At 57.5% G+C, this 230,686-nt stretch carries 221 protein-coding genes, 2 tRNA genes and 1 pseudogene; 150 read left to right on the top strand and 74 right to left on the bottom strand.

Annotated elements, in window-relative coordinates; genetic code table 11:
* Positions 1-888 precede the first annotated feature (888 nt).
* On the bottom strand, positions 889-1,281 hold the full coding sequence (locus RIKMI_RS0104080; protein WP_027290551.1) for a hypothetical protein: 393 nt from the start codon (positions 1,279-1,281) through the stop codon (positions 889-891).
* A gap of 1,011 nt (positions 1,282-2,292) precedes the next feature.
* Here RIKMI_RS0104080 and rpsL point away from each other — a divergent pair.
* From rpsL to nadE, 42 genes are all read left to right on the top strand, one after another.
* Positions 2,293-2,679: a 30S ribosomal protein S12 gene (gene rpsL / locus RIKMI_RS0104070; protein ID WP_027290549.1), complete on the top strand. Its 387-nt coding sequence runs from the start codon at positions 2,293-2,295 to the stop codon at positions 2,677-2,679.
* 112 nt (positions 2,680-2,791) lie between these two features.
* Positions 2,792-3,268 carry a 30S ribosomal protein S7 gene (gene rpsG, locus RIKMI_RS0104065; protein ID WP_027290548.1) on the top strand — a complete coding sequence of 159 codons (477 nt, stop codon included), beginning with the start codon at positions 2,792-2,794 and terminating at the stop codon, positions 3,266-3,268.
* A 28-nt stretch (positions 3,269-3,296) separates the two neighbouring features.
* Positions 3,297-5,414 carry an elongation factor G gene (gene fusA / locus RIKMI_RS0104060; RefSeq protein WP_027290547.1) on the top strand — a complete coding sequence of 706 codons (2,118 nt, stop codon included), beginning with the start codon at positions 3,297-3,299 and terminating at the stop codon, positions 5,412-5,414.
* Positions 5,414-5,719 (top strand): 30S ribosomal protein S10, encoded by a 306-nt coding sequence (gene rpsJ, locus RIKMI_RS0104055; protein WP_027290546.1) that lies wholly within the window; start codon positions 5,414-5,416, stop codon positions 5,717-5,719. Before fusA ends, rpsJ begins: the two co-directional genes overlap by 1 nt.
* Positions 5,720-6,154: 435 nt before the next feature.
* Entirely contained in the window at positions 6,155-7,051 is an 897-nt protein-coding gene (locus tag RIKMI_RS14265; protein WP_169715493.1) for a phosphodiester glycosidase family protein, read from the top strand.
* 206 nt (positions 7,052-7,257) lie between these two features.
* Complete coding sequence (locus tag RIKMI_RS0104045) at positions 7,258-7,524, top strand: hypothetical protein (protein WP_027290544.1); 267 nt, start codon at positions 7,258-7,260, stop codon at positions 7,522-7,524.
* 5 nt (positions 7,525-7,529) lie between these two features.
* Positions 7,530-8,585, top strand: coding sequence for a BF3164 family lipoprotein (locus RIKMI_RS0104040; protein ID WP_027290543.1), 1,056 nt, complete (start codon positions 7,530-7,532; stop codon positions 8,583-8,585).
* A gap of 267 nt (positions 8,586-8,852) precedes the next feature.
* Positions 8,853-9,470, top strand: a complete 618-nt coding sequence (gene rplC, locus RIKMI_RS0104035) for a 50S ribosomal protein L3 (protein ID WP_027290542.1) — start codon at positions 8,853-8,855, stop codon at positions 9,468-9,470.
* Between the two features lie 14 nt (positions 9,471-9,484).
* Positions 9,485-10,126 (top strand): 50S ribosomal protein L4, encoded by a 642-nt coding sequence (gene rplD, locus RIKMI_RS0104030; protein WP_027290541.1) that lies wholly within the window; start codon positions 9,485-9,487, stop codon positions 10,124-10,126.
* Between the two features lie 19 nt (positions 10,127-10,145).
* Positions 10,146-10,436 (top strand): 50S ribosomal protein L23, encoded by a 291-nt coding sequence (gene rplW, locus RIKMI_RS0104025; RefSeq protein WP_027290540.1) that lies wholly within the window; start codon positions 10,146-10,148, stop codon positions 10,434-10,436.
* A gap of 5 nt (positions 10,437-10,441) precedes the next feature.
* Complete coding sequence (gene rplB / locus RIKMI_RS0104020) at positions 10,442-11,266, top strand: 50S ribosomal protein L2 (RefSeq protein ID WP_027290539.1); 825 nt, start codon at positions 10,442-10,444, stop codon at positions 11,264-11,266.
* Positions 11,267-11,282: 16 nt separating this feature from the next.
* Complete coding sequence (gene rpsS / locus RIKMI_RS0104015) at positions 11,283-11,552, top strand: 30S ribosomal protein S19 (protein ID WP_027290538.1); 270 nt, start codon at positions 11,283-11,285, stop codon at positions 11,550-11,552.
* A 28-nt stretch (positions 11,553-11,580) separates the two neighbouring features.
* Entirely contained in the window at positions 11,581-12,048 is a 468-nt protein-coding gene (rplV, locus tag RIKMI_RS12975; RefSeq protein WP_037291470.1) for a 50S ribosomal protein L22, read from the top strand.
* A gap of 1 nt (position 12,049) precedes the next feature.
* Positions 12,050-12,844: a 30S ribosomal protein S3 gene (gene rpsC / locus RIKMI_RS0104005; protein ID WP_027290537.1), complete on the top strand. Its 795-nt coding sequence runs from the start codon at positions 12,050-12,052 to the stop codon at positions 12,842-12,844.
* 32 nt (positions 12,845-12,876) lie between these two features.
* Entirely contained in the window at positions 12,877-13,305 is a 429-nt protein-coding gene (rplP, locus tag RIKMI_RS0104000; RefSeq protein WP_027290536.1) for a 50S ribosomal protein L16, read from the top strand.
* A 9-nt stretch (positions 13,306-13,314) separates the two neighbouring features.
* Positions 13,315-13,518 carry a 50S ribosomal protein L29 gene (rpmC, locus tag RIKMI_RS0103995; protein WP_027290535.1) on the top strand — a complete coding sequence of 68 codons (204 nt, stop codon included), beginning with the start codon at positions 13,315-13,317 and terminating at the stop codon, positions 13,516-13,518.
* A gap of 5 nt (positions 13,519-13,523) precedes the next feature.
* Positions 13,524-13,781, top strand: a complete 258-nt coding sequence (rpsQ, locus tag RIKMI_RS0103990; RefSeq protein WP_027290534.1) for a 30S ribosomal protein S17 — start codon at positions 13,524-13,526, stop codon at positions 13,779-13,781.
* A gap of 2 nt (positions 13,782-13,783) precedes the next feature.
* Entirely contained in the window at positions 13,784-14,149 is a 366-nt protein-coding gene (gene rplN, locus RIKMI_RS0103985; RefSeq protein ID WP_027290533.1) for a 50S ribosomal protein L14, read from the top strand.
* A gap of 28 nt (positions 14,150-14,177) precedes the next feature.
* Positions 14,178-14,501, top strand: coding sequence for a 50S ribosomal protein L24 (gene rplX, locus RIKMI_RS0103980; protein WP_027290532.1), 324 nt, complete (start codon positions 14,178-14,180; stop codon positions 14,499-14,501).
* Positions 14,501-15,058, top strand: a complete 558-nt coding sequence (gene rplE / locus RIKMI_RS0103975; RefSeq protein WP_027290531.1) for a 50S ribosomal protein L5 — start codon at positions 14,501-14,503, stop codon at positions 15,056-15,058. The genes rplX and rplE overlap by 1 nt, the downstream gene beginning before the upstream one ends.
* 3 nt (positions 15,059-15,061) lie before the next feature.
* Positions 15,062-15,331 carry a 30S ribosomal protein S14 gene (gene rpsN, locus RIKMI_RS0103970; protein WP_027290530.1) on the top strand — a complete coding sequence of 90 codons (270 nt, stop codon included), beginning with the start codon at positions 15,062-15,064 and terminating at the stop codon, positions 15,329-15,331.
* 274 nt (positions 15,332-15,605) lie between these two features.
* On the top strand, positions 15,606-16,004 hold the full coding sequence (rpsH, locus tag RIKMI_RS0103960; RefSeq protein WP_027290528.1) for a 30S ribosomal protein S8: 399 nt from the start codon (positions 15,606-15,608) through the stop codon (positions 16,002-16,004).
* A 21-nt stretch (positions 16,005-16,025) separates the two neighbouring features.
* Positions 16,026-16,583: a 50S ribosomal protein L6 gene (rplF, locus tag RIKMI_RS0103955; RefSeq protein WP_027290527.1), complete on the top strand. Its 558-nt coding sequence runs from the start codon at positions 16,026-16,028 to the stop codon at positions 16,581-16,583.
* Positions 16,584-16,597: 14 nt separating this feature from the next.
* Entirely contained in the window at positions 16,598-16,960 is a 363-nt protein-coding gene (gene rplR / locus RIKMI_RS0103950) for a 50S ribosomal protein L18 (protein ID WP_027290526.1), read from the top strand.
* Positions 16,961-16,980: 20 nt separating this feature from the next.
* Complete coding sequence (gene rpsE / locus RIKMI_RS0103945; RefSeq protein ID WP_027290525.1) at positions 16,981-17,499, top strand: 30S ribosomal protein S5; 519 nt, start codon at positions 16,981-16,983, stop codon at positions 17,497-17,499.
* A 34-nt stretch (positions 17,500-17,533) separates the two neighbouring features.
* Positions 17,534-17,716 carry a 50S ribosomal protein L30 gene (gene rpmD, locus RIKMI_RS0103940; protein ID WP_027290524.1) on the top strand — a complete coding sequence of 61 codons (183 nt, stop codon included), beginning with the start codon at positions 17,534-17,536 and terminating at the stop codon, positions 17,714-17,716.
* 26 nt (positions 17,717-17,742) lie between these two features.
* Positions 17,743-18,186 (top strand): 50S ribosomal protein L15, encoded by a 444-nt coding sequence (gene rplO, locus RIKMI_RS0103935; protein ID WP_027290523.1) that lies wholly within the window; start codon positions 17,743-17,745, stop codon positions 18,184-18,186.
* A 25-nt stretch (positions 18,187-18,211) separates the two neighbouring features.
* Positions 18,212-19,537, top strand: a complete 1,326-nt coding sequence (gene secY, locus RIKMI_RS0103930; protein ID WP_027290522.1) for a preprotein translocase subunit SecY — start codon at positions 18,212-18,214, stop codon at positions 19,535-19,537.
* Between the two features lie 150 nt (positions 19,538-19,687).
* A complete protein-coding gene (gene map / locus RIKMI_RS0103925) occupies positions 19,688-20,464 on the top strand; it encodes a type I methionyl aminopeptidase (RefSeq protein WP_027290521.1) in 777 nt (258 codons plus the stop codon).
* Positions 20,465-20,509: 45 nt separating this feature from the next.
* Complete coding sequence (gene infA, locus RIKMI_RS0103920; protein WP_022063789.1) at positions 20,510-20,728, top strand: translation initiation factor IF-1; 219 nt, start codon at positions 20,510-20,512, stop codon at positions 20,726-20,728.
* A gap of 56 nt (positions 20,729-20,784) precedes the next feature.
* The gene (ykgO, locus tag RIKMI_RS0103915; RefSeq protein WP_027290520.1) at positions 20,785-20,901 is read left to right on the top strand and encodes a type B 50S ribosomal protein L36; all 117 of its coding nucleotides are present in this window, start codon (positions 20,785-20,787) and stop codon (positions 20,899-20,901) included.
* A 66-nt stretch (positions 20,902-20,967) separates the two neighbouring features.
* A complete protein-coding gene (gene rpsM / locus RIKMI_RS0103910; protein WP_027290519.1) occupies positions 20,968-21,348 on the top strand; it encodes a 30S ribosomal protein S13 in 381 nt (126 codons plus the stop codon).
* 37 nt (positions 21,349-21,385) lie between these two features.
* Positions 21,386-21,775: a 30S ribosomal protein S11 gene (gene rpsK, locus RIKMI_RS0103905; RefSeq protein WP_027290518.1), complete on the top strand. Its 390-nt coding sequence runs from the start codon at positions 21,386-21,388 to the stop codon at positions 21,773-21,775.
* A 197-nt stretch (positions 21,776-21,972) separates the two neighbouring features.
* A complete protein-coding gene (gene rpsD, locus RIKMI_RS0103895; RefSeq protein WP_027290517.1) occupies positions 21,973-22,581 on the top strand; it encodes a 30S ribosomal protein S4 in 609 nt (202 codons plus the stop codon).
* A 26-nt stretch (positions 22,582-22,607) separates the two neighbouring features.
* Complete coding sequence (locus RIKMI_RS0103890) at positions 22,608-23,600, top strand: DNA-directed RNA polymerase subunit alpha (protein WP_027290516.1); 993 nt, start codon at positions 22,608-22,610, stop codon at positions 23,598-23,600.
* Positions 23,601-23,608: 8 nt separating this feature from the next.
* Entirely contained in the window at positions 23,609-24,148 is a 540-nt protein-coding gene (gene rplQ / locus RIKMI_RS0103885) for a 50S ribosomal protein L17 (RefSeq protein ID WP_027290515.1), read from the top strand.
* Between the two features lie 168 nt (positions 24,149-24,316).
* The gene (gene eno / locus RIKMI_RS0103880) at positions 24,317-25,624 is read left to right on the top strand and encodes a phosphopyruvate hydratase (protein ID WP_027290514.1); all 1,308 of its coding nucleotides are present in this window, start codon (positions 24,317-24,319) and stop codon (positions 25,622-25,624) included.
* A 431-nt stretch (positions 25,625-26,055) separates the two neighbouring features.
* Entirely contained in the window at positions 26,056-26,886 is an 831-nt protein-coding gene (locus RIKMI_RS0103875) for an inositol monophosphatase family protein (RefSeq protein ID WP_027290513.1), read from the top strand.
* Entirely contained in the window at positions 26,886-27,815 is a 930-nt protein-coding gene (locus tag RIKMI_RS12970; RefSeq protein ID WP_147288431.1) for a lysophospholipid acyltransferase family protein, read from the top strand. The genes RIKMI_RS0103875 and RIKMI_RS12970 overlap by 1 nt, the downstream gene beginning before the upstream one ends.
* On the top strand, positions 27,799-28,875 hold the full coding sequence (locus RIKMI_RS0103865; RefSeq protein ID WP_245584932.1) for a glycosyltransferase family 2 protein: 1,077 nt from the start codon (positions 27,799-27,801) through the stop codon (positions 28,873-28,875). Before RIKMI_RS12970 ends, RIKMI_RS0103865 begins: the two co-directional genes overlap by 17 nt.
* 1 nt (position 28,876) lies before the next feature.
* The gene (locus RIKMI_RS0103860) at positions 28,877-29,695 is read left to right on the top strand and encodes a glutaminyl-peptide cyclotransferase (protein ID WP_027290511.1); all 819 of its coding nucleotides are present in this window, start codon (positions 28,877-28,879) and stop codon (positions 29,693-29,695) included.
* Positions 29,692-31,101 carry an NAD(+) synthase gene (gene nadE, locus RIKMI_RS12965; protein ID WP_051214327.1) on the top strand — a complete coding sequence of 470 codons (1,410 nt, stop codon included), beginning with the start codon at positions 29,692-29,694 and terminating at the stop codon, positions 31,099-31,101. Before RIKMI_RS0103860 ends, nadE begins: the two co-directional genes overlap by 4 nt.
* A 143-nt stretch (positions 31,102-31,244) precedes the next feature.
* Here nadE and galK read toward each other — a convergent pair whose 3' ends face one another.
* From galK to RIKMI_RS0103835, 4 genes are all read right to left on the bottom strand, one after another.
* Positions 31,245-32,399: a galactokinase gene (gene galK, locus RIKMI_RS0103850; RefSeq protein WP_027290510.1), complete on the bottom strand. Its 1,155-nt coding sequence runs from the start codon at positions 32,397-32,399 to the stop codon at positions 31,245-31,247.
* A 13-nt stretch (positions 32,400-32,412) separates the two neighbouring features.
* Entirely contained in the window at positions 32,413-33,708 is a 1,296-nt protein-coding gene (locus tag RIKMI_RS0103845; protein WP_027290509.1) for an MFS transporter, read from the bottom strand.
* Between the two features lie 53 nt (positions 33,709-33,761).
* On the bottom strand, positions 33,762-34,874 hold the full coding sequence (locus RIKMI_RS0103840; RefSeq protein ID WP_027290508.1) for an aldose epimerase family protein: 1,113 nt from the start codon (positions 34,872-34,874) through the stop codon (positions 33,762-33,764).
* Between the two features lie 168 nt (positions 34,875-35,042).
* Positions 35,043-35,960: a sugar phosphate nucleotidyltransferase gene (locus tag RIKMI_RS0103835; RefSeq protein WP_027290507.1), complete on the bottom strand. Its 918-nt coding sequence runs from the start codon at positions 35,958-35,960 to the stop codon at positions 35,043-35,045.
* Between the two features lie 687 nt (positions 35,961-36,647).
* Between RIKMI_RS0103835 and RIKMI_RS14575 the strand changes: the two genes are divergently transcribed.
* From RIKMI_RS14575 to RIKMI_RS12945, 26 genes are all read left to right on the top strand, one after another.
* Entirely contained in the window at positions 36,648-37,025 is a 378-nt protein-coding gene (locus RIKMI_RS14575) for a DUF1573 domain-containing protein (protein ID WP_169715492.1), read from the top strand.
* Between the two features lie 20 nt (positions 37,026-37,045).
* Positions 37,046-37,747 carry a bacteriocin fulvocin C-related protein gene (locus tag RIKMI_RS0103825; protein ID WP_037291464.1) on the top strand — a complete coding sequence of 234 codons (702 nt, stop codon included), beginning with the start codon at positions 37,046-37,048 and terminating at the stop codon, positions 37,745-37,747.
* A gap of 78 nt (positions 37,748-37,825) precedes the next feature.
* Complete coding sequence (locus RIKMI_RS12955) at positions 37,826-38,719, top strand: TlpA family protein disulfide reductase (RefSeq protein WP_037291461.1); 894 nt, start codon at positions 37,826-37,828, stop codon at positions 38,717-38,719.
* Between the two features lie 15 nt (positions 38,720-38,734).
* Positions 38,735-40,420, top strand: coding sequence for an O-antigen ligase family protein (locus tag RIKMI_RS0103815; RefSeq protein WP_027290504.1), 1,686 nt, complete (start codon positions 38,735-38,737; stop codon positions 40,418-40,420).
* A gap of 178 nt (positions 40,421-40,598) precedes the next feature.
* On the top strand, positions 40,599-40,862 hold the full coding sequence (locus RIKMI_RS0103810) for a hypothetical protein (protein ID WP_147288432.1): 264 nt from the start codon (positions 40,599-40,601) through the stop codon (positions 40,860-40,862).
* Positions 40,859-41,284, top strand: coding sequence for a hypothetical protein (locus RIKMI_RS0103805; RefSeq protein ID WP_027290502.1), 426 nt, complete (start codon positions 40,859-40,861; stop codon positions 41,282-41,284). Before RIKMI_RS0103810 ends, RIKMI_RS0103805 begins: the two co-directional genes overlap by 4 nt.
* A gap of 156 nt (positions 41,285-41,440) precedes the next feature.
* Positions 41,441-41,635 (top strand): type II toxin-antitoxin system HicA family toxin, encoded by a 195-nt coding sequence (locus RIKMI_RS0103800; RefSeq protein WP_027290501.1) that lies wholly within the window; start codon positions 41,441-41,443, stop codon positions 41,633-41,635.
* A gap of 21 nt (positions 41,636-41,656) precedes the next feature.
* Entirely contained in the window at positions 41,657-42,061 is a 405-nt protein-coding gene (locus RIKMI_RS0103795) for a type II toxin-antitoxin system HicB family antitoxin (protein ID WP_027290500.1), read from the top strand.
* Between the two features lie 122 nt (positions 42,062-42,183).
* Positions 42,184-42,729 carry a DUF4468 domain-containing protein gene (locus RIKMI_RS0103790; protein WP_027290499.1) on the top strand — a complete coding sequence of 182 codons (546 nt, stop codon included), beginning with the start codon at positions 42,184-42,186 and terminating at the stop codon, positions 42,727-42,729.
* 44 nt (positions 42,730-42,773) lie between these two features.
* Complete coding sequence (locus RIKMI_RS14845) at positions 42,774-43,553, top strand: hypothetical protein (RefSeq protein ID WP_147288433.1); 780 nt, start codon at positions 42,774-42,776, stop codon at positions 43,551-43,553.
* 12 nt (positions 43,554-43,565) lie between these two features.
* Positions 43,566-44,402, top strand: coding sequence for an MltR family transcriptional regulator (locus tag RIKMI_RS0103780; RefSeq protein WP_027290497.1), 837 nt, complete (start codon positions 43,566-43,568; stop codon positions 44,400-44,402).
* 260 nt (positions 44,403-44,662) lie between these two features.
* Positions 44,663-44,893, top strand: coding sequence for a hypothetical protein (locus RIKMI_RS12950; RefSeq protein WP_037291458.1), 231 nt, complete (start codon positions 44,663-44,665; stop codon positions 44,891-44,893).
* Positions 44,894-44,895: 2 nt separating this feature from the next.
* Positions 44,896-45,189, top strand: a complete 294-nt coding sequence (locus RIKMI_RS0103770) for a hypothetical protein (protein ID WP_027290495.1) — start codon at positions 44,896-44,898, stop codon at positions 45,187-45,189.
* Positions 45,190-45,509: 320 nt separating this feature from the next.
* Complete coding sequence (locus RIKMI_RS0103760) at positions 45,510-45,893, top strand: hypothetical protein (RefSeq protein ID WP_027290494.1); 384 nt, start codon at positions 45,510-45,512, stop codon at positions 45,891-45,893.
* Positions 45,894-45,898: 5 nt separating this feature from the next.
* On the top strand, positions 45,899-50,164 hold the full coding sequence (locus RIKMI_RS0103755; protein ID WP_084135164.1) for a phage tail tape measure protein: 4,266 nt from the start codon (positions 45,899-45,901) through the stop codon (positions 50,162-50,164).
* A gap of 21 nt (positions 50,165-50,185) precedes the next feature.
* Complete coding sequence (locus RIKMI_RS0103750; protein WP_027290492.1) at positions 50,186-51,910, top strand: hypothetical protein; 1,725 nt, start codon at positions 50,186-50,188, stop codon at positions 51,908-51,910.
* Between the two features lie 157 nt (positions 51,911-52,067).
* On the top strand, positions 52,068-52,415 hold the full coding sequence (locus tag RIKMI_RS0103745) for a hypothetical protein (protein ID WP_027290491.1): 348 nt from the start codon (positions 52,068-52,070) through the stop codon (positions 52,413-52,415).
* A 4-nt stretch (positions 52,416-52,419) separates the two neighbouring features.
* Entirely contained in the window at positions 52,420-53,421 is a 1,002-nt protein-coding gene (locus tag RIKMI_RS0103740; protein WP_027290490.1) for a type II toxin-antitoxin system antitoxin SocA domain-containing protein, read from the top strand.
* Between the two features lie 114 nt (positions 53,422-53,535).
* The gene (locus RIKMI_RS0103735; RefSeq protein ID WP_027290489.1) at positions 53,536-53,781 is read left to right on the top strand and encodes a hypothetical protein; all 246 of its coding nucleotides are present in this window, start codon (positions 53,536-53,538) and stop codon (positions 53,779-53,781) included.
* Between the two features lie 5 nt (positions 53,782-53,786).
* Entirely contained in the window at positions 53,787-54,122 is a 336-nt protein-coding gene (locus RIKMI_RS0103730) for a hypothetical protein (RefSeq protein ID WP_027290488.1), read from the top strand.
* A complete protein-coding gene (locus tag RIKMI_RS0103725) occupies positions 54,092-55,126 on the top strand; it encodes a hypothetical protein (protein ID WP_147288434.1) in 1,035 nt (344 codons plus the stop codon). The genes RIKMI_RS0103730 and RIKMI_RS0103725 overlap by 31 nt, the downstream gene beginning before the upstream one ends.
* Positions 55,123-56,487: a hypothetical protein gene (locus RIKMI_RS0103720; RefSeq protein WP_027290486.1), complete on the top strand. Its 1,365-nt coding sequence runs from the start codon at positions 55,123-55,125 to the stop codon at positions 56,485-56,487. Before RIKMI_RS0103725 ends, RIKMI_RS0103720 begins: the two co-directional genes overlap by 4 nt.
* Before the next feature lie 26 nt (positions 56,488-56,513).
* A complete protein-coding gene (locus tag RIKMI_RS0103715; RefSeq protein WP_027290485.1) occupies positions 56,514-56,822 on the top strand; it encodes a hypothetical protein in 309 nt (102 codons plus the stop codon).
* Positions 56,806-57,195 carry a hypothetical protein gene (locus tag RIKMI_RS0103710; RefSeq protein ID WP_027290484.1) on the top strand — a complete coding sequence of 130 codons (390 nt, stop codon included), beginning with the start codon at positions 56,806-56,808 and terminating at the stop codon, positions 57,193-57,195. Before RIKMI_RS0103715 ends, RIKMI_RS0103710 begins: the two co-directional genes overlap by 17 nt.
* Complete coding sequence (locus RIKMI_RS0103705; RefSeq protein ID WP_147288435.1) at positions 57,165-57,470, top strand: hypothetical protein; 306 nt, start codon at positions 57,165-57,167, stop codon at positions 57,468-57,470. Before RIKMI_RS0103710 ends, RIKMI_RS0103705 begins: the two co-directional genes overlap by 31 nt.
* Positions 57,471-57,637: 167 nt before the next feature.
* Positions 57,638-58,099, top strand: coding sequence for a D-Ala-D-Ala carboxypeptidase family metallohydrolase (locus tag RIKMI_RS12945; RefSeq protein WP_084135163.1), 462 nt, complete (start codon positions 57,638-57,640; stop codon positions 58,097-58,099).
* A 43-nt stretch (positions 58,100-58,142) separates the two neighbouring features.
* Here the strand turns inward: RIKMI_RS12945 and RIKMI_RS0103695 are convergent.
* Both RIKMI_RS0103695 and RIKMI_RS0103690 read right to left on the bottom strand, forming a co-directional pair.
* Positions 58,143-58,224 (bottom strand) — tRNA-Leu (locus tag RIKMI_RS0103695).
* Positions 58,225-58,647: 423 nt separating this feature from the next.
* Entirely contained in the window at positions 58,648-59,340 is a 693-nt protein-coding gene (locus RIKMI_RS0103690; RefSeq protein WP_027290482.1) for a YjjG family noncanonical pyrimidine nucleotidase, read from the bottom strand.
* Positions 59,341-59,533: 193 nt separating this feature from the next.
* Here RIKMI_RS0103690 and dnaK point away from each other — a divergent pair, with 193 nt between their 5' ends.
* From dnaK to RIKMI_RS0103675, 3 genes are all read left to right on the top strand, one after another.
* Entirely contained in the window at positions 59,534-61,453 is a 1,920-nt protein-coding gene (gene dnaK / locus RIKMI_RS0103685; protein WP_027290481.1) for a molecular chaperone DnaK, read from the top strand.
* 225 nt (positions 61,454-61,678) lie between these two features.
* On the top strand, positions 61,679-62,299 hold the full coding sequence (locus RIKMI_RS0103680) for a hypothetical protein (protein ID WP_027290480.1): 621 nt from the start codon (positions 61,679-61,681) through the stop codon (positions 62,297-62,299).
* Positions 62,300-62,460: 161 nt separating this feature from the next.
* A complete protein-coding gene (locus tag RIKMI_RS0103675; RefSeq protein WP_037292150.1) occupies positions 62,461-63,246 on the top strand; it encodes a glycoside hydrolase family 16 protein in 786 nt (261 codons plus the stop codon).
* Between the two features lie 158 nt (positions 63,247-63,404).
* Here the strand turns inward: RIKMI_RS0103675 and RIKMI_RS0103670 are convergent, their stop codons facing one another.
* Positions 63,405-65,423 carry a PL29 family lyase N-terminal domain-containing protein gene (locus tag RIKMI_RS0103670; RefSeq protein ID WP_027290478.1) on the bottom strand — a complete coding sequence of 673 codons (2,019 nt, stop codon included), beginning with the start codon at positions 65,421-65,423 and terminating at the stop codon, positions 63,405-63,407.
* A 295-nt stretch (positions 65,424-65,718) separates the two neighbouring features.
* A complete protein-coding gene (gene ychF / locus RIKMI_RS0103665; RefSeq protein WP_027290477.1) occupies positions 65,719-66,822 on the bottom strand; it encodes a redox-regulated ATPase YchF in 1,104 nt (367 codons plus the stop codon).
* Positions 66,823-67,756: 934 nt separating this feature from the next.
* On the opposite strand from ychF, the gene RIKMI_RS0103660 reads away from it, so the two are divergent.
* The 5 genes from RIKMI_RS0103660 (at position 67,757) to RIKMI_RS0103640 (ending at position 71,885) form a co-directional block, all read left to right on the top strand.
* Positions 67,757-68,722, top strand: a complete 966-nt coding sequence (locus RIKMI_RS0103660) for an alpha/beta hydrolase (RefSeq protein ID WP_037291454.1) — start codon at positions 67,757-67,759, stop codon at positions 68,720-68,722.
* Between the two features lie 57 nt (positions 68,723-68,779).
* Positions 68,780-69,547 carry an acyltransferase gene (locus RIKMI_RS14840; protein WP_027290475.1) on the top strand — a complete coding sequence of 256 codons (768 nt, stop codon included), beginning with the start codon at positions 68,780-68,782 and terminating at the stop codon, positions 69,545-69,547.
* The gene (locus RIKMI_RS0103650) at positions 69,528-70,142 is read left to right on the top strand and encodes a flavodoxin family protein (RefSeq protein ID WP_027290474.1); all 615 of its coding nucleotides are present in this window, start codon (positions 69,528-69,530) and stop codon (positions 70,140-70,142) included. Before RIKMI_RS14840 ends, RIKMI_RS0103650 begins: the two co-directional genes overlap by 20 nt.
* 273 nt (positions 70,143-70,415) lie before the next feature.
* On the top strand, positions 70,416-71,288 hold the full coding sequence (locus RIKMI_RS0103645; protein WP_027290473.1) for an aldo/keto reductase: 873 nt from the start codon (positions 70,416-70,418) through the stop codon (positions 71,286-71,288).
* A 27-nt stretch (positions 71,289-71,315) separates the two neighbouring features.
* Complete coding sequence (locus RIKMI_RS0103640; RefSeq protein WP_027290472.1) at positions 71,316-71,885, top strand: acyltransferase; 570 nt, start codon at positions 71,316-71,318, stop codon at positions 71,883-71,885.
* 36 nt (positions 71,886-71,921) lie between these two features.
* Here RIKMI_RS0103640 and RIKMI_RS0103635 read toward each other — a convergent pair whose 3' ends face one another.
* The 4 genes from RIKMI_RS0103635 to RIKMI_RS0103620 all read right to left on the bottom strand — a co-directional run bounded on the left by RIKMI_RS0103635 (position 71,922) and on the right by RIKMI_RS0103620 (position 75,676).
* Positions 71,922-72,611, bottom strand: a complete 690-nt coding sequence (locus tag RIKMI_RS0103635) for a hypothetical protein (RefSeq protein WP_027290471.1) — start codon at positions 72,609-72,611, stop codon at positions 71,922-71,924.
* 28 nt (positions 72,612-72,639) lie between these two features.
* Positions 72,640-73,416 carry a bactofilin family protein gene (locus RIKMI_RS14260; protein WP_084135162.1) on the bottom strand — a complete coding sequence of 259 codons (777 nt, stop codon included), beginning with the start codon at positions 73,414-73,416 and terminating at the stop codon, positions 72,640-72,642.
* 46 nt (positions 73,417-73,462) lie between these two features.
* Positions 73,463-74,080: a helix-turn-helix domain-containing protein gene (locus tag RIKMI_RS0103625; RefSeq protein ID WP_027290470.1), complete on the bottom strand. Its 618-nt coding sequence runs from the start codon at positions 74,078-74,080 to the stop codon at positions 73,463-73,465.
* A gap of 642 nt (positions 74,081-74,722) precedes the next feature.
* Positions 74,723-75,676, bottom strand: a complete 954-nt coding sequence (locus RIKMI_RS0103620; protein WP_027290469.1) for an NAD(P)-dependent oxidoreductase — start codon at positions 75,674-75,676, stop codon at positions 74,723-74,725.
* Between the two features lie 1,234 nt (positions 75,677-76,910).
* Here RIKMI_RS0103620 and mutS point away from each other — a divergent pair.
* The 4 genes from mutS (at position 76,911) to RIKMI_RS0103590 (ending at position 84,473) form a co-directional block, all read left to right on the top strand.
* Positions 76,911-79,604, top strand: a complete 2,694-nt coding sequence (gene mutS / locus RIKMI_RS0103610; protein ID WP_037291451.1) for a DNA mismatch repair protein MutS — start codon at positions 76,911-76,913, stop codon at positions 79,602-79,604.
* 293 nt (positions 79,605-79,897) lie between these two features.
* Complete coding sequence (aroB, locus tag RIKMI_RS0103605; RefSeq protein WP_027290466.1) at positions 79,898-80,959, top strand: 3-dehydroquinate synthase; 1,062 nt, start codon at positions 79,898-79,900, stop codon at positions 80,957-80,959.
* Between the two features lie 909 nt (positions 80,960-81,868).
* Positions 81,869-82,900 carry a YeiH family protein gene (locus tag RIKMI_RS0103600; RefSeq protein ID WP_027290465.1) on the top strand — a complete coding sequence of 344 codons (1,032 nt, stop codon included), beginning with the start codon at positions 81,869-81,871 and terminating at the stop codon, positions 82,898-82,900.
* Between the two features lie 571 nt (positions 82,901-83,471).
* A complete protein-coding gene (locus RIKMI_RS0103590) occupies positions 83,472-84,473 on the top strand; it encodes a malate dehydrogenase (RefSeq protein ID WP_027290464.1) in 1,002 nt (333 codons plus the stop codon).
* A 51-nt stretch (positions 84,474-84,524) separates the two neighbouring features.
* Here the strand turns inward: RIKMI_RS0103590 and RIKMI_RS14255 are convergent, their stop codons facing one another.
* Positions 84,525-84,884 carry a thioredoxin family protein gene (locus RIKMI_RS14255; RefSeq protein WP_169715491.1) on the bottom strand — a complete coding sequence of 120 codons (360 nt, stop codon included), beginning with the start codon at positions 84,882-84,884 and terminating at the stop codon, positions 84,525-84,527.
* A 291-nt stretch (positions 84,885-85,175) separates the two neighbouring features.
* Entirely contained in the window at positions 85,176-85,550 is a 375-nt protein-coding gene (locus RIKMI_RS0103580; RefSeq protein WP_027290463.1) for a RidA family protein, read from the bottom strand.
* Between the two features lie 75 nt (positions 85,551-85,625).
* On the opposite strand from RIKMI_RS0103580, the gene RIKMI_RS0103575 reads away from it, so the two are divergent.
* The 7 genes from RIKMI_RS0103575 (at position 85,626) to RIKMI_RS0103540 (ending at position 98,820) form a co-directional block, all read left to right on the top strand.
* The gene (locus RIKMI_RS0103575; protein WP_027290462.1) at positions 85,626-86,075 is read left to right on the top strand and encodes an META domain-containing protein; all 450 of its coding nucleotides are present in this window, start codon (positions 85,626-85,628) and stop codon (positions 86,073-86,075) included.
* Between the two features lie 187 nt (positions 86,076-86,262).
* Entirely contained in the window at positions 86,263-86,706 is a 444-nt protein-coding gene (locus RIKMI_RS0103570; protein ID WP_027290461.1) for an META domain-containing protein, read from the top strand.
* 540 nt (positions 86,707-87,246) lie between these two features.
* Complete coding sequence (locus RIKMI_RS0103560) at positions 87,247-88,077, top strand: DUF3108 domain-containing protein (protein ID WP_027290459.1); 831 nt, start codon at positions 87,247-87,249, stop codon at positions 88,075-88,077.
* 422 nt (positions 88,078-88,499) lie between these two features.
* The gene (locus RIKMI_RS0103555) at positions 88,500-91,364 is read left to right on the top strand and encodes a cation-translocating P-type ATPase (RefSeq protein WP_037291442.1); all 2,865 of its coding nucleotides are present in this window, start codon (positions 88,500-88,502) and stop codon (positions 91,362-91,364) included.
* 686 nt (positions 91,365-92,050) lie between these two features.
* Entirely contained in the window at positions 92,051-94,222 is a 2,172-nt protein-coding gene (gene recG, locus RIKMI_RS0103550; RefSeq protein WP_084135160.1) for an ATP-dependent DNA helicase RecG, read from the top strand.
* Between the two features lie 587 nt (positions 94,223-94,809).
* The gene (locus tag RIKMI_RS0103545; protein ID WP_037291439.1) at positions 94,810-96,399 is read left to right on the top strand and encodes a hypothetical protein; all 1,590 of its coding nucleotides are present in this window, start codon (positions 94,810-94,812) and stop codon (positions 96,397-96,399) included.
* Positions 96,400-97,416: 1,017 nt separating this feature from the next.
* Positions 97,417-98,820 (top strand): DUF5723 family protein, encoded by a 1,404-nt coding sequence (locus RIKMI_RS0103540; RefSeq protein WP_027290455.1) that lies wholly within the window; start codon positions 97,417-97,419, stop codon positions 98,818-98,820.
* A 134-nt stretch (positions 98,821-98,954) separates the two neighbouring features.
* Here RIKMI_RS0103540 and RIKMI_RS0103535 read toward each other — a convergent pair whose 3' ends face one another.
* The 3 genes from RIKMI_RS0103535 to RIKMI_RS0103525 form a co-directional block, all read right to left on the bottom strand.
* Entirely contained in the window at positions 98,955-99,359 is a 405-nt protein-coding gene (locus RIKMI_RS0103535; RefSeq protein ID WP_084135159.1) for a DUF1573 domain-containing protein, read from the bottom strand.
* Positions 99,360-99,433: 74 nt separating this feature from the next.
* On the bottom strand, positions 99,434-100,423 hold the full coding sequence (locus RIKMI_RS0103530) for a hypothetical protein (RefSeq protein WP_027290453.1): 990 nt from the start codon (positions 100,421-100,423) through the stop codon (positions 99,434-99,436).
* A 193-nt stretch (positions 100,424-100,616) separates the two neighbouring features.
* Positions 100,617-100,925 (bottom strand): hypothetical protein, encoded by a 309-nt coding sequence (locus RIKMI_RS0103525; protein WP_027290452.1) that lies wholly within the window; start codon positions 100,923-100,925, stop codon positions 100,617-100,619.
* Positions 100,926-101,550: 625 nt separating this feature from the next.
* Here RIKMI_RS0103525 and RIKMI_RS0103520 point away from each other — a divergent pair.
* Together RIKMI_RS0103520 and RIKMI_RS0103515 are read left to right on the top strand one after the other, a co-directional pair.
* Complete coding sequence (locus RIKMI_RS0103520; RefSeq protein WP_027290451.1) at positions 101,551-101,772, top strand: hypothetical protein; 222 nt, start codon at positions 101,551-101,553, stop codon at positions 101,770-101,772.
* 170 nt (positions 101,773-101,942) lie between these two features.
* Positions 101,943-102,758 carry an alpha/beta fold hydrolase gene (locus RIKMI_RS0103515; RefSeq protein ID WP_276573073.1) on the top strand — a complete coding sequence of 272 codons (816 nt, stop codon included), beginning with the start codon at positions 101,943-101,945 and terminating at the stop codon, positions 102,756-102,758.
* 332 nt (positions 102,759-103,090) lie between these two features.
* On the opposite strand, the gene RIKMI_RS14250 is transcribed toward RIKMI_RS0103515, so the two are convergent.
* Positions 103,091-104,626, bottom strand: a complete 1,536-nt coding sequence (locus RIKMI_RS14250; RefSeq protein WP_051214315.1) for a LamG-like jellyroll fold domain-containing protein — start codon at positions 104,624-104,626, stop codon at positions 103,091-103,093.
* A gap of 552 nt (positions 104,627-105,178) precedes the next feature.
* Positions 105,179-106,327, bottom strand: coding sequence for a hypothetical protein (locus tag RIKMI_RS0103505; protein ID WP_027290449.1), 1,149 nt, complete (start codon positions 106,325-106,327; stop codon positions 105,179-105,181).
* On the opposite strand from RIKMI_RS0103505, the gene RIKMI_RS12925 reads away from it, so the two are divergent.
* Positions 106,326-106,601 (top strand): hypothetical protein, encoded by a 276-nt coding sequence (locus RIKMI_RS12925; protein WP_037291435.1) that lies wholly within the window; start codon positions 106,326-106,328, stop codon positions 106,599-106,601. The two genes, RIKMI_RS0103505 and RIKMI_RS12925, sit on opposite strands and share 2 nt — an antisense overlap.
* An 863-nt stretch (positions 106,602-107,464) precedes the next feature.
* Here RIKMI_RS12925 and dapF read toward each other — a convergent pair.
* Positions 107,465-108,262, bottom strand: a complete 798-nt coding sequence (dapF, locus tag RIKMI_RS0103500) for a diaminopimelate epimerase (protein ID WP_027290448.1) — start codon at positions 108,260-108,262, stop codon at positions 107,465-107,467.
* Positions 108,263-108,695: 433 nt separating this feature from the next.
* Here dapF and RIKMI_RS0103495 point away from each other — a divergent pair, with 433 nt between their 5' ends.
* The 6 genes from RIKMI_RS0103495 (at position 108,696) to tpiA (ending at position 114,868) form a co-directional block, all read left to right on the top strand.
* Positions 108,696-109,469 carry a nitroreductase family protein gene (locus RIKMI_RS0103495; protein ID WP_027290447.1) on the top strand — a complete coding sequence of 258 codons (774 nt, stop codon included), beginning with the start codon at positions 108,696-108,698 and terminating at the stop codon, positions 109,467-109,469.
* Between the two features lie 66 nt (positions 109,470-109,535).
* Positions 109,536-111,179, top strand: coding sequence for a sialidase family protein (locus RIKMI_RS0103490; protein ID WP_051214313.1), 1,644 nt, complete (start codon positions 109,536-109,538; stop codon positions 111,177-111,179).
* A 151-nt stretch (positions 111,180-111,330) separates the two neighbouring features.
* A complete protein-coding gene (locus tag RIKMI_RS0103485; RefSeq protein ID WP_027290445.1) occupies positions 111,331-112,842 on the top strand; it encodes a GH3 auxin-responsive promoter family protein in 1,512 nt (503 codons plus the stop codon).
* 351 nt (positions 112,843-113,193) lie between these two features.
* Entirely contained in the window at positions 113,194-113,619 is a 426-nt protein-coding gene (locus RIKMI_RS0103480; protein WP_370447799.1) for a SufE family protein, read from the top strand.
* Positions 113,620-113,745: 126 nt separating this feature from the next.
* Complete coding sequence (locus RIKMI_RS0103475) at positions 113,746-114,066, top strand: iron-sulfur cluster assembly protein (protein WP_027290443.1); 321 nt, start codon at positions 113,746-113,748, stop codon at positions 114,064-114,066.
* 46 nt (positions 114,067-114,112) lie between these two features.
* Positions 114,113-114,868, top strand: coding sequence for a triose-phosphate isomerase (gene tpiA / locus RIKMI_RS0103470; protein WP_027290442.1), 756 nt, complete (start codon positions 114,113-114,115; stop codon positions 114,866-114,868).
* A 1,467-nt stretch (positions 114,869-116,335) separates the two neighbouring features.
* On the opposite strand, the gene RIKMI_RS14835 is transcribed toward tpiA, so the two are convergent.
* Together RIKMI_RS14835 and RIKMI_RS12920 are read right to left on the bottom strand one after the other, a co-directional pair.
* Positions 116,336-116,779: a hypothetical protein gene (locus RIKMI_RS14835; RefSeq protein ID WP_147288439.1), complete on the bottom strand. Its 444-nt coding sequence runs from the start codon at positions 116,777-116,779 to the stop codon at positions 116,336-116,338.
* Positions 116,780-116,971: 192 nt separating this feature from the next.
* Positions 116,972-117,250, bottom strand: a complete 279-nt coding sequence (locus tag RIKMI_RS12920) for a hypothetical protein (protein WP_051214311.1) — start codon at positions 117,248-117,250, stop codon at positions 116,972-116,974.
* Positions 117,251-117,477: 227 nt separating this feature from the next.
* Here RIKMI_RS12920 and RIKMI_RS0103455 point away from each other — a divergent pair, with 227 nt between their 5' ends.
* A complete protein-coding gene (locus RIKMI_RS0103455) occupies positions 117,478-119,448 on the top strand; it encodes an AAA family ATPase (RefSeq protein WP_027290440.1) in 1,971 nt (656 codons plus the stop codon).
* 517 nt (positions 119,449-119,965) lie between these two features.
* Here RIKMI_RS0103455 and RIKMI_RS0103450 read toward each other — a convergent pair.
* The 15 genes and pseudogenes from RIKMI_RS0103450 to hisG all read right to left on the bottom strand — a co-directional run bounded on the left by RIKMI_RS0103450 (position 119,966) and on the right by hisG (position 137,096).
* Positions 119,966-120,736: a hypothetical protein gene (locus tag RIKMI_RS0103450; RefSeq protein WP_147288440.1), complete on the bottom strand. Its 771-nt coding sequence runs from the start codon at positions 120,734-120,736 to the stop codon at positions 119,966-119,968.
* A 230-nt stretch (positions 120,737-120,966) separates the two neighbouring features.
* Positions 120,967-121,800 (bottom strand): DEAD/DEAH box helicase family protein, encoded by an 834-nt coding sequence (locus tag RIKMI_RS12915; protein ID WP_147288441.1) that lies wholly within the window; start codon positions 121,798-121,800, stop codon positions 120,967-120,969.
* Between the two features lie 359 nt (positions 121,801-122,159).
* Entirely contained in the window at positions 122,160-122,369 is a 210-nt protein-coding gene (locus RIKMI_RS15170; RefSeq protein ID WP_245584931.1) for a tyrosine-type recombinase/integrase, read from the bottom strand.
* Between the two features lie 421 nt (positions 122,370-122,790).
* Positions 122,791-123,381 (bottom strand): annotated as a pseudogene (locus RIKMI_RS15165) (phage integrase SAM-like domain-containing protein); the annotation flags it as partial.
* 199 nt (positions 123,382-123,580) lie between these two features.
* Positions 123,581-123,653 (bottom strand) — tRNA-Met (locus RIKMI_RS0103430).
* A 128-nt stretch (positions 123,654-123,781) separates the two neighbouring features.
* Positions 123,782-124,894, bottom strand: a complete 1,113-nt coding sequence (locus RIKMI_RS0103425; RefSeq protein ID WP_027290436.1) for an ROK family protein — start codon at positions 124,892-124,894, stop codon at positions 123,782-123,784.
* A 1,002-nt stretch (positions 124,895-125,896) separates the two neighbouring features.
* A complete protein-coding gene (locus RIKMI_RS0103415) occupies positions 125,897-126,493 on the bottom strand; it encodes a lipocalin-like domain-containing protein (protein ID WP_027290434.1) in 597 nt (198 codons plus the stop codon).
* Between the two features lie 573 nt (positions 126,494-127,066).
* Positions 127,067-129,148 (bottom strand): alpha amylase C-terminal domain-containing protein, encoded by a 2,082-nt coding sequence (locus tag RIKMI_RS0103410; RefSeq protein ID WP_037291432.1) that lies wholly within the window; start codon positions 129,146-129,148, stop codon positions 127,067-127,069.
* Between the two features lie 144 nt (positions 129,149-129,292).
* Positions 129,293-129,904 carry a bifunctional phosphoribosyl-AMP cyclohydrolase/phosphoribosyl-ATP diphosphatase HisIE gene (gene hisIE / locus RIKMI_RS0103405; RefSeq protein ID WP_037291431.1) on the bottom strand — a complete coding sequence of 204 codons (612 nt, stop codon included), beginning with the start codon at positions 129,902-129,904 and terminating at the stop codon, positions 129,293-129,295.
* A 121-nt stretch (positions 129,905-130,025) separates the two neighbouring features.
* On the bottom strand, positions 130,026-130,784 hold the full coding sequence (hisF, locus tag RIKMI_RS0103400) for an imidazole glycerol phosphate synthase subunit HisF (protein WP_027290431.1): 759 nt from the start codon (positions 130,782-130,784) through the stop codon (positions 130,026-130,028).
* Complete coding sequence (gene hisA, locus RIKMI_RS0103395) at positions 130,766-131,497, bottom strand: 1-(5-phosphoribosyl)-5-[(5-phosphoribosylamino)methylideneamino]imidazole-4-carboxamide isomerase (protein WP_027290430.1); 732 nt, start codon at positions 131,495-131,497, stop codon at positions 130,766-130,768. Before hisA ends, hisF begins: the two co-directional genes overlap by 19 nt.
* Positions 131,494-132,078 carry an imidazole glycerol phosphate synthase subunit HisH gene (gene hisH / locus RIKMI_RS0103390; protein WP_027290429.1) on the bottom strand — a complete coding sequence of 195 codons (585 nt, stop codon included), beginning with the start codon at positions 132,076-132,078 and terminating at the stop codon, positions 131,494-131,496. Before hisH ends, hisA begins: the two co-directional genes overlap by 4 nt.
* 803 nt (positions 132,079-132,881) lie before the next feature.
* Complete coding sequence (hisC, locus tag RIKMI_RS15270) at positions 132,882-134,531, bottom strand: histidinol-phosphate transaminase (protein ID WP_115356404.1); 1,650 nt, start codon at positions 134,529-134,531, stop codon at positions 132,882-132,884.
* A 169-nt stretch (positions 134,532-134,700) separates the two neighbouring features.
* A complete protein-coding gene (hisD, locus tag RIKMI_RS0103375) occupies positions 134,701-135,987 on the bottom strand; it encodes a histidinol dehydrogenase (RefSeq protein ID WP_027290427.1) in 1,287 nt (428 codons plus the stop codon).
* A gap of 257 nt (positions 135,988-136,244) precedes the next feature.
* Positions 136,245-137,096, bottom strand: a complete 852-nt coding sequence (gene hisG, locus RIKMI_RS0103370; protein WP_027290426.1) for an ATP phosphoribosyltransferase — start codon at positions 137,094-137,096, stop codon at positions 136,245-136,247.
* 1,229 nt (positions 137,097-138,325) lie between these two features.
* Between hisG and RIKMI_RS0103360 the strand changes: the two genes are divergently transcribed.
* The 4 genes from RIKMI_RS0103360 to RIKMI_RS0103345 all read left to right on the top strand — a co-directional run bounded on the left by RIKMI_RS0103360 (position 138,326) and on the right by RIKMI_RS0103345 (position 144,500).
* Positions 138,326-139,282 carry a GSCFA domain-containing protein gene (locus tag RIKMI_RS0103360; protein WP_027290424.1) on the top strand — a complete coding sequence of 319 codons (957 nt, stop codon included), beginning with the start codon at positions 138,326-138,328 and terminating at the stop codon, positions 139,280-139,282.
* 150 nt (positions 139,283-139,432) lie between these two features.
* Positions 139,433-141,046, top strand: a complete 1,614-nt coding sequence (locus RIKMI_RS0103355) for an alkaline phosphatase family protein (RefSeq protein WP_027290423.1) — start codon at positions 139,433-139,435, stop codon at positions 141,044-141,046.
* 893 nt (positions 141,047-141,939) lie between these two features.
* Positions 141,940-143,457, top strand: a complete 1,518-nt coding sequence (locus tag RIKMI_RS0103350; RefSeq protein WP_027290422.1) for a Do family serine endopeptidase — start codon at positions 141,940-141,942, stop codon at positions 143,455-143,457.
* Between the two features lie 182 nt (positions 143,458-143,639).
* On the top strand, positions 143,640-144,500 hold the full coding sequence (locus tag RIKMI_RS0103345; protein WP_027290421.1) for a sigma-70 family RNA polymerase sigma factor: 861 nt from the start codon (positions 143,640-143,642) through the stop codon (positions 144,498-144,500).
* Between the two features lie 273 nt (positions 144,501-144,773).
* Here the strand turns inward: RIKMI_RS0103345 and RIKMI_RS0103335 are convergent, their stop codons facing one another.
* The 4 genes from RIKMI_RS0103335 to RIKMI_RS0103320 form a co-directional block, all read right to left on the bottom strand.
* On the bottom strand, positions 144,774-145,565 hold the full coding sequence (locus RIKMI_RS0103335) for a DUF5689 domain-containing protein (RefSeq protein ID WP_027290420.1): 792 nt from the start codon (positions 145,563-145,565) through the stop codon (positions 144,774-144,776).
* A gap of 514 nt (positions 145,566-146,079) precedes the next feature.
* Positions 146,080-147,240, bottom strand: a complete 1,161-nt coding sequence (locus RIKMI_RS0103330) for a glycoside hydrolase family 3 protein (RefSeq protein WP_027290419.1) — start codon at positions 147,238-147,240, stop codon at positions 146,080-146,082.
* A 4-nt stretch (positions 147,241-147,244) separates the two neighbouring features.
* Positions 147,245-147,712: an alanyl-tRNA editing protein gene (locus tag RIKMI_RS0103325; RefSeq protein ID WP_027290418.1), complete on the bottom strand. Its 468-nt coding sequence runs from the start codon at positions 147,710-147,712 to the stop codon at positions 147,245-147,247.
* A 236-nt stretch (positions 147,713-147,948) separates the two neighbouring features.
* Positions 147,949-150,087, bottom strand: a complete 2,139-nt coding sequence (locus RIKMI_RS0103320) for a prolyl oligopeptidase family serine peptidase (protein WP_037291427.1) — start codon at positions 150,085-150,087, stop codon at positions 147,949-147,951.
* Between the two features lie 293 nt (positions 150,088-150,380).
* On the opposite strand from RIKMI_RS0103320, the gene RIKMI_RS0103315 reads away from it, so the two are divergent.
* From RIKMI_RS0103315 to RIKMI_RS0103300, 4 genes are all read left to right on the top strand, one after another.
* Entirely contained in the window at positions 150,381-151,454 is a 1,074-nt protein-coding gene (locus RIKMI_RS0103315; RefSeq protein ID WP_027290416.1) for a nucleoid-associated protein, read from the top strand.
* A 3-nt stretch (positions 151,455-151,457) separates the two neighbouring features.
* Positions 151,458-151,916, top strand: a complete 459-nt coding sequence (locus RIKMI_RS0103310; protein ID WP_037291424.1) for a GNAT family N-acetyltransferase — start codon at positions 151,458-151,460, stop codon at positions 151,914-151,916.
* Between the two features lie 110 nt (positions 151,917-152,026).
* Positions 152,027-153,283 carry a M16 family metallopeptidase gene (locus RIKMI_RS0103305; RefSeq protein ID WP_027290414.1) on the top strand — a complete coding sequence of 419 codons (1,257 nt, stop codon included), beginning with the start codon at positions 152,027-152,029 and terminating at the stop codon, positions 153,281-153,283.
* Between the two features lie 822 nt (positions 153,284-154,105).
* Positions 154,106-155,374, top strand: a complete 1,269-nt coding sequence (locus RIKMI_RS0103300; RefSeq protein WP_037291422.1) for a M16 family metallopeptidase — start codon at positions 154,106-154,108, stop codon at positions 155,372-155,374.
* A 156-nt stretch (positions 155,375-155,530) separates the two neighbouring features.
* On the opposite strand, the gene RIKMI_RS0103295 is transcribed toward RIKMI_RS0103300, so the two are convergent.
* The 3 genes from RIKMI_RS0103295 to RIKMI_RS15100 all read right to left on the bottom strand — a co-directional run bounded on the left by RIKMI_RS0103295 (position 155,531) and on the right by RIKMI_RS15100 (position 158,433).
* Positions 155,531-156,358 carry a hypothetical protein gene (locus tag RIKMI_RS0103295; protein WP_027290412.1) on the bottom strand — a complete coding sequence of 276 codons (828 nt, stop codon included), beginning with the start codon at positions 156,356-156,358 and terminating at the stop codon, positions 155,531-155,533.
* A gap of 365 nt (positions 156,359-156,723) precedes the next feature.
* On the bottom strand, positions 156,724-158,118 hold the full coding sequence (locus tag RIKMI_RS0103290; RefSeq protein ID WP_027290411.1) for a type III PLP-dependent enzyme domain-containing protein: 1,395 nt from the start codon (positions 158,116-158,118) through the stop codon (positions 156,724-156,726).
* A 114-nt stretch (positions 158,119-158,232) separates the two neighbouring features.
* Complete coding sequence (locus tag RIKMI_RS15100; protein WP_156877454.1) at positions 158,233-158,433, bottom strand: hypothetical protein; 201 nt, start codon at positions 158,431-158,433, stop codon at positions 158,233-158,235.
* Positions 158,434-159,055: 622 nt separating this feature from the next.
* Between RIKMI_RS15100 and RIKMI_RS0103285 the strand changes: the two genes are divergently transcribed.
* Both RIKMI_RS0103285 and RIKMI_RS0103280 read left to right on the top strand, forming a co-directional pair.
* Positions 159,056-159,916: a vWA domain-containing protein gene (locus tag RIKMI_RS0103285; protein WP_027290410.1), complete on the top strand. Its 861-nt coding sequence runs from the start codon at positions 159,056-159,058 to the stop codon at positions 159,914-159,916.
* Positions 159,917-160,238: 322 nt separating this feature from the next.
* On the top strand, positions 160,239-161,105 hold the full coding sequence (locus RIKMI_RS0103280) for a WG repeat-containing protein (protein ID WP_037291420.1): 867 nt from the start codon (positions 160,239-160,241) through the stop codon (positions 161,103-161,105).
* Here RIKMI_RS0103280 and RIKMI_RS0103275 read toward each other — a convergent pair.
* The gene (locus tag RIKMI_RS0103275; RefSeq protein ID WP_027290408.1) at positions 161,083-161,355 is read right to left on the bottom strand and encodes a hypothetical protein; all 273 of its coding nucleotides are present in this window, start codon (positions 161,353-161,355) and stop codon (positions 161,083-161,085) included. The two genes, RIKMI_RS0103280 and RIKMI_RS0103275, sit on opposite strands and share 23 nt — an antisense overlap.
* A gap of 652 nt (positions 161,356-162,007) precedes the next feature.
* Between RIKMI_RS0103275 and RIKMI_RS0103270 the strand changes: the two genes are divergently transcribed.
* Positions 162,008-162,697 (top strand): DUF421 domain-containing protein, encoded by a 690-nt coding sequence (locus tag RIKMI_RS0103270; protein WP_037291416.1) that lies wholly within the window; start codon positions 162,008-162,010, stop codon positions 162,695-162,697.
* A 234-nt stretch (positions 162,698-162,931) separates the two neighbouring features.
* Here the strand turns inward: RIKMI_RS0103270 and RIKMI_RS0103260 are convergent, their stop codons facing one another.
* The 5 genes from RIKMI_RS0103260 to RIKMI_RS0103240 form a co-directional block, all read right to left on the bottom strand.
* Complete coding sequence (locus RIKMI_RS0103260) at positions 162,932-163,519, bottom strand: porin family protein (RefSeq protein WP_027290406.1); 588 nt, start codon at positions 163,517-163,519, stop codon at positions 162,932-162,934.
* Between the two features lie 39 nt (positions 163,520-163,558).
* Positions 163,559-164,188, bottom strand: a complete 630-nt coding sequence (locus tag RIKMI_RS14245; RefSeq protein ID WP_051214309.1) for a 4'-phosphopantetheinyl transferase family protein — start codon at positions 164,186-164,188, stop codon at positions 163,559-163,561.
* Positions 164,166-165,494 carry a gliding motility-associated protein GldE gene (gldE, locus tag RIKMI_RS12895; protein WP_037291414.1) on the bottom strand — a complete coding sequence of 443 codons (1,329 nt, stop codon included), beginning with the start codon at positions 165,492-165,494 and terminating at the stop codon, positions 164,166-164,168. Before gldE ends, RIKMI_RS14245 begins: the two co-directional genes overlap by 23 nt.
* A gap of 710 nt (positions 165,495-166,204) precedes the next feature.
* Complete coding sequence (gene tamL / locus RIKMI_RS0103245; RefSeq protein ID WP_051214307.1) at positions 166,205-168,583, bottom strand: translocation and assembly module lipoprotein TamL; 2,379 nt, start codon at positions 168,581-168,583, stop codon at positions 166,205-166,207.
* Between the two features lie 14 nt (positions 168,584-168,597).
* Positions 168,598-169,404, bottom strand: a complete 807-nt coding sequence (locus RIKMI_RS0103240) for a DUF4382 domain-containing protein (RefSeq protein WP_027290404.1) — start codon at positions 169,402-169,404, stop codon at positions 168,598-168,600.
* A 329-nt stretch (positions 169,405-169,733) separates the two neighbouring features.
* Between RIKMI_RS0103240 and RIKMI_RS0103235 the strand changes: the two genes are divergently transcribed.
* The 5 genes from RIKMI_RS0103235 (at position 169,734) to RIKMI_RS0103215 (ending at position 175,727) form a co-directional block, all read left to right on the top strand.
* Positions 169,734-170,582: a murein hydrolase activator EnvC family protein gene (locus tag RIKMI_RS0103235; protein ID WP_027290403.1), complete on the top strand. Its 849-nt coding sequence runs from the start codon at positions 169,734-169,736 to the stop codon at positions 170,580-170,582.
* 16 nt (positions 170,583-170,598) lie between these two features.
* Positions 170,599-171,789 (top strand): 1-deoxy-D-xylulose-5-phosphate reductoisomerase, encoded by a 1,191-nt coding sequence (gene dxr / locus RIKMI_RS0103230; RefSeq protein WP_027290402.1) that lies wholly within the window; start codon positions 170,599-170,601, stop codon positions 171,787-171,789.
* Positions 171,790-171,816: 27 nt separating this feature from the next.
* The gene (gene rseP / locus RIKMI_RS0103225) at positions 171,817-173,142 is read left to right on the top strand and encodes an RIP metalloprotease RseP (RefSeq protein ID WP_027290401.1); all 1,326 of its coding nucleotides are present in this window, start codon (positions 171,817-171,819) and stop codon (positions 173,140-173,142) included.
* A 577-nt stretch (positions 173,143-173,719) separates the two neighbouring features.
* Positions 173,720-174,337, top strand: coding sequence for a deoxynucleoside kinase (locus tag RIKMI_RS0103220; RefSeq protein WP_027290400.1), 618 nt, complete (start codon positions 173,720-173,722; stop codon positions 174,335-174,337).
* A complete protein-coding gene (locus tag RIKMI_RS0103215) occupies positions 174,321-175,727 on the top strand; it encodes a methyltransferase RsmF C-terminal domain-like protein (RefSeq protein WP_051214305.1) in 1,407 nt (468 codons plus the stop codon). The genes RIKMI_RS0103220 and RIKMI_RS0103215 overlap by 17 nt, the downstream gene beginning before the upstream one ends.
* A 21-nt stretch (positions 175,728-175,748) precedes the next feature.
* On the opposite strand, the gene holA is transcribed toward RIKMI_RS0103215, so the two are convergent.
* The 11 genes from holA to RIKMI_RS14565 form a co-directional block, all read right to left on the bottom strand.
* Positions 175,749-176,828, bottom strand: coding sequence for a DNA polymerase III subunit delta (gene holA / locus RIKMI_RS0103210; RefSeq protein WP_027290398.1), 1,080 nt, complete (start codon positions 176,826-176,828; stop codon positions 175,749-175,751).
* A 1,330-nt stretch (positions 176,829-178,158) separates the two neighbouring features.
* On the bottom strand, positions 178,159-178,536 hold the full coding sequence (gene secG, locus RIKMI_RS0103200; protein WP_027290396.1) for a preprotein translocase subunit SecG: 378 nt from the start codon (positions 178,534-178,536) through the stop codon (positions 178,159-178,161).
* 40 nt (positions 178,537-178,576) lie between these two features.
* Positions 178,577-179,176, bottom strand: coding sequence for a hypothetical protein (locus tag RIKMI_RS14240; RefSeq protein ID WP_051214303.1), 600 nt, complete (start codon positions 179,174-179,176; stop codon positions 178,577-178,579).
* A 2-nt stretch (positions 179,177-179,178) separates the two neighbouring features.
* Positions 179,179-179,691: an LptE family protein gene (locus RIKMI_RS0103190; protein ID WP_027290395.1), complete on the bottom strand. Its 513-nt coding sequence runs from the start codon at positions 179,689-179,691 to the stop codon at positions 179,179-179,181.
* A 203-nt stretch (positions 179,692-179,894) separates the two neighbouring features.
* A complete protein-coding gene (locus RIKMI_RS12885; RefSeq protein WP_051214302.1) occupies positions 179,895-182,588 on the bottom strand; it encodes a beta-mannosidase in 2,694 nt (897 codons plus the stop codon).
* A gap of 240 nt (positions 182,589-182,828) precedes the next feature.
* Positions 182,829-184,523: an alpha-amylase family glycosyl hydrolase gene (locus RIKMI_RS0103180; protein WP_027290394.1), complete on the bottom strand. Its 1,695-nt coding sequence runs from the start codon at positions 184,521-184,523 to the stop codon at positions 182,829-182,831.
* Between the two features lie 267 nt (positions 184,524-184,790).
* Positions 184,791-186,269, bottom strand: a complete 1,479-nt coding sequence (rodA, locus tag RIKMI_RS0103170; RefSeq protein ID WP_084135156.1) for a rod shape-determining protein RodA — start codon at positions 186,267-186,269, stop codon at positions 184,791-184,793.
* Complete coding sequence (mrdA, locus tag RIKMI_RS0103165; protein WP_027290391.1) at positions 186,250-188,076, bottom strand: penicillin-binding protein 2; 1,827 nt, start codon at positions 188,074-188,076, stop codon at positions 186,250-186,252. Before mrdA ends, rodA begins: the two co-directional genes overlap by 20 nt.
* A 1,122-nt stretch (positions 188,077-189,198) precedes the next feature.
* Positions 189,199-190,155, bottom strand: coding sequence for a transketolase family protein (locus RIKMI_RS0103155; RefSeq protein ID WP_027290390.1), 957 nt, complete (start codon positions 190,153-190,155; stop codon positions 189,199-189,201).
* A 1,253-nt stretch (positions 190,156-191,408) separates the two neighbouring features.
* Positions 191,409-192,290, bottom strand: a complete 882-nt coding sequence (locus tag RIKMI_RS0103150) for a transketolase (RefSeq protein ID WP_027290389.1) — start codon at positions 192,288-192,290, stop codon at positions 191,409-191,411.
* Between the two features lie 985 nt (positions 192,291-193,275).
* A complete protein-coding gene (locus RIKMI_RS14565; RefSeq protein ID WP_084135155.1) occupies positions 193,276-194,289 on the bottom strand; it encodes a S24 family peptidase in 1,014 nt (337 codons plus the stop codon).
* An 85-nt stretch (positions 194,290-194,374) separates the two neighbouring features.
* Here RIKMI_RS14565 and RIKMI_RS0103140 point away from each other — a divergent pair, with 85 nt between their 5' ends.
* Both RIKMI_RS0103140 and RIKMI_RS0103135 read left to right on the top strand, forming a co-directional pair.
* On the top strand, positions 194,375-194,584 hold the full coding sequence (locus tag RIKMI_RS0103140; protein WP_027290388.1) for a hypothetical protein: 210 nt from the start codon (positions 194,375-194,377) through the stop codon (positions 194,582-194,584).
* Between the two features lie 11 nt (positions 194,585-194,595).
* Complete coding sequence (locus tag RIKMI_RS0103135) at positions 194,596-194,970, top strand: hypothetical protein (RefSeq protein WP_027290387.1); 375 nt, start codon at positions 194,596-194,598, stop codon at positions 194,968-194,970.
* Positions 194,971-195,056: 86 nt separating this feature from the next.
* Here RIKMI_RS0103135 and RIKMI_RS0103130 read toward each other — a convergent pair whose 3' ends face one another.
* On the bottom strand, positions 195,057-195,269 hold the full coding sequence (locus RIKMI_RS0103130; protein WP_027290386.1) for a hypothetical protein: 213 nt from the start codon (positions 195,267-195,269) through the stop codon (positions 195,057-195,059).
* Positions 195,270-195,394: 125 nt separating this feature from the next.
* Here RIKMI_RS0103130 and RIKMI_RS14825 point away from each other — a divergent pair, with 125 nt between their 5' ends.
* A complete protein-coding gene (locus RIKMI_RS14825; protein WP_027290385.1) occupies positions 195,395-195,676 on the top strand; it encodes a hypothetical protein in 282 nt (93 codons plus the stop codon).
* On the opposite strand, the gene RIKMI_RS0103120 is transcribed toward RIKMI_RS14825, so the two are convergent.
* A complete protein-coding gene (locus RIKMI_RS0103120) occupies positions 195,650-195,919 on the bottom strand; it encodes a hypothetical protein (RefSeq protein WP_147288442.1) in 270 nt (89 codons plus the stop codon). The two genes, RIKMI_RS14825 and RIKMI_RS0103120, sit on opposite strands and share 27 nt — an antisense overlap.
* A gap of 106 nt (positions 195,920-196,025) precedes the next feature.
* On the opposite strand from RIKMI_RS0103120, the gene RIKMI_RS0103115 reads away from it, so the two are divergent.
* From RIKMI_RS0103115 to RIKMI_RS0103055, 13 genes are all read left to right on the top strand, one after another.
* Complete coding sequence (locus tag RIKMI_RS0103115) at positions 196,026-198,317, top strand: transposase family protein (protein WP_147288443.1); 2,292 nt, start codon at positions 196,026-196,028, stop codon at positions 198,315-198,317.
* A 3-nt stretch (positions 198,318-198,320) separates the two neighbouring features.
* Entirely contained in the window at positions 198,321-199,247 is a 927-nt protein-coding gene (locus RIKMI_RS0103110) for an AAA family ATPase (RefSeq protein ID WP_027290382.1), read from the top strand.
* A gap of 4 nt (positions 199,248-199,251) precedes the next feature.
* Positions 199,252-199,458 (top strand): hypothetical protein, encoded by a 207-nt coding sequence (locus tag RIKMI_RS0103105; protein WP_027290381.1) that lies wholly within the window; start codon positions 199,252-199,254, stop codon positions 199,456-199,458.
* A 14-nt stretch (positions 199,459-199,472) separates the two neighbouring features.
* On the top strand, positions 199,473-200,132 hold the full coding sequence (locus RIKMI_RS0103100; RefSeq protein ID WP_027290380.1) for a DUF3164 family protein: 660 nt from the start codon (positions 199,473-199,475) through the stop codon (positions 200,130-200,132).
* 19 nt (positions 200,133-200,151) lie between these two features.
* Positions 200,152-200,331, top strand: coding sequence for a hypothetical protein (locus RIKMI_RS0103095; protein WP_027290379.1), 180 nt, complete (start codon positions 200,152-200,154; stop codon positions 200,329-200,331).
* A gap of 18 nt (positions 200,332-200,349) precedes the next feature.
* Positions 200,350-200,511, top strand: a complete 162-nt coding sequence (locus tag RIKMI_RS15010; protein WP_169715490.1) for a hypothetical protein — start codon at positions 200,350-200,352, stop codon at positions 200,509-200,511.
* Between the two features lie 121 nt (positions 200,512-200,632).
* Positions 200,633-201,295, top strand: coding sequence for a DNA-methyltransferase (locus RIKMI_RS14820; RefSeq protein WP_027290378.1), 663 nt, complete (start codon positions 200,633-200,635; stop codon positions 201,293-201,295).
* Positions 201,296-201,305: 10 nt separating this feature from the next.
* Entirely contained in the window at positions 201,306-201,674 is a 369-nt protein-coding gene (locus RIKMI_RS14815) for a hypothetical protein (RefSeq protein ID WP_051214300.1), read from the top strand.
* Positions 201,658-201,879, top strand: a complete 222-nt coding sequence (locus RIKMI_RS0103075) for a hypothetical protein (RefSeq protein ID WP_027290377.1) — start codon at positions 201,658-201,660, stop codon at positions 201,877-201,879. Before RIKMI_RS14815 ends, RIKMI_RS0103075 begins: the two co-directional genes overlap by 17 nt.
* Before the next feature lie 3 nt (positions 201,880-201,882).
* Positions 201,883-202,140, top strand: coding sequence for a DUF4884 domain-containing protein (locus RIKMI_RS0103070; RefSeq protein ID WP_027290376.1), 258 nt, complete (start codon positions 201,883-201,885; stop codon positions 202,138-202,140).
* 2 nt (positions 202,141-202,142) lie between these two features.
* A complete protein-coding gene (locus RIKMI_RS0103065) occupies positions 202,143-202,673 on the top strand; it encodes a hypothetical protein (protein WP_027290375.1) in 531 nt (176 codons plus the stop codon).
* Between the two features lie 4 nt (positions 202,674-202,677).
* The gene (locus RIKMI_RS0103060; protein ID WP_027290374.1) at positions 202,678-202,920 is read left to right on the top strand and encodes a hypothetical protein; all 243 of its coding nucleotides are present in this window, start codon (positions 202,678-202,680) and stop codon (positions 202,918-202,920) included.
* A 62-nt stretch (positions 202,921-202,982) separates the two neighbouring features.
* Entirely contained in the window at positions 202,983-203,216 is a 234-nt protein-coding gene (locus RIKMI_RS0103055; protein WP_027290373.1) for a hypothetical protein, read from the top strand.
* Between the two features lie 128 nt (positions 203,217-203,344).
* On the opposite strand, the gene RIKMI_RS0103050 is transcribed toward RIKMI_RS0103055, so the two are convergent.
* Positions 203,345-203,785 carry a hypothetical protein gene (locus RIKMI_RS0103050; RefSeq protein ID WP_037291409.1) on the bottom strand — a complete coding sequence of 147 codons (441 nt, stop codon included), beginning with the start codon at positions 203,783-203,785 and terminating at the stop codon, positions 203,345-203,347.
* 21 nt (positions 203,786-203,806) lie between these two features.
* Positions 203,807-204,361, bottom strand: coding sequence for a phage virion morphogenesis protein (locus RIKMI_RS0103045; protein ID WP_037291408.1), 555 nt, complete (start codon positions 204,359-204,361; stop codon positions 203,807-203,809).
* Positions 204,362-204,410: 49 nt separating this feature from the next.
* Here RIKMI_RS0103045 and RIKMI_RS0103040 point away from each other — a divergent pair, with 49 nt between their 5' ends.
* Positions 204,411-204,647 (top strand): hypothetical protein, encoded by a 237-nt coding sequence (locus RIKMI_RS0103040; RefSeq protein WP_027290370.1) that lies wholly within the window; start codon positions 204,411-204,413, stop codon positions 204,645-204,647.
* Here the strand turns inward: RIKMI_RS0103040 and RIKMI_RS14235 are convergent.
* From RIKMI_RS14235 to RIKMI_RS0103010, 6 genes are all read right to left on the bottom strand, one after another.
* Positions 204,642-206,120, bottom strand: a complete 1,479-nt coding sequence (locus tag RIKMI_RS14235; RefSeq protein ID WP_084135154.1) for a phage head morphogenesis protein — start codon at positions 206,118-206,120, stop codon at positions 204,642-204,644. The genes RIKMI_RS0103040 and RIKMI_RS14235 overlap by 6 nt on opposite strands.
* A 131-nt stretch (positions 206,121-206,251) precedes the next feature.
* Positions 206,252-207,442 (bottom strand): phage portal protein family protein, encoded by a 1,191-nt coding sequence (locus RIKMI_RS12865; RefSeq protein ID WP_172465350.1) that lies wholly within the window; start codon positions 207,440-207,442, stop codon positions 206,252-206,254.
* Between the two features lie 49 nt (positions 207,443-207,491).
* A complete protein-coding gene (locus tag RIKMI_RS12860; RefSeq protein WP_051214295.1) occupies positions 207,492-207,974 on the bottom strand; it encodes a phage protein Gp36 family protein in 483 nt (160 codons plus the stop codon).
* A 3-nt stretch (positions 207,975-207,977) separates the two neighbouring features.
* Positions 207,978-208,427: an N-acetylmuramoyl-L-alanine amidase gene (locus RIKMI_RS0103020; RefSeq protein WP_027290369.1), complete on the bottom strand. Its 450-nt coding sequence runs from the start codon at positions 208,425-208,427 to the stop codon at positions 207,978-207,980.
* 6 nt (positions 208,428-208,433) lie between these two features.
* Entirely contained in the window at positions 208,434-209,996 is a 1,563-nt protein-coding gene (locus RIKMI_RS0103015) for a hypothetical protein (RefSeq protein ID WP_027290368.1), read from the bottom strand.
* Positions 209,997-210,020: 24 nt separating this feature from the next.
* On the bottom strand, positions 210,021-210,452 hold the full coding sequence (locus RIKMI_RS0103010) for a hypothetical protein (RefSeq protein WP_027290367.1): 432 nt from the start codon (positions 210,450-210,452) through the stop codon (positions 210,021-210,023).
* Positions 210,453-210,575: 123 nt separating this feature from the next.
* Here RIKMI_RS0103010 and RIKMI_RS0103005 point away from each other — a divergent pair, with 123 nt between their 5' ends.
* The 20 genes from RIKMI_RS0103005 to RIKMI_RS0102900 all read left to right on the top strand — a co-directional run bounded on the left by RIKMI_RS0103005 (position 210,576) and on the right by RIKMI_RS0102900 (position 226,874).
* Complete coding sequence (locus tag RIKMI_RS0103005) at positions 210,576-211,577, top strand: phage protease (protein ID WP_027290366.1); 1,002 nt, start codon at positions 210,576-210,578, stop codon at positions 211,575-211,577.
* A 21-nt stretch (positions 211,578-211,598) separates the two neighbouring features.
* A complete protein-coding gene (locus RIKMI_RS0103000; RefSeq protein WP_027290365.1) occupies positions 211,599-212,462 on the top strand; it encodes a hypothetical protein in 864 nt (287 codons plus the stop codon).
* Between the two features lie 6 nt (positions 212,463-212,468).
* Positions 212,469-212,891: a hypothetical protein gene (locus RIKMI_RS14230; protein ID WP_051214293.1), complete on the top strand. Its 423-nt coding sequence runs from the start codon at positions 212,469-212,471 to the stop codon at positions 212,889-212,891.
* Positions 212,866-213,249, top strand: coding sequence for a hypothetical protein (locus tag RIKMI_RS0102985; RefSeq protein ID WP_147288444.1), 384 nt, complete (start codon positions 212,866-212,868; stop codon positions 213,247-213,249). Before RIKMI_RS14230 ends, RIKMI_RS0102985 begins: the two co-directional genes overlap by 26 nt.
* Positions 213,250-213,253: 4 nt before the next feature.
* Entirely contained in the window at positions 213,254-214,072 is an 819-nt protein-coding gene (locus RIKMI_RS0102980; protein ID WP_027290363.1) for a hypothetical protein, read from the top strand.
* A gap of 4 nt (positions 214,073-214,076) precedes the next feature.
* Positions 214,077-215,258: a DUF2586 family protein gene (locus RIKMI_RS12850; RefSeq protein ID WP_174904594.1), complete on the top strand. Its 1,182-nt coding sequence runs from the start codon at positions 214,077-214,079 to the stop codon at positions 215,256-215,258.
* Positions 215,259-215,261: 3 nt separating this feature from the next.
* The gene (locus RIKMI_RS0102970) at positions 215,262-215,690 is read left to right on the top strand and encodes a hypothetical protein (protein WP_027290362.1); all 429 of its coding nucleotides are present in this window, start codon (positions 215,262-215,264) and stop codon (positions 215,688-215,690) included.
* A gap of 32 nt (positions 215,691-215,722) precedes the next feature.
* Positions 215,723-216,043, top strand: a complete 321-nt coding sequence (locus tag RIKMI_RS0102965; RefSeq protein ID WP_037291403.1) for a hypothetical protein — start codon at positions 215,723-215,725, stop codon at positions 216,041-216,043.
* 198 nt (positions 216,044-216,241) lie between these two features.
* The gene (locus tag RIKMI_RS14225) at positions 216,242-219,043 is read left to right on the top strand and encodes a phage tail tape measure protein (RefSeq protein WP_051214291.1); all 2,802 of its coding nucleotides are present in this window, start codon (positions 216,242-216,244) and stop codon (positions 219,041-219,043) included.
* Positions 219,030-219,665 carry a DUF6046 domain-containing protein gene (locus RIKMI_RS0102950; RefSeq protein WP_051214289.1) on the top strand — a complete coding sequence of 212 codons (636 nt, stop codon included), beginning with the start codon at positions 219,030-219,032 and terminating at the stop codon, positions 219,663-219,665. The genes RIKMI_RS14225 and RIKMI_RS0102950 overlap by 14 nt, the downstream gene beginning before the upstream one ends.
* Positions 219,666-219,668: 3 nt before the next feature.
* Positions 219,669-220,625 (top strand): hypothetical protein, encoded by a 957-nt coding sequence (locus tag RIKMI_RS0102945; RefSeq protein WP_027290358.1) that lies wholly within the window; start codon positions 219,669-219,671, stop codon positions 220,623-220,625.
* A complete protein-coding gene (locus tag RIKMI_RS0102940) occupies positions 220,622-221,176 on the top strand; it encodes a hypothetical protein (protein WP_027290357.1) in 555 nt (184 codons plus the stop codon). Before RIKMI_RS0102945 ends, RIKMI_RS0102940 begins: the two co-directional genes overlap by 4 nt.
* Positions 221,177-221,179: 3 nt before the next feature.
* On the top strand, positions 221,180-221,398 hold the full coding sequence (locus RIKMI_RS0102935; RefSeq protein ID WP_027290356.1) for a hypothetical protein: 219 nt from the start codon (positions 221,180-221,182) through the stop codon (positions 221,396-221,398).
* A gap of 6 nt (positions 221,399-221,404) precedes the next feature.
* On the top strand, positions 221,405-221,704 hold the full coding sequence (locus RIKMI_RS12840; RefSeq protein WP_037291401.1) for a hypothetical protein: 300 nt from the start codon (positions 221,405-221,407) through the stop codon (positions 221,702-221,704).
* Complete coding sequence (locus RIKMI_RS0102925; RefSeq protein WP_027290355.1) at positions 221,691-221,978, top strand: hypothetical protein; 288 nt, start codon at positions 221,691-221,693, stop codon at positions 221,976-221,978. The genes RIKMI_RS12840 and RIKMI_RS0102925 overlap by 14 nt, the downstream gene beginning before the upstream one ends.
* Before the next feature lie 2 nt (positions 221,979-221,980).
* Positions 221,981-222,790, top strand: coding sequence for a hypothetical protein (locus RIKMI_RS0102920; RefSeq protein ID WP_027290354.1), 810 nt, complete (start codon positions 221,981-221,983; stop codon positions 222,788-222,790).
* Between the two features lie 4 nt (positions 222,791-222,794).
* The gene (locus tag RIKMI_RS0102915; protein WP_027290353.1) at positions 222,795-223,277 is read left to right on the top strand and encodes a hypothetical protein; all 483 of its coding nucleotides are present in this window, start codon (positions 222,795-222,797) and stop codon (positions 223,275-223,277) included.
* 2 nt (positions 223,278-223,279) lie between these two features.
* Entirely contained in the window at positions 223,280-225,223 is a 1,944-nt protein-coding gene (locus RIKMI_RS15095) for a hypothetical protein (RefSeq protein ID WP_051214287.1), read from the top strand.
* Positions 225,224-225,250: 27 nt separating this feature from the next.
* Positions 225,251-225,889: a hypothetical protein gene (locus RIKMI_RS0102905; protein WP_027290352.1), complete on the top strand. Its 639-nt coding sequence runs from the start codon at positions 225,251-225,253 to the stop codon at positions 225,887-225,889.
* A gap of 220 nt (positions 225,890-226,109) precedes the next feature.
* The gene (locus tag RIKMI_RS0102900) at positions 226,110-226,874 is read left to right on the top strand and encodes a Mom family adenine methylcarbamoylation protein (protein WP_051214285.1); all 765 of its coding nucleotides are present in this window, start codon (positions 226,110-226,112) and stop codon (positions 226,872-226,874) included.
* Positions 226,875-228,033: 1,159 nt separating this feature from the next.
* On the opposite strand, the gene RIKMI_RS0102895 is transcribed toward RIKMI_RS0102900, so the two are convergent.
* Together RIKMI_RS0102895 and RIKMI_RS0102890 are read right to left on the bottom strand one after the other, a co-directional pair.
* Positions 228,034-228,735 (bottom strand): rhomboid family intramembrane serine protease, encoded by a 702-nt coding sequence (locus tag RIKMI_RS0102895; RefSeq protein WP_051214283.1) that lies wholly within the window; start codon positions 228,733-228,735, stop codon positions 228,034-228,036.
* 403 nt (positions 228,736-229,138) lie between these two features.
* The gene (locus RIKMI_RS0102890; protein ID WP_037291399.1) at positions 229,139-230,227 is read right to left on the bottom strand and encodes an AI-2E family transporter; all 1,089 of its coding nucleotides are present in this window, start codon (positions 230,225-230,227) and stop codon (positions 229,139-229,141) included.
* Between the last annotated feature and the right edge of the window lie 459 nt (positions 230,228-230,686).

Here is a 230,686-nt window from a genome sequence, read left to right as displayed (position 1 = left end):
GGCAGACGATTAACCGTACGATTTTTATTGGTGTGGTTCGAAAGAATCGTCGGCTTTCGTGTCCAGGCAAGTTTCCACGGGGCTATGCAAACACTTGCAAAAAAACCGACAAGGGCTGCTTCTGAGTGGGCGCGGGCCGATATCTACTGAAAACATAAAGGTGATTATATACGATTTATACAAACCTCGATAACCCCGTTTCGGTTCTGCATCGGACAGCATGAGACGGTGCAAACCCGGACAAAAGACCCGGCCGGCGAGAGCCGAAAAGAATGATACAGTATAAAAATACCATTATATAAAGAGGGTAGTCAATACCTACCTTTGTAATTAAAAGGGGCGGAACGGTCATTCCGGAGTGCCGTCGGACCGGACGAGTCTGCCGGCAGAGCGAACGATAAATCCAGCAGTCCACTGACCGGGCGTTTTTCAGTCTCCGGTTAGTTATCGCAAAGCCCCGTAAGGTTTTGTCTCCTTGCGGCGGCGGACAGAGCGGCTGCCCGCTTTTGTCCGGTCTGCGCGGTGCCCGCCCCGGGCTACCGCGACTTTGGCCGGACGGGCTATGAGGGCGTGGCGCGGAACGTCGGCAACAACGGGTACAGTTGGTCGTCGTCGGTCAGCGGTTCCAACGGGTTCTATCTGAATTTCAACACGACGAACCTCAATCCCAGCAACGCGAACAACCGCGGCCACGGCTTTCAGGTGCGGTGCCTCCAGCATTTATCGACCGCTTCGCCCCGGGGTAGTTTCCCTGTACGTTGCGGGATACGGACCGTATCGGTCCGTATCCCGCAACGGCAGGGAATTCCGACGCCATACCCGGATGAACGGACGGTTCCGTTCGCCCGGGTGGCATATCGGGAAGGGATCGTTCGGGAGGAAGGATTATTATTTCGTGCCGAACTCTTTCTGGGCGATCGTCTGTTGCCGCTCCACGGAGGTCAGAACGTAGCGGAAGTAGTAGTGGCTGTAAGTGTTGAGCCGATCGGCGTCTATTTTAGCCATTTCCGTGTCGAATCGGGCGACGGCCTGTGCGTCGGCATCTTCCCGGTTTGTCGATGTCACGGATAAGTTCGAGGGAATTTTCAGGCTTTCCAGGTAAGTCAGAGGCCCGAACAGGTCGATGCCCGAACCGACCGAGGAGTATTGATAGTCTTCGATTCCGATCGTGTACAGGTAATTTTGTTCTTTGTTCTTGTCGTCGCAGCCGGTAAACGACAGGGAAACGATACCGGCGCACGCCAGCATAAACCATTTGCGGAAAGAAATCGTCATTTTCATGTTTTAGTAATGTGTTGATGAAGTGGAAAATCGGGCCGTTTGCCGACAGAGGTTCTCTCCCGGCATTTTAGATGTGCAAATATAGGCCGGCTTCCGGACAAAGGGAAATTCGGACGACGAACGGACGCAATCGGATTGCGGAACTGCCGGAAAAACCGGCGGACGGACCGTTTCGGCAGGCGGAGCCGGAAGTCGGGAAGAACCGGAATGTGCCTTCCCGGAATACCTCCGGCCCGGCTTTCTGCGGGGCGCGGTAAAATAGGTTTAATTGTCATGTCTGTCGCCGACGGGCGTTTATTTTTTCTTCACCCGCTCATGCCGCGGAGGCACTTACTTTTTTGCGCGACCAAAAAAGTAAGCAAAGAAGTCGCCGGGAATGCGATTCCCCGTTCCCGACTCCTGTCGGAACGGAAAACCGCACATTCCCGGGTTGCAGTCTCTGTCCTAACTTCTCACAGAGCTAAGAAGCCGGGAGTGCTTATTTAATCCTATGGTTTTATGTAAATTGCCCTTAGTCAGGCCGGAGCCACCCCCGGCGTAGGCCTGCAAGCAGTCCACGCTGGCTCCGGCTGATGGAATTAACCGTAGGGTTAAGACTAAATTTCCGCATCAGCGGACGGGCCGCAGTCTCCGGGTAGCGGAGGCCCGTAACTCGCATCCGCTCGTCGCTCCTCCGCAGGCCGCGGCCTTATGCAAAATCGTACGATTATTCTTTATTCGGGGTCGGACGCCCGATGGATCACGAATAGTTACGCTCCGGCTCGAGCGTCCGGCGGCACCGCGAAAGCCCGCGATTCCTTCGGGTTGCGGAATAAAATCGTGCCTGTCATGCCCTTGTGCGATCGGACAGAGCGGCCGCGGACCCGGAACCGGAGATAAAAGCGGCGCAAAAATGCATATGACTGCCTAAAAAATAATCCCGTCCGTATGAAACTATTGAAAATCAAAAAATAGTGCGTATCTTTGCACACCGATTTTGTGTAACCAAAAAAACAAAAGAGAAAAAACAAAATGCCAACTATCCAACAATTAGTACGTAAAGGAAGGACAGACGTGGCGTACAAGAGCAAGGCCCCGGCCCTGGAAGCTTGTCCGCAGCGTCGCGGTGTCTGTGTGCGCGTGTACACCACCACCCCCAAGAAACCGAACTCGGCTATGCGTAAAGTAGCCCGCGTGCGCCTGACCAACGGCAAGGAGGTCAATGCCTACATCCCGGGCGAAGGGCATAACCTTCAGGAACACTCCATCGTATTGGTGCGCGGCGGTCGTGTGAAAGACCTGCCGGGGGTGCGTTACCACCTCGTCCGCGGTACGCTCGACGCCGCCGGCGTGGACGGACGCAACCAGCGTCGTTCCAAATACGGTACCAAACGTCCGAAAGCAGGCGCCAAGAAATAGCCTTCTGTCGGGTGCGTAACGGAAACGTAAACGAAAATTAAACAAACACCAACCATCGGCCGTTCCCGGCCCGTTATCTTTGCGGCGGCGGACGGCGAAACAAAAAAGAGAAATGAGAAAAGCGAAGCCTAAAAAGCGAATTCTACTTCCTGACCCCAAGTTCGGTGACGTGCTGGTGACCCGGTTCGTCAACAACCTGATGTTAGACGGTAAGAAGAGTATTGCGTACGGTATTTTCTATGACGCCATGGATATCGTAGGCGAGAAGATGAAGGACACGGAAAAGGCTCCTTTGGAAATTTGGAAAAAAGCGCTCGAAAACATCACCCCGCAGGTCGAGGTCAAATCCCGCCGCGTCGGAGGTGCTACCTTCCAGGTACCTATGGAAGTGCGTCCGGAGCGTAAAGTTTCTTTGAGCATTCGGTATCTCCTCCAATTCTCGAGAAAACGCGCCGGCCGTTCAATGGCAGAAAAACTCGCCGCCGAAATCATCGCGGCTTACAATGAAGAAGGCGGAGCATTCAAACGCAAGGAAGAAATGCACCGTATGGCCGAAGCCAACAAAGCGTTCGCCCACTTCAGATTCTAACCGGACATATTAGCAGGAACCACATTTTATGGCAAGAGACCTTAAATACACCAGAAACATCGGTATCATGGCCCACATCGACGCGGGCAAGACTACCACTTCGGAACGTATCCTGTTCTACACCGGTAAGACACACAAAATCGGGGAAGTTCACGAAGGCGGTGCCACCATGGACTGGATGGTGCAGGAGCAGGAACGGGGGATCACCATCACCTCGGCCGCTACGACCGCTTTCTGGAACTACAAAGACAATACCTACCAGATCAATATCATTGACACTCCGGGCCACGTGGACTTCACCGTCGAGGTGGAACGCTCGCTGCGCGTGCTGGACGGAGCCGTCGCCACCTTCTGCGCCGTCGGCGGCGTGGAACCGCAGTCCGAAACCGTATGGCGCCAGGCCGACAAGTACAACGTGCCGCGCATCGGTTACGTCAATAAGATGGACCGTACCGGAGCCGACTTCGCCGGCGTCTGCGCACAGGTGCACGAACGCCTCGGCGCCAACGCGCTGCCGATCGTGCTGCCGATCGGCGCCGAAGATAAGTTTACGGGGGTTATCGACCTGGTGTACAATCGCGCGTACGTCTATTTCGACGATAAGACCGTGCGCGACAACTACCATATCGAAGAGATTCCGGAAAACCTCAAAGCCGAAGCCGCGGAAGCCCGCGCCAAGCTGATCGAGGAAGTCGCCGCATCGGACGACGCCCTGATGGAAAAATTCTTCGAAGATCCGGATGCCATCACCCCGGAAGAGATCATCGTAGCGCTGCGCAAGGCGACCATCAATATGTCGGTGGTGCCGATGCTCTGCGGCTCTTCGTTCAAGAACAAGGGCGTGCAGTTACTGCTCGACTCGATCATCGCCTACCTGCCCTCGCCGCTCGACGTGGAAGCCATCGTGGGTACCGATCCGCGTACCGGCGAAGAGACCAAACGCCATCCGAGCGAGAGCGATCCGTTCTGCGCGCTGGCTTTCAAGATCGCTACCGACCCGTTCGTGGGCCGTCTGGGCTTTATCCGCGTATATTCGGGTAAACTGGACGCCGGTTCGTACACCTTCAATAGCCGTTCGGGCAAGAAGGAGCGTATCAGCCGTATTTACCAGATGCACGCCAATAAACAGAATCCGATCGAATTCGTCGGCGCCGGCGACATCGCCGCTGCCGTAGGGTTCAAGGACGTGCGCACGGGCGACACCCTCTGCGACGAAAACCACCAGATCGTGCTCGAATCCATGACCTTCCCGGAACCGGTGATCGGTCTGGCCATCGAGCCGAAAACCCAGAAAGACCTCGATAAACTCGGCGTGGGGCTGGGTAAACTGGCCGAAGAAGACCCGACCTTCACCGTGAAGACCGACGAAGATTCGGGCCAGACGGTGATTTCGGGGATGGGCGAACTTCACCTGGAAATCATCGTGGACCGTCTCAAACGCGAGTTCGGCGTCGAAATCAACCAGGGCGCCCCGCAGGTGAACTACAAAGAGGCCCTGACCGGCACCTACGAACACCGCGAAGTGTTCAAGAAGCAGACCGGCGGCCGCGGTAAGTTCGCCGACATCATCTTCGAGATCGGGCCGGCTTCGTCCAAAGAGGTTACCGGACTCGAATTCGTCGATGTGGTCAAAGGGGGTAACGTGCCGAAAGAGTTTATCCCGGCCGTGCAGAAAGGGTTTGCCACCGCCATGTCCAACGGCGCCCTGGCCGGCTATCCGATCGACGCGATGAAAGTGACCCTGAAAGACGGTTCGTTCCACCCGGTGGACTCCGACGCCCTGTCGTTCGAAATCTGCGCCCGGAACGGGTTCCGCCATGCGGCCGTCAAGGCCAATCCGGTCATCATGGAACCGATCATGTCGGTCGAAGTGGTGACCCCGGAAGAGAACATGGGGGACATCATCGGCGACCTGAACAAACGCCGCGGCCAGATTTCGGGTATGGAGACCAAAGGCAACGCCCGCGTGGTGAAAGCCAAAGTGCCGCTGGCCGAAATGTTCGGTTACGTGACGGTGCTGCGTACCATTTCGTCGGGTCGCGCGACCTCGTCGATGGAATTCTCGCACTTCGAAGCCGTGCCGGGCAACGTCTCCAAGGAGATCATCGAAAAAGCAAGTGGTAAATTCAAAAACGAAGACGAATAATGAGCCAGAAAATCAGAATAAAACTCAAATCGTACGATCACAATCTGGTGGATAAGTCCGCCGAAAAGATCGTCAAGACCGTCAAATCGACGGGCGCGGTAGTCAGCGGCCCGATTCCGCTGCCCACCAACAAAAAGATCTTTACCATCAACCGTTCGACGTTCGTCAATAAGAAATCGCGCGAACAGTTCCAGCTTTCCACTTTCAAGCGGATCCTGGACATCTACAGCTCGACTTCGAAGACGATCGACGCGCTGATGAAGCTCGAACTGCCGAGCGGCGTGGAAGTAGAGATCAAAGTCTGAGGCTGATTTCGCGGAGCGTGGGCGAGGATGATTTTCCGAACCCGTTTCGTCCGTTTCCCGATTCGGAGAGGTGGCCGCCCGAAAGAGCGGCTCCCTCTCCGAATCGTTTTCTGAGGGGAGGGGGGAGGTTTCCGTTTCCGGGCTGCGTTCGCACGGCGCGGTATGAACTGCCTGCCGGATTGTCCGTTCGGTTTGTCTTTGATGCTCCGGGCCCGAATGCCGGTGAGGCCGACTCTGTAAATCGGCTTCAATATATGCCTTTACACGACAGGAGATAACGGCTCCGGGAAATCCGGTTTCGGCTTTTCGCCCTGCGGAAAGGATGGTGCGAACCCGGGCGAAAGTCCCGGAAGGTCCGGTGCCGAGCCGATACGGAGATTATCGGGAAGTGGTTGTAAAGTCGTATATAGCCACCCTAAAATATTTATGAATGCCATGAAACGTATTTTTGTAATTGCCGTTTTGCTGCTGGGCTGGTACGCGTGCCGGGCGCAGGATGCCGCCGACTCGGTGCGCTTCCGCAACCCCTCGAATTGGAAGACCGTCCGAAGCGGGGACGGCATATCGGTCCGGAAGTTCCGGACGAAATGCCGCAAGGCGGAGACTTACCTGTTTTCCGTCCCCCAGGCCGTCTATGTCATGGAGGTCGATCCCTCCGTTTGCCGGATCGTGCCGGTACAGGACGAAAAACAACGCACCGTCGGCAGCCTGGTTCGCTCTCGGGATGCCCTGGCCGGGGTGAACGGCGGTTTTTTCGTCGTGCATCCCGAACCGAAAGGGACGGCCGTGGCCAACGACTTCCTGAAAATCGGCGGGCGGGTCGTCAGCCCCGTGCCGACTCCCGGCTGGGGGGATGCCGCCGTAGGTTTCGACAGGAACGGTATCCCGCATTTCACGTCATGGAACAAGGCCATGGATACCGATACCCTCGCGGGGTGGAGCGCGGAATTTCCGGATGTCATGGTTGCCGGGCCGATGATTATTCGGGACGGACGGTCGCTCCACGAGTGGGCCGATACGGACAAATGTTCGCTCGCCGAGCAGCAGAAACGGAACCTGTACGCGCCCCGCACGGCGATCGGCATACGGGGCGACAGCACGGTCGTGCTGGTCGTTATCGACGGACGGAGACCGCGGGCATTCGGAGCGTCGTTTTCCGAAATGGCCGCGGTCGGTCGATGGTTGGGGCTGACGCAAATGCTCAATCTGGACGGCGGCGGTTCTTCGACGATGATTTCCGGACGCAGACTGGTCAATTTCCCGTCCGACGGCTTCGGCATTCTGCCCATCGAACGGCGGGTGGCCAATGCGTGGCTGGTATTGCCCCGATAGTGTTTACGGCGGAGCTTTCGGCAAACCTTTCTGTTGGGATGACGTTCGTTTCGCAATATCGGAGCGGGCAATTGCGGGGCGTTGGAATATTTTATGGGTAATTATCATGGAAAACAGATAGATTTCGTTATATTCGAAACATGCAAGGAGTCGGCGGACGCATGATTAGCGGAAGTCTAATGTTGTAATTTGCAGCAACGAAACTATTGAATAAAAAGACGGTGTTGCTGTTGGGCGCCGGCCTGCTGATCGGTACGGGCGCCTGTCTGAATTACCGCATGACGCAGCAGGCACCGCGAGAGCCAATCTCCGACCTGACGCTGGCCAACATCGAAGCGATGGCGCTGGTTGATAAGGACCATGATGTGTCGGGCGGGGTGACGTGTGAAGGGCAAGGACATATTTGGTGCCCGTTAACGAACACGTCCGGCTATTATAGCGTGACCGTTATAGAATTTCCATCCAAGAACTGAGACACATGATGGAATGCAAACATTTTCGTAAAGCGATATGCCTGGTTTGTGCAGGCATATCGCCATTTTTGGGGATGTCTTGTCGCAGCGGGGCGAAGCTGTCCGAAACGGAAATCGTCAAAATCGCAGTCGTTCCGCTACCCGGCGATACGGCATTTTTGGGGTATGCTGCTCAGATATCCGTTGTCGATACGATGATGTATTTGCAGGATAACAGAGGAGGGGAGACATTTCTGCGAGCATACGCCTATCCGTCGCTGAAGCCGTTATGCAAGTTCGTGACTCGGGGGAAAGGGCCTGAAGAAATGCTGGCCGTCAGCGGTTATACGGCTGATAAGGATAGTGTCCGGGTATTCGCTGCGCAGGAACACGAAATGGCCGTGTATTCCGTTTCCGATCTTTGTCGCGGGATTAACAAACCGGTGAGGGTGATCGAATATCCGCAATCTTGTATGCCTGCTTTGGCTTTTTGTGGTGTAAAGGGAGGTTTTGCGCTGCAAAATTCCTCGTCGGCTTATCGATTGACATTGATAGACAGTTCCGGGCATATACAAGCTGAGAAATACGACATTCCCGTGTCGGAAACGGAACGGAAAAAAGTGCAGCCTGAGTTGATCCCTTATCTCTGGCAATCGGTTCTGGCGAGCGACGGGGCCGTTGTCGCCGTCGGTACGAAGTTGGGGGACGTTTTGGAGATTTATGACTTGGAAGATTCTTTACGCAATCGGGTCGTTCGGGGCGAGGGCGGAGAACCGGCTGTGTCGCATAAGGGGAGGGGAATGCAGATGGGGACGATCAGCGGCTTTTATGCGCTCGATATTGCCGATGGCAAGGTTTATGCGTTGTTCGACGGTTCGAGACTGGCCGATTACAATGGGCAGGATGCTGTTCCGCGTAAAATATTTTTGAGAGTTTACGATCTCTCTACCGGTGAGTTGGAACGGATTTACGAATTGGATCGGCATATATCGAGTTTCGATATACTGACGGACGGAAAAACGGTGATCGCTACCGATCCGAACGCCGAACACCAGCTCTGCACGTTCACCCTGCCGGAATAGCGGTACGGAAACGGGCACGCCCGAAACTGCGGAACCCCGCTCTCAGGACGAAGAGGCGGGGTTTGCCTTTTTCGGTTCCCTATCGGTTGAAAATGAAGCATAAACCCCGAAAAAATTGCGCGAAAAATTTGATAATCAACCGAAAAGCCCTATCTTTGCAGTCGCCTTTGCTCTTGTTATGCAGGTAACTGACTGACAGTTAGCGTACTTGTCGATGGCCGGAGTTGAAAAGGCTTAAACCGAAAAAACAAACCATTACCAAACAAAATGTCAGGACTAATTGGAAAGAAAATCGGAATGACATCCGTTTTCAGTGCCGAGGGGAAAAATATCCCATGCACTGTTATCGAAGCTGGTCCGTGTGTGGTTACGCAGGTGAAGACCGTCGAAAAGGACGGTTATGCCGCCGTGCAGCTTGCCTATGACGACAAAAAGGAAAAGCACACCAGCAAGCCCATGATGGGACACTTCGCCAAGGCGAACACCACCCCGAAACGCAAGATCGCCGAATTCAAGTCGTTCGAAACGATGCCGAATCTGGGCGACGTCGTGGGCGTGGACGTGATCGAAGAAGGAGAGTGGGTGGACGTTACCGGCATCTCGAAAGGGAAAGGCTTCCAGGGCGTCGTGAAACGCCACGGTTTCGGCGGCGTCGGCGGCCAGACCCACGGTCAGCACAATCGCCAGCGCCACGTCGGTTCGCTCGGCGCATCGTCGTACCCCTCGCGCGTGTTCAAAGGCAAACGCATGCCGGGCCGTACCGGGGGCGAGCAGGTGAAAGTGCTCAACCTGAAAGTGCTCAAGGTGATTCCGGAAAACAACCTGATCCTCGTGAAAGGTTCCATCCCGGGCGCCAAAGGATCTTACCTGTTAATCGAAGGCTAAGGGGGAATTAAGCTATGGAATTGAACATACTCGATATCGCCGGTAAAGAGACCGGGAAGAAAATCACCCTGAACGACGCGGTTTTCGCCCTCGAACAGCCGAACGACCATGCCATCTACCTGGACGTGAAGCAGTATCTGGCCAACCAGCGTCAGGGTACGCACAAGTCGAAACAGCGCAACGAAGTGGCCGGTTCGACCCGTAAACTGAAGAAACAGAAAGGTACCGGCGGGGCGCGCTCCGGCTCGATCCTCTCTCCGCTGTTCGTGGGCGGCGGCCGCGTGTTCGGTCCGGTGCCGCGCGACTACAGCTTCAAACTGAACAAGAAACTCAAACAGCTGGCACGCCGCAGCGCGCTGACCTACAAGGCTCAGAATTCGGCCATCACCGTCGTGGACACGCTCGAAATGCAGCCCAAGACCAAGGAATTCATCGCCGCTGCCAAAAATCTGGGCATCGCCGACAAGAAAACCCTCGTGGTGCTGTGCGGCGACATGAACAACGCCGGGGTGATCCTCGCCTCGCGCAACCTGCCCAACGTGAAAGTGATCCAGGCCCAGAACCTGAACACCTACGACGTGATGAACGCGGCTCACCTGCTCATCGGCGGCGAAGGCGCGGTAGCGGCCATGCAGCAAGTTTGTGGAATCCAGTAACGATTACGACTAAAGAATCATGGAAATTTTAATTAAGCCGATATTGACCGAGAAAATGACGGCTCAGGGCGAAAAACTGAACCGTTACGGTTTCATTGTTGATCCGCGCGCCAATAAATTGCAGATCAAAGCCGCGGTGGAAGCTATGTACGGCGTGGTCGTGGCCGAGGTGAACACCTGCAACTACGACGGCAAGTACAAGAGCCGCTACACCAAAGCCGGGATGCTCGAAGGGCGTCAGAACCGCTACAAAAAAGCAATCGTTACCCTCGGGGGCGAAGACAAGATCGATTTTTACAGTAATATCTAAAGACGATGGCAGTTAGAAAATTTAAACCGATGACCCCGGGTCAGAGACACAAAATTATCGGCACGTTCGACGATATTACGACTTCGACCCCGGAAAAATCACTGGTAACGCCGCTCAAATCCTCGGGCGGGCGTAACAACTCCGGTAAAATGACCATGCGCTATATCGGTGGTGGACATAAACGTCAGTACCGCATCATCGATTTCCTGCGCAACAAGGATGGCATGACCGCTACGGTCAAGACCATCGAATACGACCCGAACCGCAGCGCACGTATCGCGCTGGTGGTTTATGCCGACGGCGAAAAACGCTACATCGTGGCCCCCGTAGGGCTGAAGGTGGGGCAGACGATCGCCAGCGGCGCGGGCGTAGCACCCGAAGTGGGCAACACACTATTCCTTTCGGAAATTCCTCTTGGTACCGTTGTGCACTGCATCGAACTCACTCCCGGCCGCGGCGCCGCCATGGCACGCTCGGCAGGGACTTACGCTCAGCTGCTTGCCCGCGAAGGCAAGTACGCCATTATTAAACTTCCTTCAGGCGAAACCCGGATGGTGCTGACCACCTGCCGCGCTACCGTCGGGACCGTATCGAACCCCGACCACAGCCTCGAGCAGAGCGGTAAAGCCGGCCGCAAACGCTGGCTCGGCCGTCGTCCGCGCAACCGCGGTGTCGTGATGAACCCGGTGGACCACCCCATGGGCGGTGGCGAAGGCCGTGCTTCTGGGGGCCATCCCCGCTCGCGTACGGGCGTGCTGGCCAAGGGCTACAAAACCCGCAACCCGAAGAAAACGACTTCCAAGTTCATCGTTTCACGTAGGAATAAATAATCTAAAATCAGCGTAAATGAGCCGTTCACTTAAAAAAGGACCGTATATCGAGCCGAAACTCGAAGGTAAGATTCTCGCCATGAACGAAAGCGGCAAGAAATCGGTTATCAAGACCTGGTCGCGTGCCAGCATGATCTCGCCGGACTTCGTGGGCCACACCCTGGCGGTACACAACGGGAACAAATTCATTCCGGTTTATGTGACCGAAAACATGGTGGGACACAAACTGGGCGAGTTCGCACCGACCCGCAGCTTCCGCGGTCACGGGGGCAACAAGAAAAAATAGTGTTAAAAAAAGTAATTCATTATAACTAATGGGTGCAAGAAAAAGATTAAGAGCCGAAAAGCTCAAGGCAGAAAAGCGCGTGACCGCCATCGCGTCGCTGCGCGAATGCCCGACGTCTCCCAGAAAAATGAGACTTGTCGCAGATATGATCCGTGGCGTCGAGATCAACAAGGCCCTCGGTATGCTGCGTTACAGCAAGAAAGAGGCATCGGTACGCCTCGAAAAACTTCTCCGTTCGGCCATCGCCAACTGGGAAGCCAAAAACCAGGGCGTTTCTCTGGAAGAAACCCCGCTTTGCGTGAAAACCATCTTCGTGGACGGCGGCCGTCAGCTGAAACGTATCCAGCCGGCTCCGCAGGGTCGCGCTCACCGCATCCGCAAACGTTCGAACCATGTGACCATCATCGTGGACCGCATGGAGACCGAAGCGGTTGCCGCTAAGAAAACGGCTGCCAAGAAAGCCGTCGATGTGAAACCTGAAAACGCTGCGAACTAAGATGGGACAGAAAGTAAATCCGATTGCCAATCGACTGGGCATTATCCGCGGCTGGGACTCGTCATGGTATGGCGGCAAGGATTTCCCGGCCAAACTCGTCGAAGACTCCAAAATCCGTAAATACCTCGGCGCCCGTCTGGCCAAAGCCAGCATCTCGAAGATCGTGATCGAACGTACGCTGAAACTGGTGACCGTTACCATCAGCACCTCGCGTCCGGGCATCATCATCGGCAAGGGCGGCGCCGAAGTGGACAAGCTGAAAGAAGAGCTGCGCAAACTGACCGGCAAAGAGGTACAAATCAATATCTTCGAAGTGAAACGTCCGGAACTCGACGCCGTGATCGTTTCCAACAACATCGCCCGTCAGGTGGAAGGCCGCATCTCCTACCGCCGCGCGATCAAGACCACCATCGCATCGACCATGCGCATGGGGGCCGAAGGGATCAAGATACAAATCTCGGGCCGCGTGGGCGGCGCCGAAATGGCTCGTTCCGAATCGTATAAGGAAGGGCGCATTCCGTTGCATACCTTCCGTGCCGACATCGACTACAACCTGGCCGAAGCGCTGACCAAGGTCGGCCTGCTGGGCGTGAAAGTATGGATCTGCAACGGCGAAGTCTATACCAAACGCGATCTTTCGCCGATCGTGGGCATGAGCGCGTCGGCAGCCGGCACGCCGGGCCGTGGCGGTGAACGCCGCGGGGGCGACGATCGCCGGGGCGGCCGTGGCCGCGGCGACCGTCGCGGAGGTCGTGGCGAACGCCGGGGCGGCGACCGCAGCAGCAATAATCAGTAATCTGTCGTCAGACTTTTAATAAGGAACTAACCATGTTACAACCAAAAAAGACGAAATTTCGCAGAATGCAGAAAGGCCGCATGAAAGGTCTGGCACAGAGAGGAGCTGAATTGTCTTTCGGTTCGTTCGGCATCAAGGCGCTGGAATCGGCGTGGATCACCGGGCGGCAGATCGAAGCGGCCCGCCAGGCCATCGTGCGTCAGATGAAACGTGAAGGCCAGGTGTGGATCCGCATCTTCCCGGACAAACCCATCACCAAGAAGCCCGCCGAAGTGCGTATGGGTAAAGGTAAAGGTTCGCCCGAAGGGTTCGTGGCTCCGGTAACCCCGGGCCGTATCCTGTTCGAAGCCGAAGGGGTGCCCCTGGATGTGGCTCAGGAAGCGCTGCGCCTCGGAGCCCAGAAGCTGCCGATCACCACGAAGTTCATCGTCCGCCGCGATTATACCGAAACCTCAATCTAACACGAAGACATGAAAACATCTGAAATACGTGAACTGACTGCAGGCGAAATCATCGAACGTGTGGAGACTGAGAAAGCCAACCTGTTGAAGGCCAAGCTGAACCATGCGGTTTCTCCGGCAGAAAATTCGACCGTCATCAAGAATATGCGCCGTGACATCGCTCGTATGCTGACCATCCTGCGCGAAAAACAAACCACCACTATTAACAAGTAGAGGCCATGGAAGAAAGAAATCTTAGAAAAGAGAGAACCGGGGTGGTCGTCAGCAACAAGATGGACAAATCGATCGTCGTTGCTGTGAAACGTAAAGTGAAACACCCGATCTACGGCAAGTTCGTTAATAAAACCACCAAGTTCGTGGCTCACGACGAAGAGAACACCTGCGGCGAGGGCGATACCGTCCGCATCATGGAGACCCGCCCTTTGAGCAAGAGCAAACGGTGGAGATTAGTAGAAATCATTGAAAGAGCTAAGTAACCATGATACAACAAGAAAGCCGGCTCTCCGTAGCCGATAACAGCGGAGCCAAGGAAGTTCTCTGTATCCGTGTACTTGGCGGTACCGGCCGCCGCTACGCGTCGATCGGCGACAAGATCGTCGTGAGCGTGAAGAGCGCCACCCCGTCGGGCGACATCAAGAAAGGCGCCGTGTCGAAAGCGATCGTGGTACGGACCAAAAAAGAGATCCGCCGTCCGGACGGGTCGTATATCCGTTTCGACGACAACGCCGTGGTGCTGCTCAACAACGCCGGCGAAATGCGCGGTACGCGTATCTTCGGTCCGGTGGCCCGCGAACTCCGCGACGCCAACATGAAGATCATCTCGCTGGCGCCGGAAGTGCTGTAATACACACACCTTTAACAAACACACAGAAATGTCGACCAAATTACATATCAAAAAAGGGGACACGGTGTACGTCAATGCAGGCGACAACAAGGGCCAGCAGGGCAAAGTGCTCGAGGTGCTTGTCGAAAAGCAGCGCGCCATCGTCGAAGGGGTCAATATGGTGAGCAAACACACCAAACCCAACGCCGCCAATCCCCAGGGCGGTATCGTGAAGCAGGAAGCGCCGATCCACATCAGCAACCTGCAGCCGCTCGATCCCAAAACCGGGAAACCGACCCGCGTGGGACGCAAGAAGAACGATAAAGGCAAACTGGTCCGCGTGGCCGTCAAATCAGGGGAGGAGATCAAATAATGGCATACGTACCTTCACTCAAGACCAAATACAAAGAGGAGATCGCTCCCGCTTTGATGAAAGAGTTCGGTTACAAGAGCATCATGCAGGTACCGAAGCTCGAAAAGATCGTCATCAACCAGGGTATCGGTGCGGCAGTTGCCGACAAGAAACTGGTGGAAGTGGCCCAGAACGAACTCTCGACCATCGCCGGCCAGCGCGCCGTGCAGACCCGTTCCAAGAAGGACATCTCGAACTTCAAGCTGCGTAAGCAGATGCCGATCGGGGTGCGCGTCACCCTGCGCCGCGAACGCATGTACGAATTCCTGGAACGTCTGATCGCCGTATCGCTGCCGCGTATCCGCGACTTCAAGGGGATCAACGACAAGTTCGACGGACAGGGCAACTATACCCTGGGTATCCAGGAACATATCATCTTCCCGGAAATCGACATCGACAAGATCACGAAGATCTTCGGCGTGGAAATCACGTTCGTCACCACCGCCGGGAACGACACGGAGGCTTACGCGCTGCTCAAACAGTTCGGCCTTCCTTTTAAAAACGCTAAAAAGAACTAAGCCATGGCAAAAGAATCGATGAAAGCCCGCGAAGTGAAACGGGCCAAGCTGGTGGCGAGATATGCAGCGAAACGCAAGGCTCTGAAAGAAGCCGGCGACTATGCGGGGCTGGCCAAACTGCCGAAAAACTCGAACCCGATCCGCCTGCATAACCGTTGCCAGATCACCGGCCGTCCGAAAGGCTATATGCGCCAGTTCGGCATCAGCCGTATCCAGTTCCGCGAAATGGCATCCGCAGGCCTGCTGCCGGGTGTGAAGAAGGCGAGCTGGTAACCGGCCGTTCCGGTTTGAATACCGCTGCGGCCGCTTTATGGAGCCGCAAACGATAAAAGGAGTTCCGCCGTCGCGGAACTCCTTTTTGTCGTCCGAGCCTCCCCGTACCATCCGGCGGAATCGGGGAAAGCGATAAAAACCCGGCTAATAATTTGATTATTAATGAATAGTTTGTAACTTTGCCACTCTTTGTGGACGCTCGTGTAATCCCTTTGCGTGGGAGGATCGTGCGTAACGCATTGAAAAACAACAAACAATACAATCATTTTTAACCATGACAGATCCGATAGCAGATCTTCTGACCCGTATCAGAAACGCGGTGAAAGCCAACCATAAAGTGGTTGAAGCTCCCGGCTCGAAAATCAAGCAAGAGATCGTACGCATCCTGCACGAACAGGGCTACATCCTCGCTTACAAATTCGGAACCAACGAAAAAGGCTTCTCGACGATCAAGATCGCCCTGAAGTACCATCCGGAGACCAAAACTCCGGCGATCAAGGCCCTGACGCGCGTGAGCCGTCCCGGTCTGCGCCGTTATGCCAGCGTGGCCGAAATGCCGCGCGTGATGAACGGCCTGGGCATCGCCATCGTTTCGACCTCCAAAGGTATCATGACCGACAAGCAGGCCCGCAACGAGAATGTGGGCGGCGAAGTGCTGTGTTACGTATATTAATCCAACAAACCAGACGATACAATGTCAAGAATCGGAAAATTACCTGTAAACCTGCCTAAAGGCGTTACCGTTACCGTTGGCGCCGATAATGTGGTAAGCGTGAAAGGCCCTCTCGGACAGCTTTCGCAGAAAGTGGATCCGGACATCACCGTGAAGGTCGAGGGAGAAGAGATCCATGTAACACGGCCCACCGACCAGCCGCGGCACCGTTCCATGCACGGCCTGTACCGCGCCCTGATCGCCAACATGGTCCACGGCGTATCGACCGGCTATGAGACCAAACAGGAACTCATCGGCGTCGGTTTCAAAGCCGAAGTGAAAGGCCAGATCCTCGAACTGAGTCTGGGGTATTCGCACGACATCCATATCCTGTTGCCGGCCGAAGTGAAAGCCGAGGCTTTCGCCGAAAAGAAAGGCAACCCGATCCTGACCCTCAAGAGCGCCGACAAGCAGCTCCTCGGACAGGTGGCGGCCAAGATCCGCTCGCTGCGCAAGCCGGAACCGTACAAGGGCAAAGGTATCAAGTTCGTAGGCGAACAACTGCGCCGCAAGGCAGGGAAGTCAGCTAACTCCAAATAACAGTTAAGAAGACAATGGCACTGAATAAAATAGCAAGACGCGCACGCATCAAAATGCGCATTCGCAAGATCGTTAACGGTACGGCCGAAGCGCCGCGCCTGACGGTTTTCCGCAGCAACAAGCAGATTTACGCCCAGCTGATCGACGATAAGGCCGGCCGTACCCTCGCCGCAGCCTCTTCGCTGGACAAGGAAGTGGCCGAAGCCGCCAAAGGCAAGACCAAGACCGAAGTGGCCGCCCTCGTAGGGAAAGCCGTAGCCGCCAAAGCCATCGCCGCAGGGATTTCCAGCGTGGCTTTCGACCGCAACGGCTACCTGTACCACGGCCGTGTGAAACAACTGGCCGATGCCGCACGCGAAGGCGGGCTTAAATTCTAAACCAAGACCAACGAAAAACCATGTCAACGAACAATATAAAGAAAGTACGCACCAGCGACATCGAGCTTAAGGACCGTCTGGTAAGCATACAGCGTGTAACGAAAGTTACCAAAGGGGGGCGGACCTTCACCTTTTCCGCCATCGTCGTGGTTGGGAACGAGAACGGCATCGTAGGCTACGGCCTCGGCAAGGCTTCCGAAGTGACCACGGCTATCGCCAAGGGCGTCGAAGACGCCAAGAAGAACCTGATCAAAGTGCCGGTGCTCAAAGGGACCATCCCGCACGAACAGGTGGCCAAGTTCAGCGGTTCACGCGTGCTGCTGCGTCCGGCTTCGCCCGGTACCGGCGTGATCGCCGGGGGCGCCATGCGTGCCGTGCTGGAAAGCGTGGGCGTGAAAAACGTGCTGGCCAAGAGCAAAGGTTCGTCGAACCCGCACAACCTGGTGAAAGCCACGGTAGCCGCGCTCGCCGAACTGCGCGACCCGGTGACTATCGCCGAGACCCGCGGTATTTCACTGACCAAAGTATTCAACGGGTAATCCCGTACCTTAAACCACACAGAACTACAGCGAAATGGCAATAGTTAAGATCACCCAGACCAAAAGCCGCATCGGTGCTTCCAAGCAGCAGCGCGCCAATCTGGACGCTCTCGGACTGCGCAAGATCCGCCAGAGCGTGGAACACAACAAATGCCCGGAAATCATGGGCATGGTCGAGAAAGTGAAACATCTCGTCAGCGTCGAAGAAGTTAAATAACCGGCTTTTCAAAAACAGACACAACAATGAACCTCAGTAATATCAAACCCGCCAAAGGCTCTACGCACAGCGAAAAACGCATCGGCCGCGGACAGGGGTCGGGTTACGGCGGAACCTCGACGCGCGGCCACAAAGGGGCCCAGTCGCGTTCGGGCTACAAACACAAACGCGGTTTCCAGGGCGGTCAGATGCCGTTGCAGCGCCGTCTGCCGAAATTCGGCTTCACGAATATCGACAAAGTGGTGTTCAAGACCGTCAACCTCGTCTCCATCGAAGCATTGGCCGCCAAAGGCATCACGACCATCGGCCAGGCCGAACTGGTGGCTGCCGGGCTGATATCCCGCAACGACGCGGTGAAAGTGCTCGGAACCGGGGCGCTGACCCGGAAAGTGGACGTTACGGCGCACGCCTTCTCGAAATCGGCCCAGGCCGCTATCGAGGCGCAGGGCGGAACCGCGACCAAACTCTAATCATCCACTTTTTTAGCTCCGGCTCATGAAAAAATTAATAGACACCATTCGGAACATCTTCAAGATCGAAGAGCTGCGCAACCGCATCCTCTACACCTTGGGGCTGCTTCTGATCTACCGGCTGGGGAGCTTCGTGGTGCTTCCGGGGCTTAACCCCGAAGCGCTCAGCGGCTCCGGCCTTCAGAAACAGACCGCGGACGGGATCCTGGGGCTGCTCGACATCTTCTCCGGGGGGGCGTTCTCCAATGCCTCCATTTTCGCGCTGGGGATCATGCCCTACATCTCGGCGTCGATCGTGATCCAGTTGCTGGGGATCGCCATTCCCTACTTCCAGAAACTCCAGAAAGAAGGGGAGAGCGGCCGTCGCAAGATCAACCAGTGGACGCGCTACCTGACCATCGGCATCCTGCTGCTCCAGGCTCCGGCCTACCTGGCCAACCTGCATTACCAGCTGCCGCAGTCGGCTTTCGTGCTCGGGAACTCGTTCCTGTTCACGTTCAGCGCGACGATGGTGCTGATTGCAGGAACCATGTTCGTGATGTGGCTCGGCGAGAAGATCACCGACAAGGGGATCGGCAACGGGGTCTCCCTGATCATTATGATCGGGATCATCGCGCGGTTGCCGCATGCGTTCCTGGCCGAACTCAACGCCCGGTTCACGACCGCCGGCGGCGGATTCGTGATGCTGATCGTCGAACTGGTGCTCCTGTTCCTGGTATTCGCCGGGACGATCGCGCTGGTGCAGGCCGTACGGAAAATACCGGTACAGTATGCCAAGCGTATCGTGGGTAACAAGCAGTACGGCGGTGTGCGCCAGTACATTCCGCTGAAAATCAACGCAGCCGGCGTGATGCCGATCATCTTCGCTCAGGCGATCATGATGTTGCCGCTGATCTTCACCAAGTTCGAAGCCACCCAGGGACTCGGCGCCGTGTTCGGCAACATCTACGGTTTCTGGTACAACCTCGTGTTTGGTATACTGGTGATGGCGTTCACCTATTTTTATACGGCGATCACCATCAACACCAACCAGATGGCCGACGACATGAAGCGCAACGGCGGTTTCATCCCGGGGATCAAACCGGGGAAACAGACGGCCTCCTATCTGGATACCGTCATGACCCGGATTACCCTGCCGGGGTCGATCTGTCTGGCCATCGTCGCCATTCTGCCCGTGTTCGCGCACATGATCGGAGTGGACGGCCAGTTCGCCCTGTTTTACGGGGGAACGTCGCTGCTGATTCTCGTGGGCGTCGTGCTCGATACCTTGCAGCAGATCGAGTCGCACCTGTTGCTGCGTCACTATGACGGCCTGATGAAAAGCGGACGTATGAAAGGACGCATGAATTAGTTTCCGCATCGGGAAGGGGCGGAAGACATCCGTCTTCGCCCCGTATCAAGGAGTGGACGGCGATTCCGCCGTTCACTTTCCCCGATGATAGGGACTCCATGCGGCTACGGAACCATAACGAAAGAAAGGGTTCTTTTATATATACACCAAATGATATACCTGAAAACCAAAGAGGAGATCGAACTGCTCCGTCAGAGCAACCGACTCGTCAGCCGTACGCTGGCCCTCGTGGGGCGCAACATCCGACCGGGTGTCACCACCGCGGAGCTGGACAGCCTGGCCGAAGAGTACATCCGCTCGCACGGCGCGGTGCCGAATTTCAAAGGTTACGGAGGCTTCCCCGCCACGCTCTGCATGTCGGTCAACGAACAGATCGTACACGGGATTCCGTCGGGTTACGCATTGCGGGAAGGCGACATTCTGTCGGTGGACTGCGGCGCATTTATGAACGGTTTTCATGGCGATTCCGCCTACACGTTTGCGGTAGGAGAGGTGGCCCCGCGTACTCGGGAGCTGCTGGATGTCACCAAGGAAGCCCTTTATAGAGGTGTAGCGCAGGCGAGAGTGGGGAATAGGATTGGCGATATTTCCCACGCCGTACAGGAATATGCCCAAAGCCACGGCATGACCGTCGTCCGCGAAATGGTCGGCCACGGCCTGGGGCGCAGCCTGCATGAGGAACCGCAGGTCCCGAACTACGGGAAACGCGGCAGCGGTCCTCAGCTCAAAGCCGGGATGGTGCTCTGCATAGAGCCTATGATCAACCTCGGCACCCGTAATGTAATCTTTGAAAAGGACGGTTGGACTGTCAGAACCGCCGACCGCAAGCCCTCCGCCCACTTCGAGTTCGCTGTGGCGATCACGGACGAAGGGCCGGATGTCCTCACCACGTTTGAGTATATCGAAAAAGGGCTGCCCATCGACTGAGAAGTCGACGAGCGCCCGACCGCAATGCTTAAAAACCAACACTGAATGGCCAAACAAGCTGCAATCGAAAAGGACGGTACCATTATCGAAGCCCTGTCCAACGCCATGTTCCGCGTGGAGCTGGACAACGGCCACATAATCACCGCCCACATCTCCGGAAAGATGAGGATGCACTACATCAAGATTCTGCCCGGGGACAAGGTAAAGGTAGAAATGTCGCCCTACGACCTCACCAAGGGGCGCATCTCGTTCCGTTACAAGTAACGTTTCGGAAGAGCGGGCCGTGAAGGTTCCTCTCCAAAATCAAACCACTCAAAACGATGAAAGTCAGAGCATCCATCAAAAAACGCAGCGAAGACTGCAAGATCGTACGCCGCAAAGGCCGCGTGTACGTGATCTGCAAGAAAAACCCGAAACTCAAGATGCGTCAGGGTTAGTCCCCACCGGCAGAGCTTCAGGAATTCACTGAGTTTTACGAATTTCAAAGAAAAAGAACAGAACTTATGGCACGTATTGTCGGAGTCGACTTACCTAAGAACAAACGGGGCGTAATCGGCCTCACCTATATCTACGGCATCGGTCGCAGCACGGCCGCCCGGATCCTCGCCAAAGCAGGCATCGATCAGGATACCAAAGTGAAAGACTGGACCGACGAGCAGGTCGGCGCTATCCGTAACGTGATCGCAGGCGAAGGTATCCGTGTGGAAGGCGAGCTGCGTTCGACCATCCAGCTCAACATCAAACGCCTGATGGATATCGGTTGCTACCGCGGCATCCGCCACCGCCTGGGCCTGCCCGTTCGCGGCCAGAGCACCAAAAACAACGCGCGCACCCGCAAGGGACGCAAGAAGACCGTTGCGAACAAGAAAAAGGCAACCAAGTAGTTAACCGGTTATCCTAACTCCAATTAGGCATAAAATTATGGCAAAGAAAACAGGATCAGTAAAGAAGAAAGTCGTCAAAGTTGACGCGCTTGGTCAGGCACATATCCACTCCACCTTCAACAACGTCATCGTTACGCTGACCAACGGAGAAGGACAGGTGATCAGCTGGAGCTCGGCCGGTAAGATGGGCTTCCGCGGTTCCAAGAAAAACACCCCGTATGCCGCCCAGACCGCAGCGCAGGATTGCGCCAAGGTGGCCTACGACCTGGGGTTGCGCAAAGTGAAAGTGTACGTGAAAGGGCCGGGCGCGGGCCGCGAATCGGCGATCCGCACCATCAACGGCGCCGGGATCGAAGTGGTCGAAATCATCGACGTGACCCCGCTGCCCCATAACGGTTGCCGTCCGCCGGCACGTCGTCGTGTCTGATCCTTGCGTCCGGTTCGACGCCGGGGGGCCGGGGAGAGGATGCTATGGGGGATATTGGGAGGGATGCCGGGATGCATGCCGTCCGTAAACCCGAAGCGGGAATCGACCGGGAATCCGCCGCGGAACACACCGGAAAAGGACAAGCGGATAAATTTTACCACACTTTTCAACAAAAGACAAAAAAGTAAAAAGATAAAATGGCACGTTATACAGGACCAAGAACCAAAATCGCCCGTAAATTCGGCGAACCGATCTTCGGCTCGGACACCTCTTTCGAAAAGAAAAACTATCCTCCGGGACAGCACGGTCTGAACCGCCGTCGCAAGAAAGTTTCGGAATACGGCGTGCAGCTGAAAGAAAAACAGAAGGTGAAAGCCCTTTACGGTATGCTCGAAAAGCAGTTCCGCCGCACCTTCGAGGCGGCCGAACGCGCAGGGGGCGTTACCGGCGAAGTGCTGCTCCAGCTCCTGGAGTCGCGTCTGGACAACGTCGTTTACCGCATGGGCATCGCCCCGACGCGGGCAGCGGCGCGCCAGCTCGTATCGCACCGTCACATCACGGTGGACGGCGAAGTTGTCAATATTCCGTCGTATTCGCTCAAACCGGGGCAGATCGTTGCCGTGCGCGAAAAATCGAAGGCGCTGGAAGTGATCCAGAACGCCCTGGGTTCGACCCAGCGCAGCCGGTTCTCGTGGATCGAGTGGGATGCCTCGTCCATGTCGGGGAAATTCATGCAGAAACCCGAACGGGCGGAAATTCCCGAAAATATCAACGAACAACTGATCGTCGAACTCTATTCTAAATAGTCATTAATCGAGGAGCACAAAACACTATGGCAATATTAGCATTCCAGAAGCCCGAAAAGGTGATCATGCTCGACTCCACGGCATCCTTCGGACGGTTCGAATTCCGTCCGCTGGAGCCCGGTTTCGGCATCACCGTGGGTAATGCACTCCGCCGAATACTGCTGTCGTCACTCGAGGGTTACGCCTTTACCACGGTACACATTCCGGGCGTGGACCACGAGTTCGCTTCCATCCCCGGAGTGATGGAGGAGATGATAGAAATCATTCTGAACCTGAAACAGGTGCGTCTGGTACGGACCGTCGAGAACGTGGAATCGGAAAAAGTCACCGTGAACGTGACCGGGGTCACCGAGCTTACCGCCGGCTACCTTTCGAACTTCATGACCGGTTTCAAAGTCCTCAATCCCGACCTGCTGATCTGCCGCCTCGAACCCGACGTGAAATTCCAGATGGAACTCACCATCGGCAAAGGGCGCGGTTACGTGCCCGCCGAAGAGAACCGTCCTTCGGATGCTCCGTTCGGGCTGCTCCCGATTGACTCGATTCACACACCCATCAAGAATGTTAAGTATTCGGTCGAAAACTACCGCGTGGAGCAGAAGACCGACTACGAAAAACTGACCATCGAAATCACCACCGACGGCTCTATCCATCCGAAAGACGCCCTCAAAGAGGCCGCCAAGATCCTTATTTTCCACTTCATGCTCTTCTCCGACGAGAAGATCACCCTGGAAACCGAGGAAAAGGCAGCTACCGAGGAGTTCGACGAGGATATTCTGCACATGCGCCAACTGCTCAAGACCAAACTCACCGAGCAGGACCTTTCCGTGCGTGCGCTGAACTGCCTGAAAGCGGCCGAGGTGGAAACCCTGGGCGAGCTGGTGCGTTTCCAACGCAGCGACCTGCTGAAATTCCGCAATTTCGGCAAGAAGTCGCTCTCCGAACTGGACGAACTGCTCGAAAGCCTGAACCTCCACTTCGGGATGGACGTGGCTAAGTACAAACTTGACAAAGACTAAACACAACCATGAGACATAACAGAACCATCAACCACCTGGGCCGCCAGGCTTCGCACCGAAAGGCCCTGATGGCGAACATGGCAGCGTCGCTGATCCTGCACAAACGCATTAACACCACCGTGGCGAAAGCCAAGGCGCTGCGCACTTTCGTGGAACCGATCATCACCAAATCGAAAGACGATTCCACCCACTCGCGCCGTATGGTATTCGCGTATCTGAAGAACAAGCAGGCCGTCGCCGAACTGTTCCGCGGAGTGGCTCCGAAAATCGCAGACCGTCCGGGCGGATACTGCCGTATTCTGAAAACCGGTTTCCGTCAGGGCGACGGTGCCGAAACCTGCTTCATCGAGCTGGTGGACTTCAACGGCGAATACACCCAGAACGCAGGGGCAGCCAAGAAAACCGCTCCGAAAGGGCGTACCCGTCGTGCCGGCGGTGCCAAGAAAGCCGCTCCGGCAGCCGAAACCGCCGCAGCATCGGCCGAAACTGCCGCTCCGGCAGCTGCCGAGGCTCCAGTCGCCGAAACGGCTGAAACCAAAGCCGAGTAACGCAGGCTTCCTTCCGTTCCGCAAGGGTTTCGGCCCGGTACGGAACCGGGACGGAAAAATTTGCGTAGTCGAAAACAAAGCACTACTTTTGAGGGGAATTTGCCGCAGAAGGCGAATTCCCCTCGACTTTTGAGATACAGAACATTCACTTTTCAATAATTAAAGAAAATGGGACAAATCATCAGCGTACATGCACGCGAGATCCTCGATTCGCGCGGCAATCCGACCGTAGAAGTTGAAGTACTGACCGCCAGCGGCGCTTTCGGCCGCGCAGCCGTGCCGAGCGGCGCATCGACCGGCGAGCATGAAGCCCTCGAACTGCGCGACGGCGACAAAGGCCGTTACCTGGGTAAAGGCGTGCTCAAAGCCGTTCAGAACGTCAACGAAGTGATCGCCAAAGAGATCGTGGGCATGATGGTTACCGACCAGGTCGGCATCGACAAGGCTATGATCGCGCTGGACGGCACCCCGACCAAATCGAACCTCGGCGCCAACGCCATCCTCGGCGTATCGCTGGCCTGCGCCAAAGCCGCCGCCAACTACCTCGGCGTGCCGCTGTATCGTTACATCGGCGGTTCGAATGCCAAGACTCTGCCCGTTCCGATGATGAACATCATCAACGGCGGTTCGCACTCCGACGCCCCGATCGCTTTCCAGGAATTCATGATCCGTCCGGTAGGCGCCTCTTCGTTCCGCGAAGGGCTGCGTATGGGCGCAGAAGTGTTCCACGCGCTGAAGAAAGTGCTGCACGACCGCGGCCTCTCGACCGCAGTCGGCGACGAAGGCGGTTTCGCACCGACCCTGAAAGGGACTGAAGACGCGCTGGAATCGATCATCGAAGCCATCAAGAAAGCCGGTTACAAACCGGGGCTGAAATGCCAGGGCGGCGACGTTGCGATCGGTCTGGACTGCGCTTCGTCGGAATTCTATGCCGACGGCGTTTACGATTACACCAAGTTCGAAGGCGACAAGGGCGCTAAACGCACCTCCGACGAGCAGGTGGAATACCTGAAAGGCCTGGTCGAAAAATACCCGATCGACTCGATCGAAGACGGTATGAGCGAAAACGACTGGGAAGGCTGGCAGAAACTGACCGCCGCCATCGGCGACCGTTGCCAGCTCGTGGGCGACGACCTGTTCGTGACCAACGTCGAATTCCTGAAGAAAGGGATCGAAATGGGTTGCGGCAACTCGATCCTCATCAAAGTGAACCAGATCGGTTCGCTGACCGAAACCCTCGACGCCATCGAAATGGCGCACCGTGCCGGCTACACCAGCGTGACTTCGCACCGTTCGGGCGAAACTGAAGACGCGACGATCGCCGATATCGCCGTGGCTACCAATTCGGGTCAGATCAAGACCGGTTCGATGAGCCGTTCCGACCGTATGGCCAAGTACAACCAGCTGCTCCGTATCGAAGAAGAGCTGGGCGACGAAGCGATCTACGGCTACACCAAGATCTATCGTCAGAAATAGTCCGCTGTTTCCTTAGCGGCTATTCTTTACGCTTTGCGGGTCCTGTGCATTACGCGCAGGACCCGTTTTTCTTATGCCTTAAGAGGACCGTTCTTTTTGCTCATTGTGTTGTACGGACCCGTTCTCTTTCTGAGGAAAGAGAACCGGAAAGACTTTCGAGCATGCTTACGCATCCTAAACCAGCCGAGGCCGGGTTTTGCGAGCCGGTGAGTCTTAGCACAGCCGTGCGTCGCTGTGGCAGCATCCGGTCCACCGATTAAGACCGGACACGCCCGGATTAGCGAAGCTCCGGCAAGTTTCTTCGATTCTTTTTATCAAAGAAACCTCCGGTACAGTGTAAAATAACGATCCTTTATCGGGTTGTCCTGTTGCGGGAATTGCTATCTTTGTTCTATGGTCTGTAAAAGGCCCTGTTAAAATCGCAAAACCATATGGTACGACCGGATTGGGAACAGATGTGCTGCCGCGTTCGGCAGATCGCCGACGAAGCCGCAGCGTATATCGCCGCCGAACGGAAACGGTTCACGACCGACAAAGTCGAAGTGAAAGGGACGCATAACTTCGTCTCCTATGTCGATAAAGGCGCTGAGAAGATGATTATCGCCGCGTTGGAAAAATTGCTGCCCGAAGCCGGCTTCATCGCCGAAGAGGGATCGGGGCGTTCGGACGACCATGCCCCTTATCAGTGGATCATCGACCCGCTGGACGGCACCACCAATTTCGTGCACGGTCTTCCTCCTTATGCCGTGAGTATCGCGCTTTGGGATACGCAGGCCCGCGAAACGGTGATCGGAGTCGTTCATGAAGTGACCCTGCGGGAGTGCTTCTATACCTGGAAAGGGGCTGCGGGCGCTTTTTTGAACGGCGAAGCTGTCCGGGTTTCGGAGGTGGCGGACGTGGACGACGCGCTGGTGCTGACCGGGCTGGCCTACGGGCTGGACGAGTCCGTCGTGCGTCATTTCGAAAACAGTTTCGCCTATTTCAACCGCCACAGCCACGGCGCCCGGCGGCTCGGCTCGGCGGCTACCGACCTGGTGTACGTAGCCTGCGGGCGTGCCGACGCCTTTTACCACATCAACCTGTCGCCGTGGGACGTGGCGGCCGGAGCCTTTATCGTCCGGCAGGCCGGCGGTTGCGTAACCGATTTTGCCGGGGGCGACGACTATGTTTTCGGGCGGAGCGTCGTTGCTGCCGCTCCTGCGGTCCGGGATGAAATATTCCGTTTGGTGGCCGGTACCCGATTTACCAAGTGCGGCTGCTGATGCTTTACTATCTGATATATCCCGTGGCGTGGTGCCTCGGCAAACTGCCCTACAAAGTGCAGTTCCTCTTTTCCGACCTCATTCGGTGGGTGCTTTACAGCGTGGTGCGTTACCGGCGGGAGGTGGTGCGGACCAACCTGCGCGACTCTTTCCCGGAGAAAAGCGAAAAGGAAAGGGCCGAAATCGCGCGGCGGTTCTATAAACACCTGGCGGACGTCTTCATCGAAACCCTCTCGCTGGCCTCGGTCAGCGAAAAGCAGATCCGCCGGCGGATGAAGTACCTCAATATGGACGACCTGATGCGGTGGACCGGGGGACGGTCGTGGATATCGGCCATGGCCCATTACGGATCGTGGGAATATACCACCAATTTCGACCTTTACAAGACGCACGACAATGCGCTGGCGGTTTACCGTCCCCTGAGCAATAAAGGGGCCGACCGGTTCTACCGCAAGATACGTAGCCGGTTCGGGGTTATTCCCGTGCCGATGCACGACGTGGGGCGCGAGATGGTGCGGCGCACGCGGTCGGGGAGCCACGTGACGCTGGCCCTGATCGCCGACCAGACTCCCGCCTGGCCCGAGATACAGAACTGGACGATGTTTCTGGGCCGTTGGACGCCGTTTTTTACCGGGACGGAGAAGATGGCGGTCAAGTTCCGTATGCCGGTGGTTTTCCTCGACGTGCGGAAAGTGAGGCGCGGTTATTACGAAGCGGTGTTCGACCTCGTTTACGACGGCGACGAAGCGGTGGAAGAGGGCGAAATCACCCGTCGTTACGCCGAACGGCTGGAGCGGATGATCCGGCAGCGGCCGGAGCTGTGGATGTGGTCGCACCGGCGCTGGAAACACGATATAGACAACTGGCTGGCGCACCATCCCCATGCCGGCCGGATAGCGGACCGGATTCATGATGAGCAGCGGAAGTAACGGAATGGAACGGCTGGCGGTAGTGATTCTGAACTGGAACGGCGAGGGTTTCCTGCAACGTTTTCTGCCCGGGGTAGCGGACTGCTCGACCGGGAAGTACGCCCCGCCGGGGTGTGAAGTGACGGTCGTCGTGGCCGACAACGCATCGACCGACGGATCGGTACGATGGCTGGAAGAGACCTGTGCCGGTACGGACGGCGGCCCGGTGCGGGTGATCGCTTTCGACCGCAATTACGGATTCACCGGCGGTTACAACCGGGCGTTGGCTCATCCGTCGCTCGCCGGGTTCGATTACTACCTGTTGCTCAATTCGGACGTGGAAGTGACTCCCGGCTGGCTCGTCCCGCTGGTGGAGACGATGCGGGCCGACGGAAGGGTAGGGGCGGCGATGCCCAAACTGCATGCCTACGGACGGGACGGCTATTTCGAATACGCGGGCGCCTGCGGAGGATTCATCGACATGTTGGGGTACCCGTTCTGCCGGGGCCGCATCTTCGGCACGCTGGAGAAAGACGACGGGCAATACGACACGGCACGGGAAATATTCTGGGCCAGCGGGGCGGCGATGCTCGTGCGGGCCGACCTGTGGCACGCTTTCGGCGGACTGGACGAAGCTTTCTTCGCCCACATGGAGGAGATCGACCTCTGCTGGCGGCTCCATCGCAGCGGATACAAAGTCATGGTGTGCCCCGCCTCGCAGGTGAATCATGTGGGCGGCGGCGCTTTGCCCGCCACTTCGCCTCGAAAGACCTATCTGAACTTTCGCAACAACCTGGCGATGCTCTACAAAAACCTTCCGGGGGCCGCTTTCGCCGGGGTCTATTTCGTCCGCTTCTGGGCCGACTCCCTGCAAGCGCTCCTGTGGTTGTGTACCGGGAAGAGATCGTTCGCCGGCGCCGTCGTCCGGGGCCACCGCGACTTCTGGCGGCGGATGCGGCCCCGGCTGGTGCGGCAACCCGGAAAAGAGGGGTACGCCCTGCCGGCGAAACAGGTGTTGTACCGCGGGAGCGTGGCGTTGAGGTACCTGGTCGGGAAACGGAAATTCGGAAACATGATGTGATATGAAACGATTGCTGGTTGCGATAACGGTACTGTTCGGTGCGGCGGCCTGCGGAGGCACGGCGCCGCGAAACTCCGGCGCGGCGTCCCCGTCGCAGGCCGCCGTTCCGGTACCCGAACCGAAGCGGGTGGTGCCGCGCATCGCGGCGGAGTATCCGCACGATGCGAAAGCCTATACGCAAGGGCTGCTCTGGGCAGATGGCGGACTGTACGAAAGCACGGGCGAGTACGGCGAATCCTCGTTGCGGAAAGTCGATCTGAACACGGGCCGCGCGGAGCGGACGCTTTCGTTGCCGGGACGCTATTTCGGCGAGGGGCTGGCGTTGGCGGGAGATTCGCTGCTCTACCAGCTGACCTGGCAGGAACAGCGCTGTTTCGTGTACGACAAACGGGATTTCCGGCAGGTCGGCGTATTCGCCTATACCGGGGAAGGGTGGGGGCTGACGTCCGGCGCGGGGGGCGATTCGCTTTACATGAGCGACGGTTCGTCGTGGATACGGGTGCTGGATCCGGCGGATTTCTCGCAATGCCGCCGGTTCCGGGTGTACGACCACAACGGGGAGGTGACGCAGATCAACGAACTGGAGTGGATCGACGGGAAACTTTGGGCCAACCTGTATCTGACCGACCTGATTGCGGTCATCAATCCGGCGACGGGGCGGGTAACGCACTATATCGACTGTTCCGCGCTCGAAACGCGCATCGCGCACCGGCGGGATACGGACGTTTTCAATGGGATCGCCCACGATCCGGCGACGGACCGCGTTTTCGTGACGGGCAAGAATTGGGATAAATTGTTTGAAATCGAGGTCGGGTTATGAAGATAGCGCTCGTACAGCAGAATTATAAGGTGGGGGATGTCGCCGGGAATACGGCGAAGATGAAAGAGGCCGTGGCCAAGGCGGCTGCGCAGGGGGTCGAACGGGTCGTTTTCGGAGCAGAGGCGGCGACGGGGACGCCTTTGCTCGGACTGGCCGGTTCCGCTGCGTTCCGCAGGGAGGCGGCCGAAGCGCGGGCTTCCCTGGAGGCGTTCGCCGCTGCGCGGGGGGTGCGGTTAGTGTTGTCGGACTGCGAATGCGACCGGGTGAAGATCGTCTGCGCGGCCGACCATTTTCGCCACGGGGTCGCCGAACGGAACCGAGACCGGTGGCTGGCCGAAGCGCGGACGTCGGGTAAACCGGTGGTCTGGGTCAATCAGACGGGGGCGCAGACCGGGACGATCTACTACGGCGGTTCCTGCGTCGCTTGTCCGTCGGGCAGTGTCGTGACGCTGCCGCTCTTCGAAGAGTCGCTGGCGGTGATCGATACCGAAGCGGGAGGGTGGCTGTCGGGTGCCGTTTGGGGCGACCGGATGGATCAGTTGCACCGCGCTTTGGTACTGGGCGTGCGGGATTATTTCGCCAAGACGGGATGCCGGGACGCCTGCGTGGCGATGTCCGGCGGCATCGACTCGGCGCTGGTGCTCGCCCTGGCGGTCGAAGCGTTGGGGCCGGAACGGGTGAAGACGGTGATGTTGCCGTCGCAGTACTCGACGGATCATTCGGTGGCGGATGCCGAGGAGATGATTCGCCGGGTGGGCATCCCGAAAGAACAGGTATGGCTGGTACCGATCGCGCAGACTTTCGGCACTGCGCTGGAGGCTTTGCAGCCTGTGCTCCGGGCGGCGACGGACGATAAAAAACGGGGGCTGGCCGAGGAGAACATGCAGGCCCGTATCCGGCTGATGATGACGATGGCGTTGTCGAACAGCCACGGGGCCTTGATGCTCAATACGTCGAACAAGAGCGAAGCGGCGGTGGGATACGGTACGTTGTACGGCGATACGAGCGGTGCGTTGGGGGTGATCGGCGACCTGTACAAGGGGGATGTCTATGCGTTGTCGCGGCGGATCGATGCGGAGGCGGAAGCGGCGGGCCGCGTGGCGCCGATCCCGGAGCATATCCTGACGAAAGCGCCGTCGGCGGAGTTGAGGCCGGGGCAGAAAGACAGCGATTCGCTGCCGGATTATCCGGTGCTGGACGCGATTCTGGTGCGGCTCGTCGAGGGCGGCATGTCGTCGGCGGAGGTGGTCGCCGAAGGGTTCGATGCGGCGACGGTCGAGCGTGTCTGTCGGTTGCTGCTGTCGGGGGATTTCAAACGGTTCCAGCTGCCGCCTGCGCTTCGGGTGTCGGGTTGCACGTTCGGGGTGGAGTGGCAGTGGCCGATTACGGCTGCAAAAGTATTGTGATGCATGCCCCGGCGGAAGCGTTGCCCCGAAGAGAGGCGCCGTGCGAGTATGGAAAGATAAAAATTCGGGTCCGATAAAGGCATTGTCTTTATCGGACCCGAATTTTTGTAAAAGGGGCCGCACTCGGCGGCCCCCGGAACGGATTATGCGATCCGGCGCGCGCCGTCCGAGATCACTACCGGATAGACTTTGCAGTCGATGCCGAAGCGCTCTTTGTACTTCGCTTTCGCCGTGTTGATGAATTCGTCGTATTTCGGCGCCGGAACCACGTTGATCGTGCAGCCGCCGAAACCGCCGCCCATCACGCGCGAACCGGTCACGCCGCACTCTTTCGCCACTTCGTTCAGGAAATCCAGCTCCTCGCACGACACTTCGTAGAGCACCGACATGCCGATATGCGTGCCGTACATCTTGCGCCCCACCGTTTCGTAGTCTCCCGCCGCCAGCGCCGCGCAGGCGTCCAGCAGGCGGTGTACCTCGTCGATAGCGTATTTGGCGCGGATGTAATCTTCCTGCGAGATGACCCCGATTACCTCTTCGAGCCATTCGGGCTGCGCGTCGCGCAGGAATTCCACTTCGGGGTGTTTCCGCTGGATGGCCTTCACCGCCCGTTCGCAGCTCTCGCGCCGCTTGTTGTACGGCGAACCGACCAGTTCGTGTTTCACGCACGAGTCGATCAGCACCACTTTATAGCCGTGGGCCTCCGGATCGAACGGCACGTACTGGAATTCGCCCGTCTTGCAGTCCAGCCGCATCAGGTGGCCGGCTTTGCCGTGGATCGAGGCGAACTGGTCCATGATGCCGCATTTCACGCCGACGTAGTTGTGTTCGGTCGATTGGCCGACCTTGGCCAGCGTCATTTTGTCGAAACCTAAATTCAGCAGGTCGTTCAGCGCGAAAGCGTAGGTGGATTCCAGCGCGGCCGACGAGGACATCCCGGCTCCCAGCGGCACGTCGCCGCTGAATACCGTGTCGAAACCTTTGATCGTCGCGCCCCGCTTGGTCAGTTCGCGGCATACGCCGAAGATATATTTGGCCCAGTGTTCCTTCGGCGCGTCGTCCTCGCTGAGGCCGAATTCCGACTTTTCGCCCAAGTCCAGAGCGTAGGCCCGTACTTTATCGGTGCCGTTGAAGACGATTTCGGCGACCATCCCCTTGTCCACGGCCCCCGGCAGTACGAAACCGCCGTTGTAGTCCGTGTGTTCGCCGATCAGATTGACGCGGCCCGGCGAAGCGTACACGGCGCCTTCGGTGCCGTACAGCTCCTTGAATTTATTGCGTACGTTGGTAATGTCCATGATAACGAATCGATTATTTCACCGGTATATTCTTATTGACATTCTTGCAGCCTGCCAGCGCGTAGTACAGGATGTAGGCGACGGCCGCCACGATCACCCAGTACGAAGCCATATAGCTGCCGGTCAGGTCGGCCACGCCGCCCTGGATCAGCGGCAGGATACCGCCGCCGCAGACCATCACCATGAAGAGGCCGGAACCCATGGCGGTGTATTTGCCCAGCCCTTCGACCGCCAGGTTGAAGATGCCGCCCCACATGACGGAAGTGCACAGGCCGCAGAGTACGAAGAACATGACGCCCATCGGTACGGCTGCCATGCCGAAGCCCGTCCCGGTGAAGACCGGCATCGATACGGTGACGCTGGTCGGAGCGAACATGCCTACCAATACGAAGATCAGCGCCAGCAGGCAGACGAAAGTGATTTGCGATTTGGCGGAGAATTTACCGCCCAGCACGCCGCCCAGCAGACGGCCGCACATCATCAGGAACCAGTAGGTGCCGACCACCGAACCGGCCAGCGCCGCGTCGAGGCCCATCCCCGGCGTATCGCCGTCCACAGGGTTGGTCAGGAACAGGTTCACGAAGTTCGGGATGCCTACTTCGACGCCCACGTAGAGGAAGATGGCTACGGTACCCAGCACGAAGTGGCGGAACGAAAGCGCGCTGTGTTTGTCTTTCGATTTCTCTTTTTTCTCGGTGTCGCGGTTCGGTTCGGGCAGTTGCATGCTGGCCAGCACGATGAATGCCAGCGCGAAGATGCCCATGGCGATGAACAGGGCCGGAGCGGCGTCGCTGATGGTCGCTTTGGCCGCATTCCCCATCAGGTAGCCGACCAGGATCGGGACGATCGTGGCCGCGATCGAGTTCAGCGTGCCCCCGAACTGGATCAGCTGGTTGCCTTTCTTACCGCCGCCGCCGAGGGTGTTGAGCATCGGATTGACCACCGTGTTCAGCATACACATCGAGAAGCCCGATATGAAGGCGCCGCACAGATAGACGCCGAAACTGCCGGCTTCGCCCGAAAGGAACTGGATGCCGACGCCGACGAACCCGACGGCGATGGCCAGCAGGGCGGTTTTCTTGTAACCTACTTTTTGCAGCAGCAGGCCGGCCGGGATGCCCATGAACGCATAGGCGATGAAGTTGGCGGCGTTGCCGAGCTGGGACATCCAGTTGGCTACGGCGAACTGGTTCTTGACGATCACGCCGATCGGGTTAGTCAGGCCGGTCACGAACGAAATCATCGCGAAGAGCGCGAACATCATTGCGATGGGCAATGCGTAGTTCTTTTTCTGTTGAGTTTGAGTCATGTCGGATTATTTGAATTTTGGTTGTTTCCGTGGATGGGCCGGCGGGAACGGGATTACCGGGTCCCGAATTCGTAGGCTATGCGTTGCTTGTAGGTTTCGCCGGGGCGCAGCACGACGCCGGGGAAGTCCGGCCGGTTCGGCGTGTCGGGGAAGGCCTGGCATTCCATGGCCACGCCGTAGCGGTCTTCGTAGGCGAAGCCCTCGGTTTTGGACTGCGGGCAGCCGCTGAGCCAGTTGCCGGTATAGATCTGGATGCCGGGCTGCGTGGTCGAGGCTTTCACGAAGCGGCCCGATTCTTCGGAGTAGAGTTCGGCGGCCGGCAGCAGGGTGTCGTTCTTCAGGACGGAATCGACATCGGGATAACCGTCTATGGCCCAGCAGTGGTCGTACCCTTTGCCCCAGATGAGCTGCTGGAACGGTTCGTCGATGCGTTCGCCCAGCGTGTGCGGGGTGCGGAAGTCCATCGGAGTGCCTTCCGTCGGCGCTGGCGCTTCGGGCAGAGGGATGGCGGTCTGGTCGGTGGGCAGGTACCGCGACGCCTTGAGGGTCAGCGTATGTCCGAGCACGGAGCCGCTGTCGTGGCCGTTCAGGTTGAAGTAAACGTGGTTGGTGAGGTTCACGACGGTCGCTTCGGCCGAGTCCTCTTCCAATCGGGCGAAGTAGGTGATCTCCAGCGTATTGTCGTCGTCCCAGTCGTAGCAGGCTTCCACGTACAACGCGCCGGGATAACCCTCTTCGCCGTCGGCGGATCGGTAGCCGAACACGACCCGGTCGCCTTCGACGCGGCCTTCCCACAGCCGGTTGGCGAACCCGGTCGGGCCGCCGTGCAGGTGGTTCGGGCCGTTGTTCACGGCCAGTCTGAAAGTTTTGCCGTCCAGCGTAAAGGTGCCTTCGGCGATCCGGTTGGCGTATCGTCCGACGCTTTTGCCCATGGCCGGGCCGTCGGCGACGTAGGATTGCCACCGGTCGTAGCCGAGCACCACGTCGGCCATTTTACCCATGCGGTCGGGCACCGTGACGCCCACGATGGCCGCCCCGTAGTTGGTCAGACGGACGGTGGCGCCGTTGGCGTTGGTCATCGTATAGAGGATGACGGGTTCCCCGCCGCCGTCCCCGGTCGGAGAGGCGGGCGTAAAGCCCCACACTTGCTGCGTGATTTCGTTCATAAAAGTCGGTTTAGGTCGGTTGCCGCGCCTGTAGGTGAGGCGCGGGATGGGTTCGGGTTCGGCGCGAGGTCTGCCGCGCCCGGCCGTCGCGCCGGATTTCCCGTGCGGGGCGGGCTTTCTTTCGGGTGGGCGGCAGCGGAAACGAGGCTCCTGCGGCCGGGAAAAGGCCTATTCGCCCCAGAGGGAGCGGGGATAGACGCCGGCGGCGATCAGGTCGAGCACTTTCTGCACCGTGCCGGGCCGGTCTTCCTTGTAGGTCACGCCGAACCACGGGCTGGTCGTGTGCAGTACTTTGAGTTTGGCCGTATGTTCCGATACCAGTTTATTGACCAGCAGCGGGATGAAGTATTCGGCTTTCAGGTTGCCGGAGGCGATGGCCTGGTCGAGGAATGTTTTGAAAAAGGCCTCGGAGTGACGGAAGTAGTCTGGTGTGAAGCCGAACAGGTTCATCGAAACGGGGGTGTTTTCGGCCAGCGGGTGCGTTCCGTCGGCTTCGATATAGACGATCTGCCCGTTCTGCCGTTCGATTTTGGTGCGTTCCACGATGGACTCCAGGTAGCCGGCCGCATCGATGGTGCATACCCCGCGCGAAACGGTGCCGTTTTCGGAGAGGGTTTTGCTCACTTCGTAGCCGACCATAGCGTATTCGCCTTCGGATCCTTCGGGCAGCGCGGCGAGGTATTTGCCCATCTGCGCGATGGCGTCCTGGCCGTAGAAGTCGTCGGCGTTGATCACGGCGAACGGTTCGCGGACGACGGATGCTCCCATCATCAGGGCATGATTGGTACCCCACGGTTTTTCGCGTCCTTCGGGTACGGAGTATCCTTCGGGCAGGTTGTCGAGTTCCTGGAATACGTATTCGACGGCGATTTTTCCGCCGAAGCGTTCGGGATTGAAGACTTCCCTGAATTCGGAGCCGAAACTGTGGCGGATCACGAAGACGACTTTGCCGAATCCGGCGCGGATGGCGTCGTATATGGAGTAGTCGATGATGGCTTCTTTATTGGGTCCGATGCCGTCCATCTGTTTGAGCGATCCGTAGCGCGATCCCATGCCGGCGGCCAGTACCAGAAGTGTCGGTTTCATATTTTTTCTTTTCGTTTTGTTGTCTTCGGTTTTAATGATACAAATATACTATTTCCTTAAAATTATCCCATACTCCGGGCGACTTTTCGCTGTGAGGGGGCGACGGTTCGACGAGGCGCAGCCTTTTGCAACGGATACCGCGTCCGTGCGCGGTTTGCAGCCTTGAATAAGAGGTATTTGTCGTTTGCAGACGGTTGTCCGAAGTGCTCGGGCAGGGAAACTTGTTCCGGTTCTTGTTTTTCTCCGCTCGCTTTCGGCGGTTTTTTCCATTCGTCCGCCCGGAAAAAGAAAACCCTGCCGGAAGGAACTCCGACAGGGTTTTCGGTGCCTGAGACAAGGGCCGCAATATGTCCATTTAAATTAAAAAGGGAATCCGTTGATTTTTGCCGTTAAGGCTCTTGTGTTGGAAAGCTCTATGCCCTATTTCCGTGCATGAAATCGCAATTTAGTTCCCCTTTCAGTCCCTCCTCCAGTGTTTTTTAGAGAAAGTAGACTCGGTTAATATATCGGCTTTCTCATTCAGAAATACTTTCAAAACGGTTAAGAATGTTATGGTTAAGAAGACTCCTTTGTCAATATCTGAAATATCGACAAATGGACGATTGAATTTTATTTGATAAAGCGATTATTTGTTATTTATGATATAATTGCTTATTATTGTTGTGAATATTTTTAAATCTATCCGTTGTGAGAAAGTGTCTTTTTTGTTTCGGGCTGATCGCAAGTGTCCTCTGTTGCTATGGACAGGGCAAACTTTCATTTAAGTTCCGGAAAACTACGGCCGATTTTGGAACGATAGACCGCAAGGCGACCAAACAGATCATTGTGAATTTCGAGTTCAACAATCCCGGTACTGTGCCGCTCGTTATTCTGAAAGCTGTCCCTATGTGCGGTTGCATGAAGACCGAAATCACTGCCGCCCCGATTGGAACGGGACAAAAAGGGATTGTAAAAGTGATCGTCGACCCTAAAAGCCAAAAAGGCGAATTCAACAAAGCCGTTATTGTCAAAACTAGTGCATCGGCGGAACCGATTATGTGCCGTATCGTCGGCATTGTAAATTAACCTCCCCAAAAACAGTGCTTATGAAAACAACGCTTAACCTTTTTATCGTATCCTTCGCGGCTTTGCTGTTGTCAGCGTGTTCCGAAGAAATGAAGTACAGTTGTAGTCCGGAAGCCAATGCCTGGGTGGAACGGAACCTGAGTGAGATCAAACAGATGAATCGGGCTCAGTTTTGCGCCATCCCGTACGACGAGTACCAGCGTGCGGCATTCCGGGTTTTCAGTCCGCAACAAAGAATGCAGGTGTGGCTGGGCAAAATTACAGAGACGCTCAAACTCGGGTGGAACGCTGCGGAAAGGGCGCATATTGTGAAACTGCAAGAGATTATCACCGAACACGGCGATTGGTTCGAACCGAGAACGAGCAAAATGCAGGCAGAGGAGGTCGATGACGACATCTCATTAACTATGTTCGAGTGGGCGGAGTACGCTTACGAAACGCTCCACTGGACGCGGGAGCAGGTTTATGCATTGGCCGTAACGCCGAATGCGGTACAAAGTACGGATGGCAAGGTGGCGCAAAAGTTTCGTTTGGGCGAACTCGAAGATCCGGAAATCCCGGAAAAACCGGGAGGGCCGGACTGGGGAAATTTAACCTGCGAATGTAACTTGGATCATGATTTCTGCTGGTCAGGTACTTGTACGGCAAAAGGCTGTGGCGACCCGGGAACAGGAGGCTGCGGATGGGTTTGGATGCAAAAATGTAACGGACTCTGCATGTAACTGCTATTGTCCTGATATCACCTCGGAACCGGCCCGAAAGGGTCGGTTCTTTGTTCTGTCAATTTAATTTCTCGGATTATGAAATTCAAACCTTTCTCAATCGCCTTTCTGATCTCTTTGGCATTGTACCTTGCTTGTTGCTGGATCAGGGGTGGATATATCGATTTGCTCTCCTTGAGTGGGATTTCTCTTGCGTCTTTGGTATATGGGATTACTTATTATATCCTGACTGTTATCTTATTACGTAAATTCCGGGAAAAACTCTCTACGGAGTGGGTAGTTATCGCTATCCTGTTGGGTGCGGTCATATTGGAATTGCCGTATTGGACATTCTGTATTAGTGCCACACCTGGTTTATGGCCGGAAATATTCGTCCGGCTGCTGGCAATCGGTGGGGGGTATTTGTGTTGGAAGATATCCGGACGGGTGTGGAAAGTTGTCGTTTCAGGCGTTTTCCTGGCTTTCTGCCTGTGGATTTCCTATTCGGGCTATGACCTGTGGGTGAATAAAATGTATTACGGCACGTGGACTGGAAGGCTGGACCCGGTAACAGATGTCGGTATGATCGGGATGCAGACGCCGGAGGAGGAGACGGTTCGACTGGAAAAGTTTCGGGGACGGTATGTGGTGCTGGACTTTATCAGCAGTTCGTGCGGAGTCTGTATCCGGAAGCTGCCTTTGGTGCAGGAGTTGCAGGACACGTATGCGGATAATCCGCAGGTCGAAGTCTATGTCGTATTTTGTCGCGACACCGCACGGGGCGAATCCCCTGCGATCGGTGCCAAGGGATTAACCGAACGAGGTTATCATATACCGCTTCTCTCCATTCCGATGGATGACCCGAACCTGAAGGAGGTATTCGGGGTGGAAAAATTTCCGGATGTACAGGTCGTCGATCCGGAGGGGAAAATCGTGTTTCGGGGAAGGATCGAGAATGCGGGCGATTTTCTGTCCCGCTCTCTGGGCAGATAACGGTTGGCGGACCCGATGATGAGAGAATGGGTGAATTACCTGCCTGCCGCTCTATTCATGGGGTGTGCCCTTTTCCCATTCAGCGGCTCGCTGATTTCGGCGGAACGGATCGAAATATATGTTTTCATCCTTTTCGCTTTATACCGATTGGTGTTTTTGATGTTGAACGGGGGCAGGCGGCTCAAACGGGTAAATATCGTCGGGCTATCTTCAACGTTGCTGGCTGTATATCTGTCGGGACGTTCCTTTGCGGCACCTGTTCCACTGGTCGAGGCTTGCCTGCCCTTAGGTTTCCTATGCCTTTACTATGGGTTCGCAGCCGAGGATTCGAAAGAGAACCGAAGATTTGCCGGGCTGATCGTTGTATTTTCCGTAGCGCAAGCTCTCTATGGCTTCCTGCAATATACCGTGTACTCTTCCGGTTGGGTCGCCGGAAATCTGAGCAATCCGGCCGGCTATGCGGCATCCCTCGTCGTCGGATTGCCGTTTTGCCTGACATGGGAGGTTCCCGACAGACAGGGAAAGGTCTTGAAAACGGTTTGTTCAACGCTTGTCCTTTCGGCAATCTGCTTATCCGGCTCGCGGGCAGGAATCATTTCCGGAGGGTTTATTTTGGGTGTCTTTCTGTGGAAAACCGTAGCCATGTCGGCTAAATGGCGACGTGTCATCGGCTCGACCTCCATTATCATGGGGGCAGTGGTCGGCTGCATCCTATTCTCTTGGAAACAGGACTCTGCGATGGGCAGAATATTGATCTGGAAAATATCGGGCGGGATGGTCGTCGAAGCGCCCGTATGGGGAAGGGGAGCCGGTTCTTTTCAGGCGGACTATATGACTTGCCAGGCGGACTTCTTCAAAGCGAATCCAGACAGTAAGTATGCACAGGTAGCCGGAAATGTTTTTCATCCTTTCAATGAATTTTTATTGCTGTCGATCGAGTTCGGGTTGGTCGGATTACTCCTTGTCAGCTTGATTTTATTTCCGGTAGTTAGAAATATCTGCATATCCGGTTTTAATCCTTTTTCGACGTGCATCGCCGCTATCGCTCTTTTCTCCTGCTTTTCCTATCCGGTGCATTATGCATATGTGTGCATCGTTTTGGCTTTCTGTTTGGGCAACGTGCAACTCAAACCTTTGTTCTGGCTAAAAATACGCCGCATTGGGCTGTTTGTACTCGGAGGATTATCTGCCATGATCCTGTTTTTCTGTCTGGCCAAAGACGTGGAGTATGAATATCAGTGGAATAGAATTAGAGAAGGGACTTTGTCGGGTAAGGCACCGGAACTAATGGAACAATATCGGCTTTTATATCAGAAATGGAATTATAACCCTCGTTTCCTATACCATTATGGCGTTACTTTAAATTACATCGGGCTACACCGTGCGAGCAACGACATTTTAGCGCAATGCAGCGAAGTCTATAACAGTTATGACCTCCAAATGTTGATGGGAAATAATTATTACGCCGAGGGGAAATGGGATTTGGCCCTGTCGCATTATGCAAAGGCTTCTCAAATGTGTCCGAACCGGTTCAGGCCTTTGTATATGCAGATAATGGTATATGATCACAGACAGGAATACGACTCTGCTGCGCAATTGGCCCGCGAGTTATTGGTTAAGCCGGTCAAAATTCCATCGGATGAAATCCGACAGATGCAATCTGAGGCACGAAGATACACTCGGAATTTAAATCGAGACTGACTATAAAATTTATCATTCCTGTGTTCTGTTGAGAAAAGCCTGCCTTTAATTCGAGCAGTACCGATCGTTGTTGAGCAGGCAATAGGATACCTTCGACGGACGGCGGGCACAGCCTTACCATGCGGCCCTTACGGACCGGATCGCCGATACCGTCGATGCGGCCGAACCGTGGCAGCGGATGCTGGCCTTGCTATGGATGGTGAACTGCATTCGCTATATCCAAAATGAAGATGTGCAGATATATTCGCACACGATCAACTTCGGGCCTCTTTTCGGCCGTAAATCAGACGCCGAAAATGCCGCCGGGATAGGATGGACCGGCGTGCTGTTTTCATTGGCTGAGAACCGCGTTTTCGGGACTGTTAAGGATGTAGAGGCCGCAGGGCTGTTCGATGTGCTGCTCCTGCTCTATAACGAACATTTGAAGGAGGGCAGAAAATGAATATCCGGGAGCTGAAACAATATTTTGCCGGTTTTGTCGCTGCCAGTGATGAGCTGACCGGGATGATCTTCGCGGTCAATGAGGCGCATGCCGTGACACGATTGAACGGAAAAAGCGGCGTGCAGCTGCTCGTCACTTTTCCCTCCTCCGAAGTCGTTGGCCCGGCCGATAACGGAGTGCAGGTGCACTCTCTGCTACTGATGGTGCTGGAGAGGAGTAACAGCCAGTCGAAGACTGATGAGGATGAGTTCGAGCAGTTCGCGCGGTTGCGGGAGATGATCGAAAAGGTGCGGCAGCGGCTGGCCGAGGATTCTTCCCGGAGCCGCCGCCCGTGGGCGCGGCTGTCGATACTCGGAACGCGCATCGAGCCGGAGTTCAATCTGAAAGACTGGAACAGCTGGAGCTGCGATGTCGTTTTCTAACGTGAATCCGTGTTGTGCGAGCCGTCCCCAAAGGACGGCTTTTTTACAGTTCAAAATTGAATGGGGAAAATATTTTTGATAGTAAATATACGAATCATTTATTTGTAAGCGTTCGTATTTTTACTATCTTTGTGGTGTCAAACAACACGAACGAAGATGAGAAAGACAGTAAAGCAGATGATCGAGATCATAGAGGCTGACGGCTGGTATCTCGTGGCCCAGCGGGGCAGTCATCGCCAATACAAGCATCCGACTAAACCGGGACGGGTCACGATACCGGACCACGGCAAGAGCCACGAGCTCGATCATATGCTGGTAAATTCGATTTTGAAACAAGCCGGGCTGAAATAGCCCGGCACATTGGGGACAGATATGGAAAAGGTAATTGTTGAAGTAAACTATACCGGTAAGAATTACGGTGCGCACCTGCCTGAATTGCAGGGCGTGGTCAGTACCGGCGAATCGCTCGAAGAGGTGGTTCGGAACATCCGGGAGGCTGTGGATTTCCATCTGGATGGAATGCGCGAGGACGGTGCCGCGGTACCGGCGGTGTTCGACGGCGAATATGAGTTCGAGTACCGGCTGACCACGGAGGCGCTGCTTCATGCATACAGCGGGATATTCACGAAAGCGGCGCTGGCCCGGATCACCGGCATCAATGAACGCCAACTGTGGCACTACGAATCGGGTATTCGGAAACCACGTCCGGCTCAGCGCAAGCGCATCGAGGACGGCTTGCATAAACTGGCCGCACAGCTCTTGTCTATCACTTTGTAGCGTGTTGTTTGACAGCTGCTCCTGCGGAGCGATAGGCTCGCCGCCACCCTTACCGGTGGCGGTTTTTTTATTGTCCTAAACTGGAAATGTGCTACTTTTGAATAACCAATAATCTACGAGCTATGAGAAAAACGCTACTATTTATTGCAGCATCCATTATCACCCTCTCATCATTTGCTCAAGGAACCACAATATTGAGATATGTCGAGGTTGTACCGGTTGAAGGTGCTTCTGCTGATGCACTGTATGATCGCGCCGAAGTTTGGGTATCTCAGGCATTTCAAAATCCTGCTAAGGTTATGAAATATCAAAATAAAGAGAATCACCAATTAATTTTGAACCCACTTACTCAATTTAATTTCTCCAAATTCATTGGGTCGGAAGGTGTCAAAGGGACAATCGAGTACACGATTAAAATAAATACTCGTGAAGGACGCTATCGTATAGAAATTACCGATTGTTACCATCATGGTAAGTTGTATAGTTTTGGCTTATTGACTTCGGATTCAGTGCTAACAGAAAAGAAATTAAGGGGCACCACGTTGAAGTGGGAGCAAAATGTGTGGACCGAGTTGTTGTCTACTATGAGAAAAGAAATGCTTTTACTTACTTCATCATTGAAAAACACCATGATGATAAAAGATGAAAGTCGATCTGAGGATTGGTAATAATCTTACCAGGCGCGAATATTCGCGCCTCTACATTAAAACTTATGAGCAAGAAAAGAACAGTTCAGGAACTATATTCCTCTCTTTGTAAAGATGCTGAGAATATAGAACAGGAATTAATAAATTCAGGAAGTGACAGAGCTTGCGTTATTGTAGGAGCAGCAGTGTTGGATGATCTTTTGGAAATGTTATTTCATGTTTATTTTTCAAACTCTCCCTCAAAGAATGATGAAAACCCCTTTGTTAATAATGGGGCATTGAGTACTTTCAGTTCAAAGATCAATCTTTCATATTTGTTAGGCCTTATCTCGTCTGATGAACACAGGAAGCTTACCTATATACGTAAAATTAGAAATGAATTTGCTCACGGGGCTTGTGTTCATACGTTTCAAGGAAACAGAAATGTCGAAAATTGGATAAAGGAAATCATAATTAGTGATAAATTAGGGTATATACATAAAGTAGGAAAAACAGGCCAAGCATTAACTCACATAGTACAATCTAACCCTTTAAGAAGTGAATTTATAATATGTGTAGTATGGCTTGAGAATATGATTCGATGCCGCATAATGACAGCTTGGCACAAAAAAAATCAACCGGCAAAATCTTATACTAATGCAGTTGAGCCGATTGATACTTTTATTGCAGTTATTAAACTTGATATTGAAAAATTGAGACAATCTGGAGAGCATGAGAAAATTCAACAAGAAGAAGCTAAGATCATAGAATTGCAAAAAACTAAATTTGCTATATTAGAAGCAATGAAAAAAGCAGGTCTTCTCGACGACGAAGAATATTACAAAGCGCGAGATTCGCGCCTTTAATTCAAAATACTTATGAGCAAGAAAAACAAAACTCATGAGTTGATGGCTGACATTTTCCAGAACTCTAACAAAATAGAAGACGAACTAATCAATGTTGGAAGTGACAGAGCTTGCGTGATTGTAGGAGCCGCGTTATTGGAGGATGTTTTGAGGGCTTTATTAGCAGAATATTTTACTCATAAAGCTGACTCTAATAAACTATTTGACCATTCTGGTGCGCTCGGCACATTCAGTGCAAAAATTGAATTATCTTTTCATTTAGGTTTAATTTCTGATTATGAGTATAAACTTCTTAATAAGATCCGTGACATCAGAAATCGGTTTGCTCACCGCACTTGTATGTCTTCATTTCAGGATGATCCAGGCATAAAGGATGAAATTACGGCAGTATTAACCATTAATGATAAATTGTGGTTTAGGCTTAAACTTGTGCATGCAGATGAAGCGTTGGTTAAAATTTCATCAGACAATCCTTGGAAGAGAGAATATGTCAAGTGTATCCTTTGGCTTCGATTGGCGTTATATCATCGCATTATCCATGCCAGACATACCATACCAGAACCTGTAACTCCATTTGTAGATTCATTGGATATGCAGGAGTTTTTGTGTAACTCTGTCGAAAGCTGGATAAACCGGTGTAACATAAAAATGCAAGATCTGCGGGAAATGCGAAATTTTGCATCGGAAAATAATGGAAGTCAAGAATTGGCATCTAATATAGAAACAAATATATCATTATGTAAAAAACAAATTAAGGAGAATAAAGAACACCTTTCTATTTGTCAGAAAATTAAGAAATTAATACATGAAAAAATGATAGAGGAAGGGCTACTTGATAATAAACAATGACGAGTAGGGTGTGAAAAATTTTGAGGCTGTGTGTTGGGTGAGTCAAAAAAATCACCATCTTTGTAACGTCTATCATTCTTAAGGGGCAGTGATGCCCACCCTTTTCAAGCGGTGGATTTTTTATATCCATACGTGACATATTGACGCTTCGGCGCATTTCTCCCGTGCAAATGCTGTAATGGCTTTGCAGCCCCTTAAGGTGATAGACGACGGGTAAGGGATGCGCCGTTTTTTTGTGTCCCAAATAAAAGTCTATCACCATGTTAAACAAACCAACTCCGCAGGGGCCTCCTGCGCCTGAGCTTGCGATGCTTATCACCCGGCTCGAACAGATCAGAAACGATTTTTTCAACTGCATTCCGGACGACGATTCCGCTGCCGGGGATCAGGCGTTATTCGAGAATGCCATCACCGACGCGCAAGACGCGATCGGAACCTTTATTACAAAGGGCATCATCGCCGATGCGATCTCTAAAGCAAGGGAGGAATAGCCATGCAGACAACAACAGTTACTGCGGGCGCATGGCATTCCGCGTCGCATTCCGCGACCGTTTACTTCGCCGGTACCGGCGAGCTTCCCGCGGCTTCGGTCCGCATATCGGGCAATAGCCGGGCGCAGCTTTTCCGGACGATCTTCGACCGGCACGCATCGCGCGGGTACCTGGATGAAAGGATCACCGTCCGGATGGGCGGCCGCCTCTACTCCTGGGACCCGCTCCGGGCGCTGACCTGTTTCCACCGCCGGAACCCGGACTTTTCCAACCTGCTCACCCTTAAAACGAAGTAATCATGGACGAAAAATATATCCTTGTCTATCGTCTCGAGGGCGATAGCGTTGCCGAACTGGAACGGTTGGCCGCCGAGCTGGAAAGCGTGGCCGGGATTCAGCCTGAGTGAGTACATTCAGAAACCCGACGGGAATATTATCCCCATGAAGTAACGGCTATGGAGGTCGGGATTCTGATCGCCCTGGCGGCGGTCGCTGCCTGCTTAGCGACATACCTACCCCGGCGGAAGTGATCCGCTGGCACAGAGCATCGAGGCTCCCGGAAACGGGGGCCTTTTTTGTGTCCTTTCCTGCGCCGGAGGCTTCTGTTTCTTTGCGGTATGGACTTAATAAAGCGTGAATTTGTCCGGCGCATTCTTTCGGAAGAGGGCGACCGGCTGGTGAAGAACCAAGGTGTCGCGATTCGCAAGCAGCTCGAGTTCCGGACCGGCGAGCTGGAGAACACCCGAACGACCTCCGTCGAGGGCGGCGAGGATCTCGACGGTAAACTGGTGTTCTCACACCCGATACATGAGCGATTCCTTGACATAAAGCGGCGCGTGAAGCGCAAACGGGGTGAGGGCACACGCATCAAGTACGGGTATCGCATTCATGACCGGTTCGTGTTCGGCCACTATGGGAGTATCGCGAACCGCCTGATGAACGAGTTCATCGAGCAGATGGCCGAGGGGATACGCCGGGAATTTGAACAGCAAATGAAGTAAAGGGCATGGCAAAGAAACTACGAAGCGAGGACCTTGTGCTGAACGTCATCGTGAACGGCGATCAGGGCAGGGCCGAGATGCAGAAGCTCGAGCGGCAGATCACCGACCTCGGAACGGCGAACGAGCGACTGGAGCAGAAGCAACGCAAGCTGGAGGCGGCCGGTAAATACGGCAGTCAGGCGTGGCTGAAGAACAAAGCGGCTATTGACTCGAACAATGCCGCGATACAGATGGCCCGCGACCGGCTGGAACAATTGCGCAAGGGTCTTGATTTGACCAATATGAGTATTCGCGACCTTCAACGTGAACAAGGACGGCTTCAGCAGTTATTACGCAACGCAACTCCGGGGACGGAGAATTTTGCCAAATACAGCGCTCAGTTGAAGCAAGTCAATACTCGTCTTTTGGAACTGAACGGCAAAGCCAAATCAACAGGTCTCTCCTTATGTAAGGTTGCCGACGGCTTGAATCGGTATATCGGGATTGTGACGGCGGGCTTTGCCACCTTTGCCATGTTCGTGTCCGGAGCGCGTGCCGCCGGTAATGCCTATGCGCAGCTCGACGACAAGGTGGCCGACGTGATGAAAACGACAGGGCTGGCGCGTGAGGTCGTTTATGATATGAACGAGAGCCTGTTGAAAGTCGATACCCGGACGGCCCAGTTGGAGTTGCTCGGTTTGGCACAGCAGGCCGGAAAGCTGGGAATCAGCGCCCGGCGCGATGTGGAGGATTTTGTGCTGGCGGCCGACAAGATCGGTGTCGCACTGGGCGAGGACTTCGGCGACAAGGATGAAGCCATCCGACAGATCGGCAAAATCGTGGACTTGTTCAAGGTCAAGGAGGAGTTCGGCATGGGCGACGGGATGCTGAAGGTCGGCTCGGTCATCAACGCGTCGGGCGCGGCGAGTACCGCGAACGAGGGCTATATCGTGGACTTTACCAAGCGGCTCGGGGGTATTGCGGTACCGGCGAAGATGAGCGTAACGCAGGTGGCCGGACTGGGGGCGACGCTGGATGCCCTCGGTCAGACGTCCGAGGCTTCAAGCACTGCCGTCGGCCAGGTGCTGACCGGTATGTTCCGGAAGACTTCGGAGTATGCGAAGGTGGCGGGAATGGATGTGAAAGCGTTCAAAAAGTTGATGACGGAGGACATCAACGAAGCCTTCATCAAAGTGCTGGAGGGGATGCAGGGCGGCGGCCTCGACCGTGTGGTGGCGATGCTCGGCGATCTGGGCGAAAATGGCGCTCGCGTAACGACTGCACTCGGTACGCTGGCGAGCAATACGCAGAAGCTCCGGGAGCAGCAAGCGCTGGCGAACGATGAATTTGTGAAAGGGACTTCGGTGCTGAACGAGTACGAGACGAAGAACAACAGCGCGCAGGCTGTTCTCGAAAAGGCGCAGAAGTCTTTCCAGAAACGCCTTGTAGAGCTGGGCAAGAGTTTGCAGCCGCTGATGACTTATACTACCACAGGTTTCGCCACGGTGGTCAAAGTATTCAAGGAATACAAAGATATTATTGTATCGGCGGCAATCGCTGTCGGAGCTTATGTCGTGGTGGCAAAGGCTTATGCTTTGTGGACGACCCGTGCGACTACCGGAACGCTCTTGCATACCGCCGCGCTGAAAGCCCGGATTATTTGGGAGAAAGCGACTGTGGCGGCGATGCAGCTGCATCTCGCTATGAGCGCCCTCCTCACCGGCAGCCTGAAAACGGCTCGGATAGCCATGCTCGCTTTCGCGAAAGCGACTCTTCTATCTCCGGCAGGAATCATCGTCACGCTCACGGCCATTATTTATGCCGTGACGAAACTCGGAAAAAGTTATGACGCTGCTGCCCGGTCTGCTAAGGATATGTCAGACGTGACGGTGAAAGCGGGGGATTCGTACATGAGCGAGAAAGTTAAGCTGGAACAGTTGCTGAAAATAGCCTCCGATAAGGCGGCCTCCGATCAAGCCCGGAAAAAGGCTATCAAAGAATTGCAGGCAGCCATTCCTAACGGTATCGATCTGATTAACGAGGAGACTATTGCAACAGGCAAAGCGAAGAAAGCCGTGGACGATTACTGCGATTCTTTGATGCTTCAGGCGAAGTTGGAGGCGGCAAAGGAGAAGCTGATCGAGATTGAAAAGGAGCGGCTGAAAGCGTTGGAAAATGGGGAAAGAACGAATGTCTCCTCATGGCAGTTTATCAAGGCTGTATTCACTACGAATACACTCAGCGATTATGTGGAGGAGAACAAACGTGAATTTGATGAAAGGTACGATCATCGACAGAGCCGAATGTCGGCCTACATCGAGGACTTATATCGTGAATTGGCAGATCAGGAAGAAACAAAAAACATACTCGGAAACGGTAACAATCCGACCACGAACGACACTGATGGCGGCGATGACAAGGCGAAAGACTGGTCTCTCGATAACGACGAGGCATTCATGGGCAAGAAGATAGTTCTGAAACGTAAGCTGTGGCAAGGGGAGATCGCGACCGAAGCGGAGTACAACCGCCGGTTGTTCGTGCTGGAGATCCAGACCCTCGAAAAGCGGATCGCCGCCAATAAGGAGAAAGGCACAGACCTCGCCAAACTCGAAGAGCAGCTGCTCGATAAACACTACCAGCAGCATAAGGCCGCCCGCGAGCGGGAGCAGAAGCTGCGCGATATCGCCTCGCAGGGCGACAGTGCCGAAGACAAGGAGAACGACGCCTACGAAAAGCAACTCCGCGACCTCGGCTTCTTCGGTCGGGAACTCGATGCGATGACCGCCGACGAGCAGGCCGCCTACCTCCAGCTGAAACGGACCCACTACGAGAAACTCAGCGCCCTGTACATCGATCCACTCTCGAAAGAACTCGCCTCGCAGCAGAAAGCGATCCAGCGCAAGGCCACCGCCCTCAGGCAGGAACATAACGACGAACTGGCTGCCGCCACGACTTTCGAGCAGAAGAAAGCCCTCTTCAAGAAATGGTACAGCGACGAAGAGTTGCGGCGCGTCAAGACCGACAAGCAGCTGAAGAAGCAGTACGCCGCCGAGGAGCAGGCGGCCATGAAAACAGACCTTGAAAAAATGCTGTCCACGTATCAGGCCATCGCCGACGAAGTGGGCGAAACCGGTCTGCTGGCCAACGGCGTCGCCGCAACGGAGGAGGATAAGGAAAGACTCCAAGCCATCATCGACGACCTCAAGAAGCAGCTGGCCGAGCTGGGCGCCACCCCTCCGCCTACCCTCGGCGGGGAGGATAAGGATACGAAACGAAGAGATGTCGATATTCTCGGCATGACCCGCGACCAATGGGACGAGATGTTCAAGAACCTCCAAGAAGCGGAAGATCGGGCCGGTGCTATTGGCGGCGCCTTTTCCGAAGCCTTCGGCTCGGTGAACCGGCTGATGACCGCGATGGAGGAGCAGGATTTGAAGAACTTCGAGAAGCCGCAGAACAAAAAGAAAAAGCAGTCCGAACGGCAGCTCAAGGCCGGGACAATCTCGCAGGAGCGATACAACGAATCCGTGCAGCGCCTGGACGAGCAGACCGACGCCAGGCGCGAGGAGATGGAACGCAAGCAGGCCAAGCGGGAGAAAATACAGGCAGTGTTCAACAGTCTGATCAATACCGCAGTGGCCGTCACCGCTTCGTTGCCGAATATCCCGTTAGCAGTTACCGTCGGTGTACTGGGTGCTGTCGAGACCGCCGCAATCCTCGCCACCCCGCTGCCCGGCGCCGAAAAGGGCGGCCTGATCGGTGTCGAACGGGAACAGGACGGCAAGCATTTCAATGCCGAGTTCTCGCCCCGCAAGCGCGGGTACGTCCACCGGCCTACCGTGATACAGACCACCGGCGGCCAGCCCGTGCTGACCGGCGAGGCCGGTACCGAATACGTCGTGCCGAACGACCTGCTTCGGGTACCCGAGGTGGCCGGTATGGTGAACATGATCGAGTCCGTCCGCTTGTCCGGTGTCTTCCGCCCCGTAAACCTTCCCGCTACGCTGGCCGCCTCCGGGATGACGGTGACCGGTCGCGCCTCCGGCGGGTACGTCGGCCGGGATTCCTCGGCCTCCGCGGGCACCGGTAATGAATCGGTCGGTGGAAACCCGTCCGTCTATGACGACAGCCTGTTGCGGGAGGTAAAAGAGGTCGTCGGCAAACTCAGCAAGCAGTTGGAGAAGCCGATCCCCGTGGCCGTCTCCGCCTACGGTCGCGACGGGATATTCACCATCCAGAAGAAGATCGAACAGCAGCAGCGCCGCGCCGGCATCGGCGGGCGGGTCAAATAATCCGATTCAATAAGAGACACCATGCTCCAGATATTTACAGACAATCAGCCGACCGACCTGACGGACGATATCAGCATCGACCTCGTGTTCGAGAATCCCCTCTTCAACACCGAGCGGATTCCGGCCACCTACTCCCTGAGTTTCGACCTGCCGCTGACCCCGCGCAATCGGCAACTGTTCGGGAATCCCGACCGCATTGCGGCCGCAGGCAACCGTTTCCGGGAACGCCTCGCCCGGATCCTCTTCGCCGGCAGCGATCTCGATGCCGGGGTACTGACCGTCGAGGAGGTCTCCGACGTGCTCACCGTGAACTTCAGCGGCAGCGTGCTTTCGGACTACATCAACCGCAAGATGTACAACGCCCCGCTGGGAGAGATCGAACTCTCCTACTATACCAGCGGGAACGACAGCACGGCAATCGCACAAACCGATTACGACGGGCGGCTTCGGGAGTGCCTGCGAGATCCGAATGCGCCGTATGTCGCCTGCCCTCTGGCCGTGAAGGATTCCGGAGAGGCCGCGGAACGCGATCCGAACAATCCCCAAGATCAGTACCTGACGACGCGAAAGTCATTCGTAAACTTGACGGACAAAAGCGGTGAGGGGTATTTGCACTATTTGACCGGCGGAGGCGGGTACCTGCTCAAGATACTCCCGGCGGTCAAGGTATGGTACCTTTTCGATCGGATATTCGGCGACAAATTGGATCGCAATGTCTTCCAGGAGGGCGAGTGGACGAAGCTCTGCCTGCAAACCCTCTGGCATCCGGAGTACAAATTGACCGACAACCTGCCGCCGTGGCGTTCCGAGATGCGGGACGGGGTGAATAAGAAGATTATCCGGTGGGCCGACTTCGTCGTAGAGCTGCTGAAACTGCCCGGTTGCACGATGTTTATCCGGGGCGACCATTTCTCTGTGGAGTATAACGATGATATCCTGAACCGGAAAGTCTACCGCGATTTGCAGTTAGAGGACGGATATACCATCAGCCGGGAACCGGGGCAGAAGTATGTGCTGGGCTATTCGAACACTGGTGACAACGAGCAGGCCGATGTGGAACTTCGGGAGGCTCCGAGCGTGGTCGAGGGCCTGAAATACATGGACGGCGAGAAGCGGGTGACGGCCTTTCGCAGCCAGCGTCCGCCGCAGGTGTTGCAGGCCGACAGCGAGGAGGTGCCGCACCTGACGGTGGTCAAGGCGTATCGGGCAGCGGAGGAACCGGAGGAGTCGGACGAAGAGGACGAGGCTTCGACCTACGATATGACCATACAGGCGGAGGCGGTACAGTGCAACGTCCGGCGGTGGTGGTATGAGGACGCGGATTTGGAAAGCAGTACGTTGGAGCGATTCTATATTCCCGAGATCGAGAGCAAGCGACCGGATACGATCTTGCTGGGGCTATTTCAGGGGATGCAGCGGCATATTCGCTATTCCGGTGTGGGATTCCTCTATTCTTACCTATCGGGGACGAATTACAATGCCTATGGGGAGCGACTGGGCGATCTGTCGCCGGACATCGATACGCTGTCGGGTCTGACGCAGCGGCACACGGCTTTCAAGGCGTGGATCGAGCAAGACAAGGTGGTCGTGACGGGCAATACCTTGTTTACGGCGCGGGATTTGGCGGAGCTGGACTTGCGGGATAAGTTCGTGTTTCGCGGCTGGCGCTTCTTTATTCGCTCGATGAATGTCTCGCTCAAGAAAAACGCCATCGACCCCGCCGAGGTCGAACTGGTAGAGGTGTAAAGGAATGATACGATATTCCGTCTAAATTATCGCAGATTCACTGCTTAATCGTATTTATCAACACTGAATGTTTGTTATTCAACTTTAAAGTTGCAATTTTGGTATTCTATTTGCGTTTGGTTAATACGTTCGATACCTTTGCAAAAAGAAATTGCGAATGGCGACTAAAGATGAAGTGGAATCTTTTTTGGCAGAGTTACATGCCAAGTTAAAGATTCGAGATGTGATTTATAAACCGCGAGGTAAAAATCAACAAACATTGCTTGATTTGGAAATCACTTCATTGCAGAGAACAAAAGAGATCGAATCTCTGACGGTATCCGATTATTCGGAAGGGCCGTTGGATGAGATTTTGGATAAAGGTACTGATATGTGGGTCTTCGGAATCAATATCAAAGGCAAGGAAGTGTACATTAAGTTATCGAAAGGGATTCCGGATGGCCCGGTTATTTGTCATTCGTTCCATGTGGCAGAACACAAGATGAAATACCCTTTCAAAAAATAGAGTTATGAAAAGCCCATTTACCGGAGGGGAAGTTACCCTCAAGCAAGAAAAACGGGAATTTGTTTTCAGAAAGGAGAAATTCACGATCGTTAATCATTATTATGTATGTAACGATACGGGAGAAGATTTTACAACGACGAAACTCGATGAATTGAATATCAACCAAGTGTACAATCAGTATCGGGTGAAATACGGTATTCCGTTTCCGGATGAAATTACAGCCATTCGGGAACAATACGGATTGTCTGCAAAGAGAATGTCGCAGATTTTAGGATTTGGAGATAATCAGTATCGATTGTACGAAAATGGGGAGATGCCGAGTGAATCGAATGGGAAACAGATTGCCAGTATAAAAGATTGCTGCGTTTTCCGTGCTTTAGTTGAAAGGTCGAAAAATCAATTTACCCAGGAAGAATGGAAAAAAATCGAGACCAAGCTCAACGGTCTAACCATAATCAATTTTGAACCTGATTTACGATATGATATCTTCGGAAAGCAGGAACGGTCTGAATACAATGGATTTGTAAAACAGTCTGTCGATAAGGTCATTAACATGATTGTGTTTTTTACACGAAAAAGTGGCGGTATCTTTCCGACCAAACTGAACAAATTAATGTTCTATTCCGATTTTTTGAATTTCAAATTGTCGGGAGTTGGGATTAGTGGACTTACTTATCGAGCCATCAATCATGGGCCTGTACCTGCAAAATACAGTGCCGCTTATGAAACTATTGAGCAAGTGACGAAAGAATTTGTGCAATTTTCGAATGGTATCGAGGCGGAGAAATTGACGACAACAACTGATTTTGATGCCACTGTATTCAGTGCGCAAGAGTTGATCGTGTTGGATTCAATTTATGAACAATTTAAGAATTATACTGCCGGCGAAATATCAGAGTTGAGTCATAAAGAAAACGCGTGGATTAAAAATAATGAGGATCGGAAAATCATCAACTATTTCGATGCATTTGAATTGAAAGGGATCAATATTCCAGTACTGGAATAATTCGATTTTCGATTATTGATGAAAGCCTCGTATCCAATTTAGATACGGGGCTTTTTTGTCCTTTTTGGGGGATAGTCATCCCGGTACTTTTGCAGGAAACAGGAGAGTATCGGGATGTCGAATATCATACAGCAACCGCAGGAGTATAATTTCGCAGGGAATATTAAAGATATCGTTCTGATGTCGGCAGGCCCCGTGACCTTCTCCGTGCCCCTGCTGTTGGAAGAGTGCTACTATCCCGACTCCGAAGGGCATATTACCATTCCCCTGCGGGCCTTTTTCGAAGCCCACCTGCACGCCCCGGCCTCGACGAGATCCCCGACGACGGACTGCCGCTCGCCCCCTATACCTACTACTTAGACGGCGTGGAGGCCGGCAGCTTCTATGTGCTGCTCGGCGGCGTGGCCACGGGAAGCCTCGACACCCCGCTATTCCTCAAGAGCAACTTCCTGACCTGGCAGCCCCAGACCCGGTATGTTACTTGTCATGAACCCCAGTGGCTGCGGTATGTCGCTTTGCAAGCCTGCTCCGTTCGGGTGAAAGGTTACTTCGCCGATGGCGAACCTGTCACTGTTACGCTCAAGGAACTGGCTGAAAAGAGGCAGTACAGCCTTGACCTGAACTACGGGCGGATTCGGGCTTCTTCGATAAACAGCCTACCTATTACGATGTGTGGGTGGAGGCCGGCGGCGAGCAGCTGAGCTTCGTGCAGCGGTACGTGTTACGGTCGGATGACGACGAAGAGACAGCCGACTACTTCGTCTTCGAGAACTCATTGGGCGGTTACGACACCATCCGCTTTACCGGCGACCGCAAAGAGGTAGCCGAAGCCGAAAGCCGGAACGCCGTCTTCGACGGCGACACCAACGAGTATGGCGTGGATTACTCCAAAGCGTGGACGAAGTACACTGGTTACCTACCTGACGAGCGGACGCGACTGTGGGTGCTGGAGTTTTTCAGTAGCTGCCGCCGCTGCCACCTCGCCGCCGCTTCGCTGGAGTGCATCTACGTCAGCAAACCAAAACTCGAGGCCACCGCCGGTGAGGCCGCCGGGTATGAGTTCACCTTCGCCTACTCCCACCAGTCCAGGTATCTGAACATCGCCCGCGACGAGCTGCCGGAGCGGCTGGAGATCGTGGGACCGGGTGACGAGCTTTTTTTTGACGCCCGGCTTAACGAATTTCCGCTGCTCGATCCCGATCAGGATGTTTTGATTCCGGCTCAATACGCTTATAGTAAGCAATGGGGAGTGGTCCCCGCTTCGGCCCTCGGCGGCGGAACCGGAGGTGGCGGCGATATCGTCACCGGTATTCCGCCCATTCACATAGACCGTGCCGGACGTGTTGTCCGTATCTCCCACGACATCCCGACACTTCCCGATCCCAACGGTTTCAACCGATACGGCAATACGGACGAGTGGGGCCATATCGTCGAAGACTACCACCCGTGGGGCGGTCGTGCGGATCACGACTTCGCCGTTCGGGATATTGCCGGCCGCGACCTGTCGCTAATCGGCCGGATCGGCCACCCGGAGTATATCCCCGGTGTCTTCGGCCATGTTTGGGGCGGCACGCCGGAGGGTGATTTCTGGCTTCGGACGCTCGGTGTGAGGGACGGGATTACAACGACGGAACTCATATATAACCGGCAGTCGGTCGAAGGGATATCAAGTATTTCACCGACGGTATCGGTGTCGATGGAGTGAGCGACACCGCCCGGCTGACTGATCCGCAAGGCCGGCTGCTGGTCGATCCCCACCGCATCGGTTGGCTGATGCCGTTGGGCAAGGACCTTTACCATATCACCCCACGGCATAACGATGGCGAAACGGGTGTGTCGTTTCGGGAAGACGACTTGCTGGTCGGCTACTTCCGGCACGACGGACTGCTGCCGACGGCAACCTACCTGCGTGTGCTGACGGTTTTTCCGGACGGTTTTGTGGCCCGCCTCGAGGAGGGGCTGCCGCCGCAACCGCACATGATCCTCGCCCGGCGCGGGAACTACACCGATTCCGCCCGGCAGAACTCTATCTACGTGGATGGGAAGACGGGAAAGATGGTCTTTCTGCGCGGGGTGAATGATACCATTCTGCGCCCGCACAACACCGCTGTGCAGGTCGGGTATATCGGCGATGTGGTCGATGCGGACTTCCCGGACACCGCCCCTGAGGAGGTCGGTCTCTATACGCAGAATATCCACACGAGGGGCGACTTCGTGCTACGGAACGGCAAGGATGTCGCGACCGAGTTCTCGATGACCGCCGGGCGGATCGAGTCGGCCGTGTCGAGCATCGAGACCCTCGACGGTCGGGTGACACAGGAGGTGTCGCAATTGGTACAGACCGCTTCCGACCTATCGCTCTCGATCGGCAACCTCTCGATGGATTTGAACGGCCGTATCGACGCGGCGGAGTCGCGGATCACGCTTAATGCCCAGGGGATCGAGCGGAAAGTGAGCCTGAACGGTGTGATATCGACGATTAACCAGAGCGCCGAAGAGGTGAAGATCGAGGCGAACCGGATTCGGCTGGTAGGCTCGACCTCGCTGGAAGGTATGCTGACCGTAGAGGGGCGCATCAAGGCCGAGTACATCGACGTGGACAACCTAACTGCCCGGCGGCTGCGGACGGCAGAGAGCGGTGCCCGCATCGAAATCAATCACGAAACCGATGTCATCTCGGCGTTCGACAGCCGGGAGATCGAGACTTTCCGACTCGACGGTTTGTCGGGGGACTGGCTGGGAGCCCGGTTGCACCTGGGTATGAGTGTGAATAGTATGGATCTGACCGGCGAAAAACTCGTGTTCAAGGACGGACGTTTGTACCAGAACATCGTTACCGGAAATTCGATCGAGCTGCGTAACGGTACCGGAGAGACATCGTTCTTTCTGCGGGCCGGCGAAGGGATCGGTTCCGACACCGCTTTAGGGCCTCTCCTGCGACTGGCTACTGTTCCCGGCGAATATTCGACAGTCAATTTCGGTGCATTGCACAGCCGAAGCGGAAAGGAGGGGAACTGGAAAACACTTTATATAGACACGGATACCGGCGATATCCGCTGGGGATAAAAACGGACAATCAATAACTTAATCGTATGGAAAGCATAGACTTGAAAATTACGGCCACCGAAACGGTCACTCATGCCAACTGCGAGTTGCACGGGCGACGGTATCTCGTCAAGTACGCTTGTGTCAATGGCGGTCAACCTTCGACGATCGACCTTTCGGTACAGACGCTTCGGCCGGACGGTACTTTCGAGCAGTCGGGGTATGCCAGGCAGGCCGACGGCCGGTTGATTTTGAACCAAGTGGCTTCGGTGGCCGACGACGCTTATATGCAGATCGCGGCCGATATTCGGGTGATTGTCAAAACATTGAAAGGGGACGATGGGTACGACGAATAATATAGGGACGAACAATCCGGTGGACGGGGTTCGTGTCTTCGACAATCTGAACCAGCTGGCCCAGGTCGTCCTCGAGACGCTGGTTCTGATCGGGTCGGAGCATTCCGGTGCGATCGGCAAGTGTACGTTGCAGGATATCCGGCAAGCGCTGACCGCCGTGTTGGCCGAGAACGAGTTGGGATTTCCGACCTCGGCCACCGTCGCCGCTGCTTTGAAGCCGAATGACGAACACCGGCAGGTGCAGAGATTCACATTACGGACGAAGAGCGGACGCGGTGGGATAATAAGGCCGAAAAAACGGCTGTCGAGGCGGCTTTGCGGTCGGCTAAAGATTACGCCGATTTGGAAATACGGAAACTGTCCGATGCCATGATCTTGGCGGTCGAAGCGGCCGTCCGCGAGGCTAAGGATTATGTACAGACAGTTGTCGGAGCACTGGTGGACAATGCCCTTGAAGCGCTCGATACGCTGACCGAACTGTCGAAAGCGTTAGGCGATAATCCGAATTTTGCCGCCGACGTAGCGGTCGAGTTGGGTAAGCGCGTCACGAAAGAGGCGCTGGTCGAAAAACTCGCCAACTATGTTCCGAAGAACGGCGATACCACCGTGAACGGGATATTGACCGCGACCGACTTTAAAATCCCCTAATCGTATGGCATTGACGTTACGCGATATCATCGCCTCGAACGCCTCTTCCGGGCTACCGGGCGGCGGGGTGTGGCTCTACACCGCGGCTGCGCCGACCGAGAACCGCAGACGGGATTCTGAGGCGGCAACGGGGGCAGTTGTTAAGTTTTACTTAAATACTGAAACTTATGAAACACTTTACCATCGCCGAGCTGTGCGCCTCGGACACAGCCCGGGCACGGGGCATCGACAACACGCCGCCGAGCGGGATGATACTGGCGCTTACTACATTGATTGAAAAACTGCTCGACCCGATCCGCGAAGCATGGGGAGGGCCGATTACCGTGAACAGCGGCTGCCGTTGCCAGAAGTTGAATATGACGGTGGGCGGTGCCGCCACCTCGCAATACCTGTTAGGCGAGGCGGCGGATATTGCGGTGGGGTCGCAAGCGGATAACCGACGGCTGTTCGAACTGGTCGTCTCGCTCCAAAAAGAGGGAAAGATCGCATTCGACCAGCTCATAGATGAATCGAATTACAAGTGGGTTCACATCTCCTACCGGCAGGGACGGAACCGTGGGCATGGAGGCGGTACAGATGGCGCATGTAAAATTCTGCGTACATTTTATTCCCCTTTCTATTCCCTTTAAAAATAAAGCAGGCTGGTAATCAAATGATTATCAGCCTGCTTTGTGCCCAGGACAGGAATCGAACCTGCACGCCTTGCGGCACACGCACCTGAAACGTGCGCGTCTACCTATTCCGCCACCTGGGCATATAATGATGTTATGAACGGTGCACCCTTTCGAATGCGGAGACAAAAGTAGGGTGTTTTTCCGAATCCTGCAAGCGTATTGCGAAAATATTCCGAAAAAAATATCGCAAAAAACGCCAACCTGCTCACCGACAATTTCTAAGAGCGAATCTGCCCGGCTTTATCCAAGGTCGGTCGATATCCATATCTTTAAGCGGCCCTGCGGCGCCGCTCGGCGCAGGGAACCGGGACTTTCTCAGCCTAAAGGGTGAAAACACTTGAAAATCAAGTGTGAAAATAAATATGTATTCACCTAAAATACGGCAAAGCCCGACAAACTTCCCGAAAGGACTATTCCGGCCTGGACTTTCCCGCCTGAATCGGCCGAAGTGCTTTGAAAATCGAGCATGCATAAATCAAGGTAACGTCGTAAATACCCGCCTTTTAAAAAATCTCTTTCAGTTCCAGCAGGCTCCGCACCTCGTGCAGCGGATGCTGGTCGTGTTCCGCCCCCGACGGATTCACGAACACCGACGGCATCCCCACCGTCGAAGAGCCGTAAATGTCCGTATAAACATCGTCCCCCACCATGATGCACTCCGACGGCCCCACCTCCGCCTTGCGCATCGCATACTCGAAAATCCCCGGATTCGGTTTGCCGATCCCCGCGAATTCCGAAGTCGTGATCCGCCGGAAGAACTTTTTCAGTCCGCTGCACTCCACCTTGCGGAACTGCACCTCGTTGAAACCGTTCGTGATGAGCGACATCGGATACCCTTTGTCGTACAGGTATTCCAGCACCTCCTTCGAGTGCGGCATCAGCGCGTTGAACGTCGGCGAAATGCGCAGGTACTCGTCGCTCATGTCCATCGCCAGCCGTTCGTCGCGGATCCCCGCCGACTCCAGCAGGCGCACGAAACGCTGGTTGCGCAGCGTTTCCCGGTTCACGATGCCGTCCCGGTACTCCGTCCACAACCTCTGGTTGATCTCGCGGAACGTACCGTAATAAGTGTCGAAATCCGGATAGTGGGCCGCCATGCCGAAAACGGAGAACAGCTCCCGCTGCGCCGACTCCTGATTGCTGCGGACATCCCAGAACGTGTCGTCCAGATCGAAAAAAAGATGCTTGTATTTCATAGGGACTGGCTGATAATCGCCCTGCAAAAATAGGCAAAATCCGCGGAAAAACCCGGCCGGAATGTCAGGCCCTCCCGCTCCGCCGGATGACAGGAAAGACTGACATTTTGGCAAAAAGACGTTTTGGCACAGCGCTTGTTAGTTTACCGAAACGTCGAATTTGAATCAACAAAATAAAAACACAGACAATATCATGGGAAAAATCATCGGTATCGACCTCGGGACCACCAACTCTTGCGTAGCCGTCATGGAAGGCAACGAGCCTGTCGTGATCCCCAACAGCGAAGGACACCGCACCACGCCCTCCATCGTGGCTTTCACCGAAAGCGGCGAACGGAAAGTGGGCGACCCGGCCAAACGTCAGGCCATCACCAACCCCAAACGGACGATCTTTTCGATCAAACGGTTCATGGGCGAAACCTACAGCCAGGTGGGCGACGAAATGAAACGCGTGCCGTATGAAGTGAAAGACGAGCACGGCGTGCCGCGTATCGCCATCGACGGACGGCTGTACAGCCCGCAGGAGATCTCGGCCATGATCCTTCAGAAAATGAAGAAAACCGCCGAAGACTACCTCGGTCAGGAAGTGAGCGAAGCGGTGATCACCGTGCCGGCCTACTTCAACGACTCGCAGCGTCAGGCGACTAAGGAGGCCGGCGAAATCGCCGGGCTGAAAGTGGCCCGTATCATCAACGAACCGACGGCCGCCGCGCTGGCTTACGGTCTCGAAAAGTCCGACAAGGATATGAAGATCGCTGTCTATGACCTGGGGGGCGGTACGTTCGATATTTCGATCCTCGAACTGGGCGACGGCGTCTTCGAAGTGAAATCGACCAACGGCGACACCCATCTGGGCGGCGACGACTTCGACCACGTGATCATCGACTGGCTGGCCGAAGAATTCAGCAAACAGCACAACGTGGACCTGCGTAAAGACCCGATGGCCCTCCAGCGGCTGAAAGAGGCCGCCGAAAAGGCCAAGATCGAGCTTTCGAGCGCCACTTCGACCGAAATCAACCTGCCGTACATCATGCCGATCGACGGCATCCCGCAGCACCTGGTGACCACGCTGACCCGCGCCAAATTCGAGCAGCTGGCCGACAAACTGATCCACGCCACCATCGAACCGTGTCGCAAAGCGCTGGAAGACGCCGGGCTGACCGCTGCGCAGATCGACGACGTGATTCTGGTCGGCGGTTCGACCCGTATTCCGGCCATCCAGCAGGTCGTCAAGGAATTCTTCGGTAAAGAGCCGTCCCGGAACGTCAATCCGGACGAAGTGGTCGCCATCGGCGCAGCTATCCAGGGCGGCGTGCTCACCGGCGAAGTGAAAGACGTGCTGCTGCTCGACGTGACCCCGCTTTCGCTCGGTATCGAAACCATGGGCGGCGTGATGACCAAGCTGATCGACGCCAACACCACCATCCCGACCCGCAAGTCGGAAGTGTTCAGCACCGCGTCGGACAACCAGCCGTCGGTCGAAATCCACGTCCTGCAAGGCGAACGCCAGATGGCCCGCGATAACAAGACCATCGGCCGGTTCCACCTGGACGGCATTCCGGCCGCGCCGCGCGGCGTGCCGCAGATTGAAGTGACCTTCGACATCGACGCCAACGGCATTCTCAACGTTTCGGCCAAAGACAAAGGCACGGGCAAGGAACAGAGCATCCGGATCGAAGCCTCGTCGGGGCTGACCGACGCCGAGATCCAGCGCATGCGCGACGAAGCCAAGGCCAACGAAGCCAAAGACAAGGAGGAACGCGAACGCGTCGATAAGATCAACGCCGCCGACTCCCTGATCTTCAGCACCGAAAAGCAGCTCAAAGAGTACGGCGACAAGATCCCGGCCGATAAGAAATCGGCGATCGAAACCGCGCTGAACGGTCTGAAAGAGGCCCATAAAGCCCAGAACCTGGCCGACATCGACAAATATTCCGAAGGGCTGAACGCCGCATGGCAGGCCGCTTCGCAGGATATTTACAACGCCGGCAACAACGGTGCCGCCGGCGGCGCCAACCCCGGCGCAGGCTCGGCAGGCGCGGGTTCCGCATCGCAGTCGCAGCAACCGGAAGACAACGGCCCGCACGACGTGGAATTCGAAGAGGTGAAATAACGTCCGCGAGGACATCCGACCAAGGGGCCGCCCCTCCAATCGACGGAGGGGCGGCCCTTTTTTCGTCGCGGATATTCCGTTCATCGGGCAACCGACATTCCGGGAAATTTCGCTATACCGTCGTTTTTTTTCAAACGCATCGCTTTTTGTCGTAAAAATGGCCCCATATTTGTTATATATCAGAGGAAACGATCTATTCGATTGTTTTACAAATAATTGACAACTATGATCCTGATGAAGCAAAATAGGTACGCCCCGGTTTTTGAAACGAATGTCCGCGAATCCCTCCATATTTCCAGAAAACGCCTGGCCGAAGCGGCCGGATATTTCGAGCGGGGAGACTACGCCCGCTCTTTCCTCCTTTTCAGCCGTTCGGTCGAAGCGGGCAGCCGTGCGGGCCGGGCCGGCGACCGGATACGTCCGGCGGACACGGGCCTGGTCGCCGACCAAAGCGAAGCCCTGAACGGACTGCTGTTCGCAGTCGGCCCGGACGACGAGAAGCTGGATATCCTCTATGACTTTCTGACCGACTCCGGGCGGAAAACCGCCGAAGCGCAGGGCCGGCGCCAGGTATTCCTCTACCGCCGGATGGTGCTGGAACACATCGCGGGGATCGGCTGCCGCCCCCTCGCGCAGGAAAGCGCCGCGACTTCCGAAATGCCGAAAGGCTCCGCGACTCCCGACGCGTTGGAAGAACGGCTGAACTTCGGGTTCGCCCTCTCCGCCTATCTGGAAACGTTCATCGCTTACCAGCGGTGGTGCCTGGATTTCGAGGAAAACAGCCAGCCCCGGATGCGCCGCTCCCTTGCGGCGGGACGGAGCGTCCCGGCCTGCGCGAAAGCGTAAAACCGTCCGGGACGGTACGGCGTATGGAAACGACGAGTTTCCATACGCTTTTTTTGAGCGGATTCGGAACGGGAAAGGGAACGGCGCGGGCGGAAAACACTTATTTTTGTTCCGCCGCCGGAGCTGCGGCGGCGTTTCTGAAATGTTTTAAAACCTTGCGTATGTTGAAACAACTGTTCTTGGCGGCGGCAGCCGCTCTCTCTCTGGCGGGCTGTACGCCCGAACCGGCGTCGAAATGGCAGCTGGTCTGGGAAGACGATTTCGACGGGGCGGCCGTCGATACCGCATCGTGGTCGAAGATTCCCCGCAAACACCCCGAATGGGCGCGGAAAATGTCCGACAATCCGCTTTGTTACGATCTGCGGGACGGCAACCTCATTCTGCGGGCCATCGAGACTCCGGAGGGTACGGACACCGTGGAATACATCACCGGCGGCCTCTACACCAAGGGCAAGCGTGCCTTCCACGGCGGCCGCATCGAGGTGCGTGCCCGGCTCCACGGCGCCAAAGGCGCCTGGCCCGCTATCTGGCTGTTGCCCTTCGAAGAGGAAAAATACCCGTGGCCCACAGGGGGCGAAATCGACATCATGGAACACCTGAATTACGATACGATCGCTTACCAGACAGTGCATTCCTATTACACGAACAACCTGGGCAGAAAACAGGACCCGCCGCAAGGTTCCACGGCGCCCATCCTGCCGGAGGATTACAACGTTTACGGCGTGGAGATGTATCCCGATTCGGTCGTCTTTTTCATCAACGGCCGTCGAACGTTCATGTATCCGCGTATCGCGGACGGGCCTGAAGAACAGTTTCCGTTCGACCGCCCCTATTACCTGCTGGTCGATATGCAGCTCGGCGGCCGTTGGGTGGGCGCGATCGACCCGCAGGACGTGCCCGTGGAGATGGAAGTGGACTGGGTACGTTACTACCGCGAACGGGAATAAAGTACGATCCGATACCGTTAGGGGAATAACGGCCGGGAAAACCGCTGCCGGTTTCGCTGAAACCGCCTAATGGAAATAAAGGAAGGCTGCCGAATTTTGTTCGGCAGCCTTCCTTGTTTTCCCGTATCCGGGAGGGGGGCAGTGCGCCCGCGTCCCGATTATTCGGTTACTACAGCCTTATTATTGACGGTGATGTACTTACCCGCGCTCAAGCCTTGCTTGAAGCTCTGTTCCTGATCGAGCTTCGGGCTGAATGTACATTGTTCGTTGTACTTGAAGTTTACGGTGCAGGTTTCGGTCGCATCGGCAAAGACGGCCCAATAATCTTCGTAACCGCTTACCTGCGTGTTCTCCAGCGTAACGGAGGTCGGATATTGGTAAGCCGTACCGGTGTTGTCGCCCATCGTGATTCCGGCCACGGGGATTTCGTTTCCTGATCCCCAATTTTCCTTGATTTTCCGGCCTTTCAGCCAGCTGCCTTCATTGGCAGCCAATTCTTCTTGGAGCGAGATCCGGCTGTTTTTGATGGTTGCCGTGCCGCCGCGCATCATAACGCCCTGCCAGCCTCCGGTAATCGTGCAGTTATCTATTTCCACAGAGGAGGGAACGTTGAGCATTACGGGCGTTTCGCCGGTCAGTTTCGTATTGGTAATTTTGACCGTAACCGGCTCGGTATCGGCTTTGGAGGCGTTGGCGTTGGTGGTTACGCAGTAAAGCGGGTTTTCGACTTCCGAATCGGTAATTTCGACCGAACTGCCGTACCTCACCAGCACGCAGGCGTTTAGTTTTACCTTGTGGAATTTGGCGGTCGCTTTCGAAACCACCTCGTCGGATTTGGGATTATCTTGGCTTTTATCGACTCCGACGCCTATATCGGCGTGTTGATTCCAGGCGTTCGCGATGTCGATCGTTCCGTTCTTGAACGTGACGGTGCCCTGATTGATAAACAGGATGGTACTCCCGTTTTTAGGGCCGGTCAGCGTCTTGCCGTTCAGGTCGATCGTCTTTTCGAGCGTCTGTGCCGTCCTGACGGATCTTTGTGCTGCGTCGCCGAATTCGATGACCAAAGTCTGGTCGAGCGCCAGGTCGTCATCGAGCCTGATTTCAGTGATTTCCGGATCGTTGTTTAATGCGTTCGCCAGAATCTTCGGACTGGAGGCCAATATCGCGTTGTCTTTCCTGGCGTTCGTGAACACAGTCCGGCCGCTGGCCAGAACCTGGCCGGTCGCGTCGCTTACGGTTACTTTCAGCAATGCCTTTTCTCCCAATTCCACGGCATTGGCCGGGTCGGCCGTAATGGTCAGCACATCCCCGTTTATCTCGCTTTCCACCGTCCACCGCGTAGTGGCGACGCGGGTTGCGATGGTCATACCGTCGGCGTTTTCGCTTTCCACGCGGATATCCACCACATTGCCGCTTTCCTCGAAGAGGGTGCTCGTTACGCTAAACGTATTGACATTTTCTTCGTCCGCAACGATAGTCAATAACGTGGAAGCGTAAGGCACCTGGAACGTCGTACCGTCGGCAAGGGTGAATGTCACGCTGTTCGGGTCGGTGGTGTAATCAACGCCGTTCTCGGCGAAGATGGCGTCCCCCTGCTCGCCGGTGGCCGGAACCTTAGCCCCGTCGCTGAGCAGCCAATCTTCGCCCACTTTCCAGTACAGGCGCCCGTTGTGTTCCGCCACGCTCAGCTCAGGCGTATCGCCCTTTTCGCCCGTAACAGGCATTTTGCCGTCCGTCGCCGGATCTACGATGAACTCCGGTTCGTCGTCTCCCGTCTTGACCGTCCAGTAGTAATTTTCATCGGACGGGTTCGCCTCGTCCTTGGCCACTCCGATCTGCGGCGTCACGCCCGGATCTCCCTGCGTTCCGTGTTTGACCGTAAACGTCTTGCCGCTTCCGAGCGAGATGGCGTAACCGGTCTCTTTGCCGGCTTCTGTAACCGGCTCCACGCCGGTGATGTAGTCCCGGCTTTCGACGGCCGTGACAAGGCTTTGCAGGGCGCTGATCTGCCCTTTGGCCGTTTCGCACCACGCTTCGAGCGATTCGACCCTGCCCTGAAGGTCTGCGATGTCTTTTCGGATGCCCGTATCGTCGTACTCCTTGCAGCCCGTAACGAGGCTTGCTGCGAGCAACGCGCATCCGACGAGTCCTTTGGTAAAGCTTTTTGTCTTCATCGTACTGTTCGTTTAAAGGTTCGTTTAAACGGACACTCCCTGCAGTCGTTTCCCGCGAAAGGACAGAACGCGGCACACGGTTACGGACGGTACTGTTATGGTATTGATATTGAAAAGGTTGATAAAATATTTTCGCGTATTTGAAAAATAACTATATTTGCATGTTAAATGTAACAAAATAACGAACGTTTAAGCGAACGATAAACCGAATAAAGCGGAACGCCCCGTATATCTAACTGATATACGGGGCGTTCGTTTGTCTGCCTGCGCCCGGAAATGGGCGCGGGAAAGACCGTCAGACGTTGAACAGGAAGTGCATGATGTCGCCGTCCTGTACGACGTATTCTTTGCCTTCGATACCGATTTTGCCCGCCTCGCGGCACGCTTTTTCCGACCCTAAGGCCACGTAATCGGCGTATTTGATGACTTCGGCGCGGATGAATCCCCGCTCGAAGTCCGTGTGGATGATCCCGGCCGCCTGCGGGGCTTTCGTCCCTTTGACGTAGGTCCACGCCCGCGTTTCGTCCGGCCCGGTGGTGAAGTAGGTTTCCAGGTCCAGCAGGGCGTAGGCGGCGCGGATCAGACGCGACACGCCCGACTCGGTCAGCCCGATGTCCGCGAGAAACATCTGCCGCTCTTCGTAGCTCTCCAGTTCGGCGATGTCCGCTTCGGTGGCCGCCGCCACGACCAGCATCTGCGCCCCTTCGTCCCGGATGGCCTCTGCCACGGCCCGCGTGTGGGCGTTCCCCTCCGCGGCCGACGCTTCGTCCACGTTGCAGACGTAGAGCACCGGTTTGCTTGTCAGGAGGCACAGGTCGGCCGCCAGTTTCTCGTCCTCCCGGTTGTCCAGCACGACGGTACGCGCCGAGCGGCCTTGTTCCAAGGCTTCTTTGTAGCGCACCAGGATTTCATAGAGCCGTTTGGCGTTCTTGTCGCCGCCGCTCTGGGCCTGTTTCTGTACTTTGCCGAGCCGGTTTTCGACCGTTTCGAGGTCTTTCAGCTGCAGTTCGGTGTCGATGATCCCTTTGTCGCGTACCGGATCGACCGAACCGTCCACATGGGTGATATTCCCGTTCTCGAAACAGCGCAGCACGTGTATAATGGCATCCGTCTCGCGGATGTTGGCCAGGAATTTGTTGCCGAGGCCTTCGCCTTTCGACGCTCCTTTGACCAGCCCGGCGATGTCCACGATTTCGATGGTGGTGGGCACCACCCGTTTGGGGCGGTCGATTTCGACCAGCCGGTTGAGCCGTTCGTCGGGCACGGTGATCACGCCCACGTTCGGTTCGATGGTGCAGAACGGGAAGTTGGCCGCCTGTGCCTTGGCGTTCGACAGACAGTTGAAAAGGGTGGATTTGCCGACGTTGGGCAGGCCCACTATGCCGCATTGGAGTGCCATGGTATTTCGGATTTTTGCGGGGCAAAGTTACGTTTAATTTCCTACTTTTCCATCGGGCGCGGCAAAGGGCGCCGCGCCGCCGTTCCCCGTATCTTCCGCCGTTCGGCTCCTCTGCCGAAGCCGTCCGCGGGCGTGTCGGCGGGGCCGTCGAGGGGCCATCGATGAGGTCGGCGGGAGTCGTTCTCCGGTTATGAATCTGTAATCGGGGTTATTATATCCGTAATCCGGCTACAAAAAGCGGGGCCGGGTTGCTCTATCTTTGCATACGGATAAGGGCGGAACCCTGGCTGTATGGGGTTTGCCCCCAAGCCGGATCGTGGTTTCCCGGCGCCGGACGGCCGCGTAGTACGAGCGGTATCCGCATGGAAGGCTGCGGAACCGTTTCGGAAAATGGGTGCAAAGCCGATAATATGACATGGATATGCTTTGCGACCTTTCGGTCGCGCGGGCCGCAGCCTCCCGAAGCGGAGGCCCGCTCACTCGCAAAGCTCGTTTCCGGTCCCCGCAGGTTGCGCCCTTTATAAACAACCAGACGATTAATCGTACGGTTAAATTTATATGTTATCGCCCGGAGCCAGCGAGGGCAAGACCGAGCTTCGCGAGTGTTGCAGCCCTTCGCCGGGGGTGGCTCCGGGCTGGCCGCTACGCGGAACTTTAATTTTAACCTACGGTTTGTAGGTTATGCGATTCTTCAGAATCGCCGGCTTTCGCGCCCAAGCGGCTACGCCGCTTCGGGGGGTGGGCGCAAAGCCGAAGGAGGAAAGCATTTTAACTGTAGGGTTAAAGTAATATTCCCCCGCCGGCGGAAATTTATTTTAACCGCGCGGGTATATGATACTCAGGTCGCACGGGCCTGAAAACCACCGGAAATCAAACTGGAAATATTATGATAAAAATCATCACACTCATCACATCCTTATTAATTCCGATTGCCATGAATACGACACATGCACAGGAAAACGACAAGACCTTCGCTCCGAGCGACCGGGTAACCGTCGAAAAAGTACGTTTCACCAACCGGTTCGGTATTACGCTGGCGGCCGACATGTACAAACCGAAAAACGCCGGCGGTCGGCTGCCTGCCGTAGCCGTGAGCGGTCCGTTCGGCGCCGTCAAGGAACAGGCTTCGGGCCTCTACGCCCAGACGCTGGCCGAACGCGGGTTCCTGACCCTCGCTTTCGATCCGTCGTTTACCGGCGAGAGCGGCGGCGAACCCCGTTATGTGGCTTCGCCCGACATCAATACCGAAGATTTCGGCGCGGCGGTCGATTTTCTCTCTACCCGCGAAGACGTCGATCCCGAACGGATCGGTATTCTCGGCATCTGCGGCTGGGGCGGCCTGGCGCTCAATGCGGCGGCCATCGACACCCGCGTCAAGGCGACCGTGGCTTCGACCATGTACGATATGCATCGCGTAACGGCCAACGGCTATTTCGATTCGATGGACGCCGACGCCCGCTACGAGCTGCGCCGTCAGCTCAACGCGCAACGTACCGAGGACTTCCGCAGCGGAACCTGCGCCCTGGCCGGCGGTGTGGTCGATCCGCTGCCTGCCGACGCGCCTCAGTTCGTGAAAGATTACTACGATTATTACAAGACCCCGCGCGGCTACCATCCCCGTTCGCTCAACTCCAACGGCGGCTGGAACAAGACCTCGGCGCTTTCGCTGCTCAATACGTCCATTCTCGCTTACAGCGACGAGATTCGCAGCGCGGTACTGGTGGTGCACGGCGAGAAAGCCCACTCCCGGTACTTCGGCGAAGACGCTTTCAAAAAGCTGAAAGGCGACAACAAGGAGTTGCTGATCGTTCCCGGCGCCAACCACACCGACCTCTACGACAACCGGGAGAAAATTCCGTTCGACAGGATCGAAAGTTTTTTCCGCGAGTACCTGAAATAAACCGGTGCCGGCCCGCGGAACACGGAATCCGGCAGAGATAAAGAACCATTGATTACCATGGAGAAGATTACAGGGATGGGAAACGAAATCGTATTGCATTTTCCCGGAGACGAAAAGATAGCCTGTCTGGACGGCAGCGCGATGGCATGGCAGGAGATAGTGAACGCTTCCAATATCCGGATAGAGGGTAACGGCAACCGGGTGGACCTGCATTTCGGTTCGGAAGAAGAGGCGGTGGCATTGCTGAAAAACATCGCTTTCAACATCCTCATCGTCGGAGACAACAACGAAATGGAAGTGGGTAAAGCGTTGACCGTCTGTTACAATCCCGGTTGGGGCATGTTCGGCCTGCATCTGGTCATCGGTACGCCGTTCGACAGCTGGATGAATGCCCCGCGCGGGGCGAACGGCTGCCGGATGGAGATCGGCGAGCACGTCGTCGTTTGCGGCGCCGTGATCTACCTCCAGGAGGACGGTTCGCGCATAGCCGTCGGCCGCGACACGATGATCAGCTGGGGCGTGGACATCTGGTGCACGGATGCGCATACCATTACGGACATGGAGGGCAATCCGACGAACCGTCCGTACTATATCGAAATCGGCGAACACGTGTGGGTGGGCAAAGACGTGAAGATCGGCAAGAATGTGCGCATCGGGCGCGACAATGTCATAGGCTGGGGCAGTATCGTGACCCGGAGTTTCGAGGAAAGCAACCGGCTCGTAGTCGGCGCTCCGGCCCGGGTCGTCCGTACCGGCGTGCGGTGGGACGGACGTACCATCAACGAATATATGAAAAACGGAAACGATGAAAGTTTTGTTGATTAACGGAAGCCCCCGAAAGGAAGGGAATACGCACATCGCTCTGTCGGAGGTGGCCGGCGCGTTGCGGGCAGGCGGAGCGGAAACGGAGATTGTCCCCATCGGGACAAAAGCGATACAGGGCTGTATCGCCTGCAATCGCTGCGCCGAACTGGGCCGCTGCGTGTTCGACGACGGGCCGTACCGCACTATCCGGGAAAAACTGGCCGCAGCGGACGGTATCGTGGTCGGTTCTCCGGTCTATTATGCCGGGCCGAACGGCTCGTTGTGCGCGCTGCTCGACCGGCTGTTCTACTCTTCGTCGCGGCTGTTGAGGCACAAACCTGCGGCAGCCGTGGTCGTCTGCCGGCGGGGAGGTGCGAGCGCGGCGTTCGACCGGCTGAACAAGTATTTTACCATCAACGATATGCCTGTGGTGCCGTCGCAATACTGGAACAGCGTGCACGGCCGTCTGCCGGGAGAGGCCGCGCTGGATGCGGAGGGCCTCCAGACCATGCGCACGCTGGGCCGCAATATGGTATGGATGCTGAAAAACCTGAAAAACGGCGGAGAACCGGCTCCGGAAAGGGAAGAGGCGGTACGGACGAGTTTCATCCGGTGATGCGGGAAAAGACGGATCTCGGAGGAGGATAGCCGCCTACGGCGGAACGTGTCTCCCGGAGCCGCGCAGCGACCGTCCGGGTATCTGCGGGAGAACGGCAGGTTCGTCGTTTCCGAGCCATAAAAGCCTGATTCATGCTTGGGTATGCCGAACCTGCCTGGCGGTAATTGCCCGCTGTCGGCCCGGCGGTGCCGCGGGCGCACCGACCGGGAGTTTTCGTCGTCGTAAGGGGCACTGATGCCGTGCAAAATAGTATATAATTACCGAAACCATATGGATTACAAAGTGCTGAACAACGGCGTAGAGATGCCGATGGAAGGGTTCGGAGTGTTCCAGATTTCCGAATCGGAATGCGAACGGGTCGTGGCCGATGCCGTCGCGGCAGGTTACCGGTCGATCGACACGGCGAGTTCCTACGGAAACGAAGAGGCCGTAGGGCGTGCCCTGCGCACGTGCGGCATCGGGCGGGAGGAGCTTTTCATCACCACCAAGGCGTATATCCACGAAATGGGCTACGACCGTACCAGGCAGGCTTTCGAGCGCAGCCTGCGGAAATTGCAGACCGATTACCTCGACCTGTACCTTATCCACATGCCGCTGGCCGACTATTACGGGGCGTGGAGAGCGATGGAAGAGCTGTATGCCGAAGGCCGCGTCCGTGCCGTCGGCGTGTGCAATTTCGACGAGGCGCGGCTGCTCGACCTGTGTTACAATGCGCAGGTGCGGCCGATGGTGAACCAGATCGAGCTGCATCCGCATTTCCAACGCGCGGCGGAGATCGAGGCCATGAGAGGACTGGGCGTGGAACCCGAAGGCTGGGCGCCGTTCGCCGAGGGGCTGAAGGGCATGTTCGCCGAACCGCTGCTGCACGAAATCGCCGGAAAACACGGCCGGACCGTGCCCCAGGTGATCCTGCGCTGGAACGTGCAGCGCGGAGTGGCCGTCATCCCCAAAACAGTGCGCCGGGAACGCATGGTCGAAAACCTGGCTATCTGGGACTTCGCGCTCGACACGGACGACATGGCCCGTATCGCCACGCTCGACAAAGGGGTGCCGTCCATGCTCGATCTCGGCCGGAGCGCGGAGGTACGCCGTGTGTACGGCTATCTCGACAACCCCGTATTGACTACTCTCACGGAAAAATAACCGTTTTCGCAGAAAAAAGAGACGATGATGACGATAGACGAATTTCAACGGATGATCGCCGCGGGCGAACCGCTCGAAGGCGAGGAGATGATCGCCTTTATGCGCGAACAGAGCCGGCAGGCGCGGCGCCTGTTGGCCGAACTCAACGGCCCGTTCCGCACCGACGAGGAGATATGCCGGCTGTTTTCATGCATAACGGGCCGCGAGACAGACCCTTCGTTCCGCCTCTTTCCGCCGTTTTATACCGATTTCGGAAAAAACATCCATGTAGGGCGGAATGTGTTTATCAACTCCTGTTGCCAGTTTCAGGACCAGGGCGGCATCTTTATCGGCGACGGCTGTCTGATCGGGCATAGCGTGGTCATGGCCACCCTCGACCACGGCTTCAGGCCCGCAGACCGGCAGAACCTGTACCACTCGCCGATCGTACTCGGGAAAGGGGTATGGATCGGGGCGCACGCTACGATCCTGCGCGGAGTGACCATCGGCGATCATGCCGTCGTAGCGGCCGGGGCGGTCGTGACGAAAGACGTACCGGCGAATACGGTCGCGGGCGGCGTACCGGCCCGGCCCCTGCGCAGGATCGAATCGGACTGACGCGGCGATGTTTCCGCGGCCGGCCGCGGATGCCGGTCATTGTTCTGCCAGACGGCGGAGGCTTTCCCAAAGCCCGTATAGCAGCAGACTGCCCCAAATCAATATCCCGACAGCGGCGGCGCATGCCGCCGCGGCCGTTTCGTTCCGGGGCCGGGAAGCGAACGAAACGGCCGCATCCAGCCCCATGCCCGGCTTCCCCGGGAGCGGGCCGTCCGTACCGGTGCAATTCCGCCAGAGAGGGCAACCCTCGGCACATGCATACGGATAAGGAATCGTCCCGCCGGAACGGTCGCGCAACTGCACGGCGACGGGACAGAAGCCGTGGCGGTCGAAACGGTAACCCGACTGGATACGCGAGGCTTTCGCGGCGACCCATTCCCGCAGTTCGGCACGGACGGGAAACGTCTGGAAAGCGGAATCGGCGGCCGGATACGGGTACAAGGGCATACGGCGTGCGCCGGGGCGATATTCCACCAGTTCGGTACCGGCCTGGCAATGCAGCGAAACGAGCGCCCGGGTGTCGGCCACGGCCATCAGCGAAGGAGTCAGGGTAAAACGGAAACTTCGGAAGCAAAGCTCGGCGCGGCCTTCGATGCAGAATATCAGCACATGGCCGCGCTGAAGGGTACGGTACGTGCCTGCCGCCCCGTAACGGTGCCAGGTGAACGGACCGTTGCGGACCACGCGGCTGCCGTCGCGGCCGAGGGAGATACTGTACCGTTTCATCGTTCTTCGGGCCGGGAAAGCCGGCAGGTCAGGGTTTTTCCGTGTCCGGGCGGGAAATCTCCGCGGCGGGTGCGACAGGCGGCATGTCGGCAGCCGCCGTCCGGTTTTGTTCCGGCTTTTTGCCCGGGGTTTCCTGCTCTCTGGAAATGGTGATACGTCCGTTCATGACCGCTCCTTCTTCCACGCTCAGGCCGGCGGCCGTGATGTCTCCTTTCGCGTCGGCCGCCCGGAGCAGGCTCAGCGTGCCGCGGACGACGATGTCGCCTTCGATGCGGTTGTTGATCTGTGCCTGGGCCGCGGTCAGGTTTCCCTTGATGACGCTGTCTTCGATGCTCAGCCCTTCCCGCGCCCGGATGTCGCCCTGTACGGAACCCCGGCTGATACGCACGTTGCGTGCCTCGATGTCTCCGGTTACTTCGCCGCTTAGTTCGATGTCGCTGCGGCAGACGACGTTGCCGCGCACGGTACCGTAGATCCGGATATCCGTCTCGGCGACGACGTTGCCTTCGATCACCAGCCCTTCGCAAAAGACGTTCACGCCGCGCTCTCCTGCCACCGGAGCCGGGCGCTGCGGGGCAGGGGAGGGTTTGGAGAGGGACCGTTCCGACGGTTCTGGTTTTGGCGGGGATGCCGGCATCCGGGAATGTCCCTCCCCGTTGCCGCGTTTCTCCGACTGTTCGTTGCCGGAGGCGGACGGCTCCCGTCCGGTACGGAGGAAGCGGAAGAAAAAGGGAGCCTCTGCGTCCGCCGGCACGGAAACGGCTGCGGACGGACACAGACGCATCCCGTATTTACTGTTATGCATGATTTGAAGGTACTAAGGTTTGTCCATGATTCGCTGCGGCTGCCGTTCAGGCGCCGGAATTGCCGCGGGGTTTCGCCTTGCGGCCCCGGGGACGTCTGGCGATGTCCTCTTCCTGACGGGCGAGGTAACGGTAAAAAGTCCGTTCGTTGATTCCCGTTCTCCGGCATATTTCGGCTACCGGCCATTCCTGTTTCTGCCGGTAAAGGGTCTGGGCTTTGCGTAGTTTCTCGCGCATTCCGAGGCCGTTTCCCCGCGGTCTGCCCACGGGGCGCGGGACGGACGGTTCCGGAAAGATCAGCGACAGTTTGTAAAGCTCCCGGATCAGTTCGCACAGCGGCGCGTCGCGCAGCGTGCCGCTGCCGATCTCGAACCAGGGCTCGCTGACGGAACGCAGGCGCACGCCTGCCGCCGCGAGCCGTTTCACCAGTCTGAACAGCGCTTTGACCGGGCCGCAGATGTCGGTCAGGCGGAGCACCAGAATCGTGTCGCCGTCTTGCGACAATTCCAGCACGCGGTCCAGTTCCCGATGGCCGTCCGGTTCGAAAAACAGGTTTCCGCTCGACACGCCGGCATCCAGCAGGGCCGACACGCCCTCCCGGAACCCCTCTTCCTCTGCGCCGGCCCGGAAATAACCGCGGACGATGCCTTTTTGCCCCTTGCTCATCCTGTACACGATTAGGCAGTTATATATGGTGAGTATATACGGCTTTACTCTATGTTTATCTGCATGCCTGACTCCCGTTGTATTCCTTTCCCGGAGAAAATTCCGGGTCCCCTGCGACGGGCGGCGCCGCAGGGCCGTTCGGGGCGATCGCTGCGCGGCTTTGGGCAAAGCGGATATACTTAACCTTAATGTATTTTGATATACCGGCGGCTCGGGCGTTTATGGATCCTCCGGGCTTTTGTCCGGCTTCGCGTCTCTTCGTACTGCAAGGCACGGAGAATGGCTCTGCCCTGACGCATTCGGTATATTATCGGATTAAATGACCGGTAAACAGCTTGTTATCCGTTATAACTGTCTGTTTAACCGATCCTTTTTCCGGAGATGCCGCCGCCGGCCAGAACGTCCTGTCGGGGGTATGATGCATATTTTCTGCATATCATTGAAAATCAATGAAAAGATATTTTTCTTTTGCAGAAAAAGATCGGATGACTATTTTTGCGTTAGGAATGATAATTAACCGATCGGTTTTCTTTACGGATTTTCCCGCTCGGTACGGAGCCGGTGGAAAACCGATAGATACAGCGATGCCGCAGAACGACGAACGTCTGCGGCATCGCGTTTTATTTCCCGTATGCAGCCGGTTCAATTGACTCGGTCTATGTCGGGATCTCCTTCGAAAAACCGGATGATATTACGTGCCGCGTGGAAGCTCATCCGTTCGCGTGTCTCCACCGTATTGGTTCCGGTATGGGGCGTCAGAACGGTGTTGTCCAGTTCCAGCAGTTCCGGAAGTATCTTCGGCTCGCCTTCGAATACGTCGAGCGCGGCCCCGGCGATCTCGCCGACGCGCAGGGCTTCGGCCAGCGCGGCATTGTCCACCACCGCGCCCCGGGCGGTGTTCACCAGCAGGGCCGACGGCTTCATCATCCGGAATTGTTCGGCGCCGAACAGGTGGCGCGATTCGGGAGTCAGGGGCAGGTGTACCGACACGATGTCGGATTCGCGGAGCAGCGTGTCGAGAGCGGCATATTCCACGCCGAGTTCCCGTTCTTCGTTTTCGGACAGTCTGCGGCGGTTGTGGTAGAGGACTCTCATTCGCGAGGCGGCGGCGTAACGTCGGACGGCCCGGCCGATACGTCCCATGCCGACGATGCCGAGGGTCTTGCCGAAAAGCGAGGTGCCGAGGTTGTCCATCAGGCCCCAACGGGCATTCCCTTCGCGCAGGGCGCGGTCGCATTCGGGAATGCGGCGGGCCAGGGCGAGCATCAGGGCATAGGCGTGTTCGGCGGTAGGTTCCAGCACGGGGACGGGGTTGTTGGTCACGACGATCCCGCGCCGGGATGCGGCGGCGACGTCGATGTTGTCGTATCCGACGCCGTAACTGGCGACGATTTTCAGTTCCGGCGCCCGGGCCATGACCGCATCGGTCACCGGAAAGGCGGTGGAGGAGATCATGCCGCTGATGCGGGGCAGCCACCGGGCGAGTTCTTCGGCGGGAAACCGTTCGCTGTCGGGCATCACGACTTCGAACCGTTTTTCGAGCATGGTGAAATGTTCCCTGGGCAGCCGGTTGGTAATCAATATTTTCTTTTTCATTTTCGTCGGATTCCGGTCGTTCGTTCCTTATGTTTCTGTAGGTAGAGTCGTCTGCGGGCAGCCGGTTCGCAACTCGCAGAATACAAAGATATAACTATCTATCGGTTTACGTCCGGGGGTATGATCGTCCGGTGCATGTCCGGTACTTGCCGGTTGAAAGGGACGGTATAAAGCGGTAGGGGATAATATTGTTCCCGCTTTTTGTTCTTTGTCTCCGTGCGGATTTACAGCTTCTACCTGATAAATGAACAGGAGGGGAAAGCCGGGAACATTTAATTGTAGGTTAAAAAAGGACTTCCGGCTTCTTACATTGGTATCGAAACACGGATAAAGGTTGCAAACCCGGGAATGTGTGATTTCCCGGCCCGACACCAGAGTCGGGAGCGGGGAATCGCATTCCCGGCGACTTTTTTGCTTACTTTTTTGGTCGCGCAACCGACGCAGTAGCCGAGAGCCATCGGGCTTGCACGAATGGCCGAGGCGCCAGGAGGAAACCGTAGGTAAAAAAGTAAGTGCCCCGCGGCACGAGCGGGCAAAGAAAGAATAAACGCCCGTCGGCGATAGACATATAAATAAACCTATGGTTAAAATATAAGTTTCCGCGTTAGCGGCCAGCCCGCAGCCACCCCCGGCGAAGGGCTGCAACCTGCGGTTTTGCCCTCGCTGGCTCCGGGATTTAGCCTGTAAATTAAAAGTACAGTTAAGAATGAATTGCCGCGTCAGCGGGTGGGCCGGACGCCTCCCCTCGGGAGGCCCGCAATTCGTCGCTCTACGCGCCGAAAGTTGCGACCGCTCCCGGGCGTCCGGACTCTAAAGAACCGTCAATTTGTTTACTCAAGAGCCGCGGACTGCGGGGAATGGAAGGGGGTAGTTACAGACTGGTTCGAGTTACCGGGCTTTCGCGGTGGGAGGCTGCGGCCTACCCGCTGACGCGGAAGCCTAATTTAACCGTACGGTTTTTATCGGCCGGATCGAGCGGCCCGTCGGTACCCCGTCAGGAGGCGTAACCAGGCCGTGCAGGTCGGCCGCCCCGCTTCCGACCCCGCCCGGAACGGAGATAACGGATGAAAATCCAGACCCGGCGTGCATCCGTTCGTCCGGAGAGAGGGAACCGGTCCCCGCCCGAAAATTTTGTTTTTTGGCGTATATTTGTTCCAAATAATCCGAACCCCGTTATGCGGACGGACAGGACGATCCGGTTCGGTTATTTTACAATCTTACTCCGGAAACGACCATGGCCAAGAAAGAGACTCCGCAGACCGAACCCGAAAAGAAATACGCCCTCACCCCCCTGATGAAGCAATACTACTCCATCAAGGCGCAGCACCCGGACGCCATCCTGCTGTTCCGCGCCGGGGATTTCTACGAGACATTCGGGCCGGACGCCGTCACCGCCAGCGGCATTCTCGGCATCACCCTGACCAAGCGAGCTAACGGCTCCGCCGCCAGCGTCGAACTCGCAGGCTTTCCCTATCACGCCCTGGACGTCTATCTGCCCAAACTGGTGCGGGCCGGCCAGCGCGTGGCCGTATGCGAGCAACTCGAAGACCCCAAGCAGGCCAAAGGGATCGTCAAACGCGGCGTGACCGAGCTGGTGACCCCCGGCATCACCTTCGACGACAACATTCTCGACCACAGGGAGAATACCTGGCTGGCCAGCGTCGCTTTCGGCCCCAAAGGGCGTGCCGGCGTCGCCTTCATCGACATCTCCACCGGCGAGTTTTACGCCGCCGAAGGATCGGTCGAATACATCGACAAACTGCTGGCCAACCTCATGCCCAAAGAGATCGTCTTCAAGAAAGGCGACGAAGCGGAATTCCGCCATGCTTTCGGCGACCGCTACTATACCTACAAGCTCGACGAGTGGGCCTTCAATTACGACAGCAACCGCGAGAAACTGCTCAAACAGTTCGACACCGCCTCCCTCAAAGGGTTCGGGATCGACCTGCTGCCCCTGGCCGTGAGCGCCGCCGGCGCCGTGATCTATTACCTCGAATATACCGAGCACAAAGACCTCTCCCACGTGCGCGGCATCTCGCGGCTCGACCAGGACAAATACGTGTGGATCGACCGTTTTTCGATCCGCAACCTCGAACTGTTCCACCCCCTGAGCGAGAACGGTACCTCCCTGACCGACGTCATCGACCGCACGCTCAGCCCGATGGGTGCCCGGCTGCTCCGGCGGTGGATATCGCTGCCCCTGAAAGACAAGGCGGCGATCGACGCCCGGCTGGAGACCGTTGGCCACCTGCTGCGCGACACCGCGCTGCGCGACGCGCTCGCCGCCGAGCTGGGCGCCGTCGGCGATATGGAGCGCATCGTGTCGAAAATCGCTGTCGGACGCGTCAATCCCCGCGAACTGGTACAGCTCGCCAAAGGCCTCGCCGCTTCGGAGCGGATCCGGAACCTGTGCGCCGAAAGCCCGAACGCGCAGCTGCGCCGCTTCGCCGAGCGTTTCGCCGACTGCTCCGCCGCCCGCCTTTCGATCGAACGGCAGATCCTGCCCGAACCCGCGCTGATCCCCGGCCGCGGCCCCGTCATCGCCGCCGGCGTGCACGAAGAACTCGACCAGCTGCGCCGGATCGCCACCGGCGGCAAAGACTACCTGCTCGCCCTCCAGCAACGCGAGAGCGAAGCCGCCGGCATTCCCCTCAAGATCAGCTACAACAATGTCTTCGGCTACTACATCGAAGTGCGCAACGCCCACCGCGACAAGGTGCCCCAGGGGTGGATACGCAAACAGACCCTGGTCAATGCCGAACGGTACATTACCGAGGAGCTGAAAGAGTACGAAGAGAAGATACTCGGCGCCGAAGACAAGATCGCCGCCATCGAAGCGCGGCTCTATGCGGAGCTGGTCGCCTCGCTTCAGCCGACGGTGCCCGCCATTCAGGGCAACGCCATGGCCGTAGCCGAACTGGACTGCCTGCTCTCGTTCGCCCGCGTGGCCATCGAACACCACTACTGCCGGCCCGAAATCGCGGACGACGACGTGCTGGAAATCAAGGACGGCCGCCACCCCGTGATCGAACAGCGGCTGCCCATCGGCGAACCCTATATTCCGAACGACCTCTACCTGGATTCGACCTCCCAGCAGATCATCATCATCACCGGCCCCAACATGGCCGGTAAGTCGGCCCTGCTGCGCCAGACCGCCCTGATCGTGCTGCTGGCCCAGATCGGCAGCTTCGTGCCCGCCTCGTCCGCGCGGATCGGGCTGGTAGACCGGATTTTCACCCGCGTAGGCGCCTCCGACAACATTTCGCAGGGCGAATCGACCTTTATGGTCGAAATGCTCGAATCGGCCAACATCCTGAACAACATCTCCGGGCGCAGCCTGGTGCTGCTGGACGAAATCGGCCGCGGCACCAGCACTTACGACGGCATTTCGATCGCCTGGGCCATGGTGGAATACCTGCACGAACATCCGGGCGGCAAGGCGAAAACCCTTTTCGCCACCCATTACCACGAGCTGAACGAGATGGAGGCGCGTTTCGAACGGATCAAAAATTTCAACGTGCAGGTGCGCGAAGTGGACAAACGGGTCATCTTCCTGCGCAAACTGGTGCCCGGCGGTACCGAACACTCGTTCGGTATCCATGTGGCCAAGATGGCCGGGATGCCCCCGCGGGTGATCGACCGCGCCAAGGCCGTGCTCGAAGACCTGGAACGGCAGCGGCGGAACGGATCGGCCGCCGGCGGTTCGCCCGACCTCTCGTCCGTATCTGCGCCGGCCTCCGGCCGGGGGAGGGGCAGGAGCCGTACCGCCGCGTCGGGCGAGGGAGGCATGCAGCTGAGTTTCTTCCAGCTGGACGATCCGGTGCTCAAGGAGATCCGCGACCAGATACGTGGCCTGGACATCAATTCGCTGACCCCGATCGAAGCGCTGAACAAACTGAACGAAATCAAGAAACTATCCGGCCTTTGAACCTTCCGGCCGTATCCGGCCCGGTCCGCGGTTTTTGGCCGGCCGCCGGGTTCTGCACCTCTGTCTTTCCCAAAGGTAATCGTATACGATTGACCCGAATGGGGTAATGATTCTCCCTGCACGGTCCTGCGGTGCCCGCCCGAATCAGGTATGGCGCCCCCTGGCAAAAACCCGAACGGCTCCGCTGCGACCCCACACCTTTCGTTCCGCCGGTTTGCCCGCGGACGAACCTCGTCCGGTATTCTTCCCGTTCCGAAAACGGCCGAATCGGGAAAAGTCATAACTTTGCCAGTATGATGACACAAGAAATTCTCGTCCCTCGCTCCGGACGGCCCGGTGCCCCCTCGCGCGTGATTATCGGCGACGCGCTGTCCCGTCTCGGCGGCCTGCTCGAAGGGCAGAGGCCCATCGTAATCACCGACTCCAATCTGAAAGCCGCTTATCCCGAACTGACCGGACGGTATCCGCATATCGTGATCGGTACCGGCGAAACGAACAAGACGCTGGAAACCGTCGGCTATATCTACCGCGAACTGTTGAGGCTCGGCGCCGACCGCGGTTCGTATCTCGTCGGCGTCGGCGGGGGAATCGTCACCGACATCACCGGTTTCGCGGCCTCGACTTACATGCGCGGCGTGGGCGGTTTCGGTTTCGTGGCCACGTCGCTGCTGGCTCAGGTCGATGCCAGCGTGGGCGGCAAGAACGGGGTCAATCTGGACGGTTATAAGAACATTGTCGGCGTTTTCAACCAGCCGGATTTCGTTCTGTGCGACCAGGGTATGCTCGCGACCCTGCCGGAAAGGGAACTGCGTGCCGGGCTGGCCGAAATAATCAAATGCGGGCTGATTCGGGACAAGGAGCTGTTCGGAATGTTCGAAAACCATACGTTCGGCAGCTTTACCGGCGATGCCGGGCTGCTGCACCGGGCCGTGGTCGCTTCCGTGGAGCTGAAAGCGGCGGTTGTGGCGGCGGACGAGACGGAACGCGGTGAACGCAAGCTGCTCAATCTGGGGCATACGTTCGCCCATGCGGTCGAAAAATGCACGGGACGTTACCTGCACGGCGAAGCGGTGGGGATAGGCCTCTGTATCGCAGCGAAATTGTCGCACAGACTGGGATTGCTGTCTTCTGAAGATGCGGAACGGGTGATCGCGGTAGTCGGGGCCATGGGGCTGCCGACGGCCGTGGCGCCGGAGTCGGGCATACCGGCTGCCGCGCTGCTGGAGGCGGCGGCTTCGGACAAGAAACGGGAGGCGGCGGCCATCGACTATGTGCTGATGGAGGGTATCGGACGCGCTGTCCGACGGCGGATGCCGCTCGCGGAGCTGGACGCACTGGCGGCAGATCTTCTGTGAAATCCGGCCTGGTTTTTCGGTTATAACTTCTCGTTATGACGCATAACGATTTCGATCCCGTCTTTTCAGGCGGGATTTCGTTTTTTTGTACGGTGGTTTGCCGCTGTTGCCGGCCGCGGGTTTCCGGCGGGCCGTGAACCGGGGGGCGATGATCCTGAGTCGGAATTCTTCGTCGGGGATGGCTCGGACCGGTCGCTAACGCGGCAGACGACTAATCGTAGAGTTAATTTGTATATGTAGTCCGGAACCATCCCCGGCGAACCGACGCAGCAGCCGAGAGCCATCGGGGTCGGCTTCGCTTTCCTCCTCGCCTTTCGGCAGTGCTTGAGCCGGCTTGACTGCTCTCACCGGCAGCGTTACACGAATGGCCGAGGCACAAGGAGGAACCGAGCAGTGTACCGAGACCTAAAGACCGCTTGCGGACTTTGGCGAGGCAGCGCGAGGAAGCCGCCAGGCAAAACGAGCGAAGCGAAGTTAACGGCTGCAACCTACGGTCGCGTCCTCGCTGGCTCCGGGTTTTAACCTGCAAATTATAAAGTATGGTTTTAATATTGCGATTCGACAGAATCGCCGGCTTATGCGCCCAAGCCACTTGGCGGCTTCGGGGGGGGCGCAAAGCCGAAAGAGTGACAGCTTAACCGTACGGTTAAATTTATATGTTATCGCCCGGAGCCAGCGAGGGCAAGACCGCAGGTTGCAGCCCTTCGCCGGGGGTGGCTCCGGGCTGCCCGCTACGCGGACGATTTAACCTTCGTTTTTCCCGGAGCCGAGAGGAGTTACAGTCCGATTCGGTTGCCGGTCTGAGTCTCGACGAAAGTCCGACGGATATCGCGACGTACCGAACGAATATATTGACGATAGTGATTAAACCCGAAGATAAACATGAAATTAAGTGAACACAGGGGCAATATGCTCCACGGCGTGCTGCTTATCGCGCTTTTCTCGTGCGCCGCTTTCTGGATCGCCGAAACCGGTTTCGTCCGCAGTCTGTCGCTCAGCCCCCTGATCGTCGGGATCGTGCTGGGGATGCTCTATGCCAACAGCCTGCGCAACCGCCTGCCGGCCACTTGGGTTCCCGGTATCCTCTTCTGTTCCAAACGGCTGTTGCGCGTCGGCATTATCCTGTACGGTTTCAACCTGACTTTTCAGGACATCGTCAAAGTCGGTCTTCCGGCTATCGTGGTCGACGCTGTCGTCGTGACAGTCACCGTATATGGCGGCGTGCTCGTCGGACGGTTACTGCGGATGGACAAGGGTATCGCTCTGCTGACCTCGGTCGGGAGCGGCATCTGCGGAGCCGCCGCCGTGCTGGGGGCGGAGGCCACCGTCCGCACCAAACCCTACAAGACGGCCGTGGCTGTCTCCACCGTCGTCATTTTCGGCACGCTGGCCATGTTCGTCTATCCGGCCCTTTACCGCAGCGGCGTACTGGGTCTCGATCCGGCGCAGATGGGGCTTTACACCGGTTCGACGCTCCACGAGGTAGCCCATGTCGTGGGGGCGGGCAACGCCATGGGACAGGAGGTGTCGGACACGGCCATCATCGTCAAAATGATCCGCGTGATCCTGTTGGTGCCCGTCCTGCTCGTTATCAGTTTTACCATTTCGCGGGTCCGGGCACGGAAGTTGCAGAAACGGGGTATTGCTGCGGCGACCGGCGGCGACCAGGGCAAAATTTCGATCCCGTGGTTCGCTGTCGGTTTCCTCGGCGTGATCGCTTTCAACTCGCTGGGGTTGCTTCCGGACAGCGTGATCGCTTTTATCAAACAATCGGATGTTTTTCTGCTGACGATGGCCATGACGGCTCTCGGTGCGGAGACCAGCATCGAAAAGTTCAGGAAAGCGGGTTTCAAACCGTTCCTGCTGGCTGCGATCCTGTTCGTGTGGCTGATGGCCGGAGGGTGGTTGCTGGCCAGTTATGTCGCTCCGTGGCTGATGTAACTTGTGTCATGCCTGCTAAGGCGGGAATTGATATCTGACCGTACATTAAAATGCTTTCCCCTTCGGGGGGTAGGCGCAAAGCCGGCGATTCTTTCGAATCGCATCAATAAAAATCGTACGGTTAAATTTATATGTTGTCGCCCGGAGCCAGCGAGGGCAAAACCGCAGGTTGCAGCCCTTCGCCGGGGGTGGCTCCGGGCTGCCCGCTACGCGGACGATTTAACCGTACGATTAATCGTATCGACCGGAGCCGGTATGTGCTGCTTACAGTTCTTCGCCGGGGGGCCATTCCGGTTTCCTCCCGGCGCCTCGGCCATACGGGTCCGTTCGATGGCGCTCGGCTGTTGCGTCGGTTCGGGCTGCCCGCAACCCTCATCCGCTCGTCGCTCATCCGCAGGCTGCGGCCCGAGGCAAAACGTAGAATGATGCGGCCGTTTCCGTGATCCGCGGGATGCGGATATTGCGGCCGGCCGAAATACCCGGATACCGCCGAGGCCGATTTGTGCACGAAAGCGCCTCCGTGCAGTACGAACAGAAAATACGCTAAACAATCCTTAACATATTCATAACCATGAATTTCCTGACAGACGAAAAACTCACTATCGTAGGCGCCGCCGGCATGATCGGCTCCAACATGGTACAGACCGCCATCATGATGGGGCTGACCCCGAATATCTGTGCTTACGACCCCTTCGCGCCCGCCCTCGAAGGGATGGCCGAAGAGATGTATCACTGCGGATTCGACGGCATCGACCTGACCTGGACCAGCGACATTGCGGAAGCCCTCAAAGGAGCCAAATACGTCATCTCTTCCGGAGGGGCAGCCCGTAAAGCCGGGATGACCCGCGAAGACCTGCTCAAAGGCAACGCCGAAATCGCCGCCCAGTTCGGCAAAGACATCCGCACCTACTGCCCGGACGTGAAACATGTGGTCGTGGTCTTCAACCCGGCCGACATCACCGGCCTTATTACTCTGCTTTATTCCGGCCTCAGGCCCTCGCAAGTCAGTACCCTTGCCGCGCTCGACAGCACGCGTCTGCGTACCGCGCTGGCCCAGCATTTCGGCATCGCGCACGACCGGGTGACCGATGCCCGTACCTATGGCGGCCACGGCGAACAGATGGCCGTGTTCGCCTCGACCACGAAAGTGGACGGCAAGCCGCTGACCGGGTTGATCGGCACCCCAGCCCTGACCGACGAGCAGTGGGCTGCCATTCGTCAGCATGTGATCCAGGGCGGTAAACGCATCATCGACCTGCGCGGCCGCTCGTCGTTCCAAAGTCCGGCTTACGTGTCGGTGGAGATGATCCGTGCGGCGATGGGCGGTACTCCGTTCCGCTGGCCCGCCGGGGTATATGTGTCGGAAGGCGGTTTCGACCACATTTTGATGGCGATGGAAACCACGATCGACAAGGACGGCATACGCTACAAAGTGCCGCACGGTACCGCCGAGGAGACCGAAGCGTTGAAACAAAGCTACGGTCACCTCTGCAAACTGCGCGACGAAGTGATCGAGATGGGTATCATCCCAGCGATCCCGGATTGGAAATCGCTGAACGGACATTTGAAATAGCCGTCGTCAGGAATCGGACGGGGCGGTACTCTTGCCGGAGTACCGCCCCTTTCAGTTGCGGATCATCGTTTCGACCGCCTCGCGCAAGGCGGCTTTCGTCATCGCTCCCGTTTCCAGACGGCATACGCCCCCGCCCGATATGAATATCAGGGCCGGAACATGCCTGACCCGGAACCGTACCGCCGTGCGCCTCTCCCGGTCGATATTGACCTGGCAGAAATCGACCCTGCCGGCATATTCCCCGGCCACCTCTTCCAGAAGCGGCACCATGGCCTGGCAGGGCTTGCACCACGGCACGTAAAAATCCAACACCACGGGATGCTCTCCCTGCGGCTTCCAACTGCCCGGCCTTTCCGGACAGGCCTCCACGATTCCCAGCAATTCCTTGTCGGTCAGCTCTTTCAGATTCATGATTCTACTCTTGCATGGTTCGTAAAAAAGAACGAGCAAAAATGGTTCCATTCCGGGCTGTATGCGATAAAAAAGGTTTCCTGCCGTTTGGCGGCAGGAAACCTTTTCGGAAAGCAGTTTGTACGATATTCCGGTTATATGTTTCGGTATCCGGTCCTGTACGTCGATATACCAACGGTTTTGTCCGCTGTTTTCGGCCCGCACGGTCCGCCCCGAATACGTTCGGTATATTCGGTGTATATAATCGGGATCGCATGTTTTATTCTCTGGAAAATCCCGATGCGCGTCCGGTTACTTGACGGCCACGGTTTCGATTTCGACCAGCGCTCCCATCGGCAATGCCGCCACCTGGTAGGCCACGCGTGCCGGCGGATTCTCGGTGTAGAATCCGGCGTACACTTCGTTCATGGCCCCGAAATCGGCGATGTCCTTGAGCAATACCGTGGATTTGACCACGTCGTTTTTGGAATAGCCGGCCGCTTCGAGGATCGCCGCGATATTTTTTAGGCTTTGTTCCGTCTGCGCCCGGATGCCCTCCGGCATGGTTTTCGTTGCCGGGTCGATCGGGAGCTGCCCGGAGATGTAAAGCGTTCCGGCGGCTTCCACAGCCTGGCTGTAAGGTCCTACGGCGGCAGGCGCTTCCGGGGTGGCGATAATTTTTTTCATCGTATGACGTTTTTGGTATTAATTTTGGTTCACACTGAAGCGAAACTTTACCTTTGCGTACAAAATAACGGAAATATGCTCAGAATCGCAACAGCCATTCTTGCGGCCCTTTCGGTTACGGCCTGCACCGGCGTCGGCGAGTCGCCGCTGGTGTTGGAGAGCGATCTGTGGGTCGCGTTGGGCAGCGCGGACAGCTCCGGAAGCCGGGCGACGGACAGTACCGGCAGCGAATCGCCGCCCTCCGTCGAATTCCTCAGCGACGGACAGTTGCAGGGGTTCACTTCCTGCAACACTTTCTTCGGAAGCTATACTACGAAAGAGACCGATTCCGTTTCACAGATAACGATCACTATCGAAGGCATGACGCTGGCATTGTGTCCGGACGATGTCCGGGAACAGGATTATGTCGAAAAGCTGAGGAACGCCCGCCGTTACACGGTACGCCATCGCCAATTGCTGCTGATGGACAGTACCGGAACGGTCGTCCTGACATTCGTACCGGCAAGCACGATTCAAAAAAGGTAACCGTCTGTGATATATAGCGGCCGTTGTTTCCGCTGTTTTTTCGGCCCGCGCCCCCCTTTCCGACGATCGCTAATCGTCCGGCGCCGAGCCGACAGAGGAAAGTTACCGTCGAACATGCCCGGCATGTCGAAGCATATAATCGGGAAATCGTATATCTTTACCTCGAAAACAATAACCGAACCACACCATGAAAAAAATGTTCGCAGTGGCGGCCGTAGCGTTGGCTGCCGTACTTGTCAGTTCGTGCTGCTCCTGCCGCAAGGGCAGTCCGAAGATCGCCAATCTGGAGGCCGACAACTGGCGTCTCGTCGAGTTCCGGGGCGAAGCGGTGCCGACCGACAAGGCGGTGACGCTCACTTTCGATGCGGAAAAGAAAATGATCTACGGACAGGCTCCGTGCAACAATTTCTTCGCGGGGTACAGCCTGTTCGAAGATGCGGAGCACAACATCGAGATCAGCAATGCCGGGGCAACGCGCAAGTATTGTCCGGATACGGAAATCGAGGACGGGTTCACGCGAGAGCTGACCGGTATCAAACGGTTGAAAATCGAAGGCGACCGTCTGCTGATGCTGGATGCGGAGGGTAATCTGGTAGCCTTGCTGACCGCAGTGCCGAAAACGGCGGAATAGGGGCGGAACCGGTCGCTTCGTAACGGTATAGCCGGGTCGGCAGGGTTTTCGGACGCTTGCCGGCCCGGTCTGCATTCCGGGGAGGGCCTTTTTTATCGGTCGGAGTCATCTCCTGCGGCGGCAGGCTGTCGCCGCAGGTTCCCGGCAGAGGAGGGCCGGGTGCGGTCCCGCGGCGGGGAGGCGGACTTCCGGCACGGAACGGCCAGGTCGGCATGGAAAAACGCAGGGGCGGGAAGATCGCTGCGTCGGGTACGGTCCGGAACCTGTTTTTGTTTGCGGTCCGTACCGAAAATTCAGGGGCTTTTGTCCGGACTTGCAATCGTCCCGTGCGGCAGTATGCGGGGCCGGAGGCCTTGAAAGCGACGGCCCTTTCCGTCTAAAATCGTATGCAGAAGTCCGGGCGAGAACGTCCCGGCTGTTTCCCGTACGTTTGTCCGGCGGGTGTCCTGTTTCCCGGTATTCCTTTCGCGTTGTCCGAAAGACGGAAAATGCGGGCGGGGAGGTGGTACGGAGTGAAAAACCGCTATATTTGTGAGTACTATGAGAAAATCGACGATCTTTTCGCTTTTCGTCGCCTGCCTGCTGTTGGCCGGCGGCCGGGTGTCGGGCCAGCCTCCGCAGGAACCGGCTTTCGGGCCGGGCGAAGAGCTTTCCTATACGGCCAGTTACAGCGCGGCTATATTGACGACGGACGTGGCTACGATCACGTTCCGTACTTCGGAGGACAAAATCGAGGGAATACCGTGCTATCGTGTTTGGGCGCACGGGCTGACCAGGCCGTTCTATTCGGTATTTTTCAAGATGGACGATGTCTACGAAACGTGGCTGGAACAGTCCACGTTGCGGCCGTTGCTGGCTACCTCGGAGATCAAGGAGGGGAGTTACCGTTATCGCAGCCGACTGACGTTCAACTGGAAGGCGGGGCTGGTCTATACTTTCGGCAAGAATCTGAAAAAGGGGTACGAACGGGGCCGGACGATGACGGTCGCGGCGGCGGATTTCGATCCGGTGGCGCACTTTTTCAATTTGCGCAGTCTGCCTTCTACGGGCACGATGAAGGCGGGCCAGAAGGGGCGGCTGAATCTGGTGATGGTGGACACGATCCGCTCGGTGGAGTATAAGTTCCTGGGACGGGAGATTATCGACGCTCCGGCCACGGGACCGGTGCGGTGCCTGAAGTTCACTTGCCAACTGGCGCCGGGCGATGCGGAGTCGTTCCAGGAGGGCACGGATTTCTTTATCTGGATCTCGGACGACGAAAACCGTATCCCGGTCTATCTGGAAACGCCGATCCGCGTGGGACGGGTACAGGCGACGCTCACGGGCTGGAAAAATCTCGCCCACCCGTTCACGGCCCGGATAACACAGTAATTTTTTAAACCGTTCGTTTATTTGTCCCGTTTTAGGCTTTTGAGGCAACCGTTCTTTTCTTTCTTTGAAAAGAAAGAACCAAAGAAACTTTCGAGCAGCTGTGTTTCGCCTTAAGCTCCGCAGTCCTTTTGCATTGCGAACTCTTTTGTGTTATCGGAATAGTGGGCGATAATGTGGTTACTACCTATTAGCCCACTATTCCGATAGCACAACATACCCCAAAAGCAACGGATATCCGGCAGGCTCAGGAGATGCGCCAGCATCTCAAAAAGTTTGGCTTCGCCTTCCTCCTGGCGCCTCGGCCATTCGAACGAATTCGATGGCGCTCGGCTGCTGCGTCGGTTTTCTGGTTCTCTTTGTTCACAAAGAGAACAGTACCCTCAAACCTCAACGGTACGGATAAACGAACCATTAAAATTTATATGATACATCAAGGATTGACCCCGCAGCAAGTGGCCGAGAGCCGGGAGAAACACGGAAGCAACAGTCTGACCCCTCCGCCCCGCACCCCGTTGTGGAAGCTCTTTCTGGAGAAATTCTCCGACCCCGTGATCCGCATTCTGCTGATCGCCGCCTTTCTCTCCCTCGGTATTTCATTCGTGCACGGCGAATACTACGAGACCATCGGTATCTTCTGCGCCATTTTCCTGGCCACCGGCGTCGCCTTTTGGTTTGAAGTCGATGCCGCCCGGAAATTCGATATCCTCAACCAGGTGAACGACGACAGCCCCGTGCGCGTCGTCCGCGACGGACAAGTGCGCGAAGTCGGCAAGAAAGAGATCGTCGTGGGCGACATCATTCTGCTCGAAACCGGCGACGAAGTGCCCGCCGACGCCGAGCTGCTCGAAGCCGTGTCGCTGCAAGTCAACGAATCCAACCTCACCGGCGAACCCTCCGCCCCGAAGACCGTACATCCCGAAGAGTTCAAAAAAGACGCCACCTATCCCGGCAATCATGTGCTGCGCGGCACCACCGTCATCGATGGCCATGGCATCGCACGCGTGATCCGCGTCGGCGACGCCACCGAATTCGGCAAAGTGGCCCGTCAGGCTACCGTCAAATCCGAAGAGATTACCCCCCTGAACCGTCAGCTCGACCGCCTCGCCAAACTGATCGGAGTGGTCGGCTTCGCCCTGGCCCTCGTGACTTTCCTCGCCCTGTTCCTCAAAGACATATTCGACGGGCAGGACGACTTCACCCTCGGCCAGATCGGCCTGCTCGGAGCCGTGCTCGCCGGAGCCGCCGTCGCCCTCGTCAAAGTATGGGTGCCGATCGTTTACGACGCCTTTTATCTCGCCGGCAAACCGAAAGAGCTGCCCGCCGCCGTCGAAAAACTCGGCTGGATGTTCTGGCTCGTGTTCGGTATCCTCGTTTTCGCCGCCGTCGCCGCTATCGGTCTGCTCTTCGGCGTCAATCCCCTCTCGGCCGGCTCGTGGATCGGTCTCGACGCCGCCGGGCGTATCCTCAACTACTTCATGGTCGCCGTGACGCTGATCGTCGTGGCCGTGCCTGAAGGGCTGCCCATGAGCGTAACCCTCTCGCTCGCCCTTTCGATCCGCAAGATGCTCCGTTCCAACAACCTCGTGCGCAAGATGCACGCCTGCGAGACGATGGGGGCCACCACCGTGATCTGTACCGACAAGACCGGCACGCTGACCAAAAACCAGATGAGCGTCGAAGCGGCGCACTTCGACTTCGGGGTGCCGGAAACGTTGGTTTACGAAGGGATCGCGGTCAATACCACCGCCAACCTGAACCGCGACGACGCGGCGCATCCCAAACCGCTCGGCAATCCGACCGAGGGGGCGTTGCTGCTGTGGTTAGACAAGCGTTCTCCCGCGCAAAACTATGCGGAGCTGCGGGGGGCGGCCGAGACGGTGGCGCAGCTGCCTTTCTCGACGCGGCACAAATATATGGCGACCATCGTGCACTCGGCGGCTCTCAACGGAGAGACGATACTATATATAAAAGGTGCGCCGGAGATGGTGCTCGCGCATTGCGCGGGCCTCGCCGACGGGCAGCGGCGGGAGATCGAAGCGCAACTGCTCGATTACCAGGGCAAGGCGATGCGTACGCTCGGTTTCGCTTACCGGGCGCTGCCGGCGGACGCGGACTATGCGCATTATGATTCGGACCGTATCAAGGCGCTGGTCGCCGAAGGCGGGCTGACTTTCGCCGGCTTCACGGCCATTATGGATCCCGTGCGCGGAGATGTTCCGGCGGCGGTGACGGAGTGCATGAGCGCTGGTATCGCCGTGAAGATCGTCACGGGCGATACGCCGGGCACAGCCCGCGAGATCGGACGCCAGATCGGCCTTTGGAACCCGGCCACGGACGGTCCGCAGAACGAAATCACCGGGGTGGAGTGGGAGGCTCTCTCCGACGAAGAGGCTCTGGAACGGGTAGAATCCCTCAAGATCATGTCGCGCGCTCGGCCGATGGACAAACAGCGGCTGGTGCGGATGCTCCAGCGGCGCGGCGAGGTGGTGGCCGTTACGGGCGACGGTACGAACGACGCCCCGGCGCTGAATTTCGCCAACGTGGGCCTCTCGATGGGCAGCGGCACGTCCGTAGCCAAGGAGGCGAGCGACATCACGCTGCTGGACGATTCGTTCGCGAGCATCGCCACGGCGGTGATGTGGGGCCGGTCGGTATACCGCAACATCCAGCGGTTCGTGCTGTTCCAGCTCACGATCAATGTGGCGGCGCTGACCATCGTCTTCATGGGGTCGCTGCTGGGCTTCACTCTGCCGCTGACCGTAACCCAGATGTTGTGGGTGAACCTGATCATGGATACCTTCGCGGCCGGAGCGCTGGCTTCGCTGCCGCCGGACAAACGCGAAATGACTCACCGGCCGCGCCGCACGAGCGATTTCATCATCAGCCCGTTCATGCGGCGGTCGATCCTCTGGACGGGGTTCGGTTTCGTGGCGGCGTTGTTGGCTCTGCTCTATGTTTTCGGCCATACGGGGGACGGAATCACGCCTTACAAACTGTCGGTTTTCTTCACGGTGTTCGTGATGCTCCAGTTCTGGAACATGTTCAACGCGAAGGCTTACGCGAGCGGGCACACGGCGTTCCACGGTTTGCTGCACGATACGGGATTCCTGATCGTCGCCTCGTTGATCGTGGCGGGCCAGGTGCTGATCGTATCGTTCGGGGGCGAGGTATTCCGGGTAGTGCCGCTGTCGCTGGCGGATTGGACGCTCATTATCGCTTCGACATCGGTCGTGCTCTGGATCGGCGAACTGATCCGTCTGGTCGCTCGTCGCCGGGAAAGAAAATAACCGGGGTAAGTATATACGACTTTACCCTATATCATATGTACACTTGATTTTCAGTATATTTCGTCCCGCGCCCACCTCCTTAAACAGAGAAAGCCCCGGTCCCCTGTGCCGAGCGGCACGGCAGGGCCGTTTAGAGAGAGCATTGCCCGATTTTGGGTAATGTCGTATATACTTACCTAACCGGGATAGGGGATGGGGCCGAGGTGGCTCCGGCCGGATAAGGGAGAACATTGCAATAAACGGTAGGTTCAATTTGCAGATTCAAGGCCGGAGCCAGCGCCCCGCAGCATGAGCGGGCAAAGAAAAAACAAACGCCCGTCGGCAATAGACATACAATTAAACCTACAGTTTAAAATCAGTTTCCGCGTTAGCGGGCGGGCCGGACGCCTCCCCCTCGGGAGGCCCGCAATTCGTCGCTTTATGCGCCGAAAGTTGCGACCGCTCCCGGGCGTCCGGATTTTATAAATAACTGTACTGTTAAAACTAAATTTCCGCGATAGTGCCCGGCGCATAGACCGGATTGTAACGACCCTAAGTTGCGACCGCTCCCGAGCGCCCGGTCCTAAAAACAACCGTACTCGAATCGACAGTCCGCCGTACCGGAGTAATCTACCGAATCGCACACGACTGCCGGGCGGAGGCTTTCCGTCCGACAACAGGAGTCGCCCCGAAATTTTCCGGCAAACATGTCGTCCGGTCATCGGACAAAAGCGGGCCGCAAACGAACCGACCGAATGGACAGCATACTCGACAGACCGATACAATACCTGACCGGCATCGGGCAGAAACGGGCCGAACTGCTCGCCTCCGAGATCGGCGTGGCGACCTTCGGCGATATGCTGATGCATATCCCGTTCCGGTACGTGGACCGTTCGAGAATTTACAAAATCGCCGAAATCGGCGACGAACTCTCTTCCCAGTACATACAGGTACGTGCGCGCGTGCAGGATGTGGGGATCGTCGGCCACGGGGCGAAAGCCCGCCTGGCCGCGGTAGTGGCCGACGACACGGGCGAAATGGATATGGTATGGTTCCGCGGAATCAAATATATCCTGAAAAAACTCGAAGCGGGCCGGGAATACATCTTTTTCGGACGCCCCACGATATTCAACGGTTCCCCCAACATGGCCCATCCGGAGTTCGAACCGCCCATCGCCGTGGAAGGGCAGGAGCCGGTCGGTATGCAGGGCATATACAGCACCACCGAACGGCTGAGTTCCATCGGTCTGGGCACCAAAGCCATCTTCAACGCCATGCGGACGCTTTGGGCGGCCGTCAGAGACTATATCCCGGAGACGCTGCCCGCCTGCCTGCTGGAACAGGAACGGCTCGTCGGTCGGGCGCAGGCATTGCACGACATCCATTTCCCGGCTTCGGCCGAAGCGCTGAACGCAGCCATGCGGCGGCTCAAATTCGAGGAACTGTTCGTCATCCAGCTCCAACTCTTAGGGCAGCGGCGCGTGAGGACGGAAAAGACACGCGGCTACCTGATGCCGAAAATCGGAGACTATTTCAACCTGTTTTACCGCGAAAAACTGCCTTTCGCCCTGACCGGAGCCCAACAACGGGTAATCAAAGAGATTCGCGGCGATATGGTCAGCGGCCACCAGATGAACCGCCTGATGCAGGGCGACGTAGGGAGCGGGAAAACCATCGTGGCGCTTCTGTGCGTGCTGATCGCCGCCGACAACGGATTCCAAAGCGCGATCATGGCCCCGACCGAAATCCTGGCGACCCAGCACTACCGCTCGATCACGGAACTTGTGGAGACCGCGGGACTGCGGGTGGAATTACTGACCGGCAGCACACGCAGGAAAAAGCGCGAGGAGATCGCCCAAGGGCTGCTCGCCGGCGAAATCGACCTGCTGATCGGCACCCACGCCCTGATCGAAGACACGGTGCGGTTCGCGCGGTTGGGATTCGTGGTCATCGACGAACAGCACCGTTTCGGGGTGATGCAACGGGCGAAACTGAGACTCAAAAGCACGGGATTGCCGCCCCACGTGCTGGTGATGACGGCCACGCCCATTCCCCGCACGCTGGCGATGACCCTGTACGGCGATCTGGACGTGTCGGTGATCGACGAACTGCCTCCGGGCCGCAAGCCGGTACGCACGTCGCACGCTCGGGAATCGCACCGACTGCGGTTGTTCGGTTTCCTTCGGGAGCAGATCGACCAGGGACGGCAGGTCTATATCGTCTATCCGCTGATCCAGGAGTCGGAAAAGATGGACGTCGCCAACTTAGAAGCGGGAGCGGAGGTGATCGCGCGGGAATTTCCCCCGCCGCGGTACACGAGCGTAGTGGTGCACGGCAAGATGCCGGCGCGGCTGAAAGATTACGGGATGGAACTGTTCAAGGAGGGACAGGCCCAGATATTGATCTCCACGACGGTCATCGAGGTGGGGGTGAACGTACCGAACGCCACGGTGATGGTGATCGAGAGTGCGGAACGGTTCGGGCTGTCGCAGCTCCATCAGTTGCGCGGTCGGGTCGGCCGGGGCGGCGACCAGTCGTACTGCATCCTCATGACGGGCGATAAGTTATCGACCGAGGCGCGGCGGCGCATGGAGGCGATGGTCTCCACGACGGACGGTTTCCGGCTTTCGGAACTGGACTTGCAATTGCGCGGGGCGGGGGATATCGACGGTACGGCGCAGAGCGGACAGGGAATCGAAATCAAGGTTTCGGACCTGGCCCGGGACGGGGCATTGCTGGAACATGCGCGTTCCGTGGCCGAACGGATACTGGCGGACGACCCGCACCTGGAAGATAAACGGAACGTGCTGCTCCGGGCCGCGTTGGAAAGACTGAACCGGAAAAAACAGGCGGAGGTGGATCTGAGCCAGATCAGTTGAGAGAAAGGACTTCCGGCGTACCCGCTAATGCAGAACGCTGAATTAAAACGTGGGGTTATCGGCCGGAGCCGGCGGAATCGGAACAAGCGCAGTGCAGTTGCAGGCCTCCGCCGGGGGGGGCGATCTGATAAGGAGTAGGGGCAAAGCTGCATGATTAACCGTATTACCTGCGCTTTTCGATTTTTAGGCAGAGGCAGCAGACCAAAGGAATGTGCGGTTCCCCGGATCTGCTGCCTCTGCCCGTACGGACCACAGGGCATGCGGCCATAAAGTACGATTCCTATCCCGATCATTTATACTTTGGAATACCGGCCGTCCCGGCCGGCGTTGTTTCGTCCCGGTTCCTTCGTTTTTTTGCCGGGGCCGGGACCGGGGCCTGCGCCGCCCCCGTGCGGCGAGGCTCAAAGCCGAAAACGGTCGTTGCGACCGTTGTAAAGCCGTGCGCTTCGAGTGTCCGACCGGATGAAAGCCGCGGGATGAATCGCCCCTATTATAACATATCGAATTTTCCGTACACTGGTTTACGAATGAGACAAAAAAATTTACCTTTGCGCCGTAAACGGCCGGGAGGCCTATGCGGGATGCCTATGAAAAAACGAATACTTTGCCTGTTGTCGGTCGCCGCAGTCGCGGCGGGATGTACGGAAAAAGGGATGTTCGACAATATCCACGTACGTCCGAACACGACGTTGCCGGTGGGCAACGTCGTGGCCAGCGATTCGTCGCTTTTCGAACTGGCCGATATCCAGAAAAACATGCAGGTCGGCCCCGACGGCGTGCTGACTTTCGTGGACAGTACCGACCTGACCCTTTCGGGGCCGGAAGTCGGGACTTCGCTCGTCGAAGTGCCGGCGCAAAAGTTCGATCTGTATAAAGATCTGACTTCATGGTCCGGAGCGGGCGGATTCATCGATCTGCCGACCGGGCAGGTTGCCGAAACGTTCACCCTGACGGGACTGGACGGGGCTACGGTCGATACGGTGGTTTTCAGCGAAGGCAGCTTTACGGTATCGGTCGGCGGGCTGGATGCTGTGCCCGGTTACGACAGGTCGGAATTGCGGATCGTGGTGCCGAACCTGTTGAAAGACGAACAGCCGGTGACGCTGACAGCCGGCGAACCGCTCGCGCTCGGTCCGGACTACATGCTGGTGCTCGACGCGGGGAACCGGATGAGTGTCCGTTTCGAGGGGCGTGTACCGTCGATGACCGCACTGGACGGGGAAGTGAATATCGACGGCGGAGAGATCGATTATATCGCCGGTTTCTTCGGCCGCAAAGAGATCAGCCGCGTATCGCGCCTGATCGAGGCCGGCGATCTGGCCGAGTTTTCTCAAAACGCGGAATACGTCCGTTTCGACAGGCCCGAAATCGTGTTCTACCTCAAAAACGAATACAACGCGCCGATGATGGCGGACATCGAATCGCTCCGGATCGACGATACTCCGATCGAGCTTAAACCGGGGCTGGAGGGACAGCTGATCCTCGTCGCACCGCAGGCAGTCACCCGGATCGTCATCAACAACGACAAGACGCGGAGCGGCACCGGCCTGACCGACGCGCTGACCAAGGAGTTCAGCCGGCTGGCGGTGGACGTGAACACGCTGCTGAACCCGACGGCGGCGGATCTGGGCGATCCGTCCTACGCGGCGCCCGATCACAACAGCACAAGCGTACGGGATACGTTGGGCGGTGCGTTTCTGATCGCGCTGCCGTTGGACGGGGTGTTGGACGGAGTGGCTTTCGACCAGGAAATGGAGGTGGACCTCAAGGATATGAACAAGGAGGATATCGACTACGAGGAACTGACGCTCACTTTGTCGGGGACGAACGGCCTGCCGCTCGGCCTGTCGATCGAGGTGTCGGTCCGGGAACCGGGCAGCGGCGTGTCTGTGCCGTTGTTCGACGAGCCGGTGGAGTTCCCGTCGTCGGAGAACAACCTCAAACCGGACGATCCCGCTTTCCGTCCGGGGGTGGTGGACGGGAAGAACCTGATCTCGCGTTCGCTGTCGCCGGACAAGATCGACCTGTTGCTGGGGGCCGACAAGTTGTTCCTCCGCCTGACGGCTACCACGATGGGGGCTGCCGAACGTAAGGCGGCGAAGATATACTCCCCGTCGGAACTCGACCTGCGGATCGTGGCGGGCGCCAGACTGGACTATACGATCAACCCGAAGTAAAGTTTTCGCGGGCGGTTTGCAAGCCGGACGTTGATGCGCCAGCGGGTGTCCGGGCTGCAATTACCTGGAAACCTCCCGGGCGTCCGATCGTAGGGATAATCGTACGATTTTTATTGATGCGATTCTTCAGAATCGCCGGCTTTTGTGCCCAAGCCGCTTTGCGGCTCCGGGGGATGGACGCAAAGCCGATAAATGAAATAATTTAACCGTAGGGTTATTCGACAAGGCGAATATCGCGACCTGAAGGTCGCGCGGGCCACAGCCTCCCGCAGCGGAGGCCCGCTCACTCGCAATACTCGTTCACGGTCTCCACAGGCTGCGACCCTCGGCAACTGTACGGTTAAGTTTATGGCCGGAGCCGGCGGAGCCAAACAAACGCAGCGCCGTTGCAGGCCGCCGGGGTGGCTCCGGGCCGACCTAAGGAGAAACGTGGCGATTAACCATACAGTTAAAAGATAAGTTTCCGCGTCAGCGGGCGGGCCGGACGCCTCCCCACGGGAGGCCCGGTGCCGCTGGGCACTCCAGCCGGGCTGTAATTACCCGTGGCCTCCCGGACGTCCGACCCGAATGAAAAATAACCGTACGGTTTGTAGGTTATGCGATTCTTCCGAATCGCCGGCTTTCGCGCCCAAGCCGCTTTGCGGCTCCGGGGGATGGACGCAAAGCCGAAGGAGGAAAGCATTTTAACTGTAGGTTTAAAAAGCACTTCCGGCTTCTTACACTGGTATCGAAGTACGGGTAAAAGTTGCTGATCCGGGCATGTGCGATTTTCCGTTCCGACGGAAGTCGAAAATGGGGAATCGCATTCCCGGCAAGTTTTTGTCTCCTTTTTGGGTCGCTTAAAAAAGGAGATGCTCCGCCGGCATAAGGCGTTGGGAGAAACCGGTGCCCCCGCGGCATGAGCGGACGAAGAAAAACAAACGTCCGTCGTCGCCGAAAAGACATACCGCTGAAATACGTCCGTCCGACCGCTCGTGCCTTCGCACCGAACCGGACGACGACATCGGAATACTGCCTATGAAAAGATTATATACTCTTTTTTTGTTGCTCGCCTGCGGATACGCCGGCGCTCCCGCGACTGCGCAAGACCATTTCCTGTTCACGGCACGCGATCTACCGCAGTCGATGCTCTACAATCCGGCCATGCGTCCTTCGCGCGGGTTCGTTACGATTCCCCTGTTCGGGAGCCTTACCGCCGGGTTCGACAACAGCTTCAGTTACGACAAAGTGATCGACAAGAACGCCGACGGAGTGAAATACCTTGACACGCGCGGCCTGTTGGATGCGACGAAAGGCAAAGACCTGACCCTGATGCGCTTCAACCTCGATCTGGTGAACACCGGATTCTTCGTCGGGCCGAAAGACTACATGGGCGTGAGCCTGCGCGCACGGGCGCACATGGCGACCTCGATGCCCGAGGGGCTGTTCGGGATGATCCTCGACAATCCGATAAACGAATACAAAACTTTTGATGTGAGCATGACCCCGAACGCCATCGGATGGGTCGAACTCGGGGTCAGCTATACCCGCGACATCGACGAGAATTGGCGGGTCGGCGGCCGGCTCAAATACGTGAACGGCCTGATGTCGGTCCAGAGCACCGGCATGGACGTGACCGTCCGGAAAGAATACGACCGTTACACCGTAACCGGCGATTATGCGCTGCGCGGCGGGAATGTCGATTTTTCGACCGGCGGCGGTCTGTTCGAAGATTTGTTGAGCAACCTGTCGAGCAATCCCGGTTTCGCGTTCGACCTGGGGGCGACCTACCGTTCGAACGACAAACGGCTGAACGTAGCTTTCAGCGTGACCGATCTGGGAGCCGTCTTCTGGAATAAGAAAAATTCTTCGGTAATCCGTACCCACAGCGAAGGCCGGACCTATGATTTTTACGGCGTGGACGGGCTGGGCGGCCTGATCGACGGTACCACCTCGATCGGCCATGTGCTCGACTCGGCCTACACCGACCTCTCGCGCACGCTGCGGGCAGATACCACGGCGGGAAGTTTCGCCCAGATGCTGCCGACGACTTTCCAGGCCGCGGCGGATTACGCGCTGGGGCCGTACATGCGCCATCACGTCAGCGCAGGCTTCGTGGGCATGATCCCTTACCACGGCAAACTGCATTATGCGATTTCGGCCGGATACGCCTACCGCACGCTGACCGGCACGTGGCAACTGATGGCGAATTACACTTACAAATCGAACAACCCCGTGAACGTGGGGCTGGGCGTGGTGATGAACACAGGCAAGTTCCAGCTTTACTTGGCGATGGACAACATCATCCCGGCCTTTACGCTGACCGGAGCGCGGGGTACGAACGTCAGCCTGGGACTCAACTTCTTCACCAGCCGCAGCCGGGAATTCCGCTCGTGCGACCGCCGCGCCTCGCGCAAGGCCGCCCGGTATTACAGCCGTTAGTCCCGCCGCAGCCTGCCGCCGCCAAATAGGGCAAAACCCGTGAAAGTTCCCGAAACAATACCCCGGCACGGTGCGGGGAAAGGGGGCTTTCCGGAACAAGCCGGCAGCAGGTCGTCGGGCCGTCGTAACCGGATTTATTGCGGTGTGACGTCGGCTTTCAGCAATAACCGGTACATTTGCTCGGCCGTATTGGCGCGAACGACGGTGTATAATTTCTGTCTGCCGATTTTGTGACGCGTGCTCAGCCGTAAAGCGATGCTGAGCGTGTCCCCGGGTCGCGCGACCGGTTTGGAAAGCGTATATCCCGTGCAGGAACAGTCGGGATTGACATAATAGACGACAGCGGATAGTCGCCCGTATTGCGCAGTACGAAGCGGGCTTCGAGGAGCGTATCGGACGGGACGTTTCCGAAATCGACCGTTCGGGTGTCGAACCGGAGCGTGGTGAGGGGAGTGGTATTTTCCGCAGCCGCAGGGGCGGATGCGTCGGGGGATGTTTCCGCAGCGGTATGCTGTTCTCGGTTGCGCAGCGATAACCATCCTGTGGCAATCCAGACGGCAGCCCCGGCGATCGCCAGCAGACAGACAATCGTATATGCCTTGTTTTTCATCGGTTACTTGTCGAGTTTGAACCGGTAGAGGGTGAGCGTTTCGTTTTCGTCGTCCGTTACGATCTGCGAATAATAATACGGTTCGATATACCCCGCTATTTTCATCCCTTTCGGAACATCCACGTCGGCGATCAGCGTCGTCCCGTCATAGATCTGCAAACCGTCGGTCGGCGCATCCCCTCCCCGACAGTAAGTACGCAGCAGACGGTCGCCGACCCAGCGGAGCGATGTGTAAAATCCTTTTTCGCGCCGCTCTTCCCGTGCCGTCCGTTTGTATTGCGGCCCCTGTTCGAGCGTACGATAGGCAGTCCGCATCTCCCGGCCTGCCCGGCCGAACGACCGCAACGCCTTGAAATTCTCGTCGTAAACGTAAATGAGCGAATCGGCCTCGTACCCGACGAAAAATTCGCCCCGCGGCGTTATATCGTAATGTACGCCCCAAAAGGCTGTCATCTCCCCGATCGTAGGCGAATAATGCCCCAGATAAGCTTGCACTTCCCCCGTCAGGGCATCGACCTCCATCAGGATGTGCGCACGGCGCGAGTAATCCGGCGCGGAAAGGTTGAAAATCTCATCTGCCGCCATAACGTTCAGGAACATTCGGTTTCCGTTGAAACGCACGATCAGATTGTCGTAACAAAGGGAATAGACTTCGAACCGCTCCCATGCGGGCAGTTCGTCCTGCCTTTCGTCAGCGGGTTTGAGGTTCAGAAAACGCAGCCGGTATCCGGCTGAATCGAAAAGGTAAATATCGTGCGTGCTGCCGACCAGACAATGCTCTCCGTCCGGCGAAACGGCGTAGCCGTCGATCCGCTTGACCGGGACTTCCCGGTTGCTCCGGCCCTGACCGAGGAGCCGGGTCTGCGGTTTGCCGGCAGCGTCCAACCGGTAGAGCCAGCAGAACAATTCGTCGAGAAAATAGACGCCCCGCCGGCCGACGGCAGTCAGGCCGTTGAACGAAGTGGCGAGAGAATCGATCCGCAAGGTATCCATACGAACGGAAGCGTAACGAATATCGACCGGAGGATTATCGGGAGCCGGAAAAAATGTCCCGGCTTGGTCAGGTGTTTTGGAACAGGCTGTCGCGAGCCATGCAGCCCCTATACAGAAATAAAAAAATCGCATAACCACAAAGAATTGAAAAAACCGCATCGAGCAAGAGTTATCGATGCGGTTCAAAAATTACTTAATTGCAATTACTGTCGTAATTGGCGCAACTGATGTTTCCGCCTTCTTCGCTCTGCGCGCATTTGGCTCCGTCATAATTAACCCGGCATCCCGTGCCCGGTTCGTACCATTTGTCGCATTTGCAAATGATACGGTTGCCGACCGGAGGTTGCATATCCCATTCGTCGGGCGGAATCGCCATGGACTCCAGATCGGCCAATGTCAGGTCGGATGCCTGTCGGTCGGCCTGGCTGCGTTGGACATTGAGGTCAGCGCCGAAACCTAACAAAAGTGCTGCGCAAGTGCCGAGGAAAATTTGTCTTTCCATGGCTTTTGAAATTAATCGGGTTGAAAACAGAACCTACAAACAGAAACCGTAAAGATTTCATTGTTCGATATCTCGAATGTATAAAAATAATATAAAATAGCAAGTCTCGGCTATTTATATTTCTGATTATATATTTCGATATACGAATGTGTTCGGCAACGGTTTTCTTTGTCGGCTTAATACCGGACGGCTTTCAGCCATCCGGGGGCGGGCGCGGGCCGAAATATACTGAAAACCGAGTGTGCATATATTATAGGGTAAAGTCGTATATGCTTACCAAACATTTTAATCGTAGATTTAAAAAGTACTCCCGGCTTCTTACATTTGGTGTCGAAGTACGGGTAAAGGCTATGGACCCGGAAATGTGCGATTTCCCGATTCGACATTAGTCGAGAGCGGGGAATCGCATTTCCGGCGACTTTTTTGTCTCCTTTTTTGGTCGCTGAAAAAAGGAGATGCCCCGCCGGCATAAGGCGTCTTATTCAGGCGATCCGCCGAAGTCACCGAAGGAATGCTTTGTTCCCTGACACATCCGGTATGCCGGAAACACAGAGATACGTGTGAATCGAAAAAAATCGTATAATTGCAACAGATAACCTCCAAGTATCATTTCGTTATTCAGTCTATGAAACCGATCAGGGATTTCCGGTCTGCCGGGGGCGACGAGACGACCCGAAAGGCCACGAAGCTCGACCCCATCCGCAAAAGCGGCAAAGAGCGCCACACACTCTACAAATCGCTCGGCGAAGACGAGGAAGACGACGCCGAATTATTGGCCCTGCACAAACGGGAATCTGCGTTGGATTATCTGGACGAGGGGGATGAGGGGGACGAGGAGGAACGATGACCGCCCCGTTCCGCTAACGATACCGGACCGACCCTGCCGCCGGAACAGCGGCAGGGTTTTCCGTTTGCAGGAGCGCTCCGACCGGAGCGTGCGTACGATACGGTAAACACACGGCATCCGGCCTGCCGGCACACACCGACAGGCGGACTTTTCAAACACCAAACCTGATCATGGAAAAATTCGTTATGGCCGGCGGTACGCCGGTACGTTATGCCGACGCAGGCAAGGGGACGCAGGTCGTCCTGCTGCTGCACGGCTATCTGGAGTCGATCGAAGTCTGGGACGATTTCGCGGGAATGCTGGGCAGAGAGTACCGTGTAATCCGCCTGGACCTGCCCGGACACGGCTTCTCGGATTGGGACGGCCGCGAAGCGGCCGATATGGATTACATGGCCGATACGGCGGCGGCCGTACTGGAGATCGCGGGGGTGGACAAATGTACCGTGGTGGGACATTCGATGGGGGGATACGTGGCCCTCGCCCTGGCGGCGAACCATCCGGAACGGGTGGAGGGGCTGGTGCTGTTCCACTCGTCGCCGAACGCCGACACGCCGGAAAAGGCGGCCAACCGCCGGCGCGAAATCGAACTGGTCGAAGCGGGAAAGAAAGAGACGCTCTCGCGGGTCAATCCCGGAAAGGGGTTCGCGGAGGCCAACCTGCACCGCTGTGCCGAGGCGATTGAAGACCTCGCCGAACAGGTGATGCTGACCGAGGACGAGGCGATCGTGGCGGTGCTCAAGGGGATGTCGCAACGTAAGGACCGGAACGAAGAGATGCGGAGATTCGGCATACCGGAACTGATGATTTTCGGAACGGGCGACAATTACATTCCGGTGGAGGCGGCGGAGGCGATGATCCTCGCGCAACCCCAGGCACGGACGGCGTGGCTCGAACGTTCGGGACACATGGGGTTCGTCGAACAGCCGGAAGAGTCGCTGGCTATCCTGAAAGACTTCCTGACAGAAGTGGCCGGGAAAGGCAATTAACCGGGACGTACGGCGCAGATCCTGTCGATCTTATCGCGGGGGCGGCAATGGTGGTCGTATATTTTGATCGCCAGCCGCTCTTTTCTCCGGGCACGCCCTCGGAACCGTCAGGGGTCGAACCAAGGGGCAGTTATCTTCGGGTACGTTCAGTGACGTATTATAAGATCTGGTACGAGTTTCTCTCGTTGTATAAGGATCCCTGATGCTCGCCTGTTCCCGGTCCCTCTGCCTCCTCCGCCGGAGGTACGGTATCGTCCGAGTTATAACTACCCTAAATCGCAGGTGCTAATAATAAACATCCTGTACTCTGTATTTCCCGGCGAAAACAGGAGTTACAACCCGAATACCGTGAGCATCGCCGCATGGTCGGACGGAAAGCGTACCCGATGCGTGTCGATCATTCGGGACTCGCGCGGCTCGACCCCCGGCCCCTTATAGAAAATGAAATCGATCCGGTAATAAAAGCCGTTCTCTTCCGGTTTATAGGCCGGCGACCACGTTTTGCACGGATATGCCTTCGGATCGGGATACAGTTTCCGGTACGAATCGGTGAAACCGGCCTGTTCCATCAGCAGGCTCGTCGGCCAGGGCACCACATAACCTTCGTGTTCGTCCCGCGTCGATTCGATCCAGTCCAGGTGCGAGTCGATGTTGAAATCGCCCGACACGAACGTCGGCACGTCGCCACCGATAAAGCCGGCCGAATCCGCCTCATGCAGGATTTGTTCCAACTCCGCAGCCCGCGTGGTCCATTCGCCCGCCACGATCGAATCCACGCTGACACGATCCAGCAACTGCTTCCGCGTATCCGGCAGGTAGTGCAACCAGAGGTTGATGTAATTAACCGTCTGGGTCTTGCTGACCCGTATCTTCGCGGCCGAACAGTTGAACGGGTGGAAGAAATCCGCCGTGCCGACAATCGGGAATTTGCTCAGGATCGAAAGGTTGGAACTATGCAAATAGAGGCAGTACCCCAATTCGTCGGCAATTTTCGGCCCCGAACCGTATGTCTCGATCAACCCCACCACTTCGGCCCCGGAGTCGCGGATGATATCGGCCACCCGTTTCGGCCCCGCTTCGGCACCCGTCTCGTTGCCACCGTGCCAGATGTTGAACCCCATCAACCGCAGTTCCTCCCGCTTGTCCGGCAATTGTTCCAGCCGCGCCCGCGTATAGTACGAGGAGTAGAGCCGGAAGACGGCTTCCGGCGTGAGCTGCGTGTCGTAAAAGGCGAATTCGTCGATCTGGCCGTTGAAAGCGTTCCATTCGGTACTGTCGGCCCCGCCGATCCGCATCCTGCCCCGTCCGTTGATCCCGGCCATCTCGCGCAGGTTGTAGATCGCCACGTTTTTCCCGTCGTAATAGAAACGCGCCTTGCCCTGCCGCCCGTTGTAAGTGAGGGCGAGCAGGTGCCACCGGCCGTCGGCGAGCGGCTGCCGCGCGGCGGTCGGTTCGTACCACAGGCTGCCGCCGTTGTCGTCCGTGAATCCCGCGTACCACGATCCGTTCGCCGCCGCGCCGATCGTGAATCCGCCGGCTTTCGCCTGTTTGTTCACGTTGGTGACGATCACACTTCCGGAAGCGCCCTGCACCTCTCCTTTCGGAATGCGCACCCATACGGCCGCACTGTACACCTGCTTGCCGTTCGCGGTGAAAGCCATCGAGTCCAGCTCGATGGGAATGCGGTATGCCGCCGCTGCGGTGAAGTCCAATGCCTCGTCCTGCACTCCGTCGGCGTAAAGGGTGTATTTTTCCAGCGGCAGAATCCGGCTCTGCTGGGTCCTCGCGTCGAAAGTAACGGTACGTGCCTGTCCCCAAGCCAGGGCCGGCAGGCAGCAGAGAAGGGTCGTGAAAATGTTTTGTTTCATGATAGAACGGTTTGGGTATGTAGCAGCGAAAGCGACGGTATCCGATGGTTGCCTGTTTTTATCCGTGCGCCCGGCTTTTGTTTCCGACCCGCCCGCAGAGGAACGGCCGTACTAACAGGTTCCGGCAGCGGACGACGGCACCGGAACCTGCCGGGGACAACGGCACGGGGAAGGATAAATCAATGGCAGTCATTACCTAAGCGAAAAGGGCGGATCATCTCTCCGCCCTTTCATTGCAGTCATTGCGGCCGGGAGGCGGCTCTCCCTCTCTTCGGCTCCTCCGCTCCCGGTTTTTCTTATCCCGGCTGTCCTTGTCCGCCGGGTCTTCTCCCTTTCCCATCTACCCGCTTGCACCCTCTGTCCCACTTTACCCGATTGCGCTTCCTGCCGCCTTACCCGTTGCCCTCCTTTCCCGCCTTATCCGCTTGCGCTTCCTTCCACCCTACCCGCTTTCCCCGTTTGCACCTTCTCCCGCCCTGCCCGCTTGCGCCTCTCTCCACCTTGTCTGCCCCTCCGTGGCGCCCCCCCCCGGACTTCGGGTCTGCGCGAGGGTTACAATCCTTCTTCGCCCGGGACGGCCACCGCAACGGTATCTTCGACCGGCGACATGGCGGCATTGAGCATTTCCATATCGATATCGCCTTTCCCGGTGTTGATGAATCCGTAGATCATGATAGCGATCACCACCAGCGCGGCGATAATGGCCACGATCAGCCAGATGTCGGTCTTGGTCTTCGGCGGTTTTCGCCGCGGGGGAGCCGGACGGCGTTGGGGCTGCCCCGGTCTGCCGTTCGGGCCGGCAGGGCCTCCGGGTCCCCGTCCCGATCCGGCGGGATTTACCGTTCCGCCCCGCGGCGGCTGGTTCGGATCGTGCGGCCCGCGCGGAGGAATCCCCCCCGCGGAAGGCTGCGGTTGTCTGGGCATCGGCGGCACCGGCGGCTGCATGCCCCGCGGCGGTTGTGTCTGTGGTATCTGGTGTCCCCGCACGGGCTGGGGAGGCAACTGACCCGGCACGGGCGGACGAACCGACTGTCCCTGGGACATCGGCTGCGTGCGGGGGAACGGCTGCGCTCCCGGTGCAACCGGCCTCCCCGGAAAGCCGCCCGGCCCCATGGCAGGATACGTCCCCGGCTGCGGAGGCATCTGTTGTACGGGAGGAACCGCCGCGGGTTGCTGCGGCTGCGGCTGCCCCTGCACCTGTATCGATTGGGGACGGGTGCCGCCCGGCGCAGGCGGCGTTTGCGAGGCGGGCTGCGGTTGAACCGGACGTGCGAATCCGCTCCCGGACGTCTGCTGCACCTGCTGCGGAACGGACTGCGACCGGGCGGGTTGGGGTTCCGGAGCGGGCACGGCTTCCGGTTCCACCGGCTCCGGCTCGGGCGTTTCGCCTTCCTTGAGCGTAACGGCGCCGTTGGCATCGGCCGCAAGCATACCCACGCCCTCTATATAATATCTGCCCGACGATGCGAGCGATTGCCTCAGGTAGATGACGAACTCGGCGACCATGGCGCGTGCGTCCTCGGTCTCGACCCCGTATTCGCGGACGATGGCATCGGTCACCACACCGTCGTCTTTGCGCAGGAACGGACTGAACACCAGCTCTTCCCCCTCCGGAGTCTCCTTCTTCAGGAAAGCGCCGAAATCGGGAATCACCACCCGACGGTGCTGCGCGATGAGTTGTTTCAGCAAGTTGTTATCCATGGATAAAGCCTATTTTGTCCCAAGTTTACGAAAAAAAAATCAAACCGCCAATTTAGGACACCATTTTAAGGCCGGACGGGCACGGCACGTCGGGCTTTGTCCGCACGATGCCGCCATTGACCGGCAGTCGCCCGTCCGCATCGTAAAACATAAGGGCGAAATATGCGGCTTTGTCTTGTTTTATCGGCCTGGCGGTTTTCAGCAGATTCCGGACGGGTACTCTGTCGGGAAGAGACGACGCGAACCTACCGGCAAGGATGAACAGATCAAATAAGGCATTGAGTATATAAATTCCCGATTATATACACTTAGGCGACTATATACAACTTTACACAAGCTTCCCGATAACTCCGTTTCGGCTCTGCGCCGGGCGGCTTTCAGCCGTCGGGGGGGCGGCGCGAGCCGAAAAATTACCGTAGTGTAAAATAGTATATAATCACCATTTATTTTTAATCGTACAATTAATTTTATGGCCGGAGCCAGCGGAGCCGAAACAAGCGCAGCGCAGTTGCAGGCCGCCGCCCGGGGTGGCTCCGGCCCGCCCGCTATCGCGGAATCCTAAATTAAAATCGTACGATTCTTTGTAATGGGTCGCAGCCTGCGGGGGACGCACCAATCGCGAGAGCGATTGGTATTGCGGGCCTCCGCTGCGGGAGGCTGCGACCCGCGCGACCCAAAGGTCGCAAAGTAAATCCCTGCCATTTAACCGTACGTTTTTTCATTCGGGTCGGACGCCCGGGAGTGGTCGCGGTTTAGGATAGTTGCAGCTCGGCTGGAGTGCCCAGCGGCACCGGGCTTCTGTTGCGGGGCAGTGCAGACCTCGGGTTCAACTGTCCGGCGGCGCAACTTATCCGTTACGGCAAAAACTTATGGCGACTATATACAATTTTACACTACCCTGTTTCGGTTCAGCGGTTCAGCGGTGCCGTCGGGCACTCCGGCCGGGAATTCTTTCGATCGTAAGTGTCCGGCACGAGGCGATGCGAACCCGGACAGAAGATCCGAAAGGTCCGGCGCGAGAGCCGAAAAAACGCCGGTGAAAACGGTTGGTATATCAAAATAGAATCGGGCGCCCGATATAATGGTTCCTGCATCCTTTGAGCCTCCCGGCGCGTTTCTCCGCCCGAAGTACCGGTTTCAGAGTTCGATCCGCCCCGTGAAGACCCGTTCGGCAGGCCCAGTGAGGAAGATGTCCGAAAAACTTCCGTCCGGCCGTGTCGCGAATTTCACGCCGAGAATCCCCCCCATCGCCTCGACCGTAAAATCGCGGCATTCCGGCTGCCGTGTCCGATGCGTGGCCAGTACCGCGGCCGTCACCCCCGTCCCGCAGGCGAGCGTTTCGGCCTCCACGCCCCGCTCGAACGTGCGCACACGGATGCGGCCCGGCTCCAGCACCTGTACGAAATTGACGTTCGTGCCGCCCGCTGCCGCAAATTCCGCCCGGCGGCGGATCTCCGCTCCCCGGACGGCGACATCGACCTGCGCCACGTCGTCCGTAAATTCCACATAATGGGGCGACCCGGTGAAAACGAACCACGAACGGCCGTCGCCGAGCGGCCTTACCTGCGCCACGTCGATCATCTTCAGCTTCCATTGCCCGTCGCCGAGCCGTTCGGCTTCATGGATGCCGTCGCTGCTGCGGAACCGTTCGGTCCGCCCGCCGATTCCCAGATGGCGGGCGAACAGGGCGATGCATCGCCCTCCGTTGCCGCACATGGTCGATTCGCCGCCGTCGGAGTTGTAGTAGCGCATGTAGAAATCGGTGCCCGCCGGGTCGTTTTCGAGCGTCATCAGCCCGTCGGCCCCGATGCCGAAACGGCGGTCGCACAGCCGGCGCACTTCGTCGCGCGTGAGTTCCGGATCCGCGGCGCGGGCGTCGATCAGCACGAAATCGTTACCCGCCCCCTGGTATTTGGAAAAATCGATACGTTTCATATCTGCAAAGGTAAGTATATACGACTTTACCCGGAATCGGAAAATGATCTCCCTAACCGGCCCTGCGGTGCCGCTCGGCACAGGGGATTGGGGCTTTTCTCTGCTTAAAGGGGTGGGCGCGGGCCGAAATATACTGAAAATCAAGCGTGCATATAATATAGAGTAAAGTCGTATATACTTACCTCCGCAAATATAAATCATACCCGATTATGTATTTCGATATCCCGATCAGTTCTTGTCGATACTTTTTCGGTGCGAGCCGAAAAAACGCCGGTGAGAATGATCGGTACACCAAAGTATATAATCAGGTATTCGATATATCGGTGTATATAATCGGGAAATCCTATTTTGCCGGCGGCGGAATAGGCCCGAAGGTTTGGATTGCATCCGGGTTTCATTATCTTTACACTTCGTTTAGACCGGTTTTACGATTATGTTACGGACGATACAGCACCACCGCTCCGTGCGGAATTTCCAGCCCGGACGGGCCGTGGAGGAATCCCTGATGACCGAATTGCTGGCCGCGGCCGCACGAGCCTCGACGGTCGGAAACATGCAACTGTACAGCATGATCGTCACCCCGGCCGGCAGCCCCGAGTTCGCCGAGCTGGGGCCGTGCCATTTCGGTCAGCCTGCGGCCACGGGCGCGTCGGCGCTGGTCACGTTCTGCGCCGACGTGCACCGTTTCAGCCAGTGGTGCCGCCGGCGCGGGGCCGAGCCTGGATACGACAACCTGCAGTGGTTCGTGAACGGGACGATAGACGCGTTGCTGGCCTCGCAGAATTTCTCGCTCGAGGCGGAGGCGAACGGACTGGGTATCTGCTACCTGGGGACGACTACCTACACGGCGGCCGACATCGTGCGCATCCTGCGCCTGCCGAAAGGAGTGGCTCCGGTGACTACCGTGGCCGTGGGGTATCCGGCCGAACCGCTGCCGCCGCTGACCGACCGTCTGCCGCTGGAGGCGGTGGTGCACCGCGGCACTTACCGGGATTACAGCCCGGAGCGGATCGACGAGATATGGGCGGCCCGCGAAGCCTCGGAAGAGACGGCGCAGCTCCTGGAAGAAAACGGCCTGCCGAACCTGGCCCGGATATTTACCGAGCGCCGGTACACCAAAGCCGACGCCCTGCGTTTTTCGCGGGCCTATCTCGACATGCTGCGCGAACAGGGCCTGTTCGAGTTCGACATCGCTGAAGCCGAATAGGCCGGCGACGGCGGCGATCCCCCGAACAGCGGATTTTGCAACCAACCTCATACCCGATCTCTGAATATGAAAAGAACACTCCTCGCAATCCTCGCCGCCGCGGGCACGGCGTTCACGACCGCGAACGCCCAGACCGTATTCGTCCACGAGCCGACCATTCCGGTGGTCGTGGGGCGTGCCAACAACATTATTTTCGACCTCCGCGTAACGCCGACCCTGGAAGGGGAACGGATGACCAGCGTGACGGTGGATTTCCCCCGGCAGGATCTGCCCTATATCGAGGCGGTGCGGGTATTCTACACCGGGACCACTTCGATGCTGGGGTCGCGTACCGCTTCGTCGGGGCTGGCGCACGCCATGGCCGAATACGGCGGCGGGCAGACCGTTTACTACCATCCGGCCTATGCCGTCCGCCTGGCCGAAGATACGGTGGCGGCCGCCTCCATGACGCTGGATTTCGACCAACCGCTTTTCCCGTGGACGAACTATTTCTATATCAGCCTTTCGGTGGCCGACAGCACGCCGCTGACTTATAAATTCACGCCTTCGCTGGTGAAGGTCGCTTTCGACGGGGGACGTTTCGCCCAGCTTAACCGCAGCCACCGGGCGGAGGGGCACCGCCCGGCGGTCTCGGTGCGCACGGCGGGGGACGACGGGGTGCACTCTTACCGGATTCCGGGACTGGCGACCACTCCGGCGGGTACGCTGCTGGGGGTGTACGACGTGCGGAACCACAACAATATCGATTTGCAGGAGGATGTGCAGGTGGGGCTGAGCCGCAGTACGGACGGAGGCCGGACGTGGGAGCCGATGAGGAAAATCATGGACCTGACTTCGTACGGTTCGTTGCCGCATTCGCAGAACGGGATCGGCGACCCGTCGATTCTGGTGGATCCGTTGCGGGGACGGGTGTGGGTGATGGCGCTGTGGAACCATGGGATGGGGGGCGGCCGCGGCTGGTGGGCCTCTCGCAACAACGCGATGACGCCGGAGGAACAAACGGGGCAGGTGTTGCTGACGTACAGCGACGACGACGGGCTTACGTGGTCGGAACCGTATAATATCACGGCGCAGATCAAGGATCCGACGTGGCATCTGATTCTCCAGGGACCGGGGCGGGGCATCGTGATGCAGGACAGCACGCTGGTGTTCCCGATCCAGTGGACGGATTCGAAACACATGCCTTTCGCGTCGATCGTCTGGAGCCGCGATAACGGCAAGACGTGGACGATCGGCACTCCGGCGTTCGAGAATACGACGGAGGCGCAGGTGGTGGAGCCGGAGCCGGGGGTGCTGATGCTGAACATGCGTCGGAACGAGGGGGACAGTCGGGCGATCTGCGTCACGCGCGATATGGGACGCACGTGGCAGGAGCATCCGACGTCGCGCCGGGCGTTGCCGGAACCGGTCTGCATGGCGAGCCTGATCAAGGTGCCGGCGGCGGAAAATGCGCTGGGGAAGGATATCCTGCTGTTTTCGAACCCGGATACGACGGCCACCCGTTCGAGGATCACGATCAAGGCGAGCCTGGATAACGGGGAAACGTGGCTGCCGCAGAACGAACTGCTGCTGGACGAGGAGCCGGGCTGGGGCTATTCGTGCCTGACGATGATCGACCCGCAGACGGTGGGCATCCTCTACGAAAGCAGCGTGGCGCAAATGACGTTCCAGGCAATCCCGCTCCGCGACATCATTAAACAAGATGATTAACCGTTCGTTTATTTGTACTGTTTTAGGCTTTTGAGGCAATCGTTCTTTTTTTGAAACGAAAGAACCAAAGAGCCGTCAGGCAAAACGAGCGTAGCGAAGTTAAAGACAAACCCCAACAGTACAGAATAAACGAACAGATATTTACAGGGTTATGTCAGTGACCAATTCGATTATATCCGCCTTTTACTCCAAGCGGTTGCGGGCCATCGACCGGTTCCGACGCCAGCCGTGGGACGTGCAATTCGAGCAATTCCGGTTATTGGTCAGTTACGGAGCCGGGACCGAGTATTTCAGGCGGTACGGTTTCGGGGAATTCGGTTCCGTCGAAGAGTTCCAGCAACGGATTCCCGTGGTCGGATACGACGAATTGCAGCACGAGATCGAGCGAGTCAGGGCCGGCGAAGAGAATATACTGTGGCCCGGGAAAGTCCGCTGGTTCGCCAAATCGTCCGGTACCACCGGCGACCGGAGCAAATATATTCCCATTACGCGCGAGTCCCTCGAACAATGCCACTTTCGCGGCGGGCGGGACGTGATGGCCGTTTTCGCTTACCAAAACCCCGACAGCAAAGCCTTCGACGGCAAGGCGCTGACCCTCGGCGGCAGCCACCGGCTCGACACGATGGGTGCAGGAGCGCAGAGCGGCGACCTGTCCGCCATATTGATCCGCAACGCTCCGCGGTGGGTCGGCATGGTGCGCGAGCCGTCCATGGAGATCGCCCTGATTCCCGATTTCGAACAAAAGGTAGAGGCCATCTGCCGTCGCTGTTCGCGTCAGCGTATCACTTCGTTCGCCGGCGTTCCGTCATGGAATCTCGTGCTGATGAACCGGATGCTCGAATACGCGGGGGCCGACAACCTGCTCGAAGTATGGCCCGACTTGTCGCTGTTCATCCACGGCGGCGTCAGTTTCGCCCCGTACCGCGAGCAGTACAAACGGCTGATCCCCTCTTCGCGGATGAAATACATGGAGACCTACAACGCCTCCGAAGGTTTTTTCGCTTTGCAGGACAACCTCTCCACGCCGGACATGCTCCTGATGCTCGACTACGGTATTTTCTACGAGTTCCTGCCGCTCAAAGACCTGCACGAACCTGCGCGGGCGGTGACGTTGGCCGATGTCGAAATGGGGGTCAATTACGCCATGATCATCTCCACCAACGGGGGACTGTGGCGCTATATGATCGGCGACACGGTCGAATTTACGAGCCTGTCGCCTTACAAGATCCGGATCACGGGGCGGACGAAGAGCTATATAAACGCTTTCGGCGAGGAGATCATCATCGACAATGCCGAACGTGCCGTTGCGGCGGCTTCGGCGGCCACGGGAGCGCGGGTGCGGGATTATACGGCCGCACCGGTCTTTATGGAGGGGCGTTCGAAAGGGGGACACGAGTGGTTCGTGGAGTTCGAAACGCCTCCGTCGGATGTGATGCTGTTCGCTGAGGTGCTGGACAAAACATTGCAGGAGGTCAATTCGGACTATGCGGCCAAACGGTTCAAAAATACGACGCTTATGGCGCCGCAACTGGTAGTGGCGCGGCAGGGGGCTTTCTACCGCTGGATGCAGGAACGCGAAAAACTGGGGGGGCAGAACAAGGTACCGCGACTGGCCAACGACCGCCGCTACCTCGACGAACTGCTCAAAATAAATACCCTGTAAATATTTATAACCGTTCGTTTATTTGTACTGTTCAGGTTTGAGGGTACTGTTCCTTTTGTGAACAAAAGGAACCGAAAAAACTTTTTGAGATGCTGGCGCATCTCTTGGGCCTGCCGGATACCTTTTCCTGTGAAGGTCTTGTGTTTCCATTACCGGGGGCTAATCAGATATAACCATGTTACATAGCCCCCGATAATGGAAACACAAAGAAAATTTCAAAGCTAAAAGACTGCGGAGCTTAAGACGAAACACAGCTGCTCGAAAGTTTCTTTGGTTCTTTCTTTGAAAAGAAAGAACGGTTGCTTCAGAAGCCGAAAACGGGACAAATAAACGAACAATTATTAGACTGCAATGACTATCGACGAGACGCAGGATCAGATTATCGAAGAGTTTTCCGTATTCGGCGAATGGCTCGACCGGTACGGCTACCTGATCGAATTGAGTTCCGAACTGCCCGGTATCGTCCCCGAGCATAAGACCGACCAATACGTCATCAAAGGATGCCAGTCGCGCGTGTGGGTCGATGCGCGGTTGGGCGATGACGGAAAGATGTACTTCACCGCCGACAGCGACGCGATCATCACCAAAGGCATCATCGCCCTGCTGATCCGCGTGCTGAACGGCCATACGCCCGTCGAAGTGCGGGACGCCGACCTCTACTTCATCGACAAGATCGGACTGGCCCAGAACCTCTCCCCCACACGGGCCAACGGATTGCTGGCGATGATCCGGCAGATGAAACTCTTCGCCACGGCCTATGCCGCCGTGCAGAAATAAGCCGGGGCGACTCTCCGGCGCAGGCGGTTCCGGCCCGGCCGCGCCCTGAAGACGTCCCTGGAAGATCGACGCAGGTCGCCCCTTGTGCGGATTATTCCGAAATAAATCCTATTTTTAGGCACGATTATGACACCGCAGGAAATACTCGACATCGAGAAAGACATCGTTTATACGCTCAAAAACATATACGACCCGGAAATCCCGGTCAATATCTACGACCTCGGCCTGGTGTACGAGATCGAGATGACCCCCGAAGGGACGGCCAATATCCGGATGACCCTCACCGCCCCCAACTGCCCGATGGCCGACCAGTTGGTACAGCAGGTGCACGACGACGTCCTGAAAGTCAAAGGCGTCGAACGCGTGGACGTAACTCTCGCTTTCGACCCGCCGTGGGACCGCTCGATGATGAGCGAAGAAGCTCTCCTCGAACTGGGCCTGATGTAGGCCGCAGAGAACGTTACTGGAAACCATTTAATACACACAGAATACCATGAGAAGAAAAATCGTAGCCGGGAACTGGAAAATGAATACGACTCCGGCCGAAGGGGTGGAACTCCTCAAAGGCGTAGCGGCCCTGAAAAACACCGTGCCCGCCGATGTCGAATTGATCGTCGGGGTACCGTTTACCCACCTTTGCAGCGTGAAGAACGAAGCGGCCCAGGCCGGTATCGCCGTTTCTGCCCAGAACTGCGCCGACCACGAATCGGGCGCCTATACGGGCGAAGTTTCCGCCGGGATGATCGCCTCGCTCGGCGCGCAATACGTGATCCTCGGCCATTCCGAACGCCGCGAATATTACGGCGAGACCAGCGAAACGCTCAACAAGAAAATGGCGCTGGCTTACGGCCAGGGGCTGGCTCCCATCTACTGCGTGGGCGAAAAACTCGACGAACGCGAAGCCGGCAAACACTTCGACGTGGTACGCGCCCAGATCGAAGAGGTGGTTTTCCAACTCACCCCGGAACAGTTCGGTAAACTGGTGATCGCCTACGAACCGGTGTGGGCCATCGGTACCGGCAAAACCGCCACTGCGGACCAGGCGCAGGAGATCCACGCCTTCATCCGCGGCGTGCTGGCCGAAAAATTCGGCGCGGAAGCTGCGGCGAAAACTCCGATCCTTTACGGCGGCAGCTGCAAACCCGGCAATGCGGCCGAAATCTTCGGCAAAGCCGATGTCGACGGCGGTCTGATCGGCGGCGCATCGCTGGTGGCGGCCGACTTCATCGCAATCGCCAAAGCTTTCTAAGGATTTCCCGGCAGACGTTCCGATCCCCCTGTCGCGGAAGAAAAACGCAGCGGGGAGGCGGGACGATAAAAAGGCGGCGGGCCGGAAAGGATTTTGCCTTTCCGGCCCGCCGCTTTATTCCGATTCGCGGACACGCACAGACTGCGAGGCTCCGCCAAACCCGTTATGTATATCATTTCGGGGAATCCGATTATATTACACGGGGTGACTATATATGGCTTTCCCGAGGATATACTTTGATATACCCTTAATTTTTACCGGCGTTTTTCGCCTCGCGCCGAACCCTTCGGGTTTTTTGCCTGGGTTTGCACCGCCTCGTGCCGTCCGGCGCGGAGCCGAAAAAGTATCGACGAAAACGAATGGGTATATCGAAGTATATAATCGGGGATAATTATATACAAGTTTACCCTATTTATAAATATATCTGGTTTTCAGTGTATTTCGGCTCGTGTCCGCCCCCTTGAACGGAAGCCCCGATCCCCTGTGCCGGGCGGTGCCGCAAGGCAGACTGAGGAGACCGCTGCAAGGCTTTGGGCAAAATCGTCGGTAACTATATACGACTTACCCAAAGTCAGGTAATGATCTCCCAAAACGGCCCTGCGGTGCCGCTCGGTACTCGAATCGGGGCTTTTCTCTGCTTAAGGGGGTAGGCACGGGTTGAAGCATGGTGATAATCAGGCATATATATAAGTTAGGCAAAGTCGTATATAGTTATCAAATCGTATATACTTACCTAACTTTATACAAACTTACCGACCATTCCATATCGACTCCGCGGTGCCGCCTGAATCGAACATTGCAAGCTCTGCAAAAGCCCCGACCGGGCCACTCCGACCGGAAAGTCTCTCGGCTGAAAGGGGCCGGCGCGAGGCGATGAAAACCCAGGCAAAAGACCCGAAGGGTTCGGCGCGAGGCGAAAAAGTATCGACGAAAACTAATCGGTATATCGAAATACACAAGCGGGGTCGGGAAATATGTACGGGCTTTACCCGGTTTTACATGGCACATCCGATTTCCCTTCGTACCGTTCCATTCAGTGGAGAAAACTCCCGGTCGGAGGATTCGTCGTGACCTTTACCGGAGTTCGCAGCGCTTTATTCAGGCGAGCTGAAAAACCGATCGGAAAGGTTTTTCTCCGGTTTTGGATAGAGATATATACGTACCTGTGAAAAAAGAATGCGAGGACACTGAAAAATAACGGAAATATCTCTTTCGAGCTTGTACTTTACAGAGTTCCCGGCTTTCGATGTCTCGGCGGCGGCCCTGCGGGCTCGCCCGCGACCGAGACAACCGTCCGGAAACCGGAACAAACCGAATGGGGACACTTCCGAAAAATAAAGCCTCTTATCCGAAAGATAAGAGGCTTTTAGTAGAGGGGGAGGACTTGAGTTTATTGGGTAAATATCTGTTGTTCAGTGGTTTGTTTGGTAAATAAACGGAATGTGCTCCCCAAAGTGCTCCAGAGCTCTATCCAGGATTGTTTTTATCTTTCTTCTCTTTTTGATATAATTTGAAATTAGATAGCCATGCTAATATTAAAAATACTATCAATGGACTCCATGGGGCTTTTAAAAGGTTAGAAATCCAAGCTAGCCTAGAATGTGGTATATCTGGCACCGCGATGAGAAATATGCTGATTAGAGTTGAAAGACTGAAAATAAAAGCAGTGAGAGGGGCATAACGTTCAGATGGTAATCTGTACAAACTCCATAATGAAGCACAGATTAGCGTGGCAAAACTGGATGTTGCAGTAGAACAGATTAACCGATTCCAAATGTCAGTGCTGAGAAACTCGGTAGCATATAATAATAGAATTACGTATGCGATTGGAGTAAAAAGCGCTGCTATTTGAATCGAGGCTTTTTGATGCTCTTTGAGGCCTTTCCATAAGTCATTGAGTATTGGAATCATGGTTTATTGTTGTGATTTACATCCAAAGATGCCGATTTTATAAGTGATTTACAAGATTTACTCTAATCGACTTATTTAGCTTTGATAAATGGTTTTCGGGTTTCCGAAACGATAGGAAGCTCGTTTCGCATGGGCACATAGCGTGCGGGAGGCAACGATTGGGTTACCTCAAGTCCATAAGAGAGAATTGAATTAGAGGGTTGAGAAGGGTTCTTTGGTGCGCTTTTCGGACTGGTTGTGGAGTAGCAAGAATGTTTCTCCGGTCTTGCGGTTGAGTATTTCGGAGATGACGGGGTGAATGAGTGGCTCTGTCTGATAGCTTCGTGTGACGGTTCCCCGGATACCTTCGAAGACGAAAAAGTGCTTCCCGGTCTTAGGACTTTGGATGATCTGCATCTCACCGAGAGGATGCGTCTTGCGGAATGTTTCGATCTCCCACGTGCGGAGAAACCGAAAGGTGTTGTTAGGCATGGTTTTGTGTAGATTAGGCTTGTGGTGAGGGCCGGGGTATGCTCCCATCCTCGAACTAAGTGAGGGGCTTTTCCACAAGGTACTATGCGCGGAGGCAAGAAATTAATAAAATAAAAACGGTAATGTCGCGAAGGGATGATCATCTTAAAAGTTGAATATATGTTGATTCTGTGTGTTATTTAATGTAACTTTACTGTCATTGTAAATGATGCGTTAAATTCAGGCAGATGAAAATAAAAAAAATCACAATTAAGAATATCAAAAGTTTCAAAGACGAAAGTGTGTTTGAATTGCTTCCCGATTTTAATATCTTGATTGGGCCCAATGGGAGCGGGAAAAGTAATTTTATGGATATTTTGTCTGTTGTTCTCCGTGAGTATTTTATTCAGATTTATTCGGTTCAAGAGGTGCAATATGCCCCGAATAGGACCTTTTTGACGATTCAGAGTGCAATGCAATATACTGGTCGGTCATTGAAAAAATATCTGGAAAAGTATGTAGGTAGTGAGTCGGAAGATTCGGAAATAAAGATTGAATTCATCCTTCAGCAGGAAGATATTGATAATATGATTAAAATAATAACTTACATAGATAAGTTATTGGAAGTTTTAGAGGAGCGTTATGGCTATAATAATCAGCATTGGCAATATCGGGATAAGTTACAGTTAGCGAAAGAGTGGCGTGGTTATATGTCTCTTTTTATCCCCGGTGACATCATTCCCTACCGGATTATTAACTCGGAATTGGTACTTCCTGACCAGTCTGAAATTAAAGCGCGCGGTTTCCTTCACTATGTAAACATATTCGAGTTGGTATCCATCTTGGTTCGGGACGCAGAAGACATATTTGATTTACACATCAATTATATGTCCATTGGGCCTTATCGCGGAATAGACGAGGGGAACCAATGTGCGACGCTTTCCAGTAGCAATCAATATGAACTGATATCGCAATATATGCGTTCGACATCCAAAGATGTTACTAATTTATTAGCCGTAGGAGTTTTGTTCTTTGCGCAAAAGCGGCGGATGTATGAAGGCTTGGAGGCAGGCTACATCTCGTCGTGGACCGAAGATCAACAGGTTTGCAGTGTCTCAGGCTTTTTGGAACAAATAGGTTATGAATGGGATATGAGGCTCCAAGATAGGTCAAAAAACATATACAGTATCGTATTAAAAGAGGGAGGGCGGGAAATTCATCTCGGTCAGGCTAGTTCTGGGGAACGGGAATTACTGAGTTTTTTGCTCGGTATTTACGCTTATCGCATAGCAGGGGGAATTATAATTGTTGATGAACCCGAATTGCATCTTCATCCCAAGTGGCAGCGGGTCTTACTACGCATCTTCAAAGAATTAGCTCGCAAAACGAATAATCAGTTTGTTATATCTACACATGCACCTGCATTTGTTAATAGCGACTCGTATCAACATATTCATCGTATCTATAGAGAGAATAGTTGTAGTAAACATATCTATTTGCGAATTCCGGAAGCATTAGATGTTAAACAGATTCATCATTTGATTAATGCCACAAATAACGAGAAAATATTCTTTGCGGACAGCGTTGTTTTAGTTGAAGGGATTACTGACCGTCTGATATTCCAAAAAATACTGAACCTGGTTCAACAAGAACGAAACAGTAAGAAAATAGTTGAGATTGTAGAATTAAAAGGGAAATATAACATTGAATGTTACAGAATTTTCTTGGAAGCATTGAAAATGCCTCATTTTGTTATTGCTGACAATGATTATTTGCGAGAGATCGCACCGGAATCATTACGTACACTTATGAAGGTCAATCAGCGTAAAATCGACAAGGATGTTATAAAAAATGAAGGCAGTATGGATGGGAAGCAGCTAGTCGAAAAATTAGATGAGGCTATACAAACTGGGAATTTGGAGGATTTGCGATCTTTGTGGGAGTATATTAAAACTATAAGAATGGAATTTAATCAACATAGTTTATCACAAACAGAAAAAGAGCAAATAGAAATGTTTATCAGTGCCCAAGAGGATGAAAATGTTTATATATTGAAAGAAGGAGCTATTGAGGCATATTTACCAGAAGGTTTTCGTGGTAAACATTTAGAAAAAATACTGAAGTTTTTAAATGATGACGATTACAAAGAATGGATAAATGACGAGCTGGCTTTAGAATTAAAAAATATTGTTGAAAAAATACTGCACAAAGTCGGATGATAAGACCGTCTCGATGACGTATATCGATAGTATAATTTGTAAAATTGCTATGTTGAGTTGCAAAGACAAATCATCATTGTTTAATGAATCTGTGTACTGTAGTCCAGAATGTAAAAATATGTTTTCACTAAGTAAGGATCAATTAGAAAACCTTACATATTGAAGGAGATAATACAGTTATATATCACTTATCCGGCTCTATTAAAGTCCAGTGTTTAAGCAGTGAAAACGTGGACTTGAGAGGAGATGCGTGTGAATAAAATGTGCTCATAAGACTCTTTATTCTCAGCATCATCAATGGGGGGTATTGTCCAACGCTTGGGCTCGTCCCATCCGGCTGCATAAAAATGCCTGAAAACTGGATTAGTCATATATTGTATTCGCCATGATTCGTAGTTGTATAAAGATAAATTATCGAAGTGTGTGGTTTTTAATAGTTACACTCGAACCAATCGATAATATTTTGATCGGAACCTATATGTGTTAGGGGGGCTGGCTGAATCTCTTCGGCGTATAGTCACGTTATCCTGTAATAGGCTCCTTGGTTGGAATTTCCTCGTTGAGTGATGAAGAGGTATTTTACTGCGGTGCTTGGATTCTGAAGATCGCCAAGGTGCTGATTTCTGAATATTGGATTTAGTTTATCGTAAATCTCTTGTGGAGTATAACGTTGATTCTCTTCAAAGGCTTCCCGTATTAATATTTTAAAAGGATGATTGTCAGCCAAAGCCCAGAAAATTACTGCGTTGGCATAATTGGTTAAACGTAGCTTATCATTGTTGTTACCTTGAAAGCGTTCTTGTAGTTGTTCCAGAAGAGTCTCCGGGTCAATGTATGGCCGCAGTTTATTGAAATAGATCATAAAGTTAGCTCCATGCCGTCGAGCATGGCGAGTAATATTTTCCAGTGTGGATTCGCTCATTACTTTTGAAGCTGCTTCGGTGCGAAGTTCTTCAATCATGCCTTCCAACTCTTCGTTATTATTCTGTTGGATAGCGTTTCGTGCTGTTTTTTCAGCGATTTTTTGTTCTGAAGTATAGGGGATGTCTTCCCGTCTATGCTGATCGATTTGGTGCGATTCTCTTAGTGTCAGATATAGTTCCTCTCGTTGACTATATAATTGAGTGCGTACGATCAAGCGATTTAGTAATGCATCCATATTGAAGTATGCTTTCCTATATTGGCCGAAAGCATCTTTTTGAGTAAGGCTGATCGGAACTTCTCCGGGTAGTTGTTCTGTCCCTTTTCTTCCATGGTTGTTTTGAGAATTGCAAACAGGTTCTGCCAATCCGTATCTGGAGATAAACTATCCATTGCTCTGTTTAAACGTGATGATTGTATTAACTTTGTGATCCAATTGGCGTTGATACGTTGCAATATCAACAGGCGGATGATTGTCCTGGTTGTGAATGATGGTGTGGCTGTATAGGCCCTCAGAAGATCGGCAACGCCCTGCAATCTGGATAATCTGCTCCTCGGAAACCATCGTATATGGTTTGTGGGAGTTGGAAACCATGATCAGATGGGATCGTCATTGAAATCGACTCCTGCAAAATATGCGCAGGTAATGCAATTGATTGATTTGGGTAGTTTATCTTCCGGGAGAAGCTCATCGTAGTATTCTCCAGCATCTGCTTTACTGTTTTCGCTACATAAAATGGCGCACGCAGTTCGCAGATTTTCGGGGAGCCAGTTTACCAATCCTTGAATGAGCGTGATGGAATTGTATGCTACGACGTTTTTTTGATCCGGAAATTCGTTACGTAGTATTTCGATCTGTTGTTTAAGCGTAGCATTGGGATTGTTGGTTTCGATTATCGCATCGATATGAAGCCGTGGAGGTTCTATAAATCGGATTGTAATCCGGGGCTCTGTTTGTAAATCAGGATGGCTGAAATCTTTTATGGTTGCCGATACCCCAGCCCGTTTTTTGTAATTGAACAGGAAATAATAGTCGATCAATTTTTCCAATGCCGGGCGAAACATGCTGTCAGCCTGCATCATATCGGTCTCGTCGATCATAAGGAAAAAATCGTCGTAACGATCCTCTCCAATAATATCCAATAGCCTTGGTAAACTATCAGCCACAACAATAAACTTTTTATGCGGGATAGAACTATCCCGCAAGTAGTTTTCTATGGATCGCCTATTAAAACGTGGTTGTAGTCCCGGTATGGGACTCCCGATATAGCGACTGTTGGGAAAATTGAAAGCTTTGTTGTTTGCCAGCGATTTGGTCGGAACTACGACGATTGAATTACGTGGGCTACTTAATTCCAATGTAGTTACTCCGATTCCCGTAACTTGTTTGTCTATAATGCTATAAGGCATGCGATCGAAATTGTCACGCATCCGTTTGCCTTCTCTGAAACGAATATCTCCATGTAAATGAGGATAATTGATCCATGATACGGTATGTACGGCCAATGTTTGAGAAAATCGCAAATTGTAAATGAAGTGTTCTCCTGTACAAGCAGGATCAGTCGTTACATATTCCGATTCATCAATCTCCTCGCGGATTACTTTGGCACCTCCAAGAAATTTGGCAAACTCTCTTCCGTCATGATGTTCGATGATGCAATATTATATTCTTCCCATTGCTTTGCGGGAGTCACCGGATTAATACTCTTAGGTCTCATACGCGGTTGGTTTGATTTGAATTCAAGAACGAAGTGTGTAGAATATGCTACACATTCCATTCAAATATACGCCTATTTCGCCAGTTTTTGTTGGAGGAGAGTCATGTGTCTGCTGATGCTGTGGTGGAGCACCTCAGCGTAGGAACGCTGTGTGACAGCAATATCCACATGACCCAGTAGCTTGCTTACGATCTCTATTGGTGTATCGTTGTAAAGCAGTACCGTCGTTGCGAACGTCTTGCGGGCTGTGTGGTGCGTTAGATGCTTGTCGATGCCCGTCACTTCTGCAATCTCCTTGAGGTAAGAGTTGATCCTTCTGGTTCGAAATGCGAGACAAGAGAAAACTATCCTCCCCTTGGGGAGATAAAATCGTCAGCAACTCGGAGGCCTGTGGTAATAAAGGAATGGATAACTCCCGCCCGGTCTTTCTGCGTACCATCTCGATCCACGGTTTACCGTCAGCCCCTGTAATCAGGTGTTTGCGTTGGAGTTGCGAAGCCTCGTTGTAGGCCAAGCCCGTGTAGACCGAGAAGAGATAGATGTTTTTCACCTGCTCCAGCCGATACTGCGAAAAACGGTAGTTTTCGAGCCTCTGCAACTCTTCCGGGGTGAGGTAAACCAAGCGTTTCTTCTCTTTTAAGGGCTTATAGTCCGCAAATAGATCGCACTGGAGATGCCTGCATTTGACAGCATAGCCGACGACCTGGTGCAGTCGTTGGATGATCTTGTTGATCGTGATCGGTTTGAGACTCCGAGCCAACAGATGCTCCTCGAAACGCTTGATGAAGCCGTAATCCAGCTGTTTGAGCGGAATGTCCGGTTTTCGTTGGGATTCCTTTTTTGCTCGATTTTCAGAAAGATAAACTTTCAGATGACCGTATACCTCGTGGAACTTTTGAGTGGTGGCCGGAGTGTACTCCCTGCCTGCGAGAAGCTCCATTTTAGCCAGTTTTAGGTCGTAAATCTGGCAGAGGGTGATCTCCTCTTCGGAGCCTGAATAACAGGCGTAAACAGCCTCTAATGAGGGCGTCTTGCTTTCGTCGTAGAGTTGCTTTTCTATCCGGGCAAATTGGGCTTCCAAGTCCGATAATCGGTTGTTGATGAGCTTCTCTTCGGGTGTCGAGCCCAATACTCGTTGGGATAGCTTGCTCCACTGTCTGGGCGGGATGAAAATACCCGTAGCAAAGGTCTTACGAAGTTTTCCGATGCTTATGCGGCAGAATATGGGTGCCGTTCCCCGACTGTTGCAACGGTTGGCAAGGAGGATAAATGAGGTTTTGAGTAGAGAAATCATGTGGATTGAAAGAGATTAAATCCACTGATAAACAAATGGTTAGTTGTATTCCCGAAGAAATAGAGTAGTGCTCCAAATTGTGCTCCCAATAGCCTCTTTTAAGGGCAAAAATCCCCTTGGCAAAAGAAGATGCAAAATTGCAATTCGCTGACAATCAAAAGAAAGACGGTCTGCATCTTGCGATACAAACCGTCTTGTGTAGCGGGGGGAGGACTCGAACCTCCGACCTTTGGGTTATGAGCCCAACGAGCTGCCAACTGCTCCACCCCGCGATCATATTACGGATGCAAAGGTAACGCCTTTTTTGTAAATTGCAAACCTTATGCCGAAAAAAGTTCCGTTTCCCGGCTGGTTCCGGAAAAGAACGGCCGGGAAACGGAATGAAAACCAGGTGCAAAACCTACCGGGAGGTACGGTCCAGCGCATTCAGCGCATAAGCGTACGCCCCGATGCTGATCGCCTTGCTCGTACCGATGCGCGAGAAGCCGATCCCCACGCGCGGCATGGAATCATACGTGACCCTTTCGTTCGTGTTCGGAATCTGGAGCTGCTTGACCTCCCCTTGCAGGAATTCGGCCATCTGCGCTTCGTCGTCCAGATAGAACGCCTTTTGCGCCAGGCGCGGGAATTCGGCGCCCGTCGCCCCCGTGAACCGACCGTGCACCTCCTCCATCATCGCCGGTACGAACAATGAACGCGCCCCGGCCACGCCTCCGCCGATCACCGCGATACCGTCCACGATGGTCAGCACGTTGCACAGGGCGTCGCCCAACGCCTGCCCCATGCGCCGGAAAGCCTCCTGCGCGGCGAATTTGTCCCCCTCTTTTTCGCCGATCCCGATTTCGTAAATATCTTTCGGGTGCGGCAGCTTGTCCGACGGAGTGCCTGTCAGTTCGCCGTAGACGCGGCGCACGGCGCGGATGCTGATCGACTCTTCGATGTTCTGCTCCTGGTGGTAACGCTGGCTCAGCAGCCATACTTCCGCCGCCGCCGAATTGTCGCCGAGGAACAGCTCTCCGTCCCGTACGATCCCGCCGCCGAAACCGGTGCCGAGCGTCAGGCCGACGAGGTTACGGTACCGTTTGGGGCTGCCCGCGTTTTCGAGCTGCGCGTTGACCCACGGCAGGTAGCCGCTGATCGCTTCGCCGTAGGCGTACAGGTCGCCGTCGTTGTTGATGAACACCGGAATACCGAACTCTGCCGCCAGCATCGGCCCTACGGCCACGCCGCCTTTATAGGCCGGCAGGTTGCCGATGTTCCAGATGATGCCGTTCGGGTAGTCGGCCGGGCCGGGAAAGGCGAAGCTGATCGCTACCGGAGCCTCCTTGAGGCGCGAGCGTACGGCGTGGAATCCGTTCACCAGGTTGGCGAGGCTCAGTTCGAGGTTGTTGGCGGCCGAAGGCAAATGGATCGGCTCCACGATCTCTTCGCAGCCGCGGATGGCGCCGAAAACGAAATTGGTTCCGCCTGCATCCAGGGTCATCACGGTACGCGGGTCGTTATTGTAGCTCATAGTGCGTCGTAATTGTTTAGATTGTTCAGGTTATGAAAGCAAATATAAGTAATAATACGGCAGGTAACTATATACAACTTTACCCTATTTTATAAATATATCTGGTTTTCAGCGCATGTCGGCCCGCACCTGTCCCCTTAGGCGGAGAAAACCCGGCTCTCTGCGCCGCCCGACGCAGAGCCGGCTGGGGGGGAACGCCGCACGGCTTTGGGTAAAGTCGCACCCGTTTATATACACTGATATACAGAATATTAAGGTAACCCGATTATATACTTTGGTATACCAAACCTATTCGGTGATAATCTCCCTCTATCGGCTCCGCGCCGGACGGCATGAGGCGGTACAAACCCGGGCAAAAGACCCGGAGGGTCCGGCGCGAGCCGAAAAAACGCCGGTGAAAATTAATGGTATATCAAAGTATATAATCGGGTAAGGTAATTATATATTATTGGGTAAGTATATATGATTTTACCCAAAATCGGATAACGATCTCCCTACACGGCCCTGCGGTGCCGCTCGGCACAGGGGACCGGGGCTTTCTCTGCTTAAGGGGGTGGGCGCGGGACGAAATATACTGAAAATCAGGCGTGCATATAATATAGGGTAAAGTCGTATATACTTACCTATTATTTTACACGGCATGATTTTTTCAGCTCGTGCCGGACCCTCCGGGTCTTGTGCCTGGGCTTGCATCGAAAAGGTATCGACGAAAACCAATGGGTAATATCGCAGGATATAATCGGGAAGTCGGTATTATCATCGTCGTCGGTGCGCGGTGTACCCTGAAGATTCCGGGAAACTGCCGGGGCATGTCTCGCGGTCGCTGTACGGGCGGTACGCGGAAACGGTTTAAACAGAGCGGTATGCCCGGGCTGCTGTTTTTTCGGAAAGTTACCGTCCGGCGGCGGCCTGCCGTTACCGGCGCGCCCGACCGCAGATGGCGGGAACGGCCTCTTCCCGCCGAAGGGAAAGAGGCCGTTTGAAAACCGGTACCGGTGTATGTTATTGTTGCCGCGCCAGGCGCCACTGCACGTATCCCGACCCGTTCGACAGTACCAGCGAGTCTGCGTCCAGCTTATCGACCGTCAGCGTGTCCTGCCCCTCGATCGTCTGTTTGTTGCCGATGCTCGTCGTCCGGAGTATCAGGGTTTTGCCGTCCGTCAGCGTCCATGCGGTGATTTGCAAGGTCGCCATGCCGATCGACTCGGCCGTCCCGTCCGGATTCAGCCGGAAGCCCTGCACCGCCGCAGAGTCGATCGGATTCGGCTCCGTCCATTCGCCCTGGATACGGCGGTCGGACGAGCCGGACTTCACCGTCAGTTCCTGAGCCTGCATGACTTTTACCCCGTCCGCATCGGTCTCGGCGCAGGTTACCGATACCGAATCGCCGACCGTTACGCCCGGCACTTTCGCCGGATCTGCATTCATCGTGCTGATGTTCAGCGTGTCGCCCGCTGTCGTGACCAGCGTGATGTTGTTCATCGAAGCGTCCAGCACCGCGCCTTCCACGGTCTGCGGAGCGGCGGGCTTCGAACCGCAGGAGGCCAAAGCCAGTGCCGTCACGGTTGCGGCGGCCGGGAAAAAGAGGTTTTTCTTCATGGTTTTACGGTATTTGCAGCCCCTAAGGGCCTGGTTATGTCCTGGCAACAAATTTAGGTACTATATATTATTTTACGCAAATTTCCCGATAACCCCGCATCGGATCGGCGCCGGACGGCATGAGGCGGTACAAACCCGGACAAAAGACCCGGAAGATCCGGCGCGGGCCGAAAAAGTATCGATGAGAACCGATAGGTATATCGAAGTATATAATCGGGTATCGGTATATCAGTGTGTATAATCGGGTTCTCGGAACAAACAGGATGCTTGATTCGATACTGATATGTCGATGATTTTTACCCCTGTTTTCGGCCCGCGCGTCCCCCGGTTCGTGCAAGAGTCCCGGCCCCCTGTGCCTGACGGTACCGCAGAGCCGTTCAGGGCGATCATCACCCCGTTTGGGGTAAAGTCGTATATACTTACCTCGATTTTATCCCTTTGTTCCACAGTCCGCACGCGGATGTCTTCGCGTCATCCGGCGGACAGGCGGGTTGCGCCGACTCCCTTCTCCCCGGTTCCATACCCGTCCCCCAAGGCGGTGCAGTCGCTCGGCAACGCCGCCGCGGCCGTTCGTCAATCCACCCGCTCGAAGACCAGCGCGGAACGGTTGATGTTGTATATCCGCATGTAATTCCGGGTCGCTCCGTCGCCGTCCGTGCGGGCGTAGGTGAAATATTCCCCGCTGCGTTCGCCCGACAGCACGCGCCCGGCGCCGCCGAACCGCTCCTCGTCGCTGCTGAGCACGACCCGCCATTTCCCCGGCTCCGGCACAGGCAGTTCGTAGTCCGGGATGCTGGCCGACGGGTGCCAGTTGAAGACGAACAGCAGCCCGGCCTGTTCGTAGACCAGCGTTCGGTTCGCCTCGTCGATTTTCAACCGGTAGCCGTACCCCGCGCTCAGTATCTTGTACCGTTTGAGCAGATCCACCATAGCCCGGTCGAAACGCTTCAGGTCGATATAACGCAGGTAATCCGCGTCGGAGAGCGACCACTGCCGCCGGGCGTGGGCGTAGCTCCATCCGTTGCCCTCGCGCGGGAAGTCGATCCATTCCGGGTGGCCGAACTCGTTGCCCATAAAGGTGAGGTAGGCTTCGCCGCCCAGCGTGGAGGTAACCAGGCGGATCATCTTGTGCAGGGCGATGCCGCGGTCTATCGCGAGGTTCTGCGACCCGCGGTTCATCGAGAAATACATCTCCTTGTCCATCAGTCGGAAAGCAATCGTCTTGTCGCCCACCAGCGCCTGGTCGTGCGACTCGCAGTAGGCGACCGTCCGCACCCCCGGCAGGCGGTTGCAGAGCACCTCCCACATCCGGTAAAGGTTCCACTCTTCGTCCGGCACGTCCTTGAGGTATTCGATCCAGAAATCCGGGATGGCCATGCCCAGCCGGTAGTCGAAACCGATGCCCCCTTCGCGGATCGGTACGGTCACGCCGGGCATACCGCTCACGTCTTCGGCGATGGTGATCGCGCCGGGACGGATTTCGTGCACCAGTTCGTTGGCCAGCGTCAGGTAGAGGATCGCGTCGCGGTCGGCCCCGTCGCCGAAGTAGGCGTCCAGCCCCCATTCCGGCGCCGAAATACCGTGGTGGCGGTAGAGCATGGAGGTTACGGCGTCGAACCGGAACCCGTCGAAGTGAAACTCGTCGAGCCAGTACTTGAGGTTGGAGAGCAGGAAGTGCTGCACTTCGTATTTGCCGTAATCGAAGAGCATCGAATCCCATTGCGGATGCTGGCCGGAGGGACCGGGCCGCGAATAGAGGCAGTCGGTGCCGTCCAGCCGGTTGATCCCTTCGTTCGTGTTCTTCACGTAGTGCGAATGCACTAAGTCCATCACCACGCCGATGCCCATTCCGTGCGCCCGCCGGATAAGCCGTTTCAGCTCTTCCGGCGTTCCGAAACGCGAACTGGGGGCGAAAAAGCTGCTCACCTGGTAACCGAAGCTGCCGTAATAGGGGTGTTCGGCGATGGCCATCAGCTGGATCGTGTTGTAACCCGCTTCTTTGATCCGGGGCAGGATGTTTTCCGTAAATTCGTTATAGGTGCCCACGCCTTCCCGCTCTTGCGCCATGCCGATATGCGCTTCGTAGATGAGCGGGCCTCCGTCCCGGGCGGTGCGGGTGTTCAGGTCGTAGTCGTCGCCCGTCCAGTCGAAAGGCGTCGGCGGTTCCCACACCTGACCGCAGTAGTCTTTGGTCGTCTCGTTCTGCACCACGCGGCGGATGTAGGCCGGGATACGGTCCATCCACGTGCCGTCGGCCCCGTGGACGTACATTTTCACCCGGCTGCCGTGCCGCAGCCTGCCGCAGGTGGTTTTATCGGGCAGGAAGAGCGACCACACGCCGTTCGAGTCGGGCAGCCGTTCGGCCGGATACTGGGTGCGTTCCCAGTCGTTGAAATCGCCGAAGAGGAAGACTTCTTTAGCGCCGGGCAGCCATTCGCGGAACCACCACCCGCGTCGGACGGGGTCGTAGTGTATGCCGAAATAGAGGTGGGCGTTGGCGTAGTCCGACAGCGAGCGGTTCCATTTGCGGATGTCGCCGAGCCGGTCGGCGAAACGACGGCCCCGGTCGGCTATTTCGGCGGCGGCGGGGCGCAGCCAGGGGTCCCGTTCCACCATGGTCGGGACGGATGCGGGGGTATTCGGGGAGCGGTCCATAAGAGTCGGCGTTTGAAAGGGTGAGTACTCTTACAAATATAACTTTTTTCGGCGAGGCGGCCGCATGGACTTCGCACGGCTTTTCTTCCCGGCCCGTTCGGGTTTTTCTCTGCTCCCGGCCTTTCGCCGGCTGTTCGCAGACGCTTATTTGTGCCTTTTGGCCAGCTCTTTTTCGAGATCGGCCAGCGACAGGCCGTTGGCTTCGAGCAATACCAGCAGGTGATAAACCAGGTCGGAAGCCTCGTAGATCAAGTCCGCTTTGTTCTGCGCCACCGCTTCGATCACGGTTTCCACGGCCTCTTCGCCCACTTTTTGGGCGATTTTATTTACTCCGCGCTGGAATAATTTGGTCGTATAGGAGGCGGCCGGCATATCCCGGTGGCGTTGTTGGATCACCGATTGGAGGTAGCGGATGAACCCTTCCGTTTCGCGGGGCGATTCGGTAAAACAGCTCGCGTTGCCCGTGTGGCATACCGGCCCGGCGGGAATCGCCCGGATCAGCAGCGTGTCGGCGTCGCAGTCCATGGCCGCGGAAACGATAGCGAGGTAGTTCCCGCTCGTTTCGCCCTTGGTCCAGAGCCGCCGTTTGGTGCGGCTGTAAAAGGTGACGCGTCTTTCGGCCATGCTTTTTTCGTAGGCTTCGCGGTTCATGTAACCGAGCATCAGCACTTGCAGCGTGCGGTCGTCCTGAATGATGGCGGGCAGCAGCCCGTCGCCGTTTTTCGTGAAATCCAATTTGTCGATGTCTGGTGTCATGGTTATGTGGTTGTTTTTATCGTTTGACAAATATGTGCGGCATGCCCCTGTTTATCGGCCTGCCTTATTTGCGTCGGTCCGTTCCCGCCTTTTTTGCAGAACAGACACCCGGCGGCGCGATTCATAGCCGTACCGGAATCCCCCGTTCGCGCAGCGCCTGTTTCAGCGCCGGTATCGGGATTTCGCCGTAATGGAAGATGGAGGCCGCCAGGGCCGCGTCGGCCCGGCCCGCGGTCAGTACCTCCGCGATATGTTCGACGGTTCCCGCCCCGCCCGAGGCGATGACCGGGATCGACAGTTCTGAAGCCAGCCGGGCGAACGTTTCGCACGGATAGCCGTTCTTCGTGCCGTCGTGGTTCATCGAGGTGAAGAGAATTTCGCCCGCTCCCCGTTCCTGCGCTTCGTGCGCCCAGCCGAACAGTTCCTTGTCGGTCGGCGTGCGTCCGCCGTGGGTAGTGACTACCCAGCGTCCGCTGTCGTCCATCCGGGCGTCGATGGCCGCCACGATGAATTGACTGCCGTACCGGTCGGCGATGTCGTCGATCAGCTGCGGATGGCGTACCGCCGCGCTGTTTACCGTTACTTTGTCGGCTCCGGCCAACAGCAGGGCGCCTGCGTCGTCCGCCGTGGAGATGCCGCCGCCGACGGTGAACGGGATGTCGATCTCGCGTGCGATGCGGGCGACCAGTTCCGCGAAAGTTTTGCGCCCTTCGACGGTCGCGCTGATGTCGAGATAGACCAGTTCGTCGGCTCCCTCGTCCGCATAGCGGCGCCCCAGCTCCACCGGATCGCCGACGTTGCGCAGGCCCGTGAAGTTGATGCCCTTGACCGTCTGCCCATCCTTGATGTCGAGGCAGGGGATTATCCGTTTCGCAAGCATTGTTCCAAGTCTTTAAGCGTGATGCGACCTTCGTAGATCGCTTTGCCTACGATGACGCTGCGCAGCCCCATGCCGTCGAGCCGGACGATGTCGTCCGACGACGCGATGCCGCCGCTGACGGTGATTTCCACCTGCGGGAACTCCTCCTGCAAGGTTGCGTACAGGTCGAAGTTCGGACCGGCGAGCATACCGTCGCGCGAGATGTCGGTGCAGATCGTCTGTCGCAGCCCGCGGGCGGCAAACCTGCGGATGACGGTCTGCACGTCGGTTTCCGACGATTCCGTCCAGCCGTTGATGGCCACTTTTCCGGCTTTCGTATCGGCGCCGAGGACGATATGTTCGGGGCCGTAAGCCGCGAGCCACTCTTCGAACCGTTCGGGATCGGTGACTGCGATACTGCCGCAGATGGCCCGGTTCGCTCCGGCCTCCAGAACGGCCCGCAGGGCTTCGCCGCTTTTGATGCCGCCGCCGTACTGGATGTCCAGCCCGGTGGCCGAAGCTATTTTGCGCAGGGTGCCGAGATTCTGCGGCGCGGCGGCTTTGGCCCCGTCCAGATCGACGACGTGGAGCCGCCGGATGCCGATGGCTTCGTAGTTGCGGGCGATTTCCACGGGATCGGCCCCATAGGTGGTCTTCCGGCCGTAGTCCCCCTGTGTCAGCCGCACGCATTGCCCGCCGATGATGTCGATGGCGGGGATGATCTCTATATTCATAATGAAAGGAAGTTGGCTAATATCCGGCGGCCTGCGGCTCCGCTCTTTTCGGGGTGGAACTGGCAACCGAAGTAGTTGTCCCGGCAGAGGGAGCCGCTGAACGGGCCGCCGTAGTCGGTGGTGGCGGCGGTGCATGCGTTCGTTTCGGCGGCGTAGGAGTGGACGTAGTAAACGTATTCGCCCTCTTCGATGCCTTCATAAAGCGGCGAACGCAGGCGGTGTATCGAGTTCCAGCCGACGTGGGGCACTTTCAGGCCGATCCGGGGGGGGAAACGCCGCACGCGGTTCGGGAAGATGCCGAGGCATTCGGTGTCGCCCTCTTCGCTGCGGGCGCACAGCAGCTGCATGCCGAGGCAGATGCCCAGCACGGGACATTCGAGGTTTTTCAGGGTCTCGACGAGTCCTTTCTCGCGGAGCCGTCCCATGGCGGCGGAGGCTTCGCCCACGCCGGGCAGCAGGACGCGTTCGGCGTTGCGGACGGCGGCGGGGTCGGCGGTCAGCGTATAGTCCGCGCCCAGACGTTCCAATGCATTGACGACTGACCGCAGGTTGCCGGTATCGTAATCTATTATCGTTACCATAAGTTCGATCGTTTTGTTCGTTCGGCTTGTCCGGCCGGATCGCCGGCGCTTTTAACTTTGTCTTTCGCCGACGGGCGTTTGTCTTTTCTTCGCCCGCTTATGCCGGGGCATCGGCTGTGCCGGACGCCTTATGCCGGCGGGTACTTGTTCTTTTTTGTCCGCTCCTGCCACGGGGGCACCGGTTTCTCCGGACGCCTTATGCCGGCGAGGCATCTCCTTTTTTGCGCGACCAAAAAAGTAAGCAAAGAAGTCGCCAGGAATGCGATTCCTCGTTCCCGACTCCCGTCGGACCGGGAAATCGCACATTCCCGGGTCAGCAATCTCTATCCGTACTGCGACACCAATGTAAGAAGCCGGGAGTACTTTTAAACCGGTACGGTTATTTTTCATTCGGGTCGGGCGCCCGGGAGCGACCGTATCGAGCAGCGCGAGAGTTGCGGGCCTCCCGTGGGGAGGCGTCCGGCCCGCCCGCTAACGCGGAAACTTATATTTTAACAGTACAGTTATTTATCCGCGTAGCGGCCTGCCCGAACCGACGCAGCAGCCGAGTGCCATCGAACTTGTTCGTATGGCCGAGGCGCCAGGAGGAAGCCGGAACGGCAACCCATCCCCGGCGAACCGACGCTGCTAGCGAGAGCCATCGGGCTCGCACGAATGGCCGAGCGGCGAGGAGGACAACGAGCGAAGCGAAGTTAACGGCTGCAACACTCGCGAAGCTCGGTCTTGCCCTCGCTGGCTCCGGGCTTTAACCTGCAAATTAAAAGGACAGTTAAAACCAAATCTCCGTATCGGCGGGCGAGTCTTTACAGCAACCCTTTCGAACTCGGAAGATCGAAATCGAGCGGTTTCCGTTCGACAGCCATTCGCAACGCCCGTGCAAAAGCCTTGAAAACGCCCTCGATCAGGTGGTGTTCGTTTCGGCCCCGCGCTGCGATGTGCAGGTTGCACCGGGCGGCCTGTGCGAAGCTGTCGAAGAAATGTTCGAACATCTCCGTCGGCACATCGCCGATCCGCTCCCGTTTCAACTCCACGTCCCACCGCGTGGCGATCCGTCCGCCGAAATCGAGCAGCACCAGCGCCCGGCTCTCGTCCATCGGCAGTGCGAAACCGTAACGGCCGATTCCCCGTTTGTCGCCCAACGCCTGCCGGAACGCCTCGCCCAGTACCAGAGCGGTGTCTTCGATGGTATGGTGCTCGTCCACATGGAGATCGCCCCGGGCGGTCAGCTCCAGCGAAAAACCGCCGTGGTGGACGATCTGGTCCAGCATGTGGTCGAAAAAGCCCAGTCCGGTCGAAATCTTCGACGGCGAAGCATTGTCGAGGTCGAGCGTCGCCGTAATATCGGTCTCGCGGCTCTTGCGGGTTACTGTCGCGCGGCGGCTTCCGCTTGCGGCAGGTGCCGCGCTTTTGTCGAACGGCCGGTCGGGGTACCGCAGGGCCTCGATCAACGCAACGTTTTCGTCGGGCGTTCCCACGGTCAGCCGCAGGCACCCTTCGCAGCCGGCGATCCGGGAGCGGTCGCGCACGATAATGCCCCGTGAGATCAGGTTGTCGTAGACGCGGCGCGGCTCATCGACCCGCACCAGTACGAAGTTGGCATCGGAGGGAAACACGTGTCGGATCAGCGGAATTTTTTCCAGTGCCGCGACCAGTTTCCGACGCTCTTCGACCAGCAGGGCGATTTGTTCCCGGCGGAGATTTTCCCGTTCGAGTTCCTGCAAAACAAGCCGTTCGGTAATGATGTTCACCGAATAGGGATATTTGATGCGTTCCATCGCGGCCACGATTTCGGGAGCGGCGAATGCGAACCCGATCCGGATACCGGCCATGCCCCAGGCTTTCGACAGGGTTTGCAGTACGACCAGGTTCGGAAATTCCGCCAGACGGGGCAGGAACCCTTCGTGTTCCGCGAAGTCGATATAGGCTTCGTCGAGCACGACGATACCGTCGAACCCGCGGATGACTTTTTCCACTTCGGCGGGGTCGAGCAGGTTGGCGGAGGGGTTGTTGGGAGAACAAAGGAACGCTAATTTCGTCCGGTGGGTGGCGCGGGAGAGGAACGCTTCGGTGTCGAGGCGGAAGTCTTCGGTCAGGGGCGCTTCGACGAGCCGGATGTCGTTGGTGGCGGCTGCCACGCGGTACATGCCGTAGCTGGGGGAGATGGAGAGGGCTTCGTCCTGCCGGGGTTCGCAAAAGACGCGGAACAGCAGGTCGATGGGTTCGTCGCTGCCGTTGCCGCCTACGAAAATCCGCTCGGCGGGAATGCCGCGCATGGCGGAGATTTTCGCACGTATGCGTTTGTTGTGGGGGTCGGGGTAACGGTTGAAACCGTTGTCGAAGGGGTTCTCGTTGGCGTCGAGGTATATCCCCAACTCGCCGTCGTATTCGTCGCGGGCTGTGGAGTAGGGAGCCAGCTGTCTGATATTCTCGCGGAAAAGTGATGTGATCTCCATTCGTATCCTATGTAATTATCTGTTCGTTTATCTGCACGGCAATTGTCCGCGTAGCGGCCAGCCCGAAGCCACCCCCGGCGAAGGGCTGCAACCTACGGTTTTGCCCTCGCTGGCTCCGGGCCGCAAAGCGGATGAATTACCCGATGTAACTATACGGATAAACGAACGGTTATTTGCAAGTATTCAATCGGACGGTTACCGCATTCCGGTGCGCGTCCAGTCCCTCGGCCGTCGCCATGCGTTCCACCGTTTCCCCGATGTTCCGGAGGCCTTCGGCAGTCAGGCGTTGCAACGTGATTTTTTTGCAAAAGCTGTCCAGATTCACCCCGCTGTACGCCACGGCCCAGCCGCTCGTCGGCAGCGTATGGTTCGTGCCCGACGCGTAGTCTCCCACGCTCTCCGGCGAGAAGTGACCCAGGAAGATACTCCCCGCATGTTCGATCCGCAGCGCCACCGCCTCCGGATCCGCTGTTTCCACGATCAGATGCTCCGCCGCGTAACAGTTCGCCATCGCCGCCATCTCCTCGTCGGAAGCCACCACGAAGATACGGCTTTCCTCCAACGCCCTGGCCGCGATGTCGGCCCGGTTCAATGCCCGCAGTTGCTTTTCCACCTGCGCGGCGACCTCCTTTGCCAATGCCGCCGACGTGGTAACCAGAATCGCCTGGCTGTCCGGGCCGTGTTCCGCCTGCGACAGCAGGTCGGCCGCCACGAACTCCGCCCGCGCCGTACCGTCGGCCAGCACCATCACCTCCGACGGCCCCGCCGGCATGTCGATCGCCACGGCGCTCAGTCCCAACAGCTGTTTGGCCATCGTGACATAACGGTTGCCCGGCCCGAACACCTTGTCCGCCTTCGGTATGCTCTGCGTGCCGAACGCCATGGCGGCCACAGCCTGCGCTCCGCCGACCTTGAAAATGCGGGTGACGCCGCAGAGCCGCGCCGTCCAGAGTATTTCCGGAGCCACCGTACCGTCCCGGCGCGGCGGGGTGCAGAGCACGATTTCCCGGCATCCGGCGATCTGCGCCGGCACCGCCAGCATCAGCACCGTGGAAAACAGCGGCGCGCTGCCCCCCGGCACATAAAGGCCCACGCTGCGGATCGGCACGCTGCGCTGTTCGCAGACGACGCCCGGGATGGTCTCCACCCGGACCGGCGCCATTTTCTGTGCGCCGTGGAAAGCCGCGATGTTCTCGCGTGCCTGCCGGATGGCGGCTTTCAACGTTTCGGACAACCGGCCGTCGGCCGCCTCGATTTCTTCGTCCGTTACGACCGGCGACACGAGTTTCACGCCGTCGAACTGGTCGGACAATTCGCGCAGGGCGGCGTCTCCGTCCCGGCGGACACGGTCGATGATTTGTTCGACCCGCTGCCGGATCGTCTCGTTCTCTTGCTGCAACGGCCTTGCAAGGAGGATTTTCCATTGGTCGCGCGGCGGATGGGTATAGGTTTTCATGGTTTGACTGATTATTCGTTTTTATGGCCGCCGAAGCCAGCAGGGCGGCAAACGAGCCACGCGAGTTGCAGGCCTCCGCCGGGGTGGGTTGCCGCTCCAGGTTGCCTACGGCTTCCTCGCGCTTCCTCGCCGAAGCCCGTGAACGGTCTCCGGTCTCGGTACGTCGCTCGGTTCCTCCTGGCGCCTCGGCCATACGAACGAGTTCGATGACACCCGGCTGCTGTGTCGGTTCGGCCCGGCCGCTGTCGCGGAATAGTTTACAAAATCATCTTTTCGAGAGCCAGTACCAGAATATCTTCGGCGCCAATGGCCTTGAGCCGCTCGATTTTCTGCCAGAGCGCCCGTTCGTCCACCACGGCGTGCATCGAACTCCAGCCCGCTTCGGCCAGCGGCAGGATCGTCGGGCTTTTGACTCCCGGCAGGATCGCCGCCGCCTCCGGGATGCGGTCGGTCGGGATGTTCATCAGGATATATTTCTTGCCCCGGCTTCGTTCCACCGATTCGATACGGAACAGCAGCTGGTCGAGCAGAGCCTGTTTCTCGGCCGCCAGTCCCGGCGTGGCGATCAGCACGGCTTCGGAGTGCATGGCCGTTTCGACCTCTTTCAGGCCGTTGGAGACCAGCGTGCCGCCGCTGCTGACGATGTCGAAGATGGCGTCGGCCAGCCCCACGGCGGGGGCGATCTCCACCGAACCGGCGATCTCTTCGATCTCGGCTTCTATCTGTTTTTCAGTCAGGAATTTGCGCAGGATAACGGGATAAGAGGTCGCGATCCGTTTCCCGGCGAAATATGCCGGGCCGGCATAGGACTCTCCTTTGGGGATGGCGAGCGAAAGGCGGCATTTGCCGAAACCGAGACGGTGTACGATGGCTGCTCCGCATTGGCGTTCTTCGTATTCGTTGAGGCCCACGATGCCGATATCGGCCACGCCGCGTTCGACGGCGTGCGGAATGTCGTCGTCGCGCAGGTAGAGGATCTCGATGGGGAAATCGTCCGAACGCGACAGCAGTTTGCGTTTGCTCGGCTCGATGCCGATGCCGGCTTCGGCCAGCAGAGCCAGGCTGTCTTCGTTGAGCCGTCCTTTGGACTGGAGTGCGATGCGTATCATCATATGCGGTGTCAATATTTGTTGTTTCGTGCGTATGCCGTCTGTTTTTGTCTTTTGCCGTCCTGCGGATGGCGGCGGCCCGAGGCCTCTGTCCGTGCTTCGACACCAATGTAAGAAGCCGGAAGTACTTCTTAAACCTACGGTTCAATTTATATGTTGTCGCCCGGAGCCAGCGAGGCCCAAACGAGCTTTGCGAGTTGCAGCCCTGCGCCGGGGGTGGGTTGCCGTTCCGGCTTCCTCCTGGCGCCTCGGCCATACGAACAGGTTCGATGGCGTTCAGCTGCTGCGTCGGTTCGGGCTGGCCGCTACGCGGACGATTAAACCTATGGTTAAATTATCTCATTTATCGGCTTTGCGCCCACCCCCCGAAGCCGCAAAGCGGCTTGGGCGCATAAGCCGGCGATTCTTTCGAATCGCATCAATAAAAAATCGTACAGTTTAAAATCAGTTTCTGCGTTAGCGGGCGGGCCGGACGCCTCCCCCTCGGGAGGCTCGCAAAAGCAATCGCTCACGCGATTGTTGCGTTCCCCCGCAGGCTGCGCCCCGCATCTCTTCCACATTCGGGACGGTCTACCGGCCCTCCGGTTTAGCCCGCACTGGCTTCAGGCAGAGGCTCCCGGCCCGGGAATGTGCGATTTTCCGTTCCGACGGGAGTCGAGAACGGGGAATCGCATTCCCGGCGACTTTTTTGTCTCCTTTTTTGGTCGCGCAAAAAAGGAGATGCCCCGCCGGCATGAGGCGGCCGGAGAAGCCGGTGCCTCCGCGGCAGGAGCGGGACAAAAAAACAAACGCCCGTTGGCGACAGACAAGTACAATTTAACCGTAGGTTTAATAGCCTGTCTTTCGCCGACCCCGCAGGGTCGGCGAATACCCCGGTCCGCGGCTTCCGCCGTTCGGGGACGTTTGCCGCGTACCCGTCGTGCGCACGGACCGTCTGCAACGAAAAAGCCTGCTCGTCCAGAGGGGAGAAGCAGGCTTTCATATGCGTTCGTGCCGGTAAACGACCTATCCGCGGCGGCAAAAAGCGTTCCTCCCTTCATCGGAGCGATGATGGTGGCGATGGCCATGGCGGATATGCGTATTCAGCGTCATTGCGGTTTTATCGACAAGGCAAAAGTAAGGATTATTTCCCGGTTTGCAAATTCCGGTGCAGGAATTTTTCGGACAGATGCCCAAACGCAGTATCTTTGGGAAACCGGCCGTACCGGCCTGTCGAAAAAACGACCCTTATGGACTTCCGTATCTCCGCAAAAATACCCGATTACCCGTTCCGTATCGGGCCTTCGCAACGCGGCCTCGTGCTGGGTTCCTGTTTCGCCGCACATGTCGGCGGCTGGCTTCGCGACGGGAAAATGCCCGTCAGCGTCAATCCGTTCGGCGTGCAATACAACCCCACCAGTATCGTCCGGACACTGGACCGACTCGTTTCGGGACAGCCTTTCGGCGAGGACGAACTGTTCGAACACGACGGGTTGTGGCACAGCCCCCTGCATCATGGCGACTTCTCCGGACCGGACAAAAAGACCGTACTGGAACGGATCGAACGGGCGCGGATCGACGGCGCCGGAGCTTTGGAAAAAGCCGATTACCTGCTCCTGACCTTCGGTACGGCATGGGTCTATGAGCGGCAGGGCCGGGTGGTCGCCAACTGCCATAAACTGCCCGCGAGTACCTTCACGCGGCGGCGGATGACGGTGGCCGAAACGGTCGAACTGTTGGCCGAACGTATCGCCTCGCGGCCCGCGCTGCGGGTGATTCTGACTGTCAGCCCGGTGATCCACCGCGGCGACGGACTGACGGAAAACCAACTGAGCAAATCTTCGCTGATCGTGGCAGCGCACGAACTTACCGACCGTTTCCCGGAACAGGTGCATTACTTTCCGGCTTACGAAATCGTCACGGGCGAGTTGCGCGACTATCGCTTCTATGCCGACGACATGTGCCACCCCTCTCCGCAGGCGGTAGCATACGTGCGGGAGCGCTTTGCCGAAACCCTGCTGTCGCCGGACGCCGCGGAGCTGATCGCTGCCGCCGGCGAACTGAAAAAAGCGATGGCCCATCGGCCGCTGCATCCCGATTCGCCGCAATATGCCCGTTTTAGGGCCGGAATGCGGCAAAAAGCGGAATCGCTGCAACAACGGTACAAAAACGCCGATTTCGGGGAAGAACTGCGGTTTTTTGGCTAAATTTGCGCGGTTAGCGGCGAGTTCGGCAAACCGACCCCGCGCCAGCGGGCGGCGACCGTCTCCCCCCGGCGGGCGACGCAACACTCTGCAGGCGTTCCGTATACCTCTTCCGCAGGCGGTCGCCGAAAAACAACAGATACATTTTAATGAATGATGCTTCGTAAACTCTTCATACTCCTGCTGGCCGCCTCGGCCATTCCTGCGGCCCGCGCGGCATCGGCCATCAGCCGCCACAAGCCCCGGCTGGTGGTCAATATCGTGGTGGGCCAGATGCGTTACGACTACCTGCTCCGTTTCGCCGACAACTTCGGCGAAAAAGGGTTCCATACGCTGGTACGCGAAGGTTCGCTCTGCACGCGGGCCATGTACGACTATGCGCTGACCCGCACCGGGTCGGGGCTGGCTACCATCGTCACCGGCACCGATCCGGCGATGCACGGGGTGGTCGGCCAGCGGTGGTTCAATTACACGACGGGCGAATCGGTCGATCTGGCGGCGGACAAAAAGGCGTTCACGGTGGGAAGCGACGAGTACGACGGTCAGTATTCGCCGCGCGGGCTGATCGCCAGCGCGGTGGGCGATCAGCTCAAGGCGACGGTGCGGGACGCGAAGGTGGTGAGCGTGGCGCTCGATCCGGTATCGGCGGTGGTGATGGGGGGCCATTCGGCGGATGCGGTCTATTGGCTCAACGGCAAGAACGGCCGATGGGTGACGAGCAACTATTACGTTTCGGCGCTGCCGGGATGGGTGGAAAAGTTCAACGACAGCGGTTCGGTGGCGGGCTATTCGTCGCAGAAGTGGGAAATCTCGCGGCCGCTGAAGGCTTACCATAACGAGGAATATACGGACATCGCGGTCGATTCGGCCAAAGGGATCAGTTTCGATTTCCTGACGCGCAAGAAGTACGACTACGACCGGCTGTGCGCTTCGCCGGCGGGAAATACGCTGGTCAAGGATTTCGCGGTGCAGGCGATCATCTACGAGGGGCTGGGGAACGACGATGCGCCGGACATCCTGAATATCGTTTTCGACGCATCGCGCCGCATCGGGGAGAAGTACGGCACGGGGTCGATCGAGCTGGAGGACAGCTATTACCGGCTGGACGAGGATCTGGCGGCGCTGCTCTCTTTCTTGGACACGCAGGTGGGACGCGACCGGCTGCTGGTGGTGCTGACATCGGACCACGGCGCGTCGGACCCGATCCGCGCGAACAGCCGGGTGCCGGCGGGACTGTTCGACAACGGCCAGTTTTCGGCCATTATTTCGGGTTTCCTGGGGGCGCAGCTGGGGACGGGCGACTGGTTGCTTAAGTTCGAAAACCGGCAGGTCTATCTGAACCGCGGCCTGATTTACCAGAAGGGACACAAACTGGAGGAGGTGCAGAACGCGGTGGCCAATTTCGCGATCCAGTTCAGCGGGGTGTCGCAGGCGGTGACGGCGACGGCTTTGCAGAACGGCCATTTCACGGGCGGGGTGATGGGACGGATGCAGAACAGCTTTTTCCCGCGCAATTCGGGCGATGTGATGATCAATCTGATGCCCGGCTGGATCGAGTTTTCGGAGGGGGTGATCTCGGATTCGGGATCGCCGTACAATTACGATACGCATGTGCCGCTGATCTGGTACGGGGGCGTGGTGGGAAACACGGATGTGGAACATGATGTGAACATGACGGATGTCGCGCCGACGGTGGCGGATATCCTCGGTATCGCCCCTCCGCCGGCGGCTACGGGTACGCCCATCGCCGAAATCTTAGTGAAATAACCGTAGGTTTAAAATCAGTTTCCGCGTCAGCGGGCGGGCCGGACGCCTCCCCCTCGGGAGGCCCGCAATTCGTCGCTTTATGCGCCGAAAATTGCGACCGCTCCCGGGCGTCCGGATTTTATAAATAACTGTACGATTATTTGTCCCGTTTTAGGCTTTTGAGGCAACCGTTCTTTTTCTGAAGAACCGAGCAGCGTGGCGAATCCGGAGACCGCTTGCGGACTATGGTGAGGTAGCGCGAGGAAACCGCAGGTAAAAAGAACCAAAAAGACTTTCGGGCAGCTTTGTTTCGCCTCAGTTTACCGAAGTTCGTTTGCATTGCGAACTCTTTTATGTTATCGGAATAGGGGGACTATCCTATGTTTACATTTGTTTAGCCCCCTATTCCGATAACATAATAGAATCGAAAACAACGGGTATCCGGCAGGCTCAGGAGATGCGCCAGCATCTCAAAAAGTTTGGCTTCGCCTTCCTCCTGGCGCCTCGGCCATTCGAACGAGTTCGACGGCGTTCGGCTGCTGCGTCGGTTTTCCGGTTCTCGCTAACTGCGCTGCGCTTGTTTTGCCTGCGGCTTCCTCGTGCTACCTTGCCAAAGACCGTGAACGGTCTTTGGTCTCGGAACGCTACTCGGTTCCTCCTCGCCGCTTACCATAGCCCGCAAGCGGTCTCTGGGTACGCTGGCAGCGTCGGTTGTTCACAAAGAGAACAGTACCCTCAAACCTGAACAGTACAGAATAAACGAACGATTATTTACCGCAGTACATACCATTTTGCGGCGTCGGAACGTTTTTAATCCGAACAACCGATACAGACCGTCGAAAAAATATCCGTGCCCGTGAAGAGAACATCTACTCACAGTAACCATTAACAGACAGAAAGTCAATACAGAAACTATGAGAAAACGATGGATTATCCTGAGCGTGTCGCTTTCCATAGCGGCAGGTTCGCTGGCCGCATACGGCGTCAGCCGGATCGCGGCCAAACGGAATGCGGCCCCCGCTGCCGCCGTTGTGACCTATACCGGCGAAACGGCCGCAGCGCACTTCGCCTCAGCTCCCGCAGGCACGACACAGAACATACTGCCCGACTTCACCGCAGCCGCCGAACACGGCGTCGAAGCCGTGGTCAATATCGAAAACCGGCAGAAATATACCGTCCGGCGGTTCTCCAACCCCTTCGGCAGCGGAGGTTTCGATCCCTTCGAATTCTTCTTCGGACCGCAACAGGAACAGCAACAACAGCAAAGCCAACCCCAGCAGCAGGAACGCCGTTCCGGCGGTTCGGGCGTCATTATCTCGGCCGACGGCTACATCGTGTCGAATAACCACGTCGTGGAAGACGCCGACGAACTGATCGTGACCCTGCACGACGGCACCACCCATAAAGCCACGCTGGTAGGTACCGATCCCTCGACCGACATCGCCCTGCTGAAGATAGACGCCAAAGACCTGAAGACCATTGCGTTCGGAAATTCCGAAGAACTCCGGCTCGGCGAATGGGTGCTCGCCATCGGGAACCCCTACGGGCTGACCTCGACCGTCACCGCCGGTATCGTAAGCGCCAAAGGGCGCAGCCTCGGCGTACTGCCCTCGCAGATGGGCATCGAGTCGTTCATCCAGACCGACGCCGCCGTCAATCCCGGCAACAGCGGCGGGGCGCTGATCACTACCGAAGGCAACCTGATCGGCATCAACACTGTTATCAAATCGCCCACCGGGGCCTATGCCGGCTACTCGTTCGCCGTACCCTCGTCGATCGTGCGCAAAGTGGTGACCGACCTGCGCGAATACGGCGTCGTGCAGCGAGCCATGCTCGGGATCACCTTCCAGGCCATCACTCCCGACTGGGTGGAACGTTTCGGCAAGGAACACGACATCGATGAACCCGGCGGCATGTACATCGCCGAAGTGGTGGCCGACGGCGCGGCCGAAGCCGCAGGCATCGAAGCGGGCGACGTGCTGACCCATATCAATGGGAAGGTCATGAATTCCACGGCCGATGTGCAGGAGACCATCGCCAAACTGCGCCCCAACGATAAAATCAAAGTAACCGTCAAACGCGGCGGTTCCGTGAAGGAATACGACGTGACCCTGCGCAACCGCGCCGGAAAAACCGAACTGGTCAAGAAAGACGACGTGAACCTGATCGACGAACTCGGCGCCACGTTCCGCGAAGTGAGCGACAAGCTGAAAAAGGAACTCCGCATCCGCGGCGGCATTCAGGTCGTGGACCTCAAGTCGGGCGGCCTACTGGCCAAATCGCGCGTGCAGCGCGGTTATATCATCACCGCCATCAACGACACGCCGATCGCCAGCGTCAGCGACCTGAACCGCATCACAGACAAAGTGCAGTCCATCGACGGGATCTATCCCGACGGACGGATCGTCAGCTACCAGGCCCTGAGCCGTTAAAACGGCTTCGGCGGAAAGAAAACAACGCGGAAAAATCGATGGCCAACTCATTGGCCGCCTGTGTGTACCGTACAGACAGGCGGCCAATGTTCCGAAATAAACGCACCTGTACCGAAACAAAAGCGTTTTTCCGACGTATATTAAAACGCCGACTACAGCGAAATACAATCAGAACAGGATAAATGAGACAATTAAAAATTACCAAATCGATCACCAATCGCGAAAGCGCCTCGCTGGACAAATACCTGCAGGAGATTGGGCGTGAAGATTTGATAACCGTCGAAGAAGAGGTCGAACTGGCCCAGCGGATCAAAAAAGGCGACCAGGAAGCCCTCGAAAAACTCACCAAAGCGAACCTGCGCTTCGTCGTGTCCGTCGCCAAGCAGTACCAGAACCAGGGGCTTACGCTGCCCGACCTGATCAACGAAGGAAACCTGGGACTGATCAAGGCGGCCGAAAAATTCGACGAAACCCGCGGCTTCAAATTCATCTCCTACGCCGTATGGTGGATCCGTCAGTCGATCCTCCAGGCGCTGGCCGAACAGTCGCGTATCGTGCGCCTGCCGCTGAACCAGGTCGGCTCGCTCAACAAGATCAACAAAGCGTTCGCCCGTTTCGAGCAGGAGAACGAACGGACCCCCTCGCCCGAAGAGTTGGCCAACGTGCTCGACCTGCCGAAAGAGAAAGTGGCCGATACGCTCCGCGTTTCGGGCCGCCACGTATCGGTGGACGCCCCGTTCGCCGAAGGCGAAGACAACAGCCTGCTGGACGTGCTGGTGAACAACGACTCGCCCAACGCCGACCGCAGCCTCATCAACGAGTCGCTCTCCACGGAGGTGGAACGCGCCCTCTCTACGCTGACCGAACGCGAACGCGACATCGTGAAGTATTTCTTCGGGATCGGCACTTCGGAGATGACCCTCGAAGAGATCGGCGAACAGTTCGGGCTGACCCGCGAACGCGTGCGCCAGATCAAGGAAAAAGCGATCCGCCGCCTGCGCCACAGTTCGCGCAGCAAACAGCTCAAAACCTATCTGGGGTAATTTTTCCCCCCTTACATAAAAGGTGAGTACATACGCGGCTTGGCTCTGTTGTGCGTGCGTATCGGATTTCAGATCCGCACGTCCCTTTCCTCGGAGAAAACTCCCGGTTCCCCATGCGCCGAACACTCCCGCAGGGCCGTTTGGAACGCGATAACGGACAGGTCGTAATAACAGTCCCGGTCTGGCATGAAGCTAGACCGGGACTGTCCGTTTTGCGCCGGACGGGTTCCCGAGGGCGGTGCCGGTAAGGTTCACCGGACGGCCTCCCGCTATTCAATAGCGGCCCGTCGCCGGAACCGCGTCGTCGGCAGAGCTGACTTTGAGCTGCACGACATCCCGGTACACGGTGACGATACCCGTGAGACTGATACGGCCTTCCGGCAGCAGGTCGTCCGCGAAAGAGGCATAAGGGCTGGTATAAGTCCGGAGCGTACGGCCACCTGCGTCAGACAAAGTCTGTTCTCCGCTCCAGGTATGGCGGCCTCCCTGCGTGAAAAAGACATCGGAGAGTCTGACCAGCCTTCCTGCCAGTGCCGACGATATTCCGGCGATGGACGTCTCCAGCGTATCGACCGGTTCGGAGCCGTCCATACGGGCGATGATTTTCCGCAGTACGGCATCGGAGGCGATGTAGTCGATTCCTTCGGTATATTCCGGTTCCGGTGCCCCGACAGCCAACATGCCGTCCCACAAGCCGACCCGGAGACCGTCGAGCCGTACGGCGATCCGCCCGCCCGGCCGGTAAGCGCTGTAAGTGTCGTATGTTCCGGTCAGGACGGCCAGCGGCGTCTCTTTCTGTTGGATAACCAGCATCTTATAAAAGTTTTCCGCCGAGTCGGACGTAGTGACCGTTCCGCTGACCACCGTGCCGTCGGGGAAATCGACGCCTCCGTTCCGATAGAACCGTTCCACGCTGGCCAACGTGGTATTGGCATTCATGACGGGCGACTCTTCTTCCGGCAACTCTCCGAAGCGATCGTAATCGCAGCCGGCGAGCAGCAGGGCCGGCAGAATAAACCGGATGAAGTGCCGGATCCGTCTGGGAAAATCGGTGGAAAAATTCATTCGGACGACTATATTTTAGGTCTGATTTTTAGAGCATACCCTTGCGGGCGCAAAAGTCGAATGGATAAAACATTTGGTGACTATATACGACTTTACACAAACCCCGTTTCGGTTCCGTGCGGACGGTATGAGGCGACGCCAACCCGGGCAAAAGACCCAAAGGAGCCGGCGCGAGCCGGAAAATTACTGTAGTGTAAAATAGTATATAATCACCATTTATTTTTAATCGTACGATTAAAATGTTTGTAAGTATATACGACTTTATCCTATATCATATGCACACTTGATTTTCAGTATATTTCGGCCCGCGCCCACCCCTGCGAATCCGTAAAGCGGCTTGGACGCAGGGCCGTTTAGAGAGATCGTTACCCGATTTTGGGTAATGTCGTATATACTGACCAAATGTTTTACCCCTTCAGCTGTGTGCCACCCCGGCAGAGAAAACTCCCGGTCTTCCGTACCGGGCGGCGCCGCAGAACCGTTCGGAGAAATCGTTACCCGATTTTCGGGAAAGTCAGATGACTTCCGGACAGGCGGGCCGCCTCTGTTCCAGCCTCGCTTTCAGCTCTGCAATACGGGTGCAGGCCTCCTCGATCCGTTCGCGGGGGATGCGTCCCCGGCGTACCAGCGCGCAGATCAGGTCGATGGTACGGGCGGTCAGACCGGGTTCGTAAGTCTTGCCGTTATTACCGACGATGACCATGTCCGCCCCGGCATTGATGGCCAGCTCCAGAGCCTTTTCGAGCGAATAGCGGTCCACGATGGCTCCCATGTTCAGGTCGTCCGTGACGACCGCGCCCCGGTATCCCAACTCGTCGCGCAGGACGCCTTCGATCCACCGCCGCGAAAGCGATGCCGGATAATCGGCGTCCACCCCGCGGTGGAGCAGGTGGCCGACCATCACGAAATCGGCGTAACCTTCGGCGAATAACGTCCGGTAGGGGGCGAGTTCCCGCTCCCGCTGCCAGGTGCGCGTAATGTCGGGCAGCCCGATATGGCTGTCGGTGCGCGAACTGCCGTGCCCCGGAAAGTGTTTCAGCGAGCCGAATATGCCTTCGCCATGCAAAGCGTCTATCCAGATCCGCGCCTGTGCCGCGACGATCGCGGTATCGCCGGAAAAGCTCCGCCCGAGGGCGCCGATCACGGGACAGGCCGGATCGACATCCACGTCGATGCAAGGGGCGAAATCGACATTGATTCCGGCCCGGCGGCAGGTCGCCGCGGCGAGCGAGGCCCATTTCCGCGTGGTGTCGGGGTCGTTCAAACGGCCCAGATACGCTGCGCTGACGCTGGGCGGGAAGCCGTACGCGGCTTTCAGCCGATCGACGCGTCCTCCCTCCTGGTCGATGGCTACGAACAGGGGCGGATGTCCGCTCCGGCGGGCCAGCGTTTGCAGGTCGGCGCTCAACTTTTGCAGTTGTTGCGGCGAACGGATGTTGCGCCGGTTCGTTCCGGAAGGTACGTCGCGGTCGAAGTAAATCACGCCGCCTATACCCCGCTCCTGGATGTCGCGGGCTATCTCTCCGGCGGCTTCGTATCCGCGGAAGCCCGCGACGATCATCTGGCCGACCTGTCGGCGCAGCAGGCTGTCGTCGGCGGCGGTTTGCGCCCGGAGGGCTCCGCAGGGCAGGCTGCCGAGGCCGATGAAAGCGATGAGGGCGAATAACTTCCGCATGGGCTTACCGGTCGAGTTTGAAACGTATGCGCAGGATGCCGGTCTGCTCGTCGTAGTCGGTGGAGACGATGCGCAGGCGGCCTATTTCGGAGGTGTTGGAGACGTGTTCCCCGATACAGGGGCAACGGTCGTAATCGCCGACGCAGACGATGCGCAGCATGGCGTCGGGTCCTGCGGCGGCCGTTTCGGGGAGCCGCGAAAGGTCGAACTCCTGCGCGGCCGCGGCATACGGTACCATACGGGCAGTCACGGCCTGATGTCTGCCGATCTGGTCGTTGACGATACGCGTGAGGTCGTCCGTCTCTTCGGGCGTCAGGTTGCGCCCGATGTTCCGGAAATCGAAATCGGCTTTGGACTTCTTTTTCTCCAGATGGGTGGTCACGGCCCGCCCGCACCCGAACATCCTGACCATCGTGCCGCCCAGTATGTGTTCGGCGGTATGCATTTCCGGCGGATATATTTTTTCGCTCATAAGAATAGATTAAAGCTGAGGTGGACTAATACGACTTTACACAAATTCCGTTTCGGCTCCGCGCCGGCCGGCATGAGGCGGTGCAAACCCGGCAAAAGACCCGGAAGGGTCGGCGCGAGCCGAAAAAATAACGGAAGCACCCCCTTTCCGGACGGCCGTCTCGGTCGTGGGCAAGACAGCAGGGCGCACGGGGGGACGCGCGCCGAGACATCGAAAGGCCGGGAACTCTATATAGGTTACAGCTCCCGCACCCCGGCGTTCCAAAGGAAGAACGACCAGATGTCCGCCTGTTCCCGGATCGTCTTCGACACCGGTTTGCCCGCCCCGTGGCCCGCATCCGACTCCACACGCAGAAGGATCGGGTTGTCGCAGCCCGGAGCCGCCGTCTGGGCCGCCTGGAGCGTCGCCCCGAACTTGAACGAATGCGCCGGCACCACCCGGTCGTCGTGGTCCGCCGTCATGATCATCGTCGGCGGGTAGCACACGCCCGGCCGGATGTTGTGCAGCGGCGAGTACTTGTACAGGTACGGGAAATCCGTCGCATTGTCCGCCGAGCCGTACTCCACGACCCAGCCCCAGCCGATCGTGAAGCGGTGGTAACGCAGCATGTCCAGCACCCCCACCATCGGGAACGTCGCGCAGTACAGGTCGGGCCGCTGCGTCAGGCACGCCCCGATCAGCAGTCCCCCGTTCGAGCCGCCCGCGATGGCCAGCTTCTTCGGCGAGGTGTATTTTTCCGCGATCAGGTACTCCGCCGCGGCGATGAAATCGTCGAAGACATTCTGTTTCTTTTCCAGCATCCCGGCCCGGTGCCATGCCTCGCCGTATTCGCCCCCGCCCCGGATGTTCGCCAGCGCATAGATGCCGCCCTGCTCCAGCAGCAGGATGTTCGACGCCGAGAAGCCCGGCGTGCGGCTGATGTTGAAACCGCCGTAGGCGTAAAGGTACACGGGGTTGTTGCCGTCGCGCTTCAATCCTTTTTTGTAAACCAGGAACATCGGCACCCGCGTGCCGTCTTTAGAGGTGTAGAACACCTGGTCCACCTGGAACGAGGATACGTCGAAGTTCACTTTCGTCTGGCGGTAGAGGGTCGAGGTACCGTCGGCGATGGAGTAGCGGTACGAAGTCGGCGGCACGTTGAAACTGCTGAATCCGTAGAAGACCTCCTTGTCGTCTTTCTTGCCGTCGAAGCCGGCGGCGGTGCCGATGCCCGGAAGCGGAATCTCGCGCACCTGTTTCCCCGTTCTGTCGTACTGATAAACGCGGCTCGAAGCGTCTTTCAGATAACCGGCGAAGATAGCCCCGCCTGCCGTGGTGACCCATTGCAGCAGGTTTTCGCTCTGCGGGATCACATCCGTAACGGCGGGGGCGGCCGCGTTCAGATCGACCGACACCAGCCGGAAATTCGGCGCGGCGTCGTTGGTCAGTACCAGCGCCTTGTCGTCCTCGCAGTCGATCACCGCGTAGTCGTTGGCGAAGCCTTTGAACAGCGTTTTGAACGGTGCGCCGGGCACGGTCGTGTTCTTGTAAAGTATCTCTGTGCCGCTCGTCCCTTCGGAGGCGACGATGAAGAGCCACTTGAAGTCGTCGCTCACGAAACCGGAGAAGTAGCGCAGCGGATGTTCCCGGTCTTCATAGACGAGCACGTCTTCGGTCTGGGGAGTACCCAGTTTGTGGAAATAGACTTTCTGGTACTCGTTTTTGGCGGAATAAGCGCTGGTTCCGGGCGCGGGAGCGTCGTAACGGCTGTAATAGAAACCGTCCCGTCCCCAGCTCGCGCCGCTGAATTTGACCCATTCGATCTTGTCGGCGAGCTGTTTGCGCGTGGCGACCTCCATCACGAAAATCTCGACCCAGTCCGAGCCGGAGCGGGAGACGGAGTAGGCGGCGTATCGGTCGTCTTTCGAAAAGGTGACGGTATTCAGCGCCGCGGTACCGTTGTCGGAGAGGGCGTTGGGGTCGAGGAACACTTCCGGGGCGCCGTCCAGTCCTTTCTGGTAGTAGAGTACGCTCTGGTTTTGCAGGCCGTCGTTCTTGTAGAAGAAGTAGTATTCGCCGACGCGGAACGGGGTGCCCTCTTTCGGATAGTCGTAGAGCTGCGTGAGGCGTTCTTCGATGCGGCCGCGGTAAGGTATCTGCGACAGGTAGTCCTGCGTGACTTCGTTCTGGGCCCGGACCCATGCGGCGGTCTCGGCGGAGTTGTCGTCTTCGAGCCAGCGGTAGGGGTCTTTCACGATGGTGCCGTGGTAGTTGTCCTGCACGGTGGTGTCCATGCGGGCGACGGGGTAAGGCTTGGTCTTGATGGTCATGGCGTTTTGGCAGCTCGTCAAGGCTGCGGTAATGGCGGCGAGGCCGCAAAGGGTATGGAAGCTCATATATATCCGGTATTTGGATCGCGTTCGGCGCTGTTTCGAAAAGTAAATTTAATGTTTTTTCGCGGGATTTCGTTTTTTGTTTTTATCTTTGCGGTGTAATCCTGTGCATATCGTCCCTGTCTTACGCAGGTTCTGAAAGATACTTTTCGCATGGGCCTTGTGTTTTTTCAGGCAGACATCCCCGCCAACGTCTGCCACTTGCGGAAAAATATGAGGCCCATGCTTTTTTATATGTCCGGTTGCCTCAAACCGAAATACTACGAATAAAAGAATGATGTTAAAATCAGAGGGTTATGATTTATTGCGACGAAGCGGAACTGGAGCTGATCGCCCTGCACCAGGTAGGTAACAAGACCAACGACGACGGCATACATATTTCCGACAGCCTGCTCGACATCAGCGAGCGCGTGCGGGAACTGCTGGCCGCCTACTTCACCAACCCCTTTTCGAAAGAAGGCACCGTCGCCGCATCCGAATACTACCGCCTGCACCACGACAGCGACATCGCCCTGAACGAAGTTTACTCCTTCGTATCCAAGATATTCGACGCGCCGCCCGACCGTTGCGGCGAGATATTCTACGAACAGTCCGTCGCGCTGGCCCGGCACCTCTACGAGCAAAGCACCCATCCGAAAATCAAAGGCGGCGAATTCTACGTCGCCCTGCTGCGCGGCTGCATCGCGGACGGCGAGACCGTCGATGCCGTAGGGCTGTTCAAATCCGAAAACAAAGAGACCTTTCTGCGCGTATGGCCCCAGGGCGGCGGCTTCGAAATCGAAAGCCAGCAGGGAATCGACATCAACCGGCTCGACAAAGGCTGCCTCGTCTTCAACACCGAGCGCGAGAACGGCTGCCTCGTGGCCGTCGTGGACAACACCAACCGCACCGAAGCACGCTACTGGATGGACGAATTCCTGCGCGTCCGCCAGCGGCAGGACGACTACTACCAGACCGCCGCTACGCTGGCCCTGTGCAAAAGTTTCGTCACCCGACAGCTGCCGCAGCAGTACGAAGTGTCGAAAGCCGACCAGGCCGACCTGCTCAACAAATCGGTCGCGTTCTTCAAAGAAAAAGAGTCGTTCGACCTGGGCGAATTCGCCGCCGAAGTGATCGGCCAGCCCGAAGTGATCGACAGCTTCAAAAGCTACAAGGAAGATTACGAGAAACAGCATGAAATGGAGATCGCCGACCGCTTCGAAATTTCGGCCCCGGCCGTCAAGCGGCAGGCCAGAGGCATCAAAAGCGTCATCAAGCTCGACCGGAATTTCCACATCTACGTCCACGGCGACCGGCAGTTGATCCGCAAAGAGTTCGACGACGCGACCGGCATGCACTATTACCAGCTTTTCTTCGAAAACGAAACGTAACCGATGAACCATAAGGAACATACTGTCGAACGGATCGTCGCGGCGGCCGGCAAACGGGCGTTCCGCGACCTGCTCCTGCTGGCCGATCCGTCGGACGCGATGGTCGCCCGCTACATAGACGGCAGCGACATGTTCGTCTGGCGCACAGGCTGCGGCGAAACGGTCGGCGAAGCCGTGGTCGATCGCCGCGGCGAGATCAAAAACCTCGCCGTCGCGCCCGCTTTCCAACGGCAGGGGTGGGGACGGCGAATACTGGACGACCTCTGCGCCCGTTATGCCGGGAAATTCCCCGTACTGACCGTGGGTACCAGCGACGGCGGCGTTCCCTTTTACGAGCGGTGCGGATTCCGCTATTCGCACACCGTCCGGAACTTTTTTACGGACAACTATCCGGAACCGGTGATCGACGAAGACGGCAGCCGGTGCCGGGATATGATTTACCTGACGCGGACGACCGGGTAGAGACCGTCCCATCTTTGCCGGCGGCAATCGGGCTTCCGCGGCCCTGCCGGTTTTCGTTTTCCGCCTCTGCGCCGCACTTCCCGCCAAGAATGCGTATCTTTGGGGTCGCTATGATCGCATTCCAGAAAAAAACGCTCGCCAACGGGCTGACCGTCATCGCGCACGAAGATCCCTCGACCCCGATGGCCGCCGTCAATGTGCTCTACAAAGTCGGCGCCCGGAACGAAGACTACGACCGAACGGGGTTCGCCCATCTGTTCGAACACCTCATGTTCGGCGGGTCGGCGCATATTCCCAGCTACGACGAACCTGTGCAGCTGGCCGGCGGCGAGAACAACGCCTTCACCAACAACGACTATACGAATTATTACCTGGCCCTGCCCAAAGAGAATATCGAGACCGCCCTGTGGCTCGAATCCGACCGGATGCTGTCGCTCGCTTTCAACGAAAAGAGCCTTGAAGTGCAACGCAAAGTGGTCGTCGAGGAGTTCGCCCAGCGTTACCTGAACCAGCCCTACGGCGACATCTGGCTACTGCTTCGGCCGCTGGCCTACGAGCGGCATCCCTACCGGTGGGCCACCATCGGACGCGACATCGAACACATCCGCAGCGCCACCATGGATCAGGTACGCGCTTTCTTCGACCGCTATTACAAACCCGGCAACGCCATTCTTTCCGTCGCGGGCGACATACCCGCCGCCCGCGTTTTCGAGTTGGCCGAAAAATGGTTCGGACCGATTCCGGCAGGCGAACCCGTCCGGGACGACATCCCGCAGGAACCGGAACAGACCGCGGCCCGGCGGCTGGAGGTACGCAGGCCGGTACCGGCCTCGGTCGTTTACATCGCTTTCCACATGGGGCCCCGGCTCAGCCGCGAAGCCACGGTGTGCGACGTCGTGTCGGACATCCTCAGCAACGGCACTTCGAGCCGCCTCTATCAGCGGCTGGTCAAGGAACGGACGCTGTTTTCCAACGTGAACGCCTACATATCGGGCGACGTCGATCCGGGGCTGTTCTTAGTGACGGGCCACGTTATGGAAGGCGTATCTCCGGAAGAGGCCGAGGCGGCCCTGTGGCGGGAGCTGGAACTGCTGAAAACCGAACCGGTGGGCGATTACGAGCTGGAGAAAGTCAAGAACAAGTTCGAGGCGAACAACGTTTTCGGCGAGATCAACGTGCTGAACAAGGCGATGAACCTGGCCTACTTCGAAATGCTGGGCGACGCGGCGATGATCAACGCCGAGGTCGCGGAGCACAATTCGGTGACTCCGGAAGAGATACAGTCCGTTTCGCAGCGCATTTTCCGTCCGGAGAACAGTTCGACGCTGCTTTACCTTGCCGATGCGGAGGCATCCGCTGCAAAATAAGTTGTACGGTCAGGCGATACGCAGCATCGCAAGCCCGGCGCGGGGACATTGAGGTAGTTACCGTTATTAGGGATTGCGGCACGCACCGCCCGCCCGGCGTAAGGGCAGTCCCGTACTGCCGCGCGCCACGCCTGAAAAGCGAAAGACGACTTTTTTAGCGTCAGCTGAAAAAGACAGATTTCGCCCGGCGCGCGGCCATTGGATTCGTTCATTGGGAATTTCGGCAAGCCGTCGTTAGCTTTTAAGGATGATTAGCGATACGCAGCATCATCGGCCCGGCGCGGCATAAGCGCAGTATCTTCAAACTCCCGCGTGCATGGCCGAATAATAAGGAGATTGGTCATTTTCAGCAAAAGTCGCAAAGACAGATAAGGATAGGCGGCGAACGGAGCGAGCCACGTCAGGCCGGAGCCACTCCGGGCGAAAGATTGCAACCGACGCTGCCGGCGAGAGCTATGTAAGTTTGCTTACATAGCCGAACGGCGATGCGAAAAACAAACAACAGCGCAGTTGATATTCCCCCGGCTCGTATGCGCCCCGCAGGCTCCGGCCCTGATTTTCAGTAATGTGCAATCCGTCTTGCGTGACAACGATTTTCGGTAAGCAGATACGACATTACCCAAAATCGGGTAATGACCTCCCTAAACGGCCCTGCGGTACCGCTCGGCACCGGGGACCGGGGCTTTTCTCTGCTTAAGGAGGCGAGCGCGGACCGAAATATACTGAAAATCAGGTGGGCATATCATACAGGGTAAAGTCGTATATATTTACCCGATTTTCGGCCCGCACAAGTTGAAACTACAATAGAATATATCGCAAACCATGTTAGACCGTACCGTACAACCCCCGTTCCGGCTGCCCGACCGGCTCGACATCCCGTCCGCCGGGCAGGTTACGCTGCCCGGCGGCATCCGCCTCTGGACCATCGACGCAGGAACGCAGCCCCTGGTGCGCCTGAGCCTCGTTTTCGGAGCCGGGACGCGTTACCAGCCCGCGGCGTTCGCCGCTTCGACGGCCCTGAACTTGATGAGCGAAGGGACGGCACGTTACACGGCCGCCCGGATCGCCGAAATGTTCGACTTTTACGGCATCTATTACGACACCTCGATCGACCGCGACTATTCCGTCGTGACCGTGAGCTGCCTGAGCCGTTTTCTGGACAGGACGCTGGAGATACTGGGCGAAATCCTGTTCAAGCCGCTCTTCCCGCAGCGGGAACTGGAGATATACGTTTCCAAACGGAAACAACAGCTGACCATCGAGCGCGAAAAACCGTCGTACCAGGCCCGCGAACGCTTTTCCGAAGCGCTTTTCGGCAAAGACCACCCTTACGGGCGCGTATCGCCCGCGGCGGAATACGACCGCCTGACGGCGGCGGCGATCCGGACATTCTATGACACCTATTATACGGGCGGAAATCTCTTCGCGGTGGCCTCCGGGCAGATCGGGCCGCAGACCGCCGACACGCTGGCCGCCTTCCTCTCCTGTTTCGGCAGCGAAACGGCTCCGGCCGACCCCGGCATCCCGCCGGTGAGTCCGACGTCCCTCGTCCGCGAAAAACGCGCCGGCGCCCTGCAATCGTCGATCCGTATCGGCAAGGTGCTTTTCCCGAAAGGTCATCCGGACTTCAACGGCATGCAGGTGGCGGCGACGGTGCTGGGCGGCTATTTCGGCTCGCGGCTGGTGAAAAACCTGCGCGAAGACAAAGGATATACCTACGGCATATATGCGGCGATGCTGAACATGCAGCACACGGGCTATTTCGCCGTGGCCTCGGATGTGACGGCGGCGGCGACCGACGATGCCGTGGCGGAGATTCTCAAAGAGGTGGAACGCCTGCGCACCGAAACGGTACCGGCGGCCGAGCTGGATATGGTGCGGAACATCATCGCCGGCGAGATGATGCGTATTCTGGACGGGCCGTTCGGCATCGCGGACGTGACCATCGAGAATGTCCAGTGCGGCATGACGAACGAAGCGACGGCGGCCTTTTTCGATGAGGTGCGCACGATCACGCCGGAGCGCGTCCGGGAGCTGGCGGCCCGCTGGCTCGACCCGGCCTCGTTTACCACGGTGATCGTCGGCGCCTGACCCCCGCGCCGGGAATGTCGTGCGTCGAGCGGCACCGGGTTTCGGCCAGCGGAGAATTCGGACGGCGCAGGCTCCGCGAACCGGAGCGGGCTGCTAAAAGTCAGGCAGGGGAATAAGATGGACTAAAGAGCCGTATATGGGGCCGGAAGCATACCCTTACCAGCGGAACGTGACGGCGAACTGGAGGGCCACCGATCCCGACATGCGCCGGAAGGAGTCTTTGTTCAGCTCCGTCAGCTCCACCGAATGCATGTGGTAGCCCACCGCGAAACTGTAGGCGATGTCGCTGCGGTCGATCGCCGTAATGCCCGCCGACAGGCGCAGCAATACCCCTTCGTCGGAAAAGCGGCGCGACTGGTTGTCGCCGTAGGTGCTCGTCGGCAGGTTGTAACCGATCCGCAGGTCGGCGAACGGGCGTATGCCGCGGTTGCGGAAATAGCCTCTCAGGTTGGCGAACACTGCGCACCCCGTCGTATTGACTTCGCTGGCGAATATCGAATTCGCGATCCGGTTCACCTCCATGATGCTGTTGATACCCACGCCTGCGCCCACGAACAGGTACTGGTTCAGTCCGTAACGCAGGTTGAGTCCGACTTCGTAACGGTCCAGCCCGTTCCTGCCCACTCCGAAGCCGTAGTCGCCGTAAAAGCCGAATTCCCAGCGAAGCGGGTCTTTCCAGGCCGGGTCGTAACGTTCCCGGAAACGCCACGGGTCGGGTCGTTTCCGCCAGCGGGCGTCTTCTTTGCCCCGCCTGACGGATTCGATGTCGCCGAACCAGACGGGCTGGCTGCCCGACGCGGTCCGGAGTTCGACGATCCGGCCGTCGGGACTGACATAGACGACATTTCCCGAAACGACGGAACCGTTGCCGAGCTTCAGCTGCACGTTGCCCCGGTCGGCTTCGCGGGGAGTTTCCGCAGACTGCGCCGCAGCCGGCAGGTACAGGGCCAGCGCGAATCCTGCGATGATCGGAAGGAGTTTCATGGCGGTCAGGAGTTTAGGTCTCTCTAAAGATAAGCAAAATTTCCCGATCGGGTGCAAACGGACAGTTTCCTTTATTAAAAAAGGCGTATTTACCCTTATTATATGCCCGCTTGATTTTCAATATATCCCGGCCCGCGCCCGCCTCCTTAAGCAGAGAAAAGTCCCGGTCCCGCGGTGCCGCTCGGCACCGCGAGACCGTTTAGGGGAGATCGCTCCCCGATTCCGGGTAAAGTATATAGTCGCGAAAAGGATGATCCCGTTAAAAAATACGGAACCGTGCGGGCGTCCGATGCCGCACGGTTTCGTATCGTATCCGGCGTTGCCGCGTCGTCCCGTCCGTGTCCGGACGCGGAGCGGCGTCCCGGTCAGTATCCCAGGATGCGCATCATCGCCCGGTAGCTTTGTTCCTTGGCGAAAAGCCGCGTATAGTACTCGTTGTCGTCCTTGTCGCGGTCGATGATGATGTGTTTCGGCGCCGGGATCAGGCAGTGCTGGATGCCGCCGTAACCGCCCAGCGATTCCTGGTAGGCCCCGGTATGGAAGAACCCGATGTACTGCGTGTCGCCCGGGCAGAGCTTCGGCAGAAAGATCGCGTTCTGGTGCGCTTCGGCGTTGTAGTAATCTTCGCTGTCGCAGGTGAGGCCGCCGAGGAACACGCGCTGGTATTCCTTGTCCCAGTTGTTGATGGGCAGCATCATGAACCGCTGGTTGATGCCCCACGTGTCGGGCAGCGTGGTCATGAACGAGCTGTCGATCATATACCACAGCTCGCGGTCGTTCTGCTGCTTCTGATTGATGATCGAATAGAGGGTCGCGCCGCTTTCGCCCACGGTGAACGACCCGAACTCGGTGAATATGTTGGGTTCCTCGATCCCGTTCACGTTGCAGTAGTTCTTGATCTGGGCCACGATCTCTTCGGCCATGTATTCGTAGTCGTAATCGAAGGCCAGCGAATTTTTGATCGGGAAGCCTCCGCCGATGTTCAGCGAGTCCAGCTCCGGGCATACTTTCTTCAGTTCGCAGTAAACCGCGAGGCACTTGGAAAGCTCGTTCCAGTAGTATGCCGTGTCGCGGATGCCGGTGTTGATGAAGAAGTGCAGCATTTTAAGCCTGAACTTCTTGCTGGGCTTGATCTTTTCGAGGTAGTAATTCTTGATTTCGCGGTAACGGATACCGAGGCGCGAAGTATAGAAGTCGAATTTCGGCTCCTCTTCCGACGCGATGCGGATACCGACGAAGCACGGTTTTTCGATCGCCGCGTCCAGCAGTTCGTGTTCCTCTTTGTTGTCGATCACGGGGATCGTGTTGATGAACCCGTTGTTGATCAGTCCGGCGATATTCTCGACGTATTGGGGCCGTTTGTACCCGTTGCAGACGATAAAGGTGTCCTTGTCCAGCATCCCGCCGTCGTACAGCGCGTTGATGATGTGGATGTCGTAGGCCGACGAGGTTTCGAGGTTGATCTTGTTCTTGAGCGCCTCTTCGAGCACGAAGCTGAAGTGCGAACTTTTGGTGCAGTAGCAATAGTTGTAGCTGCCCCGGTAATCGACCTTGGCCATCGCCACGTTGAAGATCTTCTTGGCCCGCTGGATCTGCGAACTGATCTTGGGCAGGTAGGTGATCTTCAGCGGGGTCCCGTACTGTTTGATGATGTCCATCAGCGGTACGTCGTGGAACTGGAGACTGCTGTCCACCACGGAAAATTCATCCTGGGGGAACTCGAAAGTCTGCTCGATGAGGTCGATATATTTGTTCTTCATCTGCGTCGGATTGGCAGGTTGAGGGTTAGGCGGCTTCGCTGCTTCGCGCTTCGCCGGGCGATCCGTCTGAGGCGGATCGCTCTTTGAAACGCGAAATGCGGTGCAAAGATGCAATCATTTTTCGGTTCCGCCATGATTCTCCCCCGGATTTTCACCGGATTCTTCCGCCCGCCGCTCGACCGGGCTTCCCCATGTCGGAAAGAAAGTCGCCGCCGGCAGGCGAACAGGATGCGGAATGTCCGGAACAAGCGCTATATTTGTCTGGTCGCAACGTTTGTACAGGCGTGTTTCTGCCTGATATTTGGGAGTCCGCATGAAAGTTGTAGAATTTGTGTGCGGTAAAAATCCTGCGACCTTGGATCGTGCAGGCCGGAGCCACCCGCAGCGGAGGTCCGGTGCCGCTCGGTTCTCGAACCGGGCTGTAAGTACCCTATCCCCCGCCGGCTGCGGCCTTCGGCAAACAAACGTAGGGTTTTTATTGATGCGATTCTTCAGAATCGCCGGCTTTCGCGCCCAAGCCGCTTTGCGGCTTCGGGGGGTGGGCGCAAAGCCGAATGGGGAAAGCATTTTAACCCTACGGTTAAAACTAAGCTTCCGCGTTAGCGGGCGGGCCGGACGCCTCCCCCACGGGAGGCCCTGTGCCGAGCGGTACAGGGGGCCGGGCTGTAACTACCCGAGCCTCTCCCGGGCACCCGACCCGAATGAAAAATAACGGTACGGTTAAATTTATATGTTGTCGTCCGGAGCCGGCGGGGCCGCAACAAGCACCGCGCAGTTGCAGGCCTACGCCGGGGGTGGCTCCGGCCTGACTAAGGGAGGACATGGTAATAAACCTACTTAAAAAAGACGTAAGGAAAACGTTATTGTCGGGCATCGGGGTACTTTCCGGCCCGGAGCGACTAAATCCGGATTTGCTATCTTAAGATTTTTCTCATCCATGAGTTACCTCGCACGGATCACGCAATCCTGTCCGACGGCCGTCGTGCTGCTGGTCGATCAGTCCGGTTCCATGGCCGAGCCGGCCCGGTGGAACGGGCAGACCGTCGCGAAAGCGCAGGCCGTGGCATCGGCCATCAACGCCCTGCTCGCAGAGCTGGTCGCCCGCTCGCGGCGAGATGGAGGCTACCAGCCCTATTACGACATCGCCGTACTCGGTTACTCCGGTTCCGAAGTGCGGTCGGCGCTGCCTACCGTCGGCGAAGACTGGTTCCTGAATCCCGATATGCTGGCCGACAATCCGGTCGAGGTGCGCGACGTGCAGCGGATGCGCACGCTGCCCGACGGACGGCGGGTGGCTACCGTGATGCGGGAAAAGATATGGGTACGACCCGCATCCGAATGGAACACGCCGATGCACGAGGCTTTCCGAACGGCCTACGGCCTGCTGAAAGGGTGGTGCGCCCGGCACAAAGGACAGCCGTGTTATCCGCCTACCGTCATCAACATCACCGACGGCGAGGCGACCGACGCCGATCCGCGGCAGCTGACCGCTGCGGCAGCCAAACTGCGTTCGCTCGCCACGGCGGACGGTAACGTCCTGTTGCTCAACGTCCATATCTCCGGTTCCAATTCGGAACCGGTGCTTTTCCCCGCCTCGGCAGGCGAACTGCCGGAAGATCGTTACGCGCGGCTGCTGTTCGACATATCGAGCCCGATGCCGGCGCTCTACCGCGACGAAATCGCGCTCGTGACGGGACACGCCGCCGACGGCGTGCGCGGCATGGCGTACAATGCGAACATGACCGATCTGGTGCGGATGATGAACATCGGTACGGCCACATCGAATCTGCTGTTATGAACCGGTCGAAAAAATTTATAGTATCGGGATACGGTTTTACACAAATTTCCCGGTAGCTTCGTTTCGGCTCCGCGCCTGACTTTTTCGACAAAAAGAACTCCCGGCGGCACCGCTGAGCCGATAGCGGGAAATTACCGCCGAATAGGTTTGGTATACCAATCGTATATAATCAGGAAAGTAAATAATTACCTTTATATGCTCGGCCCGCGTTGGACTCTCCGGGCCTTTTGTCCGGATTCGCATCGCCACGCCCGCCGAAGCGTCGAACCGGAACCGGTTTTTACAACCGTTATTTCTTTGTCCACGTAAAATGGTAAGACAGATGCCGAAAATATTTCCCGCCGTATGCGATTACGCGGAGGCGGTCGCCAATCCCGAAGGGCGTTTCGCTACTTTGCGCGGCGTGCGCGCGATTTCGGATGCGGAGGGCGCCCCGCTTTATACGTGCGGAACGGGACGGGTGACATTCCGGATCGCGCTGGAAGGCGAGCCTCACGAACTGACCTGTTTCACGTCGGCTGCGGCGTCCGGGGCCGGCGAACGTTACGGACGTCTGGTACCGGACGAACTGTATGTGTTCGCCTCCGACGGCGGAGGGCGTTATTATCCTGTCGCGTTACGGCCCGTGTCCGAATCGGAGGCGGCGGACATCTTGCCGGAGATTCCGGAAGCCGGAGACGGCGAATTGTGCGAAGGGTTGCGGGTGATCGTACGGAACGGCCGTTTCGGTTATGCGGACGGGCAGGGGCGGATCGCGATCGGGCCGCAATATGCGTGGGCCGGCGATTTCAGCGAAGGCCGTGCGGTAGTGGCGGTGTTTGCGTCCGACGGCGGCGAGGGGTTGCTGATGGGACTGATCGACCGGGAGGGACGCACGGTGATTCCGCCGGAATACGATGACCTCTCGTGGGACGGTTCGCGTTACGCCTATGCGGATCGGGACGGTCGGCACGGCTGTCTGGACCGGACAGGGCGAGTGGTCGTGCCGTTGGAGTACGATTGGATCGGGGAGTTCGATTTCGGATTCGCGCTGGTTTGCCGCGGCGGGCGTTTCGGGTATGTGGACGAACGGGGCGAGCCGGTCGGCGAAGGATTGGCCTATGCGGACGCCCGGCCGGTGTCGGCGGACGGTACGGCCGAGGTGCTGCTTCCCGGAAACGCCGTTTTCACGACCATCCGTCTTTTCTGATAGTCCGAAACCGGTTGCCGCGGGGCAGGATCGACCGGTTCCGGGCGAGGTCGCAACCGGTTTCCGCGAATAAAAAGGGAACGGGTATCCGGGCGATAAACGCTTGGAGGCACCGCACCTGATAGCCGCCGGAGCGGTAGCTGAGGCGCTCCGGCTCGAGCAGCCCCGCATTGAAGATCAGCCTGCGGCCCCTGTAATCGACGGCCGTGGCGCTCCACGAAGACCCTTCGTTGCCGACGTCGTTCAGCACGCCGGTGGCGTTGTTGCGGCCTCCCGGGGCGGTGGAGACGCCTGTTCGGACAGTCTCTCTGTATATCCGGCCGCGGAATCGGAACCCGACCGGATATCGGTTTGCCGATAGCTACGCGGCGGGATGCCGCGCAGCGGACTGTTGGATTTATTGTTCGCTCTGCCGCAGTCCCTTTCGGGGCATGACGGCACTCCGGAGTCCCGGATGTCCTGTTCCCGGCGTAAAGGTAGGACTAAAAATCAGGTTTGCCTCTGGTAGTTTATTTTCGCAAGTATCCCCATTAAATGGGTTTCGGTTTTCCGGATGGTTCGTCCGGCCGCGGACAGGGGGACGCGTGCCGAGATTGCAAAGGCCGGGAACCATATAAAGCAAGGCCGATAGGGGTACTTCTGTCTTTTGGGGCAATCATATGCTATGTTACGCAGTATCTATTTGTTCGGCTCGCGCCAGACTCTCCGGGTTTGCCATACCCGGTTCAGGCGGTGTCGTTGGATCGATTGAGCAAAATTACCGCCGAATAGGTTCGGCATGCCAAAGTCTATAATCAGACATCCGAAAGTAACCGGTATTCCCGTGTCCGTTCAGGACTCGGGACCGGTTTGGCACGCCGGATGCAGGAGGAAATACCTGCAAACCAACATTTATCGTTATCATGTACGGAGACATAGCCCTCAAACTGATTATCGGCATGCTCGGCGTGCTCTTTTTCCTCCGCGTTTCGGGCAAAGCCCAGATGGCCCAGATCACTCCGCTGGATACCGTCAGCGCTTTCGTGATCGGCGCCCTCGTCGGCGGCGTCATTTACAATCCCGACATGGACGCCTGGCACCTCGTTTACGCTCTGGCCCTATGGACGCTTTTCAACCTGCTGATCCGTTACAGCATGCGTTCCAGATTTCTCAGACGACTCATCAAGGGCGACTCGGTTTATATCGTCCGCAACGGGGCGCTCAATCTCAAGGTATTCAGGCGCAACCTGCTCGAAATGGAACAACTGCGCACCCTGTTGCGCTCCAAAGGCATCTTCTCGATGTTCGACGTGGACGACGTGCGGTTCGAAACGAACGGGGAGGTGACCGTATCGACCAAAGGCGAGACTGCCGAATCCTATCTGCTGGTCAATAACGGTTCGATACTCCCAAGTTCGCTCAACAACGCCGGACACGACGAAAAGTGGCTGACGGAACGGCTCGACCGGCTCGGCTTCAGGGAGATCGGCAACTTGTATTGCGTGGAATGGACTCCGGCCAAAGGTTTCTATATCGTGTCGAAAGACGGCAAGATACAGAACGGCAATGTCGCCATGACTTCGGACAGCGTCAGGGACGATATCTCGGCATAGGCGGCTGCCTGTCTCGGATATCGACGCCTTTACCGGCCGCTTTGTCAGATTCGTACCGGATTCTCCGGCCATATCGTTCGCGGAGCATCCCGCGGCAGACAGCTGCCGGGCGGCACCGGACGTTTTCGGTTGCCGGATATCCCTCCGCCGCACCTGTCCGACAATACGGAAAAGGCTCCCGGTTTCATACCGGGAGCCTTTTTTGTCCGCCTTTCGGTCAGGAATCTGAAATCCTTAGAAACGGAGGCCTGCCGTCAGTTGGAAGACGTTGTTGCGCGAATCGCCGGCTTTCAGGGCGTGGCTGACGCCGAAGTTGTACCGCGCATCCAGCACGATCGGGCCGAGATCATAGGAAATACCTACCGGAATCGAGATGTCCGCCGTATGGAAGATATCGCCGGCTCCCGCTTTGGATTTGTTGCCGTCGACCTTCTCGATCGCCCGCGCACCGAGGCAGAACCCTGCCTGTACGCCGGTCTTCAGGGCCAGATTTTCCGTCACGTAGAAATTGGCCAGCACCGGTACGTTCAGGTAATGGCTCTTGAGGCGGTCTTTGACCTTGATCCCCTCGTCCGTGTATTTATTGGTCACCCCCTGGCGGGAATAGAGCAATTCGGCCGATACGGCGAACCAGTCGTTGGTCCGCAATTCGCCGAACACGCCGGCCGTAAAGCCGACCTTGGCGTTCATGTCGGTATGGCTCATGCTGGATACGTTCAGCCCGACTTTCGGACCCCAGCTGAAACCCTGGGCCGAAGCGGCGGAGGTTCCGGCCACGAGGGCCGCGCACGCGGCCAACATAGATAAAACGATCTTTTTCATAACCGTAAATTTTAAAGGTTAGTTCTTGATGCTAAGTTACTATTTTTCTTTAAAAGAACCGCACATGCCGATTAAATTCTCCCAAAAGAACAATTCAAGCGACATCCGGTCCACTTTTACGGTGAGTTGCAAAGTCTGTGCCGCAATGCGGTCGATGCGTATCTCTTCCCGAAAATCGATTCCGGTACGGCCGAGGGCTTTGTAGGCCGCCTCTTTGGCGCACCAGACCGCTAACTCCGGATTTTCGGGGAACAGGCCGCAGGCGAGGGCGATTTCTTCAGGTACGGCGACACGTCGTACCGCCCGTTCCGCCCGCCTGTCGGCCGGTTCGATGTCCACCCCGCACCGCCCTTCGCGGGAGACCATCAACGCAGCCCAGCCGGCTGTATGGGATATGGAGATGTACGTTCCGGGAGACTCCCGCAGTACCGGCCTTCCGGATGGTTCGTAACCGATCCGCCCGCCCAGCTCTTCGCGGGCCAGCACCCGCGCGGCGAGCCACTCTTTCCGGCGCTGCCGCGCGGCGGAGGGGAAACCGGCATAACGTTCCGCCTCGTCCGGCGCGAGCGCGGCGCGGGCGAGCAGTTCCGTTTCCGGAATCTCCGTCAGAGGCAGCAGGAAGACGGTTCCGCCTCCCGCGCAGAGCCTAATCGTCGCTGCCGTCTCCATCGGAAGTGTCGCCGGTATGCAGGGTAACCTCGACCCGGGTGATCCGCCGGTTTTCCACCCGTACCGCTTTGAATTCGATGTTGTCGAAATCGACGCTCTCTCCCTCGCGGAAAAATTCGCCGCGGATTTCGAGCATCAGCCCGGCCAGCGTGTCGGCATCTCCGCGCACGGAATCCAGAAACGTGTCGGGCAGCTCCAGCACGCGCAGAAAATCGCCCAGATGAGTGCGCCCTTCGAAAATATAGTGGTTGGCGTCGATCCGCTCGTAGGGCGCCGCCTCGATGTCCGATTCGTCAGCGATCTCCCCGACGATCTCTTCCAGGATGTCTTCCAGCGAGACGATTCCCAGCGTACCGCCGTATTCGTCCACCACCACGGCGATGTGTATCTTGCGTTTGCGGAAATCTTCGAGCAGGTCGTTGATTTTCTTGTGCTCCGGCACGAAATAGGCCGGCCGCAGCAGTTGCTGCCACCGGAAATCGTCCCCTTCGCTCAGGTGAGGCAGCAGGTCTTTGACATAAAGGATGCCTTTGATGTCGTCGAGGTCCTCGTTATAGACGGGGATACGCGAAAACCCGCTCCGGACGACCGTTTCGCGGACTTCGGCGAACGAGGCGCCCTGTTCCAGCGCCACCACGTCGATACGCGGCTTCATGATCTGGTCGGCCTCGGTGCGGACGAAGCGCACGATGCCGGTCAGCATTTTCTTGTCGTCGTCGGAATCAGCTTCGGCGATCTCGATGGCATCGGTCAGTTCGCTCATCGACAGGTTGGCCTGCCTGCGGGACAATGCGCCGGTAACGGCTCCGCCGGCCCGGAGCAGGAGGGCCGAGAGCGGCCGGAAAAACCGTTGCAGCGAAAGCAACGGTACGGCCATTTTACGGGCGAAAGAGAGGGTGTTGTAAGCGGCGAATATTTTGGGCATGATTTCGCCGAACAGCAACAGAATGAAGGTCACGACGATGACCTTGACGATAAATTCCAAGGCGGAGGCTCCTCCGAACACGACGATGCGGTCGATGACGGAGTCGGCCATCAGGATGGCTCCGATATTGACCAGGTTGTTCGTAATCAGGATGGTGGAAAGCAGCCGGTCTTTGTCGTGCAGCAGTTTCACGGCGGCTTTGGAGGCTGCGCTGTCCGACTCTTCGAGGTCGCGCGTTTCGCCCGGCGAGAGCGAGAAAAACGCCGTTTCGGAACCCGACACCAATGCCGATACGATCAGCAGCGCCGCGAGTACCAGCAGCATCCAGATCAGATGGGGCGTAAAGGCTAAGAACTCGACCCCTTGCAGATAATCGTCCATAAGTAGGGCAAAGATAGCGTTTTTTGTCGTTCCGGACATCGCCGGCGCGCGCTGCCTCCGGAATATTCCGGCCGGAAGCCTGTCCCGCGAAGCCGGAGAGTCGGCCGTTTTCTCCGTTCCCCGCAGTCCGTGGCTCTGGGTAAATAACCGTACGATTATTTCTACGGTCGGACGCCCGGAGGTCTCGGGTAGTTACAGCCCGGCTCGAGTGCCGAGCGGCACCGGGCCTCCCGTGGGGAGGCGTCCGGCCCGCCCGCTGACGCGGAAACTTATATTTTAACTCTACTTTTAATTTGCAGGTTAAAGCCCGGAGCCAGCGAGGACAAGACCGAGCTTCGCGAGTGTTGCAGCCGTTAACTTCGCTTCGCTCGTTTCCTTCCTTGTGTCTCGGCCATTCGTGCGAGCCCGATGGCTCTCGGCTACTGCGTCGGTTCGCCGGGGGTGGCTCCGGGCTGCCCGCTACGCGGATAAATAACTGTACGATTTTTATTGATGCGGTTCGCAGGAATCGCCGGCTTTCGCGCCAAACCGCTTTGCGGTTTCGGAGGAACAACGCGGGCCGAAAGAAACAGATACAGTAAAAGGGTATAATTACCTGATCGGGAACTGTACGGCGGATCGCAAGGACCCGCCTCGCCACAAATCGAGGGAATCGGCGGACGAATGATGATACCGGAAGGCATCGGACAACGCTCCCGGTGGGAGAGGCGTCAGAACGGGAGTCCGATCGCGAAATGGAGCGCGGTTTCTTTCAGCTTGAAGCCGCTTTTCCACCGCTGGGCCGCCGGCACGTTCGGATTGTGGAGTTTCAGCCCCCAGTCCAGTCTGAGCAATACGAAACCGAGGTCGTAACGGAAACCGAGACCGGTGTTCAGCGCGATCTGTTTGTAGAAACTGTCGAACCTGAACCGCGCGTCGGCCGCCGCCCCCCTGGCATTCATCCACACGTTTCCCGCATCGAGGAAGACCGCCATCCCGAAGTCGCCGACCACCGTAAAACGGTATTCCAGGTTGGCTTCCAACCGGAAATCCCCCAATTGGTTCGGGTAAGTCTCTTTCCGGTAAGGCGTCTGTCCCGGCCCCAGCGTGCGCACCTGCCAGCCCCGCATACTGTTGGCGCCGCCCGCGAAATAGAGCCGCTCGAAAGGCAGCGTCTTCGAGTTGCCGTAGGCTACGCCGCCGCCGATGAAAAACCTCCAGGCCAGCTGCGTGGTCGCCGTGAGGTTCGTCCGCTGGCTGATGTCGAAACTCAGCCGGGCGTACTGTGCGTAGCGGATACCGAAGATCTTGTAAAAACTCTCCTGGTCGGAAGCTCCCGCATTGATCGTCGTCGGTTTGCCCATCCAGGCCGTCAGCGCCCGCAGCAGATTGCCGTTCAGGTCGCCCGTCAGCCGGATCGAAAGGTTATCGGCCTTCGGAGCCGGGTTGGTCTGGCGGTAATATCCCGCCGACAGACCTGCGATCAGTTGCGATTCGTAACTGTTTTTCAGATAAGGGTTTTCGATGCTGTTCTTGAAATCCGGGTCGATCCACGGCACGTCCACCACATTGATGTCCACCGGGTTGATCTGGAACCTGGCCCCGTTGCGCAGCGCCCACGAATAACCGAACGTGGCCCCCGCGATGGTGCGGTTGTAGTCCGGCCGCCGCTGGATGTCGTACGAGACGGAGATATTGGTCTTCTGCTGCGGGAATTTCGCCAGCTTGTCGGCCCGCACGGGCAGCAGGAAACGGGGGATGTCCAGCCCCACGCTCACCCCGAACTCGTAGGAATTGCGGTTCCCTTTGTTTTTCATCAGCTCGTAGGCCCCGCGGAAATTGACCGTGAAATTCTCGGCTCCGCGGAACAGGTTTTTGTTCTGGTAGCCGAGCGTGAGAGCCATGGAATAATAGTCGGCCGTGGTCGATATTTCGGCGTCCACGTTGAAATTCTGGCGCACGTTCGGCGTGCACTGGATCAGGCAGGAAAGGTTCCGTTCGAGGGTCGATACCGTCGCTCCGGCAGCCGAAGGCCGGGTTACTTCCACCGGGCGCAGCGTGTCGTAGGGCAGTTCGTCGAACAGGATGTTGGCGCTGTATTGCAGGTTGCGGATCCGATTGTAGGTGCGCTGCACGCTGCTCTTGTCGTACAGTTCGTTCGGCGAGAGGCGGAGCGCTCCGACCAGGATATTCTCCCGGATCCGCAGTTTGTCGAGGTACAGGAGGTCGATCCCGTTGTACGGCAGGGTATCCCACGGGAGCCGTTCCAGCTCTTCGGGCGAGAGCGTCGGGTCGTAATCGGTATTGACCGTGATCCGGCCGAGGCGGTACACCGGATGGTTTTCCAGTACCGGTTCGCCCTCCGGCGTCACGTAGGCTACGCGCCGTCTCACGCGCATGGTCAGGATCATGGCGTGGTCGAGGTGCGCCGTATCGACCGTGTAGGTGATGTATCCTTTGTTGAACCCCCAAAAGCCCATGTCCTGCAGGCGGGAGCTGATGCGTTCCCGTTCGGCGTCGAATACGTCGCGGTCGTAGACCATCCCCCGCCGGAGCAGGCTGGAGGCGGTGTCTTCGAGCAGAATCGGCTCCAGGAACTTGTCGTCGATGCGGTAGCGTATTTCCGAAACGGTGAAAGGCCGGCCCGTACGGGCGATGTAACGCACGGTCGCCTTGCGTTTGCGGGGATGGTACTCCACGGTGTCGGTCACGGTGGCGTCGAGGTAGCCGCGCGAGGTGAGGTACACCTGCATCATCTGTTTCGACTGCCCGGCCGGCTGCGGGTCGTAGATGACGGGGGCCTCGCCCATCTTGTCGCGCCAGAAACGTTGCCAGCCGCTGTGTTTGGCGGTGTCGGTCAGGTTGTACATCCCCAGATAGATGCCTACGCCGAGCAACCGGTTGTTGGGCCGCTGCTGGACGTATTGCATCAGGTCTTTGGGCGCGACCCGCCCGCGGCGCGAGGCGTCGTGCTGCCCGTCGATCTCGACCGTGTTGCGGCGCAGCAGGTATTTGTCCTGCGGCACATAGCGCATCGTGTTGCACGATGCCAGCCCCGCGACGGCCGCGATGACCGCCGGCACCCAGCCGTATAGGGAATTGCGCCGCATCGGTTCCCGTTCCGTTACAGTACGTTATGGGATTCGAGGACGATATTGCCCAGATCGGTTACCTGTTGGCGGGCGACGGCGATCTCGGTCGTATAGGGTTCGATGTCCGAATCGGAGGCGGGCAACACTTCGAGGAGGTAGTTCCCCGGCGTCAGGCGTTTGAAGAATGCTCCGGCGGGACTGAGCGAACAGTAGGTGGAGCTGACCGCACCGGTAGCGCGGTCCGTGAAACGGATCCACAGCCGCGAGGAGACGGCGGCGCTGCCGGTTTGCAGGCCCCCCTGCACGGCGCCGCACTCGGCGGTATTCACGAACGAGATTTGCGGGCGGAAACGGTAGCCGCTTTCGGCCGAGGCGTCTTCGACGACCGAGGCCGCGATGTCGATGTCCAGCAGCAGCGGAGTATTCGGGCCGTCCATTGTCACGGGGGGGAACGGTACGGTAACGGTGGCGTCGGCTGCGTCGACGGCCAGCGGAACGCTCTCGCCGCCGACGACGACATGAGCGTTTTCGGTCGAAAAGGCGATCCGGACGGCGTCGCAGGATGTCCCTTGCGGCAGGGTCGCTCGGCCGGCTTCCTGCATTTTGCCGTTCACCAGCTCCATCAGCGCGACGTAGTCTTCGGAAACGGGAAGCGGGGTCCATGCGCCGCCGTCAGCGGCACGGACTTCCACGCCGGCGATATAACAGTTGAGTCCGCCGTAATCGGCGGGATTGTCGCAGAGGTAGACGGCGAGCTGGTTCCGGTCGTTCGCGTCGCTGCATGCGCCGAATGCCAGCGCCGCCGATATATACAATGTCCTGAGAATCTTCCGTGCCATATCCCGCAAAGTTATCACTTTTCCCGATTCGGACGCTCCTGTACGGGACTGTTTCCCGGAGACTTTCTGAACGACGGGGCATCCTCGGACGTTACGGAGAGGATTCCCGAGGATGTATGCTGTATAATGGGTGGCAACCGGAAGGATGCGTCGAAAACGCGCCCCCCACGTGGACAATCGGGCCTGTTATGTCTCCCCGCTCACACCGTATTCAGGCCTGTTTCCCGAACGGATAACCGGCAAGTCCGCAACCCGGCGGTGAAATAAGCGGCCGCGGGAAGGGCGGATTTATCGGAAAAAACTATCTTTGTACATCTTAAAACAGATACATGAAACTCAAAGAGATCGTCGGATACCTCCGCGAGCGGAACAAACTCTCGCTGCGGAACGTGCGTACCGGGCAGGAGATCTGGCACGTGTTCGTCAGCCGGATCAACATGGTGCTGGCCGCGGTGGCCCTGCTGCTCATCGTGTTCGTCGCCTCTCTGACGACCGTCGCCTATACCCCCGTTCTCGACCTTATACCCGGCTATCCCGGCAGTCGCTCGCGCGAAGCGCTGATCGCCGGCATCATGAAACTCGATTCGCTTTCGGCCGAAGTGAGGCGATGGGAAGAGTACCACGCCGATTTCGCGAAGATACTGGACGGACAGGTGCCCGTCCCGGAAGGGGATACCCTGCGCCGCCAGGGAGTGAAAGGGGGCGTCGCGCCGCGGATCGGACTCGATTCCGTGCTGCGGGAACAGATGACCGCCGAAGGTTCCCCCTACCGGCTGGAGGACGGGAACGCCGGCCGGCTGCGCTCCGAATCTACGTTCGAAATGCTTCCTCCCGTCAAAGGGATCGTCGCCCGGACGTTCTCGCCGCAGAACGGGCTGTACGGCGTCGAAATCGCTCCGGCGCCGAATCAGGGCGTGCTGGCCGTGCTGGACGGCACCGTGATCCTGAACACGTGGAACCCCGAAACGGGGAATATCGTCGTGATCCAGCACGGCGGCAATATGGTCTCGGTTTACAAACAGGCGGCCAAAGTCATGAAATCGACCGGAGAACATATCCGGGCCGGCGAACCGGTGGCCGTAACGGGGCCGCTGACGGACAATAAGATTCCGCATCTGACGTTCGAGTTGTGGTACAACGGTACGGCGGTGGATCCGGAAAACTATATCGTATTCTAAAAAACGGACGGCGGAAGTGGCGGATACAACGGAAAATAAACGGCAGCGGATTGCCATTTTGGGTTCGACCGGCTCGATCGGCACCCAGACGCTCGACGTGGCGAGGGCCTGGCCCGACCTGTTCGAAGTCGAGATGCTGGCGGCGGGCCGGAACTGGGAACTGCTCGCGCGGCAGGCCGAAGAGTTCGTCCCCGATTGCGTGGTGATCGCCGACCAGGCGGGTTACCGGCCGCTTTCGGAGGCTTTGGCCCACCTGCCGATCAAAGTATATACCGGAGAGGATGCCGCCGCCATGTCGGTGGTCTCCTCCTCGGTGGACACGGTCGTATCGGCCATGGTGGGTTTCGCCGGCCTCGCCCCGACGCTCGCCGCCGTGCGGGCCGGCAAGAAGATCGCGCTGGCCAACAAAGAGACTCTGGTCGTGGCCGGCGAGCTGGTCATGGCCGAAGCGAAACGATGCCGCGCCCCGGTCATTCCGGTGGATTCGGAACATTCGGCCATCTTCCAGTGCCTGGTCGGCGAGATGCCCTCGTCGGTGAAACGGTTGGTACTGACCGCTTCGGGCGGCGCTTTCCGCGACGTGCCCGCGGCCGAACTGGACCGCATGACCGCCGCCGACGCCCTCAAACACCCGTGCTGGGACATGGGCCGGAAAATCACGGTGGACTGCGCCACGATGATGAACAAAGGTTTCGAGGCGATCGAGGCCCGGTGGCTGTTCGACCTGTCGGCCGAACGGATCGGCGTGGCGGTGCACCCGCAGTCGATCGTCCACTCGTTCGTGGAGTTCGCGGACGGGGCTTTCAAGGCCCAGATGGGGATGCCGGACATGCGGCTGCCGATCCAGTACGCCCTGACCTTCCCGTACCGGTTGCCGGTACGCGGCGGTTCGGATTACGACCCGGTCGCGGCCGGCGCGCTGACTTTCGCCGAACCGGACGCCGCCAAATATCCCTGCCTGGGACTGGCTTACGACGTGCTTCGGGACGCTTACGGCAAAGGGGGAGGCTGCGTGATGAATGCGGCCAACGAGGTCGCGGTGGCCGAGTTTCTGGACGGGCGTATCCGTTTCACGGACATTTACGAACTCGTCCGCCGGGTGCTGGAGTCTGTGCCTCCGGCTTCGCCGCGGACGCTGGAGGAATACGCGGCGCTCGACGCGGCCGCCCGGGACGCGGCACGCAGCGCGGTCCGCGCTTCATTTTAAAACGGTTAATATCATTTTCTTCGATTAATGGAAGTTTTCATCAAGGTTTTGCAGGTGCTTACCTGTTTTTCTCTGCTGGTGTTGGTACACGAGTTCGGCCATTTCCTGTTCGCCAAGATATTTCATACGCGGGTGGAGAAATTTTATCTTTTTTTCAATCCGTGGTTCTCGATTTTCAAGTTCCGGATCGGCGAAACGGAGTACGGTATGGGCTGGGTGCCGTTCGGCGGTTACTGCAAGATCGCGGGCATGGTGGACGAGTCGATGGATACCGACCAGATGAAAAGCGAGCCGAAGCCGTGGGAGTACCGTTCCAAACCGGCCTGGCAGCGGCTGCTGATCATCGTGGGAGGGGTGCTGATGAATATCGTACTGGCTATCGGCATCTATATCGGAATCACTTACGCGTGGGGGGATTCGTATATCAGGACGAAGGATGTCGAGCACGGTTTCATGTTCAGCGAGGTGGCGCACGAAATCGGGTTCCGCGACGGAGACAAGGTGCTTTCGGTGGGGGGCGAGTATGTCGATAATTACGGGCAGATACCGGCGGTTATCCTGCTGGACGATGCACGCGAAGTGCAGGTGGAACGGAACGGGGCGCCGGTGACGGTCACGATCGACACGAAGTACATCAAGTCGATGCTTAAAGACAAAGGGTTCATCAACCTGCGCACGCCGTTCGTGGTGGGCAAGGTGTTGCCTGGGGGCGGCGCGGCCGCGGCGGGGCTGACGGAGGGCGATTCGCTGGTGGCGGTGGACGGGGTGCCGATGCGGTGGTTCGACGAGTTCCGAACGGCGTTTGCGGAGCACAAGGGGGATACGGCGCAGGTGACGTTCGTCCGGGGCGGGGAACGGATGACGGCGGCGGTACCGGTCTCTGCGGAAGGACAGGCGGGAATCTTCCTGGCGGGGGTGAACCTGGCGGACATTTACAAGATCAGCACGCGGCAGTATTCGTTTCTGGAGGCTGTCCCGGTGGGGGTGGAACGGGCGTTCACTTCGATCGGGAGTTACCTGAAACAGCTGAAACTGATCGTGTCGCCGGAAACGGAGGCTTACAAGTCGGTGGGGGGGATCATCGCGATGGGGAATTTCTTTCCGGGCGAGTGGAACTGGCTGCAGTTCTGGCAAATCACGGCGCTGATCTCGATCATGCTGGCGGTGCTGAATATCCTGCCGATCCCGATGCTGGACGGGGGACACATGGTGTTCATCCTCTATGAGATGATTACGCGGCGCACGCCGAGCGACAAGTTTATGGAGCGTGCGCAACTGGTGGGCATGGTCATCGTCTTCGGCATCGTCATTCTGGCCAACGGCAACGATATCCTTAAACTTATATTCAATTAACCGTTCGTTTATTTGTCCCGTTTTCGGCTTTTGAAGCAACCGTTCTTTTTCTGAAGAACCGAGTAGCGTGGCGAGTCCGGAGGCCGCTTGCGGACTATGAGGTAGCGCGAGGAAACCGCAGGTAAAAAGAACCCAAAAGACTTTCGAGCAGCCATGCACGCCTCGGGTTTCGGAATTCCATTTCATCCGATAGAACCTGAGGTTCGGCCTGTCGCCCTCCCCCCGTGGCGCAGAGCGCCAGGGCGACAAGGCCGGCGGTTCTGCGAACCGCAAAACAACAGGCTGTCGTTCCGATCGAAAATCCTGGAGAAAAGGGCACCTGCCAAACTCAGAAGATACGATCTCAAAAAGTTTGGTTTCACCTTCTTACTGGCTCCTCGGCCATTCGAACGAGTTCGAATGGCTGAAGCGCAAGGAGGAACCGAGCTGCGTGCCGAGGCCAGAGGCCGTTTACGGACTATGGCGAGGTAGCGCGAGGAAGCCACCTGGCAAAACGAGCGTAGCGAAGTTAAAGAGAACAGTACCCTCGAATCAGAACGGGACAAATAGACGAACGGATTAAAGTATAGATTTAGCGATGTATATAGCGATAGCCGGCAATATCGGGAGCGGGAAGACCTACCTGACCGAGCTGCTCAGTCAGCGGCTCCGGTGGGAAGCCCAGTACGAAGAGTCAGAGAACCCCTATATCGGCGACTTTTACGAAGATATGAGGCGGTGGGCCTTCAACCTGCAAGTTTACTTCCTCGGCAAGCGGCAGCGGCAGATCGACGGTATCGCCGCCCTGTCCGCCGGCCGGCACGTCGTGGTGGACCGCACCATATACGAAGACGCCCGTGTGTTCGCCACCAACCTGCACCACGCCGGATTGCTCTCCTCGCGCGACTATACCACCTATATGCAGCTTTACAATTTTACCGTCGCCAATCTCTTGCGGCCCGCTCTGCTTGTCTATCTGCGGGCCTCCGTGCCGACCCTCGTCAGCCAGATCCAACGGCGCGGCAGAGTCTACGAAGCCTCCATCGACGCGGCCTACCTGGAAGGGTTGAACGACCTGTACGAAGAGTGGATCGGCACCTACGACGGGCCGAAACTGGTCGTGGACGTGGACCGCGAAGACTTCGTGACCGACCCGGCAGCCCGCGAAACCATCCTGACACGTATCGAACAGCATATCCATGACGCCGCCGAATAGTTACGTGCCGCTTCCGGCCGTTTTTGTCGAGACCGTCGCCGCCGCTGTGCCCGGGCTGGCCGAAAGCCTCGACGGAGAAACCCCCGTCAGCATTCGTTTCAATCCGTATAAACCCGGTACAGGAACGACAGCCGGTTGCTCGTCGCCCGTACCGTGGACCGAATCCGGAGAAGCCTGCTACCTGGCCGGTCGGCCCGTGTTTACCGCCGATCCCGTGTTTCACGGCGGAGCCTACTATGTGCAGGAAGCCGGATCGATGTTCGTCGGATGGCTGTTGCGGCGCGTGTTGCGGCAGACGGACGCCGCCGTTCCGAAAGTGCTGGATCTGTGCGCCGCTCCCGGCGGGAAAACCACGCATATCGCTTCGATCGTCGGGCCGCGGGCGGTCGTCGTGGCCAACGAAGTGATCCGTCCGCGGGCGAAGATCCTCGTGGAAAACGTGCAGAAATGGGGTTCCGGCAACGTGGCGGTTACCTCGAACGATCCGGCCGATTTCGGAAACCGGTTGCCGGGTTTTTTCGATGTCGTCGTGGCGGACGTGCCCTGTTCCGGCGAAGGGATGTTCCGCAAAGACTACGGAGCGCGCGCGGAGTGGTCGCCGGAAAACGTGCAGCTTTGCGCGGCACGCCAGCGGCGTATCGTCAGCGACGCATGGGACGCGCTGCGTCCCGGAGGTACGCTGATTTACAGCACCTGCACGTTCAACGCCGAGGAAGACGAGCGGAACGTGCGGTGGATCGCCGATTCTTTGGGCGGTGCGGTGACGGAATACGGGGAGGTGCCCGGGGAAATCGTTCCGGGCGTCTGCGGAGGCGGTGCGGCCGGATGGCATTTTTATCCTCACCGGGTGCGGAGCGAAGGATTTTTCGCGGCGGCCATCCGAAAATCCGATGGCCCCGCTTCCTCTGCGAAAAAAAACAAAACGGCCGGGACATTGATTCCGTTGGGTCGGAAAGATCGGGACGAAGCGGCCCGGTGGATCGATCCGGAAAAAGGGATCGAACGTTTCGCCGCCGGTCCGGGCGGGATGTCATACGGCTTTTCCGAGCCGATGCACGATACGGTTTCGGCCCTGCTCGGCGGACGGTTCGGACTCTTGTATTCGGGCGTGCAACTGGGCGAGATGATCCGCGGGGCGTTGAAACCGTCCCATGCGCTGGCGCTGTACCACGGGCTGAACCGCGAAGCGGCAGCCGTCGCCCCGCTGTCGGAAGAGGCCGCGATGGAGTACCTGCGCAAAGGCTCCTCCGCCGCGCTGTTACCGGCCGACGCATTCGCCGGAGGGTTGAATCTCGCGACCTGCCGGGGGGTCGCCTTAGGCTGGGTCAAACGGATCGGGAACCGGTACAACAATCTGTATCCATCTGCCTGGCGCGTGCTGCATTATTAGCGGGGGACGGTAGGGTGCGGGTTAGAGCGTGGCGATGCGCAGGAGCAGTTCGCGGAGCAGTTCGCCGTTTTCGGCCGAACCGGCATTCATCCCTTTCGATTTCATGTCGTACTCCCTGAGCCAGCCCAGGATCGTAAATACCTTCGGATTCGGATAGTTCGCCGAGGCTGCGATGTATTCCCGCGCGAAAAACGGGGCGGGGAGTTTCAGCAACCGGGCTATTTCGGTCTCGGAGAGGCCGGTCATGGCCGGGCGTCCCTGTTTCTGGTTTTCCCATTTGGCGATTCCCAAGGTCACGATGCGCTGGAAGTGGTTGAACAGCGTGGCGACGGTCACTGTGAAGGGATTGCCTTTCGGGTCGGCGGCGAAGTGGTCGGCGATCATCAGCGCGCGGGCCATGTCTCGTTCCGAAAGGGCTTTGGTCAGCTCGAAGTTGTTGAAGTCCTTGCTGATACCGATATTCTGCTCGATATGGGCGGCGGTGATTTCGCGGGTACCTTCGGGCAGCCGGGTGAACAGTTTCTCCACTTCGTTGTCGATTTTCCGGAGTTCGGTGCCCAGGTGGTCGGCGATCATTTGCACGGCTTTCGGCTCGATTCCGCATCCTTTCGCGGCGAACAGGTCGCGGATCCAACCGTCCATTTCATAGTCCCTCGGCGGGGAGCTTTCGAGTACGACTGCGCCGGGACAGGTTGCCAGTTGTTTGTAAACCGCCGAGCGTTTGTCGGGGCTTTTGCCTTTGTAGCAGATGACGAGTACGGTGCTGGCGAGCGGTTGGCGGGCGTAGCTGCCCAGCGCGTCGAAGTTCCGGAGCGACTGCGCTTCGCGGACGATGACCACTTGCCGGCTGCTCATCATCGGGTAGCGGCGGCACAGGGAGACCACGGCGGGGCCGTCGGTGTCTTTGCCGTACACGACGGTCTGGTTGAATTCGCGTTCCGATTCGTTCAGGGCGTGGGCTGCGATGTATCCTGAGATTTTGTCGGTATAGAATCCTTCTTCGCCGGTCAGCAGGTAGAGGGGGGCATAGTTCCCGCCTTTCAGCGCGGTCATGATCTGCTGCGCCTGTTGCCGGACGTCCTTGAAACTCTGCTTTGCCATATTTGTCAAAGGTAATATTTTTCCCTTTTCCCCGGAGTCCGAATGCCTGCTTATGGGCGGAGTGGGTATGAAAGAGGCGTCTATATATTTAGCGTACGGATAAAAACAAGTTTCCGCGCCAGCGGGCGGGCCGGCGCCTCCCCACGGGAGGCCCGGTGCCGAGCGGCACCGGGGGCCGGGCTGTAACTACCCGAGACCTCCCGGGCGTCCGACCGTAGAAATAATCGTACGGTTAAATGGCAGGGATATGCTTGGCGACCTTTAGGTCGCGCGGGCCGCAGCCTCGCCCCGCGGAGGCCCGCTCACTCGCGGTGCTCGTTCACGTTCTCCGCAGGCTGCGCCCCCGGCAAATAACCGTAGGCTCAAATAAGTACTTCTTCCGATACCTTACTTTGTACCTGAAGTACGGGAAAGGCTGCTGACCCGGGAATGTGCGATTTCCCGTTTCGACGGTAGCCGGGAACGGGGAATCGCATTTCCGGCGACTTCTTTGCTTTCTTTCTTGGTCGCGCAACCGACACAGCAGCCGAGAGCATCGGACTTGCACGAATGGCCGAGGCGCAAGGAGGAAGCCGAAGGCAACAAAGAAAGTGCCTCGCCGGCATGAGGCGTCCGGGAAAGTCGATGCCCCCGCGGCATGAGCGGGCGAAGAAAAGACAAACGCCTGTCGGCGACAGACAGTACATTAAACCTCCGGTTTATTTTATGGCCGGAGTGCCCGGCGGCACCGGGCTTCCCGTGGGGGAGGCGTTCGGCCCGCCCGCTAACCGTATGATTTTTAAGATAGAGGGCTAACGGTTTTCAGCAAACTTATATCGGCTCTGCGGTGCCTTCGGGCGCTCCGACCGGAAGTTCTCTCTGCCGTCAGGGGGCGGCGCGTGCCGGAAAGGTATCGCCGGAGACCCATTGGTATATCGAAATATATAATCGGGTTTACATGATTTTATGGGGTAGGGGATAGCGGTTCCGAGAGGCTCTGTATCGATTCGGAGCCGGATGTGCGGGTGGGGGCGTTGCGGGGCGAAAATACGAAATACGGGCGGTATGCAAGTGTTAGGAAAAATCCCTTTCCGACCGAAGCCGGAAAGGGATTTTTCGTATCGTATCGCGGACTTTCGGGCCGCCCGTTCTGTTCGTTGCGTTCGCTCTGTCTGTTTCCGAAAGGGTTTTCCCGTCCCCCGGTGTTTGCGGCCTATGGTTTAACTCTCTTCGCCTCGGGTTCATCCTCCTTCACCGGTTCCGCCCTCTTTCACCCTCCTCTGCGCCTCTCGAACTCATCCTCTCTCTCGCTCCCCCCTCCTCGGCTCGTTCCTCCGGTTAGCAAGATGGATTATTGGGCAGGCGTTTCCTCGGCCGGAGTCGGAACGGCAGCCGGGGTTTCTGCGGCAGGAGCGGTCGCGCCGGTGTTTTGCAACTGGAAATTCTGGATGCCTTCCGTCTGGTTTTCGATGGCCTCCTGCAAGGCGTCGTTGCTCCGTGCGATGTCGGCACGCGGCATGGCCATCGTCGCCGCGAGGCTCAGCACCACGATCGCGACCGCCAGGCCCCAAGTCAGCTTTTCGAGGAAATCGGCCGTTTGGCGTACCCCCATCACCTGGTTCGAAGCGCCGAAGTTAGCGGCCATCCCGCTTTTGGGATTCTGCGCCAGCACGGTGAGGATGATCAGGAAACTGGCAATGACGATCAGGACAATGAAAAAAACGTACATGGTAGAGTGTCTCTATGTGTGTAGGATATGTTCGCTTGTTCTATCCGATGCCGCAACGCGCCCGCACGTCGGCAATCAGGTTTGCAAAGTAAACGCTTTTTTCCGGATATTTCAAACTTAATTTGTAATAAATTTCGATAGCCCGGTCGGGCAATCCCTGCGCCAGGTAGATCCCCGCCAGTGTTTCCGTGGCGATCTCCCCGTCTTCGGCCACCGATTCGGCTGAAATATCCTCCTGCGCACCCTCCGCTCCCGGAGGCGGCGGCGCGATCCGCTCCCCGGCGTTTTCGTTGCTGAGAAACTCGTCGATCACACTTACCGTGTCCGGACGTTGTGCGCCGTAACCCGTCTCCGGATACGATTCCGGGGACATCCCGCAGGAAAAGGGCAGGGGAGCGCCCGTCGCAGGCGCGTCGTCCGACAGCAACCGGGGCCAGGGGTGCACGAAAAGCCGGACGTCGGTACGCCGCAGGACGCGGCTGTAACCCGCCGGGTCCGTATCGCGCAGCGAGCGCAGCTGCATGTACCTCCCCAGCGTGAACCACGGATATGCCAGCACGATGTCGTACAGCCGGGCCGCGGCGCCCGGCCCGTCGAGCAGGGAGTAGTCGTCCAGATAAGCTCCGATCGGATTGTCCATGGCTACCAGTTGGATAAGGCTTCGTTGAAAATATCGTCCACTAACTTTTCGACGATCTGCGGAATCAGAGTCCCCTCGGCCTGGGTCAGCAGTACGTCGGTGTTGTAGTCTTCGTAGTTGCTGAAAGTCTTTTCGAAGCTGAACTGCGGTTCGGCCTTATTGACGAATTTCACTTTCACGGTGATCGTCAGCCGGTTTTTCATGGCGTATTCGTCGCCGGAGATCGCCACCGGGTCGGAACTGTAGCCGGTGATTTCGCCCGAAAAGCTCAGGTCGCCGTCTTCGCGCACGACCTGAAGCCTCGTCTGGCTGGCCAGCTTGCTGGTCAGCTCGTCGGTGAGCGTGGGGCTGAGGATCGGGGCGACCATGGCGGCCATGTTGTTGAAGTAGCTGACCGAAACGGTTTTGCTGAGGGCGTAGTTTACCGACGCGCCCGAAAAGGAGTATTTCACGGAGCATCCGCTTCCGGCCAGCAGCACGGCACAGAGTACCGGCAGTATGAACAGGCGTTTCATTGTCTGAAAAATCGAGGTTTCGGAGTTTAGTCTATTATGTATGGGCAGTCTATGTGCGGGCGGTTTTCGTATCGGGCGTCTTCCGGCAGCCGCACCGGGATGCGGAAACTCAGGCGGTGGTGCGGCCTGCCCGCTGACGCGGAACTTATATTTTAGCCGTACTGTTATTTATAAAATCCGGGCATTCGCCCCCGGTCTTAAAATCACCGGACGTTTTCCGTCACCGGCCGCTCCGATTTCCGGCCCGCGAGGTCGTTCAGCGTCCGCACCGACAGCCCCAGCGCATCCGTGCCCGCCGCCGGAATCTCTTCCGTAAAGTTCAGCACGATCGTCCGCTGCTCGCCCGGCAACAGGTCGAAATAGGCATCCGACGGATTGTCCTGCAACGCCTCCGCTTCGAACAGCACCGACTTCAGCAGGTTGTGCGCCGTCAGCGTCGCTTCCACGCTCCGCGGTCCCGTCTGCCGATACGAAACCGAATAATCCGCCTTCGGCAGGTCCAAATCTTTCAGCGGTACGAACCAGTAGAGCGACCGCAGCGTGTCGCCGCCGATCACCCCTTCCGCCACGAGATATGTTTCCCGCGGGTCGGCGCCCCGGAGCAGTTCCGCATCGGCCCGGCGCAGCAGCTCCCGGTTGTCGTTGGCCGGCACTTCCGCCCGCAGCGTCGTGTCCCACAACGCCTTGCCTGCAAAATCCTGCAACCGCAGCGACACCTCGCCGCTCTGCGGCGCGAGCCGGTCCGTGATGGCCCACAGCACCGCCGTGGCCGTCGAATCCACCCGTTCGAACGAAAGCAGCGTCGGGGCGAAACTCCGTACCGCATAGTATTGCAAAGCCTTCCAACGGTAACGGCTGTCCATCGAACTCCACGAAATCGCCGGATAGCAGTCGTTCAGCTGCCAGTACATCGTCCCCTGGTTGAACGGCCGCTTGCTGCGCTGCCCCTCCATGGCGATCTTGATGCCTTCGGCCTGGATCAGCTGCGAAAGGTAGACGTACGTCCGGAAATCGTCTTTCAGCAGCGGCAGGTCGCGGGCCATATACTCTTCCAGCAGCCGGTATCCCTTCGGCGTCTTCTGGTGCAGGATCATCGCCGGCGAGTAGAGCCACATTTCGTCCGGACGGAAATATTCCCGGTAGGTGTCGTAACAGGGGAGCGACACGAAACCGTATTCGTTGCTGAACCGCCCCGGCTTGTCCTTGTAAACCGAGAAAGGTTCCTCGTCGTGGAACACGCCCCAATAGTGGACGTCGCCCTTGATCTGGCTCAGCGGGTTGCCCCGGCCGTACATCGGCGAGCTGGGACGGTACTGCCGCCCGCTGTCCTCGGCGGCCACCACGTCGGCCAGCACGCCTCGGAAAATCGTGTCGATGCCGTGTTTGACCATCGCCTGCTCTTGCGGCGTCCACCCGTAGGCTTTCTGGTAGCCCCAATGGTGCCACGCCTCGTCGATTTCGTTGTTGCCGCACCAGATGGCCAGCGAGGGATGGTTGCGCAGGCGGCGCACGTTATAGACCGCCTCGCGCCGCACGTTGTCCAGAAAAGCCGTGTCCCAGGGGTAGAAGGCGCAGGCGAACATAAAGTCCTCCCATACCATCATCCCCTGCTCGTCGCACAGGTCGTAAAAGAGATCTTCTTCATAAATGCCGCCGCCCCAGATACGCAGCATATTCATATTCGAGGCCACGGCGGTCCCGATCAGCTCCTCGTAGCGTGCCGTATCGACCCGCGGCAGGAAAGCGTCCTGCGGAATGTAATTCGCCCCTTTGATGAAGCACGGAACGCCGTTCACGTAAAACTGGAAACTTTCGCCCTCGCCTACGCTGTCCGGTTCCTGTACCAGACGGATCGTGCGCACGCCGATGCGCTGCGTGTTCCGGTCGAGCAGCTGGCCGGTCTTATCGGTTATCAGGGTATTGACCGTATAAAGATGAGCCTCGCCCAGACCGTTGGGCCACCACAGTTCGGGGTTCGCGATCGAGAAGGGGACCTCCACCGTCGTCGTGCCGTCGGTCGGCACGACATCTTTCTGACCATAGACGGTCTTTCCGGTCGAATCGGCCAGAATCACGCGCACCGGGGCCGCGTCCTGCACGGCCAGCGTTACCCGCGCCGTGAAATCGGCCTGCACGGAGTCCTGCCGTCCCCGCACGAACTGGATATGGTCGATCGCAGCGGCGGAGTATGCGTCCAGGTAGACGGGCCGCCACACGCCTGCGGTCAGGTAGCGCGGCCCCCAGTCCCAGCCGAAGTGGTAGGGCGCCTTACGGGTGAAGACGCTGGTCACCCACTCCCCTTTGTCGTTGTCGTTGGGGAGCTTCACCGGCCACGCCTGCGCTTCGGGCAGGGCCGTTTCGTAGGCCGGGTGGAATACGATGCGCAGCGTGTTGAGCGTGTCGGGCCTCAGGATGCCTTTCACCGGGATGCGCCACTCGACGAACATGTTGTCCGTTCCGCCCAGCACCAGCGAGTCGTTGAGGTAGACGTCGGCATAGGTGTCCAGCCCTTTGAATACCAGCTCCTGCACCTGCTGAGCGGTGATTTCGGGCGATGGGGCGAACTGCGTCCGGTATTCCCAAGTGCGCCGGCCGATCCATTGCAGGTCGGGTTCGGTGGTGCCTGCGAACGGTTCCGGGATCAGTCCGTTGGCCAGCAGGTCGGTATGCACCACGCCGGGCACCGTGGCCGGCGTCCAGTCCGGAACTGTTTTTTCGACCGACAGGTCGCGGTGCGCGGTATCCGGGATGTCCGCTTCGCGGAACGCCCACCCTTCGGTCAGGGTCTGGGTTCGGCGCTGCGGTTGTTCGGAGAGGAGCTTCGCCGCGTCCTGCGGCCCGCAGGAGACCAGCGTCAGGGCGACTCCGGCCAGGGAATAGAGCAGATGTCTTTTCATTCGGTATGGGTTGCGTTGAAACATATCGGGTTTTCAGACAAAGTTAACATAAAACCGCGATTTTGCTCCGACAGGTTTTTCGGAGATGGTTTCCAGCGCCTTTATCCCGAATCGGACAGCGATCTGGCCGGCCGGAATCCATACGCGGTTATACGGTATTTGCGGGGTTCTCCCTTCGGATGGCCGGCGCAGCGACAGCATCTGCCCCCGTTTCCTGTCTCATGGCCCGGCAACGGTACGTCAGCGGACGAGCCGGAACACGGCCGCCGATACCGGTCCGAGTTTTATCCGGTCGCCGTTTCTGCCGGTCTTATAGTGTACGCCTTTATCTCCCGTGCCGTACACATACCGGACCTGCGCCGCTCCCGACGCGGGCAGTAACGCTTCGACGCTCCGCCCTGCAGGATTTACGGCGACGACATACCGCTCGCTGCCCGCCGAACGTTCGTAAACCATCGGATAGGGTCGGTCTATGTTGCTGATCATCTGCCAGTCGCCCCGTGTCGCCAGCGCGGGCGATTGCTTGCGCAACGCCAACAGTCCCCGGACATAGTTCAGCAACGAGACGGGGTCGTCCTCTTGCGCCGCGACGGTGGGACGCAGGGGGTCGGGGTCGAGAGGCAAGTATAACGAAGCGGAATCGCCGTCCGAGAATCCGGCGGTCCGTCCGGCGGTCCACTGCATCGGGGTGCGGCTGCCCGAACGGTTCGCGTTCCGTCCCATGATGCTCCCCTCTTTTTCCGGCCAGTCGGGCAGGTAACGCATGCCGATTTCGTCTCCGTAATAGACGAACGGTACACCGGGCATGGTCAATAAAAAGGTCATGGCGACTTTCAGCTGCCGGGGGTCGGTCCGATCGCCGCAGGAGAGCCGCTGGCAGTCGTGGTTGGCGGTAGGCAGGGCGATGTGTCCCAGCCCCAGCGTTTTTTCGCGCTGGCGGCGGTAGTTTTCGACGAACTCCCGGATCTGTCCTCCGCCGAGGGTCTGAAAGTAGCAGGTATCCTGTTTGATTTCGACCCCTTCCTTATTGAAGAAAAGCGACGGGAAACCGGGTACTCCGAAATGCATCATGAAATCGATATGGAATCCGGCGGGAATGGCCTCTTCCGGGCGGCTCCATTCGGAAATCAGCACTCCTTCCGGGTACCGGGAGCCGAACCACTCGCGCATTTCGTGCCACAGCCGGCGGGTCTCGATATGGCCCGGATCGTTCTTGATCAGGCTGTGGGCCATATCGACACGGAACCCGTCCACCCCTTTGTCCATCCAGAAAGCGATGATGTTTTTCAGTTCGCGCCGAACGGCCTGCGGCCCCGGGGCGTCGACGGGCTGTTCCCACGGGTTGTCGGGATTCGGTCGGGCGAAACCGTAGTTCAGCGCGGGCTGGCAGTCGAAAAAGTTTTTGAGGTAGTTGCCGTCCCTCGGGGCGTCGGACTTCACGTAGTACGAACCGGGGGGCAGGGTCTCCCTGGAATCGGTCCAGATGTAATAGTCGCTGTAATGCAGATCGGTACCGGCCTGCATGGATTGCAGGAACCAGGGGTGTTTGTCGGAGGTGTGGCCGGCGACCAGGTCGAGACAGACTTTCATTCCTTTGCCATGAGCCTTGCGGACGAGTTCGACGAGCTGCGCATTGGTGCCGTAACGGGGCGCGACGGCATAGAAATCGGTCACGTCGTACCCGCCGTCTCGGAATTCGGAGCAGAAGACGGGACTCATCCAGATAGCGTTCGCGCCTACGGAACGGATATAATCGAGTTTGGAGATGATGCCGCCCAGATCGCCGATGCCGTCGCTGTCGGTATCCTTGAAACTGGCGGGATATATCTGGTAAAATACGGCGGTATCGAGCCATTGGGGGAGGCCGGGCAGGGGCTGCGCCTGCGTGCCGCCGATCATGGACAGAGCGGCAGCTGCGAGAAAGAGTTTTTTCATCGTTAGCATAGTTGAAAAGTACGATAAATATACGGTACCTTTCCGATTTTATCTGTAACAATCGGCTTTCCGGACTTCCGGCTCGCGATTTTCCGCGATCCGTACTGTGTTTTGGACGTAACCGGTCCGGATTCGGTCGCACCGAGCCATTTCATCGGGGCGATGATGGCGATCGAAATCATGCTGAATCCGACCCGATCCACGGAAAACGCTGCGCATAACCGCAGCCTCCCTCAGCGGACCCCGGATGGCGCGAGCGGGTACGGGTCAGAGTAGTTTCCGCGCGCTTTCGTCGTACTGCGAGGCGTCCAGCCGCACGGCTACGAACAGCAGGATGGTGAAAGCCATCAGCGACGAACCGCCGTAACTGAAAAACGGCAGCGGTATGCCGACCACGGGGAACAGGCCGACGGTCATCCCGATGTTGATGGCGAAATGCATGAAGAAAATAGCCGCCACCGAATAGCAATAGACACGTCCGAACGGTTCCTTCTGCCGTTCGCCCATCCGCATTAGCCTCAGGATCAGAAAAAAGAACAGCGCCACTACCCCCAGCGACCCGACGAAACCCCACTCTTCGCCCACGGTGCAGAAGATGAAGTCGGTGCTCTGTTCCGGCACGAAGCTGAAACGGGTCTGCGTGCCGCCGAGGAAACCTTTGCCGAAGAGACCGCCGGAACCGATGGCGATCTTGGACTGGATGACGTTGTAGCTCCACCCGTGCGGGTCGTTCTCGATGCCGAGCAGGTCGAGGATGCGTTTCTGCTGGTGTACCTGCAATACGTTGTCGAAGGCATAATCGACCACGCCGGTGAACAGCACCGCCCCGGCGAACAGCAGGGCGAACCGCCAGAGGTTCGGCAGGTGCCGCCGCACGGCGTACCGCACGAGCCACGGCACCGAAAGGACTACGCCGGCCAGCATGGCGTAATAAAAGCCGATCGCCGCGCCGCACAACGCGCAGAGGGCGAAAACGGCAGTGCCGAGCAGCAATACGAGGGCCAGGTACCGCGCCGTGTCGCGCCAGTTGCGGTTGGCGACGCCTTGCGCCGCGAGGCACAGCAGGAGGACGATGAAGAGAATCGGCAACGGTTCGAGCAGGAACGAAACGATGAACAGGAAGATCAGCATCAGGGCCACGACGTAGAGCGCGGAGCCGAATCCTTCGCGGTAGAGCATGATGAAAAAGGCGGCGAATACCATCGCCGACCCGGTGTCGTTCTGGGCGAGGATCAGCAGCACGGGGATACCGATGATCAGGCCGATGTAATACAGCGCCTTGCCGGAGTGCAGGCTGAAGTTGTAGGCGCTCATGTAGCGGGCCAGGGCCAGGGCCGTGACGAACTTCATGAATTCGGCGGGCTGGATCTGCACTGGCCCGATGACGAGCCACGCCTGGGCGCCGTTGATCTCCTTGCCGAACAGCAGCACGAAGAGCATCACTCCCAGCATCAGGAAATAAAAGGGATAGGCGAGCATGTGCCAGTACTTGCCGTCGATCAGAAGGATCGAGACGGCCAGGAAAAAACTGATGCCGATCCAGAGCATCTGCATGCCGTAACGCTGCGTAAGGTCGAACATGCCGGCCTGCTCTTCGTTGTAAACGGCGGCGTAGATGTTCAGCCATCCGAAAAAGACCATCAGCACGTAGATGCCGACGGTCCACCAGTCGATATCGGACGCGAAGAGCCGGCCCGCGGCGGAGCCTTTGCCTGCGGCTGCGATCTTACTTGCCTCGTTTGTCATACATCGGGTAATCTATGGTCATCTCTTTGATCTGCCGTACCATTTCGGGCCGGCGGATGGTGTCGGTCAGGTACTGCTCGACGAGCAGGCTGGCGATCGGGGCGGCGGCGGTGGCTCCCCAGCGGCCGTGCTCGACGTAAACGGACACGACGATCTTCGGGTTGTCGCGCGGGGCGAAACAGAGAAAGGTGGAGTGGTCGGCCCCGGCGGGGTTCTGGGCGGTGCCGGTCTTGCCGCAGATGTCGAGACCGGGCACGGCGAAACGGGTCGCGGTACCGGCCACGTTCACGGCCTGGTACATCCCTTCGACGATCGGTTCGAAGTATTTGGGATCGACCATCGTGTAGTTCTTTCGGTAGAACCGGGCGTCGATGGAGTCCTGTCCGGCGATCTTTTTCACCACGTGGGGAATGTAATAATAGCCGCGGTTGGCGATGGTCGCCCCGAGGTTGGCCACCTGGAGCGGGGTGACGCCCAGTTCGCCCTGGCCGATGGCCAGAGAGATGACGGTGAGCGAGTTCCAGCTGCCGCGGTAGCGGCGGTCGTAGAATTCCGAAGTGGGCACGTAGCCGGCGAGTTCGTCCCAGAAGTCGGAGTCGAGTTTGCGTCCGAAACCGAAGCTCTCGACATATTCGCGCCAGCGGTCGAAGCCGCCTTTGGTAATGCCGCCGCATTTCCGGTTGTCCATGATGTCGCGCAGCACGTAGCAGAAGTAGGCGTTGCAGGAGTTGGCGGTGGCCTGCACGAGGTTCAGGGGCGAGGCGTGGCTGTGGCATTTCACGCCGCGGCCGACGGTGTATCCGTTGTGGCAGGGGTGCAGGTCTTCGGGACGGGTGACGCCTTCCTGAAGGCCGATCAGCCCGTTGACGACCTTGAAGGTGGAACCGGGCGGGTAGCGGGACATCACGGCGCGGTTGAAAAGGGGATGGCGCCGGTTGCGCAGCAGTTCCATATAGTTGTTGCCGAGGTCGCGTCCCACGAGCCGGTCGGGGTCGTAGGAGGGCGAGCTGGCCATCACGAGGATTTCGCCAGTGGCGGGTTCGATGGCCACCACGGAGCCTACTTTGCCGGCCATCAGCTCTTCGGCGAGCTGTTGCAGCCCGGCGTCGATGGTGCAGGTGATGGCCTGTCCGGGTACGGGAAGGGTGTCGTACCGGCCGTCGGCGTAGGAGCCTTGGGGCATGCCGTGCACATCGACCAGCTCGACTTTGACGCCTTTGGTGCCGCGCAGGTATTTTTCGTAGGATTTCTCGATGCCGCTCTTGCCGATGTAGTCGCCCATGCGGTAGTAGGGATCGCGCCGGATGGTGGCTTCGTCTACTTCGTTGATGTAGCCCAGCAGGTTTCCGGCGATTTTGCGGGGATAGGTGCGCGAGGTGCGGTACTGGGTATAGAATCCGACGAGGTGGCGTTCGTCCAGTTTGAGTTTGACCTCTTTGGGCAGTTGCTTGAAGATCATGGACGGCCGTCGGCGGGAGTATCGTTCCGCTTTGACGAGGGCTTTGCGCACGTCGGGGACGCTGACGCCGAGGGTGCTCGCCAGAAAAGCGGTGTCGAAGGGTTCGACGTCGCGCGGAATGACCATCAGGTCGTAGGATTCGGTGCTCTGGACGAGAAATTCGCCGTTGCGGTCGTAAACTTCGCCGCGGGGGGGGTATTGCACCATGTAACGCATGGCGTTATTGCGGGCGGAGTCTTTGTAGTCGCTGTCGATGACTTGCAGCCAGAAGAGCCGGCCGACGATGACGAGCGCCACGACGAGCAGGCTGATCCGGAGTATCTTTTGGCGGTCGTATCCGGTATTCATTTCTTCGTTGTTGTGTTCCCGAAAGCTGCCCGGCGGTTGTCCCTTTCGGGCGTTCCGTGGTTTTTCGGCTGTCTCTCCGGGTGTCTTTGCGGGCGGTCTGTCTGCGGGTTCGGACGAATTCCGGTCGGTTTTGGCAGTTCCCGCCGGGCCGGCGTCAGGTTAAAAATAAATTTTTGCCGTAGCGGACCGGCTGGTGCCGCCGGACATTTGAACCCGAGGTCTGCGCTGCCCCGCAACGGAGGCCCGGTGCCGGGTGGGCCGCTATGCAAACAAATAACCGTAGGTTTAATTGTATGTCTGTCGCCAACGGACGTTTGTTTTTTTGCCCGCTCATGCCGCGGGCACCGGCTTCTCCGAACGCCTCATGCCGGCAGGGCATCTCCTTTTTTGCGCGACCAAAAAAGGAGACAAAAAAGTCGCCGGGAATACGATTCCTCGTTCCCGACTCCCGTCGGAACGGGAAAGCGCACATTCCCGGGCCGGCAGCTTTTACCCGATAAATGAACAGGCGTAAAAGGCAGGGGATATTTAATTGTACGGTTAAATGGCCGGAACATGCTCTGCGACCTTCAGGTCGCGCGGGCCGCAGCCTCCCGCTGCGGAGGCCCGCTCACTCGCAATGCTCGTTCACGGTCTCCGCAGGCTGCGACCTTGGGCAAACAACCGTACGGGTTGGATGCCGCAGGCGGCGGCCCTATTAAACGTACGGTTTATTTCAATATTCTCCCTTAGTCAGGCCGGAGCCACCCCCGGCGTAGGCCTGCAACTGCGCGGTGCTTGTTGCGGCCCCGCTGGCTCCGGCCGATATAATATTGTACGGTTAAAAATAAGTTTTTGCGTTAGCGGACGGGCCGGACGCATCCCTTCGGAAGGCCCGGTGCCGCTCGGCGCTCGATCCGGACTGTAACCATCCGAAGCCTCCCGGGCGCCCGGCCTTACAACGAACCGTCGGTTTAATCATACAGCGAATATCGCATTTACGACCCGATTCGTATCCCGACCGGCACCGACCCTCATACGGGGATGGCCCCGGCCTGTCCCGAGAGTTATCGGCACAGCCCGACGATAGCCGTCGCAAAAGTAGGTCCCATACCGCGTCTCGTATCCGGCAGACAGGCCCGCTTACCGCTTGCGTGCCATCGCCCGGCGCGCGGCGGCCACCACATCCGGTACATCGAGGTGGAATTTCACCAGCAATTCGGACGGGGTACCGCTCTCGCCGAACTTGTCGTCGACGGCCACGTATTCCTGCGGTGCGGGAGAGTTCCGGGCGAGCAGCTGCGCGACGCTGTCGCCTAAGCCGCCGTTCATCATATGCTCCTCGCAGGTCACCACGCACCCGGTTTTGCGCACCGAAGCGAGAATCGCTTCATCGTCGAGCGGTTTGATGGTATGGATGTTGAGCAAATCGACGCCGACACCCTCTTTTTCGAGCTGTTCGGCGGCCTGGATAGCACGCCACATCAGGTGGCCGGTAGCCAGGATGGTCACGTCCCCGCCTTCGCTCCACTGTACGGCTTTGCCGATCACGAAAGGTTCGTCTTCCGGTGTATAAACGGGTTCGATGGGCCTTCCGAAGCGCAAGTACACGGGTCCCCGATAAGCGGCTGCGGCCAGCGTGGCGGCTTTGGTCTGATTATAGTCGCAGGGGTTGATGACGACCATGTTCGGGAGCATCTTCATCAGCCCGATGTCTTCCATGATCTGGTGGGTGGCACCGTCTTCGCCGAGGGTCAGCCCGGCGTGCGAGGCGGCGATCTTCACGTTGGTCCCGGAGTAGGCGACGCTCTGCCGGATCTGGTCGTACACGCGGCCGGTGGCGAAAGCGGCGAAGGTGCTGACAAAGGGGATTTTGCCTCCGAGGGCGAGGCCGGCGCCGACACTGATCATATTGGCTTCGGCAATACCGGCCTGGAAAAAGCGGTCGGGGTTCTCTTTGATGAAAGTACCGAGTTTGAGCGATCCGACGAGGTCGGCGCACAAGGCCACGACATCGGTGTCGGTACGTCCCAGCTGGGTCATGGCATCGCCGAATCCGGAACGGGTGTCTTTCTTTCCTGTAATGGTATAGGGTCTCATGTCTCTTTCTGTTGATGGCTACGGTCTCGGACGGCGGAATCCTGTACCGCTATTCGCAGACCATCCATCGATTTTGTCGTTAGGTGTTCTGTCGTTTCGTTTCAAAAATGGTTGGGTCCGGCACTGCGCCGTCGCTTTTTTCTTCCGTCGTGCCGCCGGCTGTTGCACCGGGGTGGGCTGACCGGACGCCTTATGCCGGCGGGTACTTGTTCGTTTTTGTCCCGCTCCTGCCGCGGGGGCACCGGCTTTTCCGGTTGCTTCTGTCCGATTCGGTGACCGCCTGCGGGGTCTGACGCATACGGAGCATAAGCGTAGTGTTGCGGCTTCCCGCCGGGGGAGGCGGTCGCCGTCCGCCGGCGCGGGGGCCCAGCTACTCGTTGGCAGGGGATTCTGCGGGTCGCTCTGTCGTTTTCGGCGCGCCCACGCCCCCCCACGGGGCGCGCCGCCATTCGCATGGGGGACTCAGCCGCTCGCTTCCCGGGCTTCGAACCGCCCGCCGGCGCGGGGGCCGGTTTCTCCGGACGCCTCATGTCGGCGGAGGCACTTTCTTTCTTGCGCGACCAAGAAAGAAAGTAAAGAAATTGCACATTCCCGGGCCAACAGCCTTTACCTGATAAATGAACAGGCGGGAAAGGCCGGGGATATTTAATGGTTCGGTTAAAATACGTTCCCGTTCGGCTTTGCGCCCACTCCCGAAGCCGCAAAGCGGCTTGGGCGCATAAGCCGGCGATTCTGATGAATCGCAATGTTAAAAACGTACAATTATTTCTACGGTCGGACGCCCGGGAGGGGGCGCAACTTTCGGCGCATAAAGCGACGAATTGCGGGCCTCCCGAGGGGGAGGCGTCCGGCCTGCCCGTTGACGCGGAAACTTATATTTTAACTGTACGGTTTATTTCACTGTTCTCCCTTAGTCAGGCCGGAGCCACCCCGGGCGGCGGCCTGCAACTGCGCGGTGCTTGTTGCGGCTCCGCTGGCTCCGGCCTTGGTATTTAACTGTACGATAATGTTATGTGCAAAGGGCCTCCGCTGCGGGAGGCTGCGGCCCGCGCGACCTAAAGGTCGCAAAGCATGGTCCTGTCATTTAACTATACGGTTCTTTTTCATTCGGGTACCCCGGGAGCGGTAACGGTTTGGGGCAGTTGCAGCCCGGCTCGAGTGCCCGGCGGTACCGGGCCTCCGCTACGGGATACAGTGCTCAAAATCGTATGTCCCCCTTTCCCCCCCCCACACAGGGAACCGATAGCCGGCCGCTAATAGTCGCCCAACGAAGTCGTCGGCAGCTGCGCAAGGGCGGCTTCGGCCTGTTCGGCACTGGGAGCTTTACCGTGCCATTCGTTGGTCCCGGCCATAAAATCCACGCCGCGCCCCATAACGGTTTTCGCCAGAATCACCACCGGCTTGCCATGCCCGCAGACATCGTTCTTGGCGTAACGGAGCGTATCGACGATATTCCGCATGTCATGGCCGTCCATATCGAGGACCGTCCATCCGAAGGCTTCCCACTTGGCACGCAATTGGCGGGCGCATCCCATACCGAGCACGTCGGCGCAGGTGCCGTCGATCTGCTGGCCGTTCATATCGACGATACCGACCAGGTTATCCACCCCCCTCGCAGCGGCGAACATGGCGGCTTCCCATATTTGTCCTTCTTCCAGCTCGCCGTCGCCCATCATCACGAACACGCGGTGGGCGTCATCGCCGGAGAGACGTTTGGCCAGCGCGTTGCCGACGGCCACGGACAGCCCCTGCCCGAGCGAACCGGAGGCGGCACGCACGCCCGGCAACCCCTTTGCAGGGGTGGGATGCCCCTGTACACGGGTGCCTATCCGGCGGAAACCGCCGAGTTCTTCGGCAGGGAAATACCCGCGCCGGGCCAGGATACTGTAAAATAAGGGCGATATATGCCCGTTGGAGAGGTAAAATACGTCTTCGCCGATTCCGTGGTCGCTGCCGGGAGCGAACTGCGCGATGCGTTCCTGCGGGATGTTCATCACGTCGAAATAGAGCGCGGTGAGCACGTCGGCGGCGCCGAGCGAACCGCCGGGATGTCCGGATGCGGCGGAGGCGACCATCCGTACGATATCGCGACGGACTTGCGCGGCGATGGTCTCCAGTTGTGTGATCTCTGCCATTGTTCAGTTTGTGTATATATCAGGTCTTGTTTGCTTTCGTTTTTTCTGCGGTCCCGCGAGGGGACGGGTTCTTCCGGCAGCGGTGCCGCCGGTCGTTTATCCGGGTCGTAAATACCGGGCACGGCAAACAACCGGGTAAACATATATTTAAAATCATAACGTTAAATATCAGCCTGCGGCCGTAGGCCGCGCGGGTCGCAGCCTCTCGCAGCGGAGACCCCGTGCCGCCGGGCACTCCGGCCGGAGTGTAAATACTCCGTTCCCCGCAGGCCGCGCTTTGAACAGACAAATGTACAATTAAAATTAAGTTTCCGTGTTAGCGGGCGGGCCGGACGCCTCCCCTTGGGAGGCCCGCAACCCTCGGGGCGGTCTCCCGGGCGCCCGGCCCGCATGAAAAATAACCGTACGGTTTTTATGCGGTCCGGAGCCAGCGAGGGCCAAACGAGCTTTGCGAGTTGCAGGCCTTCGCCCGGGGTGGCTCCGGCCTGACTAAGGGAGAACATTGAAATAAACCGTACGGTTTAAATGTACTGTCTTTCGCCGCCGGGCGTTTGTTTTTTCTTTGTCCGCTCATGCCGCGGGGGCACTTTCTTTCTTGGTCGCCCAAGAAAGAAAGCAAAGAAGTCGCCGGGAATGCGATTCCCCGCTCCCGACTGATATAAGGGGCCATACGAAAAGTACAAAGGGGAGAAAATAAGGTATCTGTTTGATAGAATGAATGATAAGCAGAAAACGAGCGGCAGGGCGAATGATAATTTGCTATAATTTTTGTGTAAGAATTTCAAGCAAAACGGGCGGTTTCAAGGTGCAAAATGATAATCCTGCCGCCCTTTTTTTATAACCCCGCGGGCGATTTTCAACGCCACCCCCGCAAACGACCCCTCAAAAAAACGCGCGGCGCACTTCCGCATCGCAAATATACAACCTTTCACCGTTCGCGCAACACCCCCGCGCCCAAATCCCCGTTTCCGCGGCTGCAACGGCCTCAATTTTCACGCGCGGCGAGGCGTTCGATCAGCATACGCAGATCGCCGATTTGATCGCGCAAATCGTCTATTTCCCGATCCGAAGGCGGAATGTTGTCCGAAATCATCAGCTCCACCGCCCAGACGTTGAAAATTTCTTCTTCGCTCAGTTCAAAAGGCCTGTATCTGCGCTGATCCGGGTTGTCGCTGGTCAGCACCAGAACGCCCTGTAAACGCAGTTTGTTCCGAACGCGCTTGATAAAAGTCTCGCCGCTGCGATTCGTAACCACGTACACGTCGCCGCTGCGAATACCGCCCCACTCCGAGCGATCGAGCAGACGGACAACGATCTGCGTGCCGTCGAACAGGGTCGGCTCCATAGATTCGCCCGCCACGTTGATACAAAGCCTTTTCGACTTCGTAGGACGCAACAACGACACCGGGAACCGCAGGTTGTCCGATTCATCCATGTAGTCGCAATTCGACGCCCCGCCGCCCGCGGCCGCTTCGATGTCCACCACAGGAACCTCCACGTAACCGCCCCCAGCCAAATACGACGTATCCACGTCGCTCAGCATGGAGGGCGCGTCCGGAGACAGATCGTACAACGCACCTGCCGGTTTAGGGGAATGCGGGCTGACTTTTGTGCGTCGGACTTCGGAATCTGTCAAAATCTGCGTCGAAATCGGAGTTGTCTCTGTGTGTTCGATTGACCACGTTTTTGGGAGTTTTCGTTTGTGGTCAAAAATGTGGTCGTTTATGTGGTCGTTTTCTTTGACCACGTTTTGGGGAGTTTTCGTTTTAAAAATTTCTCCATCTCCAGATATAAGCCAATCCAGATTTATAGACGGGTAAGTTGATACAGTTTTCTGTATGGCCGAAAGCCCAACATTGGTTCTGCCTTTATTCATTTCCGTGATAGCTGAGGGGCTGAGGCCGACTTTTTTCGCAAATCCGTTACCATCAGCCACCTCGCCTATCGCTATCAATTCCTTTATTAATAGCAAATAACGTTCTGTAATACTGTTTGTCATAAGGCAAAATACAGAAAAATATAAACAGAGCTTGGATATTACATTATTCTGTAATATCTTTGCCTCTGTAAAGCTATACAAAGGTATGGAAAAAACACTCAGAGGCAAGAAACGTAAGGAACGTATTCGCCGGATCAGGGCGAACCTGATTCGTGGCGATATAAATATGATTGCCGCCAGAGCCGAAGTATCGCGCGTGTGGGTGTCGTGTGTATTGGGCGGCGAAGGTGTCAGCGAAAAAGTGCTGCGCGCCGCCGAGGAGTTGATCGCGGAGCGGAAACGGACTTTAAACTAATCTTAAACGATATGGAAAAGAATCTTAAACCTTTCGATCTGGAGGCGGCCAAAGCGGGCGCAAAGGTAGTAGCGCGAGACGGCAGTCCGGTACGGATTATATGCTTCGATGCTGCAGGTGTCTCGCCTATTGTAGGTCTTGTAAGCAACCTGTTCGGAGAGACACCGGTCGCTTATATGGAGAACGGGTGTTTATGTCTTGGTGAGGCACCATACCTCGACCTGCGAATGGCCCCCGTAAAACAAACAGGATGGGTGAATATCTATCGCAATGGGGACGAAGTGCTGACAAGTACGGCGGTGTACGCAACGCAAGAAGAGGCAATGCCGTCAATAAGGACCGAAGGCTCTTACATCGCCACCGTTCCGGTGGAGTGGGAGGAATGATATGGTACGCCGGTGGATAAAAAAACTTCTCGCACCGATTGTGCGAGAAGTTCTTGAGGATAATCGGAAAAAAGACCTCGATGCGGTTAAAGAGCAAATACGTCGATGTTTGGAAGAAATTGTTTCAACTCGTCCGGCTGGCCCTCTATAATCTTTGCCAAATGGCGTTTTATCGCCTTTTTCAGGTCTTTTCGCTGGTCGTCGGTTAAAACAAGTTCTTGCAAGGCCAGAACATGCGCTCGAGAAACTAATACCTGTCCGTACGCCTGTGCTATCAAAGTGCGCATTGTTTCATCCATAATAGTGTGATGATTAGGTTAATAAAAGGATTTGACAATCAAAATTAACCAAAATCCCGCAGCGGCGCAAGGCCGCCGCCCGGAGCGAGACCGGGGCGGGAACAACGAACCTTAAAAAATACGATATGCCAAGAGCATCACTGGAATTTGAAACTTCGTATCATTTGACGATGCGGTACTACAAACAGGAAGACCACCAGCGTGTAGAACGCACGCTGACGGACGAAAACGGCTACGTCATTAGCCGCGAAGATTACCTGACATCCTCGAAGAGGGGCGATTTACGCAAACTGGCTGAAACGATTGCGGAGTTTGAGTATTACGACTGGAAAAAACATCTCAAACGTCGTCGTTGCACATTGCGCGACTGCCTTCGGAGGTTATTCGGCAAATCCGCCAGTATGTAAAAAGTTGAATGCTGTCGATGCGAGAATGATCTGGCAGTTGTCCCCTCGGATGGATAGTTCCAGCAGTAGCCCCTTGTCCTTGAAAAGATTCAAACATGCGGTTACAAGCGCGATTTCTTCTTTCGATTTGGAATCGGTTAGTGATTTCAAAGAGATCGACATAAGGCGTTCAGAAGGCAATGCCTCGCACAATGCTTTCAAGATTGAGTTTTTGTAATCTGCGTTGAGTTGTAAGCTATTCATAAGTAGGTTAAGAAAGGATTCGACACCCAAAATTAACCAAAATCCCGCAGCGGCGCAAGGCCGCTGCCCGGAGCGAGACCGGGGCGGGAACACGATAAAAACGCCAATGATACTGCCGAACGACATACTGCTGCGAGCGACTTCCGAGGGAACTACCCTCTGGGTGTCGCAGCGACTTGTCGTGGAGTGTTGCGGAATTGGTGAGGAAGTGTTAAGAACAACCGCCCGCAAGCGTTACAAACAATCCCTCCCCGCCTCTTGGCAGAAGGTGGCCGGGAACGCTGAGTTTTGGTTGGGGAACAGCGGCAGGTCGTGGCGATGGGGCCGGCGGGGCGGCCAGTATTATTACGATTACGACCGTATCCCCGACCGCGCCCCAGCGCGTTACCGGTCGGCGCTGCCCTCGCGCGAGGAGCTGGAGGAGTTCATTGAAGATCACAACCTGTCGCAGAGCCGGGAGCGGCGCACGGCCCTGAAAGCCGCGCTGACGCAGGCCGCCGCCGAACAGGAGGATAACGCCGACGCGCGGTGGATTCAGACGCAGAGCGGTTTCCAGATCGACCTGGCCGTATGCCGGGACTACGCCCGCGCGCTGGCCTGGTGCCGTTTCATTACGCGCGTTGTGCGGGATGGCAGAACCGCCGACTACGGCGTGCCGACCGTCGGGGCATTCTACGACGCCTGCGCCTCCGTGCTTTCGCAGCTGCGGCTGTCGAACCTCCGCGTCACGACGGCGGCCAGCCTGCGCAAGAAGCTCGCCGGGTTCCCGGCGGAGGCCGAAGAGCAGCGGCGGTGGATCATCTCCCGCAAAATCGGAAATAACAACCGGCAAATCGTCGGTAAGTATCCGGTCGTCGATCATATCACCGGCGAAATCTACAAATTCGACGTGCACGAGGCGGTGATGTTCGCCGCCTATATGAACACCGAAGGGCCGCAGAAAGAGCATTTGAAAACGCTGTACGAGGAGGTTTATGTACCTCTGATGAACGACTTTCAACAGATTCCGGCCGCTTACCGAACCTTTTGCAACCATCTGACCCGTTTTTCGTCCCGCCTATTACTGGATATGGAACGACACGGCTGGGAGTATTATCGGAAACATTACCTGACTTATACTCCTGCCAAAAAACCGACCTATGCGCACTCGCTGTTCTGCGGCGACGGTTCCGGGCTGGTGGCCTACCGATACAATCACATCGGCAGACGTGACGACGGACGGGAGTTTTCGGAAATCCGGATAATGCACGTCTACGCCATCCTGATCAGCGACGTATATAGCGGTTATATCGCCGGTTACGGCATCGCCCCGGAGGGGTCGCACAAAGAGACGTTCGACATGATGCGGGATGCGGTGCGCATGGCGGTCGAAAGCGGCGGACGGCAGACGATGTTCGAATTCGTGAGCGACAATCACGGCGCGTTTTCGTCCGGCCCCTCGCGCGAGTTTTTGCATAAGGTATTCAACCGGGTGCGCCGCATCGAACCCGGCAATTCGCAGGCGAACCCGGCAGAAACGCAATTCCGGTTATTTAAAGGCACCCTGCGTCGTTTGAGCAATTTCGTCCGCACGTCGCACGATGCGGGTATCGAAAACCGGGCCAACGTCGAAAACGTAGATAAATACGAATATCCGACCTATGCGGAAGCCGTGGCGCAACTGGTTCGCGAGATAGACAGGTGGAATCACAAAAAACGCGGAAACGGACGAACCCCGGCGGAAATGTTCGCCGAAAAACATCCGGACTGCCGACCGTTCGACGCGGCAGCCTTACGGCAAATCAACGGCGTGGAAACGACGGTTTCGGTAGAACGCTTACGCGGAATCGTCAAACCGGGAGGCCGGAATGGTTCAGTGGAGTACGAAATACCGAATTACACGGGCGAAGGGGTCGCCGCCATATCGCGGGCGACCGGCAACGGCTACGACAGCCGGGTGCGGGTGGTTTACGACGCGAGCGGGGCCGACCTGTACAGTCTGGACGGGCGGTTTATTATGACCTGCCCGCCGGTAGTCAAGGCGGCGTTATCGTACGCCGAAGCCACCGGCGATACGATGGCGGCTCGCAGGCATCATCGGGAGCGCAAGGATGCGCAGCTCGAAGCCGTGCGGCAGTGCCGCGACCAGGTGGAACGGATTGCCGATTATCTGGCCGGTAACGGCTATTCAGAGGCGGTGCAGTTGGGTGCGAAAAAAGAGGACATCAACGGCGAATACGAGGCATATATCAACGTTTCGATCGCAGAGAAGAAAGCCGCCGAGCGTAAGCGGCGCAGCCTGGAGCGGCAGGAAGCACGCCGAGCCGAAAGAGAGGAGGCCGCCTCTGTCCTGTCTACTCAGGAACGATACATGAACCGACTGAGACAAAAAGCACAACAATTCAAACAACAACAATAGACGATGGAAACAACAGTAAAAGACGGCATCATCGCGGCGGCGAAATCGTACATGGCCGAATACGATATGAGTGCCTCGAACTTCGCGGGCCGGGCGGACGTGGGAAAATCCTACCTCAGTAACGCCCTGAACGGGAAATATATTTACCAGAATACGACCATCCCGGATTCCTTCTTTCGGAAAATCGCCGCTACGGTCGGTTACAAACTGGAGGCTTCGTACTGGGAGCATGTGGACACGGATCAATACGTCCAGATCATGGATACGCTGAACGAGGCGCGGGAACGGGTAGAAGCCCGGATGATCGTCGGCGAGACCGGGAGCGGGAAAACTTACGCCGTGGATCGCTTCTGCGCCCAGAATCCCGTCGGGGTTTACCGCATAACCGTAAACGATTACGATACGGTGTATGACATTATGACCGTGATGTACGAACTGTTGCGGATCGAAGCTCCGGTCAAACGCGGCGCGCGGCTGCGGGGCGTGGGCCGGGAGTTGCGCAAGCGTGCGATGGAGGGCGAGCGGCCCATCGTGATCATCGACGAGGCCGAAAATACCAAAATTCCCGGCATCAAAACTTACAAGGCGTTGTACGATATGTTCGCCGGACAGGTGGCTTTCGTGCTGGTCTGTACGGAAGAGTTGCCCCGGCGGTTGGCGAAAATGAAAAACCGCGTGGAGGGGATGCCGCAATTTATCCGCCGGTTCAAGGCCAATACCGTGAAACTGGTACCGGTAGCCCGTAAATACGAAGCTTTTCTGTCGAAGGTCGAAGATATGAAACTGCGTGAGTTGCTGTCGCAGATCGCGGACAATTACGGCGAGTTGCACGACTATCTGGAGCGTGCCCTGCGCGAGGCCGATGAAAGTGGCGAGCCGCTGACCGAAGCCCTGTTCCGGGAGACTTACAACCTGCCTGCAAAACGGTAATACCATGAACCGGACTTTATTCGATATAGATGCCGAGCGTCGGCGTTTCGAGCAAAAACGAAACGCATTGCGGCGGCTCATGGAGCGACTGGCGGCCGCGGCGACCGATACGTGGTTATCGAACATGCGCCAGCTGCTGCGCGACTGCGATACCCGTATCGAGACCCTGACCGAGGAAATGAAATCGAAACGAACATTATCAACCGATTAAAACCCTTTTCAACGATGGAAAAAGTAACGAAGTCCATGCAGGAGATGAGTTCTGCGGAACTGGCCGTCCTGCTGGAACAAAAGAAAAAAGAGGAACGCGAAGCCGAACTGCAACGTCGGGCGGCTTATGAAGACCTGCGGCGCGACCTGCTCGAAAAGATCGGCGCGAAAGTCTCGGAAACGATAGACAAAGTGCAAGACCTGCGGAAATTCGTCGAAACCGAGACCGCCGCGTTCCGGGCGATCATGGCCGATTACGGCGCCCTGCGCACTGACGACCAGATGAGCTATACGCTCAAATCGGACACGTTCGCGGTAGAGGTGAAGTCGAACAAAGTCAAAAAGTTCGATGAGCGGGCCGATGTAGCCGCCCGGCGGTTGATCGAGTTCCTGCGGGGCTGGATCGAAGGTCGGGAACTCGGCGCCCGCGACCCGATGTACAAACTGGCGATGGCCATGATCGAACGCAACAAGTACGGCGATCTCGATTATAAGTCCATTAGTCGGTTGTACGACCTGGAGGGCGATTTCGATAATCCGGAATATTCCGACATCATGCGCCTATTCCGCGAATCGCACTTGGTGGAAGCCACTGCCGTGAACTTCTATTTCTACGCCAAAGACCCGGAGCGCGGGACGTGGAAAAAACTCGAACCGTCATTCAACAGATTGTAAAAAACAGGAGGACAACGCAATGAAAGTAACAGCGATTTATCAACGGGCGGACGCGAATCCCTTTCGGGAGAGCGAATGCAACTACAGGCGCGTAACGGGCCGTATCCCGGAGGGCTGCACGCAGGAGATGATCGAACAATACGCCCGCGAAGCGACCCCGGCGGGGTATGTCTTTGTAGGTATCGAACGGGCGGAGTAACACTTAACAGAAGCAAATATGAAGATTGGATTTCCCGGAATACTGTTCGTCGTATTCCTGATTCTGAAACTGACCGGCGTGATCGGCTGGTCGTGGTGGTGGGTAACAGCTCCGATATGGGGCCCTTTCGCCCTGTGGCTGGCGATCTTCTGCCTCTGCCAGGCGATCGACAAACGTTGAATTTTTCCCGCCGCGCGTGCCTGCAAGCGAAAAGCACGCGGCGGGGATTACTCCCGGCAACGAAGGGTGGCAGGCTGCGGGTTCGATTCCCGCGCCGGGAGCTAACAACAAAACGACTACGATGGTACTGAACCGGATTTATAACGAAGATTGCCTGGAGGGTATCGGGCGCATACCGACCGGATCGATACAGACCGTTATCTGCGATCCGCCCTATTTCTGCGGCATGACGCACAACGGGCGCAAAGGTACGTTCGGCGACCTGAACGTGTCGAAACCGTTTTTTGCCGAAATATTCAGGGAAATCGCGCGAGTGCTGACCGATACGGGCTGCGTCTACTGGTTCTGCGACTGGCGCACTTACCCGTTCTATTTTCCACTGTTCGATTCGATAATAGGCGTGGATAACCTTTTGACGTGGGATAAGATTCCGGGGCGGGTTGCAAAAAAATATTGGAGCAATTCGGAATTGATCGTATTTCATGCCGGTCATGATTTGTCTCCGGCCGGCGAGATGCGCAATGTTCTCAGGTATAAAATAATCAGCTCTACCGAAAGGGATCACCCGACGCAGAAACCGGTCGAACTGATCGCGCGACTGATTACGGACAGCACCGCCAAGGGCGACACCATACTGGACTGCTTTATGGGTTCGGGGACTACCGCCGTGGCCGCCATGCGTACCGGCCGCCGGTTCGTCGGCTTCGAGATCGACGAGAATTATCACGCTATCGCCCTGCGGCGCATCGAACAGGAACGGCAACAACTGAAACTGGCTCTTTGACAGTTAGGATATGCGGATATTGAGTTTGTTCGACGGCATGAGTTGCGGGCGGATGAACGCCGGTTTCTCGTGGTCGGAAATCGACCCGGATTGGCAGAACTGGTCGATGCTGGAGTACCGGGCTGCGCTTTCTCACCCGGCAGCAGAACGAGGGTTCGGATCGGATTTTGGAGCGATGCAGTGGGCCGACGCCTGTGTTTTGGTATGCCCTTGCGGACGGTCGGCCCATACCGAAGCCGGATGGATGACTGGGGCCGGGAAACCGGTTTGGGTCTATATTCCGGAACAGCAGGAGCCGGAATTGATGTATAAAGTTTACGACCGGATCGTTACCGATATAACAGAACTCGACGCATTGAACGATGAACCGGGCCGATGATACTCCCCGCCACCGCCTGACGCACCTGCTGTTGTATCTGAAACGCGGCCAGCAGATACGGATCGCGTTACAGGCACGCTGTTCGCCCTCGACCGTCTCGGCGGTATTGAACGGCAGAACCGCGCAGGACACCGACCTGGCTCGTAACATTATCCGCCTCGCGGAACACTACGCGCACCGAAATAACCCTTACAAAAAACGATAGACTATGAAAAAAGCACTTTTGATTATCCTTGCAGCCGGGTTGCTCGGCTGCGTAAAAAGCGGGAAAGTAATGCGTCCGAATGATGGGAATCGTAATTATAGCCCAAAATTTCTTTTTGAAGTGGATGGCGTGCGCGTGTATCGCTTCTATGATGGCGGGCGATATATCTATTTTACGAACTCGACAGGGCGCGTGTCGTACACGATTAGCCGGAGAGGTGACATACGTCACGTTGAAACGCTGTGTAATAATATGAAATAGCCATGAAGACCTACCGGGACGGCCTGCTGGGCAGGTTGCATAAGTTGATCAGGGAACGAGGTATCGACGACGACACCAAACGTGAAATGTACGCTTCGTATGGCGTAACGACCGCCGCCGATATGACCGATTACCAGCTGGGGCACCTGTGCTCCCGGTTAGAGGGCCGGGAGGTCGGGCCGGCCCCGGTTATCCGCCCACGACAGGATACAGACCGCGAGACCAGAGGTAAGAAGATCAGCACGATACTGAACATCCTGGCCCGTCATGGCATTGTCGAACGCAAAGAGCCTTTGCCTGCCGTCGTTCGATTCGCGGAGGTGAACGACTTCGTGCGCCGGTACAGCCGCTGCCACAAACCCCTTTCCTTTATGACGCCGGAGGAATTGGATGCCTTTCATAAAGTGTTGCGAGCGATGGAGGCGCGCGGCTGGAAATTCGCAGGTTCGCCAGCTTCTCCGACTACCGACCATAACGCCGCCCCCGCGGTGGTATTCGTTACGACACCGAACGATAACCCAATAATCAACTGAAACGATGGAACCGAAACTGACATCCCAGCAAATCAGCGTCCTGCGCACGCTGTATGGTGGCGAAAACATCACCAATGAAAACAAGGCGCGAATTATCCGCGAGATCGACGCGCAGGCCCCCGGTCTGGTCGTCATCGCCTCGCAGATCGGCCCGGCGCGGACAAAGCCGCGTTTCGGGGCGGTACTTTCGCGGGAGGGTCGCCGCTACTTAGCCGCCCTCGACGCTCCCGACCGGGCAAAAAAATAGCCCCGGAATTTTCGGTGTCCGGGGCCTGAGCTGGCGGCTCGGCACGAAGATACCGAAAAAAAATGGCATATAACAAAAAAGGTTATTATATCCGGGCGAAAAAGATTCAGGAGTTCACCGCCCGATACTACGAGCCGGAGCGTCAGGACAGGTGCTATAAGGCCGTCTGGCGTCGTTGGGCCAGGGCGGAGTTCGGCTTCGGGTACCGCGCTTTTCTGCGCTACCTGAAAGCCGCCCCGCCGCCGGAGCCGCAGGCGAACGAAAAACAACTATCATTGTTCGATTTTCCCGAATAAACGAAAAAAGGGGCGAAACATTCGCCCCTTTTTTATTCCTCAAAAATGAAACATTGTATCATTTTTTATTCCCGATCCCTACAATTTTTGCGGTCGTTTTATATACAACTATCGGCGAAAATTATATATCACCGCCTGCGTCCGGCATCGGGATCGGTGAAGGCGAAGTCGAACGAAAGGCGGAACTCGCGGATACTGTCGTCGCGGCGGGCGCGTACCAGTTTGGTACGGGTCAGCGGGGAGAACGTTTCGCCGCTCAATCCCTGCAACGCCTTGTAAACCGACTGCAGCAGGTCGAAAGCGGCGAACTCCGTATCCAAGGGCGGAGCCTGGAACGAACCGTTGAACATCCGGCTATCGGCCACCCGGACGGTCAGCGAACCGATCCCCTGCTGGTACCGCGCCCCGCCATCGGAGTAATCCACGGTTTCGACATCCACCAGTGCGCACGGGAATTTGACCGGCGATTGACGAAAATAATCCAGCTGGCCCCAGTCTTCGCCGGCATAGCGCAGTTCCGGAACTTGCTGCAAAGCCTCTTTCACGGCTTTCATTACGTTTTTAAGCATGGTAAAAAAGTATTTAAAGGGTTATTTACGGATCATTTTTCGGAACTTAGGGTCGATATTCCGCCCGATCCACTCCTGCACGTTTCGGGTGCAGGTTTCTCGGACGATACGGCCGATTTTGGGGTGGTCGCCGACGATCTGCCGCTGCGGGATCGTCAGCTCCTTTTTGGTCGTCAGGGCCAGCGAACGGTAATACTCGGCCAGTCTGTTTCCCCGTTCGCTGCGTTTGTTCGCCGCCTGGCGAGTTTTCAGGCTGAACGACACGCCCTGCATGTTTTTGTAGTACATCGCCCAGAAGTATTTGCGCATGCCGGTTGTGACGGGTATCTTTCCGCCTCGGTTGTGGATGCTGAAATAGGCGGCGTCGGAGAAGAAGGCGAGCGAGGCGCGTCCGACGGAGCAGCGCAGGGATCGGCGCAGGCGTCCGGTAACGGCCAGCAGCGTCCCGCGGCCCGTATCCATGCGGCGAGCGGGCCACGGACGGTCGAAAAAGGCTTTGCGCACGAAATTGCGGTCGAACTCGTCAAGCGTCTCCACCCGAAGCTCTGCAAGGATATTTTTCAGTAAGTCGTTCATTCCGATGCGTTTTTTCCGTACATTTGCGAACAAGGGTATTTTTACCGTTATGGAAACGATTTTCGATCATAATCCCACCCCTGCAGAACTGCGCGCCATCGGTTGCGACTGGCGGCCGTACGAGTGGTATATGTCTCATCTCGACGAAGAGACTGCATGGTTCGATCTGGCCATGCTATTCCACGAACGCGGGGACGCGAAGAACGAGGCGCGCGCCTGGAGCCATATTCCGGAGCGGCGCGATGAGTTCTTCCGAGGTTTCGACTATTTGGAAATTGAATCATAGGCGAGCCTCGAATCTTTGTTTGGTTTCATTAAGATTTTCCATCAATTCCTGGGCATTTTTCACTCCTTTCCCTTTGAGGAATTCTACGGCGTATTCTCCGACTTTTTCATAGGGTTCGTTCAGTAGTTTGTCTCGCAACGCCTCGACCGTTTCGGCTTCGTCGATACGGTGGCGTTTGAGTATCGCGCGGAAATTCCTTATCCATGTTCCGTATCCGTACCCGTTATCCAGCACGCTGTCCTGATGGGCCGCCTCGCCTCCGAATCGGGCGATAAAGTCCGGGTAGGTGTGCCGGGCCACGAACTGGTTCACCGTCTCCATCTGCATACTGGCGAGGTTGTTCCATCGCGACCAATCCGCCACGCCTCGCGCCTTCGCGTGCAGGGTCTCGTGCCAGAGACTTTCCAAAGCGTATTCCTGATTGAAGGTCAGTTCATTTCCCTTTTTGAGCGCCGCGAACGCCTCGCGTACCTCTTTGGCCGGGTTGAACTCCACAATATCACTGCCGGAACGAAGTCGGAACGCATGACTGTGCACGGTCAGAATATTGCCGGGTTTGCCATTCGTAAACCGGCCGTTCGACATGAAAGCCTGTCCGTTGCTCGCAATATCCACCCGGATCAGTCCCCCTCGGTAATCGTCCGGGAACAGGCGGGCATGCTCGGTCATAACGGTTTTGATATGTTCGTTCGTAACCCTCCCCTGAGGTATCAGTTTTTCCAGGTCGATGTCCGGCATTTTCAGTTCCACGACCACCTTTCGTACCTGTTCCTGCGCCTCCTGCGATAGTTTGTAATAGGGATGTTTGGGCGGGAAGAGTTGTTTGTCGATGCCCGGATTGAAACGGAAAATCTTCTGTTTCGGGCTGTCGGTGGCCTCGTCGCCCCGGCGCATGGCCTCGGCCGGGTCTGAAGCCGGGAACTTCCCCCGGCGCACCTGCCGCGCCGTGCAGCGGCAGCCCCAATCATTCGGCGGATAATACTTTTTCCAAAACGGATTGGACGGCGGCAGGGTAATGCCATTCAGCGCGCGGTGTTTCTGCCGCACGTGGTTATCCCCCATCGTGCGGTACTGGAGATCGTAGCGGTCGCCCTCCTCCTGCACTTCGGCCCACGAGGCCGCCATCTGCGCCGAGGCAACCGCGAAATTGTATTCCGCCTCTAAATAGTGGACGTTGTAATTCGCGTCGATGCGGCGCACGTCGGTCAGAAATTCGGCGAACCCCTTGACCGTCCCATCGGGCCGGCGCAGCAGCGACGACGCCTCTTTCAGCTCCTGGGCCGTCTTGAATCCGGAGAACAGAAACAGGCTGCCGTCCAATTTGCGGGCCATCGCGGGCGGGATCACGCTGTCCGCCACCCCCGCGTCCATCGCTTCGCGCAGGAGGGCGTGCGTTTCGCGGATCATGGCCGCGGCGGGTTCTTCGCGCATGGCTTCGGGTGAGAACTCCCCTTTGGCGTGGAGCCATTGCATCGCATGGTCGAAGACCCCCTCGCGGAATCTCCGCGGGCGCTCGTCCCCGGCCGCCAGCCGCGCATAGCGTACCGGAGGGCCGTAAAGGTCGATCAGAGCGTGGTGCAGCCCGGCATAATAGGAAGCCGGGCTTAACCGAAAAAACGGTCGGGTGCCGCCAGCTGCGCCCCGGCGGGGCCGAATCCGCTCTCCTTCTCGCCCGTCACTTCGATGCCGAACTTGGCGCGTATCCACTCCGGATCGACGTGATAATACTGCATGGCCGCATGGGTCTGCGTCCAGAGTTTTTCGGTGTCCTCCTCCTGCTGATATTCGTAGGTCAGGCCGGGCGGCAGCAGACCGATACGGGCCAGCGCGGGCAGGATGATCTCATTCCAATAGCCTTGTATCCGAGCGCGGTCTGCCTGCGCGATGCGCTCGAAGAGTTTGAGGCTGGCCTCCTCCTTCGATCGGTTGCCGTTCAGGGTGTCTTGCCCCATCTGCGCGCCGCAGACCAGCAGCGAGGAGGCCTCCTTGCACACCGCGATCAGGTTACGGTAGACGTCGCCGTTGGTGTCCGCGCCTTTGGCGAAGTCGAACGTTTCGGAGCTGTCTATGACGAACCAGGCCGCGGCCCCGAAGTCGCGCATCATCTGCTCCGCGCGATCGAGCATTTCGGGGTCTTGGGTGTTGGTTTTGAGCACGCGCGGGGGTATGGCGTAAATTTCGCAGAGTTCCGACCAGCACTGCTGGGCGAATCGGGCGAAAAGGACGTGCGGGACGGCCTTGTTGAGCAGGCCGTAATTGTGCGGCCCGCCGAACTCCAGTACCCAGGTGCCGTATTCGCGCACCTCGCGGTAGCGGATGCCGTCGCCGTCGTCTTCGGAGAGCAGCAGCACGCCGCGTTCCGGTACGACGTTGGTACGGGGCAGCAACGTCGCCTGCGGCGTTCCGGCCGCCGTAACGGTCAGCTCCACGAGCGAATGACCGTAGAGTGTTTCTTCCCAGGCGAAGCGTTCGAGATCTCGTTTCCAGGAGGCGGCCGCGAGCAGGGCCGTGGCCTCGTCGTCGGTTTCCCCATTCCGGCGGAGCGAGAACGGGGCGCCCAGCAACGACTGGAGGCGCAGTTCGACCAGCGAGGTCAGGTGGGCGTCTTGCATGATGTCGTCGTAGAGGCGTTGCAGGCGGACGCGCCGGGGGTCGTCCACGTTGTCGGCCTGGCGGAGGGCCGCTTTCCAGGTACCGATGTCCGACCGCACGCGGGAGACCGATTTGGGAACGATCCGGGCCACGTATCCCTCGCGCCGCGCCGTCGTTTTCGGGCGGGGCGTTTTCGCGGCCAAATTCCGACGTTTTCCCGCTCCGGCGGGGGATTTTTCGCGGTTGTGTGTTTTATTCATTTTTAAACGATCTTAAACGGGAATTAAAGGGCATATCGTCCAGTCCGTTGTCGAACTTCGGATGCGACCCGAAGCGGAAACGGGTTGCCGGACGGTCGTCGTCGCCCTTTCGCAGGGGCAGGTCGGGGGCTATCGTCTCGTCGTCGGTTCCGACGCCCGCCACCAGCTTCAACCAGTCGATCGCGGCCTTGTAATACTCCTTGGCGCGGTCGAAAATCAGGTCGGTATTCGCGCGTTTGATCAGGTACCATACGGCGATGCTTTTGACGTGTTCGACCAGCAGCGGGTGCCGCTCGTCGCCCGTGGCCGAGAAGATCGCCCGGACGTCGTATTTGGCGTTCAGGTAGCTCGACGCCTCCGATACCGCCGCGGCGACGGCATGGCGCAGGGCGAGGTCGTCCGCGTCCCCCTCCATGATTTCGGCCACCTGGTATTCGTAGATGGCGGTTTGCAGCTCCTCTTTAGTGATAAACATGGCTTACAGGTCTTTGTATTCGTCCGCGGCGTCGAAGCAGGGGCAGGCTTTGATATATTCGGAGGGTTCGATCGTCCCGTTGCCGTTCTTGTCGGGCGAAAAATCGCGATGCCCGCAGATACGGGCCGCGGGGAACTTCTCGCGCAGGCTTTCGAGCAGATAGACGATGGCCGCCTTTTGTTCCGGCGTTCGGGTATCTTTGGGCTGCCCGGCGGCGTCCAGTCCGCCGACGTAACAGATGCCGATGGAGGTAGCGTTGTGGCCGCTCACGTGCGCCCCCGCCTCGGCGATGTCGCGCCCGGCATGGATGGAGCCGTCCGGATAGATTACGTAATGATAGCCGATTTTTCGGAAGCCGCGGTCGCGGTGCCAGCGGTCGATGTCGGCGACCGTTACCCGTTGTCCCTCTTTGGTAGCGCTGCAGTGCAGCACGATGTCCGTAATTTTTCTCATGGTATTTCAGTATTTGCGTGATGTTCTGTAACCGACACGGTAGGTGGCGCGCTGGGTGCGCGTTACGGCGTTGAGCAGCGAGAGGGCGCCCTCCACGGCGTCGGGGCCGTCCACCATCGAACCGCTTCCTTTCTCAAAGGCTAAGTATTGATCCACCAGTTCGGTCTGGTCGGGCGTGTCGCGCTCGTCTGCATTGAACCAGACGTTGCGCCGCTCGAAATAGGGCTGCGTGGCCTCGATGCGCTCGAACTTGTCGCCCTTGGCGCGCTTGTCGGCGCGCACCGGGATGTAGTAGCCGCGGGCGTCGCCCTCGGCGTCGAAGTCGTTCACGAACTCGTCCATGCTGAATAACCCCTCGATCAGGTAGCGGATTTTGCGGCATCGGCCAAGGCCCCGGTCTTCGTAAAGATCGTAGAGCCAGCGGGCCAGCGCCGCGCGGGTGCTCTGCCGTAAAAAAGTATGGATGATATGGAACTCGCGCCCCCTCTTACCGACTAAGATCATCCCCTTAAAGCAGGCCGCAGCCTTATAGGAAAGGTCGCCGTAAAAGACCAGCGCGTCATATTCGTGCAGAGGAAGCATCTTTTTCCACTGCATATCCTCGGCGCGGAATACCGCGCCCTCCTCGACGTGCACGTGCATGTATTCGCGCATGAACGACCGGGAGGGGGTGTTTCGGAACTTCTCCCGCCAGTATTCGGCGGAGGTCTTCTCCGGCCAGGCAGGCTCGAAGGTCGCCAGGTCTTTGACCGCCGGAACCGACAGGATGCGGTATTTCGGGGGCTTCCCCTCCTCGCGGGCCTGGGCGATCCGCACCTTGAACTGCGCTTTGAGGCGGTTCGTGATGCTGTTCTTATGGAAGTTGTTGTTCGCATAAACGAAGCGTTTGACGCTGCCCTCCATTTCGTCGAAGCAGCCGATCAAATCCTCGAACAGCCAGTCCACCCCCTCGCGCATGATTCGGTCGTTGTTCACGTGCTTTTTGTTGTCCACGTCGTCCACGACGATGTAGTCCGGCCGCCGCTCCTCCTCGCGCACCCCGCGCGGGTCTTGCCCGAACCCCAGACACATAAACCGCACCCCGTCGGTGGTCAGGAACTCGCCCGCCGACCAGTCGCCCTGCTGGTATTTGGGGCCGTAGTCGTGGTTCAGACGCTTGTTGTATTGCAACTGAGCCTGACAGGCCGAGAGCAGGCGTTGCGCCTTGCGCTCGTTTTCCCCAATCAGCAGCATGAACTTCATCCGCCCGGTGTACATCAGATAGAGCGGAATCCCCATATCGGCATGTACGGACTTCGCGCCCGAACGGTAGATCTCCCACTGCGCGTAGATCTCGGTGTTCTCGATGATCTGCCGCGCCCCCTCGCGGTGGAACCAGGCGCAGGGCACCTTGGCGAAGGTCTCGAAGTAGTACTCGAACCACTTCACGTAATCCGCTTCGAGCGTCCGCACGCGGGCGATGCGCTCGGCCGGGGTTTCGCCGAGGTTCACGGAGGTACTGCGGGCGATACGCCGACAGTGCGCGTCGTAGTTCCCGATAATCTTTGAAAACCTGTTATCAGCAGCCATAATCGAAGTTTAAAACGCGTTCGGTTATCGGTTGGAATCGATTTCCGCGCGGTGGTTCACGAACCGGCGGTGGTATTCGGTGAACTCGACCGCTTTGGCCGGGTCGATGCCCGCCATCCAGTTGTCGAATTCTATAAAGACGGAGACCACGACGCTCAGGGCGACCCGCCCGTCGAAATAGCTCAGGGCCTTAGCCACCTTGCTCAGCGCGTCGGCGTCCACGCGCGGAGCGCCGCCCGCGGCGATATGCTGCACCTCGGCGGCAAGTATCTGCCGGATTTTGTTCGGCGCGGCGAGGGCGGCCCCGCGCAATCCGTCCCAGTTCATCTGTCGCCGCCACTTCGACAGCGTGGCTTCTGTCAGTTTCAGCTGTTCGGCGATCGCCGAACAGGTCAATCCATTCTCCACGAAAAGCGCCTCGGCATCTTTGTAAAGGCGGTGTTTGGGTACGTCCATAATCTCTCGTTTTCGGGCAAAAGTCGCCCGTTTTTCTCGCCTCTGCCAAAAGTGTGTATCACCTTGACACTCTAATTGTTACGGTCGTTTTTCGAGGGGATATTTGCCGAAAAAACAGAGCGAATGCCCCTGCCCCGATTCATACTCAACGACCAGCGCGTAAAGAACTCTCACGGCTTTTACCTGCTAAATGCCGGCGGGCGGTTCGACCGCTTTCTGGCTAATCCGGTAATGCTAGACAACCACGACCCCGACCGATTGATCGGCCGCTGGGAAGACCTCGCCGTGGAAGGCGACCTGCTGACCGCCGTGCCGGTATTCGACGAAGGAACGGAGTTAGGACGCGAACGAAAGGGACAGGTGGAGCGCGGATTCCTGAAAGGGGCCTCGATCGGCCTGTACATCCACGCGGCGGAGTACCGGATGAATCCGGCTACCGGCGAAAACGAGCTGTACGTCACCGAATGGGAGCAGATCGAATCTTCGACGACGGCCCTGCCGAGCAACGCCGGCGCGCTGACGCTCAAAATCTACGACCAGGGGCGGCAGCCGGTACCCGAAGAGCGACTCGCCGCCTATCTGGATTCCATAGTACGACTAACCACAATCAACGAAAAAATGCCAACAATCAATCAGAATGGCGGGGGCGGCGCTCCCGCCCCGGCTTCCGTATCCCTGACCGCCGCTGCACAGGTGGCTCTGGGACTGAGCGGAACACCGGACAGCGCGGCGATTTCGGCCGCAGTGGTCGAACTGTCGGCCCGGTACGAACAGGAGAAAGCGGCACGCGAGAAACTCGAAACCGAAGCCGCTGCCGCACGCGAGCAGGCTACCCGCGAAATGATCGCTCTGGCGATCAGGGAGGGGCGAATCACCGCCGACCAGCAGGCGAATTACGAGAAACTGGCCGCGGCGGATTACGAAACCACGAAAGCGGCCCTCGAAGCGTTGCCGACCAAGGCGTCGCTCTCGGCTCAGGTCAAAGGCGCGGCGGGCGGTAGCGGCATCCCGGCCGAGCGTAAAGCGTGGAACCTGCACGCCTGGATGAAAGAGGATATGCCGGGACTGCGGAAACTGAAAACCGATGATCCGGAAGCCTACGCGGAAATCCTCAAGCGAGTGTAAATCATAAAAACAGAGATAGTTATGCCCATAGAAAAACAGGCGTGGATCGCCATGATCAAGGAGGGGTTCGTCCCCGATACCTCTTTCCTGGCGCGCTCGGTAGACATGAGCGAATTCGTGGAATACGACAAAATCAACCTGGCCGAAGCGGGCGTCGATCCGGAGGTGCTCGTCGATAATGCCAGCTTTCCTATCGAGTCGGCCCAGCGTGCGGACATCCCGCTGGAACTTCCGTTGCACACCTTCGACACCAAAAACACGACCGTGCGGGCCATCGAAGAAAAGGAGAGTTCCTACAAAAAGATGGAGAGCGTGATTCGCGGGCACAAAAACGCCCTGCTGAAAAAGACCGCGGCCTTTGCCGCCGGCAACTGGTCTCCCCAGAAGAACGCCGACCTGACGCCGGTGCGTGCGGCTACCGGAGCCGTGAACCCCTCCGGGCAAAAGGCGCTCACCTTTACGGACATTCTCCAACTTCGCAACTGGTTCACCGGCCGCGACGTGCCCGTGGATTCGCTCGTGCTCGTACTGAATGCCATTCACGAAGCCGACCTGATGGCAGAGGACATGAAGCTCTACAAAGAGATGATCGGCAGCGGCAAAATCTGGGGGATCAGCTACTATACCTCCTCGGTATTGCCGTACTACACAGCCGCCGACGGTACGAAGAAAGCCTTCGGCGCCGCCGTGGTGCCGGAGACCGACACGCAAGGATCGCTGATGTACTGCGACACCGAGGTGATGCGCGCCGTGGGTTCCACCGACGTGTTCGCCCGTTACAAAGACCCCGCCGAGCGCGGCGACATCCTGGGCTATCAGCAGCGTTTTACCGCCCTGTCGATCCGGGGCAAGTATGCTGCCGCCTTTTATTCGGCTAAAGAATAACCGGGCATGGCGGAAACGGTAGCGCTCGTGCTGGGGTGGATCGGTACTGCGGTCGGCTTTTTCACAACGCTTTACCAATTCCGCCGAAAGCGTAAGGCGGAGGTCGGCTCGCAGGAGGTAGCCACGGCCGATCAGATGGTCGATCTGGTCAAAAAGTCTTTCGAGGAGGTGTTGGCCCTGACCCGAACCGAGAATAAGAATCTGCGCGACGACATCGAAGCGCTCAGAGTAGAAAATGAAGAAAGCAGAAAAGAAAACGAGAAGCTGCGCCGGGCGGTGGCCCGGCTGGAGCGGGCGATCCGCAGCGTGGCGCTGTGCAGCCATCGCGACCATTGCCCTATTCCTGCCCGGCTGTCGGACGCCGCGGATAACGACAAGCAGCGACCGGATACGGACGGACAGCGTGCGCGTTGTAGAGACCCTGCGTGATACGGTGGTACGGCTGGCGGCCGACAGTTCGCTGCTGCGCGCCCTGGTAGAGTGCGACAGCTTAGGGCAGGCCCGCTTGCGCGAGTTGGAGGAATACCGGGCAGGCGACCGCCTGCCGCCGCCGTCGGTTACGATCCGGGACAATGTACTGACAGCCACGGCCCGCGTGGACAGCATGGCGATTTATCTGACACTGAAAGACCGCTACAGCGAAGCCGTGCAGGTCGAACGGGAGGTCGTCACGCAGACTGTGGAGGTAAACCGCCTTACCGGGTGGCAACGGTTCTGGGTGCGGTTGGGGCAGCTGCTGGCAGCGGCCGGAGCGGGCATCGTCGCCTGGAAACTTTTAAAACGATAAAACCATGACACAGACGAAGAAAAACGAGAAAGCGGCGACCGGCAAAGCCGCCGGAGGGAATCGGCAGAAACAGGCCGCGGCGCAGACCGCTCCGGCGGAAGCTGCCGAAAACCCGCAGACATCGGAAAACACGGCACAGGCCGCTCCGGCGGAAGCTACCGAAAACCCGCAGACATCGGAAAACACGGCGCAGGTCGCTCCGGCGGAAGCTGCCGAAAACCTGCAGACATCGGACAACACGGCGCAGGCCGCTCCGGCGGAGGCTGCCGAAAACCCGCAGACATCGGACAACACGGCGCAGGCCACTCCGGCGGAAGCTGCCGAAAACCCGCAGGCATCGGAAAACACGGCACAGGCCGCTCCGGCGGAAGCTGCCGAAAACCCGCAGACATCGGACAATACGGCGCAGACCGCCCCGGCGGAGGCTGCCGAAAACCCGCAGACATCGGACAATACGGCGCAGACCGCCCCGGCGGAGGCTGCCGAAAAGGGAGGAACCGAAGCCCCGCAGATCTCGGAAAATACGGAGCCGGCCGCGGCAGAAACCCCGGAAACCGCAAAGCCGACCGAAGCCTCGGCCCCCGAAACCGTAGCGGACAGCCCGCAGGCGTCTCCACCTGCCAAACCGGCGGGCGGAGAGAAGAAAAAAGAGGCCGACCGGCTGCCTGCGTTTCTCGCCCCCTACGTAAAAGCCTATCCGACAAACAAGACTTTCCACGTAACCACCGATAAGATGGTCTTTCTGGCGAACGACCGGGGACTGGCCGTCGTGCATCAGAACAGCCTGAAAAAGGGAGGCGCCGTGGAAACCTACAACCTGTAAGACTATGGCAAGACCGAATATAAACATCACTCTCGGCAACGGCAACTTAGGACGCAGCGCCGCCACCGACGACGGCGTGGCCGCTCTGGTCGTGAACGGCAAAGCGGTGTCCGAAAAGCTGGAGTTGAACAAACATTACCAGCTTTTCGGCACGGCCGACCTGACGAAGTTAGGCATCACCGCCGAGAACAACCCGCTGGCGTATAAAGAGATTACCGCCTTTTACGAACAGGCGGGCGAGGGGTCGGAACTGCACCTGCTGGTAGTGTCCGAAGCGACTACCCTTACCCAGATGTGCGACAGCGCGGACGGTTCTCCGCTCCGTAAAGCGATCGACGCCGCGGGGGGCCGCGTGCGTATCGTCGGCATGAACCGCATCCCCCCGGCCGAATACGAAGCCGACGTTACGCAGGGCATCGACAAAGATGCCATCGACGCGGCTGCCAAAGCGCAGGCCGTTGCCGAAAGTTACGCATCCGGGAAGGTGGCCCCATTTCGGCTCTTGATGCCCGCCCCGGCTTTCGACGCCGACAGCGAGGCCCTGTTCAAGCCCCGCGAGGCGTCGTACAACGCCGTAGCCTTCGTGCTGGCCTCCGACGACGCCGCGAACCATACGGCCGCCATCGGCCGCATTCTGGGACGCGCCGCGGCGCTCGCCGTGCACCAGTCGCTGGGCCGCGTGCGCGACGGGGCTATCGCCACCGATATGTACCTGACCGACGGGCAGAGCTATGCCGAGGCCGCAGGGCTGGCCGACACGCTGCACGACGCCGGGTATATCATCCCGATCGGCTACCCGCGCAAGAACGGCGCCTATCTTAATGGCGACCCGACGGCGGCGCCCGTTACCGACGATTACGCCCAGCTGCGTTACGGCCGGACGATAGACAAGGCGCGTATCATCGTTTACGATACCCTGATCGACGAGATTCTGGATAACGTCGAAAGCGATACGGACGGCAACCTGTCGGCCGGGCAGTGCGTCAGCTACGCGGGAATGATCGAAAACGCGGTGCTGACCCAAATGGCCGACGAAATCACCTCCTTCACCTGCACCGTGCCGCAGGATCAGGACATTCTGAGTTCGGAAACGATCCGGGTGGTCTGCCAGATACAGCCGAAAGGCGTGGTCGAAACGTTCGAGGTAACGCTGGAATTTACCAATCCGGCAACCAAAACCGAATAATCTATGAGAAAGGTGATTATCAATCAGCGGGAATACGCCTATGGCGATATTTCGGTCTACGCTTTCGGCCAAAACATCGGCGGGCTGCGGGGCATCGACTACAAGTTGTCGAAGGCCAAAGACTACGTGCGCGGCGCCGGGCGCAACCCGCGCGGCATCCAGCACGGCGAACGGTCGGCGGAAGGTACGCTGACGATTCTCCAGAGCGAGTTAGACGCCATGAACCGTACCGCGCGTGCGAAAGGATACGACGACCTGCTCGACGTGGATTTCGACATCGTGGTCTCCTATGTGACGGCCGGCGGCGTGGTGACGACCGACAAAATCCACACGGCCTCGATCAAAGAGCTGCCCAAAGGGATGAAGACCGGCGACCTGTTCAGCGAACACGCCCTGCCGTTCATCGCGCTGGGTATCGAATACGACGTATAAGGTTTTCAGGAACATTTAAAAACAGTTGAAGAATGGCTCAAAAACAGAAACCCGCCGCATCGGCGGAGGTAACGCCCGAAATGGTCGAGGCCTGGAAAAAACAGTACGGCGAAGTCTTCGTCGTCGAAAGTGAAGGTAAGAAGGCCTGGCTGCGTCGGCCCGACCGCAAGGCCATCAGCGCGGCGAACGTGATCGGCGGGATCGACGCGCTCAAGATCAACGAGGTGTTGATCCGTAACTGCTGGCTCGGAGGGGATATGGAGTTCCAGACCGAAGACCGGCTGTTCTACGGCCTGGGGCCGCGGGTGAACGCCCTGATCGAAGTGGCGGCCGTGGAGCTAAAAAAGGCTTAGCGGGGTCGGAGATAGCAGAGCTTCCGAATTGGCTGCACGCGGGCAACGCGCTGATCCGTTCGGTGCTGCACCTCGACCCCGATACCCTGAGCGACGCCGAGTGGTGCTATCAGGCGAGGATGGCAGTCTGGGTCGAGAACCGGACGACCCGGAAGATCGCGGAAACCATAGCGGAAACAATAGCGGGTTAGAAAAAAAGTGGCAACAAACGTAGAATACATACTAAGCCTGACCGACCGGGCCTCTTCGCCGCTGGTGCGGATCGCGGGGGCGTCGCAAAATACGCTTGCGACGTTTGCGAGACTGACCGCCCAGAGCAAGGGCATGCAGGCCGCGGCCAAAGACCTCGGCGGCTCGCTGTCCGCTTTACGCCAGAGGCTCGATCTGCTGCGGGCCGAAAAAGAGATTATCGACCCGCGGAACATCGCGCAGATCAGGCAATACAACCGCGAAATCGACAGCCTGACGCGGCAGATCGACCGGCTGGACAACGCCGGGCGCGGCGGGTTGAAACGACTGTTTTCCGACCTGACCGGCGGCCTGGGCGGCTTTATCAACCCCGCGATGGCCGCCGCTGCCGGTATCGGCGCCTCCGTCAAAAACGCGATGTCCCTCGACGAGGGGATGGCGAAAGTGAACATCACCGCCCAGCTCGACCCGGCGAGCCTGAAAAAGGCGACCGAGCAGGTGCGGGAGATCACCGCCCGCAACAAGGCCGACATCACCCAGTCGCCGCTCGCCCTGGAACAGATCATCAGCCAGACCGGAGATCTCGACCTGTCGCTCTCCATCCTCGACGCCACGCTCAAAGGGGCGAAGTCGCAGTTCGCCGACACGAACGTAGTGGCGGGCGCGCTGGCCCGGACACTGTCGATCGTGGGTACGAAAAACACCAACGCCAGCGAGGTGCTGGACACTTTCGTGGAGGCCAAACGGGTCGGTGCGGGCGAGTTCGAAGACTTCGCCCGTTACATGCCCGACCTGATCGCCGGGGCCGATGCCCTCGGCTACAACTACAAAGAGGTGGCGGGCGTTTTTGCCTATATGACCGGCAAGGGGCAGAGCGCCGAACGCGCCGCCACGCTGATGAACAACCTCTATTCGATTCTGGGCCGCGGGGATGTAGTCGAAAAGATGAGCAAAGTCGGGATAAACGTCTTCGACGACACCGGCGCGATCCGTTCGACGCTCGACATTTTCAGGGAGATGGAAGCCGTAACGGCTTCGATGAGCGACCAGCAGAAGTCGAACTTTATCGAATCGCTGGGCATCGTGGACAAGGAGGCTAAGAGCGCCTTTATGGTCATGGCTTCCGACACGGACAAACTGGCCGAATCGCTGACGGCGGTGGCCGATTCCGCCGGCGCCGCCGACCGTGCGATGGAACTCTCGCGCAACTCTACGCAACGTGCGCAGGAGTTGTGGAACTCGTTCAAGCTGATTTTGTCGGATGTCGGGACGGCGGTTCTGCCTCTGGTGGAGGTCGGCATCGGGGCGCTCGGCGTCGGGCTGGATATAGTCGGCGGCATCCTTTCCGGCGTTACCTCCGCGTTCGGCTGGTGGTTCGACGCCTTACGCGAAGGAAACCCCGTAATCGGGGCGCTGACCGGAACGCTCGGCGCGCTGGGCGTTATGCTTGTCGCCCACAAAATCAAAGTACTGGCCGTGGATGCGGTGCACAAGATCGCAGCGGCAGGTTCGACCCTGCTCGCGGGAGCGATCAAAACGTTGAACGCGGCGTTCGTGACCTCGCCGGTGGGATGGCTGGTGCTGGGTATCGGTGCGCTGGCCGGAGTGATCTATTCCCTGACCTCGAAAACCGACAGGGCGACCACTTCGTTCGCGGCGTTCAACACGGAGCTGGCCAGGTCGAAAGACGAGACGCGGGCCTCGTTCGACGCCGCGATGCAGGCCGCCGAGGGCAGCGACGAACGGGCGGCGGCCATCGGCCGGATCAATGAGCAGTACGGCCAGTACCTGCCGAATTTGCTCACCGAAAAAAGCACGAACGACGAGCTGTGCGACGCCCTCGACCGGGTGAACATTGAACTGGAACGCAAACTCCGTAACAAGTTCCGCGACCAGGCGATGAACGACGCGCTGGCAGAGCTGGAAGAGGTGCGAACCAGCGTGTTGAACAACCTGCTCGACCGGGTGGACGACAAAGACAAGCAGGCAGAACTGGCCGCGGATTTCGGCCGGATGTTCGACAAGATGAAGGCCGGTATGGATTGGGGGGCGGACGCGGCTGCCATCCGGGAGAAATACGACATCGGCGGAGCATTGGATGAATTTTTCCGAGGTTTTACGCTGACCCTCCATCGGGGAGTTACCGGGCGGCTCAATCAACTGACCGATGCCCTGTCGGATTATAACGAGACTGCCGGGCGTCTCGATCTGCTTTACGGGGCGGGGCAGTCGGCAGCGGTTCCCTCGTCGCCTTTCGTGAACGGCGTTTACAACCCCGGCGGCGCCGCGTTGCTCCGTGGCGGTAGCAGCCTGCCCGGAGCGTCAGCCGGTAACGGCAGCCAGTCTTCCGCCTCAGGCGGCGCCGTACCGAAAACGTATGCGGAACTGATGGCCTCCCTCGGCGGGAAAGGCAGACGGACGACCACAGGCAGCGTCGGTTCCCGGAGCGATGTGTTCGACTTGGACAGTGTGGCCGTGAACGAAAAGGGCACCGGAGCCTACGGCGCCATCGTCTCGAAACTGGGGCGCGTGAAACTGGCCGGGCTGACCGCCGCCGCATCGTTCGGCGCGGGCATGGCCTCGCCCGCCCTCGTGCAGGCCGTCGTGCCGCCCGACACCCCTGCCGCGGTTGCGACCGCCCCGGCCGGGGATACCGCGGATTACGGGCGGAAGGACGGCCGACCGATTGCGGACAAGTTCTGCGACCAGATCGTTATCCATATCGCCAACGCCGATGGCAAGGGATACGACCAAATCCGGCAGGAGATCGTGAACGTATTGATGGAGGTGACCGATTATGGCCAGGTATGACGAATACGGCCGAATGCCGCACCGCTTCGACGTGGCGGGTTTGCTGCTCGACGCGGCCCGGCTGCGGGGCAAATTCTATCCGGGGATGCTGCTCGGCGGAAACGCCGCGCGTTATCCGGCCGTCCCGTCCTTCGAGGGGATGCCCGACGCTCCGGCGCTGCGCACCGAAACCGCGGGCGGGGTGCCGATCCGCAAACAGGACGCGCTGGGACGGTGGTATTTTATGCCCGTATGGATTCGATCGTCGCTCGGCGAGGTCGAAATGCCCTGCGCCGTGATTTCCGTAACCGGAAAGAAACGGATCGTCGAAACGCCGCTTATCGGGCGGCGCGGCGCGGTGAACGAACTGATCGGCGTGGACAGCTACGAAGTGGAACTGGCCTGCGCGCTTATCGGCCAGGGCGGCAACTATCCGGAAACGGAGGTGAAGCGGATGCGCGACCTCTACGAGTTGAACGAAGCGGTGGAATTGGTTTCGGCTTTGACCGATCTCGTTTTCGAGACCGACGACAAGATCGTCATCGAAAGCATCGACCTACCCGCGATGGGCGGCGCGGAAGACGTGCAGGTCGTGAAAATGAAAGCGCATACCGACGCCGCCGTGGAATTAGTCATCGAATAAGACATGTACGTATTGGGTTGCGAAATACGGATCGGCGATAAGCGGTTTAGGGCGGTGAACGCCGTAACTGTCCGGCGGTCGGTCTATACGCCGGGCGCCACGGCGACGATCAAAGTGCCCGTTACGGCGGTACTCAGGCAGGCCGGGTTGCCGCCGACGCGGGTGGAGACGGCCCAGGCGGTGGCCGTCGGCGAGCGGGTGGAGATCCGCCTCGGTTATAACGGCCGCCTGCAGCCGGAGTTCCGCGGCTATGTAAAGGCGCTCAACCTGCGCACGCCGCTCGAAATCGAATGCGAGGACGAGTTCTGGGCCTGCCGCCGGCGCAACGTAACTACGGGCGGCACCACGACCCTCGCGGGTCTGCTGGCCAAATGCGGCCTTGCCGTCGGGTACGCCGAAACGCTGACCCTCAAAAACTACGCGGTGCCGGATAAGCCGGTATCGTCGGTGCTGGCGAATCTGACGAAAAAATACGGTCTGTCGGTCTTTTTCGACCTCGACGGACGGGTCTATGCCTGTCGTCCGGAGCGGGTAACGGGCGATACGGTCAAATATAGGCTGCGTTACAACGTCATCGGCGACGACAACCTCCAATATCTGAACCGCAAAGACCTGAAAATGCAAATCCGGGCGATCTGCTTCAAAAAGGACGGCACGCAAGTAGAGGCGAAAAAAGGCGCCGAGGGCGGCACCTCGAAAACCCTCTATTTCTACGACGTGGAAAGTATGGCGGAGCTGGCGACGTTGGCGCAGAACGAGCTGGAACGCGAAACGGCCGACGGTTATTCCGGAAGCATCACGACGTTCCTGGAACCCTACGCCGCCCCGGCGATGGTGGCCGAGCTGACCGACCCGGTTTATCCGGAAAGGTCGGGAAAATATTATGTGGAAACGGTTAAAACGACCTTCGGGCGCGGCGGCGGTCGCCGGACGGTCGAAATAGGAACGAAGGTAGGATGAGCGGACAGCGGGATATTGCGGAGATTCGGCGGCGGCTGGCCGCGATCGGCGGCACGCCGGGCGGCGAGACCTTTCCGGCCACGGTACGGAGCGTGGATGAGACCCGGCGCACCTGTACCGTCGAAGCCGGGGGCGTGAGCTACGACGACGTGCGGCTGCACGCCGTGGCCGACGCCGAACGAAAGGGGTTCTGTTTCATCCCCGCCGTCGGCAGCGTGGTGCTGGTATCGCGTATCGGCGGCAGCAACGAACTGTTCGCAGCGATGTTCTCCGACGTGGATAAAGCCCTGCTGACCGTCGGCGAGAAGACGGCGGTCGGAATCGATGCCGACGGGCTGACCTTTGCCGCGGGCGATACCGCGCTGGAAGCCACCGCGGATGGGCTGGAGTTGGGGCGCGGCGCTGCCGGGTTGCTCAAGACACTCTCCGACCTGTGCGACGCGCTGGCCCGGCTGACCGTGCCCACAGCCGTGGGGCCGTCGGGCGTTCCGGTGAACGCGGCCGATTTTACGCGGATTAAAGACGAATTGAAACAGTATTTAAAGGGTTGATAAATGGCACTTGTAAAAGAGACGATCAAGGCCGAGGTAAAACAGGCATTCGTACAGGTGATGGATGACACCGAAGGCCGCGAGGCGTCGATCGACCGGGTCGCCGAATCGCTGGCCGAAGCGATGGTAAACGCCATACAGTCCATTACGATCACCTACGTCGGCGGGCTGTCGGCTCCCACCGGGGCAGTAACGGGAACGTTTCAATGCACGATAAAATAGCGGGTTATGGAGGATATTTTACTGGCCGCGGACGGCGACGTGGATTTCGCCTCCGGCGACCTGCTCCCGGCGGGTACCGACCGGGCCACCGGACAGCACAAACGCGACATTCTGATGGCCTCGCCGGGCGACTATAAGGAGGCTCCGACGGTGGGCGTGGGCGCCGTCGAATACATCCAGAACGACGCGCAGCTCTTTCTGCGAGATGTGCGCAAGCAGATGCAGGCCGACGGCATCGCCGTGCGGGAGGTGGCTTTCGACGGCCGGGGAAATTTAATTGTGGACGGCAGCTATGAAAACGATTAGAACGGTATCGAACCAGACGGTGTTCGACCTGGCCGTCAAATATTACGGCACCTGCGAGGCGGTCGCCGAGCTGATCGGGAACAATCCGGGTCTGAGAAACGACCCCGCGGCGCTCGCGACACTCGGCATCGACTACGTAGCCGACGGCGGCTTCTACGCGGACGCCGCGCTGCTCGCCGGACAGGAAGTCCGCATCGACAACGACAGCCGCACCCTGCGGCAAATGGTTGTTAAAGAGTTGCAGAATAAGGAAATCAACACCTTCGGTTTATAGGCATGGCACGCACGATAAAAGAGATACAGACGGCCATCCGGGACGACCTGACCACGCAGCGGGAAGGACGCCCGGAACTCTCGCCCTCCGCTACGGCCGAGTGGAGGTTGTGGACGTGGGTCGTGGCCGGGGCGATACACACGCTCGAAATCATCCATGACGAGTTCCGGTCGGAGATCGACGCCGCGGCCGACAAGATCACCCCCGGCACCGTCCGCTGGTACGTGGAGCAGTGCAAACGCTTTCAGAACGGGCACGAATTGCTGTTCGACCCCGACACCGCGCAGCTCTACTATGCCGTGGACGATCCCGCCGCACGCATTATCGGCGTGGTGGCCGTAACGGAAGGGAAAGAGCGTCTGAGTATCAAGGTCGCCAAAACGGACGAGCAGAACAGGATCGTGCCGCTGACAGCCGACGAACTGCACAACTTCACCGGGTATGTGGACAGCATCAAATTCGCCGGGATCGAAACCGTTACGGTATCGACCAACGCCGATCAGGTGCGGTACGACGCGGAGGTGTTTTACGACCCAGCCGTACCCGTTACGACCGTGCGCGAGCGGGTCGCGGCGGCCTTAGATGCTTTCCGCTCCGGGCAGGATTTCGATTCGATGCTTTACCGCCAGAAGTTCGTCTCGGCGATTATGGCCGTGGACGGGGTCGTGACGGCCGAACTGAAAAGCATGGAGCGCAAGGGGACGAGCATGGAGGATTTCGAACCGGTCGGCGTGGCCGACGAACTGGAGGCCGGCTATTTCGATTATACCGCCGACTGCACCCTGACGCTGACCTCCATAAAAGCCTCGTGAAGCCATGCAGACGACCCGGATAAATTATAAAAACCTCGTGCGCCAGCTGCTCCCGGCCCACAAACGGCAACCCGTGCGGCTCTGGTGGCTGCGGGGTCTGGTCGCTCCGTTGGGGACGCTTTTCGCCGAGTTCGACAAGTGGCGCAGCGATACCCGCATGATCGTGAACGTGAACAGCCAGGTCGCCGTCTTCGAAGGCTATTTACGGAAAAAATACGGCGAGCCGGTGGCCATCCGGGTCGTTACCTACGACGACGGGCTGGCGCGGGTCTCTCTGCGGGCGGAAGGCGATACCCTGCGCCTGCGCACCGGCCTGCGCGACGAAACCGCACGCGAGGCGATGCCTCTGCGGGGCGAAATCCGCGAACTCTTCGGCGATGCGGACTTTATCGTCTATATCCCCGTCGGGGTCGATATAGACCTGATCCGCGCCGAAATAGAGCGGTTCAAACAGGCGCTTGTGCAGTATAAGATAATACAGGAATAAAGATGAAACGACAGACACAGACGGTGGGGGTGCGCAGCTGGGCCGGGGACGACCTGCTGGAACTCCAGAGCGAGCCGCTTAAAGCGTTGGATGCCTTTTTTGCCGAATACGGCCCGTGCATCATTCAGGGGTGCGAAGCCGTACAGACGGAGGACGGGGCGGGCACGTATGACGTGGCTGCGGGGCTGGTGGCCCTCGAAGCCGACGACCCGGACGGCGTGCGCCGCGTCATGGCGATGCCTTTTGCCGGGGCGAAAGGCGTGGCCCTCCCCCTATACCTGACGGCGAACGTGGAAACGGTCTCGGAACCTTACGGCGACGGCAAAGTGAAACCGATCGCCTACGTCTATACGGGGAAGGCTTCCGGCGTGCAGCCTGACGGGGATACCCCGTACCTGACCCTGACGGCCGGGGGCGGCCGTTTCGTGGATGCCGTGCAGGACACCGCGCACCGTTTTATCACGGACGCCGAACGTTCCAAGTGGAACCGCATTCTGGAGCAGGCGAAGGAATACGCCGACGGCGTGGCGGCCACGGGTTCCGAAGCGGCCCTGCGCTCGGCAAAAGAGTATGCGGACACGCAGGATACGGCCCTGAAAACGGAGCTGGTGCAGGCAGATGCCGATACGCTGATTTCAGCTAAGGAGTATGCCGACAAGATTGTAGCGGCGCTTGCGGGAACGGCCCCCGAAACGCTCGACACGTTGCAGGAACTGGCGGCGGCGCTGGGCAACGACCCGAATTTCTCGGCGACGGTTATGCAGATGATCGGCGAGCGCGTTACCGCCGAGGCTATGAATACCGCGCTGGCAAGTCGGATGCCCATCGAAGAAGGATGGGCCGGGAATGCGGACGATATTGAAAACCTCGTATCGAAGCCTTTCGGCGCGAAGAACATCCCCTTTGCTTACTATCCTTTTCTATCGTTCGGCGGCGGAGGCTATAAAGCCCAGTTCAACGCATTGAATAACTCCCTGAGGTTCCGTTCGACCAATGAATCGGGCGCCATTCAGGAATGGGTCGAAATCTGGCACGCCGGAAACTTCAATCCGGCGAGCAAGGCGAATGCCCCGGCCACCTTACAGAACGCCGACCTGAATACCCTGACCTCCAACGGCCTGTACGTGGCGGACGGCGCGATTTCCAACGCGCCGGCAAGCACGGCGAACTGCCGGGTGCTGGTAATCGCTACCTCGCCTTACCGGGTGACGCAGATCGCGCAGGTGTACGATGCGGACAGGCTGTTTTTCCGTCGCCGGGTCGATGAACAGTGGCAACCCTGGCGAGAACTGTGGCACGCCGGGAACTTCGACGCACAGAACTCGTTGAAATACCTCGGACGAGGTACGCTTTTGGGACAATTTGGGAACGGCGCGGCGGGGCATGGCTTTACGGATCACGATACGCCGATAGGCCAGAGTTCCTCATTTCTGCGTTTCGGCATGTCGGGTTATGAAGTCGAAATATGTTTGGGAGGTTACAGTTCCTGGAATAACGGCTGGACCCGGATTTATTTCCGGTGCAAGGACGGCGATAGCGGTTCAGTATCGGATTGGAGGGAATTTTATCATACCGGCAACCTCTCACCGGCCACCGCTGCGGCAGCGGGCCTGATGTCCGCCGCCGACAAAACCAAACTCGACGGGATCGCCGACGGCGGTATGAAACTCTTAGGGGCGGGGGTCGTTAATGGAACATCGGGAGAATTGAACAAGAAAAAAGGAGCGGTAACAATGGCATCAAGAGTAAGCGGTGCCGGAAATTATCGGGTCATGCACAATATCGGCCATACCAATTACGAGGTACATGCTACCTGTATGGCGATTGGCGGTACCGGAGGGCATGCGACCATCGTTTCAAAATCAACCAACTATTTCGATGTCTGGACTGCTGACGACGAAACAAGAAACGATCTGTCGTTCTTTTTTCAGATTTACGAATTTTAACTAACTTTGGATAAACACCTTTATATTATGAAAATCAAAGTTTTTCTTTTATCCCTGACGGCCTGCCTGTTGCTGGCCTCCTGCGAAAAGGATAAAAAGGGTCTCGACCCTGACGCGAAAATCAGCGTTACCGGCGTTCGTTCGCTGACCAAAGCCGACACGGGCGATATTCCGGTCGGAGGTATCGACGGCACGGGCATTACCGACAGCCTTGAATTTATCACAAAATATGCGTGGGATTACCGCTCGACGACATCAGACGGACTAACCCCTCAGGGTGGTTATGGCGTTGATGAAGAAACCTATTATTTACTCCGCGATTTGGAAAATTATAAATTGAAATTTTGGGGTGGCGGAGTCGTTTCAAATGGATTTCTCGGAACATATGTAACAGATCGTATCGATTTTGTCGTAACAGTCGCAAAATGGCCTGACGGCACGGCGGTAATGCCGTTGGGGTTCAGTATGAGCGACTATGATAAGGTCAAAATCGACACGGTAGCCTATATCCCGAACTCGGTGGTACTGGAGGCGCGGGCCAAGATTACGGCGGCGTTCAACGACGGGGATTTCGACACCTGTTATAAACTATTCGACGAGGCTTACGTATTCCTGCCCACAACGGGCGCGAAGTGGCGGGCGCTCAAACAGACGGGGATCGAGTAATGCGTAATTCTCTGGTATAATATTACATTAAATATTTGGGTAAGGCCGGTAAATCGCTTTACCGGCCTTTTTTATGCCTTAAAAAAGGCCTTCGGCTTCTATAAATAGAACGGTGTCTCAATCTGCTACAAAAGGGAACACCCACAACCGAAGGCCAAAGCCTCTGCGTGGGTATTCCCTTTGTAGCATTGCAAAAGTAACCAAAAAACGAATAAAATCTATGACACCGAACGAACAATTACAGCCGGTCGGCTGCGTTCTGAAAAACAGCCATTCTTTGGGGAGATTGATTATTAAACCAGTGCCCAAAACGTTGGCAAAGGAAATGATCATCCAAAATCACTATTCGCACAAATGGAATGACGGCGGATTCGGCAAATATAACTTCGGGATATTCCGGGCCGACGATCTGACTCGGTGTTTGGGAGTGGCGGTTTATGGGTATATGAAAAATCCCAAGGCCAAAATCTTTACGCATCCGAACCCCAAAGCTTGGATGTGCGAATTGAACCGGCTCTGGATTAGCGACGAACTCGGTAAAAATGCGGAAACGATACTTATAGCCGCATCGATCAAGTTATTGCGGCACGCTGACCCGAATATCGTGGCCGTTCAGAGTTTTGCGGACGGCCGCCTGGGGTGCGGGACAATCTATAAAGCGGCGAATTTTCGTTATTACGGATACCATGAAACCAGATTTCTGAGAGACCGACGCACCGGAGAGGTAACGCAGGGGCAACTATTAACCAATAGCACCTGCCCCACAGGGTATGTCCGAACGAACATCTACTATTTACTGGGTTTGTACGATATTTTCAAAGTTAAAACCTACCGATACATATATCCGCTGTCTGATAAACTCGTGCCCAAGTTCAAAGAGAAACCCTATCCTGATTACGAGAAGGGAGAAACGCCTACCGACTGGCCTCGCGACCGCCAGAAAATCAAAATGCGGATATTCGAACTGTTGGAAAAAATCGCATAATCCCCTAAATGATGTTTTACCGATTATCGCACTGAATGGATAGGGAAATGGATTTATCCTTTACAACCTGTTTAAATAGGCATTCAAGATTCTTTAACCGCCCCGCCGTCCGAACCGACATCGGGCGGCGGTTTTATTGTAATCCCTGTGGGGGCCTGCTGAAAATTGCCAACACACCCCAAGTTAATACAATAATAACAGGCTATCCGGCGACAGACAAAAAACGGGGCGCGAAAATTTCGTTTTCGCACCCCGTTCCCTTTTCGTAGATTTGTCGTGATTTCAAATTTTTACCTTGAAATCCACCCCAAAAACCATGTACTTTTCGTTTGGCCGATTATACTGATGTCGGAATGGGAAATCGCACATTCCCGGGGCGGCAGCCTTTACGCGTGTTTCGATACCAATGTAAGAAGCCGGGAGTACTTTGTTAAAACTACGATTCTTATTGATGCGATTCATCAGAATCGCCGGCTTTCGCGGTGCCTCCGGGCACGCCGACCGGGCGTTTGCTCCGATGGGGTGGAGGCAAAGCCGAACGGGTAAAGTATTTTAACCGTACTGTTTCTTGTATGGGGCCGCGGCCTGCGGAGGAACGGCGAGCGGATGCGAGTTGCGGGCCTCCGCTGCCCGGAGGCTGCGGCCCGCCCGCTGGCGCGGAGACTTGTTTTTAATTGTACGGTTATTTATCTGCATAGCGGCATCCCCGACGAGGAGGAACCGAGCAGTGTCCCTCTCCCAAGGCCACAAGCGGCCTTGGGAGAGGGAGCGCGAGAAAACCGCCAGGCAAAACGAGCGAAGCTAACGGCTGTAACCTACGGTTTTGCCCTCGGCTGGCTCCGGACTTTTCATAAGAAACGTCCGCCCCCACTGGCGCAGAAAGTTATTTCCAACTAACCGTCAATTCCATCTCCGCAAAACGGACAGGGCATTCCTACCCGGACCCGGCTATACCGAAACACACCGGTCAGAGTTTCGATATCCCGATACAATCCCCCTCTGCGGATAGCTTCGGACAGGTACGCTGCACAGTATCACCCCTTACGGTACGTGTAATCCGCATATTTCGCAAAACCGAATACCTGACGGTTCTGTCGGTACATCCTGAACCGTATTTCCGTTCCCCGTTTTCGAACGGCCTTTCCGTCGTATCCTGTTGTCAATAATATATCTTTCCTGTCTTTTTCCACAGCACCAGCAGCAGAAACCCGAAAAGCATCCCGCCGACATGGGCGAAATGGGCGATATTGGAACCTTGCTGAGTAACGCCGAGGAAGAGTTCGAGCACGCCATAGGCGACGACGAACCATTTGGCTTTCATCGGAATCGGGGGGATCAGCAACATGATGCGGTCGTTGGGGTGGAACATCCCGAAAGCGAGCAGCACGCCGAACACGGCGCCCGATGCACCGATGGTCACGACGTTATCGGCCCACATCTGCAACTGCATCGGCGCGATATGAGCGTAGCCGAGACTGACGAAACGATTGTACTCGAACCAGTTTACGGCCAGGTTGCACAATCCGGCCCCGACGCCGCAGACGAGGTAAAACAACAGGAACCGCCTCGAGCCCATATCGTATTCGAGGATGCGGCCGAACATCCACAGGGCGAACATATTGAAGAAGATATGCGAAAAACCGCCGTGCAGGAACATGTAGGTGACGGGCTGCCAGATCTGGAAATCGGCCGATTTCCAAAAGTGGAGTCCGAAAAGATCGACCATACGTTCGCCGCCGGTCCCCTGGGGCAACAGGGTCTGGGCCAGGAAGACGATGACGTTCAGGATAATCAGGTTCATGACCACGCTCTGGCTCCACGAGGAGCCGCCGCTGGTGCCGAAAATGTTATTGTTGCTCATTCGTTATCTGTTTCTTGTTCGTATGCAGCGAATTATTCGGATTGTATGTCTCTCTCGGGAGACCCGATTTCTCGCAAGGTTCGAGGCGGTCGTCCTGCGCGACCTGTGGTCGCAGGATGACATGAACGTTATAATTTTAAATGTACGGATAAAAACAAGTTTCCGCGTTAGCGGGCGGGCCGGACGCCTCCCCGTCGGGAGGCCCGCAATCCTCGCACACTCGGGGCGGCCTCCCGGGCGTCCGACCCGTATGAAAAATAATCGTACCGTTTTTTAGTCATGCGATTCGAAAGAATCGCCGGCTTATGCGCCCAAGCCGCTTTGCGGCTTCGGGGGGTGGGCGCAAAGCCGAAGGAGTGAAACAGTTTAACCGTACAATTAAACAACCGTTACCTGTACGGCCCTATATATTTTCGGTCAGTTTTCGCACCACGCGGAAATTGTTGAAAAACTCCTTGGCGAAAACACGGATCACCGTGTAGGCCGGGATAGCGAGCAACATTCCCCATACGCCGGCGATATAGCCGGCCATCAGGATCACGATGAAAATCTCCAACGGATGGGCTTTGACCGAACTGGAATATATATAGGGTTGCAAAATGACGTTGTCGATCAGTTGGAAGATGACGAATACGACGATCATCTGAAACAGGACGCTCTCCACGGCGACGCCGGGGACAGGGCTGAGCATGGCTATCACGCACCCGGCAATGGCGCCGATCAACGGGCCGATATAGGGAATTACGTTCAGTACGGCGGAAATGACGCCGATCACCAGAGCGGTGTTGAACTCCAGCCCGATCAGATAGAGCGGAAGGGCTATGCACACGAGTTTGATAAACATCTCGATGCAGATGCCGATGAAGTACCGGATCAGCAGCGTCGTGGCCGAATCGAGCGCACGTTTGATATTGGCTTCGTATTTGGCCGGAAAGAGAATCACCACGCCGTCGAAAAAAAGACGGTCGTCCTTGAGGAAAAAGTAGGTAATGAAGCTGACGGAAAAGACGGCGATCACCAGATCGACGATCCATCCGGTCACGGAGGCCAGCGAACTGCCGATATTGGCAGAGGCGAACAAGGGGCCTGCCTGGGTGTGGATATACTCGCGGATCGAGAAGTTGTTGTCGGGCAGGAAACGGTTGATATACTGTTCTATACGGGTGATAGGATCGGCCAGCGCGGTAGTGAGCTGGTCGATATCGAACGAGGTGAGCTGATCGATCTTGTCGATCACCACGGGCAGCAGAGTAACGGCCAGGGCGTAAATGACGACGAGCATCACGACGAGCGTCGCAAAGGCGGCCAGCCATTTGGGGACGCTCCGCCCCTTGATCCGGACGCGGCACAACAGAGTCACGAGGGGCTTGCCCATCAGGGAGAGCACGGCGGCGATGAGGATATAAAAAACGATGGCCTGGAAGTACCAGACAAGGTATCCGGCGACCAAAAGGCCTGCACCGGCTGCGATCCATCGGTATATGGGACTCATCTTTTCCCTGGTGGGTTGTTGTGTGTTGTCGGCGTTTTCTGCATTTCCCGCTGCCGCCGCGGGCTATCTCTTTTTTACGGGCGGTTTCCTCGCCGCCATCCTGCCACAAGCCTTCTCAGGCCATGATCGAATTCTCCCGGCGCCTCGGCCACAAAATACGGCTACTGCGCCGGATCGGGCTGAACGAGGGAAACTTTTCATTGTACCTTTTGTGCAGGCTCCCTCCCTATCACGCCGGAACCACCCCGGCGGCTTGCAACTGCGTTGCGCTTGTTTCGGCTCCGGCCCGCCCGCTAACGCGGAAACTTGTTTTTATCCGTACGTTTTTAACATTGCGATTCTTCAGAATCGCCGGCTTTCGCGGTGCCTTCGGGCACTCCGACCGGGAGTTTGCTCTGATAAGGTGGGCGCAAAGCCGAAGGAGTGACAGTTTAATTGTACGATTCTTTGTAATAGGTC

Source organism: Rikenella microfusus DSM 15922 (genome assembly GCF_000427365.1).
GTDB lineage: Bacteria > Bacteroidota > Bacteroidia > Bacteroidales > Rikenellaceae > Rikenella > Rikenella microfusus.
Note: the sequence above shows the minus strand (reverse complement) of the source record. Positions and strands in the feature narration are given on the sequence as shown.

Coding starts and splice junctions, on each gene's coding strand:
- RIKMI_RS0104080 (WP_027290551.1), bottom strand. CDS start 1,281: ATGAAAATGACGATTTCTTTCCGCAAATGGTTTATGCTGGCGTGCGCC.
- rpsL (WP_027290549.1), top strand. CDS start 2,293: ATGCCAACTATCCAACAATTAGTACGTAAAGGAAGGACAGACGTGGCG.
- rpsG (WP_027290548.1), top strand. CDS start 2,792: ATGAGAAAAGCGAAGCCTAAAAAGCGAATTCTACTTCCTGACCCCAAG.
- fusA (WP_027290547.1), top strand. CDS start 3,297: ATGGCAAGAGACCTTAAATACACCAGAAACATCGGTATCATGGCCCAC.
- rpsJ (WP_027290546.1), top strand. CDS start 5,414: ATGAGCCAGAAAATCAGAATAAAACTCAAATCGTACGATCACAATCTG.
- RIKMI_RS14265 (WP_169715493.1), top strand. CDS start 6,155: ATGAAACGTATTTTTGTAATTGCCGTTTTGCTGCTGGGCTGGTACGCG.
- RIKMI_RS0104040 (WP_027290543.1), top strand. CDS start 7,530: ATGATGGAATGCAAACATTTTCGTAAAGCGATATGCCTGGTTTGTGCA.
- rplC (WP_027290542.1), top strand. CDS start 8,853: ATGTCAGGACTAATTGGAAAGAAAATCGGAATGACATCCGTTTTCAGT.
- rplD (WP_027290541.1), top strand. CDS start 9,485: ATGGAATTGAACATACTCGATATCGCCGGTAAAGAGACCGGGAAGAAA.
- rplW (WP_027290540.1), top strand. CDS start 10,146: ATGGAAATTTTAATTAAGCCGATATTGACCGAGAAAATGACGGCTCAG.
- rplB (WP_027290539.1), top strand. CDS start 10,442: ATGGCAGTTAGAAAATTTAAACCGATGACCCCGGGTCAGAGACACAAA.
- rpsS (WP_027290538.1), top strand. CDS start 11,283: ATGAGCCGTTCACTTAAAAAAGGACCGTATATCGAGCCGAAACTCGAA.
- rplV (WP_037291470.1), top strand. CDS start 11,581: ATGGGTGCAAGAAAAAGATTAAGAGCCGAAAAGCTCAAGGCAGAAAAG.
- rpsC (WP_027290537.1), top strand. CDS start 12,050: ATGGGACAGAAAGTAAATCCGATTGCCAATCGACTGGGCATTATCCGC.
- rplP (WP_027290536.1), top strand. CDS start 12,877: ATGTTACAACCAAAAAAGACGAAATTTCGCAGAATGCAGAAAGGCCGC.
- rpmC (WP_027290535.1), top strand. CDS start 13,315: ATGAAAACATCTGAAATACGTGAACTGACTGCAGGCGAAATCATCGAA.
- rpsQ (WP_027290534.1), top strand. CDS start 13,524: ATGGAAGAAAGAAATCTTAGAAAAGAGAGAACCGGGGTGGTCGTCAGC.
- rplN (WP_027290533.1), top strand. CDS start 13,784: ATGATACAACAAGAAAGCCGGCTCTCCGTAGCCGATAACAGCGGAGCC.
- rplX (WP_027290532.1), top strand. CDS start 14,178: ATGTCGACCAAATTACATATCAAAAAAGGGGACACGGTGTACGTCAAT.
- rplE (WP_027290531.1), top strand. CDS start 14,501: ATGGCATACGTACCTTCACTCAAGACCAAATACAAAGAGGAGATCGCT.
- rpsN (WP_027290530.1), top strand. CDS start 15,062: ATGGCAAAAGAATCGATGAAAGCCCGCGAAGTGAAACGGGCCAAGCTG.
- rpsH (WP_027290528.1), top strand. CDS start 15,606: ATGACAGATCCGATAGCAGATCTTCTGACCCGTATCAGAAACGCGGTG.
- rplF (WP_027290527.1), top strand. CDS start 16,026: ATGTCAAGAATCGGAAAATTACCTGTAAACCTGCCTAAAGGCGTTACC.
- rplR (WP_027290526.1), top strand. CDS start 16,598: ATGGCACTGAATAAAATAGCAAGACGCGCACGCATCAAAATGCGCATT.
- rpsE (WP_027290525.1), top strand. CDS start 16,981: ATGTCAACGAACAATATAAAGAAAGTACGCACCAGCGACATCGAGCTT.
- rpmD (WP_027290524.1), top strand. CDS start 17,534: ATGGCAATAGTTAAGATCACCCAGACCAAAAGCCGCATCGGTGCTTCC.
- rplO (WP_027290523.1), top strand. CDS start 17,743: ATGAACCTCAGTAATATCAAACCCGCCAAAGGCTCTACGCACAGCGAA.
- secY (WP_027290522.1), top strand. CDS start 18,212: ATGAAAAAATTAATAGACACCATTCGGAACATCTTCAAGATCGAAGAG.
- map (WP_027290521.1), top strand. CDS start 19,688: ATGATATACCTGAAAACCAAAGAGGAGATCGAACTGCTCCGTCAGAGC.
- infA (WP_022063789.1), top strand. CDS start 20,510: ATGGCCAAACAAGCTGCAATCGAAAAGGACGGTACCATTATCGAAGCC.
- ykgO (WP_027290520.1), top strand. CDS start 20,785: ATGAAAGTCAGAGCATCCATCAAAAAACGCAGCGAAGACTGCAAGATC.
- rpsM (WP_027290519.1), top strand. CDS start 20,968: ATGGCACGTATTGTCGGAGTCGACTTACCTAAGAACAAACGGGGCGTA.
- rpsK (WP_027290518.1), top strand. CDS start 21,386: ATGGCAAAGAAAACAGGATCAGTAAAGAAGAAAGTCGTCAAAGTTGAC.
- rpsD (WP_027290517.1), top strand. CDS start 21,973: ATGGCACGTTATACAGGACCAAGAACCAAAATCGCCCGTAAATTCGGC.
- RIKMI_RS0103890 (WP_027290516.1), top strand. CDS start 22,608: ATGGCAATATTAGCATTCCAGAAGCCCGAAAAGGTGATCATGCTCGAC.
- rplQ (WP_027290515.1), top strand. CDS start 23,609: ATGAGACATAACAGAACCATCAACCACCTGGGCCGCCAGGCTTCGCAC.
- eno (WP_027290514.1), top strand. CDS start 24,317: ATGGGACAAATCATCAGCGTACATGCACGCGAGATCCTCGATTCGCGC.
- RIKMI_RS0103875 (WP_027290513.1), top strand. CDS start 26,056: ATGGTACGACCGGATTGGGAACAGATGTGCTGCCGCGTTCGGCAGATC.
- RIKMI_RS12970 (WP_147288431.1), top strand. CDS start 26,886: ATGCTTTACTATCTGATATATCCCGTGGCGTGGTGCCTCGGCAAACTG.
- RIKMI_RS0103865 (WP_245584932.1), top strand. CDS start 27,799: ATGAGCAGCGGAAGTAACGGAATGGAACGGCTGGCGGTAGTGATTCTG.
- RIKMI_RS0103860 (WP_027290511.1), top strand. CDS start 28,877: ATGAAACGATTGCTGGTTGCGATAACGGTACTGTTCGGTGCGGCGGCC.
- nadE (WP_051214327.1), top strand. CDS start 29,692: ATGAAGATAGCGCTCGTACAGCAGAATTATAAGGTGGGGGATGTCGCC.
- galK (WP_027290510.1), bottom strand. CDS start 32,399: ATGGACATTACCAACGTACGCAATAAATTCAAGGAGCTGTACGGCACC.
- RIKMI_RS0103845 (WP_027290509.1), bottom strand. CDS start 33,708: ATGACTCAAACTCAACAGAAAAAGAACTACGCATTGCCCATCGCAATG.
- RIKMI_RS0103840 (WP_027290508.1), bottom strand. CDS start 34,874: ATGAACGAAATCACGCAGCAAGTGTGGGGCTTTACGCCCGCCTCTCCG.
- RIKMI_RS0103835 (WP_027290507.1), bottom strand. CDS start 35,960: ATGAAACCGACACTTCTGGTACTGGCCGCCGGCATGGGATCGCGCTAC.
- RIKMI_RS0103825 (WP_037291464.1), top strand. CDS start 37,046: ATGAAAACAACGCTTAACCTTTTTATCGTATCCTTCGCGGCTTTGCTG.
- RIKMI_RS12955 (WP_037291461.1), top strand. CDS start 37,826: ATGAAATTCAAACCTTTCTCAATCGCCTTTCTGATCTCTTTGGCATTG.
- RIKMI_RS0103815 (WP_027290504.1), top strand. CDS start 38,735: ATGATGAGAGAATGGGTGAATTACCTGCCTGCCGCTCTATTCATGGGG.
- RIKMI_RS0103810 (WP_147288432.1), top strand. CDS start 40,599: ATGCTGGCCTTGCTATGGATGGTGAACTGCATTCGCTATATCCAAAAT.
- RIKMI_RS0103805 (WP_027290502.1), top strand. CDS start 40,859: ATGAATATCCGGGAGCTGAAACAATATTTTGCCGGTTTTGTCGCTGCC.
- RIKMI_RS0103800 (WP_027290501.1), top strand. CDS start 41,441: ATGAGAAAGACAGTAAAGCAGATGATCGAGATCATAGAGGCTGACGGC.
- RIKMI_RS0103795 (WP_027290500.1), top strand. CDS start 41,657: ATGGAAAAGGTAATTGTTGAAGTAAACTATACCGGTAAGAATTACGGT.
- RIKMI_RS0103790 (WP_027290499.1), top strand. CDS start 42,184: ATGAGAAAAACGCTACTATTTATTGCAGCATCCATTATCACCCTCTCA.
- RIKMI_RS14845 (WP_147288433.1), top strand. CDS start 42,774: ATGAGCAAGAAAAGAACAGTTCAGGAACTATATTCCTCTCTTTGTAAA.
- RIKMI_RS0103780 (WP_027290497.1), top strand. CDS start 43,566: ATGAGCAAGAAAAACAAAACTCATGAGTTGATGGCTGACATTTTCCAG.
- RIKMI_RS12950 (WP_037291458.1), top strand. CDS start 44,663: ATGTTAAACAAACCAACTCCGCAGGGGCCTCCTGCGCCTGAGCTTGCG.
- RIKMI_RS0103770 (WP_027290495.1), top strand. CDS start 44,896: ATGCAGACAACAACAGTTACTGCGGGCGCATGGCATTCCGCGTCGCAT.
- RIKMI_RS0103760 (WP_027290494.1), top strand. CDS start 45,510: ATGGACTTAATAAAGCGTGAATTTGTCCGGCGCATTCTTTCGGAAGAG.
- RIKMI_RS0103755 (WP_084135164.1), top strand. CDS start 45,899: ATGGCAAAGAAACTACGAAGCGAGGACCTTGTGCTGAACGTCATCGTG.
- RIKMI_RS0103750 (WP_027290492.1), top strand. CDS start 50,186: ATGCTCCAGATATTTACAGACAATCAGCCGACCGACCTGACGGACGAT.
- RIKMI_RS0103745 (WP_027290491.1), top strand. CDS start 52,068: ATGGCGACTAAAGATGAAGTGGAATCTTTTTTGGCAGAGTTACATGCC.
- RIKMI_RS0103740 (WP_027290490.1), top strand. CDS start 52,420: ATGAAAAGCCCATTTACCGGAGGGGAAGTTACCCTCAAGCAAGAAAAA.
- RIKMI_RS0103735 (WP_027290489.1), top strand. CDS start 53,536: ATGTCGAATATCATACAGCAACCGCAGGAGTATAATTTCGCAGGGAAT.
- RIKMI_RS0103715 (WP_027290485.1), top strand. CDS start 56,514: ATGGAAAGCATAGACTTGAAAATTACGGCCACCGAAACGGTCACTCAT.
- RIKMI_RS0103710 (WP_027290484.1), top strand. CDS start 56,806: ATGGGTACGACGAATAATATAGGGACGAACAATCCGGTGGACGGGGTT.
- RIKMI_RS12945 (WP_084135163.1), top strand. CDS start 57,638: ATGAAACACTTTACCATCGCCGAGCTGTGCGCCTCGGACACAGCCCGG.
- RIKMI_RS0103690 (WP_027290482.1), bottom strand. CDS start 59,340: ATGAAATACAAGCATCTTTTTTTCGATCTGGACGACACGTTCTGGGAT.
- dnaK (WP_027290481.1), top strand. CDS start 59,534: ATGGGAAAAATCATCGGTATCGACCTCGGGACCACCAACTCTTGCGTA.
- RIKMI_RS0103680 (WP_027290480.1), top strand. CDS start 61,679: ATGATCCTGATGAAGCAAAATAGGTACGCCCCGGTTTTTGAAACGAAT.
- RIKMI_RS0103675 (WP_037292150.1), top strand. CDS start 62,461: ATGTTGAAACAACTGTTCTTGGCGGCGGCAGCCGCTCTCTCTCTGGCG.
- RIKMI_RS0103670 (WP_027290478.1), bottom strand. CDS start 65,423: ATGAAGACAAAAAGCTTTACCAAAGGACTCGTCGGATGCGCGTTGCTC.
- ychF (WP_027290477.1), bottom strand. CDS start 66,822: ATGGCACTCCAATGCGGCATAGTGGGCCTGCCCAACGTCGGCAAATCC.
- RIKMI_RS0103660 (WP_037291454.1), top strand. CDS start 67,757: ATGAATACGACACATGCACAGGAAAACGACAAGACCTTCGCTCCGAGC.
- RIKMI_RS14840 (WP_027290475.1), top strand. CDS start 68,780: ATGGAGAAGATTACAGGGATGGGAAACGAAATCGTATTGCATTTTCCC.
- RIKMI_RS0103650 (WP_027290474.1), top strand. CDS start 69,528: ATGAAAGTTTTGTTGATTAACGGAAGCCCCCGAAAGGAAGGGAATACG.
- RIKMI_RS0103645 (WP_027290473.1), top strand. CDS start 70,416: ATGGATTACAAAGTGCTGAACAACGGCGTAGAGATGCCGATGGAAGGG.
- RIKMI_RS0103640 (WP_027290472.1), top strand. CDS start 71,316: ATGACGATAGACGAATTTCAACGGATGATCGCCGCGGGCGAACCGCTC.
- RIKMI_RS0103635 (WP_027290471.1), bottom strand. CDS start 72,611: ATGAAACGGTACAGTATCTCCCTCGGCCGCGACGGCAGCCGCGTGGTC.
- RIKMI_RS14260 (WP_084135162.1), bottom strand. CDS start 73,416: ATGCATAACAGTAAATACGGGATGCGTCTGTGTCCGTCCGCAGCCGTT.
- RIKMI_RS0103625 (WP_027290470.1), bottom strand. CDS start 74,080: ATGAGCAAGGGGCAAAAAGGCATCGTCCGCGGTTATTTCCGGGCCGGC.
- RIKMI_RS0103620 (WP_027290469.1), bottom strand. CDS start 75,676: ATGAAAAAGAAAATATTGATTACCAACCGGCTGCCCAGGGAACATTTC.
- mutS (WP_037291451.1), top strand. CDS start 76,911: ATGGCCAAGAAAGAGACTCCGCAGACCGAACCCGAAAAGAAATACGCC.
- aroB (WP_027290466.1), top strand. CDS start 79,898: ATGATGACACAAGAAATTCTCGTCCCTCGCTCCGGACGGCCCGGTGCC.
- RIKMI_RS0103600 (WP_027290465.1), top strand. CDS start 81,869: ATGCTCCACGGCGTGCTGCTTATCGCGCTTTTCTCGTGCGCCGCTTTC.
- RIKMI_RS0103590 (WP_027290464.1), top strand. CDS start 83,472: ATGAATTTCCTGACAGACGAAAAACTCACTATCGTAGGCGCCGCCGGC.
- RIKMI_RS14255 (WP_169715491.1), bottom strand. CDS start 84,884: ATGAATCTGAAAGAGCTGACCGACAAGGAATTGCTGGGAATCGTGGAG.
- RIKMI_RS0103580 (WP_027290463.1), bottom strand. CDS start 85,550: ATGAAAAAAATTATCGCCACCCCGGAAGCGCCTGCCGCCGTAGGACCT.
- RIKMI_RS0103575 (WP_027290462.1), top strand. CDS start 85,626: ATGCTCAGAATCGCAACAGCCATTCTTGCGGCCCTTTCGGTTACGGCC.
- RIKMI_RS0103570 (WP_027290461.1), top strand. CDS start 86,263: ATGAAAAAAATGTTCGCAGTGGCGGCCGTAGCGTTGGCTGCCGTACTT.
- RIKMI_RS0103560 (WP_027290459.1), top strand. CDS start 87,247: ATGAGAAAATCGACGATCTTTTCGCTTTTCGTCGCCTGCCTGCTGTTG.
- RIKMI_RS0103555 (WP_037291442.1), top strand. CDS start 88,500: ATGATACATCAAGGATTGACCCCGCAGCAAGTGGCCGAGAGCCGGGAG.
- recG (WP_084135160.1), top strand. CDS start 92,051: ATGTCGTCCGGTCATCGGACAAAAGCGGGCCGCAAACGAACCGACCGA.
- RIKMI_RS0103545 (WP_037291439.1), top strand. CDS start 94,810: ATGAAAAAACGAATACTTTGCCTGTTGTCGGTCGCCGCAGTCGCGGCG.
- RIKMI_RS0103540 (WP_027290455.1), top strand. CDS start 97,417: ATGAAAAGATTATATACTCTTTTTTTGTTGCTCGCCTGCGGATACGCC.
- RIKMI_RS0103535 (WP_084135159.1), bottom strand. CDS start 99,359: ATGGTTATCGCTGCGCAACCGAGAACAGCATACCGCTGCGGAAACATC.
- RIKMI_RS0103530 (WP_027290453.1), bottom strand. CDS start 100,423: ATGGATACCTTGCGGATCGATTCTCTCGCCACTTCGTTCAACGGCCTG.
- RIKMI_RS0103525 (WP_027290452.1), bottom strand. CDS start 100,925: ATGGAAAGACAAATTTTCCTCGGCACTTGCGCAGCACTTTTGTTAGGT.
- RIKMI_RS0103520 (WP_027290451.1), top strand. CDS start 101,551: ATGAAACCGATCAGGGATTTCCGGTCTGCCGGGGGCGACGAGACGACC.
- RIKMI_RS0103515 (WP_276573073.1), top strand. CDS start 101,943: ATGGAAAAATTCGTTATGGCCGGCGGTACGCCGGTACGTTATGCCGAC.
- RIKMI_RS14250 (WP_051214315.1), bottom strand. CDS start 104,626: ATGAAACAAAACATTTTCACGACCCTTCTCTGCTGCCTGCCGGCCCTG.
- RIKMI_RS12925 (WP_037291435.1), top strand. CDS start 106,326: ATGGATAAAGCCTATTTTGTCCCAAGTTTACGAAAAAAAAATCAAACC.
- RIKMI_RS0103505 (WP_027290449.1), bottom strand. CDS start 106,327: ATGGATAACAACTTGCTGAAACAACTCATCGCGCAGCACCGTCGGGTG.
- dapF (WP_027290448.1), bottom strand. CDS start 108,262: ATGAAACGTATCGATTTTTCCAAATACCAGGGGGCGGGTAACGATTTC.
- RIKMI_RS0103495 (WP_027290447.1), top strand. CDS start 108,696: ATGTTACGGACGATACAGCACCACCGCTCCGTGCGGAATTTCCAGCCC.
- RIKMI_RS0103490 (WP_051214313.1), top strand. CDS start 109,536: ATGAAAAGAACACTCCTCGCAATCCTCGCCGCCGCGGGCACGGCGTTC.
- RIKMI_RS0103485 (WP_027290445.1), top strand. CDS start 111,331: ATGTCAGTGACCAATTCGATTATATCCGCCTTTTACTCCAAGCGGTTG.
- RIKMI_RS0103480 (WP_370447799.1), top strand. CDS start 113,194: ATGACTATCGACGAGACGCAGGATCAGATTATCGAAGAGTTTTCCGTA.
- RIKMI_RS0103475 (WP_027290443.1), top strand. CDS start 113,746: ATGACACCGCAGGAAATACTCGACATCGAGAAAGACATCGTTTATACG.
- tpiA (WP_027290442.1), top strand. CDS start 114,113: ATGAGAAGAAAAATCGTAGCCGGGAACTGGAAAATGAATACGACTCCG.
- RIKMI_RS14835 (WP_147288439.1), bottom strand. CDS start 116,779: ATGATTCCAATACTCAATGACTTATGGAAAGGCCTCAAAGAGCATCAA.
- RIKMI_RS12920 (WP_051214311.1), bottom strand. CDS start 117,250: ATGCCTAACAACACCTTTCGGTTTCTCCGCACGTGGGAGATCGAAACA.
- RIKMI_RS0103455 (WP_027290440.1), top strand. CDS start 117,478: ATGAAAATAAAAAAAATCACAATTAAGAATATCAAAAGTTTCAAAGAC.
- RIKMI_RS12915 (WP_147288441.1), bottom strand. CDS start 121,800: ATGCGTGACAATTTCGATCGCATGCCTTATAGCATTATAGACAAACAA.
- RIKMI_RS0103425 (WP_027290436.1), bottom strand. CDS start 124,894: ATGAGCTACAATAACGACCCGCGTACCGTGATGACCCTGGATGCAGGC.
- RIKMI_RS0103415 (WP_027290434.1), bottom strand. CDS start 126,493: ATGAAGAAAAACCTCTTTTTCCCGGCCGCCGCAACCGTGACGGCACTG.
- RIKMI_RS0103410 (WP_037291432.1), bottom strand. CDS start 129,148: ATGGACCGCTCCCCGAATACCCCCGCATCCGTCCCGACCATGGTGGAA.
- hisIE (WP_037291431.1), bottom strand. CDS start 129,904: ATGACACCAGACATCGACAAATTGGATTTCACGAAAAACGGCGACGGG.
- hisF (WP_027290431.1), bottom strand. CDS start 130,784: ATGCTTGCGAAACGGATAATCCCCTGCCTCGACATCAAGGATGGGCAG.
- hisA (WP_027290430.1), bottom strand. CDS start 131,497: ATGAATATAGAGATCATCCCCGCCATCGACATCATCGGCGGGCAATGC.
- hisH (WP_027290429.1), bottom strand. CDS start 132,078: ATGGTAACGATAATAGATTACGATACCGGCAACCTGCGGTCAGTCGTC.
- hisC (WP_115356404.1), bottom strand. CDS start 134,531: ATGGAGATCACATCACTTTTCCGCGAGAATATCAGACAGCTGGCTCCC.
- hisD (WP_027290427.1), bottom strand. CDS start 135,987: ATGAAAACCTATACCCATCCGCCGCGCGACCAATGGAAAATCCTCCTT.
- hisG (WP_027290426.1), bottom strand. CDS start 137,096: ATGATACGCATCGCACTCCAGTCCAAAGGACGGCTCAACGAAGACAGC.
- RIKMI_RS0103360 (WP_027290424.1), top strand. CDS start 138,326: ATGGACTTCCGTATCTCCGCAAAAATACCCGATTACCCGTTCCGTATC.
- RIKMI_RS0103355 (WP_027290423.1), top strand. CDS start 139,433: ATGATGCTTCGTAAACTCTTCATACTCCTGCTGGCCGCCTCGGCCATT.
- RIKMI_RS0103350 (WP_027290422.1), top strand. CDS start 141,940: ATGAGAAAACGATGGATTATCCTGAGCGTGTCGCTTTCCATAGCGGCA.
- RIKMI_RS0103345 (WP_027290421.1), top strand. CDS start 143,640: ATGAGACAATTAAAAATTACCAAATCGATCACCAATCGCGAAAGCGCC.
- RIKMI_RS0103335 (WP_027290420.1), bottom strand. CDS start 145,565: ATGAATTTTTCCACCGATTTTCCCAGACGGATCCGGCACTTCATCCGG.
- RIKMI_RS0103330 (WP_027290419.1), bottom strand. CDS start 147,240: ATGCGGAAGTTATTCGCCCTCATCGCTTTCATCGGCCTCGGCAGCCTG.
- RIKMI_RS0103325 (WP_027290418.1), bottom strand. CDS start 147,712: ATGAGCGAAAAAATATATCCGCCGGAAATGCATACCGCCGAACACATA.
- RIKMI_RS0103320 (WP_037291427.1), bottom strand. CDS start 150,087: ATGAGCTTCCATACCCTTTGCGGCCTCGCCGCCATTACCGCAGCCTTG.
- RIKMI_RS0103315 (WP_027290416.1), top strand. CDS start 150,381: ATGATTTATTGCGACGAAGCGGAACTGGAGCTGATCGCCCTGCACCAG.
- RIKMI_RS0103310 (WP_037291424.1), top strand. CDS start 151,458: ATGAACCATAAGGAACATACTGTCGAACGGATCGTCGCGGCGGCCGGC.
- RIKMI_RS0103305 (WP_027290414.1), top strand. CDS start 152,027: ATGATCGCATTCCAGAAAAAAACGCTCGCCAACGGGCTGACCGTCATC.
- RIKMI_RS0103300 (WP_037291422.1), top strand. CDS start 154,106: ATGTTAGACCGTACCGTACAACCCCCGTTCCGGCTGCCCGACCGGCTC.
- RIKMI_RS0103295 (WP_027290412.1), bottom strand. CDS start 156,358: ATGAAACTCCTTCCGATCATCGCAGGATTCGCGCTGGCCCTGTACCTG.
- RIKMI_RS0103290 (WP_027290411.1), bottom strand. CDS start 158,118: ATGAAGAACAAATATATCGACCTCATCGAGCAGACTTTCGAGTTCCCC.
- RIKMI_RS15100 (WP_156877454.1), bottom strand. CDS start 158,433: ATGCGGACTCCCAAATATCAGGCAGAAACACGCCTGTACAAACGTTGC.
- RIKMI_RS0103285 (WP_027290410.1), top strand. CDS start 159,056: ATGAGTTACCTCGCACGGATCACGCAATCCTGTCCGACGGCCGTCGTG.
- RIKMI_RS0103280 (WP_037291420.1), top strand. CDS start 160,239: ATGCCGAAAATATTTCCCGCCGTATGCGATTACGCGGAGGCGGTCGCC.
- RIKMI_RS0103270 (WP_037291416.1), top strand. CDS start 162,008: ATGTACGGAGACATAGCCCTCAAACTGATTATCGGCATGCTCGGCGTG.
- RIKMI_RS0103260 (WP_027290406.1), bottom strand. CDS start 163,519: ATGAAAAAGATCGTTTTATCTATGTTGGCCGCGTGCGCGGCCCTCGTG.
- RIKMI_RS14245 (WP_051214309.1), bottom strand. CDS start 164,188: ATGGAGACGGCAGCGACGATTAGGCTCTGCGCGGGAGGCGGAACCGTC.
- gldE (WP_037291414.1), bottom strand. CDS start 165,494: ATGGACGATTATCTGCAAGGGGTCGAGTTCTTAGCCTTTACGCCCCAT.
- tamL (WP_051214307.1), bottom strand. CDS start 168,583: ATGCGGCGCAATTCCCTATACGGCTGGGTGCCGGCGGTCATCGCGGCC.
- RIKMI_RS0103240 (WP_027290404.1), bottom strand. CDS start 169,404: ATGGCACGGAAGATTCTCAGGACATTGTATATATCGGCGGCGCTGGCA.
- RIKMI_RS0103235 (WP_027290403.1), top strand. CDS start 169,734: ATGAAACTCAAAGAGATCGTCGGATACCTCCGCGAGCGGAACAAACTC.
- rseP (WP_027290401.1), top strand. CDS start 171,817: ATGGAAGTTTTCATCAAGGTTTTGCAGGTGCTTACCTGTTTTTCTCTG.
- RIKMI_RS0103220 (WP_027290400.1), top strand. CDS start 173,720: ATGTATATAGCGATAGCCGGCAATATCGGGAGCGGGAAGACCTACCTG.
- RIKMI_RS0103215 (WP_051214305.1), top strand. CDS start 174,321: ATGACGCCGCCGAATAGTTACGTGCCGCTTCCGGCCGTTTTTGTCGAG.
- holA (WP_027290398.1), bottom strand. CDS start 176,828: ATGGCAAAGCAGAGTTTCAAGGACGTCCGGCAACAGGCGCAGCAGATC.
- secG (WP_027290396.1), bottom strand. CDS start 178,536: ATGTACGTTTTTTTCATTGTCCTGATCGTCATTGCCAGTTTCCTGATC.
- RIKMI_RS14240 (WP_051214303.1), bottom strand. CDS start 179,176: ATGGACAATCCGATCGGAGCTTATCTGGACGACTACTCCCTGCTCGAC.
- RIKMI_RS0103190 (WP_027290395.1), bottom strand. CDS start 179,691: ATGAAACGCCTGTTCATACTGCCGGTACTCTGTGCCGTGCTGCTGGCC.
- RIKMI_RS12885 (WP_051214302.1), bottom strand. CDS start 182,588: ATGAAAAGACATCTGCTCTATTCCCTGGCCGGAGTCGCCCTGACGCTG.
- RIKMI_RS0103180 (WP_027290394.1), bottom strand. CDS start 184,523: ATGAAAAAACTCTTTCTCGCAGCTGCCGCTCTGTCCATGATCGGCGGC.
- rodA (WP_084135156.1), bottom strand. CDS start 186,269: ATGACAAACGAGGCAAGTAAGATCGCAGCCGCAGGCAAAGGCTCCGCC.
- mrdA (WP_027290391.1), bottom strand. CDS start 188,076: ATGAATACCGGATACGACCGCCAAAAGATACTCCGGATCAGCCTGCTC.
- RIKMI_RS0103155 (WP_027290390.1), bottom strand. CDS start 190,155: ATGAGACCCTATACCATTACAGGAAAGAAAGACACCCGTTCCGGATTC.
- RIKMI_RS0103150 (WP_027290389.1), bottom strand. CDS start 192,290: ATGGCAGAGATCACACAACTGGAGACCATCGCCGCGCAAGTCCGTCGC.
- RIKMI_RS14565 (WP_084135155.1), bottom strand. CDS start 194,289: ATGACAAACAGTATTACAGAACGTTATTTGCTATTAATAAAGGAATTG.
- RIKMI_RS0103140 (WP_027290388.1), top strand. CDS start 194,375: ATGGAAAAAACACTCAGAGGCAAGAAACGTAAGGAACGTATTCGCCGG.
- RIKMI_RS0103135 (WP_027290387.1), top strand. CDS start 194,596: ATGGAAAAGAATCTTAAACCTTTCGATCTGGAGGCGGCCAAAGCGGGC.
- RIKMI_RS0103130 (WP_027290386.1), bottom strand. CDS start 195,269: ATGGATGAAACAATGCGCACTTTGATAGCACAGGCGTACGGACAGGTA.
- RIKMI_RS14825 (WP_027290385.1), top strand. CDS start 195,395: ATGCCAAGAGCATCACTGGAATTTGAAACTTCGTATCATTTGACGATG.
- RIKMI_RS0103120 (WP_147288442.1), bottom strand. CDS start 195,919: ATGAATAGCTTACAACTCAACGCAGATTACAAAAACTCAATCTTGAAA.
- RIKMI_RS0103115 (WP_147288443.1), top strand. CDS start 196,026: ATGATACTGCCGAACGACATACTGCTGCGAGCGACTTCCGAGGGAACT.
- RIKMI_RS0103110 (WP_027290382.1), top strand. CDS start 198,321: ATGGAAACAACAGTAAAAGACGGCATCATCGCGGCGGCGAAATCGTAC.
- RIKMI_RS0103105 (WP_027290381.1), top strand. CDS start 199,252: ATGAACCGGACTTTATTCGATATAGATGCCGAGCGTCGGCGTTTCGAG.
- RIKMI_RS0103100 (WP_027290380.1), top strand. CDS start 199,473: ATGGAAAAAGTAACGAAGTCCATGCAGGAGATGAGTTCTGCGGAACTG.
- RIKMI_RS0103095 (WP_027290379.1), top strand. CDS start 200,152: ATGAAAGTAACAGCGATTTATCAACGGGCGGACGCGAATCCCTTTCGG.
- RIKMI_RS15010 (WP_169715490.1), top strand. CDS start 200,350: ATGAAGATTGGATTTCCCGGAATACTGTTCGTCGTATTCCTGATTCTG.
- RIKMI_RS14820 (WP_027290378.1), top strand. CDS start 200,633: ATGGTACTGAACCGGATTTATAACGAAGATTGCCTGGAGGGTATCGGG.
- RIKMI_RS14815 (WP_051214300.1), top strand. CDS start 201,306: ATGCGGATATTGAGTTTGTTCGACGGCATGAGTTGCGGGCGGATGAAC.
- RIKMI_RS0103075 (WP_027290377.1), top strand. CDS start 201,658: ATGAACCGGGCCGATGATACTCCCCGCCACCGCCTGACGCACCTGCTG.
- RIKMI_RS0103070 (WP_027290376.1), top strand. CDS start 201,883: ATGAAAAAAGCACTTTTGATTATCCTTGCAGCCGGGTTGCTCGGCTGC.
- RIKMI_RS0103065 (WP_027290375.1), top strand. CDS start 202,143: ATGAAGACCTACCGGGACGGCCTGCTGGGCAGGTTGCATAAGTTGATC.
- RIKMI_RS0103060 (WP_027290374.1), top strand. CDS start 202,678: ATGGAACCGAAACTGACATCCCAGCAAATCAGCGTCCTGCGCACGCTG.
- RIKMI_RS0103055 (WP_027290373.1), top strand. CDS start 202,983: ATGGCATATAACAAAAAAGGTTATTATATCCGGGCGAAAAAGATTCAG.
- RIKMI_RS0103050 (WP_037291409.1), bottom strand. CDS start 203,785: ATGCTTAAAAACGTAATGAAAGCCGTGAAAGAGGCTTTGCAGCAAGTT.
- RIKMI_RS0103045 (WP_037291408.1), bottom strand. CDS start 204,361: ATGAACGACTTACTGAAAAATATCCTTGCAGAGCTTCGGGTGGAGACG.
- RIKMI_RS0103040 (WP_027290370.1), top strand. CDS start 204,411: ATGGAAACGATTTTCGATCATAATCCCACCCCTGCAGAACTGCGCGCC.
- RIKMI_RS14235 (WP_084135154.1), bottom strand. CDS start 206,120: ATGCAATGGCTCCACGCCAAAGGGGAGTTCTCACCCGAAGCCATGCGC.
- RIKMI_RS12860 (WP_051214295.1), bottom strand. CDS start 207,974: ATGTTTATCACTAAAGAGGAGCTGCAAACCGCCATCTACGAATACCAG.
- RIKMI_RS0103020 (WP_027290369.1), bottom strand. CDS start 208,427: ATGAGAAAAATTACGGACATCGTGCTGCACTGCAGCGCTACCAAAGAG.
- RIKMI_RS0103015 (WP_027290368.1), bottom strand. CDS start 209,996: ATGGCTGCTGATAACAGGTTTTCAAAGATTATCGGGAACTACGACGCG.
- RIKMI_RS0103010 (WP_027290367.1), bottom strand. CDS start 210,452: ATGGACGTACCCAAACACCGCCTTTACAAAGATGCCGAGGCGCTTTTC.
- RIKMI_RS0103005 (WP_027290366.1), top strand. CDS start 210,576: ATGCCCCTGCCCCGATTCATACTCAACGACCAGCGCGTAAAGAACTCT.
- RIKMI_RS0103000 (WP_027290365.1), top strand. CDS start 211,599: ATGCCCATAGAAAAACAGGCGTGGATCGCCATGATCAAGGAGGGGTTC.
- RIKMI_RS14230 (WP_051214293.1), top strand. CDS start 212,469: ATGGCGGAAACGGTAGCGCTCGTGCTGGGGTGGATCGGTACTGCGGTC.
- RIKMI_RS0102980 (WP_027290363.1), top strand. CDS start 213,254: ATGACACAGACGAAGAAAAACGAGAAAGCGGCGACCGGCAAAGCCGCC.
- RIKMI_RS12850 (WP_174904594.1), top strand. CDS start 214,077: ATGGCAAGACCGAATATAAACATCACTCTCGGCAACGGCAACTTAGGA.
- RIKMI_RS0102970 (WP_027290362.1), top strand. CDS start 215,262: ATGAGAAAGGTGATTATCAATCAGCGGGAATACGCCTATGGCGATATT.
- RIKMI_RS0102965 (WP_037291403.1), top strand. CDS start 215,723: ATGGCTCAAAAACAGAAACCCGCCGCATCGGCGGAGGTAACGCCCGAA.
- RIKMI_RS0102950 (WP_051214289.1), top strand. CDS start 219,030: ATGGCCAGGTATGACGAATACGGCCGAATGCCGCACCGCTTCGACGTG.
- RIKMI_RS0102945 (WP_027290358.1), top strand. CDS start 219,669: ATGTACGTATTGGGTTGCGAAATACGGATCGGCGATAAGCGGTTTAGG.
- RIKMI_RS0102940 (WP_027290357.1), top strand. CDS start 220,622: ATGAGCGGACAGCGGGATATTGCGGAGATTCGGCGGCGGCTGGCCGCG.
- RIKMI_RS0102935 (WP_027290356.1), top strand. CDS start 221,180: ATGGCACTTGTAAAAGAGACGATCAAGGCCGAGGTAAAACAGGCATTC.
- RIKMI_RS12840 (WP_037291401.1), top strand. CDS start 221,405: ATGGAGGATATTTTACTGGCCGCGGACGGCGACGTGGATTTCGCCTCC.
- RIKMI_RS0102925 (WP_027290355.1), top strand. CDS start 221,691: ATGAAAACGATTAGAACGGTATCGAACCAGACGGTGTTCGACCTGGCC.
- RIKMI_RS0102920 (WP_027290354.1), top strand. CDS start 221,981: ATGGCACGCACGATAAAAGAGATACAGACGGCCATCCGGGACGACCTG.
- RIKMI_RS0102915 (WP_027290353.1), top strand. CDS start 222,795: ATGCAGACGACCCGGATAAATTATAAAAACCTCGTGCGCCAGCTGCTC.
- RIKMI_RS15095 (WP_051214287.1), top strand. CDS start 223,280: ATGAAACGACAGACACAGACGGTGGGGGTGCGCAGCTGGGCCGGGGAC.
- RIKMI_RS0102905 (WP_027290352.1), top strand. CDS start 225,251: ATGAAAATCAAAGTTTTTCTTTTATCCCTGACGGCCTGCCTGTTGCTG.
- RIKMI_RS0102900 (WP_051214285.1), top strand. CDS start 226,110: ATGACACCGAACGAACAATTACAGCCGGTCGGCTGCGTTCTGAAAAAC.
- RIKMI_RS0102895 (WP_051214283.1), bottom strand. CDS start 228,735: ATGAGCAACAATAACATTTTCGGCACCAGCGGCGGCTCCTCGTGGAGC.
- RIKMI_RS0102890 (WP_037291399.1), bottom strand. CDS start 230,227: ATGAGTCCCATATACCGATGGATCGCAGCCGGTGCAGGCCTTTTGGTC.